212 protein-coding genes, 4 tRNA genes, 2 pseudogenes and 1 riboswitch (2 of these 219 cut by a window edge) are annotated in these 225607 nt (G+C 66.0%); of the genes and pseudogenes, 120 read left to right on the forward strand and 98 right to left on the reverse strand.

Features of this window, described 5'->3' with window-relative positions; genetic code table 11:
- Both ACFXP9_RS01190 and ACFXP9_RS01195 read right to left on the reverse strand, forming a co-directional pair.
- Positions 1-70 carry the beginning of a hypothetical protein gene (locus ACFXP9_RS01190; RefSeq protein WP_397207896.1) on the reverse strand. It extends 179 nt beyond the left edge of the window, so 70 of the gene's 249 nt are visible here — the first part of the coding sequence; the start codon lies at positions 68-70; its stop codon lies beyond the left edge, outside the window.
- Positions 71-111: 41 nt separating this feature from the next.
- A complete protein-coding gene (locus tag ACFXP9_RS01195; protein WP_397207898.1) occupies positions 112-417 on the reverse strand; it encodes a hypothetical protein in 306 nt (101 codons plus the stop codon).
- A gap of 283 nt (positions 418-700) precedes the next feature.
- Between ACFXP9_RS01195 and ACFXP9_RS01200 the strand changes: the two genes are divergently transcribed.
- Complete coding sequence (locus tag ACFXP9_RS01200) at positions 701-2410, forward strand: bifunctional sulfate adenylyltransferase/adenylylsulfate kinase (protein WP_397207900.1); 1710 nt, start codon at positions 701-703, stop codon at positions 2408-2410.
- Between the two features lie 172 nt (positions 2411-2582).
- On the opposite strand, the gene ACFXP9_RS01205 is transcribed toward ACFXP9_RS01200, so the two are convergent.
- Complete coding sequence (locus ACFXP9_RS01205; protein WP_397207902.1) at positions 2583-2807, reverse strand: DUF1150 family protein; 225 nt, start codon at positions 2805-2807, stop codon at positions 2583-2585.
- An 11-nt stretch (positions 2808-2818) separates the two neighbouring features.
- Complete coding sequence (locus tag ACFXP9_RS01210; RefSeq protein ID WP_397207904.1) at positions 2819-3229, reverse strand: Hsp20 family protein; 411 nt, start codon at positions 3227-3229, stop codon at positions 2819-2821.
- A 165-nt stretch (positions 3230-3394) separates the two neighbouring features.
- Between ACFXP9_RS01210 and ACFXP9_RS01215 the strand changes: the two genes are divergently transcribed.
- From ACFXP9_RS01215 to ACFXP9_RS01225, 3 genes are all read left to right on the forward strand, one after another.
- On the forward strand, positions 3395-3613 hold the full coding sequence (locus ACFXP9_RS01215) for a YdcH family protein (protein ID WP_397207906.1): 219 nt from the start codon (positions 3395-3397) through the stop codon (positions 3611-3613).
- Between the two features lie 63 nt (positions 3614-3676).
- Positions 3677-4177, forward strand: a complete 501-nt coding sequence (gene purE / locus ACFXP9_RS01220) for a 5-(carboxyamino)imidazole ribonucleotide mutase (protein WP_397207908.1) — start codon at positions 3677-3679, stop codon at positions 4175-4177.
- The gene (locus tag ACFXP9_RS01225) at positions 4170-5237 is read left to right on the forward strand and encodes a 5-(carboxyamino)imidazole ribonucleotide synthase (protein WP_397207910.1); all 1068 of its coding nucleotides are present in this window, start codon (positions 4170-4172) and stop codon (positions 5235-5237) included. The genes purE and ACFXP9_RS01225 overlap by 8 nt, the downstream gene beginning before the upstream one ends.
- Before the next feature lie 59 nt (positions 5238-5296).
- Here ACFXP9_RS01225 and ACFXP9_RS01230 read toward each other — a convergent pair whose 3' ends face one another.
- Positions 5297-6337: an alkane 1-monooxygenase gene (locus ACFXP9_RS01230; RefSeq protein ID WP_397207912.1), complete on the reverse strand. Its 1041-nt coding sequence runs from the start codon at positions 6335-6337 to the stop codon at positions 5297-5299.
- Positions 6338-6453: 116 nt separating this feature from the next.
- Between ACFXP9_RS01230 and ftsY the strand changes: the two genes are divergently transcribed.
- Positions 6454-7566 (forward strand): signal recognition particle-docking protein FtsY, encoded by a 1113-nt coding sequence (gene ftsY, locus ACFXP9_RS01235; protein WP_397207914.1) that lies wholly within the window; start codon positions 6454-6456, stop codon positions 7564-7566.
- Positions 7567-7656: 90 nt separating this feature from the next.
- Here ftsY and ACFXP9_RS01240 read toward each other — a convergent pair whose 3' ends face one another.
- The 4 genes from ACFXP9_RS01240 to hisS form a co-directional block, all read right to left on the reverse strand.
- Entirely contained in the window at positions 7657-8139 is a 483-nt protein-coding gene (locus tag ACFXP9_RS01240; protein WP_397207916.1) for a cytochrome b, read from the reverse strand.
- Between the two features lie 79 nt (positions 8140-8218).
- Complete coding sequence (hisG, locus tag ACFXP9_RS01245) at positions 8219-8911, reverse strand: ATP phosphoribosyltransferase (protein WP_397207918.1); 693 nt, start codon at positions 8909-8911, stop codon at positions 8219-8221.
- Complete coding sequence (locus ACFXP9_RS01250; protein WP_397208174.1) at positions 8908-9969, reverse strand: ATP phosphoribosyltransferase regulatory subunit; 1062 nt, start codon at positions 9967-9969, stop codon at positions 8908-8910. Before ACFXP9_RS01250 ends, hisG begins: the two co-directional genes overlap by 4 nt.
- The gene (hisS, locus tag ACFXP9_RS01255; protein WP_397207920.1) at positions 9969-11480 is read right to left on the reverse strand and encodes a histidine--tRNA ligase; all 1512 of its coding nucleotides are present in this window, start codon (positions 11478-11480) and stop codon (positions 9969-9971) included. The genes ACFXP9_RS01250 and hisS overlap by 1 nt, the downstream gene beginning before the upstream one ends.
- Positions 11481-11528: 48 nt before the next feature.
- On the opposite strand from hisS, the gene ACFXP9_RS01260 reads away from it, so the two are divergent.
- Positions 11529-11735 carry a SlyX family protein gene (locus ACFXP9_RS01260; protein WP_397208176.1) on the forward strand — a complete coding sequence of 69 codons (207 nt, stop codon included), beginning with the start codon at positions 11529-11531 and terminating at the stop codon, positions 11733-11735.
- Between the two features lie 112 nt (positions 11736-11847).
- On the opposite strand, the gene ACFXP9_RS01265 is transcribed toward ACFXP9_RS01260, so the two are convergent.
- The gene (locus ACFXP9_RS01265; RefSeq protein WP_397207922.1) at positions 11848-12387 is read right to left on the reverse strand and encodes a DUF4177 domain-containing protein; all 540 of its coding nucleotides are present in this window, start codon (positions 12385-12387) and stop codon (positions 11848-11850) included.
- Between the two features lie 147 nt (positions 12388-12534).
- Here ACFXP9_RS01265 and ACFXP9_RS01270 point away from each other — a divergent pair, with 147 nt between their 5' ends.
- Positions 12535-12960 carry a hypothetical protein gene (locus ACFXP9_RS01270; protein ID WP_397207924.1) on the forward strand — a complete coding sequence of 142 codons (426 nt, stop codon included), beginning with the start codon at positions 12535-12537 and terminating at the stop codon, positions 12958-12960.
- A 123-nt stretch (positions 12961-13083) separates the two neighbouring features.
- Here the strand turns inward: ACFXP9_RS01270 and gatB are convergent, their stop codons facing one another.
- Both gatB and ACFXP9_RS01280 read right to left on the reverse strand, forming a co-directional pair.
- The gene (gene gatB, locus ACFXP9_RS01275) at positions 13084-14598 is read right to left on the reverse strand and encodes an Asp-tRNA(Asn)/Glu-tRNA(Gln) amidotransferase subunit GatB (protein WP_397207926.1); all 1515 of its coding nucleotides are present in this window, start codon (positions 14596-14598) and stop codon (positions 13084-13086) included.
- Between the two features lie 667 nt (positions 14599-15265).
- Entirely contained in the window at positions 15266-16651 is a 1386-nt protein-coding gene (locus ACFXP9_RS01280) for a M20/M25/M40 family metallo-hydrolase (protein WP_397207927.1), read from the reverse strand.
- A 180-nt stretch (positions 16652-16831) separates the two neighbouring features.
- Between ACFXP9_RS01280 and hemA the strand changes: the two genes are divergently transcribed.
- The 3 genes from hemA (at position 16832) to ispG (ending at position 20678) form a co-directional block, all read left to right on the forward strand.
- Positions 16832-18061 carry a 5-aminolevulinate synthase gene (gene hemA, locus ACFXP9_RS01285; protein WP_397207929.1) on the forward strand — a complete coding sequence of 410 codons (1230 nt, stop codon included), beginning with the start codon at positions 16832-16834 and terminating at the stop codon, positions 18059-18061.
- Between the two features lie 110 nt (positions 18062-18171).
- Complete coding sequence (locus ACFXP9_RS01290; protein ID WP_397207931.1) at positions 18172-19440, forward strand: RodZ domain-containing protein; 1269 nt, start codon at positions 18172-18174, stop codon at positions 19438-19440.
- Between the two features lie 119 nt (positions 19441-19559).
- The gene (gene ispG / locus ACFXP9_RS01295) at positions 19560-20678 is read left to right on the forward strand and encodes a flavodoxin-dependent (E)-4-hydroxy-3-methylbut-2-enyl-diphosphate synthase (RefSeq protein ID WP_397207933.1); all 1119 of its coding nucleotides are present in this window, start codon (positions 19560-19562) and stop codon (positions 20676-20678) included.
- Positions 20679-20871: 193 nt separating this feature from the next.
- On the opposite strand, the gene ACFXP9_RS01300 is transcribed toward ispG, so the two are convergent.
- Positions 20872-21633: a DsbA family protein gene (locus ACFXP9_RS01300; RefSeq protein ID WP_397207934.1), complete on the reverse strand. Its 762-nt coding sequence runs from the start codon at positions 21631-21633 to the stop codon at positions 20872-20874.
- A 160-nt stretch (positions 21634-21793) separates the two neighbouring features.
- Here ACFXP9_RS01300 and ACFXP9_RS01305 point away from each other — a divergent pair, with 160 nt between their 5' ends.
- The 7 genes from ACFXP9_RS01305 (at position 21794) to ACFXP9_RS01335 (ending at position 30965) form a co-directional block, all read left to right on the forward strand.
- Positions 21794-22945, forward strand: a complete 1152-nt coding sequence (locus ACFXP9_RS01305; RefSeq protein WP_397207936.1) for a pyridoxal phosphate-dependent aminotransferase — start codon at positions 21794-21796, stop codon at positions 22943-22945.
- 6 nt (positions 22946-22951) lie between these two features.
- Positions 22952-24193 carry an N-acetylmuramoyl-L-alanine amidase gene (locus ACFXP9_RS01310; protein WP_397207938.1) on the forward strand — a complete coding sequence of 414 codons (1242 nt, stop codon included), beginning with the start codon at positions 22952-22954 and terminating at the stop codon, positions 24191-24193.
- Positions 24194-24265: 72 nt separating this feature from the next.
- A complete protein-coding gene (locus ACFXP9_RS01315) occupies positions 24266-26803 on the forward strand; it encodes a penicillin-binding protein 1A (protein ID WP_397209921.1) in 2538 nt (845 codons plus the stop codon).
- A gap of 183 nt (positions 26804-26986) precedes the next feature.
- Positions 26987-27442: a c-type cytochrome gene (locus ACFXP9_RS01320; RefSeq protein ID WP_397207941.1), complete on the forward strand. Its 456-nt coding sequence runs from the start codon at positions 26987-26989 to the stop codon at positions 27440-27442.
- Between the two features lie 5 nt (positions 27443-27447).
- On the forward strand, positions 27448-28026 hold the full coding sequence (locus tag ACFXP9_RS01325; RefSeq protein WP_397207942.1) for a cytochrome b/b6 domain-containing protein: 579 nt from the start codon (positions 27448-27450) through the stop codon (positions 28024-28026).
- Positions 28027-28111: 85 nt separating this feature from the next.
- A complete protein-coding gene (gene prfB / locus ACFXP9_RS01330) occupies positions 28112-29239 on the forward strand; it encodes a peptide chain release factor 2 (protein WP_397207944.1) in 1128 nt (375 codons plus the stop codon).
- A 676-nt stretch (positions 29240-29915) separates the two neighbouring features.
- Positions 29916-30965: a patatin-like phospholipase family protein gene (locus tag ACFXP9_RS01335; protein WP_397208178.1), complete on the forward strand. Its 1050-nt coding sequence runs from the start codon at positions 29916-29918 to the stop codon at positions 30963-30965.
- On the opposite strand, the gene ACFXP9_RS01340 is transcribed toward ACFXP9_RS01335, so the two are convergent.
- The 4 genes from ACFXP9_RS01340 to ACFXP9_RS01355 are packed head-to-tail and all read right to left on the reverse strand — an operon-like array spanning position 30926 to position 35928.
- Positions 30926-31636: a DUF502 domain-containing protein gene (locus ACFXP9_RS01340; protein ID WP_397207946.1), complete on the reverse strand. Its 711-nt coding sequence runs from the start codon at positions 31634-31636 to the stop codon at positions 30926-30928. The genes ACFXP9_RS01335 and ACFXP9_RS01340 overlap by 40 nt on opposite strands.
- 31 nt (positions 31637-31667) lie before the next feature.
- Complete coding sequence (locus ACFXP9_RS01345; protein ID WP_397207948.1) at positions 31668-32600, reverse strand: pseudouridine-5'-phosphate glycosidase; 933 nt, start codon at positions 32598-32600, stop codon at positions 31668-31670.
- The gene (locus tag ACFXP9_RS01350) at positions 32597-33505 is read right to left on the reverse strand and encodes a PfkB family carbohydrate kinase (protein WP_397207950.1); all 909 of its coding nucleotides are present in this window, start codon (positions 33503-33505) and stop codon (positions 32597-32599) included. Before ACFXP9_RS01350 ends, ACFXP9_RS01345 begins: the two co-directional genes overlap by 4 nt.
- Positions 33502-35928 (reverse strand): penicillin acylase family protein, encoded by a 2427-nt coding sequence (locus ACFXP9_RS01355; protein WP_397207952.1) that lies wholly within the window; start codon positions 35926-35928, stop codon positions 33502-33504. Before ACFXP9_RS01355 ends, ACFXP9_RS01350 begins: the two co-directional genes overlap by 4 nt.
- A 145-nt stretch (positions 35929-36073) precedes the next feature.
- Here ACFXP9_RS01355 and ACFXP9_RS01360 point away from each other — a divergent pair, with 145 nt between their 5' ends.
- Positions 36074-36949, forward strand: a complete 876-nt coding sequence (locus ACFXP9_RS01360; protein ID WP_397207954.1) for an NAD(P)-dependent oxidoreductase — start codon at positions 36074-36076, stop codon at positions 36947-36949.
- A 25-nt stretch (positions 36950-36974) separates the two neighbouring features.
- On the opposite strand, the gene pdxR is transcribed toward ACFXP9_RS01360, so the two are convergent.
- Complete coding sequence (gene pdxR / locus ACFXP9_RS01365) at positions 36975-38486, reverse strand: MocR-like pyridoxine biosynthesis transcription factor PdxR (RefSeq protein WP_397207956.1); 1512 nt, start codon at positions 38484-38486, stop codon at positions 36975-36977.
- Between the two features lie 112 nt (positions 38487-38598).
- Between pdxR and ACFXP9_RS01370 the strand changes: the two genes are divergently transcribed.
- The 9 genes from ACFXP9_RS01370 to pta all read left to right on the forward strand — a co-directional run bounded on the left by ACFXP9_RS01370 (position 38599) and on the right by pta (position 47796).
- Positions 38599-39609, forward strand: a complete 1011-nt coding sequence (locus ACFXP9_RS01370; protein ID WP_397207958.1) for a TRAP transporter substrate-binding protein — start codon at positions 38599-38601, stop codon at positions 39607-39609.
- Positions 39610-39721: 112 nt separating this feature from the next.
- A complete protein-coding gene (locus ACFXP9_RS01375; RefSeq protein ID WP_397207960.1) occupies positions 39722-40279 on the forward strand; it encodes a TRAP transporter small permease in 558 nt (185 codons plus the stop codon).
- Entirely contained in the window at positions 40279-41619 is a 1341-nt protein-coding gene (locus tag ACFXP9_RS01380) for a TRAP transporter large permease (protein ID WP_397207962.1), read from the forward strand. Before ACFXP9_RS01375 ends, ACFXP9_RS01380 begins: the two co-directional genes overlap by 1 nt.
- A gap of 16 nt (positions 41620-41635) precedes the next feature.
- Positions 41636-42130: a universal stress protein gene (locus ACFXP9_RS01385; RefSeq protein WP_397207964.1), complete on the forward strand. Its 495-nt coding sequence runs from the start codon at positions 41636-41638 to the stop codon at positions 42128-42130.
- A gap of 17 nt (positions 42131-42147) precedes the next feature.
- The gene (locus ACFXP9_RS01390) at positions 42148-42540 is read left to right on the forward strand and encodes a nuclear transport factor 2 family protein (protein ID WP_397207966.1); all 393 of its coding nucleotides are present in this window, start codon (positions 42148-42150) and stop codon (positions 42538-42540) included.
- Positions 42541-42552: 12 nt separating this feature from the next.
- Complete coding sequence (locus ACFXP9_RS01395) at positions 42553-43944, forward strand: NAD(P)/FAD-dependent oxidoreductase (protein WP_397207968.1); 1392 nt, start codon at positions 42553-42555, stop codon at positions 43942-43944.
- 15 nt (positions 43945-43959) lie between these two features.
- Positions 43960-45741 carry a sulfoacetaldehyde acetyltransferase gene (gene xsc / locus ACFXP9_RS01400; RefSeq protein ID WP_397207970.1) on the forward strand — a complete coding sequence of 594 codons (1782 nt, stop codon included), beginning with the start codon at positions 43960-43962 and terminating at the stop codon, positions 45739-45741.
- Positions 45742-45822: 81 nt separating this feature from the next.
- Complete coding sequence (locus ACFXP9_RS01405; protein WP_397208179.1) at positions 45823-46839, forward strand: YeiH family protein; 1017 nt, start codon at positions 45823-45825, stop codon at positions 46837-46839.
- A gap of 3 nt (positions 46840-46842) precedes the next feature.
- Positions 46843-47796, forward strand: coding sequence for a phosphate acetyltransferase (pta, locus tag ACFXP9_RS01410; RefSeq protein ID WP_397207972.1), 954 nt, complete (start codon positions 46843-46845; stop codon positions 47794-47796).
- On the opposite strand, the gene ACFXP9_RS01415 is transcribed toward pta, so the two are convergent.
- From ACFXP9_RS01415 to ACFXP9_RS01430, 4 genes are read right to left on the reverse strand one after another with little or no spacing between them, the layout of a single operon-like run.
- Positions 47793-48644, reverse strand: coding sequence for a metal ABC transporter permease (locus ACFXP9_RS01415; protein WP_397207973.1), 852 nt, complete (start codon positions 48642-48644; stop codon positions 47793-47795). The genes pta and ACFXP9_RS01415 overlap by 4 nt on opposite strands.
- The gene (locus ACFXP9_RS01420) at positions 48641-49525 is read right to left on the reverse strand and encodes a metal ABC transporter permease (RefSeq protein ID WP_397207975.1); all 885 of its coding nucleotides are present in this window, start codon (positions 49523-49525) and stop codon (positions 48641-48643) included. Before ACFXP9_RS01420 ends, ACFXP9_RS01415 begins: the two co-directional genes overlap by 4 nt.
- A complete protein-coding gene (locus ACFXP9_RS01425) occupies positions 49525-50415 on the reverse strand; it encodes a manganese/iron ABC transporter ATP-binding protein (RefSeq protein ID WP_397207977.1) in 891 nt (296 codons plus the stop codon). Before ACFXP9_RS01425 ends, ACFXP9_RS01420 begins: the two co-directional genes overlap by 1 nt.
- A gap of 14 nt (positions 50416-50429) precedes the next feature.
- Positions 50430-51338: a metal ABC transporter substrate-binding protein gene (locus ACFXP9_RS01430; RefSeq protein ID WP_397207979.1), complete on the reverse strand. Its 909-nt coding sequence runs from the start codon at positions 51336-51338 to the stop codon at positions 50430-50432.
- Positions 51339-51458: 120 nt separating this feature from the next.
- Between ACFXP9_RS01430 and ACFXP9_RS01435 the strand changes: the two genes are divergently transcribed.
- Positions 51459-51896 (forward strand): Fur family transcriptional regulator, encoded by a 438-nt coding sequence (locus ACFXP9_RS01435; protein ID WP_397207981.1) that lies wholly within the window; start codon positions 51459-51461, stop codon positions 51894-51896.
- Between the two features lie 188 nt (positions 51897-52084).
- On the opposite strand, the gene ACFXP9_RS01440 is transcribed toward ACFXP9_RS01435, so the two are convergent.
- Positions 52085-53149 carry a reverse transcriptase family protein gene (locus ACFXP9_RS01440; RefSeq protein ID WP_397207983.1) on the reverse strand — a complete coding sequence of 355 codons (1065 nt, stop codon included), beginning with the start codon at positions 53147-53149 and terminating at the stop codon, positions 52085-52087.
- Positions 53133-53462, reverse strand: coding sequence for a helix-turn-helix domain-containing protein (locus ACFXP9_RS01445; protein ID WP_166130674.1), 330 nt, complete (start codon positions 53460-53462; stop codon positions 53133-53135). Before ACFXP9_RS01445 ends, ACFXP9_RS01440 begins: the two co-directional genes overlap by 17 nt.
- A gap of 716 nt (positions 53463-54178) precedes the next feature.
- Here ACFXP9_RS01445 and ACFXP9_RS01450 point away from each other — a divergent pair.
- The 3 genes from ACFXP9_RS01450 to ACFXP9_RS01460 all read left to right on the forward strand — a co-directional run bounded on the left by ACFXP9_RS01450 (position 54179) and on the right by ACFXP9_RS01460 (position 57556).
- A complete protein-coding gene (locus ACFXP9_RS01450) occupies positions 54179-55150 on the forward strand; it encodes a helix-turn-helix domain-containing protein (RefSeq protein ID WP_397207985.1) in 972 nt (323 codons plus the stop codon).
- A 137-nt stretch (positions 55151-55287) separates the two neighbouring features.
- Positions 55288-55791: a DNA packaging protein gene (locus tag ACFXP9_RS01455; protein WP_397207987.1), complete on the forward strand. Its 504-nt coding sequence runs from the start codon at positions 55288-55290 to the stop codon at positions 55789-55791.
- Entirely contained in the window at positions 55778-57556 is a 1779-nt protein-coding gene (locus tag ACFXP9_RS01460; RefSeq protein WP_397207989.1) for a phage terminase large subunit family protein, read from the forward strand. Before ACFXP9_RS01455 ends, ACFXP9_RS01460 begins: the two co-directional genes overlap by 14 nt.
- A 121-nt stretch (positions 57557-57677) precedes the next feature.
- Here the strand turns inward: ACFXP9_RS01460 and ACFXP9_RS01465 are convergent, their stop codons facing one another.
- The gene (locus ACFXP9_RS01465) at positions 57678-58976 is read right to left on the reverse strand and encodes an ATP-binding protein (protein WP_397207991.1); all 1299 of its coding nucleotides are present in this window, start codon (positions 58974-58976) and stop codon (positions 57678-57680) included.
- Between the two features lie 151 nt (positions 58977-59127).
- On the opposite strand from ACFXP9_RS01465, the gene ACFXP9_RS01470 reads away from it, so the two are divergent.
- The 5 genes from ACFXP9_RS01470 to ACFXP9_RS01490 all read left to right on the forward strand — a co-directional run bounded on the left by ACFXP9_RS01470 (position 59128) and on the right by ACFXP9_RS01490 (position 64240).
- A complete protein-coding gene (locus ACFXP9_RS01470) occupies positions 59128-59670 on the forward strand; it encodes a hypothetical protein (protein WP_397207993.1) in 543 nt (180 codons plus the stop codon).
- Positions 59661-60977, forward strand: coding sequence for a phage portal protein (locus ACFXP9_RS01475; RefSeq protein WP_397207995.1), 1317 nt, complete (start codon positions 59661-59663; stop codon positions 60975-60977). The genes ACFXP9_RS01470 and ACFXP9_RS01475 overlap by 10 nt, the downstream gene beginning before the upstream one ends.
- Entirely contained in the window at positions 60974-62743 is a 1770-nt protein-coding gene (locus tag ACFXP9_RS01480) for a prohead protease/major capsid protein fusion protein (protein ID WP_397209924.1), read from the forward strand. The genes ACFXP9_RS01475 and ACFXP9_RS01480 overlap by 4 nt, the downstream gene beginning before the upstream one ends.
- 1 nt (position 62744) lies before the next feature.
- A complete protein-coding gene (locus ACFXP9_RS01485) occupies positions 62745-62966 on the forward strand; it encodes a phage head-tail joining protein (protein ID WP_397207999.1) in 222 nt (73 codons plus the stop codon).
- 194 nt (positions 62967-63160) lie between these two features.
- Entirely contained in the window at positions 63161-64240 is a 1080-nt protein-coding gene (locus tag ACFXP9_RS01490) for a tyrosine-type recombinase/integrase (protein ID WP_397208001.1), read from the forward strand.
- A gap of 41 nt (positions 64241-64281) precedes the next feature.
- On the opposite strand, the gene ACFXP9_RS01495 is transcribed toward ACFXP9_RS01490, so the two are convergent.
- The 4 genes from ACFXP9_RS01495 to ACFXP9_RS01510 all read right to left on the reverse strand — a co-directional run bounded on the left by ACFXP9_RS01495 (position 64282) and on the right by ACFXP9_RS01510 (position 67623).
- A tRNA-Glu gene (locus ACFXP9_RS01495) sits at positions 64282-64356 on the reverse strand.
- Between the two features lie 129 nt (positions 64357-64485).
- Entirely contained in the window at positions 64486-66225 is a 1740-nt protein-coding gene (gene recJ, locus ACFXP9_RS01500; RefSeq protein WP_397208003.1) for a single-stranded-DNA-specific exonuclease RecJ, read from the reverse strand.
- A 96-nt stretch (positions 66226-66321) separates the two neighbouring features.
- Entirely contained in the window at positions 66322-67287 is a 966-nt protein-coding gene (glpX, locus tag ACFXP9_RS01505; protein WP_397208005.1) for a class II fructose-bisphosphatase, read from the reverse strand.
- A 78-nt stretch (positions 67288-67365) separates the two neighbouring features.
- Positions 67366-67623 (reverse strand): BolA family protein, encoded by a 258-nt coding sequence (locus tag ACFXP9_RS01510; protein ID WP_397208007.1) that lies wholly within the window; start codon positions 67621-67623, stop codon positions 67366-67368.
- Between the two features lie 70 nt (positions 67624-67693).
- Between ACFXP9_RS01510 and ACFXP9_RS01515 the strand changes: the two genes are divergently transcribed.
- A complete protein-coding gene (locus ACFXP9_RS01515; RefSeq protein ID WP_397208009.1) occupies positions 67694-68317 on the forward strand; it encodes a DnaJ domain-containing protein in 624 nt (207 codons plus the stop codon).
- A gap of 125 nt (positions 68318-68442) precedes the next feature.
- Here the strand turns inward: ACFXP9_RS01515 and metK are convergent, their stop codons facing one another.
- The 3 genes and pseudogenes from metK to ACFXP9_RS01530 form a co-directional block, all read right to left on the reverse strand.
- On the reverse strand, positions 68443-69609 hold the full coding sequence (metK, locus tag ACFXP9_RS01520; RefSeq protein ID WP_397208010.1) for a methionine adenosyltransferase: 1167 nt from the start codon (positions 69607-69609) through the stop codon (positions 68443-68445).
- A gap of 4 nt (positions 69610-69613) precedes the next feature.
- Positions 69614-69666: riboswitch (SAM-SAH riboswitch) on the reverse strand.
- Between the two features lie 62 nt (positions 69667-69728).
- Entirely contained in the window at positions 69729-71243 is a 1515-nt protein-coding gene (gene lnt, locus ACFXP9_RS01525) for an apolipoprotein N-acyltransferase (protein WP_397208012.1), read from the reverse strand.
- 862 nt (positions 71244-72105) lie between these two features.
- A pseudogene (locus ACFXP9_RS01530) lies at positions 72106-73668 on the reverse strand (DEAD/DEAH box helicase); the annotation flags it as partial.
- Positions 73669-73914: 246 nt separating this feature from the next.
- Between ACFXP9_RS01530 and ACFXP9_RS01535 the strand changes: the two are divergent.
- The 7 genes from ACFXP9_RS01535 to ACFXP9_RS01565 all read left to right on the forward strand — a co-directional run bounded on the left by ACFXP9_RS01535 (position 73915) and on the right by ACFXP9_RS01565 (position 81852).
- Positions 73915-76023, forward strand: coding sequence for a cation:proton antiporter (locus ACFXP9_RS01535; RefSeq protein ID WP_397208014.1), 2109 nt, complete (start codon positions 73915-73917; stop codon positions 76021-76023).
- A 202-nt stretch (positions 76024-76225) separates the two neighbouring features.
- Positions 76226-77971: an arginine--tRNA ligase gene (argS, locus tag ACFXP9_RS01540; RefSeq protein ID WP_397208015.1), complete on the forward strand. Its 1746-nt coding sequence runs from the start codon at positions 76226-76228 to the stop codon at positions 77969-77971.
- Between the two features lie 70 nt (positions 77972-78041).
- Positions 78042-79139 (forward strand): SPOR domain-containing protein, encoded by a 1098-nt coding sequence (locus ACFXP9_RS01545; RefSeq protein WP_397208017.1) that lies wholly within the window; start codon positions 78042-78044, stop codon positions 79137-79139.
- Complete coding sequence (gene nagZ, locus ACFXP9_RS01550) at positions 79139-80122, forward strand: beta-N-acetylhexosaminidase (RefSeq protein WP_397208019.1); 984 nt, start codon at positions 79139-79141, stop codon at positions 80120-80122. Before ACFXP9_RS01545 ends, nagZ begins: the two co-directional genes overlap by 1 nt.
- A gap of 39 nt (positions 80123-80161) precedes the next feature.
- Positions 80162-80971 carry a segregation and condensation protein A gene (locus tag ACFXP9_RS01555; protein WP_397208021.1) on the forward strand — a complete coding sequence of 270 codons (810 nt, stop codon included), beginning with the start codon at positions 80162-80164 and terminating at the stop codon, positions 80969-80971.
- Positions 80968-81621 carry an SMC-Scp complex subunit ScpB gene (gene scpB, locus ACFXP9_RS01560; protein ID WP_397208023.1) on the forward strand — a complete coding sequence of 218 codons (654 nt, stop codon included), beginning with the start codon at positions 80968-80970 and terminating at the stop codon, positions 81619-81621. The genes ACFXP9_RS01555 and scpB overlap by 4 nt, the downstream gene beginning before the upstream one ends.
- 12 nt (positions 81622-81633) lie before the next feature.
- On the forward strand, positions 81634-81852 hold the full coding sequence (locus ACFXP9_RS01565; protein WP_397208024.1) for a hypothetical protein: 219 nt from the start codon (positions 81634-81636) through the stop codon (positions 81850-81852).
- On the opposite strand, the gene ACFXP9_RS01570 is transcribed toward ACFXP9_RS01565, so the two are convergent.
- The 7 genes from ACFXP9_RS01570 to ACFXP9_RS01600 form a co-directional block, all read right to left on the reverse strand.
- Positions 81853-82923, reverse strand: coding sequence for a 2'-deoxycytidine 5'-triphosphate deaminase (locus ACFXP9_RS01570; RefSeq protein ID WP_397208026.1), 1071 nt, complete (start codon positions 82921-82923; stop codon positions 81853-81855). It abuts the gene before it with no gap.
- Positions 82924-82989: 66 nt separating this feature from the next.
- Positions 82990-83067: transfer RNA gene (locus tag ACFXP9_RS01575), tRNA-Pro, on the reverse strand.
- Positions 83068-83154: 87 nt separating this feature from the next.
- Entirely contained in the window at positions 83155-83853 is a 699-nt protein-coding gene (locus ACFXP9_RS01580) for a MerR family transcriptional regulator (RefSeq protein WP_397209926.1), read from the reverse strand.
- Positions 83854-83897: 44 nt separating this feature from the next.
- Entirely contained in the window at positions 83898-84200 is a 303-nt protein-coding gene (gene ihfA / locus ACFXP9_RS01585; RefSeq protein ID WP_397208030.1) for an integration host factor subunit alpha, read from the reverse strand.
- 116 nt (positions 84201-84316) lie between these two features.
- Entirely contained in the window at positions 84317-85408 is a 1092-nt protein-coding gene (gene dctP, locus ACFXP9_RS01590) for a TRAP transporter substrate-binding protein DctP (protein WP_397208032.1), read from the reverse strand.
- A gap of 17 nt (positions 85409-85425) precedes the next feature.
- Positions 85426-86751: a TRAP transporter large permease gene (locus tag ACFXP9_RS01595; protein ID WP_397208034.1), complete on the reverse strand. Its 1326-nt coding sequence runs from the start codon at positions 86749-86751 to the stop codon at positions 85426-85428.
- Positions 86741-87262: a TRAP transporter small permease subunit gene (locus ACFXP9_RS01600; RefSeq protein ID WP_397208036.1), complete on the reverse strand. Its 522-nt coding sequence runs from the start codon at positions 87260-87262 to the stop codon at positions 86741-86743. The genes ACFXP9_RS01595 and ACFXP9_RS01600 overlap by 11 nt, the downstream gene beginning before the upstream one ends.
- Positions 87263-87412: 150 nt before the next feature.
- Here ACFXP9_RS01600 and ACFXP9_RS01605 point away from each other — a divergent pair, with 150 nt between their 5' ends.
- The gene (locus ACFXP9_RS01605) at positions 87413-87685 is read left to right on the forward strand and encodes a DksA/TraR family C4-type zinc finger protein (RefSeq protein ID WP_397208038.1); all 273 of its coding nucleotides are present in this window, start codon (positions 87413-87415) and stop codon (positions 87683-87685) included.
- A 148-nt stretch (positions 87686-87833) separates the two neighbouring features.
- On the opposite strand, the gene ACFXP9_RS01610 is transcribed toward ACFXP9_RS01605, so the two are convergent.
- The 4 genes from ACFXP9_RS01610 to ACFXP9_RS01625 all read right to left on the reverse strand — a co-directional run bounded on the left by ACFXP9_RS01610 (position 87834) and on the right by ACFXP9_RS01625 (position 90896).
- On the reverse strand, positions 87834-88805 hold the full coding sequence (locus tag ACFXP9_RS01610; protein WP_397208039.1) for a beta-ketoacyl-ACP synthase III: 972 nt from the start codon (positions 88803-88805) through the stop codon (positions 87834-87836).
- On the reverse strand, positions 88805-89938 hold the full coding sequence (plsX, locus tag ACFXP9_RS01615) for a phosphate acyltransferase PlsX (RefSeq protein WP_397208181.1): 1134 nt from the start codon (positions 89936-89938) through the stop codon (positions 88805-88807). Before plsX ends, ACFXP9_RS01610 begins: the two co-directional genes overlap by 1 nt.
- A gap of 16 nt (positions 89939-89954) precedes the next feature.
- Complete coding sequence (gene rpmF / locus ACFXP9_RS01620) at positions 89955-90161, reverse strand: 50S ribosomal protein L32 (protein ID WP_397208041.1); 207 nt, start codon at positions 90159-90161, stop codon at positions 89955-89957.
- Between the two features lie 195 nt (positions 90162-90356).
- Positions 90357-90896 carry a YceD family protein gene (locus ACFXP9_RS01625; RefSeq protein ID WP_397208043.1) on the reverse strand — a complete coding sequence of 180 codons (540 nt, stop codon included), beginning with the start codon at positions 90894-90896 and terminating at the stop codon, positions 90357-90359.
- A gap of 164 nt (positions 90897-91060) precedes the next feature.
- On the opposite strand from ACFXP9_RS01625, the gene ACFXP9_RS01630 reads away from it, so the two are divergent.
- Complete coding sequence (locus tag ACFXP9_RS01630) at positions 91061-91507, forward strand: outer membrane protein assembly factor BamE (protein WP_397208044.1); 447 nt, start codon at positions 91061-91063, stop codon at positions 91505-91507.
- Positions 91508-91560: 53 nt separating this feature from the next.
- Here ACFXP9_RS01630 and msrB read toward each other — a convergent pair whose 3' ends face one another.
- Positions 91561-91956 carry a peptide-methionine (R)-S-oxide reductase MsrB gene (msrB, locus tag ACFXP9_RS01635; protein ID WP_397208046.1) on the reverse strand — a complete coding sequence of 132 codons (396 nt, stop codon included), beginning with the start codon at positions 91954-91956 and terminating at the stop codon, positions 91561-91563.
- A 113-nt stretch (positions 91957-92069) separates the two neighbouring features.
- On the opposite strand from msrB, the gene ACFXP9_RS01640 reads away from it, so the two are divergent.
- Positions 92070-92828 carry a GNAT family N-acetyltransferase gene (locus ACFXP9_RS01640; protein ID WP_397208048.1) on the forward strand — a complete coding sequence of 253 codons (759 nt, stop codon included), beginning with the start codon at positions 92070-92072 and terminating at the stop codon, positions 92826-92828.
- A gap of 13 nt (positions 92829-92841) precedes the next feature.
- Positions 92842-93342: a hypothetical protein gene (locus ACFXP9_RS01645; protein WP_397208050.1), complete on the forward strand. Its 501-nt coding sequence runs from the start codon at positions 92842-92844 to the stop codon at positions 93340-93342.
- Here the strand turns inward: ACFXP9_RS01645 and ACFXP9_RS01650 are convergent.
- The 3 genes from ACFXP9_RS01650 to ACFXP9_RS01660 all read right to left on the reverse strand — a co-directional run bounded on the left by ACFXP9_RS01650 (position 93326) and on the right by ACFXP9_RS01660 (position 96861).
- Positions 93326-94090, reverse strand: coding sequence for a MipA/OmpV family protein (locus ACFXP9_RS01650; RefSeq protein WP_397208052.1), 765 nt, complete (start codon positions 94088-94090; stop codon positions 93326-93328). The two genes, ACFXP9_RS01645 and ACFXP9_RS01650, sit on opposite strands and share 17 nt — an antisense overlap.
- Before the next feature lie 117 nt (positions 94091-94207).
- A complete protein-coding gene (gene queC, locus ACFXP9_RS01655) occupies positions 94208-94951 on the reverse strand; it encodes a 7-cyano-7-deazaguanine synthase QueC (protein WP_397208054.1) in 744 nt (247 codons plus the stop codon).
- A gap of 44 nt (positions 94952-94995) precedes the next feature.
- Positions 94996-96861, reverse strand: coding sequence for an ABC-F family ATP-binding cassette domain-containing protein (locus ACFXP9_RS01660; protein WP_397208056.1), 1866 nt, complete (start codon positions 96859-96861; stop codon positions 94996-94998).
- 182 nt (positions 96862-97043) lie between these two features.
- Between ACFXP9_RS01660 and ndk the strand changes: the two genes are divergently transcribed.
- The 5 genes from ndk to dps all read left to right on the forward strand — a co-directional run bounded on the left by ndk (position 97044) and on the right by dps (position 100402).
- Entirely contained in the window at positions 97044-97466 is a 423-nt protein-coding gene (ndk, locus tag ACFXP9_RS01665) for a nucleoside-diphosphate kinase (protein ID WP_397208058.1), read from the forward strand.
- A 118-nt stretch (positions 97467-97584) separates the two neighbouring features.
- Complete coding sequence (gene fabD / locus ACFXP9_RS01670) at positions 97585-98511, forward strand: ACP S-malonyltransferase (RefSeq protein ID WP_397208060.1); 927 nt, start codon at positions 97585-97587, stop codon at positions 98509-98511.
- Between the two features lie 63 nt (positions 98512-98574).
- Entirely contained in the window at positions 98575-99312 is a 738-nt protein-coding gene (gene fabG / locus ACFXP9_RS01675; RefSeq protein WP_397208062.1) for a 3-oxoacyl-ACP reductase FabG, read from the forward strand.
- A 135-nt stretch (positions 99313-99447) separates the two neighbouring features.
- Positions 99448-99681, forward strand: a complete 234-nt coding sequence (locus tag ACFXP9_RS01680) for an acyl carrier protein (protein ID WP_397208064.1) — start codon at positions 99448-99450, stop codon at positions 99679-99681.
- A gap of 247 nt (positions 99682-99928) precedes the next feature.
- Positions 99929-100402: a DNA starvation/stationary phase protection protein Dps gene (gene dps / locus ACFXP9_RS01685; protein WP_397208066.1), complete on the forward strand. Its 474-nt coding sequence runs from the start codon at positions 99929-99931 to the stop codon at positions 100400-100402.
- Between the two features lie 136 nt (positions 100403-100538).
- Here the strand turns inward: dps and ACFXP9_RS01690 are convergent, their stop codons facing one another.
- Positions 100539-101357, reverse strand: coding sequence for a sulfotransferase family protein (locus ACFXP9_RS01690; RefSeq protein ID WP_397209929.1), 819 nt, complete (start codon positions 101355-101357; stop codon positions 100539-100541).
- 159 nt (positions 101358-101516) lie between these two features.
- Here ACFXP9_RS01690 and ACFXP9_RS01695 point away from each other — a divergent pair, with 159 nt between their 5' ends.
- A complete protein-coding gene (locus ACFXP9_RS01695; protein ID WP_397209931.1) occupies positions 101517-103094 on the forward strand; it encodes a DUF5928 domain-containing protein in 1578 nt (525 codons plus the stop codon).
- 9 nt (positions 103095-103103) lie between these two features.
- On the forward strand, positions 103104-103481 hold the full coding sequence (locus ACFXP9_RS01700) for an HIT domain-containing protein (protein WP_397208071.1): 378 nt from the start codon (positions 103104-103106) through the stop codon (positions 103479-103481).
- Between the two features lie 84 nt (positions 103482-103565).
- Here the strand turns inward: ACFXP9_RS01700 and ACFXP9_RS01705 are convergent, their stop codons facing one another.
- The gene (locus ACFXP9_RS01705; RefSeq protein ID WP_397208073.1) at positions 103566-104495 is read right to left on the reverse strand and encodes an ABC transporter ATP-binding protein; all 930 of its coding nucleotides are present in this window, start codon (positions 104493-104495) and stop codon (positions 103566-103568) included.
- 91 nt (positions 104496-104586) lie between these two features.
- Here ACFXP9_RS01705 and ACFXP9_RS01710 point away from each other — a divergent pair, with 91 nt between their 5' ends.
- Positions 104587-104811 (forward strand): zinc-finger domain-containing protein, encoded by a 225-nt coding sequence (locus tag ACFXP9_RS01710; protein WP_397208075.1) that lies wholly within the window; start codon positions 104587-104589, stop codon positions 104809-104811.
- Positions 104812-104849: 38 nt separating this feature from the next.
- On the opposite strand, the gene ACFXP9_RS01715 is transcribed toward ACFXP9_RS01710, so the two are convergent.
- Entirely contained in the window at positions 104850-105320 is a 471-nt protein-coding gene (locus ACFXP9_RS01715; protein ID WP_397208077.1) for a hypothetical protein, read from the reverse strand.
- A gap of 39 nt (positions 105321-105359) precedes the next feature.
- On the opposite strand from ACFXP9_RS01715, the gene polA reads away from it, so the two are divergent.
- Positions 105360-108176, forward strand: coding sequence for a DNA polymerase I (gene polA, locus ACFXP9_RS01720; protein ID WP_397208079.1), 2817 nt, complete (start codon positions 105360-105362; stop codon positions 108174-108176).
- A gap of 126 nt (positions 108177-108302) precedes the next feature.
- A complete protein-coding gene (locus tag ACFXP9_RS01725; RefSeq protein WP_397209933.1) occupies positions 108303-109298 on the forward strand; it encodes a cation diffusion facilitator family transporter in 996 nt (331 codons plus the stop codon).
- Positions 109299-109370: 72 nt separating this feature from the next.
- Here the strand turns inward: ACFXP9_RS01725 and hemN are convergent, their stop codons facing one another.
- Positions 109371-110726, reverse strand: coding sequence for an oxygen-independent coproporphyrinogen III oxidase (gene hemN, locus ACFXP9_RS01730; RefSeq protein WP_397208083.1), 1356 nt, complete (start codon positions 110724-110726; stop codon positions 109371-109373).
- Positions 110727-110755: 29 nt separating this feature from the next.
- On the opposite strand from hemN, the gene fnrL reads away from it, so the two are divergent.
- Positions 110756-111532, forward strand: a complete 777-nt coding sequence (gene fnrL, locus ACFXP9_RS01735) for a transcriptional regulator FnrL (protein WP_397208085.1) — start codon at positions 110756-110758, stop codon at positions 111530-111532.
- A 437-nt stretch (positions 111533-111969) separates the two neighbouring features.
- Here fnrL and ACFXP9_RS01740 read toward each other — a convergent pair whose 3' ends face one another.
- Positions 111970-112806, reverse strand: a complete 837-nt coding sequence (locus tag ACFXP9_RS01740; protein WP_397208086.1) for a universal stress protein — start codon at positions 112804-112806, stop codon at positions 111970-111972.
- Between the two features lie 195 nt (positions 112807-113001).
- On the opposite strand from ACFXP9_RS01740, the gene ccoN reads away from it, so the two are divergent.
- From ccoN to ccoS, 8 genes are all read left to right on the forward strand, one after another.
- Positions 113002-114606, forward strand: a complete 1605-nt coding sequence (gene ccoN, locus ACFXP9_RS01745) for a cytochrome-c oxidase, cbb3-type subunit I (RefSeq protein WP_397208088.1) — start codon at positions 113002-113004, stop codon at positions 114604-114606.
- 16 nt (positions 114607-114622) lie between these two features.
- Positions 114623-115348, forward strand: a complete 726-nt coding sequence (gene ccoO / locus ACFXP9_RS01750; protein ID WP_397208089.1) for a cytochrome-c oxidase, cbb3-type subunit II — start codon at positions 114623-114625, stop codon at positions 115346-115348.
- Between the two features lie 12 nt (positions 115349-115360).
- Positions 115361-115549 carry a cbb3-type cytochrome c oxidase subunit 3 gene (locus tag ACFXP9_RS01755; protein ID WP_397208091.1) on the forward strand — a complete coding sequence of 63 codons (189 nt, stop codon included), beginning with the start codon at positions 115361-115363 and terminating at the stop codon, positions 115547-115549.
- Positions 115549-116598, forward strand: coding sequence for a cytochrome-c oxidase, cbb3-type subunit III (ccoP, locus tag ACFXP9_RS01760; RefSeq protein WP_397208093.1), 1050 nt, complete (start codon positions 115549-115551; stop codon positions 116596-116598). Before ACFXP9_RS01755 ends, ccoP begins: the two co-directional genes overlap by 1 nt.
- A gap of 307 nt (positions 116599-116905) precedes the next feature.
- Complete coding sequence (gene ccoG / locus ACFXP9_RS01765) at positions 116906-118360, forward strand: cytochrome c oxidase accessory protein CcoG (protein ID WP_397208095.1); 1455 nt, start codon at positions 116906-116908, stop codon at positions 118358-118360.
- A 12-nt stretch (positions 118361-118372) separates the two neighbouring features.
- Positions 118373-118846, forward strand: coding sequence for a FixH family protein (locus tag ACFXP9_RS01770; RefSeq protein ID WP_397208097.1), 474 nt, complete (start codon positions 118373-118375; stop codon positions 118844-118846).
- 4 nt (positions 118847-118850) lie between these two features.
- Positions 118851-121058 (forward strand): heavy metal translocating P-type ATPase, encoded by a 2208-nt coding sequence (locus ACFXP9_RS01775; protein ID WP_397208099.1) that lies wholly within the window; start codon positions 118851-118853, stop codon positions 121056-121058.
- A gap of 18 nt (positions 121059-121076) precedes the next feature.
- Entirely contained in the window at positions 121077-121262 is a 186-nt protein-coding gene (ccoS, locus tag ACFXP9_RS01780; protein ID WP_397208101.1) for a cbb3-type cytochrome oxidase assembly protein CcoS, read from the forward strand.
- A 488-nt stretch (positions 121263-121750) separates the two neighbouring features.
- Here the strand turns inward: ccoS and ACFXP9_RS01785 are convergent, their stop codons facing one another.
- The gene (locus ACFXP9_RS01785) at positions 121751-123319 is read right to left on the reverse strand and encodes a D-alanyl-D-alanine carboxypeptidase family protein (protein ID WP_397208103.1); all 1569 of its coding nucleotides are present in this window, start codon (positions 123317-123319) and stop codon (positions 121751-121753) included.
- Between the two features lie 254 nt (positions 123320-123573).
- Here ACFXP9_RS01785 and clpS point away from each other — a divergent pair, with 254 nt between their 5' ends.
- From clpS to ACFXP9_RS01800, 3 genes are read left to right on the forward strand one after another with little or no spacing between them, the layout of a single operon-like run.
- Entirely contained in the window at positions 123574-123882 is a 309-nt protein-coding gene (gene clpS, locus ACFXP9_RS01790) for an ATP-dependent Clp protease adapter ClpS (RefSeq protein WP_397208105.1), read from the forward strand.
- A gap of 2 nt (positions 123883-123884) precedes the next feature.
- Entirely contained in the window at positions 123885-124874 is a 990-nt protein-coding gene (locus tag ACFXP9_RS01795; RefSeq protein WP_397208106.1) for a class I SAM-dependent methyltransferase, read from the forward strand.
- Entirely contained in the window at positions 124871-125680 is an 810-nt protein-coding gene (locus tag ACFXP9_RS01800; protein WP_397209936.1) for an SDR family NAD(P)-dependent oxidoreductase, read from the forward strand. Before ACFXP9_RS01795 ends, ACFXP9_RS01800 begins: the two co-directional genes overlap by 4 nt.
- 131 nt (positions 125681-125811) lie before the next feature.
- Here ACFXP9_RS01800 and ACFXP9_RS01805 read toward each other — a convergent pair whose 3' ends face one another.
- On the reverse strand, positions 125812-126222 hold the full coding sequence (locus ACFXP9_RS01805) for a hypothetical protein (protein ID WP_397208110.1): 411 nt from the start codon (positions 126220-126222) through the stop codon (positions 125812-125814).
- Positions 126223-126297: 75 nt separating this feature from the next.
- Here ACFXP9_RS01805 and hemF point away from each other — a divergent pair, with 75 nt between their 5' ends.
- Positions 126298-127158: an oxygen-dependent coproporphyrinogen oxidase gene (gene hemF, locus ACFXP9_RS01810; protein WP_397208112.1), complete on the forward strand. Its 861-nt coding sequence runs from the start codon at positions 126298-126300 to the stop codon at positions 127156-127158.
- Between the two features lie 9 nt (positions 127159-127167).
- Here hemF and ACFXP9_RS01815 read toward each other — a convergent pair whose 3' ends face one another.
- Entirely contained in the window at positions 127168-128037 is an 870-nt protein-coding gene (locus tag ACFXP9_RS01815; protein WP_397208114.1) for an EamA family transporter, read from the reverse strand.
- Positions 128034-129062: a uroporphyrinogen decarboxylase gene (gene hemE / locus ACFXP9_RS01820; protein ID WP_397208116.1), complete on the reverse strand. Its 1029-nt coding sequence runs from the start codon at positions 129060-129062 to the stop codon at positions 128034-128036. The genes ACFXP9_RS01815 and hemE overlap by 4 nt, the downstream gene beginning before the upstream one ends.
- A gap of 76 nt (positions 129063-129138) precedes the next feature.
- Here hemE and hemC point away from each other — a divergent pair, with 76 nt between their 5' ends.
- A complete protein-coding gene (gene hemC, locus ACFXP9_RS01825; protein WP_397208117.1) occupies positions 129139-130086 on the forward strand; it encodes a hydroxymethylbilane synthase in 948 nt (315 codons plus the stop codon).
- A gap of 383 nt (positions 130087-130469) precedes the next feature.
- Here the strand turns inward: hemC and lexA are convergent, their stop codons facing one another.
- The 7 genes from lexA to ACFXP9_RS01860 form a co-directional block, all read right to left on the reverse strand.
- Entirely contained in the window at positions 130470-131177 is a 708-nt protein-coding gene (gene lexA, locus ACFXP9_RS01830) for a transcriptional repressor LexA (protein ID WP_397208119.1), read from the reverse strand.
- Between the two features lie 86 nt (positions 131178-131263).
- Entirely contained in the window at positions 131264-132454 is a 1191-nt protein-coding gene (locus tag ACFXP9_RS01835; RefSeq protein ID WP_397208121.1) for a molybdopterin molybdotransferase MoeA, read from the reverse strand.
- Complete coding sequence (moaC, locus tag ACFXP9_RS01840; RefSeq protein WP_397208123.1) at positions 132451-132924, reverse strand: cyclic pyranopterin monophosphate synthase MoaC; 474 nt, start codon at positions 132922-132924, stop codon at positions 132451-132453. Before moaC ends, ACFXP9_RS01835 begins: the two co-directional genes overlap by 4 nt.
- Positions 132921-133709: an indole-3-glycerol phosphate synthase TrpC gene (gene trpC / locus ACFXP9_RS01845; RefSeq protein WP_397208125.1), complete on the reverse strand. Its 789-nt coding sequence runs from the start codon at positions 133707-133709 to the stop codon at positions 132921-132923. The genes moaC and trpC overlap by 4 nt, the downstream gene beginning before the upstream one ends.
- 9 nt (positions 133710-133718) lie before the next feature.
- A complete protein-coding gene (locus ACFXP9_RS01850) occupies positions 133719-134378 on the reverse strand; it encodes a uracil-DNA glycosylase (RefSeq protein ID WP_397208127.1) in 660 nt (219 codons plus the stop codon).
- Positions 134379-134386: 8 nt separating this feature from the next.
- A complete protein-coding gene (gene trpD, locus ACFXP9_RS01855; protein ID WP_397208129.1) occupies positions 134387-135406 on the reverse strand; it encodes an anthranilate phosphoribosyltransferase in 1020 nt (339 codons plus the stop codon).
- A complete protein-coding gene (locus ACFXP9_RS01860) occupies positions 135403-135996 on the reverse strand; it encodes an anthranilate synthase component II (protein WP_397208131.1) in 594 nt (197 codons plus the stop codon). The genes trpD and ACFXP9_RS01860 overlap by 4 nt, the downstream gene beginning before the upstream one ends.
- Before the next feature lie 189 nt (positions 135997-136185).
- Here ACFXP9_RS01860 and ACFXP9_RS01865 point away from each other — a divergent pair, with 189 nt between their 5' ends.
- From ACFXP9_RS01865 to trpE, 4 genes and pseudogenes are all read left to right on the forward strand, one after another.
- On the forward strand, positions 136186-137124 hold the full coding sequence (locus ACFXP9_RS01865) for a hypothetical protein (RefSeq protein ID WP_397208133.1): 939 nt from the start codon (positions 136186-136188) through the stop codon (positions 137122-137124).
- Positions 137125-137139: 15 nt separating this feature from the next.
- Positions 137140-138377: pseudogene (locus tag ACFXP9_RS01870) on the forward strand (aminotransferase).
- Between the two features lie 77 nt (positions 138378-138454).
- Positions 138455-140371: a SurA N-terminal domain-containing protein gene (locus tag ACFXP9_RS01875; protein ID WP_397208137.1), complete on the forward strand. Its 1917-nt coding sequence runs from the start codon at positions 138455-138457 to the stop codon at positions 140369-140371.
- Positions 140371-141885: an anthranilate synthase component I gene (gene trpE / locus ACFXP9_RS01880; protein WP_397208139.1), complete on the forward strand. Its 1515-nt coding sequence runs from the start codon at positions 140371-140373 to the stop codon at positions 141883-141885. Before ACFXP9_RS01875 ends, trpE begins: the two co-directional genes overlap by 1 nt.
- Positions 141886-141912: 27 nt before the next feature.
- On the opposite strand, the gene ACFXP9_RS01885 is transcribed toward trpE, so the two are convergent.
- Both ACFXP9_RS01885 and ACFXP9_RS01890 read right to left on the reverse strand, forming a co-directional pair.
- Entirely contained in the window at positions 141913-142314 is a 402-nt protein-coding gene (locus ACFXP9_RS01885) for a VOC family protein (protein WP_397208141.1), read from the reverse strand.
- A gap of 86 nt (positions 142315-142400) precedes the next feature.
- A complete protein-coding gene (locus ACFXP9_RS01890; protein ID WP_397208143.1) occupies positions 142401-142742 on the reverse strand; it encodes a DUF4405 domain-containing protein in 342 nt (113 codons plus the stop codon).
- A 181-nt stretch (positions 142743-142923) separates the two neighbouring features.
- Between ACFXP9_RS01890 and ACFXP9_RS01895 the strand changes: the two genes are divergently transcribed.
- Positions 142924-143883: a hypothetical protein gene (locus ACFXP9_RS01895; protein WP_397209938.1), complete on the forward strand. Its 960-nt coding sequence runs from the start codon at positions 142924-142926 to the stop codon at positions 143881-143883.
- 51 nt (positions 143884-143934) lie between these two features.
- Here ACFXP9_RS01895 and gpt read toward each other — a convergent pair whose 3' ends face one another.
- Genes gpt through fabI (ACFXP9_RS01910) form a run of 3 tightly spaced genes read right to left on the reverse strand, consistent with a single transcriptional unit; the run spans position 143935 to position 145927 of the window.
- Positions 143935-144465 (reverse strand): xanthine phosphoribosyltransferase, encoded by a 531-nt coding sequence (gpt, locus tag ACFXP9_RS01900; RefSeq protein ID WP_397208147.1) that lies wholly within the window; start codon positions 144463-144465, stop codon positions 143935-143937.
- Positions 144466-144476: 11 nt separating this feature from the next.
- The gene (locus ACFXP9_RS01905) at positions 144477-145091 is read right to left on the reverse strand and encodes a LysE family translocator (RefSeq protein WP_397208149.1); all 615 of its coding nucleotides are present in this window, start codon (positions 145089-145091) and stop codon (positions 144477-144479) included.
- Between the two features lie 2 nt (positions 145092-145093).
- The gene (gene fabI / locus ACFXP9_RS01910; RefSeq protein ID WP_397208151.1) at positions 145094-145927 is read right to left on the reverse strand and encodes an enoyl-ACP reductase FabI; all 834 of its coding nucleotides are present in this window, start codon (positions 145925-145927) and stop codon (positions 145094-145096) included.
- A gap of 64 nt (positions 145928-145991) precedes the next feature.
- Between fabI (ACFXP9_RS01910) and pdxH the strand changes: the two genes are divergently transcribed.
- The 5 genes from pdxH to ACFXP9_RS01935 all read left to right on the forward strand — a co-directional run bounded on the left by pdxH (position 145992) and on the right by ACFXP9_RS01935 (position 149005).
- The gene (pdxH, locus tag ACFXP9_RS01915; RefSeq protein ID WP_397208153.1) at positions 145992-146600 is read left to right on the forward strand and encodes a pyridoxamine 5'-phosphate oxidase; all 609 of its coding nucleotides are present in this window, start codon (positions 145992-145994) and stop codon (positions 146598-146600) included.
- A gap of 95 nt (positions 146601-146695) precedes the next feature.
- On the forward strand, positions 146696-147271 hold the full coding sequence (locus tag ACFXP9_RS01920; protein ID WP_397209980.1) for a cold-shock protein: 576 nt from the start codon (positions 146696-146698) through the stop codon (positions 147269-147271).
- 201 nt (positions 147272-147472) lie between these two features.
- Positions 147473-148027 carry a DUF192 domain-containing protein gene (locus tag ACFXP9_RS01925; protein WP_397208154.1) on the forward strand — a complete coding sequence of 185 codons (555 nt, stop codon included), beginning with the start codon at positions 147473-147475 and terminating at the stop codon, positions 148025-148027.
- A 42-nt stretch (positions 148028-148069) separates the two neighbouring features.
- Positions 148070-148146, forward strand: a tRNA-Pro gene (locus tag ACFXP9_RS01930).
- Between the two features lie 169 nt (positions 148147-148315).
- Positions 148316-149005: a DUF2268 domain-containing putative Zn-dependent protease gene (locus tag ACFXP9_RS01935; RefSeq protein WP_397209940.1), complete on the forward strand. Its 690-nt coding sequence runs from the start codon at positions 148316-148318 to the stop codon at positions 149003-149005.
- A 142-nt stretch (positions 149006-149147) separates the two neighbouring features.
- On the opposite strand, the gene ACFXP9_RS01940 is transcribed toward ACFXP9_RS01935, so the two are convergent.
- Positions 149148-150599 (reverse strand): catalase, encoded by a 1452-nt coding sequence (locus ACFXP9_RS01940; protein WP_397205765.1) that lies wholly within the window; start codon positions 150597-150599, stop codon positions 149148-149150.
- Between the two features lie 103 nt (positions 150600-150702).
- On the opposite strand from ACFXP9_RS01940, the gene ACFXP9_RS01945 reads away from it, so the two are divergent.
- A complete protein-coding gene (locus ACFXP9_RS01945; RefSeq protein ID WP_397205763.1) occupies positions 150703-151626 on the forward strand; it encodes a LysR substrate-binding domain-containing protein in 924 nt (307 codons plus the stop codon).
- 174 nt (positions 151627-151800) lie between these two features.
- Here ACFXP9_RS01945 and tpiA read toward each other — a convergent pair whose 3' ends face one another.
- From tpiA to ACFXP9_RS01960, 3 genes are all read right to left on the reverse strand, one after another.
- Positions 151801-152547 carry a triose-phosphate isomerase gene (gene tpiA / locus ACFXP9_RS01950; protein WP_397205761.1) on the reverse strand — a complete coding sequence of 249 codons (747 nt, stop codon included), beginning with the start codon at positions 152545-152547 and terminating at the stop codon, positions 151801-151803.
- 57 nt (positions 152548-152604) lie between these two features.
- The gene (locus tag ACFXP9_RS01955; RefSeq protein WP_397205759.1) at positions 152605-152997 is read right to left on the reverse strand and encodes a HesB/IscA family protein; all 393 of its coding nucleotides are present in this window, start codon (positions 152995-152997) and stop codon (positions 152605-152607) included.
- Positions 152998-153115: 118 nt separating this feature from the next.
- A complete protein-coding gene (locus ACFXP9_RS01960; protein ID WP_397205757.1) occupies positions 153116-153475 on the reverse strand; it encodes an SUF system Fe-S cluster assembly protein in 360 nt (119 codons plus the stop codon).
- Positions 153476-153606: 131 nt separating this feature from the next.
- Between ACFXP9_RS01960 and tgt the strand changes: the two genes are divergently transcribed.
- On the forward strand, positions 153607-154737 hold the full coding sequence (gene tgt, locus ACFXP9_RS01965; RefSeq protein ID WP_397209942.1) for a tRNA guanosine(34) transglycosylase Tgt: 1131 nt from the start codon (positions 153607-153609) through the stop codon (positions 154735-154737).
- Between the two features lie 131 nt (positions 154738-154868).
- Here the strand turns inward: tgt and ACFXP9_RS01970 are convergent, their stop codons facing one another.
- On the reverse strand, positions 154869-155708 hold the full coding sequence (locus ACFXP9_RS01970; protein ID WP_397205753.1) for a ferredoxin--NADP reductase: 840 nt from the start codon (positions 155706-155708) through the stop codon (positions 154869-154871).
- 331 nt (positions 155709-156039) lie between these two features.
- On the opposite strand from ACFXP9_RS01970, the gene arsC reads away from it, so the two are divergent.
- Together arsC and arsH are read left to right on the forward strand one after the other, a co-directional pair.
- Positions 156040-156465: an arsenate reductase (glutaredoxin) gene (arsC, locus tag ACFXP9_RS01975; RefSeq protein ID WP_397205751.1), complete on the forward strand. Its 426-nt coding sequence runs from the start codon at positions 156040-156042 to the stop codon at positions 156463-156465.
- Positions 156465-157160 carry an arsenical resistance protein ArsH gene (gene arsH / locus ACFXP9_RS01980; protein WP_397205749.1) on the forward strand — a complete coding sequence of 232 codons (696 nt, stop codon included), beginning with the start codon at positions 156465-156467 and terminating at the stop codon, positions 157158-157160. The genes arsC and arsH overlap by 1 nt, the downstream gene beginning before the upstream one ends.
- Before the next feature lie 76 nt (positions 157161-157236).
- Here arsH and ACFXP9_RS01985 read toward each other — a convergent pair whose 3' ends face one another.
- A complete protein-coding gene (locus ACFXP9_RS01985) occupies positions 157237-157641 on the reverse strand; it encodes a group III truncated hemoglobin (protein WP_397205747.1) in 405 nt (134 codons plus the stop codon).
- Positions 157642-157765: 124 nt separating this feature from the next.
- Between ACFXP9_RS01985 and queF the strand changes: the two genes are divergently transcribed.
- Together queF and ileS are read left to right on the forward strand one after the other, a co-directional pair.
- Positions 157766-158227 (forward strand): preQ(1) synthase, encoded by a 462-nt coding sequence (queF, locus tag ACFXP9_RS01990; RefSeq protein ID WP_397205745.1) that lies wholly within the window; start codon positions 157766-157768, stop codon positions 158225-158227.
- 179 nt (positions 158228-158406) lie between these two features.
- Positions 158407-161307 (forward strand): isoleucine--tRNA ligase, encoded by a 2901-nt coding sequence (ileS, locus tag ACFXP9_RS01995; RefSeq protein WP_397205743.1) that lies wholly within the window; start codon positions 158407-158409, stop codon positions 161305-161307.
- 116 nt (positions 161308-161423) lie between these two features.
- On the opposite strand, the gene ACFXP9_RS02000 is transcribed toward ileS, so the two are convergent.
- The 4 genes from ACFXP9_RS02000 to rlmB form a co-directional block, all read right to left on the reverse strand.
- Positions 161424-162893, reverse strand: coding sequence for a hypothetical protein (locus tag ACFXP9_RS02000; RefSeq protein WP_397205741.1), 1470 nt, complete (start codon positions 162891-162893; stop codon positions 161424-161426).
- 201 nt (positions 162894-163094) lie between these two features.
- Positions 163095-163502, reverse strand: coding sequence for a CoA-binding protein (locus tag ACFXP9_RS02005; RefSeq protein WP_397209945.1), 408 nt, complete (start codon positions 163500-163502; stop codon positions 163095-163097).
- Between the two features lie 276 nt (positions 163503-163778).
- The gene (locus ACFXP9_RS02010) at positions 163779-164237 is read right to left on the reverse strand and encodes a hypothetical protein (RefSeq protein WP_397205737.1); all 459 of its coding nucleotides are present in this window, start codon (positions 164235-164237) and stop codon (positions 163779-163781) included.
- Between the two features lie 224 nt (positions 164238-164461).
- Positions 164462-165313, reverse strand: a complete 852-nt coding sequence (rlmB, locus tag ACFXP9_RS02015; RefSeq protein ID WP_397205735.1) for a 23S rRNA (guanosine(2251)-2'-O)-methyltransferase RlmB — start codon at positions 165311-165313, stop codon at positions 164462-164464.
- 128 nt (positions 165314-165441) lie between these two features.
- Between rlmB and ACFXP9_RS02020 the strand changes: the two genes are divergently transcribed.
- A tRNA-Tyr gene (locus tag ACFXP9_RS02020) sits at positions 165442-165525 on the forward strand.
- Between the two features lie 87 nt (positions 165526-165612).
- Here ACFXP9_RS02020 and ACFXP9_RS02025 read toward each other — a convergent pair.
- Together ACFXP9_RS02025 and ACFXP9_RS02030 are read right to left on the reverse strand one after the other, a co-directional pair.
- Positions 165613-166206, reverse strand: a complete 594-nt coding sequence (locus ACFXP9_RS02025) for a UbiX family flavin prenyltransferase (RefSeq protein WP_397205733.1) — start codon at positions 166204-166206, stop codon at positions 165613-165615.
- Entirely contained in the window at positions 166203-167714 is a 1512-nt protein-coding gene (locus tag ACFXP9_RS02030) for a UbiD family decarboxylase (protein WP_397205731.1), read from the reverse strand. The genes ACFXP9_RS02025 and ACFXP9_RS02030 overlap by 4 nt, the downstream gene beginning before the upstream one ends.
- A 128-nt stretch (positions 167715-167842) precedes the next feature.
- Between ACFXP9_RS02030 and ubiT the strand changes: the two genes are divergently transcribed.
- The 3 genes from ubiT to ubiV are packed head-to-tail and all read left to right on the forward strand — an operon-like array spanning position 167843 to position 170293.
- The gene (gene ubiT / locus ACFXP9_RS02035; protein ID WP_397205729.1) at positions 167843-168412 is read left to right on the forward strand and encodes a ubiquinone anaerobic biosynthesis accessory factor UbiT; all 570 of its coding nucleotides are present in this window, start codon (positions 167843-167845) and stop codon (positions 168410-168412) included.
- Positions 168412-169389 carry a ubiquinone anaerobic biosynthesis protein UbiU gene (ubiU, locus tag ACFXP9_RS02040; RefSeq protein WP_397205805.1) on the forward strand — a complete coding sequence of 326 codons (978 nt, stop codon included), beginning with the start codon at positions 168412-168414 and terminating at the stop codon, positions 169387-169389. The genes ubiT and ubiU overlap by 1 nt, the downstream gene beginning before the upstream one ends.
- 4 nt (positions 169390-169393) lie before the next feature.
- Entirely contained in the window at positions 169394-170293 is a 900-nt protein-coding gene (gene ubiV / locus ACFXP9_RS02045) for a ubiquinone anaerobic biosynthesis protein UbiV (RefSeq protein WP_397205727.1), read from the forward strand.
- Between the two features lie 57 nt (positions 170294-170350).
- Here ubiV and ACFXP9_RS02050 read toward each other — a convergent pair whose 3' ends face one another.
- Positions 170351-170986: a pyridoxamine 5'-phosphate oxidase family protein gene (locus tag ACFXP9_RS02050; RefSeq protein ID WP_397205725.1), complete on the reverse strand. Its 636-nt coding sequence runs from the start codon at positions 170984-170986 to the stop codon at positions 170351-170353.
- Positions 170987-171113: 127 nt separating this feature from the next.
- Between ACFXP9_RS02050 and ACFXP9_RS02055 the strand changes: the two genes are divergently transcribed.
- Positions 171114-172628, forward strand: a complete 1515-nt coding sequence (locus ACFXP9_RS02055) for an aminotransferase-like domain-containing protein (protein WP_397205723.1) — start codon at positions 171114-171116, stop codon at positions 172626-172628.
- Here the strand turns inward: ACFXP9_RS02055 and ACFXP9_RS02060 are convergent.
- The 7 genes from ACFXP9_RS02060 to mntR form a co-directional block, all read right to left on the reverse strand.
- Positions 172562-173476, reverse strand: a complete 915-nt coding sequence (locus ACFXP9_RS02060) for a hypothetical protein (RefSeq protein WP_397209947.1) — start codon at positions 173474-173476, stop codon at positions 172562-172564. The two genes, ACFXP9_RS02055 and ACFXP9_RS02060, sit on opposite strands and share 67 nt — an antisense overlap.
- Positions 173477-173656: 180 nt before the next feature.
- A complete protein-coding gene (locus ACFXP9_RS02065; protein WP_397205719.1) occupies positions 173657-175963 on the reverse strand; it encodes a sulfatase-like hydrolase/transferase in 2307 nt (768 codons plus the stop codon).
- Between the two features lie 2 nt (positions 175964-175965).
- On the reverse strand, positions 175966-176760 hold the full coding sequence (locus tag ACFXP9_RS02070) for a hypothetical protein (protein ID WP_397205718.1): 795 nt from the start codon (positions 176758-176760) through the stop codon (positions 175966-175968).
- Positions 176753-178285, reverse strand: a complete 1533-nt coding sequence (locus ACFXP9_RS02075; protein WP_397205716.1) for a hypothetical protein — start codon at positions 178283-178285, stop codon at positions 176753-176755. Before ACFXP9_RS02075 ends, ACFXP9_RS02070 begins: the two co-directional genes overlap by 8 nt.
- A gap of 100 nt (positions 178286-178385) precedes the next feature.
- The gene (locus tag ACFXP9_RS02080; RefSeq protein ID WP_397205714.1) at positions 178386-180230 is read right to left on the reverse strand and encodes a glycosyltransferase family 2 protein; all 1845 of its coding nucleotides are present in this window, start codon (positions 180228-180230) and stop codon (positions 178386-178388) included.
- A gap of 81 nt (positions 180231-180311) precedes the next feature.
- Positions 180312-181130: a hypothetical protein gene (locus ACFXP9_RS02085; RefSeq protein WP_397205713.1), complete on the reverse strand. Its 819-nt coding sequence runs from the start codon at positions 181128-181130 to the stop codon at positions 180312-180314.
- Positions 181131-181265: 135 nt separating this feature from the next.
- The gene (gene mntR / locus ACFXP9_RS02090; protein WP_397205711.1) at positions 181266-181772 is read right to left on the reverse strand and encodes a manganese-binding transcriptional regulator MntR; all 507 of its coding nucleotides are present in this window, start codon (positions 181770-181772) and stop codon (positions 181266-181268) included.
- A 187-nt stretch (positions 181773-181959) separates the two neighbouring features.
- On the opposite strand from mntR, the gene ACFXP9_RS02095 reads away from it, so the two are divergent.
- Positions 181960-182496: a hypothetical protein gene (locus ACFXP9_RS02095; RefSeq protein ID WP_397205709.1), complete on the forward strand. Its 537-nt coding sequence runs from the start codon at positions 181960-181962 to the stop codon at positions 182494-182496.
- A gap of 91 nt (positions 182497-182587) precedes the next feature.
- On the forward strand, positions 182588-183193 hold the full coding sequence (locus ACFXP9_RS02100) for a superoxide dismutase (protein ID WP_397205803.1): 606 nt from the start codon (positions 182588-182590) through the stop codon (positions 183191-183193).
- An 86-nt stretch (positions 183194-183279) separates the two neighbouring features.
- Here ACFXP9_RS02100 and ACFXP9_RS02105 read toward each other — a convergent pair whose 3' ends face one another.
- Entirely contained in the window at positions 183280-184722 is a 1443-nt protein-coding gene (locus ACFXP9_RS02105) for a short-chain fatty acyl-CoA regulator family protein (RefSeq protein WP_397205707.1), read from the reverse strand.
- A gap of 127 nt (positions 184723-184849) precedes the next feature.
- Between ACFXP9_RS02105 and ACFXP9_RS02110 the strand changes: the two genes are divergently transcribed.
- The 9 genes from ACFXP9_RS02110 to ACFXP9_RS02150 all read left to right on the forward strand — a co-directional run bounded on the left by ACFXP9_RS02110 (position 184850) and on the right by ACFXP9_RS02150 (position 193969).
- Positions 184850-184975 carry a hypothetical protein gene (locus ACFXP9_RS02110; RefSeq protein WP_397205705.1) on the forward strand — a complete coding sequence of 42 codons (126 nt, stop codon included), beginning with the start codon at positions 184850-184852 and terminating at the stop codon, positions 184973-184975.
- Complete coding sequence (locus ACFXP9_RS02115) at positions 184972-186573, forward strand: isocitrate lyase (RefSeq protein ID WP_397205703.1); 1602 nt, start codon at positions 184972-184974, stop codon at positions 186571-186573. Before ACFXP9_RS02110 ends, ACFXP9_RS02115 begins: the two co-directional genes overlap by 4 nt.
- 224 nt (positions 186574-186797) lie before the next feature.
- Positions 186798-187037, forward strand: coding sequence for a hypothetical protein (locus ACFXP9_RS02120; RefSeq protein WP_397205702.1), 240 nt, complete (start codon positions 186798-186800; stop codon positions 187035-187037).
- The gene (locus tag ACFXP9_RS02125; protein WP_397205700.1) at positions 187024-187527 is read left to right on the forward strand and encodes an acyl-CoA thioesterase; all 504 of its coding nucleotides are present in this window, start codon (positions 187024-187026) and stop codon (positions 187525-187527) included. The genes ACFXP9_RS02120 and ACFXP9_RS02125 overlap by 14 nt, the downstream gene beginning before the upstream one ends.
- A complete protein-coding gene (locus ACFXP9_RS02130) occupies positions 187514-189013 on the forward strand; it encodes an MmgE/PrpD family protein (protein ID WP_397205698.1) in 1500 nt (499 codons plus the stop codon). Before ACFXP9_RS02125 ends, ACFXP9_RS02130 begins: the two co-directional genes overlap by 14 nt.
- Complete coding sequence (gene prpC, locus ACFXP9_RS02135; RefSeq protein WP_459253780.1) at positions 189010-190182, forward strand: bifunctional 2-methylcitrate synthase/citrate synthase; 1173 nt, start codon at positions 189010-189012, stop codon at positions 190180-190182. The genes ACFXP9_RS02130 and prpC overlap by 4 nt, the downstream gene beginning before the upstream one ends.
- 4 nt (positions 190183-190186) lie before the next feature.
- The gene (gene prpB, locus ACFXP9_RS02140) at positions 190187-191092 is read left to right on the forward strand and encodes a methylisocitrate lyase (protein WP_397205696.1); all 906 of its coding nucleotides are present in this window, start codon (positions 190187-190189) and stop codon (positions 191090-191092) included.
- Between the two features lie 250 nt (positions 191093-191342).
- The gene (locus tag ACFXP9_RS02145; RefSeq protein ID WP_397205694.1) at positions 191343-193169 is read left to right on the forward strand and encodes an FGGY-family carbohydrate kinase; all 1827 of its coding nucleotides are present in this window, start codon (positions 191343-191345) and stop codon (positions 193167-193169) included.
- Positions 193166-193969: an HpcH/HpaI aldolase family protein gene (locus ACFXP9_RS02150; protein ID WP_397205692.1), complete on the forward strand. Its 804-nt coding sequence runs from the start codon at positions 193166-193168 to the stop codon at positions 193967-193969. Before ACFXP9_RS02145 ends, ACFXP9_RS02150 begins: the two co-directional genes overlap by 4 nt.
- Before the next feature lie 11 nt (positions 193970-193980).
- Here ACFXP9_RS02150 and pdeM read toward each other — a convergent pair whose 3' ends face one another.
- Genes pdeM through ACFXP9_RS02170 form a run of 4 tightly spaced genes read right to left on the reverse strand, consistent with a single transcriptional unit; the run spans position 193981 to position 199581 of the window.
- Positions 193981-194598, reverse strand: a complete 618-nt coding sequence (gene pdeM / locus ACFXP9_RS02155; RefSeq protein ID WP_397205690.1) for a ligase-associated DNA damage response endonuclease PdeM — start codon at positions 194596-194598, stop codon at positions 193981-193983.
- Complete coding sequence (locus tag ACFXP9_RS02160) at positions 194595-197015, reverse strand: ligase-associated DNA damage response DEXH box helicase (protein WP_397205689.1); 2421 nt, start codon at positions 197013-197015, stop codon at positions 194595-194597. Before ACFXP9_RS02160 ends, pdeM begins: the two co-directional genes overlap by 4 nt.
- Positions 197012-198571, reverse strand: a complete 1560-nt coding sequence (locus ACFXP9_RS02165; RefSeq protein WP_397205687.1) for a cisplatin damage response ATP-dependent DNA ligase — start codon at positions 198569-198571, stop codon at positions 197012-197014. The genes ACFXP9_RS02160 and ACFXP9_RS02165 overlap by 4 nt, the downstream gene beginning before the upstream one ends.
- Positions 198571-199581: a ligase-associated DNA damage response exonuclease gene (locus ACFXP9_RS02170; protein WP_397205685.1), complete on the reverse strand. Its 1011-nt coding sequence runs from the start codon at positions 199579-199581 to the stop codon at positions 198571-198573. The genes ACFXP9_RS02165 and ACFXP9_RS02170 overlap by 1 nt, the downstream gene beginning before the upstream one ends.
- 298 nt (positions 199582-199879) lie before the next feature.
- Here ACFXP9_RS02170 and ACFXP9_RS02175 point away from each other — a divergent pair, with 298 nt between their 5' ends.
- The 4 genes from ACFXP9_RS02175 to lldD all read left to right on the forward strand — a co-directional run bounded on the left by ACFXP9_RS02175 (position 199880) and on the right by lldD (position 204471).
- The gene (locus ACFXP9_RS02175) at positions 199880-200446 is read left to right on the forward strand and encodes a tyrosine-protein phosphatase (RefSeq protein ID WP_397205683.1); all 567 of its coding nucleotides are present in this window, start codon (positions 199880-199882) and stop codon (positions 200444-200446) included.
- Between the two features lie 425 nt (positions 200447-200871).
- On the forward strand, positions 200872-202539 hold the full coding sequence (gene lldP / locus ACFXP9_RS02180; RefSeq protein WP_397205681.1) for an L-lactate permease: 1668 nt from the start codon (positions 200872-200874) through the stop codon (positions 202537-202539).
- Positions 202536-203324, forward strand: coding sequence for an FCD domain-containing protein (locus ACFXP9_RS02185; protein WP_397205679.1), 789 nt, complete (start codon positions 202536-202538; stop codon positions 203322-203324). Before lldP ends, ACFXP9_RS02185 begins: the two co-directional genes overlap by 4 nt.
- Positions 203325-203337: 13 nt before the next feature.
- Positions 203338-204471, forward strand: coding sequence for an FMN-dependent L-lactate dehydrogenase LldD (gene lldD / locus ACFXP9_RS02190; protein WP_397205677.1), 1134 nt, complete (start codon positions 203338-203340; stop codon positions 204469-204471).
- A 502-nt stretch (positions 204472-204973) separates the two neighbouring features.
- Here lldD and ACFXP9_RS02195 read toward each other — a convergent pair.
- Both ACFXP9_RS02195 and fabI (ACFXP9_RS02200) read right to left on the reverse strand, forming a co-directional pair.
- Positions 204974-207409 carry a DUF3141 domain-containing protein gene (locus ACFXP9_RS02195; RefSeq protein ID WP_397205675.1) on the reverse strand — a complete coding sequence of 812 codons (2436 nt, stop codon included), beginning with the start codon at positions 207407-207409 and terminating at the stop codon, positions 204974-204976.
- Positions 207410-207420: 11 nt separating this feature from the next.
- Positions 207421-208185, reverse strand: coding sequence for an enoyl-ACP reductase FabI (gene fabI, locus ACFXP9_RS02200; protein ID WP_397209949.1), 765 nt, complete (start codon positions 208183-208185; stop codon positions 207421-207423).
- Between the two features lie 194 nt (positions 208186-208379).
- Between fabI (ACFXP9_RS02200) and ACFXP9_RS02205 the strand changes: the two genes are divergently transcribed.
- From ACFXP9_RS02205 to ACFXP9_RS02225, 5 genes are all read left to right on the forward strand, one after another.
- Complete coding sequence (locus ACFXP9_RS02205; protein WP_397205671.1) at positions 208380-209210, forward strand: CHAD domain-containing protein; 831 nt, start codon at positions 208380-208382, stop codon at positions 209208-209210.
- A 76-nt stretch (positions 209211-209286) separates the two neighbouring features.
- On the forward strand, positions 209287-210846 hold the full coding sequence (locus tag ACFXP9_RS02210; RefSeq protein ID WP_397205669.1) for a bifunctional aminoglycoside phosphotransferase/ATP-binding protein: 1560 nt from the start codon (positions 209287-209289) through the stop codon (positions 210844-210846).
- Between the two features lie 110 nt (positions 210847-210956).
- Positions 210957-211673, forward strand: a complete 717-nt coding sequence (locus tag ACFXP9_RS02215; protein WP_397205667.1) for a TetR/AcrR family transcriptional regulator — start codon at positions 210957-210959, stop codon at positions 211671-211673.
- Between the two features lie 56 nt (positions 211674-211729).
- On the forward strand, positions 211730-212845 hold the full coding sequence (locus tag ACFXP9_RS02220) for an alkene reductase (protein WP_397205665.1): 1116 nt from the start codon (positions 211730-211732) through the stop codon (positions 212843-212845).
- 139 nt (positions 212846-212984) lie between these two features.
- The gene (locus ACFXP9_RS02225; protein WP_397205663.1) at positions 212985-216485 is read left to right on the forward strand and encodes a proprotein convertase P-domain-containing protein; all 3501 of its coding nucleotides are present in this window, start codon (positions 212985-212987) and stop codon (positions 216483-216485) included.
- A gap of 88 nt (positions 216486-216573) precedes the next feature.
- Here the strand turns inward: ACFXP9_RS02225 and ACFXP9_RS02230 are convergent, their stop codons facing one another.
- Positions 216574-217176: an NrsF family protein gene (locus tag ACFXP9_RS02230; RefSeq protein WP_397205661.1), complete on the reverse strand. Its 603-nt coding sequence runs from the start codon at positions 217174-217176 to the stop codon at positions 216574-216576.
- Positions 217173-217709 carry a sigma-70 family RNA polymerase sigma factor gene (locus ACFXP9_RS02235; protein ID WP_397205660.1) on the reverse strand — a complete coding sequence of 179 codons (537 nt, stop codon included), beginning with the start codon at positions 217707-217709 and terminating at the stop codon, positions 217173-217175. Before ACFXP9_RS02235 ends, ACFXP9_RS02230 begins: the two co-directional genes overlap by 4 nt.
- Before the next feature lie 260 nt (positions 217710-217969).
- Between ACFXP9_RS02235 and ACFXP9_RS02240 the strand changes: the two genes are divergently transcribed.
- Genes ACFXP9_RS02240 through ACFXP9_RS02255 form a run of 4 tightly spaced genes read left to right on the forward strand, consistent with a single transcriptional unit; the run spans position 217970 to position 221281 of the window.
- Positions 217970-218386, forward strand: coding sequence for an organic hydroperoxide resistance protein (locus tag ACFXP9_RS02240; protein WP_397205658.1), 417 nt, complete (start codon positions 217970-217972; stop codon positions 218384-218386).
- A 1-nt stretch (position 218387) separates the two neighbouring features.
- The gene (locus tag ACFXP9_RS02245; protein ID WP_397205656.1) at positions 218388-219545 is read left to right on the forward strand and encodes an iron-containing alcohol dehydrogenase; all 1158 of its coding nucleotides are present in this window, start codon (positions 218388-218390) and stop codon (positions 219543-219545) included.
- 15 nt (positions 219546-219560) lie between these two features.
- Positions 219561-220607, forward strand: coding sequence for an NADP-dependent oxidoreductase (locus ACFXP9_RS02250; RefSeq protein ID WP_397205654.1), 1047 nt, complete (start codon positions 219561-219563; stop codon positions 220605-220607).
- Positions 220604-221281, forward strand: a complete 678-nt coding sequence (locus tag ACFXP9_RS02255) for a type 1 glutamine amidotransferase domain-containing protein (protein WP_397205652.1) — start codon at positions 220604-220606, stop codon at positions 221279-221281. The genes ACFXP9_RS02250 and ACFXP9_RS02255 overlap by 4 nt, the downstream gene beginning before the upstream one ends.
- Before the next feature lie 202 nt (positions 221282-221483).
- On the opposite strand, the gene ACFXP9_RS02260 is transcribed toward ACFXP9_RS02255, so the two are convergent.
- The gene (locus ACFXP9_RS02260) at positions 221484-221897 is read right to left on the reverse strand and encodes a hypothetical protein (protein WP_397209951.1); all 414 of its coding nucleotides are present in this window, start codon (positions 221895-221897) and stop codon (positions 221484-221486) included.
- A 327-nt stretch (positions 221898-222224) separates the two neighbouring features.
- Between ACFXP9_RS02260 and ACFXP9_RS02265 the strand changes: the two genes are divergently transcribed.
- The 3 genes in view from ACFXP9_RS02265 to ACFXP9_RS02275 are tightly spaced (at most 47 nt apart) and all read left to right on the forward strand, a layout consistent with a single transcriptional unit that may run on beyond the window.
- On the forward strand, positions 222225-224240 hold the full coding sequence (locus ACFXP9_RS02265) for an oxidoreductase (RefSeq protein ID WP_397205648.1): 2016 nt from the start codon (positions 222225-222227) through the stop codon (positions 224238-224240).
- A gap of 47 nt (positions 224241-224287) precedes the next feature.
- Positions 224288-225187 carry an SGNH/GDSL hydrolase family protein gene (locus ACFXP9_RS02270; protein ID WP_397209953.1) on the forward strand — a complete coding sequence of 300 codons (900 nt, stop codon included), beginning with the start codon at positions 224288-224290 and terminating at the stop codon, positions 225185-225187.
- Positions 225184-225607 carry the start of an enoyl-CoA hydratase-related protein gene (locus ACFXP9_RS02275; protein WP_397205642.1) on the forward strand. 719 nt of this gene lie beyond the right edge of the window, so the window shows 424 of its 1143 coding nt (coding positions 1-424); its start codon is at positions 225184-225186; the stop codon falls past the right edge of the window. The genes ACFXP9_RS02270 and ACFXP9_RS02275 overlap by 4 nt, the downstream gene beginning before the upstream one ends.

The following is a 225607-nucleotide window of genomic DNA, read 5'->3' on the forward strand; positions in this document are numbered from 1 at the left end:
CGGCCTGCGCCTTGAGGTCGGCGGCCTTGCGGGCCAGTTCGGCCTGTGTCTTGTCTCTTGCGGTCATCATGTAATCCTTTGTCTTGGCTGGGTGTGCGGGCAGGTCGGACGTCAGGCGCGGGCGTCACGTTCCGCCACCGCGCGTTGCAGTGCCTCGGCCAACAGCGCCGCCTTGTCCTGCGTGCCCTCGTTCCCGCCAGCCGGGACGATGCCGGATGGGTCGGCCTTGCCGCGGGCCTCGCGCGCCTGACGGTCGCCAATGTCGCGGGCGCGGTCGCGGCGGTCGCGCAGACGCCGGATCAGGTCGGACAGGTCGGCCGGAGCGGCCTGTTTCAGCGCCTCGGGCCGGGCGGCCAGCACCAGTTCCTGTTCATCCTGCGACAGGGCACGTTTTTCGGTGGGGGTCAGTTCGGTCATCGGGGCCTTCCTTCCATGGGTCTGGCAAACCAACCCCGGATCGCGGCAGGGGTTCCGCATGTCCGGCCCGCCCCCGTCCGTGGCGGGGCGAAGAAACCTGCTGTGAAATCGCGGAAAACGGTTCGTTTGTTGCATCAGCCATCCGCGATAAAGCAAATCCCTGCCGAATTAAGGAGGTTGGGCAGAACGCGGTTGTCAGCCGGTGGGCGGGGGGGTAAGGCCAGCCACAGTGGCGTTTGTGACGCCCGTTTTCGCTTTTTGACCCACTGTCCCGGTGACCGATATGCAGCAACCCAATCACGCCCCCCTCCCCGAGCTTTATGTCGCGCCCGAGGCCGCAGCCGGCCTTAAGGATGCGGCTGGCGATATGCCGTCCTGGGATCTGACCCCGCGCCAGCTTTGCGATCTGGAACTGTTGATGAATGGCGGGTTTTATCCGCTGAAAGGCTTTCTGACCGAGGCCGATTACAATGGCGTCGTCAACGATATGCGGCTGGCCGACGGGTCGCTGTGGCCGATGCCGATCACGCTGGACGTGTCGGAAAAATTCGCCGAAGGGCTGGAACCCGGCACCGATATCGCACTGCGCGATCAGGAAGGCGTTATTCTGGCCATCCTGTCGGTGACCGATAAATGGGTTCCGAACAAAGCGGTCGAGGCTGAAAAGGTCTTTGGTGCCGACGATCTGGCGCATCCGGCGGTGAATTACCTGCATAATGTTGCGGGGCCGGTCTATCTGGGTGGTCCGGTCAAGGGGGTGCAGGCGCCGACGCATTACGATTTCCGCGGTCGCCGGGATACGCCCAATGAATTGCGCGCGCAGTTTCGCAAACTGGGCTGGCGCAAGGTCGTGGCCTTCCAGACCCGCAACCCGTTGCACCGGGCGCATCAGGAACTGACCTTCCGCGCCGCGCGCGAGGCGCAGGCCAACCTGCTGATCCACCCGGTCGTGGGCATGACCAAGCCAGGCGATGTCGACCATTTCACCCGCGTGCGCTGTTACGAGGCGGTGCTGGACAAATACCCGCAGGCCACCACCACGCTGTCGCTGCTGAACCTGGCGATGCGCATGGCCGGCCCGCGCGAGGCGGTCTGGCACGGGCTGATCCGGCGCAACCATGGCGTGACGCATTTCATCGTGGGCCGCGACCATGCCGGCCCCGGCAAGAACAGCGCCGGTCAGGATTTCTATGGTCCCTATGACGCGCAAGAGCTGTTCAAACAGCATCAGGATGAAATCGGCGTCGAGATGGTCGATTTCAAACACATGGTCTATGTGCAGGAAAAAGCGCAATATTACCCCGTGAACGAGGTCCCCGAGGGCGGCACCGTGCTGGATATTTCCGGCACCGAACTGCGCCGCCGCCTGCGCGAGGGGCTGGATATTCCCGAATGGTTCAGCTTCCCCGAGGTGGTGCAACAGCTGCGCCGCACCTCGCCGCCGCGCGCGCGTCAGGGGTTCACCGTGTTCTTCACCGGTCTGTCGGGCAGCGGCAAATCGACCATTGCCAACGCGCTGATGGTCAAGCTGATGGAAATGGGCGGGCGTCCGGTGACGCTGCTGGACGGGGATGTGGTGCGTAAACACCTGTCGTCTGAACTGGGGTTCAGCAAGGAACACCGTGACATCAATATCAAGCGTATCGGCTATGTCGCGTCGGAAATCACCAAGAATGGCGGCATTGCCATCTGTGCCCCGATCGCGCCCTATACCGCCACCCGCCGCGCCGTGCGCGAGATGATCGAGGCCTATGGCGCCTTTGTCGAGGTCCATGTCGCCACCAGCCTTGAGGAATGTGAACGGCGCGACCGCAAGGGCCTGTACAAGCTGGCGCGCGAGGGCAAGATCAAGGAATTCACCGGTATTTCCGACCCTTACGAGGAACCGCAGTCCCCGGAACTGCGCGTCCAGACCGAGGATACCGATGTCGATAACTGCGCCCATCAGGTGCTGCTGAAGCTGGAGGCCATGGGCCTGATCGGCCTGTCCTGACCGCCGCCTGTCTGATCGGTGATCAACACTCAACGCCCCGACCGAAAGGCCGGGGCGTTTGCGTTGGTGCGGATCTGGTGGCCAAGGTGTTGCGCGGCGGGTGCGTCAGGCCGCACGCGCGCGCTGTCTGGCTGTCGTGCGACCGCGTGCCAGTCACGCGGCGGGTTTCGGGTCAGTGCACGCTGACCGGCGCAAGGTCATTCTGCCGCGCCAGCACAAAGGCCATGCTGCGGTCGCGCACCAGTGCCAGCCTTTCGCCATCGGCGTCGTGAACGGCATATAACCCGTCCAGCCCCGGTGCCTGCTGGCGGACCTCGTCCGGCAGGGCGGTGATGGGCACGCGGCGGATATAGACCGTGTGCTGGCCGTCATCCTTGAAATCGAATTTCGTGTTCATGCTGATCCCCTTTACTTGCGGCTGATCGGTATCGTCTGGACGACCTGTTCCGGCACATGGCGGCGCAGGTCGACATTCAGCAGCCCGTTTTCCATGCTGGCGCCAATGACCTCGACCCCGTCGGCCAGCACGAAACTGCGCTGAAAGGCCCGCGCGGCGATGCCGCGATGCAGGAAGACGCGGTCATCCGACAGGGCGGGCTGGCGACCGCGAATCACCAGCTGGCGATCCTCGAGCGTCAGGGACAGATCGTCATCGGCAAACCCCGCCACGGCCAGCGTGATGCGAAAGCCGTCCGGCGCGATATGTTCGATATTATAGGGCGGATAGCCCTCGGCACCCTTGGCGGCGCGTTCCACGGCGCGTTCGATCTGGTCAAAGCCCAGCAACAGCGGATGCGTGGTCAGGCTGATCTTGGTCATTGGCGGTCCTTACAGGTCAAGCGACTGCGTTTCGCCGGTCCCTGATGCGGCAACCGACAGGTCAGATATGTGATCCGCGTCGCGCCGCTGCAAGGGGTGCAAGTTTTTGTTAACAGGGCAAAGCAGCCGGGCTATAAGCAGGCCGAACCAGTCAGAGCCGCCGCCATGAATGCCAGCCACGAAATGTCGCATGATGAAATCAGCCGCGCCCGGCTGGCGCTGTTACGGCGCGAACATCGCGACCTTGACGAGGCAATCGCCGCGCTGGCCGGGCAGGCGCTGACCCAGTCGCTGACCCTGCAACGGCTGAAAAAGCAAAAGCTGGCGCTGAAGGACCGCATCGCCCGGCTGGAAGACGAACTGACGCCCGACATTATCGCCTGAGACCGCGCCGACCGGTCACGGCAAGGCCGGAACGCCAGGACCAAGACCCGAAAGGGGGCCTTTATGGATTTGCCCGAAACCGCAGCGCCCGTTGGCATCATCATGGGCAGCCAGTCCGACTGGCCCACCATGCGCGAAGCGGCCGAGATTCTGGACCGGCTGGACATCGCGTATGAGAGATGGATCGTCAGCGCCCATCGCACCCCCGACCGGCTGTGGGATTACGGCAAACAGGCGGTGGGTCGCGGCTTGCAGGTGATCATCGCCGGGGCCGGTGGGGCGGCGCATCTGCCGGGGATGATGGCCTCGAAAACGCGGGTGCCGGTGATCGGCGTGCCGATCCAGACCCGCGCCCTGTCGGGTGTTGACAGCCTGTATTCGATCTTGCAGATGCCGCGCGGCTTTCCGGTTGCCACCATGGCCATCGGCGCGGCGGGGGCGGCCAATGCCGGGTTGATGGCGGCGGGTATTCTGGCGCTGCGCGATGCCGACATTGCCGCGCGGCTGGATCAGTGGCGGGCGGCGCTGTCGGCCTCGATCCCGGAGGTGCCGCAAGATGACTAAGCCATTACCGCAGGGCGCAACCATCGGCATCATGGGCGGCGGTCAGCTGGGGCGGATGCTGTCGGTCGCGGCCAGCCGCCTTGGGTATCGCTGTCACGTCTATGACCCGGCGCCCGGTTGCCCCGCCAGCCATGTCGCCGCGCATTGCACCACCGCCAGCTACGAGGATGCGGGCGCATTGCGCGCCTTTGCGGAATCGGTGGATGTGATCACATACGAGTTCGAGAATATTCCCACCCACGCGCTGAACCTGCTGGAATCGCTGCGCCCGATCCGGCCCAACCGCCGCGCGCTGGAGGTGTCGCAGGACCGGCTGGCCGAAAAGGATTTCCTGACCGGGCTGGGGCTGCGCACCGCGCCTTACAGCGCGGTTGACGGGGCTGACGATCTGGCCGCCGCGCTGGCGGCGCAGGGGCGCGGCATTCTGAAAACCCGGCGCATGGGCTATGACGGCAAGGGCCAGTTGCGGCTGGCGCCGGGGGATGATGCGGCGGCGGCATGGGCGCAGGTCAATGCGGCCTCGGTGCTGGAAGGCTGGGTCGATTTCAGCGCCGAAATCAGCGTGATTGTCGCGCGCGGCGGTGACGGGCAGGTCGCGGCCTATGACCCCGGTCTGAATGTCCACAAAAACGGCATTCTGGACAGCACCACCGTGCCTTGCGGCCTGCCTGCGCGGGTGCTGACCGATGCGGTTCTGATCGCCGGGCGCATTGTCAACGCGCTGGATTATATCGGCGTCATGGGGGTCGAGCTGTTCGTGACCCCCGCCGGGCTGGTGGTGAACGAGATCGCGCCAAGGGTGCATAATTCCGGCCACTGGACGCAGGCCGGATGCGCGGTCGATCAGTTCGAACAGCATATCCGAGCCGTTGCCGGGCTGCCTTTGGGCGATGGGTCGCGCTGCCTTGATGTGGTGATGGAAAACCTGATCGGGGACGATATGGGCCGCGTGCCAGCCCTGATGGCCGAGGCCGGCGTTCAGGTGCATCTGTATGGCAAGGCCGAGGCGCGCGCCGGGCGCAAAATGGGGCATATCAACCGCGTCCGCCCCTGCGGTTGAGGGGCCGCCGGGTATTTGGGCAACGAAGAAGCGACCGGGTGGGTGTCAGGGGCGGCAGGTCAGGCGGCCTGCATTCTGGCCACCCGCCGGTCCATGACTTGGCGCCACAGCGGCGGGATCAGCGCGATTGCCGCCATCACCGGCAGCGAATAGGGCAGGATCGGGCGCGGGTTTTCCTGCCGCGCCAGCCGCAGCGCCGGATAGGGGCGCGTTGGGTGGGCGTGGTGGTCGGAATGGCGCGGCGCGTTGACCATCATCAGCGAGGACAGCGGGTGTTTCGCGTCCCAGCTGTGGCGTGGCCCCACCGGTTCGGGGCGGTTGCCCCGGATGCGGCGGCGCAGGCCGTAATGCTGGACATAGTCGGACAGCAGCAGCTGCATCTGCGCGTAAAGGCACAGTCCCAGATAGCGCAGCAGCCCCGGCAGGCCCCAGATCAGCGCGACCGTTGCAACACAGGCCAGCGCCCCGCCGACCCACCAGACATAGGGGTTCAGGCGCGCGCTTTGGGCGCTGCGGCGGCGTTCGGCCAGCAGCCCGGCGCGGAACGACCCCAGCCACGCGCGCGGGAAGAAATGCCAGAAGCTTTCCCCCAGCCGGGCGCTGTTGGGGTCGTCTGCGGTGGCGACATGGACGTGGTGGACCAGCCGGTGGGCGCTGACATGGTGGCCGAACAGCAGGCTGACATAGACCGCCGCGCCAAGCCGGAACAGGCTGCGGCGGCTGCGGTGGATCAGCTCATGCGCGTTGGCGTTCGAGACCTGCCCCATGAACATGCCCGCGCCAAGGAAAAGGGCGATTTTTTCGGGCTGGCCCAGGGCACTGTCATTCAGAGCGATCAGGGTTGTGGCCAGCAGCACGAAATGCGCCATGGCCAGCAACACCGACAACCCGTCGGCCAGTGGAAAATCCTGATCCTGCGCATCGGGAAAGCCGCGTGCGATCAGCGTATCCGCCGCCTGACTGGCCCCGGCGATCCAGATCAGCCCGGCCCAAAGCGGCCAGCCCGCGCTTGCCGCCCCCGCGATTAGCAAAACCGCAGGCAGCAGGGCAAAAACCGCAAAGGCACCGACGCCCGGTGCGTGGCGAAACAGCCTGTCCATATCCCGCTTATAGGTCCGGGCCGTGCGGCGCGAAAGGGCACAGAAAGCAGGGCGTGGGCCTTTTCCTTGGGCCTAGGGTGGCTTAGGGTCCGGGCAGGTAATTACGGGGTGGCGCGATGTCGTTCTTTTCCAAGCTGAAACAGCGTTTGACGCGGTCCTCGTCAAAGATCGGATCGGGGCTGGATGACATTGTGGCCGGGGGCGATGCGCCCGCGCGCGATGATCTGCCGCCGGTGCCGCAGCCCGATCAGGGGCTGACCCCGCCGCCCGCGCCCGCGCAGGCCCCCGCCCCGGTGCATCTGCCCGAGGCCCCGCAGGCCGCGCCCGCGCCGGAACCGGCGCCGCGTCCGGGGATGCTGGGGCGGCTGTTCGGGCGCGACACCGCATCCGAGCCGCGCCGAGAGCTGGATGACGAGATGCTGGAACAGCTTGAGGATATGCTGGTTCAGGCCGATATGGGCGTCGATACCGCGCTGCGGGTGACCGCCAATATCGCCGAGGGGCGGATGGGCAGGCGTATTTCGGCCACGGAGCTGAAACAGGCGCTGGCCGATGAAATCACGCGCATCATGACCCCGGTCGCGCGGCCCCTGCCGATTTACCCCAAGACCCCGCAGGTGGTGCTGGTCGTGGGGGTCAATGGATCGGGCAAGACGACGACGATCGGCAAGCTGGCCAGCCAGTTCAAGGCTGCGGGCAAGAAGGTGGTGATCGCCGCTGGCGACACGTTCCGCGCCGCGGCGGTGGAACAGTTGCAGGTCTGGGGCCAGCGCGCCGGGGTGCCGGTAATGACCGCCCCCGAGGGCAGCGACCCCGCCAGTCTGGCCTTTGACGCGATGACACGGGCCGAGGCCGAGGGGGCGGATCTGCTGATGATCGACACAGCCGGGCGGCTGCAAAACCGCGCCGACCTGATGGAAGAACTGGCCAAGATCGTCCGGGTGATCCGCAAGAAAGACGCGCAGGCACCGCATAACACCCTGCTGGTGCTGGATGCGACCACCGGCCAGAACGCGATCAGTCAGGTCGAGACCTTTCGCAAGCTGGCCGATGTGTCAGGTCTGGTGATGACCAAGCTGGACGGCACCGCGCGCGGCGGGGTGCTGGTGGCGCTGGCGGACAGGTTCGGCCTGCCGATCCACGCCATCGGCGTGGGCGAACAGATCGACGATCTGGATGTTTTTGATGCCGGCGAATTCGCCCGCGCATTGGTGGGTCTGGACGGATAAGCGCCCCGTCAACACCCTGTGCGGGCCCCGGCCCGTTGCGGGGCCGGGCGGCGGGGCGGGCACCGGGATGTGCCGGGGCGGGGGCTGGTGTCAGCGGCGCAGGCTCATCCGGGTCAGGGTGCCGTCTTTCAGCACCAGCTGGTGCCAGATCGCCGCTGCGGCATGGATCAGCGCCACGACCAGCAACAGGGTAAAGAGCACCTTGTGCGCCTCGCCAGCCGTTTCGCTGGCCAGAAACCACGCCGCCGCGCCGCTGGCGGGAACCAGCGCCAGCAGCAGATACAGCGCCGCGTGACCCAGCCGTGCGGCGGTCATCATCCAGACCGGCGCGACCACGGGCGCCGGTGCGCCATGGGTGCGGCGCAGCACCAGCCGCGCCAGCAACAAAGCCAGAACCAGCGCACCGGCCACCGCATGGGGCGTCAGATAGGGCGGGGCACCGGTTTCCAGCCGCTGATCGAACAGCTTGGCCATCGGTTCGCCGGTCAGCCAGTTGAAAATCACCAGCAGCACGACCAGCCAGTGAATGGCGATCTGGGGCATGGAATAACGGGTGGGCGCGGTTGTGGACATCATGTGCCTTTCTGGCTGGACATGCGCGGCATGTCGGGCTGGGAAACACATTCCAGTTAGGTGATGTAAGTCGGCGCCGTCAAGCCTGTGCGGTGTCGCAGCCAAGCAGCTGCGCAAAGCCCGCAACCTGCGCCTGATCGCCCGCCGCGCCCGAGGCAAACAGCGTTGCCTGACTGGGCAGGATCAGCGCGTCGTCAAGAATACGCAGGTGATTGGCGCGCAGCGTCTCGCCAGAAGAGGTGATGTCGGCAATCGCCTCGGCGGTCAGGTTGGCGACGGTGCCTTCGGTCGCGCCCTGACTGTCGACCAACTGGTAATCCGCGACCTCATGCGCGGACAGGAAGGCGCGGACCAGCCGGTGGTATTTGGTGGCGATGCGCAGGCGAAAGCCATGCGTGGCGCGGAAATCGCGGGCGATGGCGGCGAAATCGTCAAGGTTGCGACAGTCGCGCCAGCAGGCGGGCACGGCCAGAATCAGGTCGGCATGGCCAAAGCCCATCGGCGTCAGTTCGGTGACCAGCGACCGCCAGCCCGCCAGCTTTTCGCGCACCAGATCGGTGCCGGTCACACCCAGATGAATGCGCCCGGCGGCCAGTTCGCGCGGGATCTCTCCGGCTGACAGCAGCACCAGTTGCACGCCCTCGGCGCCCTCGACCCGTCCGGCATATTCGCGGTCGGACCCGGCGCGCGACAGGCGCACACCGCGATCGGCAAACCAGTCGAAGGTCTGTTCCATCAGCCGGCCCTTGGACGGCACCCCCAGCTTGATCATGCCGCCCCCTCCAGTTCCGCCAGCAGGCCGGGGCGGATGATGCCGCCCACCGCCGGAATGGCGCGACCGCCCCCCAGCACCGCCGTCAGCGCGTCATAACGCCCGCCGCTGGCCACTGGCGGCCAGTCCGGGCGGTCCGTGGCGCTGAAGGTAAAGGTCATGCCGTCGTAATATTCCATATTGTGCCGCCCGTGGCTGGCGTCAAAGCGGATGCGTGCGGGGTCGATGCCCTGGCCCGCAATCGCGTCCAGCCGCGCCGCCAGCCGGTCCACGGCGGGGGCCAGCGCGGTGATGCCCGCTGTCAGCTCGCGCAGCCGGGCCAGCGCCTGCGGGGCCGGGGCGTCGATGGCGAAAAGTTGTTGCAGCCGGGTGGCCCAGGCGGCATCCAGCGGCGGCTGGTCGTGGTCGTCTTGCAGCCGGTTGATGCGGGCCTGCATCTCGTCCCGGCTGCGCAGGCCGGTCCATGGCGCGCTGCTGTCGGCCAGCGGCGCGGCGGCGGTCGCGTCGGACCAGCGCGCCAGCAGGGCGGCAAAGCGCCGGGGCCGCCAGATATGGTGCAGCAGGGCGTCGCGGCGCTGATCGGACAGCGGCAGCGCGCGCACCGCATCCATCAGCAGGCCCATATCGCCCATCACCGGCACCAGCCGATAGGGGGCCAGCAGGCGCCAGAACAGCGCGAACAGTTCCGCATCCGCCGCCGGATCGCGCGAGAACAGCTCGAACCCCGCTTGCAGATATTCGTTGTCACGCGGGTTTTCGGGCAGGGTGTCTTCGTGGTCCTGCTTGCGAAACACCTCGCCAAGGTAACAATAGCGCGCCGGTTCTGCCCCGCCCGCCATGTGCATCTGAACCACCGGGACGGTAAAGTCGGGGCGCAGCATCACCTCGCCGCGCAGCGGGTCGGCGGTGACATAGGCGCGGGCGCGGATATCTTCGCCATACAGGTCCAGCAGCATGTCCGAGGGCAGCAGAATGTCAGGCTGCAATTCCTGCGCCCCGGCCTGACGAAAGGCCGACAGCAGGCGCTGGCCAATGGCTTGCTTGGCGGCTTTGGCGATCATGCCGCGCCCCCGTCCGGGCGGTGACGGGCGATCATGGCGCGGGTGGCGGCGACCAGATCGGCCAGCGCGACCTCGGTCTGGGCGGGCTGGGATTTCCATTCCTCAAGCGTGGCCTCTTGCGCCAGCTTTGCGCCAAGGATCAGGTCTTTCAGTTGCACGACGCCGCGCGCGGCCTCGTCCGCGCCCTGGATGACGGCCACGGGGGCGGCGCGTTTATCGGCGTATTTCAACTGGTTGCCGAAATTCTTTGGATTCCCGAGATAGACCTCGGCGCGGATGCCCGCGTCGCGCAGGGTGGCGGCGATCAGCTGGTAATCGCCCATGCGGTCGCGGTCCATGACCGTCACCACCACCGGGCCGGTGGTGTCGGCCCCGGCGCGGCCCTTGGCCCGCAGCGCCGCCAGCAGCCGGTCAACCCCGATGCTGACCCCGGTCGCGGGCACCTGCTGGCCGGTAAAGCGCTTGACCAGATCGTCGTAACGCCCGCCGCCCGCGACGCTGCCGAACTGGCGCTTGCGGCCCTTTTCGTCAAGGATTTCAAAGGTCAGTTCGGCCTCGAAAACCGGGCCGGTGTAATAGCCAAGCCCGCGCACCACGGATGGGTCGATGACCACCCGGTCCGCCCCCAGCCCCAGCGCCGCCAGCGTGTCCGCGATCTGTGCCAGTTCGTCCACGCCTTCAGCCCCGGCGGTCGACGTGCCCACGGCGGCGCGCAGATTGGCCAGCGTTTCAGTGTTGTCGTCCCCGCGCGAGGTCAGGAAGGCCAGCACCGGCGCCGCCTGTTCGTCGCGCAGTCCCACGCCGTCGATAAACGCCCCCGAGGCATCCTTGCGCCCGGTGGTCAGCAATTCGCGCACACCGTCCGGGCCGACCTTGTCGAACTTGTCGATGGTGCGCATCACATCGGCGGCCTGATCGGCATCGCTGACGCCCATCGCCTCGATCACGCCATTCAGCACCTTGCGGTTATTGACCCGCACCACATAGTCGCCACGGGGAATGCCCGCGGCCTCCAGCGCGTCGGCCAGCATGGCGATGATTTCAGCGTCAGCGGCAACGGTCGCGGCCCCGACCGTGTCGGCATCGCATTGATAAAACTGACGAAACCGTCCCGGCCCCGGCTTTTCATTGCGCCAGACCGGTCCCATCGCATAGCGGCGATAGGGCGAGGGCAGGTCATTGCGAAACTGCGCTGCGACCCGCGCCAGCGGCGCCGTCAGGTCATAGCGCAGCGCCAGCCAGTCCCCCGCACCCCCGCCCGGCACCTCGGCCTCTTGCCAGGCGAAAACACCGGCATTGGGGCGGTCGACATCGGGCAGGAATTTGCCAAGCGATTCAACCGTTTCCACCGCACTGGTTTCCAGCGGGTCAAAGCCATGCCGGTGATACACCGCCGCGATGCGGTCCAGCATCGCCTTGCGTTCGGTCACGTCAGCGCCGAAATAGTCGCGGAAACCCTTGGGCGTTTCGGCCTTGGGGCGGCGGGTCTTGGTCTTGTCCTTGGACATGGCTTGGCCTTTGCTGAACTTGGGCTTGGCTTAACGGAAGGCAGCATGATGGACAAGCGTTTGAACCGGCTTGAGGAACACGTGGCCGAGCTGTTGCGCGTCGTGGACGAATTGTCCGCCTTGGTGGCCCGGCAGGATGCCGAGGTCAGCCGCCTGTCGCGGCGTGTCGGCCTGTTGATGGAACGCGAGGCCGAGCGCGAGGCCGATGCCGGCAACACCATCCCGCTGGCCGATCAGCGCCCGCCGCATTACTGAGGCGCCCCCCAAACAGCCGCGCAAGACCCGCGCGGGCGTTGGGCAGGGCAGGGCGGCAGCCGCCCGGTCAGTCATCCCCCGTCAGGCCCCCCCGGTCAGCCCATCTTGCAGGTTATTTCAGCGCCGGTCCCAGCCGGGTCGCGCGCGGGCCTTCGGGTTTGGACGCGTCAGGCCTTGCGGCGTCCGTTTGCGTGGTTTCGGGTTGTCTGGCGGGGGGCTGCGCGGTTGTCGCCGCGCTGTCGCTGGGCGTCAGCGGCGCGGGGGCGGACGCCGTGGCCGGGCCAGAGGCCGGGGCGGCCAGCGGGGGCCTTGCGGGGAAATCGGCCTCGGGCGGGCGACGCGGGCTGTCCTCGGGCGGGGTGGCGGTGGCGGTGGCCTCGACCGGGCTGCGCTCGATCTGGGGAAGGGGCGCCGCGGCGGCCAGCGGGCGGCGGAACACCAGCACATTGTGATAGGTGATGGCCCGTCCGGTCAGGCCGTGGCGTTCCTCGGTCGGCAGGGTCTCGGCCCGCAGATAGTCCCAGCCCTCGGCGGCCATATCGTTGATCGCGGTGGCCAGCGCGGCGGCAAAACGTTCGGCCGGGGATTTCGCCCCCCGGATCTTTTCACCACGGCTGGGGGCGGGGATCACGGTGTATTCAAAGCGGTTCACGCGGGGCCTCCCTCAAGATTGGCTGTGCTGTGGTGATAGCGGATCGCCGCCGCCGCAGCCAGAGCCACCCGCGACGTTCTGGCGCTGTCACGGGACTGTGTTTGCTGTTATAATCATGTTTGTGAATGTTTGTTGGAAGGAAAGCCCATGAAATCGCTTTTGCTGGCCGGGGCGATCGCCCTGTCACCGCTTGCCGCGCTGGCCCAACAGCCTGCGGCGGCCGCCGATACCGGGTTGTCACAGCCGGTGATCGCCCTGACCGGGGCGCTGGCCAAGAACGCCGATGCGCTGGCGCTGGATGATGCACAGCGCGCTGATCTGAAGGCGTGGCTGGCCGAAATGCCCGCCAAACGCGCCGCGCTTGAGGCCGAAACCGTGGCATTGCGCAGCCAGATGCGGCACAAGATCGCCGCCGGTGCCCCCGTTCCCGAACGCGAAGCGCTGGCCGCGCAGATCGGCGCTAATGAAACCCGGCTGGTGATGATGCGGTCGCATTGCGCCGATCACTGGCGTTCGGTGCTAAGCTCGGCGCAATTCGCACAATTGCTGCAACTGGCGGGCGTCACCGACTGACCCCGCGCCCGGTGGGGGATGGGGCGCAAGGCATCGCTGCGGCACGGTTTTTGCCACCCAAACAAGAAAGGCCGGGGCTGCCCCCGGCCTTTTTGCGTCACAGCTATGTGGCGGCAGGCCGCGTCACTGACCCAGCTTTTTCGCCACCAGTTCGTTGACCGCGGCGGGGTTGGCCTTGCCGCCTGTGGCCTTCAGCACCTGCCCGACGAACCAGCCGGCCAGTTTCGGGTTGGCCCTGGCCTTTTCGACCTGCGCCGGGTTGGCGGCGATGATCTCGTCCACGGCTTTTTCGATGGCGCCCATGTCGGTGACCTGCTTCATGCCGCGGTCCTCGACGATTTGGGCGGGGTCGCCGCCTTCGGTCCAGATGATTTCAAACAAATCCTTGGCGATCTTGCCCGAAATCTCGCCCTTGGCGATCAGGTCCAGAATGCCGCCAAGCTGGGACGCGGAAACCGGGCTTTCGCCGATGTCCAGCCCCTCTTTCCTGAGGCGCCCGAACAGGTCGTTGATGACCCAGTTCGCCGCCTGCTTGCCATCGCGGCCCTGCGCCACGGCCTCGAAGAAATCGGCATTCTCGACCTCGGCGGTCAGGACGCCGGCATCATATTCCGACAGGCCCATGCGGGTGACAAACCGCGCCTTCTTTTCATCGGGCAGTTCGGGCATTTGCGCGCCGATGCCGTCGACCCAGTCCTGTTCGATTTCCAGCGGCAGCAGGTCAGGGCAGGGGAAATAGCGGTAATCATGCGCCTCTTCCTTGGACCGCATCGACCGGGTTTCGCCCTTGTCGGCATCGTAAAGCCGGGTTTCCTGGGTGATACTGCCGCCATCCTCAAGAATGGCGATCTGGCGGCGGGCCTCGTATTCAATCGCCTGCTGGATAAAGCGCAGGCTGTTCATGTTCTTGATCTCGCAGCGCGTGCCCAGATGGCTGAAATCCTGCGTTTCCTGATATTTCTGGTAATCGCCGGGGCGACAGACCGAGACGTTGACATCGGCGCGCAGATTGCCGTTCTGCATATTGCCGTCGCAGGTGCCCAGATAGCGCATGATCTGGCGCAGCTTGCCGACATAGGCGGCGGCCTCTTCGGGGCCGCGAATATCGGGGCGGCTGACAATCTCCATCAGTGCGACGCCGGTGCGGTTCAGGTCGACGAAGGACATGTTCGGGTCCATGTCGTGAATGGATTTGCCGGCGTCCTGTTCCAGGTGGATGCGCTCGATCCGCACGCGGCGGGCGATGCCGGGGGCCATGTCGACGATCACCTCGCCCTCGCCGACGATGGGGTGGTAAAGCTGGCTGATCTGATAGCCCTGCGGCAGGTCGGGATAGAAATAGTTCTTGCGGTCAAACGCGCTGGTCAGGTTGATCGCGGCTTTCAGGCCAAGCCCGGTCTTGACCGCCTGCGCGACGCAGAATTCGTTGATCACCGGCAGCATCCCCGGCATGGCGGCATCGACAAAGGCGACATTGCTGTTCGGTTCGGCCCCGAAGGTGGTCGATGCGCCCGAAAACAGCTTGGCGTTCGAGGCCACCTGCGCGTGCACCTCAAGCCCGATGACCAGTTCCCAGTCCCCGGTGGCGCCGGCGATGGTTTTGGGTTCGGGGGCGGTATAGGTCAGGTGGTCAAGCATTCCGGTATCCTTCGCATATCGCCTTGCCTTCTAGGCCGCGCCGCCCTGCGGGGCAAGGGGCGCTGCCCCTCTGGACCTGCGGTCCATTCACCCCGAGGTATTTGAAACAGAAGCGAGGGGGGTGATCAGGTGGCGCGGTGCGGGCAGGCCCGTCAGGCGGCACCTGCGGCACCTGCGGCAGGGGGGCAAGGCGGGCGGAAGGGTGGTGCGGTGTGGATGGCCGCATGGGCGGCGCGGGCATGGCCCGGCGCGGGGGGGCGTGATCAGAGGATGGGGCGGTCAGAGGCTGGGGCACGCGGGTCTGCGCTTGACGATCAGGATGTCCAAAGATGCCGTCGCCGCGGGGATGTGGCATCGCCCCGCTGTGGCAGTTGCCGCGTGACAGGCCCGCCCGTCTCCGCGTCTGCGGGCTGGTGGTCGCCGCCTTCTGTCCCCTGCCCGAAAGGTCATCCCGGCGCGGGCCGCAGCCTGATCGCTGCGGGGGCTGCCGGGATGCCTCGCTCCTGTACGGTCATCGGCACCTCTGCCTGTTCCGCGAATCGCTTTTACCACGGCAGCGGTTAACAAAGCCCTAATCGCCTCGCTTCTGTCCCAAATACCTTCGGGGGTGAATGGCCGCAGGCCAGAGGGGGCGCGAGCGCCCCCTTTTTGCGCGACCAGATCGGCCTCAGGCCAGTGAGGCCAGAATGCGTGCCCAGCTACGGGCGCCTTTGGTAAAGCTTTCCAGATTGTATTTCTCGTTCGGGGAATGGATGCGGTCATCGTCGCGGCCAAAGCCGATCAGCATCGAATCCATCCCCAGAATCTGTTGGAAATCACCGGCAATCGGAATTGACCCGCCCGCCCCGATAAAGGCTGCCTCGCGGCCCCATTCCTCGGTCAGGGCTTGCTTGGCGGCGGCAAAGGCCGGGTCGGTGGTGTTCATGCGCGAGGCCGGGCTGGCGCCGTGGTCGTGGAAGGTAACGCGGCAATCCTCGGGGATGAAGCGGCGGATATGGGCGCGGAACGCGTCGCGAATCGCCAGCGGGTCCTGTTCCCCGGTCAGGCGAAAGCTGACCTTGGCGCGGGCTTCGGCCGGCAGCACGGTCTTGAAGCCCGCCCCGGTATAGCCGCCGGTGATGCCGTTGATCTCGCAGGTGGGTTGCGACCACATCATTTCCAGCGGGTCGCGGCCCTTTTCCCCGACCGGCAGGCGCAGCCCGACCTGACCCAGAAAATGCCCGGCGTCGAAGGCCAGTTTTTCCCAGTCGCTGCGCAGTTCGGGCGACAGGTCATGCACACCGTCATAAAAGCCCGGCAGGGTGATGCGGCCCTTGTCGTCCTTCAGCGCGGCCAGCGCATTGCACAGGATCTGGATCGGGTTCGCCGCCAGCCCGCCGAAAAAGCCCGAATGCAGGTCGCGGTCGGCGGCGCTGATGACGATTTCCTCGCCCACCAGACCGCGCAACTGGGTGGTGATCGCGGGTCGGCCGTCGCCATACATGCCGGTATCGCAGATCATCGCGATATCGGCGCGCAGTTCATCCGCGTTGTCGCGCAGGAAGGGTTGCAGGCTGGGCGAGCCGGATTCCTCTTCGCCCTCGAACAGCAGGGTCAGGTTCGGGGGCAGGGTGCCATGCACGGTTTTCCATGCCCGGAAAGCCTCGACAAAGGTCATCAGCTGGCCCTTGTCATCGGCGGCGCCGCGGGCGCGGATCACTTTTCCGTCAGGGGTGTCCTCGATCCGGGGATCGAAGGGCGGGTTGTCCCACAGCGCCAGCGGGTCCACCGGCTGCACGTCGTAATGGCCATAAAACAGGATCTTGCGCCCCGCGCCCGGCTGGGAATGCGCCACCACCATCGGATGGCCGGGCGTTTCGCGCAGCGAGGCGTCAAAGCCCAGTCCGGTCAGCTCATCCACCAGCCATTGCGCGGCAGCCCGGCAATCGCCGGCATGGGCCGGGTCGGTCGAGACCGAGGGAATGCGCAGAAAGGCGTTCAGCCGCGCAATCGCGGCGGGCAGGTCGGTATCCAGTGTCGTCAGGACCTGATCCAGACGGGGGGCGGTGGTCATGATGCGCCTCTTTTCCATAGTCTTTTCATCGGGTTTATACGCCCCGCGATCCGGTCCTGCGGCATTTTGGGCCTGTCTTTTTCGGGATTTGACCGTTATCAAGGTCGGACATGTTTCCGCGGGGCAATATTGCCCCATCAACATGATCGCCCCCAGCGACACTGGCAAGGGAAAGCCGCGATGAATTACGACGCCGCACTTGATACCGCTCTGAACCGCCTGCACGAAGAGGGGCGCTATCGCGTCTTTATCGACCTGGAACGGCGCAAGGGTCAGTATCCGCACGCGGTGTGGACCCGCCCGGACGGGTCGGAAAAGGATATCACCATCTGGTGCGGCAATGACTATCTGGGGATGGGTCAGCACCCTGCCGTTCTGGCCGCCATGCGCGAGGCGCTGGACGCCACCGGTGCGGGGTCGGGCGGCACGCGCAATATCTCCGGCACCACGGTCTATCACAAACGGCTTGAGGCCGAGCTGGCCGATCTGCATGGCAAACAGGCCGCGCTGGTGTTTTCCAGCGCCTATATTGCCAATGACGCCACGCTTTCGACCCTGCCCAAGCTGTTTCCGGGGCTGATCATCTATTCGGACGAGTTGAACCACGCCTCGATGATCGAGGGGATCAAGCGCAATGGCGGTGCCAAGCGCATCTTCCGCCACAATGACCTTGACCATCTGCGCGCGCTGCTGGCCGCTGACGACCCCGCCGCGCCCAAGCTGATCGCCTTCGAATCGGTCTATTCGATGGATGGCGATTTCGGCCCGATCGAGGCGATCTGCGATCTGGCCGATGAATTCGGCGCGCTGACCTATCTGGACGAGGTTCACGCCGTCGGCATGTATGGACCGCGCGGTGGTGGTGTGGCTGAACGCGACCGTTTGTCGCACCGTATCGACATTTTCAACGGCACGCTTGGCAAGGCTTTCGGCGTGTTCGGCGGCTACATCGCGGCCAGCGCGAAAATGGTTGACGCGGTGCGCAGCTATGCGCCGGGCTTTATCTTTACCACCTCGATCCCGCCTGCGGTGGCGGCGGGGGCGGCGGCCTCGATCGCGTTCCTCAAGACCGCTGACGGGCGGGCGCTGCGCGACAAGCACCAGACCCATGCCCGCATCCTGAAGGACCGGCTGATCGCGATGGGCCTGCCGATCATTGACCATGGCAGCCATATCGTGCCGGTTCATGTCGGCAACCCGGTGCATTGCAAGGCGCTGTCCGACATGCTGCTGGACGAATTCGGCGTCTATGTTCAGCCGATCAACTTCCCGACCGTGCCCCGCGGGACCGAGCGTCTGCGCTTTACCCCCTCGCCGGTGCACAGCCCGAAAGAGATCGACGGACTGGTCCGGGCGATGGATTCGCTGTGGTCGCGTTGTGCGCTGAATCGTGCCGAGGCCGTGGCCTGAACCGAAACTTGCGCTGTCCTGCTCGCGTTGCTGTGATAACCTGATCTTAACGAAGCTATGACAGGTTGCGATTCGCAGCGACCTGCACTGGGGCAGACAAGGGGCGACGTATGATCCGGCTGAGGGCTAAATCCCCGGCACAGCACCATCCTGAGGTTATGGGCAGCGATGATGACCTGTATGACGCGGATATGCGTCTGGGGGACATCATGCGCGGCGAACGGGCCACGCTTGGCAAGTCGCTGCTGGATGTGCAGCGCGAATTGCGGATCCGCGCCTCTTACGTCGCCGCAATTGAAAATTGCGACATTTCCGCCTTTGACGCCCCCAGCTTTATTGCCGGTTATGTCCGGTCTTATGCGAAATATCTGGGGATGGACCCGGAATGGACCTTCCGGCGCTTTTGCCGGGAATCGGGGTTCCAGCCGGTGCATGGCATGGCCGCCGCCGCATCCGGCCCCAAGCCTCAGCGCCGCCCCGCCGACGTGGCCGAGGCGCTGGCAAACCCGCGGGCGCTGTTCATTCCCCAGCAGCAATCTTTCTGGTCGACCATCGAACCACGGGCCATCGGCTCGGTTCTGGTGCTGGCGGCGCTGGTCGGCGGTCTGGGTTATGCCGGTTATTCCGTTTTGCAAGAGGTCCAGAAGGTCAACCTGACCCTGGGCGAGGACGCGCCCGGCATTATCGCCGCGCTGGACCCGGCGCAGGACGCCGCTGCCCCCGCGCTTGTCGAGGACAGGACCGCCGGTGTCAACCTGCCCCAGCCCGAGGGGTTCGACCGCACCTATCGCCCCGAAACGCTGGACGTGCCGGTGCTGGTGGCGCGGGACGGCCCAATCTCGGCCATTGATCCGGGGCTGACCCAACCGGACGCCCCGCAGGACACGCAACTGGCGCAATCCGCGCCATTGGCGCCCGCCGCGACGGGGGCGCAGGCCAATATCGCCGTGGCGATGCTGACCGGCCCGCAATTGCCCCCCGAACAGGCAGCGGTGCGCACCGTGGCCCCGGATGCGCCCGATGTCGAATTGCTGGCGGTGCGCCCGGCCTGGGTGCGGGTCAGCTCGGCCGATGGCACGGTCTTGCTGGAAAAGACCATGGATGCGGGGGAACGATACGTTCTGCCCAAGCTCGAGGAACCGCCGGTGCTGCGTGCGGGCAATTCGGGTGCGGTCTATTTCGCCGTGAACGGCCGCACCTATGGCCCCGCCGCGCCGGGGGCGCAGGTGGTCAAGAATGTGGAATTGTCGCCTGCCGCGCTGACGGCCAAATATGCCTTTGCCGATCTGGGCAAAGACCCGGAACTGGCAAAAATGGTGGCGCTGGCCGCGGCACAGCCAGATCCCGGCGCGGAAACGCCGCTTCCCGCCGCCCCCTGACCCGCCGGGCCGCGTTTCCGTGGTTTCCTGTCGCGAAGGTGACCCGGCGGACGTGATCTGGCGGTTGCCCGCCGGGGCTGGCGGGCCTATCTGTCAGGCAAAGACAAAGGACCGCAGGCATGTCGCATAATCCGATCCGCCCGTGGCGCGACATTCAGCGCCGCAAATCGCGCCAGATCATGGTGGGCAATGTCCCCGTCGGGGGCGATGCCCCGATCAGCGTGCAGACCATGACCAATACCGACAGCAGCGATGTGCGCGCCACGCTGGACCAGATCATCCGCGCCGCCGATGCCGGGGCCGATATCGTCCGCGTCTCGACCCCAGATCAGGCCGCGACCCGCGCGCTGCGCGACATCACTCGCGAAAGCCCGGTGCCGATCGTGGCCGATATCCATTTCCACTATAAACGCGCGATCGAGGCCGCCGAGGCCGGCGCCGCCTGCCTGCGCATCAACCCCGGAAATATCGGTGACGCCAGCCGCGTGGCCGAGGTGGTGCGCGCCGCCCGCGACCATGGCTGTTCGATCCGCATCGGCGTCAATGCCGGCAGTCTGGAAAAGCACCTGCTGGAAAAATATGGCGAGCCATGCCCCGACGCGATGGTGGAATCGGGGCTGGACCACATCCGCCTGTTGCAGGATCACGATTTCCACGACTACAAGATCAGCGTGAAGGCCAGTGATGTGTTCATGGCCGCCGCCGCCTATCAGCAACTGGCCGAGGCCACCGACGCCCCCATCCATCTGGGCATCACCGAGGCCGGGGGCTTTGTCGGCGGCACGGTAAAATCGGCAATCGGCATGGGCAACCTTCTGTGGATGGGCATTGGCGATACGCTGCGCGTCAGCCTGTCCGCCGACCCGGTCGAAGAGGTCCGCGTCGGGTTCGAGATCCTGAAATCGCTGGGGCTGCGCACGCGGGGCGTGCAGATCATTTCCTGCCCCAGCTGCGCGCGTCAGGGCTTTGACGTGATCAAGACGGTCGAGGCGTTGGAAAAGCGGCTGGAACATATCAAGACCCCGATGTCGCTGTCGATCATCGGCTGCGTGGTCAACGGCCCCGGCGAGGCGCTGATGACCGATCTGGGCTTTACCGGCGGCGGCGCCGGCAGCGGCATGATCTATCTGGCGGGCAAGCAAAGCCACAAGATGTCGAATGACCAGATGATCGACCATATTGTTGATCTGGTCGAAAAACGCGCCGCCGAGATCGAGGCACAGCACGCCGCCGAATGACCGCTTTGGGTGGCGCCGGGGCAGGGGGCTGTCTGCCCCCACCGGCTGCGCCGGTTCCCCCGAAGGTATTTTTGACAGGCGCGAGGGGGGCGTCTGCCCTGTTGCCTCGCTTCTGTCCCAAATACCTTCAGGGGGTGAATGGCCCGGCAGGGCCAGAGGGGGCGCGAGCGCCCCCCCCTTTAGCCCCCGTGCCTTAGCCGTCCTGCGCGGTGCCGGTCTTGCGGATCTCGGCCAGTGTGGCGGTCATGCCCGCGCGCGGCACCCCGCGCAGCATCTGATCACCGATGATGAAGGTGGGCGTGCCCATGATGCGCATCCGTTCCGCCAGTTGCGCATTGGCCCGCAGCACGTCGCTGACCGGTTCGGTATGCATCCGCTTGATGGCGGCATCGGCATCGACGCCGGTCTGTTTGGCAAGCTGGGTCAGCGATTCCACCGTCACCGGCGCGCGCTGGGTCATCAGCGCGTCATGCACTTTCTTATAGGCCCCGTCCCCGGCGATCTGTTGCACCGCGATGGCGAAACGCGCCGCCAGGTCGCTTTCCTGGCCCAGAATCGGCAGCTCTTTCAGGATGAAGCGAACATTGCCGTCATTGGCCACGGCCTTTTCCACATCCGGGGTGAAGCGGCGGCAGACGCTGCATTTATAGTCGATGAACTCGACCATGGTCAGGTCGCCATCGGGGTTGCCGCCGACCCAGCTGTGACCATCGTTGAAGATGTCTTCGGCATTGGCCTTGACCATGGCGCTGTCATTCTGGGCCTCGTTCGCGACGCGGCGTTCCTCCAGCGCGTTGATCGCCTCGACCAGCACTTCGGGATTTTCCATCAGGTAATCCTTGACCGCCGCCCCGAAGGCGTCTTTTTCGGTCTGGGACATGGCGGCGGGGTCAAAGGCCAGTGCCGGGCTGGAAAGGGCCGTGGTCAGGGCAAGGGCGGCGGTCAGGGCTTTCATGGGCATACTCGTCTGCTGTGTCTGGCGTGACACTGGCCCGCGCGGCGCCCCGGCGCAACCCGCCGCGGCGCACAGCCGCGTGAGGCCGTGCTTGACCCATGGCGCGTGGCTTGGGATATGGCGGGTCCGAGGCACAAGCACATAAGGTAAAGGGGCAGTCATGCGTCAGTCGCGCCGGGGACAGGTCGATGCTTTCATCGTCATGGATGTGATGGAGGCCGCCCGCAAGGCCGAGGAACAGGGCCGTCACATCATCCATATGGAGGTCGGCCAGCCATCCACCCCCGCCCCTGCCGCTGCCCGCGCCGCGCTGGCCCGTGCGATGGAACAGGACGCCCTTGGCTATACCGTTGCGCTGGGTTTGCCGGCGCTGCGCCGGGGCATCGCTGATCTGTATCAGCGCTGGTATGGGGTCGATCTGGACCCGGCCCGCGTGGTGGTGACGCCCGGTTCCAGCGGCGCGTTCCTGCTGACCTTTGCGGCGCTGTTCGATGCCGGCGACCGGGTTGCGCTGGGCGAACCGGGCTATCCCAGCTATCGCCAGATCATGCGCGCCATGTCGCTGGAACCGGTGGGTATTCAGACCCTGCCGGAAAGCCGCTATCAGCCGCGCCCTGACCAGATCCCCGCCGATGTTGCGGGGTTGATGCTGGCCTCGCCGGGGAACCCGTCGGGGACGATGCTGAACCGCGACGATCTGGCCGGGCTGACCGGGCGGGCGCGGGATCTGGGGGTCAGCGTGATCTCGGACGAGATTTACCACGGGCTGTCCTATGACGGGCGCCGCTGCGTCAGCGCGCTTGAGGTGACGGATGATGTCTATGTCATCAACAGCTTTTCCAAATATTTCAGCATGACCGGCTGGCGCATTGGCTGGATGGTGGTGCCGCAGGATCACATCCGCACGGTCGAATGCATTGCGCAGAACATGTTCATCTGCCCGCCCCATGCCAGTCAGGTGGCGGCGCTGGCGGCGCTGGACGCGGTGGATGAACTGGATGCCAGCCTGGCGGTTTACGCCGAAAACCGCCGGATGATGCTGGAACGCCTGCCGGCGATCGGGTTTGACCGCATCGCGCCGCCGGATGGGGCGTTTTACATCTATGCCGATGTGTCGGGGCTGACCGATGACAGCCTTGCCTTCGCCCGCCGCATTCTGGACGAGGCCGGCGTCGCCGTCACGCCGGGGCTGGATTTCGACCCGGTGCGCGGGGCGCGCACGCTGCGCTTCAGCTATGCCCGGCAGACCGCCGATATTGCCGAGGGGCTTGACCGGCTGGCCGCGTTCATGGCCCGCGAAACCGGGGCGTAAGGGGGGATGGCCGGGTTGCGTCTGCTGCTGGTGATGCTGGCGCTGGGGCTGGCGGGGCTGTTGCCCGCTGCGGTCGCGGCGCAGGGTGGGTCGGCTTTGGCGCAACTGGTGGCGGATGGGTCGTCGCTGGTGGCGCAGGGCCGCGACCGGGGCCGCGCGCGGCCCTTGCTGCTGACCCTGAAACTGTCGCAGCCGGTGCCCTATCGGGTATTTCTGCTGGACGGCCCGCCGCGTCTGGTCGTCGATTTCCGAGAGGTCGATTTCACCGGCACCGATGCCGCCGCGCTGGATGGGGCCGGTCTGGTCCCCGCGATCCGCTGGGGGCGGTTCCGTCCCGGCTGGTCGCGGATGGTGGTGGAACTGCCCGGTCCCTATGTGCTGGACAGCGCCACCCAGCACACCCGCAACAGCGGCGACCCCGATATTCAGATCGCCCTGTCGCCGGTCGCGCCCGATGCGTTCCGCCCGGCCCCCAACGCCATGTCGGCGCTGTGGGATCTGCCGCAACCCGCGGTGCCGCTGGCCAAACCCAAGGCGGCGCTGCCGCGCAAGCTGCGGGTGGCTCTGGACCCCGGACATGGCGGCATCGACCCCGGCGCGCAGGCGGGCGGGGTGAAAGAGGCCGATCTGGTCCTGTCCTTTGCGCGCGAACTGACCGAATCGCTGACCCGCGCCGGGGTCGAGGTGGTGCTGACCCGCGATGATGACAGCTTTGTGCCGCTGGAACGGCGGATGACGGCGGCGCGGGGGGCGGGGGCGGATCTGCTGATCAGCCTGCACGCCGATGCCCTGCCCGCGGGCGAGGCCGCCGGGGCCACCATCTATAGCTGGGATTCGCAGGCCAATGACCGCGCCGCGCGGCAACTGGCGATGCTGCATGACCGCGATGACCTGCTGGCGGGGGTCGATCTGGCCGAAACCGATGACGAGGTCGCCAATGTGCTGATGGATCTGGCCCGCCGCGACACCCACCCGCGCAGCGTCAATTTCGCCAAATTCGTGGCCTCGGAATTTGCCCGCGCGGATGTGCGGATGCACAAGCGTCCGGTCAAGGGGGCCGGGTTTTCGGTGTTGAAATCACCCGATATTCCGTCAGTGCTGGTGGAACTGGGCTTTCTGACCGATGCGCAGGACCGTGCCAATCTGACCGACCCGGCGGGCCGGGCGCGCATGGTGGCGGCGCTGACCCGCGCCGTTACCGGCTGGGCGCAGGACGATGCCGCGCGCGCGGCGCTGTTGCGGCAATAGCGCCAAGCTTGTTTTGACCGCGCCTGCCTGCGCCGCTATAGACGGCTGACCCCTTGTGTAAAGGTAATCCCGTTGCTGCGTTTTCTGTTGTCTTTCCTTGGCGCCATCTTTTCGATGGTGGTGACCGCCGCCGTTCTGGGCGCGGTGGTTCTGGGCGCGATTTTCTGGATGTATTCGCGCGATCTTCCCAGCCACGAACAGCTTGCCAAATACGAGCCAAAGACCATCAGCCGCATCTATTCCGGCGAGGGTCGGCTGATGGACGAATTCGCGCAGGAACGCCGCATCTTCGTGCCGGTGTCGGAAATGCCCGATCTGGTCAAGCAGGCCTTTATCAGCGCCGAGGACAAGAATTTCTATCACCACCCCGGTTTTGACGTCGAGGGTATGGCCGGGGCGCTGGTGCAGGCCGTCAAATCGCGGGGCAGCAATGTCCGTGGGGCCTCGACCATCACCCAGCAGGTGATGAAGAACTTTCTGCTGTCCAGCGCCCGCAGCGTCGAACGCAAGATCAAGGAACTGATCCTGGCAACCCGGCTGGAACAGACGCTGAGCAAGGACCAGATCCTTGAATTGTATCTGAACGAGATTTTCCTGGGCCAGAACAGCTATGGCGTGGCGGCTGCGGCGCAAAGCTATTTCAACAAGACGCTGACCGAACTGACCCCGGCCGAGGCCGCGACGCTGGCCGCCATGCCCAAGGCGCCGTCGCGGTCGGTGGTGCGCGACAAGGACCGCATTACGGAACGCCGCAACTATGTCCTGCGCGAGATGTGGCAAAACGGCTATCTCACCGAACAGACCTTCCGCAGCCAGTCCGACCTGCCGCTGAAATCGGTGCAGAATGGCGATTACCCGGCCTTTCGCCAGCAATTGCCGCCGCGCGATTATTTCACCGATGAAATCCGCCGCCAGCTGAGCCGTGAATTTGGCGAGGACGAGTTTTTTACCGGCGGCCTGACCATCCGCGCCACGGTCGAACCGCAACTGCAAAATGTCGCGGCGCGGGCCTTGCAGGATGCGCTGGAACAATATGATCGCGGGCTGGGGATCTGGCGTGGCACCGGCAAGACCCTGCCGCCTGAGGATCTGACCGATGCCGCGACATGGCGCGCGGCGCTGCACGGGGTCGCCGTTCCCCGCGATATCGAGGGCTGGCACCCCGCTGTGGTGCTGGAGGTGGGTGAATCCGATGCCCGCATCGGCATCGAAGGGGTGCAGGATGACGCCGATGGCCACTGGATTCCCGCCAAGGACGTGCAATGGGCGCGCAAGCTGAACCGTGACGGCAAGCTGGGGCCGCGCGCCAGGGTGGCGGGCGACCTGCTGGCGGTGGGCGATGTGGTGCTGGTGCGCCAGATGACCAGCGACAAGGACGGCAGCTTCATCCGCTGGACCCTGCGGCAGGTGCCGCGGGTGCAGGGCGGGTTCATGGCGATGGATGTCAATACCGGGCGGGTGATGGCGATGCAGGGGGGCTTTTCCTACCAGTCCTCGGTGTTCAACCGCGCCACGCAGGCGATGCGTCAGCCGGGGTCCAGCTTCAAGCCCTTCGTCTATGCCGCGGCGCTGGACAATGCCTATACCCCGGCGACCATCGTCGTGGATGAACCGATCCGGGTGAACACGCCCTACGGCCTGTGGGAGCCAAAGAACGCCAGCAACCGCACCTATGGCCCGACGCCGCTGCGCACCGGGATCGAACAGTCGCGCAACCTGATGACCATCCGCGTCGCGCAGGATATCGGCATGGATGTGGTCGCCACCTATGCCGAAAAATTCGGCGTCTATGACCACCTCAAGCCCTATCTGGGCAATGCGCTGGGGGCGCAGGAAACCACGCTGTTCAAGATGGTTGCCGCCTATGCCATGTTCGCCAATGGCGGCGAGCGGGTGGAACCCACGCTGGTCGACCGGGTGCAGGACCGGCGCGGCAACACCATCTATCGCCACGACCGGCGCGATTGTGTCGGCTGCGGTCAGCCGACCCTGCCCGCTGGCCGGGCGCCGGAAATTGTCAGCAACCGCGAACGGGTGATGGATGCGATCACCGCCTATCAGCTGACCTCGATGATGGAAGGCGTGGTCAAGCGCGGCTCGGGCAAGGGGGTGAACCTGCCGGTGCCGGTGGCGGGCAAGACCGGCACCACCAATGACGCCAAGGATGTGTGGTTTATCGGCTATACCAGCAATATCGTCGCGGGCTGTTACCTTGGCTATGACCAGCCGCGCACGATGGGGCGCAATGCCTATGGCGGGACGCTGTGCGTGCCGGTGTTCAACGCCTTCATGCGGCAGGCGGTCAAGGAATATGGCGGCACTGCCTTCAAGGTTCCGCCCGGCGGCCATTTCGTCAAGATCGACCGCCATACCGGCCAGCGCCTGCCTGACACCGCGTCGGGCGATCATGTGATCGCGGAATATTTCCGCGATGGCAGCGACCCGGACTGGAACGCGCTGATCGTGGTCGATGGCGGGTTTGGCGGCGAATTGCCCGATGTGGCCGACAAGGCCGAGGCCGCGCGCAGTGTCACCACCTCGACCGGGAAGAAAAAGGTCATCCCGAAAAAAGCCGATTTCGGCACCTTGTCCTCGGGTGGGCTGTATTGACCGGCGCGGCGCCGGGGCGGTCGCGCACCGCAGCTGCGCGCGCCTGACAATCGCGTGAAAGGCGGTTTTCCGGCCTGTCGCCGCGCCGTCACCTGCGGTAACGTGAATGTGTGAACCGATGCCGCGGCTGCGGCGTTGGCCACTGCAAGACTGCCTGAACCCAGATAAAATCAAGGTGACACCATGCGTAAACTGATTGCCGCCACCCTTATGCTGACCCTGCCGGCCGCTGCCGTCTGGGCCGACGAAGCCCAGGAAGCCGCCGTTGAAGGCCGCCACGGCTATTTCACCATGCTGGGGATCGAGATGGGCAAGCTGGCCCCCGTCGCCAAGGGCGAGGCCGAATATGACGCCGCTGTCGCCAGTGATGCCGCGACCAAGCTGGCCGCGCTGGGGTCTTATGACGTGACCGGGCTGTTTGTCGATGGCACCGCCAATGGCAGCTATGACGACAGCGACGCCCTGCCCAAGATCTGGGAGAATAAGGACGATTTCAAAACCAAATACGAGGCGCTGAAAACCGCGACCGCCGAACTGGCCGCCGTGGCTGGCGATGGCAAGGATGCGATGGTCCCCGCCTTTGCCAAGGTCGGTGGCACCTGCAAGGCCTGCCACGACGATTACCGCGCCAAGAACTGACGCCCGTGTCTGGTCCTGTCACACAACCCGCCGATGGTCCCGTCTGGGACCCCGGCATTCGTCTGTTCCACTGGGGGCTGGTGATCTGCGTGGTTGGCGGCTGGCTGTTGGGCCAGTTCGGACCGGCAAAGATGACGCTGCATTTCTGGTTCGGCTATGCCACCGCCGCGCTGTTGGCGTTCCGGCTGATCTGGGGGCTGGTGGGGCCGCGCAATGCGCGGTTCGTGAATTTCATCTATGGCCCGTCCTCGACCATCCGCTATCTGCGGCATCTGGCCGACCGTAACCCCAGCCATTGGGACGGGCATAACCCGCTGGGGTCGCTGTCGGTTTTTGCACTGTTGGCGGCGCTGATCGTTCAGGTCGGCACCGGGCTGGTCGCGGACCCGGACGATTACCTTAATGTCGGCCCGCTGGCCAGTTCGGTGTCATCGGCAACGCGCCGTTGGGCGGTGGGGATGCATGACACCATGGCCACCGTCATTCTGGTGCTGGTGGTGCTGCATGTCGGTGCCATCCTGTTCTATCGCCTGTGGAAGCGCGAGGATCTGGTCACGCCGATGATCACCGGCCGTCGCCGCTGACCCCGCAAAAATCGCGGGCCATTGCCCGCCCCGGTGCGCTGCGTTAGAACGGCGCACCTTTTCTTTTCTTCGCAAGGGGGTCTCCATGCGCGCCGAAACCGTGGCCACCATTGAAGCGATCCGCAAATCGCTGAAGCTGCTGGCGCAGCGGATGGATTGGGAAACCGCGCCCCACCGTCTGGAAGAAATGAACGCGATGATCGAACAGGGCGACCTGTGGGACGACCCGGCGCGGGCGCAAAAGCTGATGCGCGAACGTCAGGCGCTGTCGGACGCGATCGAGACCTATCGCCGCCTGTCCGGCGATCTGGAGGCCAATGCCGAGATGGTCGAACTGGCCGAGGCCGAGGGCGACGACGAACTGGTCACCGAGGCCGAGGCCAACCTGAAGGCGCTGGCCCAGGACGCCGCCGCAAAAGAGCTGGAGGCCCTGCTGAACGGCGAGGCGGACAGCAACGACACCTTCCTTGAGATCAACGCCGGTGCAGGCGGCACGGAAAGCTGTGACTGGGCGTCGATGCTGGCGCGGATGTATGTGCGTTGGGCCGAAAAGAAGGGTTACGATGTCGAGCTGATCTCGGAATCCGCGGGGGACGAGGCCGGCATTCGCAGCGCCGCCTACAAGATCAGCGGTCATAATGCCTATGGCTGGCTGAAATCGGAAAGCGGTGTGCATCGTCTGGTCCGCATCAGCCCCTATGACAGCGCGGCGCGGCGGCATACGTCGTTTTCCTCGGTCTGGGTGTATCCGGTGGTGGATGACAATATCGAAATCAACGTGCCGGACAGCGAAATCCGCATCGACACCTTCCGGTCGTCCGGCGCGGGTGGTCAGCACGTCAACACCACCGATTCGGCGGTGCGGATCACCCACATCCCGACCGGCATCGTGGTGACCAGTTCGGAAAAATCGCAGCACCAGAACCGCGCCAACGCCATGGCGGCGCTGAAATCGCGCCTGTATCAGATGGAACTGGACCGCCGCAACGCCGAGATCAACGCACAGCACGAGGCCAAGGGCGAGGCAGGGTGGGGCAACCAGATCCGGTCCTATGTGCTGCACCCCTATCAGATGGTGAAAGACCTGCGCACCAGCCATGAAACCAGCGATTCGCAGGGGGTTCTGGATGGCGATCTGGACGCGTTCATGGCCGCGACGCTGGCCATGGATGTGGCCGGTAAATCCCGCGCCGAGGCCAATGCCAGCGACTGACGCCGCCGGGCCGGGGCATCAGCACCGCGCCTGCGCCGCCAGATGCAGCGTCCGCCCGGCCCGCACCATGCACATCAGCCAGCGCCGGACGGTCGCCCGACGCGGGTGACGGGGTCAGAACACTGCCCTGCTGTGGCTTGATGATTTGCGGCAGCAGGGGCAGAGGCCCCACCGGCCCCTTTCGGATCTGTCAGGCTGGTCAGCAGCCCCATCATGAACAAGCGCCATCAACAGCCTTCTGCGGCTGTCGGCACGCTGATCGCGCACCTTCAGCGGCCCGCGCCCACACCGACGCAGCGCCTGCCACGCCTGCCACCGCAGACAGGCCGCCCCCGCCAGCCGCATCCTGTGACAGGCAAAGCCGATATGCGGTGATGTCAGCTGCGGCGCAGATCAGGTCGCACCGGCGTCATCAGCAGGACCAGACCTGCCCGCCAGCCTTGTGACAGCGACCGCGACAGCAGGCCGACCAGCTTCGGTCCCGGTATCGGGTCGCCAGGGGCACTGGCGGCAAAGGCCAGCCGGGGAATGGCCCTTGGGTCTGGCCGGACCTGCGGTTGCGGGCGTGGGGCAGGGTGGTCACACCCAGCCGCGCAACCGTGACCGGCGCAAGCTGCCTTTCCATTTGGCGGCGCAGCAAAACTGGGGCATCCTGCGGCAAAGCAGCGGGGGCATGATGGAACGCAAACGGATCAATCTGGCCTTGCAGGGCGGTGGCGCGCATGGGGCATTTGCCTGGGGCGTGCTGGACCGGCTGCTGGACGAGGACTGGCTGGAAATCGGGGGTGTCAGCGGCACATCCGCCGGGGCGCTGAACGCGGCGGCGCTGAAGGCGGGGCTGGCGGTGGCGCGCGGTGACCGGGGCCGGCAGGCGGCGCGCGAAAACCTTGACGCGGTGTGGTCAGCGGTGGGCGAGGTCAGCGAAAACCGCATGGTGCGCTGGATGGCCAGCCTGTTTCCGGTCCCACGCGGCTTTCAGCGCGTGACCGAGATGTTTTCCCCCATCGCCTGGCTGGAAGGGGTGACGCGGGTATTCAGCCCCTATGATTACGGCCCGTTCTATACCAACCCGCTGAGCGAGATCGTCACCGCGATGCCGCATGGCGATTTCACCGCCCCCGGCGGGCCGCGCCTGTTCGTGTCGGCCACCAATGTGCGCAGTGGCCGGGTGCGGGTGTTCACCGGGGCGGATCTGTCGGTCAGGGCGGTGCTGGCCTCGGCCTGTTTGCCGACGCTGTTTCGCGCGATCGAGATCGACGACCCCGAAACCGGCCAGCCCGAGGCCTATTGGGATGGCGGCTATTCCGCCAATCCGGCGCTGTTTCCGTTATTCGCCCCCAGCCTGCCGCGCGACATCGTGATCGTGAATATCAACCCGTGGCATCGCGACGACCTGCCCAAAACCCCCGTCGATATTCAGAACCGCATCAACGAGATCAGCTTTAACGCCAGCCTTCAGCGCGAATTGCGGGCGATCAATTTCGTCAAGCGCCTGTTCGACGAAGGTCGTCTGGACGATGGCGGAATGAAGGATGTGCTGGTGCATATGATCTTTGACGACCACCTGATGACCGACCTGTCGGCGCGCAGCAAGGTCATGCCCGGACCGGGGCTGCTGACCCGGATGAAAGCCGCCGGGCAGGATGCCGCCGATCGCTGGCTGGCCGAACATGCCGATGCGCTGGGTCAGCGCGATACGGTCGATTTGCCGTCGCTGTTCGGCTGAGCGCCGGGATAGACCAGCCCGGCCGAGATGATCAGCTTGGCCGCGTCCTCGACACTCATGTCCAGAATGCGGACATCGCGTTCGGGCACATACAGCAAAAACCCCGAGGTCGGGTTGGGCGTTGTCGGCAGAAACACCGCCAACAGCTTTTCGCCGGTTATTGTCGCGACCTCGCCCTTGGCGGGGCCGGACACAAAGCCCACGCCCCACATCCCCCGGCGCGGATATTCGACAAGGCAGGCGCGGTCAAAGCGGCTTTCGCCCTGCGCAAAGATGGTTTCCGCGATCTGTTTGACGCCGTTATAGATGCTGCGGATCACCGGCATCCGGTCGACGATGCGTTCGCCCGCCCGCAACAGCGACCGCCCGATCAGCCCCTTGGCCAGCCAGCCCACAAGGATGGTAAAGACCAGAAACAGCACCACCCCGATGCCGCGCAGATTGATGCCGATATAGCGTTCTGGCCGGTATTCGGCGGGCACCATGGGCAGCACCCAGCCGTCGATCCAGCCCATGACCGACCAGATCAGCCAGCCGGTCACGGCAATCGGCACGATCACCACCAGCCCGGTCAGGAAAGACGACCGCAGCGCCGCCAGCGGCCCCCGGCGGCGGATAATCACCATCGGTTGCGGTTGTGGGGGCGGGGCGGGGTCCTGGGGCGTGTTCATGCCCGATGGATGGCCCGGCCCCGCGCGCCGGTCAAGCCTGTGCCGACATCGCCCCGGCGATTTTCGCCGCCAGTCGCGCATTGTTCATCACCAGCGCAATATTGGCGGCCAGCGACCGCCCCTGCGTCAGGTGGAAAATGCGGTCCAGCAGGAAGGGCGTGACCTGTTTGGCGGCAATACCCTGGGCCACGGCCTCGGTCAGGGCCTGTTCGACGACGGGGATCATTACCTCGCGCGGGATCTCGTCCTCTGCGGGGATGGGGTTGACCACCAGTTGCCCGCCCGGCAGGCCAAGCCCGGCGCGAATGGTCGCGGCCTGCGCGATTTGTGCGGGGTCATCCATGCGCAGCGGCGCGGCCAGCCCCGAATCGCGCGACCAGAAGGCGGGCAGGGCGTCCTGACCATGGGCGATGACCGGAACGCCAAGGGTTTCCAGCACCTCAAGCGTTTTGGGCAGGTCCAGAATGGCCTTGGCCCCCGCCGCCACCACCGTCACCGGGGTCAGTGCCAGTTCCTGCAAATCGGCCGAGATGTCAAAGCTGTCTTCGGCCCCGCGATGCACCCCGCCGATGCCGCCGGTGGCGAACACGCGGATGCCCGCCAGATGGGCACAGATCATCGTCGCGGCGACGGTGGTGGCACCGGTGCGGCCCATCGCCAGACAGGCGGCCAGATCGGCGCGCGACAGCTTCATCACCCGGTCCGATGGCGTCTGCGCCAGCGTTTCCATTTCCGCATCGCTTAACCCGACATGAATGCGCCCGTCCAGAATGGCGATGGTTGCGGGCACGGCGCCGCCATCGCGCAGGGTCTGTTCGACCTCGCGGGCCATGTCCCTGTTCTTGGGCCAGGGCATCCCGTGGGTGATGATGGTCGATTCCAGCGCCACCACCGGGCGACCGGCGTCAAGCGCCTGACGGACCTCGGGGGCGATGGTCAGGAAGGGGGTCAGATCGCGGCTCATTCGGGGTCCTTTCCAGAGACATGCAATGCGGCACAGCGGGCAGCGGCGTCCAGCGCCTGCGCCCGGTCGGCACCGCGGGTTTCGGCGGCCAGATGGGCGGCCAGAAAAGCGTCGCCAGCGCCGGTGACGCGGGCAATGGTGACGGCGGGGGGCTGGGTGGTCAGGGTGGGCCGGCCCGCCTGCGCATCGGCCACCAGCGCCGCGCCATCGGTGACGATGACACGCGGGGCGCCAAGGGCGGTTATGGCCTCGGCGGCGCGGGCCGCGTCGGGCAGGGGGCCGCCGGCCAGAACCTCGGCCTCGAACCGGTTCAGATAGAAACAGCCCCGCCCGGCGCGGATCAGCGGCATCAGCCGGTCCGCCTTGCCGGGGCTGGCGGGCACCACGCGCAGATCGGCCTGACCCAGTTCAGGCAGGGTGGCGATATGGGCCAGCAGGTCGGTAGTCAGGTTGCCGTCCAGCACCACCGCCCCGGTCCAGGGCTGCGCGGCATCGCCAAGCCGGCCGTCCAGCAGCGGCGACAGGATCGCGTCCCCGGCCATTTCCAGCGAATGCGCATCGGCAATCGCGGCGATCAGGCCGTGGGTGTCCTCGATCGCCATGTAACAATCGGTGGGCTGGCCGGTGTCGCGGGTCAGGTAATCGGTGCGCACGCCGTGGCTGGCGGCGGCAAGGCACAGGGCCTCGCCCTCGGCGTCGCGGCCCACGGCGGACAGGGTGGCGGGGTGCAGGCCGTGGCGCGACAGCGCAATGGCCACGTTCAGCGCCACGCCGCCCGGCTGGTGGCTGATGCGGCCGGGAATGTCGCGGTCGCGGCCCGCGGCCATCTGCACCGGGGATCGCCCGATCACGTCCCACAGCACCGCGCCGATGCACAGGATCAGGTCGCCGGGATGTTTGCTCATGGTGCGGTCTCCGGTGTCAGATGGGTGATCCCGGCGGCGGCGGCGCGCGCCAGGCCGGGGTCCAGCGACATGCTGATATATTCGCCGCGCCGCCAGCGTTCGGACAGATCGTCGTAATGGCGCGACAGCGGGTGGCCCGACTGGCCGGTCGAGGTGATGAACACCGAACTGTCAGGATCGGCAAGGTCATAAACACCGCGATAGCCCGCCCCCGTGACGCTTTGCCACGGATTGCCGCCATCGCCCGACAGCCCGCCCCGCGCCAGCGTGAAATCCCCGCCCGAGACCGATTGCGTCAGGTTCACCACCCAGCCCATGCCCGGCAGCCGCCCCAGCGCCGGGTGGATCTGGCGGGCCTGATGCATGTCCCCCCAGCGCCAGCTGGCCACATCGCCGCCGAACCGCGCCGTCAGATCGACAATCGCCGCGTCCAGCGCCTGACGGGCGATGGTGGTGCAATCCTCTTGCGGGGCCGATTGCACCACGTCGCACCACGCCGCAGCCCCGCCGGCATTGCGAAACACCCGGTCGATGAAATCGGGGTAAACGGCGGTGATATCATCGCTAAGCGGTCCCAGCTCGTCCCGGATCAGGCGGTTTTGCAGTTGCGCCATCCACGCGGCATAGATCAGCGGCTCGGGCAGGTGTTCGTTCATACTGCCGTCCCATTCGGCCAGCAGCGTCAGGGCCTGCTGGCGGCGGCGCTGGGGGGTGCCGGGGGCGGCGGGTTCGCCGGTGAACCACAGATTGGCCCCGACCAGCGGCAGCAGGCGGCGCGCGGCGGGGCTGATCGTGTCCAGCTGGGTGTCGATGAAACTGTCGCGGGAATGCACCTCGCGGCCTGACAGCAGACGGGTCAGCCGCGCCTCGGTCATGGCGCTGCCGGTCCCGGCGCGGACCGAGGCCACCATCTGCGGCAGCGCCGCAATCGCAGGCTGGGGCTGTGCGGCGGTGGTCAGGCCGGTCCAGGCCTCGGCCCGGTCGCGGGCGGGCACCGGCATCTGGCCGCGCACCCGGCTGGCGGGGTCGCGCTGCGGCACCGCGCCGGCCAGCAGCCGGGTCACGCCCTGCGCATCGGCCAGCCCGACCGACAGGGCCGGGGCGACCATCTGGTCCAGCGCCTGACGGGCCTGATCGGGGGTCTTGGCCCGCATCAGCCCGATCAGCGCCGACATAGATGTGTCCTGCACCGACAGCCCGGTCCAGCGCAGCGCCGCGACATGGCCCTGCGGCGTCACCGCCCGCAGCCCGAAATGCCCGCCCGGCAGCACCGGCCCGTCATCGGTTTCGCGCAGGGTGATGGACTGGCTGGCCTCGCCATCCACCGCGATGACCTCGGTCCGGGTGGTAAAGCGGCGCCAGCCCTGCGGCGCAAGATAGCTGTCGGGGGCGCCGGGCTGGACCTCGGTCATGGCGATGTCGGTATCGTCGATCCCGGCAGGGGTCAGGCCCCATGCCATGTCCTGACTGCGGCCCGACAGCACCGCCGGAATGCCCGGCACGGTCGCGCCGATAACCCCGCGCCCGTCGATCTGAAGCCGCGCCAGATAGAACAGCCCCGGCGCGGTCAGCCCCAGTTGCGGGTCATTGGCCAGCAACGCCCCGCCCGCCACCGTGCGATCGGCCGCCGCCGCCCACAAATTGCCGCCAATGCCATCGCCCGGCGCCAGCCAGCCCGCCAGCCGGTGCCAGCGGTCGGCGCGGCCAGTGGCCTGCGGGGCGGGAAAATGCAGATCGGGGAACAGGCTGGCATAGGCGGGCATCCGGGGCAGGGCGCCCTGTGCCATGACCTCGGGGCCGCGGGTGGGCAGGGCCAGCGACAGGCGGGCGCGCATGACCTCGTCGCGCAGCGCCGTGCTGGAACTTGCGGCCAGCAGCTTCAGCACGGCCAGCGAATCGGCGGGTTTCCAATAGGCAATGGCACCGGGATAGACAAAGAATTCCGGCGCCCCGCGCCCGCGCGCCCCCAGATTGACCTGCCGCACCCATTCATTCACCCCGGCGGCATAGGCATTCAGCGCCGCTTTCGTCGCCGCATCCTGCGCCGCGTACGAGGCATTGGCCCGCCGCGCCAGCCCCAGCCGCCGCGCCAGATCGTCCTGCGCATAGGCGCCGGGGCCGTAAACCTCGGCCAGCCTTCCCTGGGCGGCGCGGCGCATCATCAGCATCTGGAACAGCCGGTCCTGGGCGTGAACCAGCCCCAGCGCAAAGAAGGCGTCCTCGTTGCTGGTGGCAAAGATATGGGGGACGGCCTCGGTGCTGCGCACGATCTCGACCGGGGCGGTGATGCCGCTGACCGACAGATCGGCCTGATAATCGGGCAGCGATCGGGTGGCGAAATACCACACCAGCGTCACCGTCGCGATGGCCAGCACCATGGCGCCGATGGTCAGCCGCAGCATCCAGCGAAACAGGCTTAGCATGGGGTGGTCCTTTTGCGGCGCGGGCCGGGTGCGGCGCGGGTTGACGGCCCTGACGGGCGGTGAAAATCTTGGCCCGACTACTAGGGCAGCTGCGTCGCCAGATCAACGCGGCGCAGTGCAAACAGCGACGAAGGGGGACGCGCGGATGGCAAGGCTGGCATTTCTGGGACTGGGGGTGATGGGGTTTCCCATGGCCGGGCATCTGGCGGCGGCGGGGCACGGGGTAACGGTCTATAACCGCAGCCCCGGCAAGGCGCGGGACTGGGTCGCCCGGCATGGCGGCAGCGCCGCCGCCACCCCGCGCGCGGCGGTCGCGGGGGCGGAATTCGTCATGGCCTGCGTCGGCAATGACGATGACCTGCGCAGTGTGTGTCTGGGGCCGGATGGCGCCTTTGCCGGGCTGGAAACGGGCGCGGTCTTTGTCGATCACACCACGGTATCGGCGGCGGTGACGCGCGAACTGGCGGCGCTGGCCCGCCAGCAGGGGGCGGGATTTGTCGACGCCCCGGTCAGCGGCGGTCAGGCGGGGGCCGAAAACGGCCAGCTGTCGATCATGTGCGGCGGCGATCAGGGCGATTACGACCGCGCACAGCCGGTGATGGCGGCCTATGCCCGGATCTGCCGGCTGATGGGGCCATCGGGGGCGGGGCAACTGACCAAGATGTGCAACCAGATCGCCATTGCCGGGCTGGTTCAGGGCCTGTCGGAATCGCTGGCCTTTGCCGAACGCGCCGGGCTGGACATCACTGATGTGGTCGAGGTGATCAGTCAGGGCGCCGCCGGAAGCTGGCAGATGGTCAATCGCCACAAAACCATGGCCGTGGATCATTTCGACCACGGTTTCGCGGTCGACTGGATGCGCAAGGATCTGGCCATCTGTCTGGCCGCCGCCGAGGAAAACGGCGCCAGCCTGCCGGTCACGGCGCTGGTGGATCAGTTCTATAAGGATGTGCAGGCGATGGGCGGCGGGCGCTGGGATACCTCGTCCCTTATCCGGCGTTTGCGGCGCGGCGCCGCTTAGGCGCGGCCTTCGCGGCGCGCCGGGGTCACTGTCGCGCGGCGTGGCGGGCCAGCAGGGCGATGCCGGCGGGAATATCCTCGCTGGCGATGGACCCATAGCCAAGGCGGAAATGCCGGCAGATCTGGGGCGGGTTTTCAAAGAACACATCGCCCGGTTCGATCAGCACCCCGTCGCGGGCAAGGCTGGCGGCCAATGCGCGGCTGTCGGGGCCGCCGGGGGCCTCGACCCACAGGCTGGACCCGCCCTGCTGTGCCGCGCCAGCCACCCGCAGCGGCGTTTGCGCCAGCGCCTGTTCCATCGCCGCGCGCCGCCGCGACAGCGCCTGACGCAGCCGCACCACATGCGCATCGTAATGCCCCAGCGCCAGAAAATAGGCGGTGATGCGTTGCAGGTGGCTGGGGGCGTGGCGCAGGATGATGGCCCGCAATTCGCGGGCGCGGGCGATGAACGGCGCCGGGGCGACCATGTATCCGATCCGCAGCCCCGGAAACAGCGATTTCGAGAAGCTGCCCAGATAGATCACCCGCCCCGACCGGTCCAGCGACTTGAGCGAGGGCGCCGGCGGCGCCAGATAGGACATCTCGAAATCGTAATCATCCTCGATGATCAGAAAACCGTCGCGTTCGGCGCGCCCCAGCAGGGCGTGGCGCCGGGCCAGCGGCATGGTGGCGCCGGTGGGGATATTGTGGCTGGGGGTGGTAAAGACCAGCCGCGTCTGCCGGGGCAAATCGTCCGGGTCCAGCCCGTGTTCGTCGACGCGGGCGAAATGGATGGGGCAGCCGGTGCCGCGCAGGGCCTCGGCGAAATCGGGATACCCGGGGTCCTCGGTCGCGGCCAGCCGGTCGGGGGCGGTCAGCAGCTGGGTGGCGATATACAGCGCGTTCTGCGCCCCCAGCGTGACCAGCACCTGATCGGGGCTGGCCTGAATGCCCCGGCGCGGCAAGCTGTTCGAGATGATGTAATCGACCAGCATCGGGTCGTCCTGACCGTGCTGATCGGCGGCAAGGCTGCCAAAGTCGCGTGTGCCAAGCGCGCGGCGGGCGCAGTCGCGCCAGGCATTGTGGTTGAACAGCCGCGCATCGGCCTGACCAAAGATGAATGGCCAGCGGTAATCGCGCCAGTTCGCGGGTTTGCGAATCACCCGGCGGCGGCCGGGGCGGTGGTCCAGCCAGTCGCCCCAGTCGGGACCATCGCGCGACGGCGCGGTGCTGCGCGGGGCGGCTGTGGGGATGCGGCGGTTGGGCATACTGTCGGCCACCACGAAACCCGACCGCGCCAGCGGCTGAAGATAGCCCTGCGCCGCCAGTTCCTGATAAACCAGCGTCACCGTCATCCGTGAAATGCCCAATTGATCGGCAAGTGCCCGCGTAGAGGGCAGTCGTGTCCCCGGCCGCGCCCGGCTGCGCAGCAGCGCGTCGACAATGGCAAATGAAAGTCGAACCTGAAGTGTTTGCTGCTTGTCATCAGCCAGATGGATTGCCTCAATCGACAGGCGCGTGGCCGGGAAATCGGGGGCGACAAAGTGACGCTGCGACATCTGGACCTATACTCGGCTGAAACTGGACATAGGGCGGTTGTCACAAATCCTGCAAGCTTCGTCCATGCCCGGTTAACGGGACGCGGAAACATAACCGACAGGGAGACGAAAAATGGGTTACATTTCAAAGGCGCTGCGTGGCGTTGCAATGGCCTCGGCGCTGGCGGTGCTGCCTTTTGCCGTGCAGGCGAAAGAATTCCGCATCGCGGTGGGCGATGGCGCCGGCGGCACGCAAGAGGCCCTTGGCAAGGCCTTTGTCGCCGCGCTTGAGGCACAGACCGGCGGCCAGCACACGGCCAAGCTGTTCCTGAACGGCCAGCTGGGCGATGAACAGGACACCGTCAACAATGCCTCTATGGGGACGCTGGATTTCTCGATTCTGGCGATCAACAACATCACCCCGTTTTCGCCCACCGTCGGCGTGCTGACGCTGCCCTATGTGATCATGTCGCAAGAGGATGCCGAAAAGATCACCCAGGGCGAGATCGGTCAAAAGCTGATCGACCAGACGGTCGAGGATGCCGGTGTGCGCATTATCGGCTGGGGCTATTCCGGGTTCCGGGTGCTGACCAACTCGAAACGGCCGGTCACATCGGTGGATGACCTGAAGGGGCTGGTGATCCGGGTGCCCAAGAACGAAATCATGATCGAGACCTATAAGGCATGGGGTATCAACCCGACGCCGATGGCCTGGGGTGAAACCTTTGCCGCGCTTCAGCAAAAGGTCGTGGACGGGCAGGACAACCCCTATATGACCGTCTATGCGATGAAGTTCGACGAGGTGCAGAAATATGTCACCAATCTGCGCTATATCTTCTCGATCGAGCCGCTGGTGATCTCGGAAAGCCTGTTCGAAAGCCTGTCTGACGCGGAAAAGGAACAGGTGCTGGCCGCCGGCAAAGAGGCCACGCAGGCATCGGCCGCCTTCCTGCGCGCCGAGGAAGCCAAGATCAAGGATGAACTGGCCAAACGCGGGATGGAGATTTCCGACCCCGCCGATGGTGAAAAGCACTTCATCGACCTTGCCACCGCGCAGGTCTGGCCGAAATTCGTCGACATGGTCGGCGGCAAGGACGAGCTGAACACCGTCCTGGGCGAATTGGGCCGTCCCGCCATCGAATAAGCGCCGGACGATCCAAGACCTGCCCGGACGCGCAGCCACCTCTCTCTCCGACGCGTCCGGGCATCCCACTTCCCCTTCCTTTCCCTTTTCACCCCCTTTCGGAGGCCGGTTCATGCCGTCCCTGTGGTTCCATCTGGACAAGCTGGAAAGCTATATCTGCCGGGCATTGCTGGCGGTATTTGTCAGCCTGCTGTTCGTGCAGATCGTCGCGCGCCAGATCTTTGGCTTCTCGATCACCTGGATTGAGGAATTGTCGGTGATCCTGTTCGTCTGGTTTGCCTATTTCGGTGCCTCTTACGCGGCACGGATGGCGGCGCATAACCGCGTCACCTTTCACCTGAACATGATGCCGCGCCGCGTCGCGCGCATGGTCGAGGCGGTGGGCGATGCCTTCTGGGTCGGCTTTAACGCCGTGTTCATCTGGTATGCGGTGGATTTCCTGTCGCGCCTGAAACCCTTTGTCAAAGCCCAGACGCTGGGCTGGCCGATGAAATATGTCATGCTGGTGCTGCCCATCGCCTTTGTGCTGATGACCATCCGCGTGTTGCAGGTCAATTACATGAAGCTGGTGATGGGCATCGACCCGCGCGACCCCGACCGGGTCGAGGTCGATGACATGACCCGCCTTGCCCAGGAAGAAAACGACGCATTTCAGCGGGGGAACCGGTGATGGACAGCCTGTTGGTCGAAATCCTGTTTGGCAGCTTTCTGTTGCTGATGGTGCTGGGGGCGCCGATCACCGTGGCGCTGGGTGTGGCCTCGCTGGCGGCGATGTATTATCTGGGCGACAACCCGATCAAGATGGTGCAGATGGCATGGTCCTCGGTCGGGTCGTTCCCGCTGATGGCGCTGCCCTCGTTCATCCTTGCCGGCGCCCTGATGGAGGCCGCGGGCCTGTCGCGGCGGCTGATCGCGGTGGCCGAAAGCCTGGCCGGGCCGTTTACCGGCGGGCTGTCGGCGGCAACGGTTATGGCCTGCCTGTTCTTTGGTGCGATCTCTGGCTCGGGTCCGGCGACGACGGCGGCGGTCGGGATGCTGATGGTGCCGGCGATGGTGCGGGCCGGTTATGGCGGCGGCTATGCCGCGGCGGTGACGGCGGCAGCAGGCGGATTGGGTATTATCATACCGCCGTCCATTCCCATGGTCATCTATGGCATCTCGGCCATGGGCATCACCCCGCCGCCCGCTGCCATTGAACAGTTCGGTCCTTTCCAGTCGGTGTCGATTTCCAAGCTGTTCGTGGCGGGTTTTCTGCCGGGCTGCATCATGGCGGGCGGGCTGTTGGCGATGAATTACATCCGCTGCCGGATGCGCGGCTTTCACGGCACTGATGAACCGCTGTCGCTGGCCAAAATCGCCGATGCCTGTTTCCACGGCTTCTGGGCACTGATGGCGCCGGTGGTGATCCTGGGCGGTATTTACACCGGCCTGTTCACCCCGACCGAGGCCGCCATCGTCGCGATTTTTTACACCCTGTTTGTCGGTATCGTGATCTATCGCGAACTGAACCTGTCGATGGTGGTGCAGGCGCTGGAAACCACCACCTGGCTGGCCGGGCGGGTGCTGCTGGTGCTGTTTGCCGCCACCATCTTTGGCCGCATTCTGGTGGAAAACAATATTCCCGGCGTCATCGCGGGGGGCGTGCTGGGGCTGACCGATAACCTGTATGTCATCTGGGCCATCGTGATCGGGCTGTTGCTGGTGGTGGGCATGTTCATGGAAACGCTGGCGGCGATCATGATCCTTGTGCCGGTGATGCTGCCCGTTGCCTATCACATGGGCATTGACCCGATCCATTTCGGTATCGTGATGATCTGCACCCTGTCTGTCGGCTTTCAGACGCCGCCTTTGGGGGAAAACCTGTTCATCGCCTCGGGGATTTCGGGGATTTCGATTGAACGCATCAGCCTGCGCGCGCTGCCCTTCGCCGCCGCCAGTGTCACCGCCATCTTCATCATCGCCATCTTCCCCGAGATCAGCCTGTGGCTGCCCCGGCTGATGGGTTACTGACCGAAAGGGCCGCAAGATGATCCCGAAAATCAACACGTTACTGTATGCGACCGATCTGTCGAATACCTCGGTCCATGCTTTCCGCTATGCCATGGGGCTGGCGCAATCGCTGGATGCGCGGCTGCATCTGCTGCATGTGATGGAACCGCTGTCGGACGAGGCGCGGATGACGGTGCAGCTGTTCATCCAGAACCCGCGCCAGCGCGAAGAGGCCTTAAGCCGCCGCCGCGAGGCCGTGCAGGCCATGCTTGAGGACCGTCAGGAAAAATTCTGGGCCGCGCTGAACGGCCAGTCCGCCGCGCTGCGCGACCGGGTCGGGGAGGTCGAGGTGATCGAGGGCTTCCCGGCGGAAGAGATCCTGAAACGCGCCGACAGCCTGCCCGCCGACATGATCCTGATGGGCAGCCACCATCAGGGCATTGCCCACACCTTTCTGGGACTGGTCGCCAAGCGCGTCCTGCGCCGCGCCCGCGTGCCGGTGCTGATCGTCCCCTATGCCGAACATCGTTAAGACAAAGGACCGACCCGATGACCAAGACTTTGACTGCCGACGACCTGCGCGCCACGTTTGACGCCTTTAACCGCCACGATCTCGACGGGGTGATGACCCATTTCGCGGATGACTGCGTGTTCTTCACCGTTGCCGGCGATCATGAATATGGCAACCGCATCGAGGGGAAAGCCGCCATTGCCAGGGCGTTCGAGGGCGTCTGGACCGCCATGCCCGACGTGCAATGGGCCGATCACAGCCATTTCCTGTCCGAGGATGGCAGCCGGGGCGTCAGCCAGTGGACCTTCCGCGCCACCAACCCCGACGGCACCCGGACCGAGGTGCAGGGCGTCGACCTGTTCCGCATCCGCGACGGCCAGATCGTCGAGAAACAGGCGATCCGCAAACAGCGCCCCAATATCGCCAAATGACAGGGGAATGCGATGCAGAAAATAGACCTGAAACACGGCAACGCGCCCTTTGATCCGTTCTATGACCCGATGACGTCGCGGTCGATCGGGCCGGGCAGCGATTACGCCCCGACCTATTGGATCGGCACCGCCGGTCCGGCCCCGGCCGATGACGGTCCGGTGCAGGCCGATATGGATGTGGATGTGGCGGTGATCGGCTCGGGCTATACCGGGCTGTCCTGCGCCATCCATCTGGCCAAGATGCACGGCATCAAGGCCACCGTGCTGGAGGCCAACGGCGTTGCCTATGGCTGTTCGACCCGCAATGGCGGGCAGGCCCAGATCAGCGCCGGGCGGTTAAAGCGCAGCCAGTGGATCGCGCGCTGGGGGCTGGATGTCGCCCGCGGGATGCACGCCGAAGTGACCGAGGCGTTCGACCTGTTCCGCGGCCTGATCCGCGATCATGCCATCGACTGTGAACCGCAGGATGGCGGGCATTATTACATCGCTCATCGCGCCGCGCTTATGCCCGCGCTGGAGGCCGAGGCCGCCTTGCTGCGCGACCAGTTCGGTTACGGCGCGCGGATGCTGTCGCGCGGGGAATTGCATGACAGCGTGGTCCGCGATCAGGAAGCCCATGGCGCCATGTGGGAACCCGACGGTGTTGGCATCCACGCGGCCAAACTGGCATTCGGTTACCTTCGGGTGGCGCGGGAACTGGGGGCGACGGTGCATCCCGACAGCCCGGTGCAGGGCTGGGACTACCGCGACGGGGCGCATTACCTGCGCACGCCGGGCGGCACGGTGCGCGCGCGGCGGGTGGCGGTGGCCACGGCGGCTTATGCGCCGCGCGGGCTGCACCCGCGGCTGCGCGACCGGCTGATGCCGATCATGTCGAACAGCATCGTCACCCGCGTGCTGACCGATGATGAACTGGCGGCGGTGGGTATTCAGCAACGATCGCCGCTGACCGACACGCGCACCCTGCGGCATTATTACCGGCTGCTGCCCGATAACCGCCTGCAAATCGGCAGCCGCGCCGCGATTACCGGGCGCGACGCCGCCAACCCCGCGCATCTGAACGGCCTGCGCGAGGGGATGGCCCGCAAATTCCCCGCCCTGCGCGGCATTGCGCTGGATTACAGCTGGTGGGGCTGGGTCGATGTCAGCCACGACATGATGCCGCGCATCACCGGCCTGCCGGACCTTCCGGGCGCGTTCTATGCGCTGGGATATGGCGGCAATGGCGTCATGTATTCGGCCATGGCGGGGCGGCGTATGGCGCAACTGGTTGCGGGGGAAACCGTCCCCGACCTGCCGATCTTCAACACCGAATTGCCGCATGAGGGCTGGAAAACCCCGTTCCGGCGGCTGGGGCAATGGGGCCTCTATCATCTTTACCACTATCGCGACGAACGTCCTTAACGAGGGAGTGACACCATGAAAATGACCACCGAAGAAGCCTTTGTGAAAGTGCTTCAGATGCACGGGATTGATCAGGCTTTCGGAATTATCGGTTCGGCCATGATGCCGGTGTCCGACCTGTTCCCCAAGGCGGGGATTCAGTTCTGGGACTGTGCGCATGAAACCAATGCCGGGATGATGGCCGATGGCTTTACCCGCGCCACCGGCAAGATGTCGATGGCGATTGCGCAGAACGGTCCCGGCGTGACCGGCTTTGTGACGCCGATCAAGACCGCCTATTGGAACCACACGCCGCTGTTGCTGGTCACCCCGCAGGCCGCCAACAAGACCATCGGTCAGGGCGGCTTCCAGGAGATGGAGCAGATGCGCCTGTTCGCGGATTCGGTCTGTTACCAGGAGGAGGTCCGCGACGCCTCGCGCATCCCCGAGGTGCTGAACCGCGTCATCATGCAGGCCTGGCGCAACAGCGCGCCCGCGCAGATCAACATTCCGCGCGATATGTGGACGCAGGTGATCGACGTTGACCTGCCCCAGATCGTGGCCTTCGAACGCCCCGCCGGCGGCGAAAAGGCCGTGTCCGAGGCCGCCAAACTGTTGTCCGGGGCCAAATTCCCCGTCATCCTGTCGGGTGCGGGCGTGGTGTTGTCGGGTGCCATCCCTGACCTGATCGCGCTGGCCGAGCGTCTGGATGCGCCGGTCTGTTCCAACTATCAGCACAATGACAGCTTCCCCGGCTCGCACCCGCTGGCCATGGGGCCGCTGGGGTATAACGGCAGCAAGGCGGGGATGGAGATGATCGCCAAGGCCGATGTTGTGCTGGCGCTGGGGACGCGGCTGAACCCGTTCTCGACCCTGCCGGGATATGGCATCGACTACTGGCCCCGGGATGCGAAGATCATTCAGGTCGACATCAATGCCGACCGTATCGGGCTGACCAAGAAGGTCAGCGTGGGCATTCAGGGCGATGCGGCCAAGGTCGCGCGCGGTATTCTGGCGCAACTGTCCGACACGGCGGGCGATGCAGGGCGGCAGGACCGCAAGGATCTGGTGGCGCAAAGCAAGTCGCGTTGGGCGCAGGAATTGTCCAGCCTTGACCACGAACAGGATGACCCCGGCACCGTCTGGAACGAGGACGCCCGGTCGCGCGATGCCGACCTGATGTCGCCCCGTCAGGCATGGCGTGCCATCACCGCCGCGGTTCCCAAAGACGCCATTATCAGCAGCGATATCGGCAATAACTGTGCCATCGGCAATGCCTATCCCAGCTTTGAAGCCGGGCGGAAATATCTGGCGCCGGGGCTGTTCGGGCCGTGCGGTTACGGCTTTCCGGCGATCCTTGGCGCCAAGATCGGTTGCCCGGACGTGCCGGTGATCGGCTTTGCCGGGGATGGCGCCTTCGGGATTTCGATGAACGAAATGACCGCTTGCGGGCGCGACGACTGGCCGCCGATCACCATGGTGATTTTCCGCAACTATCAGTGGGGCGCGGAAAAGCGCAACACGACGCTGTGGTATGATAATAACTTCGTCGGCACCGAACTGGACCGCGATACCTCTTATGCTGCCATCGCAAAGGCCTGTGGCGCGCATGGGGTTCAGGTGCGGTCCGCGCAGGATCTGACGGATGAATTGCACAAGGCCGTCGAACGGCAGATGAAAAACGGCGAGACCACCTTTATCGAGGTGCTGCTGAATCAGGAACTGGGCGAGCCGTTCCGCCGTGACGCGATGAAGAAACCGGTCGTCGTGGCCGGGATCGACGCCGCCGATATGCGCCCGCAAAAGGGCGTTCAGTAACCCCGGCGCGGCCCCGTCATGGGGCCGTGTCACCGGGCCGGCGCGCGCTGTCGCGCCGGTCATCCCCGATTGCCGGATATGATGATGACCAAGCTGATCCCATCCGCCCGCGTCTTGCAGGACGCTTTTCCGGGCTTTGCCGTGTCGGTCCTTGTGGCGGCCACGGCGCAATTTCTGTCAGAACATTATGGCGCGCCCGCGATGCTGTTGGCGCTGCTTCTGGGGCTGGCGCTGAATTTCCTGGCCGAGGACGGCACCCGCACCGCGCCCGGCGTGGCCATCACCGCGCGCAGCGTGCTGCGCATCGGGGTGGCACTGCTGGGGGCGCGGATCAGCGTCGATATGCTGGCCGATCTGGGGGCGGCGTCTGTCGCGCTGGTGGTGGCAGGGGTGGTGGCGACCATCCTGTTCGCGCTGTTGCTGGGGCGGCTGGCCGGGCGGTCATGGGATTTCGCCCTGCTGACCGGCGGGTCGGTGGCGATCTGTGGCGCATCCGCCGCGATGGCGATTGCCGCCGTGCTGCCCAAACACGAAAAATCGGAACGCGATCTGGTCTTTACCGTGCTGTCGGTGACGGTGCTGTCGACGGTGGCGATGGTGGTCTATCCGATGCTGTCCAACGCCTTTGGGTTCACAGCGCGCGATTCTGGCGTGTTTCTGGGCGGCACCATCCACGATGTCGCACAGGTTGTCGGCGCGGGCTTTTCCATCGGTCCCGAAACCGGCGAGACCGCGACACTGGTCAAGCTGATCCGGGTGTCGATGCTGGCGCCGGTTGTGCTGACCTTTTCGCTGGTGATCCGGGCGCGCGGTCTGGCCGATCAGGTTGGCGGCAAACGTCCGCCGCTGTTGCCGGGTTTTGTCATCGGCTTTCTGGTGCTGGCGGCGCTGAATTCGGCCGGGGTGATCCCGGCAGGGCTGGCCGATTTCGCCGGCACCTTGTCGCGGTGGGCGCTGCTGATCGCGATTGCGGCGGTGGGGATCAAGACCTCGCTGCAAAAGATGCTGGCGGTGGGCGGTGGCGCGATTGCGCTGCTGGTGGCTGAAACGGTTTTTCTGGGCGTCTTTGTCGTCGCCGGTCTGCATCTTCTGGGGTAAGCGATGAAACCGCTGGATCGTATTTTCGAGGCCGCCCGCGCCGCCAACCGCCATATCATCCTGCCCGAGGGCGATGACCCCCGCATCCGCGCCGCGGCGGAACAGGCCGTGGCGCGCGGGCTGGCGCGGATCACGCTGATGGGCGGGCAGGCGCCGGGCTGTGACACCATTGCCCCCGCTGACGCGCCCGATCTGGACGCGCTGGCCGATGCCTATGCCGAATTGCGCCGCGCCAGGGGGGTGACGGCGGAACAGGCGCGGGCGACCATGCGCGACCCGATTGCGCAGGCCGCGATGCGGGTGCGGCTGGGGCAGGCCGATGGAACGGTGGGCGGCGCGGTGGCGACCACCGCCGATACCGTGCGCGCGGCGCTGCAAATCATCGGGCGCGCGCCGGATGCGGGCATTGTGTCCAGCTTTTTCCTGATGCTGTCCTGCGGTCAGGATGCGCCGTTCAGGGGCGGCATGATCTTTGCCGATTGCGGGCTGGTGATCGACCCGGACGCAGCCGGGCTGGCCGATATCGCGCTGTCGGCGGCGCAGTCCTGCCGTCAGCTGCTGGCCGAGGAACCGCGCGTGGCGCTGTTATCCTTTTCCACGGCGGGGTCGGCCGACCATCCCAGCCTGCACAAGATCCGTGCCGCGCTGGATCTGGTGCGCAGCCGCGCGCCCGATCTGGAAATCGACGGGGAAATTCAGGTCGACGCCGCGCTGGATGATGCGATCCGGGCAAAGAAGGCCCCCGGCAGCCGGTTGTCGGGGCGGCCCAATGTGTTCATCTTCCCGGATCTGGCCTCGGGCAATATCGGCTACAAGATCGCGCAGCGGCTGGGGGGTGTCACCGCCATCGGCCCGGTTTTGCAGGGGCTGGCCCTGCCGGCGAATGACCTGTCGCGCGGGTGCAGCAGCGATGACGTGATCGCCGCCATCGCGGTCACGGCGGTGCAGGCGGGTTAAGCCCCGCCCGCCGCCACCCGCCGCGCCGAGTGCCTGCGGTTCAGCGTCAGCCGCAGGGCAAAGGCGGCAAGGAACATCGCCGTCAGCACCAGAATGATCGTCGCCGCGGGCGAGCTGTCGAGGAAAAAGCTGAGGTAACAGCCCGACACCGTCGCGGTCACACAGACCAGCACCGCCACCCACAGCATCCGGGTAAAGCGGCGCACCAGCAGAAAGGCAATCGCCCCCGGCGCGATCAGCAGCCCCACCGCCAGCACCAGCCCGACCGAGGACAGCGTGGCCACGATGGTCAGCGACAGGATGGTCAGCAACCCGTAATGCAACAGCCCCACCGGCAAGCCACAGGCCTTGGCCTGTGCCGGGTCAAAGGCGTGCAGCAGCCAGTCCTTCCATTTCAGCACCAGCAACCCGGTGACAATGGCCGAGATCGCCCCCGCCTGCCACAGGTCGTCAGGGTTGATCCCCAGCATGTTGCCAAACAGGATGTGGTCCAGATGCACATTGGTGTGGATGCCGATATACAGCGTCAGCCCAACGGCAAACATGCCCGAAAACACCACCCCCATCACCGTGTCCTGCTTGATACGGCTGTTCTGGGCCAGAAACCCCGTGGACAGGGCACAGACCATCCCGGCCCCAAAGGCCCCGATCAGCAGCGGAATCCCGAAGATATAGGCCAGCACCACACCGGGCAGGATGGCATGGCTGACCGCATCGCCCATCAGCGCCCATCCTTTCAGCACCAGAAAGCAGGACAAAAGCGCGGTCGGCACCGAAATGATCAGCGCGATCAGAAAGGCGTTCTGCATAAAGCCAAAGCCGAACGGGGCCAGCAGCGTGTCGATCATGGCGTGACCTCCGGCTGGGGGTGTGGCGGGCCCTCGCGCAGCGCCGCGCGGGCCTTGCGCCGCGCCGCCAACAGCCCGTGTTTCGGTGCCAGCACAAAGACCGCCAGAAAGATCAGCGTTTGCAGGGTGACGATAATGCCGCCTGTCGCCCCGTTCAGGAAATAGCTGATATAGGCCCCGGTAAAGCTGGTCAGCGTGCCGATGCTGACCGCGGTGATGATCAGTCGCGGAAAGCGGTCGCACAGCAGATAGGCCGTCGCCCCCGGCGTCACCACCATGGCGATGACCAGAAACGCCCCCACCGTCTGCATCGCCGCGACGACGCAGGCCGACAGCAGGGTAAAGAACACGACTTTCAGCAGGCCGGGCCGCAGCCCGATGCTGCGGGCGTGGCTTTCGTCGAAAAACACCGCCAGCAGGTCGCGCCATTTTGCCAGCAGCACCGCCAGCGAGACAAAGCCGATAATCGCCAGTTGCAGCGTATCACCCGGCGAGATGGCCAGAATATTGCCCATGGTGATGGTTTCGATGCTGACCGACATCGGGTTGACCGAGGCCACGAACAGCCCCAGCCCGAAGAACGAGGTAAAGATCAGCCCGATCACCACATCGGTTTTCAGCCCCGACCGGTCTGACAAAAGCAGCATCGACCCCGCCGCCAGCCCCCCGGCAACAAACGCGCCAAGCGCGAAGGGCAGCCCCAGCACCCAGGCAAAGGCCACCCCCGGCACCACCGAATGCGACAGCGCGTCACCGATCAGCGACCAGCCCTTCAGCATCAGGTAACAGGACAGGAAAGCACAGACCCCGCCAACCAGCGCCGAGACCCACATCGCATTGACCATATAGCCATAGCCGAACGGTTCCAGCAGACAGGTCATCACGATTGCCCCTGCCGACGCAGCTTTTCGTCGTAATGAACCAGCGGGCGTTCGTCATCGGTCAGGATGGTAACGGCGCGCGGGTCGCTGTCGTCATGCAGGTCCGGCCCGGCCAGCGTAAACTGGCGCAACACGCCGCCAAAGGCGCGTTCCAGATTGTCGCGGGTAAAGGTGGTTTCGGTCGGGCCATGGGCCAGCACGGTGCCCTTGACCAGCACCGTGCGGTCGCAAAATTCGGGGACCGAGCCAAGGTTGTGGGTCGAAACCAGCATCACCCGGCCCTCGTCGCGCAGGTCGCGCAGCAGGGCGATGATCTGTTCCTCGGTCTTGACATCGACACCGGTGAAAGGTTCGTCCAGCAGGATTACCCGCCCGTCCTGCGCCAGCGCACGGGCCAGAAACACGCGCTTGCGCTGGCCGCCCGACAGCTCGCCAATCTGGCGGTGGCGGAAATCCAGCATATTGACGCGGGCCAGCGCCTGCGTCACCGCCTGATGGTCGGCGGGGCGGGGCCGGCGCAGCCAGCCCATATGGCCATAGCGGCCCATCATCACCACGTCCTCGACCAGCACCGGGAAGGACCAGTCGACCTCCTCGGCCTGGGGGACATAGGCGATCAGGTTGCGTTTCAGCGCCTGCGGCACGGTCAGACCCAGAACCCGGATCTGCCCGGCCGCCGCCGGAAGAAAGCCCATGATCGCCTTGAACAGCGTCGATTTGCCCGCCCCGTTGACCCCGACCAGCGCGGTGATTGTGCCGCGCGGAATGGCAAAGCTGGCGTGCCACAGGGCTGTGTGGCCGTTGCGATAGGTGACGGTGACGTCCTGCACCGCAAGACCGTCTGACTGGCTGACCTCGTCGGGGCTGGCGTGGCTGTGGGCTGATGTCATCGTCTGTCCTCTCATTATTTCGCGTTTCCGGTCAGCCCTTTGGCCACCGTTTCCGAGGTCACGCGCAGCAGGTCCAGATAGGTCGGCACCGGCCCGTCAGCGGCAGACAGCGAATCGACATACAGCTCGCCGCCATAGGCTGCGCCGGTCTCGCGCGCGACCTGTTTGGCGGGGGCGGTGTTGACCGTGCTTTCGCAGAACACGACGGGGATGTGATGTTCCTTCACACCATCCACCACCTTGCGCACCTGTTGCGGGGTGCCGGTCTGGTCGGCGTTGATCGGCCACAGATACAGTTCATGCATCTTGAAGTCGCGCGCAAGATAGCTGAACGCCCCTTCACAGCTGACCAGCCAGCGCTGGTCGTCGGGGATCGCCATGACCGCATCGCGCAGCGGCCCGACAGTGTCGCGGATCTGGTCCTTATAGGCCTGGGCATTGGCTTTGTAGGTGTCGGCATTATCCGGGTCGTGTTGGGCGAAGGCCTTTTCGATATTGTCGATATAGATCAGCGCCGTGTCCAGCCCCATCCACGCATGGGGGTTGGGTTCACCCTCATAGCTGCCTTCGGCGATCGGAATCGGGGTGATGCCATCCGACAGCGTGACCGAGGGCACATCCCCCAGCTGGCGCAGGAACTGGTCGAACCACAGCTCAAGGTTCATGCCGTTGCGCAGGATCAGGTCGGCATCCTTGCCGCGCACGATGTCTTGCGGCGTCGGCTCGTATCCGTGGATCTCGGCGCCCGGTTTGGTGATGGACACCACCTCGGCCTTGTCGCCCGCCACATGGCTGGCCATGTCCGCGATCACGGTAAAGGTGGTGGCGACTTTCATCTTGTCGCCATCGGCGGCAAGGGCGGTGCTGGCCAGCAGCGTGGCAAGGCCGGTCAACCCGGCAATGGCAAGGTGATTGATGGTCATGGCAAATGGTCCTTCGGTTTGGGCGGATCTTTGCGCAAATAAGAACCATTCTCAAATTCATTGCAAGTGAGAATTGTTCGCATTCTTGTGCCGGGGTGAAAAACCTGTATTTTGGCAGCCATGACACAAGGCGAATTGTCGGCACGCGCCGAAAACATGCTGCGCCAGGCTGGCTTGCGGGTGACCCGCCAGCGGCTTGCGATCACCGAGGTTCTGTTGCGGGCCGCGGACCACCCCGATGCCGAGCAGGTGCTGGCGCGGGCGCGGGCGGTTGATTCCAGCGTCTCGCAGGCCACGACCTATCGCACGCTGTCGGCGCTGGCCGACAAGGGCCTGCTGCGCAGCCACATGTTCAGCAATGGCGCGACGCGGTTCGAATCACAGGCCCGCCCGCATCACGACCACATTATCGACACCGACAGCGGCCATGTGATCGAGTTTCTGTCCCCCGAGATCGAGCGCCTGCAACGCGAAATCGCCGCCGCCCATGGCTATGAGATCATCGACCACCGGCTGGAACTGTATTGCCGCAAAATCGCCGCCCCGTCAGACGACTGAACGGACGCGCGATGGCGCTGCGGGTCAGGGCGGTGGTCGCGAAAGCGCCGTTGCGATATGTCTAAGGCTTTGATTTTTGGGTAATGTGGCAGCCCGTAGGTGTTTCAAATGGCTTTGAATTCAAACGGATTTCCTAGCGGTATACCATGCGGGATACCATAAAATCCCCAGCAGATTTCTGGCCGTTCTTAGAAGGGAATGTCGGCCTCCTGCTCCTTGCTATCGCCGTTCTGGACGCAGCAAGTCTGCGCTGATTGAACTCTTTGCTCGGCAACACTTGCCTCGTGCAGACGCCGCGCCTTCTCCCGCTTCTGACGGATGGAGTTCATTTCGCTGGACAGCTTTTGTCCGCGCGTTGTCGATGAGCCGACGATGGCTTTTATACCACCGAGATGCGATAGGAGCCGTGTCGCACTTGAATCCACTTCTTCGAACGTCTGGGAAGCTTTGAACTCGGCCCAAAGTTCTTTTGAACGCACTTCAATCCGTTTGGGAACGATGAGGTTTGCACCGACCACACCGACGCCTGTGATGAACACCGGGCGATTTCCCGTCTGACTGCGCAACTTGTGTGACCGCAGCCCGCATTGTGCAACAATGCCCCGCACGTCCGAAATGAATTGACCCGAAATTCGCGGTCCAGAGATCGTCAGATCATCCACCCAAACTGTATAGCCGAGCCCATCATCATCGCAACGATCCGCTATCAGATTGAACATCGGACGGTGGACGATTGACGCTAGGACAGGCGTCAAAGGTGAGCCGAAGCAGGCACGGTCATCCGCAGTAGCTAAATGTGCGATCAGCCCGGCGACATCAGTCTGTAGTCCAAACTGTGCCATGAGAGAATTCCGTATCATTTGCCGGGTGGTGGAAGGGTAGAATTGCTTGAGATCAAGCGTCAGATACTGCGCCGCTTCCAGATGCGCCGCTGCGTTGTCGCGTTGCGCGCGCCCCTTTCGAGGACTCATCAAGTAACTCGGCTGAACAATCTTGGACAAATGAAATTTCAGTCGTTCATGGACTGCGCGAAGTCGTCCCTCTGGATAGACAAGATCGCGGGTCTTGCCGTTGGCTTCAATGGTGCGGCGAACCAAAAACTGTTCTTTGTATCGTGGTGTCGCCAGAGTGTTCAGATCGGTTTTTGTCTCTCTGACGAGCGTAGCCAAATCGTGTTGCGAGGGGTTCTGCGCGAGTGGCGACCGTTCCAGCGGATACCTCTCGCCGACCTTCTTTTCAGATCGCTTCCGCATCCGCCGTCTCGGTCGGTTTTAGCCTTCTCAAGACACGCAAGGCGGCGTCGGCGACAATCAATCTGCCTTTCCTAACCGGGCCATGCCCTTCGATTTCCTCCGCGAAAAACATGAGTTGGGATTTCTTTACACCGAGCGCTACGGCGTAACGGTCAAGAGTTTCCAACGTTACGGATTTGGTTCCACGCTCGATTTCCGAGACCATAGCCTGAGACATACCCAGTGCATTTGCCATTTCGGTCTGCGAAAAACCCCAATACATGCGGGCCAATGCGAGCGCTTCGTTTATTGTCGGTATCTTTTTGTCAGCCATCGTTCTTCCTGAGGGCTGTAAAGGGGTCATCGTTCACTCCCACCAAGACATCAACAGGTCCAAAACCCGAAAGATGGTGACGACGATGACCCAAAGGTATCGCCGCCGAGACGGTTGTTTGCGATGCCGCCGCTGGCGACGAACTTTCTTCTCTCGCATTTTTTCTGCTCCTCAGTTCCGACCAACAGAAGCGTTGGTCCCCGTAGGAACTTACCTTCAGAAGAAGGTGAGCATTGCGATCAGCGACGTTTGACCCCTTCCATGCCGCGCCCGGTCCCGGGCGGGCGCGGCGCGCTGCCACGGTCCAGCCAGAGACGCAGATGCTGATCGAAGGCACTGAGCCTTCACAGGGCCTCTGGCCCCAGCCTTTGTCGGGTTCTGCACATGCAAGGTTCATCACACGTTAAGACATAGGACTGTCTCGCGTCGTGCGCAAGTAATTTATCGCTCATAGTGATAATTTTCGGTCTCGCGTTCGCTTGGGTGATGCCGCCCCACCGCAGAAGACGCGTCGAAAAACTATGGTATGGCTGTCGGTTTCGATACCATATCTCAGTATGGTATCGTCGGCGATGCATACGGCCTCATATGGACGCATGATAAGTGGGCAGATTAAATACACGCGATTTTCGAGCGTGCAGATGGCCTGTGGTCTATTTTGTGGAGGCACCTGGCAGCCCGTAGGGGACGCTAAGTTTCTAGCAAAATCAAGGGGGTTGGGTTGCCCAACCCACGCGAAGACCCCCATTGAAAACATTGGCGAATATCGTGAATTGCCCAACCCAAAAAACGGGGTGGCACAAGAAAACCCCGGCGCGCTGGCGGGCGCAACCGGGGCCGATCTGCTTTCCGAAAAGGAACACCGGAAAGCTAGCCTGAAACGGCCCCACACCGCAAGCGGGAATGGCCTGCGGGGGGAATGGGGCAAGGCCCGCTGGGGCTGGAAACGGGCGATCCGCCGCGACGAACGCTTGAGCAGGGCGGCCAAGCTGATCGGCCTGACCCTGGTTGACGACTTTGCCAACCATGCCACCGGCAGATGCATCCCCTTCGTTGCGACGATCTGTGAGGCAACGGGCGACTCGGAACGCACAGTCCAGCGCGGGCTTGGCGAGCTTGAAGCCTGTGGCTGGATCGTCCGCAGCAAGGGGCATGGGCGCGGGCGACCGTCCGCCATTACCTTCACGGCGGACCCGGCCAAGGGTGCGATCATCCCCGAGAATGTGACCGAAATGGCCGCGCATCAGGACGCGGGCCGGGCGGCTTACACGGCGAAAAGGGTGCCACCGGCGGCACCCCTTCACACCACCAAAAGCGCGAAAGGGGTGCCAGAAATGGCGGAAAAGGGTGCCACCCGTGGCGGGTCTCATAGTGAACCACGAATGAACCAAAATGCGCGGGCGGGCGCGGATGCGCGCGCGAGCGGGGCGGCGCAGCGTCCGGTGACGAACCTGCAAGCGGTTGCGCACCACGGCAGCGACCGGGAAGCCGACTGGAACCGGTGGCTGTCAGGGCGTGGCTATCCGACGCTTGCCGAACTGGGCATGAAGTCCAGCGATGCCCAAGGCCGGGGCTGGGAAGTCCCGTTCAGGCGACCGTCGGGCGGCGGGCACGAACTGCGGATCACTGAACAATACTTCGCATGGGCCATGTCCCGGATGGAGGTGCGCCTTGCTTCGACGGGCTGACAGATTGGCAATGAACGGGCCAGCGCCCGCCATCACCGGCCCGCTTCACTGGCTGCGCGGGTCCTTCGTGGCCCCTTGCTATGCGGGGGGGCGGAGCGCGAGGCTTCAACCTATGCAAGGAAATACAAGGGCTTGAAATGCGGATTGTGACGGAACTGCCGTTGGAAGGTGACGCGCCGGTGCATCGCATCGACGGGGCGGGGCTGTGCAAACTTCTGGCCATCTCGCCTGCCATGCTGACCGAATTGAAGCATCGCGGGCTGGCGGTTCATCACGGGCGGGACGCCTGGAACCTTGAGGAAACCGTGCGGGCCTATGTCACGCATCTGCGCGGCATCGCATCGGGACGCGGCGGCGAGGAACAGGCGCTTAACCTGACCGCCGAGCGCGCGCGGCTGGCCAAGGAACAGGCGGATGCGCAGGCGATCAAGAACGCGGCCCTGCGCGGCGATCTGGTGGCTGCTGTCGAGGTGGAACGGGCATGGGCCGATGCCCTGCGCGGGCTGCGGTCGCGCCTCTTGGCGGTGCCAAGCCGTGTGCGCGCGGCGCAGGGCCATCTGACGGCGGCGGACATCGAGGCGATGGACCGTGAAATCCGCGCCACGCTGACTGATCTGGGGAATGGCCATGACAGCGATTGACCCGATCCTTGCCCGCGCCTTCCGCGCCCTTGTGCCGCCGCCGCGCCTGCGGCTGTCCGACTGGATCGAATCCGCCGTCAGCCTGCCCGATGGCGTCACCGCGCAGCCCGGCCCGGTGCGGCTGTGGCCCTTTCAGCGCGAGATTGCCGACGCCATCGGCGATCCGTTCATCGAGCGGGTGACTCTGGTCAAGCCGGTGCGGGTGGGCTTTACTACGCTGCTGACCTCTGCTGTCGCGTCCTTCGTGGCCAATGAACCGGCGCCGATTCTGTGCCTGCTGCCTGCCGAGGCCGATTGCCGCGATTACATGGTCAGCGACATTGAACCGATCTTTGCCGCATCCCCCACCGTTGCCGCCGCCCTGTCCGATGACCAAGACGAATCCGGGCGCAACACGCTGCTGTCACGGCGCTTTCCCGGCGGTTCGCTGAAAATCGTGGCCGCGAAGGCACCGCGCAACCTGCGCCGGCACAACGCCCGCATCCTGTTCATCGACGAGGCGGACGGCATGGAGGCCACGCAAGAGGGATCGCCGATCCTGCTGGCTGAACGGCGCACCCTGTCATTCCCGGATCGCAAGATCGTCATGGGATCGACCCCGGTGCATGAGGAAACCAGCCATGTCCTGCGCGCCTTTGCGCAATCGGATGCCCGCATCTTCGAGGTGCCTTGCCCGGATTGCGGCGCGCTTTCCGAAATCCTCTGGGATCATATCGTCTGGGACGAGGGTCGGCCGGAATCGGCCCGCTTTCGCTGTCCGCATTGCGGGGCCGAGATCGAGGAACGCCACAAGCCCGGCATGGTCGCGGCGGGCCGCTGGCGGGCCACGCGCCCCGAGGTGCAGGGCCATGCTGGGTTCCGGCTGAACGCGCTGGTGTCGCTTCACGCAAACGCCGCATGGGGCAAGCTGGCGCGCGAGTTTCTGGCGGCAAAGGACGATCCGACCACGCTGCAAACCTTCGTCAACACCATCCTTGGGCAGGGCTGGCGGGCCGAGGGCGAGGAACTGGCCGAGGATGACATGGCCAGCCGGGCCGAGCATTGGGGGCTGAACGCGGTGCCTGCCGAGGCGCTGGCGCTGACGGCGGGCTGCGATGTGCAGCATGACCGGCTGGAACTGACGCTGGTGGGCTGGGGCGAGGGCGGCATGGCCTTCGTGCTGGGCCATCGGGTGATCTGGGGCGCATGGGACGCGCCCGAGACATGGGAAGAACTGGACGATCTGCTGCGCCAGACCTTTCCCCATGCGCTTGGCGGGCGCATCGGGATCGACGCGCTGGCGGTGGATGCGGGCGACGGCACCACCATGAACGCGGTGACGGGCTTTTGCACCCCGCGCACCAGGCGGCGCGTCATGGCGATCAAGGGCGCGGCAGGCAACCGCCCGCTGATCGAGCGCGCCGGGTCCAAGACGCGCACCGGCGCGCGGCTGTGGATCGTGGGGGTGGACACGGCGAAAACGCAGCTGTTCGGGCGGCTGGCACGGGGCGAGGCGATCCGCCTGTCCGCCGATCTGCCACCCGTCTGGTTCGAGCAGGTGGCCAGCGAACGCGCCGTTGTCCGCTATCGTCGCGGCCAGCCGGTTCGGTCCTTCGAGCGCATCCCCGGACGCCGGGCCGAGGCGCTGGATTGTCTGGTCTATGCGATGGCCGCGCGCCAGATCATCAACCCCGACTGGACCGGGCGCCGGGCCGAACTGGCGCAAGAGGCCCCGCCCCCCGTCCGCAAGGCGCCGGTGCTGGCGTCCAGCTGGATGCAACGATGAGATCGGGTGCAGGCCCCGGACCCGCTCCTGGTGTCAAGCCTGCCCGCAAGACGGCGAGTGCGGTCACAACCCCGTCAGCGCGCGGCCCCTGCGCAGGGGCGCGGCGCGCAATTTTAGCAGCTTATCGCTGCAACAGCACGGCTGCCGCTGGATGATCTGGTTTTAGCAACACTCCGGCCTGTTCAGCCTTCAATCGCACATACCCCCGGATCATTTTCTCCGAAAATTCATACCACCCCTGGCGGCTTCCGATAAGGATATTGCCGTGGGTGTCGCGCTTCAAGCTGTTCATTCGGTTATTGAACTTTTGCCGCGTCAGCGGCTCTCTGTTTGTCGCGCGCGATATCGCCTCGTATATCTGAAAAACATCTGTGCTGCGTTTTTTTAGCTCGTGACCATCTGCCATCGCGAAAAGAATAGCACTATAGTTATCATCATATTTCTGAGTCGCCTTCTCGTATGGCCCTCGCGCCTTCATATCCATCGCGTTTGCCGCGTCAGTCATTGCGGCCTCAAATAGCTCTGGCGTTACTTTTCCTTCATTATGTGCATTGAATACCTGCCAGAATAATTTCTCCGAGATAAAATGAACATAGTGCGGGAAGCCGTCGCAGATCATTGCAATTCGGTAAACCGTGTTTTTGTCGATTTCTATACCAAGGGTCTCGGCGGCACCTTCCACGATTTCCATTCTTGCTTCCCATGGAAGTCGCCCAAGGTCAACAACATGGAAGTATCTGTCTGCGCTTGCATGGGCAGACATGAGCGCGTCCGCGCTTTCTGCGATTCCGCATATGATGAAGCACGCTTCAACATGCTTATCAGAGACCTGCTTAATAAGGTTCGCAAAATCTCGCTGAACCTCTTGAGAAGATATCAAGTCGAACTCATCAATGACGAAAACGGGATTTCCGCCAAGCGCCTTAACTAAAAAATCCAGAAGGCGAACGGAGTCATTGACAGATAGCGGCTCTTCAACCTCTTTTTCTTTTTGCGAGATTGATTTCTTTCCCGAAACAGTAAGCCAACTCCAGGAAAAGCCCCCGCCCGCTTCATTGGATTTAGTTGTTTCTGCGATGCGAGGGTCTTTCGACAGAACCTCATCGAAGATATCTTTGATAATTGACTTAAATGTGCTCTGCGGGTCGCAACTTACAAGGATCGGATCGTGACCGGTTGCAATTTTGAACGCGGCAGTTTGGGCGAGTGATGATTTCCCTACACCGCGAAGGCCATGGATCAACACATGTCGCCCAGAGGCATATAAAGCTTGCTCAATACCTGCGAGTTGCTCTGCTCGCCCGCGTAGTAGCTCCTCTGACTGCAAGGGTCGTGCGGGCGAAAGCACTTTGGATAGTGCCTGGCCAAACTCGCGTTGCTCTTGGTTGATGACTGCCCGTAGCGTTTCAAGTCGTGCCAAGTGATCCACCTATTGTTGTGTGCCAATTAGATTACACCCGGCGGATGCCATACAGCAAGAACTGGTCGGGACGGGGTGACAACACCCCTTGACTCGCTATGAGCCTCGATCCAGGGTTGTCGGGATGATACGCCTAAGGATTGGAGAGGCTATGAAGCGCGCTGCCCTTCTGAATTGCACCGGGTTGGGTGCCGAACGGTTCAAGCTTTTGCAACGCGACGACTTGCTGCCGTTCTTCGCAAGCGGCGATGACCGCGTTTCGCGCTGGCAGGATTATACGCTGGACGATGCGTTCCGGCTGCGGTTGATGATGGACCTGATCGACGCCGAAAGCCCGGAAGCCTATCCGACCGGGCTGGGGCCGAGCTTTTCCCGCAGGGTCGTGCAATCCAGCCTTGCCGTGCTGCCTTTAACGGTCGCAGATGCGGCCGCCCAAAGCCCTTCGATTTATATTGCCTATGCGGCCTTCGAGGGGTTACTGAACGATGACACCCCCGACCGCTTCCCCTGCCATTATTGCGGCCCGCTGGCCGATCTGGACGGCTGGATTGCGGGTATCATCGCCAAAGATGGCGACGGCTATCGCAACTTTGCCTGCAAGCGGCTGTTCATGGCCAATGCCACCCGCGCCGCGAACTTCGTGCTGGAACGGGCGCAGGAATTGGGCCTTCCCGAGGCGAACGCATGGGCCTGATGCAGCGCATCACGGGCGCGCTGCTGGGCGGTTCCGGCATCGAGGCCGGGGGCGGCGGGCGGCGCTGGCAGGGGGCTGCGATGCTGGGCAGTCCGCAGCAATCGACCCTTGCCGCGCGTGGGGCCGCGCAGCAACGCGCCGCCGCCCTCTATGTGAACACGCCCTACGGCAACCGCATCGTTGAGGCATGGGTGGCGGCGCTGGTCGGCAAGGGCTGGCAGGCGCGCAGCCAGCACCCGGACGCGGCCACCCGCCGCGCCCTCACCGATGTTTTCGAGAATACGGCGAACCCCGTCCTGCCTGCGCTGGTGCGCGCGCTGGTGCGCGACGGCGAAGCCTTCATCCAGATCATCACCGAACCGGACGGCAATCTGCGCCTGAAACCCATTGCCGCCGACCAGGTGGACCCGCACCTGACCCGCGACCTGGGCAACGGCGCGCGGATCGTCGCGGGCATTGAGTTTGACGCCGCCGACCGCGTGACCGCCTATCACGTCCTTCCCGAGGCGCCGGGCAATCCCTTCGCCATCTATGGCGCCGCCATCCGCATCCCCGCCGCTGACATGATCCATGTCTTTGACGCGCTGTTCCCCGGTCAGGTGCGCGGGCTGTCGTGGCTGGCGCCGGTGCTGCTGAAACTGCGCGACCGCGACGAGGCATCCGACGCGCTGCTGATGCAGATGAAAACCGCCGCGCTGATTACCGGCTTTGTCCGCGACCCCGAGGGCGGCGCGGCAGGCTTTGACGATGGCGCAGGTGCGGGGCAGGTCAATGTCAGCCTTGAACCCGGCGCCATGCGCATCCTGCCGCCCGGTGCTGATGTGACCTTCAGCCAGCCCGGTCCCGGCCTGTCGCAGGCGGTCGAGTTTCTGCGCGCCCAGGACCGCGAAATCGCGGCGGGCGTGGGGCTGACCTTTGAATCGCTGACCGGCGATCTGGGCGAGGCGAATTATTCCAGCGCGCGCGTGGGCCTGCTGGAGTTTCGCCGCCGCGCCGAAATGATGCAGAAAAACCTGATCGAAGGGCTGTTCCTGCGCCCGCTGTGGCGCCGCTGGATCGACACGCGCGCCTTGGCCGGTGCCATCCCATCCGACCCCGCCACGCTGGCCGATTACCGCGCCGTGCGCTTTGTCGCGCCGGGCTGGCAATGGGTGGACCCGGCCAAGGAAGTCACAGCCGAGGTGGCCGCGATCACCGCCGGGCTGAAATCGCGCGAGGAAGTCGTGGCGGGCCGGGGCCGCGACATTGACGAACTGGACGAGGAACGCGCCCGCGACGCCGCGCGCAGCCAGGGGGAAGCCGCATGACCATCCATCTGCGCACCATCACGCCGCGCCCGTCCACGCTGGACGCGCAGGCCCGCACCATCGAGGCCATCGTTTCAACCGGCGCGGAAACCGCGCGCCCCGGCTATCTGGAACGGCTGGACCTGCGCGGCGCGGACCTGTCACGCCTGATCGGCGGGCCGGTGCTGGACGCGCACCGTTCGGCATCGACCCGTGACCAGCTGGGCGTGATCGAGGCTGCCGAGCTGCGCCCCGAGGGGCTTTGGGTCCGCATCCGATTCCGCAGCAACGATGCCGCCCAGGCGGTGCTGTCCGACATTGGCGACGGCACCCTGCGCGGCCTGTCCATCGGCTATTCCGTGGCCGAATGGCAGGACACGCGCGAAGGCGACCGCCGCATCCGCACCGCAAAACGCTGGACCCCGCTTGAGGTGTCCATTGTCCCCGTCCCGGCCGATCCGGGCGCCCATTTCCGTCATGGAGAACATCAAATGGAAGCCGACGACATCACGGCGGAAACCCCGCACACCCCCACCCTGACTCGGGCGCAGATGAACGTGGAAATCCGCAGCATCGCCGCCACCGCCGGGCTGGACACCGCATGGAGCGATGGCCAGATCGACGCCGAGGCCACGCCCGACGCCGCGCGCACCGCCGCCTTCGCGGCCATGCAGTCGCGTAGCGCGCAGACCGCGACCCGCACCACGCGGGCCACGATCACCGCCGATCACACCGACCCGGCCCTGATCGCCGCGCGGGCGGGCGAGGCGCTTTATGCCCGGTCGCACCCGGACCATCAGCTGTCCGAACCGGCGCGGCCCTTTGCCCATATGTCGCTGGTCGATCACGCCCGCGCCAGCCTGCAACGGGCGGGCCTGTCCACCACCGGGATGTCATTGGACACGATCATCACCCGCGCCACGGCGGGCATCGGCTATCACTCGACTTCCGACTTCCCGACGATCATGGGCGAGGCCGTCAACCGCGAGCTGCGCCGCGCCTATCAGGCCGCGCCGTCCGGGATGCGTCAGGTGGCCCGGCAAAGCACCATCCGCGACTTTCGCGCGAAAAGCGCCATCGCGCTTGGCGGGTTGTCGCAGCTGACCAAGGTGGCCGAGGGTGGCGAATACACCTACGGCACCATCAAGGAAGGCCGCGAATCCTACCGGCTGGAAACCTTTGGCAAGATTTTCGCCATCACCCGGCAGGCGCTGGTGAATGACGATCTGGGCGCCTTCACCGCCATTCCCGCCAGGCTGGGCGCAGCCGCGCGCGCCTTCGAGGCCGCGCAGCTGGCGGCGATCCTGATGGCCAACCCGACCATGGCGGACGGCAAAGCGGTGTTCCACGCCGATCATGGCAACATGAAAACGGCGGGCGCCAGCCTTGAGGATGACCTTTCCGCCGCCCGTCTGGCGATGCGCAAGCAGACCGGCCTGTCGGGCGATCTGATCGACGTGACGCCGCGCTTTGTCGTGGTGCCGCCCGATCTGGAAACCGCGATGGAAAAGGCGCTGACCGCCGTGCAGGCGGGCAAGACGGCGGACGCCAACCCCTTCGCCAAGCTGACGCTGGTGGTGGACCCGCGCCTGACGCCCGGCACCCGCTGGTATGTCGCGGCGGACCCGGCCCTTATCGACGGGCTGGAATATGCCTATCTGGAGGGCGCCCCCGGCCCGCAGGTCGAGACGAAAACCGGCTTCGAGGTGGACGGGGTCCAGATGAAGGTGCGGCTGGACTTTGGCTGCGGCTGGATCGACCACCGCGGCTGGTTCCGGGTGGGCTGACATGGGCATCGGCACCGACGAGCTGGCCCGCCTGCGCGACGAGCTGATCCGCGCCCGCGCGCGCGGCATCCGAACGCTGGAATACGACGCCAAGCGCATCACCTATACCAGCGACGCGGAAATGGCCGCAGCCATCGCCGATCTGGACCGCCGCATCACCAACGCAACCGCGCGGGGGGCTTCCCCCCGCACGGTCAGCTTTGCAAGCTCGAAAGGGGTGTGAGGAAATGGGAAATCGTCGTGCGGCAATCAAGCAAGATGATCTGGACCGCTACGCCAAAGCTATGCAGCGGGCCGGCGTCACGGACTGGCAACTGGAAGTCGAAAACGCGGACGGCACTCGACACCGGCTGACCGTTAGCGATCAAGACGCGCCGAAGTCCCCGAAAGGACCGAATCCTTGTGACCGGCTGTTGAATGGGTAAGCGCAAAAATCCCTTTCCCGGTGTCAGCCGGGCAGAAAGCCGCCATGGCAAGGGCCAGTGGCGGCTGCGCCGCACGATCAAGGGGCGGAAGATCGACTGTTACTTGCCCGGCCCCTATGGCAGCGCCGAGTTTCGCGCCGCATATGAGGCCGAGATTGAGGGCGTCCGTATTCTGAAACCAGTTTCCAAGGTTGGAACGGTCGATTGGCTGATCGAGCATTACCTTGCAAGTGTTAGATACAAGAACCTGTCCGACATTCGGAAAAAAACTCTTCGCGGGCAGTTGGACTGGCTGCGAAAGCAGGCTGGCGATCTTCCTTTTGAGCAAATGGAAACTGCGCATATTGAAGCGCTTGCGAGCCGCGAAGAGGGCGCTACGGCTGCGAATCAGATCGTGAAGATAATGTCACTTCTGTTCAATTATGCCATCAAATACCGGCTGCGCGGCGTCACTTTCAATCCGGCGAAGTATGCGGAAAGGCGCAAGACAAGCGGCGCCGGGTATCATACCTGGACCGAAGCCGAGATCGGAAAGTTTCTGGCCGTTCATCCGGCAGGATCAAAGGCGAGACTGGCCATGTTGCTATTCCTCTGCACCGGCGCAGCGCGTCAGGATGCTGCGAAAATGGGCTGGCAGAATGTGAAGGCGGGACGCATCGAGTATTCACGCGGCAAGACAGGGCAAGGCGCTGACCTGCCGATCTTGCCCGAGTTGGCCGAAGAGCTGGCGCAGGTTCCCCAAGACCGCCTTTTGTTTCTCTGCCACGGGGATAGGGACCGCCCTTATAAGCCCGCGACACTTGGGAACTGGTTCAAGGACCAATGCAAGGCGGCGGGGCTGGATCACTGTTCAGCACATGGGCTGCGAAAGGCTGGCGCAACCCGACTGGCCGAACACGGCGCGACTGAATACGAGGTGATGAGCTTCCTTGCGCACACCACGCCCAAGGAGGCCGCGACCTATGTCAAAGCGGCAGGCCGGGGAAGGCTTGCGGATAGCGGGATGGGTAAGCTGCCACGGCTCAAAACCGGAACGAATGTGTCCAACCTAAGCGAAAGGTTGGGCAAATAGGCCATGCAACATGCTGTTATTATGGAGAAAACAAGATGAAGTGGCAGCCCGTAGGGGAATCGAACCCCTCTTTCCAGGTTGAAAACCTGGTGTCCTAACCGATAGACGAACGGGCCACTCTGGCGCGGTGCAAGGCTGTCTGCCCTGCGGCGTGGAGCGGTGTTTAGGCCAGCGACGCGGGGGGCGCAAGGGGTTTTTTCGCCCGCGTCGCATCTTTTTTCGAAAACCCCGCCAAGCCGTTGATTTCAGGCCTCGGCGGCGTCGTCCAGCCGCAGGCGCGCGCGTTCGCGACCGCCCCAGCTGGTGCGTTCCAGCTTGCCGGCAAAGTGGAACCGCCGTCCGCGCGATTCCAGCAGGCCCGGTCCCAGCGGCCCGGCCATGGCGTTCCAGCTGACCGCCTCGAGCGCGGCGCCGTTATCATCGCGAAAGCGCAGCCGCAGATGGCCGTCGCCCATGGTCGAGACGCTGTCAAGGATCTGCCCCGCAAAGGCAAAGCGCGGCGCCGGGGCGGCCTGACCGAAGGGGCCTGCGCGGTCCAGCATATCCATCAGGTCCAGATCCGCCGCCGCCGGCGACAGCAGGCCCGAGATGCGCAGGCTGCCGCGATTGCTGCGCGCCGCCAGCGCCGGGGCCAGCAGTTCGGACAGGCGGGCCATGGCATCGGGCAGGCGGGCCTGCGCGACCGTCAGGCCGGCGGCCATGGCGTGACCGCCGCCCTTCAGCAACAGCCCCTCTTGCGCCAGCCGGTGAATGGCATGGCCCAGATCGACACCGGCGACCGAACGCGCGCTGCCCTTGCCGATGCCGTTTTCCAGCCCGATTACGACCGAGGGCAGGTCGGTTGCCTCTTTGATGCGGGCGGCGACGATGCCGACCACGCCGGGGTGCCAGCCATCGCCCGCCGCCCATGACAGGGCGGGGTCGGCGCGGGCCTCGACCTGGGCTGCGGCCTCGGCGCGGACGGCTGCCTCGATGGCACGGCGGTCGCGGTTCAGTTCGTCCAGCTCTTGCGCCAGTTTGCGCGCCAGCTCGGGGTCGGTGGTGGACAGACAGCGCGCCCCCAGATCGGCCCGGCCCACGCGGCCCCCGGCATTGATGCGCGGCCCCAGCATGAAGCCAAGGTGAAAGGCCGTGGGCGCCGCATCCAGCCGTGCCACATCCGACAGCGCCACCAGACCGGGGCGGTCGCGGCGGGCCATGATCACCAGCCCCTGCCGCACAAAGGCACGGTTTACCCCGACCAGCGGCGCAACATCGGCCACGGTCGCCAGCGCCACAAGGTCCAGCAACCCGACCAGATCGGGCTGTGCGCCGCCTTGGGTGCGCAGCTGGCGGTTGGCCTCGACCAGCGTCAGAAACACCACGCCAGCGGCGCAAAGATGGCCCAGATCGCCGGTTTCGTCCTGCCGGTTGGGGTTCACCACCGCCAGCGCGGGGGGCAGGGTTTCGCCGCCAAGGTGGTGGTCCAGCACGATCACATCGGTCTGGCCTGCCGCCGCCAGCGCGTCATGAGACAGGGTGCCGCAATCGACACAGATGATCAGGTCGTGGTCCTGCGCCAGGGCCGCGATGGCCGGGGCGTTGGGACCATAGCCCTCGTCGATGCGGTCGGGGATATACAGCGTGGCGGTCTGGCCCAATTGCCGCAGCCAGTCGATCAGCAGCGCGGCCGAGGCCCCGCCATCGACATCGTAATCGGCAAAGATCGCGATCCGTTGGCCGGTGCCGGCGGCCTGAACCAGCCGCGCGGCGGCAATATCCATGTCGCGCAGGCGGCGCGGGTCGGGCAGCAGGTCGCGCAGCTTCGGGTCCAGATGCGGCAGGGCATCGGGCGCGGCCACCCCGCGTTCGGCCAGAATGCGGGCGATGGGCAGGGGCAGGGCGGTCTGCTGGGTCAGGGCTTCGGCCTGACGCTCGGTCGCGGTGTCGGGACCGGTCCAGCGCTTGCCGGACAGCGATGAGGTGACATCAAGAAAGGCGCTCATGCCCGGTGTTTGGGCCAAGCCCCGCATGGGCGCAAGCCGAAACGCATCAAAAAAGGGGGCGTCGCCGCCCCCTTCCGGTTGCCGTGCCCGCGCGCCTCAGCGCAGCGGGTTACGATAGGTCATGCGCCGCACCGACCCGGTCTTGGACCGCATCAGGATGGTTTCGGTCTCCTGATAGCTGGGGCGGCGCTTGACGCCCTGCACGATCGAGCCATTGGTGACGCCGGTGGCGGCAAAGATCACGTCGGCGGTGACCATCTCGTCGCGGGAATAGATGCGGTTCAGGTCGGTGATGCCGGCCTTCGCGGCGCGGCCCCGTTCGTCATCATTGCGGAACAACAGCCGGCCCCACATCTGCCCGCCCATGCATTTCAGCGCCGAGGCCGCCAGAACGCCCTCGGGTGCGCCCCCCGAACCCATATACATGTCGATGCCGGTCAGGTGCGATTCGGCACAGTGAATGACGCCAGCCACATCGCCATCGGTGATCAGCCGGATCGCGGCCCCGGTTTCGCGCACCTCGGCGATCAGGTCTTCGTGGCGGGGGCGTTCAAGGATGCAGACGGTGATGTCGCTGTCGGCCACGCCGCGCGCCCTGGCCAGCGCCCGGACGCGTTCGGCGGGCGGCATGTCAAGGCTGACCACATCGGTCGGATAGCCCGGCCCGATGGCCAGCTTGTCCATATACACATCAGGCGCGTGCAACAGCGTGCCACGCGGCGCCATGGCGATGACGGTCAGGGCGTTGGGCATATCCTTGGCGGTCAGGGTGGTGCCCTCAAGCGGGTCCAGCGCAATGTCGACCTCGGGGCCGTTGCCGGTGCCGACCTCTTCACCGATGAACAGCATCGGGGCTTCGTCGCGCTCGCCCTCGCCGATGACGACGACGCCCTTGATGTCCAGCATGTTCAGCTGGTCACGCATGGCGTTCACGGCGGCCTGATCGGCGGCCTTTTCATCGCCGCGCCCGATCAGGCGGGCCGAGGCATGGGCCGCGGCCTCGCTGACGCGGGCAAGGCCAAGGGACAACATGCGGTCGTTGAAATCGGTGGGGGCGCTCATCGGGTGTTCCTCGTGACGGTTACTGGCAGGCTTGTAAAAGCCCGCATCCGCCGGAACAAGCCTGCGCGCGCTAACATCCTAATCGTCAGGCAGATCCAGATCAAGTGCCAGCGCGTGGATGCGGCTGGTCAAATCGCCAAGCAGCCCGTGGATCAGCCGGTGACGTTGCAGCCGGGTCAGGTCGCGAAACGCCTCGGCGCGGGCGATGATGCGGAAATGCGTCTGCCCGCCCTCGCGCCAGCCGCCATGGCCGCGATGCTGTTCGCTGTCGTCAATGACCTCCAGCCGGGTGGCGTGCAGGCTGGCCAGCCTGTCGCGGATTTCCTCGGCAATCATTCGCGCACCCCCCTTTCATGTTGCGTCGAATAGCTTAAACTGCCGGTCCCGACTCGGAAAGGGTGATCGCATGAGTTTCGACCCGCTCGATTTTGATATTTCAGCGGCCAAGGACAAGAAGCGCCGCAACAAGGGGCGGCGCGGCATGTCCGGCGCGTTCGAGACCTCGACCCGCATCTGCGACAAGGAAGGCTGCAACAAGCCGGCCCAGTATCGCGCGCCCAAATCCCCCAAGGCGCTGGATGATTATTACTGGTTCTGCAAGGACCATGTGCGCGAATACAACCTGAACTGGAACTATTTCCAAGGCCAGTCCGAGGCCGAGTTTCAGGAATTTCTGGACAATGCGACGGTGTGGGAACGCCCGACCAAGCCGTTTGGCAAATCGGCACGCGAACAGGCCTGGGCGCGTCACGGGGTCGAGGACCCGCTTGAAATTCTGGGCGAAAACGGCACCCGCGTCGAACACCGGGTGAAAAGCACCCGCAAACTGCCCCCGACCGAGCGTCGCGCGCTTGAAATCCTCGAGGCCTCCGACAGCTGGACCAAGGCCGAGATCCGCAAGCAATACAAAGCGCTGGTCAAGGTCCTGCACCCTGACATGAATGGCGGCGACCGATCGGACGAGGACCGCCTGCAAGAGGTCGTTTGGGCCTGGGATCAGGTCAAGGACAGCCGCTATTTCAAGGACTGATCGCCGCGGTTTTCGTGCCGCAGTTGCGGGTTTCGCCTTGGTCCAAATATCCACTGCGCCGGGCTGACCTGCCACCCGGCGTCGCGGTTGTAAAAAAGGCCCGCCGGAATGGCGGGCCGTGGTCGTTAAAGGGCTGCTTTCAGCGCGGCGGCCAGATCGGTGCGTTCCCAGCTGAAGCCGCCATCATCCTCGGGCTGGCGCCCGAAATGGCCATAAGCCGCGGTGCGCCGGTAAATCGGTTTGCACAGATCCAGATGTTCGCGGATGCCGCGCGGGGTCAGGTCCATCGACTGTGTCACCGCGCGCTCGATCTCGGCCTCGGGGACGGCACCGGTGCCGAAAGTGTCGGCATAGATCGACAGCGGCTTGGCCACCCCAATGGCATAGGACAGCTGGATCACACAGCGTTTCGCCAGCCCCGCCGCCACCACGTTCTTGGCCAGATAGCGCGCGGCATAGGCGGCCGAGCGGTCGACCTTGGTCGGGTCCTTGCCCGAAAACGCGCCGCCCCCATGCGGGGCCGACCCGCCATAGGTGTCGACAATGATCTTGCGCCCGGTCAGCCCGGCATCGCCATCCGGCCCGCCAATGACGAATTTGCCGGTCGGGTTGATCCACCATTCGGTGTTTTCGGTCAGCCATTCGGCAGGCAGAACCTTGCGGATATAGGGTTCCACAATCGCGCGGATATCGTCGCTGGTCTGGCTGTCGTCATGGTGCTGATGCGACAGCACAAGCTGGGTGACCTCGACCGGTTTGCCATCTTCATAGCGCAGCGAAAGCTGGGTCTTGGCATCCGGTCCCAGCGTCGGCTCTTGCCCGGCCTTGCGGGCGGCGGCCAGCGCGCGCAGGATGGCGTGGCTGTACTGGATCGGCGCCGGCATCAGTTCGGGCGTTTCATCGACGGCATAGCCGAACATGATGCCCTGATCGCCCGCGCCGTCGCGGTCGACGCCCTGGCTGATATGGGCCGATTGTTCATGCAGAAAGTTCAGCACATGGCATGTGTTCCAGTGGAACTGGTCCTGCTCATACCCGATATCGCGGATCACGTCGCGGGCGATCTGCTGGATACCGCCCATGTGGTGGCGCATCCGGGCCGGGTCGGACAGGCCGACTTCGCCCCCGATCACCACCATCCCCGAGGTCGCGAATGCCTCGCAGGCGACGCGGGCATTGGCATCCTCGGTCAGGAAAGCGTCCAGAACCGCGTCCGAGATCTGGTCGCAGACCTTGTCGGGGTGCCCCTCGGAAACCGATTCCGAGGTGAAGACATAGTTTCGGCGTGTCATGAAATGCTCCATTATCCAAGGCTGAACCGCCACGCCAGGAAGCCGTTGTGACGGTCGAATGGACCGGCCCTAGACCCCGCTGACGCACAAGTCAATACCACCTGCGGGTTGAGGAACCGTTAACGCCGGCGGCCAATCGCCGCGATTATCAGCGCCGCCAGCGCCATGACCAGCAGCGCCGGCGCATCGCCAAACCGCATCCACGGTGTCGGCGCAAGCGCGGCGGGCAGGGCGGTGTCGATAAAGCCCTGCCGGTCCAGCCCAAGTTCGGCGCGGATCTGGCCATGGGCGTCGATGACCGCGCTGATGCCGGTATTGGCGACGCGAATGACCGGCAGGCCGCTTTCGATGGCGCGCAGCCGCGCCTGTGCCAGATGCTGCCACGGCCCGGACTGATGGCCGAACCAGCTGTCATTGGTGATTTGCAGCAACCAGCCGGGGCGGGCGACATCGCGCAGGACCTGCGGAAAGATCGCCTCGTAACAGATCAGCGGTTGCAGGTCGGGCAGACCCGGCACCGACAGGGTCGCAGGGCCGGGACCGGCGGCATAGCCATGCCCCTGCTGCGCGGCAAAGGCGGTGATGCCGAACTGCGCCAGCACATCGCCCCAAGGGATATATTCACCAAAGGGCACCAGATGCGCCTTGTCATACAGCGCAGCGACCTGTCCGCCCCGCGCGATCAGGGCAAGGCTGTTGAAATAGGCGGCCCCCTCGCGCCGCTGAATGCCGGTCAGCACCGGCGCCCCGGCGGCGCGGGTGAACTGGTCCAGCACCGGGCCTGCGTCGTTCAGCAAAAAGCTGACAGCGGTTTCGGGCCAGATCACCAGGTCGGGGCGCGGCTGGCCGTGGGCCGGGGCGGCGGCGGAAAGGTCCAGCAACCGCTGGTAAAACACGCCTGCCCAATACGGGTCCCATTTCAGCGCCTGAACCGCGTTGGGCTGAACCAGCCGCAGCCGCGCCGGGTGATCGGCGGGCAGGGGGGCGGACAACATCTGTTGCCCCGCCACCCATGCCGCCAGCACCAGCCCCGCCGCCAGCCCGCTGCCGGTCAGGCCCACACCCGCCAGCCGCAAGCGCCCCGGCAGCGCGCAGGCCAGCGCCACCACCCCCGAGGTCAGCATCACCAGCCCCAGCGCGCCCCCCCATGCCGCCAGTTGCGCCACCGGGGTGCCGATCCAGATATGCCCGGTCTGCGCCCATGGCAGGCCGGTAAAGACCCAGCCCCGCAGCCATTCCGCCACCGCCAGCCCCAGCGCAAAACCCGCCGCCCGCAGCGCCCGGCCCCGCAACAGCCGCCCGGCCAGCACCGCGGGAATGGCCCAGAACACCGCCCCGCCCGCCGCCATCAGGGCCAGCGCGAAAGGTGCCATCCAGCCATAAATCTGGGGCTGCACGAAAAACGGTTCAGTGATCCAGCTCAGGGCCAGCCCGAAATAGCCAAGCCCCAGTGCGAATCCGTGCATCAGCGCCATTCGTGCGCTGCCAGCTGCGGCAATGCGGGCGGTGGCAAAGGCCAGCGCCAGCGGCGTCAGCGCCCACATCCCCCAGGGCGCCTGCCCCAGCGCGGCGATCAGCCCCAGCGCCAGATCGGCGGCAGGCACGGTCACAAGGAAACGCAGCAAGCGGGTCATGCGGATCACCTGACAGGGGCGCGAAACGGGGGATGGCGGGAGGGGGGGAATGAAAAACCGCGCAGGCGAACCCGCGCGGTTTCAAAGCGGGACCGGAAAGCAGAACCGGCATGGCCCGGTGCCGGGCCGCCCGCGATCATTCCGGGGTCGCATCCCCATTGGCCGGCGGCGCCGCCTGATCCGCGACCGGTGCGGCCTGTGCATCGGCGCTGGCGCTGTCCGCCGGGGCCTCGGCCGTTTTGGGCTTGCGGGTGCGGCGGGCGCGGGGCTTCGGCGCGGGTTTGGCCGCCGCTGCGTCCTGTGCTGTCGCGTCGCTGGCCGGGGCGTCGGGCTGTCTGTCTGTGCCATCGCTGCTGGCCACTGTCGCCGCTTCGGGGGCCTCGGCCACGGGTTTTTTCGCCCGGCTGGCACGCTTGCGCACCGGCTTCTTGGGGGTTTCGGCGGCCTCGGGTTGGGCATCCGGTGCCGCATCAGACACGGCATCCGCAGCCGGGGCGTCAGGTTGGGCTGGCGCGTCCCCGGCGGCCTTGGGTGCGGCATCCGCTGCGGGTTTTTTGGCCCGGCTGGCGCGTTTGCGCACGGGTTTTTTGGCCGCAACCTCGGGGGTATCCTGAAGCGCCTTTTCGGTTTCGGGCTGCTCCGCGCCCTCGGGGGCGGTGGCCGCCTCGGGCTGGTCCGCATCCTGTGCCGCCACGGGGGCGGCGGGGCTTTCGGCCTCGGCCTCGGGCTTGCGGCGGCGGGTGCGGCTGCGCTTGCGCGGGGTCGCGTCCGGGGTAGGTGCTGCGGGCTGGCCGGCATCGGTGGCGGGCGTGGCCTCGTCGGTGGTGTCAGGCTCTGCCACGGGGGGCAGATCCTCGGGCAGGAAGCTGCGGGTCAGGAATTCGGGGACGTGATCGCCCATGCCAAGCACGTCGCCGCGATCACCACGGTTGCGGCCATTGCGGCGGTCGTCGCGGCGGCTGTCATCCCGGCGATCCGCACGGCGGTCATCGCGCCGGTTGTCGTCGCGCCGATCATCACGGCGGTCCTCGCGGCGGGTTTCGGCGCCAGAGGTGTCGGCGCGGGCGCTGTCGTCACGGGCATTGTCGCGGGTCTGGCCCTCGGGGCGCGGGCTTTCGGTCCGGGTGGCCTCGTCACGCGGGGCGTCATCGCGGCGGTTGTCATCGCGGCGGCTGCGGCCACGTCCGCCACGGCCACGGTCCGCCGCGCGGTCAGAGCGGCCATTGCCGCGCGAACCGGCGCGCGGGGCACCCTGCGCGGCCTCGGACAGGGTAAAGCCTGCGGGCAGTTCGGCGCGCGGCAGCGTCGCCTTGACCAGATTTTCAATCGCGCTCAGGTATTTTTCATCCGAGGGCGTCGCGATCGAGATCGCCGTCCCCTCGCGCCCGGCGCGGCCGGTGCGGCCAATGCGGTGGACGTAATCCTCGGCATGGCTGGGAAGGTCGTGGTTGAACACATGACTGACCGCCGGAATGTCCAGCCCCCGCGCCGCCACGTCCGAGGCGACCAGCAAGCGCAGGCTGCCATCGCGGAACCCGTCCAGCGTGCGCATCCGCTGCGACTGGTCAAGATCGCCATGGATCGGCGCGGCGTCAAAGCCGTGTTTTTTCAGCGACTTGGCAACGATATCGACATCGGTCTTGCGGTTGCAAAAGATGATCGCGTTGGTCAGCTTGTCGCCCTCGGCCTCGATCAGGGCGCGCAGCAATTCGCGCTTCTGCTTGGCGGTCTGGTCCTTGCGGGTGGGGGTCAGTTCGACCAGACGCTGGGTAATGGTGTCGCTGGTCGAGGACTGGCGCGCGACCTCGATCCGTTCGGGGGTGTGCAGGAAGGTGCTGGTGATCCGCTCGATCTCGGGGGCCATGGTGGCGCTGAAGAACAGCGTCTGGCGGGTAAAGGGGGTCAGCTGGAAGATGCGTTCAATATCGGGGATAAAGCCCATATCCAGCATCCGGTCAGCCTCGTCCACGACCATGATCTGAACGCCGGTCAGCAACAGCTTGCCGCGTTCGAAATGGTCCAGCAGCCGCCCCGGCGTGGCGATCAGCACGTCGACGCCGCGGTCGATCAGCTTGTCCTGTTCGCCAAAGCTGACGCCGCCGATCAGCAGCGCCTTGGTCAGCCGGGTGTTCTTGGCATAGGTGTCAAAGTTTTCCGCCACCTGCGCGGCCAGTTCGCGGGTCGGGCACAGCACCAGACTGCGCGGCATCCGCGCGCGGGCACGGCCCCGCCCCAGCAGGGTGATCATCGGCAGGGTAAAGCTGGCGGTCTTGCCGGTGCCGGTCTGTGCGATCCCCAGAACGTCGCGGCCTTCCAGCGCGGGGGGAATGGCGCCTTGCTGGATCGGCGTAGGCGTTTCATAGCCCGCGTCAGCGATGGCGGACAGAACCTTGGGGTCCAGCTTGAGGTCGGAAAATTTGGTCATTCAGGGCTTTCTGTAATCATGCGCTTGATGCGTCCGTGGTGCCGGCGGCTGTGCCGCAAGGCAGGATCGGGACGCAGGTTTCGCACGCCCCTCGGAACCGCCCGCCGGATGCGGGCCGCTTTGCGCTAGCCCAAAGCCGGGGCCGAGTCAATCAAATCCCGCTTTTCATGTGCTTTGCGACACTTTATGGGTGCAGCGCTGCCGGTCGGTGGTTAAATCGTGATGCTTTTATAAAGGAAGATGCCCATGGCGACCCCGGTTGCAGGACTTAGCCCGGTCGAGGCCTTTGCCCTTGTCGGCGTGGCGGGTGTCGGCGCGCAATGGCTGGCCTGGCGGTTCCGCCTGCCGGCCATCGTGCTGATGCTGGCGGCGGGCCTGCTGGTCGGGCCGGGGCTGGGGGTGTTCGTGCCCTCGCGCGATCTGGGCAATCTGGTGCAGCCGCTGATCTCGCTTGCGGTGGCGGTGATCCTGTTCGAGGGCGGCCTGACGCTGAATTTCCACAAGCTGGCCGACGCCCGTCCGGCGGTCAAGCGGCTGGTCTATATCGGGGCGCCGCTGGGGTGGCTGATGTCGTCGCTGGTGCTGGCATGGGGCGCGGGGCTGGGCTGGGAATCGGCCATCGTCTTTGGCGGCATCATGATCGTGACCGGGCCGACGGTGATCGCGCCCCTGCTGCGGCAGGCGCGGCTGGTCAACCGCCCGGCGCAGGTGCTGCAATGGGAAGGCATCGTCAATGACCCGATCGGGGCGCTGGTCGCGGTGCTGGCGCTGGAAATTGTGCTGGTGCGGCATACCCGGCTGGATGTCGATGACGCGGTGCTGACGCTGGTTCTGGGCATCGGCTTTGCCGCGCTGGTGGGGGTGGCGTTCGGCTGGGTCGTGGTTCAGGCCTTCCGGCGCGGCTGGGTGCCGGAATACATGAAGGTGCCGGTGCTGTTCGTGGCCGTGATCGGCGGCTTTGCCCTGTCGGATTCGGTGCTGCACGAATCCGGCCTGCTGGCGGTGACGATCATGGGGCTGGTGATCGCCAATGCCGATCTGCCCTCTTATTCCGAGCTGTATCGCTTTAAGGAACATGCCACGATCCTGCTGGTGTCGGGGGTGTTCATCCTGCTGGCGGCGGGGGTGAATGTCAGCGCGCTGTCGCAACTGACATGGCGGGCGGTGCTGTTTGTGGTGCTGGTGGTGCTGGTGGCGCGGCCGGTCACGGTGATGGTGTCGCTGATCGGGACCAACCTGCCGATGAAGGAACGGCTGCTGATCGCGCTGACCGGGCCGCGCGGGGTGGTGCTGGTCGCGGTGGCGGGCATCTTTGGCGAAAGGCTGGTGGCCGAGGGTATCAGCGACGGCGCGCTGGTCGGGCCGCTGGCCTTTGTGCTGGTGCTGTCGACGGTGGTTTTGCACGGCTTTACGCTGGCACCGCTGGCGCGGGCGCTGGGGCTGACCTCGGGCGACAAGCCGGGGCTGCTGATCGTGGGCGGGTCGCTGTTTGCGACCGGGCTGGCCAAGGCGCTGGAAAAGGCCGGGGTCGATGTCATGGTCACCGACCCCAACCGCGACCACCTGCGCAGCGCGCGGGCGGCAGGGGTGCCGACCTATTACGGCGATATCCTGTCCGAGGCGGCGGAAAACAATCTGGAATTCATCGCCTATTCCGGCATTCTGGCGGCGTCGGACAATGACGCCTATAACACGCTGGTGGCGACTGACCTTGCGCCGGAATTTGGCCGTGACGCCATCTGGCAGGTGGCCCGCCACAAAGAGGACCGCCCCCGCCACGCACTGCCAAATCAGCTTGGCGGCCAAAGCCTTGGCGGCAGCCGCACACTGGCCCAGTATCTGGATATGCTGGCCGAGGGCTGGACCTTCCGCGTCACCCGTCTGACCGAGGAATACCGGCTGGCCGACTGGCGTGCCGCGCGCGAGGGGGCCTTGCCGCTGGCGGTGCTGCAAAACGAAGAGCTGTGGTTCGTGGACGAGCGTGACGAAATCCCCGATGCCGCCGGCGTTCAGATCGTGTCGATGATCCCGCCCGAACTGGCCGAAAAGCTGCGCGAGGAAAGCGAAATGGCCGCCAAGGTCAAGGAAATCGCCCGCGCCGAGGCCAGGGCCGTCAAGCGCGGTGAAGGCGCGGGTGCGCAGATGGATCAGGCGGACCGGGGCCGCGTCGGCACGCATCTGCGCGACATGGCGCAGGAAACCCGCGACCAGCGGCGTGATGACCGGCAAAATGGCGATGACGCGCTGGCTGCGGATGACGCCGGGGCAGAGGCTGGTGAAAACGGTGCGGGCGCGGCTGCCGAGGTGCAGGGCGCTGGCGGTCAGGATGGCAGCGCGCCCCCCGCACGCGGCTGAGGCACGGGCAGGGACGCGGCGCGGAAAGGGCGGTGCGGTACGGAAAGGGTGGTGCTGGCTGGTCGGGCCGGCCACACCCGTGCGGGGCTTGAACGGCGCTGCTGAACGGTTTGCGTGCCGGTTGCGGGCCACGCGGCCCGGGCGAAGGTTGCGGGCCGGGCGATGACAAGCTATCGCAGCGGTCAGACAAGGATGGACCAAGATGAATCTGTTTGCCGATATTGCCGATCTGGTGCTGGATGCGCTGACCCGTATGCAGGCGCGGGGCGACCTGCCGCAGGGCCTCGATTTCGCCAATGTCACGGTCGAGCCGCCGCGCGACCCCGCCCATGGCGACATGGCGACGAATGCCGCGATGGTGCTGGCCAAACCCGCCGGGCAAAAGCCGCGCGATATTGCCGATACGCTGGCCGCGCTGCTGGCGCAGGATGACCGCATCGCCAGCGCCGAGGTCGCCGGTCCCGGCTTTCTGAACCTGCGGCTTGCGCCCGGCCAGTGGCAGCGCGTCATTCCCGCCGCCATTCAGGCCGGGGCCGATTATGGCCGCAGCGATCTGGGGCGCGGCAAGCGGGTCAATATTGAATTCGTCAGCGCCAACCCGACCGGCCCGATGCATGTCGGCCATACCCGTGGCGCGGTGTTCGGGGATGCGCTGGCCAGCCTGCTGGATTTCGCCGGCTGGGATGTGACCCGCGAATATTACATCAATGACGGTGGCGCGCAGGTCGATGTGCTGGCCCGGTCCGCGTTCGAGCGTTACCGCGAGGCGAACGGGCTGGAACCCAACATTGCCGAGGGGCTGTATCCCGGCGATTACCTGATCCCGGTCGGGCAGGCGCTGAAGGAAAAATACGGCGACAGCCTGATTGATCAGCCAGAATCCGACTGGCTGGCCGATCTGCGCGAATTCGCGACCCAGGCGATGATGGACATGATCCGTCAGGATCTGGAATTGCTGAATGTGCGCATGGATGTCTATTCCAGCGAAAAGGCGCTGTATGGCACCGGCAAGATCGAGGCCGCGATCGCGCGGCTGGACGATGCCGGGCTGATCTATCGCGGGGTGCTGGAACCGCCCAAGGGCAAGCTGCCCGAGGATTGGGAGGAACGCGAACAGACGCTGTTCAAATCGACCGATTATGGCGACGATCAGGACCGGCCGATCCGCAAATCGGATGGGGCGTGGACCTATTTCGCGCCCGATATCGCCTATCACTGGGACAAGGTCGAACGCGGCTTTGACCAGTTGATCGACATTCTGGGGGCCGATCACGGCGGTTACGTCAAGCGGATGAAGGCCGCCGTCGCGGCGCTGACGAATAACCGCGTGCCGCTGGACATCAAGCTGGTGCAGCTGGTCAGGCTGTTCAAGAATGGCGAGCCGTTCAAGATGTCCAAACGCGCCGGCACCTTTGTCACCCTGCGCGATGTGGTCGAACAGGCCGGGGCCGATGTCACCCGCTTTCACCTGCTGACGCGCAAGAATGACGCGCCGCTGGATTTCGATTTCGACAAGGTGCTGGAACAGTCCAAGGATAACCCGGTCTGGTATGTCCAATATGCCAGCGCCCGGATCAACAGCGCCCTGAACCGGGCGCGTGACGCCGGGGTGGCGGTCGCTGATGCCGATCTGACCGGGGCTGATCTGTCAAACCTGACCCACGAGGCCGAGCTGGATCTGATTCGCAAACTGGCCGAATGGCCGCGTCTGGTCGACACCGCCGCGCGGGCGAATGAACCGCACCGGGTGGCGTTTTACCTGTATGATCTGGCCTCCAGCCTGCATTCGCTGTGGAATCGGGGCAATGACGACCCGGCGCTGCGCTTTGTGCAGGATGGCGACAAGGACACAACCCGGACGAAAATTGCGATGCTGCGTGCCACCGGCGTTGTCATTTCGGCGGGGCTTGGTATCTTGGGCGTTAATCCGGCGAAGGAAATGCGCTGACCACAAGGCGCGCCTGCGACGGGAACGAGCAGTGACAGATTGACCGGGATCACCCGGCAGGCAGGCAAAAATGGCAGTACTCGATTTCCGCGGTGGCGGTTTCCATGGCGTGCGCCCGCGTCAGGTTCGTGACATGATGTTCGGCGAACAGGATCGCGGCTATCAGCCGATGGATGCGCAACAGGCCGGGCCGGATGGCTTTTCCATGGCGGCCCGTGCCACGCGGGCGCTGAATTACTTTGGCGCGCTGGTTTCGGTCGCGCTGATGATCGGGCTGGTGGTCTGGGGCTATCAGCTGGTGGTGCGCGACGTGTCGGGCATCCCGGTGATCCGCGCGATCGAGGGCGCGGCCCGCGTCGCCCCCGACGAACCGGGCGGGGAACTGGCCGAACATTCCGGGCTGGCGGTGAACACCATCGCGGCAGGCGAATCCGCTGCCCGCGTCGACCGCGTTGCCATCGCCCCCAGCGCCGCCGGCCTGACCGAGGAAGACGTGCCGATGGGTCAGCTTGGCGCCACCGCACAGCCGATTCAGGCCGATGATGCCGATGCCGAACTGGCCGCCCCGCAGACCCCGGTTCTGGACCTGCCTGCGCCTGCCGCCCCGGCGGACCGCATGGCCGATGCCATTGCCGCCGAATCGGCGGCTGACGGGTCGGTATCCGGCGCCGTCACCGACGAGGCCGGCAGCGTCGTAAAACCCGAGGACATCAACAAAGCCCTGGCCGAGGCCGCCGCCCCGCAAGCCGCCGCTGCCATCGCAGGCTCGGCGCGTCCGGCGCCGCGTCCGCGTCGTGTGGCCGCCGCCGCCCCTGCCATGGCTGCGCCCATGGCCGCCGCCGTCACCAGCCCCGACAGCCGCCCCGCGCCGACCCCGGCCCCCATCGCCAGGGCCGAGGTCGAGACCGTGAAACCCGCCGCTGGTTCGGCCATTGCACAGATCGGCGCCTTTGACAGCGACGCCGTGGCGCGCAGCGAATGGCAGCGCCTGTCGGGCAAGAATGGCGGCCTGTTCGCCGGAAAATCGCCGGTGATCCAAAAGACGGAACGGAACGGCCGCACCTTCTGGCGCCTGCGCGTCGCCGGTTTCGGCGGCAAGGATGACGCCCGCAGCTTCTGTTCCAGCCTCAAGGCCAAGGGCACCGACTGTATCGCGCTGAGCAACTGATGGCGACAGCCGCGATTTTCGGCCTGTCCGGGCCGCAACTGACCGGGGTCGAGCGGGCGTTTTTCCGCGCCGCCGATCCGTGGGGTTTTATCCTGTTTGCCCGCAATGTCGAAAGCCCGCAGCAATTGCGGGCGCTGACCTGCGATCTGCGCGATACGCTGGGGCGCGATGCGGTGATCACCGTCGATCAGGAAGGGGGCCGCGTCCAGCGCCTGCGCGCGCCGCACTGGCGCGACTGGGACGCGCCGCTGACCGAGGGGCGTCGCGGGCCGCGCGCCGTCTGGCTGCGCTATCGGCTGATCGCGGATGAATTGCGCGCCTGCGGTGTCGACAGCAATTGCGCGCCGACGCTGGACGTTGCCTTCCCCGAAACCCACCCGTTCCTGCATGACCGCTGTCTGGCCGATGACGCGTCCGAGGTCTCGATGCTGGGGCGTGCGGCGGTGGATGCCATGCTGGCGGGCGGGGTCTTGCCGGTGGTCAAGCACATGCCCGGCCATGGCCGCGCGCAGGCCGACAGCCACAAGGCGCTGCCGGTGGTCGACGCGCCGGTTGAGGCGCTGAACGATTGCGATTTCATCCCCTTCCGCGCCCTGCGGGACGCGCCGCTGGGGATGACCGCGCATATCCGCTTTACCCAGGTCGATCAGGCGCCGGCCACGGCCTCGGCGGCGATGATCGGGCTGATCCGCGACCGGATCGGGTTCGAGGGCGCGCTGATGACCGACGATCTGTCGATGCAGGCCCTCAGCGGCAGCATCGCTGACCGCGCGGCGGCGGCCATTGCGGCGGGCTGTGATCTGGCGCTGCATTGCAATGGCGACCTGCCCGAGATGGAGGCCGTCGCCACCGCAGCGGGCCAGCTGTCCGCCGAGGCCTGTCGCCGCACCCGCCGCGCCCTTGCCCTGCGCCAGGCGCCCGGTCAGGACGACATCGCCGCGCTGCGCGACGAATACCGCCGCCTGACCGGCACGCTGGCCTGACGCGGTTGACTTGCGCCCCGCGCGGTCGGATTTTACCCCATGACCCAGACTGACGCCCCCCACCCGCAACCGCCCGCCGCCGACAGCCCGGATGCCATCCGCCAGCGTCAGGCGGACGAGGCGCTGATCGTCGATGTCGACGGGTTCGAGGGGCCGCTGGATTTGTTGCTGACCTTGTCGCGGACGCAAAAGGTTGACCTGCTGAAGGTCTCGGTGCTGCAACTGGCGGAACAATATCTGGGGTTTATCGAAAAGGCCCGCGCGCTGCGCATTGAACTGGCCGCCGATTATCTGGTGATGGCCGCGTGGCTGGCCTTCCTGAAATCGCGCCTGCTGTTGCCGCCCGACCCCAAGGCCGACGGCCCCAGCGCCGAGGATATGGCCGCGCATCTGGCCTTCCAGCTGGAACGGCTGGACGCAATGCGACAGGCGGCGGCGCGGCTGATGGCGCGTGACCGGCTGGGGATGCAGCGTTTCGTGCGCGGCGCCCCCGAAACCGTGACCCGGCAGCGCCGGACGCAGTGGCAGGCCGGGCTGCTGGACCTGATGCGCGCCTATGCCCGGCTGAAAACCAGGGATGAATTTCGGCCCTATGCCTTTGACCGCACGGATATTTTCACCATGGAACAGGCGCTTGAGCGGATGCGCGACCTGATCGGCTTTGCCGGTGACTGGACGGTGCTGGCCGATTTCCTGCCCGATGGCTGGGACGCCGACCCGCAGCGGCACCGTTCGGCCACGGCGGCGACCTTTGCCGCCTCGCTTGAACTGGCGAAACAGGGCCGGGTCGAATTGCGTCAGGACGCCCTGTTCGCGCCGATTTCCATTCGCAGCAAGGGGACCAGATGACCGATCAGGACGCCGGGGCGACCGGCTTTCGCCCGATCCCGATGGATCAGCAGGAACGCATGGTCGAGGCGATCCTGTTCGCCGCCGCCGACCCGGTCAGCCTGCGCGAACTGGCCGACCGCCTGCCGGTGGGCTGTGACCCGGCCGAGGCCGTGGCCGGGCTGCGCCGCCATTATGCCGGGCGCGGCGTCGATCTGGTCCGCGTGGGCGAGGGCTTTGCCTTTCGCACCGCGCCGGACCTGTCGTTTCTGATGCAGGAACAGGTCACCGAACAGCGCCGCCTGTCGCGCGCCGCGATCGAGACGCTGGCCATCATCGCCTATCACCAGCCCGTCACCCGCGCCGAGATCGAAGAGATCCGCGGCGTCGCCACCAATCGCGGCACGCTGGATCAGCTGATGGAACTGGGATGGGTGCGCATGGGGCGGCGGCGGATGACGCCGGGGCGGCCCGCGACCTTTGTGGTGACGGATGGGTTCCTTGACCATTTCGGGCTGGAAACCGCCCGCGACCTGCCCGGTCTGGCCGAATTGCGCGCCGCCGGCCTGCTGGATGCCCGCCCGGTTCAGGGGATGCCGGGGCTTGTCAAACGCGATGCCGATGACGACATAATCGACCATGGCCCCGATGGGGTGTTGTTCGACGATTAAGGAAACCCCGGCATGAACCTGAACCAGATCTTTGCCATGTTTCAGCGCATGGTCCTGCACCGGCTGATGAATGCCGGGATCAACAAGGGCATCGACATGATGGCGCGGCGCGGCGGCGGGCAGGATGCCGATGGCAAGCTGACCGAACAGGGCCGCCGCACCGAAAGACAGGCGCGCGACATGACCAAACGTGTCCGTCAGGCCAACCGCATCCTGCGCCGGATGAAGTGATCAGCCGCGAAACTGTTTGGCCAGTTTCAGCCCTTGCCCCTGATAATTCGACGCAATCCCGGCCCCATACAGCTGTGCCGGGCGCTGTGCCATATGCTCGTATATCAGCCGTCCCACGACCTGACCGTGTTCCAGCGCGAAGGGGGCCTCGTGGCAGCGGACCTCCAGCACGCCACGGGCGCCGTGACCGGCTGTGCCATGGCCGAAACCGGGGTCGAAAAACCCGGCGTAATGGACGCGAAATTCCCCCACCATCGCCAGATAGGGGGCCATTTCAGCGGCGTAATCGGGGGGGATGGTCACGGCCTCGCGGCTGACAAGGATGTAAAAGGCGCCGGGGTCCAGAATCAGCCGCCCGTGATCGCCAAACAGCGGATCCCAGAAGTCGCGCGCCTCATAGGCGCCGATGCGGTCAAGGTCGATCACCCCGCTGTGGGGTCGCGCGCGCCAGCCCACAAGGTCGCCCTGCGCGGGCCGCAGATCGACGGAAAAGCCCAGACCTTCGTCGATCAGCGCCGGGCCATCGACCAGCGGGGTTTTGGCGTGCAGCGCCCGCAGCGCCGCGTCGTCCAGCGCCGCCTGTCCGTCGCGCAGCCGCAACTGGTTCAAGCGCATTCCGGGCCGCACCAGAACGGAAAAACTGCGCGGGCAGATCTCGGCGTAAAGCGGGCCGTCATAGCCGTCGGGAAGGCGGTCGAATTCGGTGCCGTCATCGGTGATCAGCCGGGTCAGCAGGTCCAGCCGCCCGGTCGATGATTTGGCATTGGCCACCGCCGACAGCCCCGCAGGGAGGGTGATGCGTTCAGCCAGCGGCACCAGATAGACACAGCCGCGTTCCAGCACCGCACCGCCTGTCAGGTCCATCCGGTGCATCTGGAAATCGGCCAGCCGGTCGCTGACCCGCCGCCCCTTGCCCGGCAGGAACGAGGCCCGCAGCCGCCATGCCTCGGCCCCAAGGCGCAGGTCCAGACTGGCGGGCTGGATCTGTTCAGGCAGGATCGGCTGGCTGGCGGAAATGGCCCCGCGGGCGATCAGGTCGCGCAATGCGCTGTCGGACAAAACCCCGGTCATGCTGGACCCCCAAAATTGTCGGCAGATACAAGAACGCCCACCCGCAAGGGGTGGGCGATTCTGAAATGGTCGGGCTGGCGAGATTCGAACTCACGACCTTCCGCCCCCCAGACGGACGCGCTAACCAGACTGCGCCACAGCCCGACGCGGGCCATATAGGCGAAGGCGCGGGGCGGACACAAGGGCATTCTGACCTCGATCGGCAAAATATTTCGGTTCGGTGACGACGGCTTAACGCAGGCTGTTCAGCAACTGTCGCAATTGCGTCACCTGCTGCGGCAAAGGCCGGTCCTGCGGCCAGTTGCGCAGGGCATCTGCGGCATCGGCCAGCAGCGGCAGAACCTGTGCGGCGGGGCAGGGCAGGGCGGTCGCGGCGCTGGCAGGGGCGGGGTCGGATGGGGCGGTGTCGGATGGGGCGTTTGCGCCGGCTGGGGCCGCATCAGCGCCGGGGGGCTGCGCGGCGGGCGGATCGGGCTGGTGCTGGTCGGAAAACAGCGGCAGGTCAGCCGGGGCGGCGGGGCCGGGACGACGCCTGACGGGTTTTGGCTGCGCGTCGGGATCGGCGGCTGTCTGGCGGGCGGGGGGCGTGTCGGGCCGGGGGGTGCTGGTGTCGGCGGCATCTGCGGTGGTGGCGGGCAGCTGCCCGGCCTCTTGCAGGCGCGACACCCCGCGGGCGCGGGTCGCGGCGCCGCGATCCTGTGACAACAGCTTTTTGGCACCGCGAATGGTCAGCCCATCCTCGCGCAGCAGGCCCACCAGACCGGCGACCAGATACAGGTCATCAGGCCGGTAATAGCGCCGGCCATCGCGGCGCTTGACCGGCGATAGCTGGCTGAACTGGCTTTCCCAATAGCGCAGGACATGCGGGGCCACCCCGACGATTCGCGCGACTTCTCCGATCGAACGAAAAGCGTCAGGGGATTTGTCCATCGTGGCTGCCGTGGGTTGTGTGGTCCGTGGTTTTCAGCAGGGGGTCAGGGCTTGTTGCCCGCCGCGACGCGGTCTTTCATCAGATGCGAAGGCCGGAAGGACAGCACCCGGCGCGGCGTAATCGGCACCTCTTCGCCGGTCTTGGGGTTGCGACCGATGCGTTCATTCTTGTCGCGGATGGAAAACGTCCCGAAGGACGAGATCTTGACCTGTTCCCCACGCACCAGCGCGTCCGAAATATGGGTCAGCACGCTTTCCACAAGCTGCGCCGATTCGTGGCGCGACAGGCCCACTTCGCGAAATACGGATTCGGCCAGATCCATGCGGGTCAGTGTCTTGTCGCTCATCGGATATCTACCTCTTGAATGCGGGACAGATTGCGGCTTTGGCGGCGGTAAGTCAACAACGGCGGCAGGGGAATGTTCCCCGCCGCCGTTGGTTTTTCCGTCAGCTTTTTCGCGGCTTACTTGGCGCAGGCCTCGATCCTGGCCAGATCAGGGCCATTCGGGGTGCGGCCCAGGTTGAACGGCGCCGAGGCATCGCGCCAGCCCTGATATTCCTTCAGATAGGTCAGCATGGATGCGTAAACCTTGGCCGAAAGCGGGTTCTGGCAGGCGGTTTCCTCGATCACCTCATTGGCTTTTTGCTGGATCTCCTCAAGTGCGGCATCGTCCAGACGGGTGATTTCCACGCCCGCTTCCGCGAATTTGTGATAGGCATCGGCCGAGCGTTTTTCCGAATAGGACAGCGACCAGATCATCGTCGCATTGGCCGCGATTTGCAGCTTGTTGCGGGTGTCATCGTCCAGCGCGTCCCACGCGGCCTTGTTGATCATCACCCCAAAGACCGATGCCGACTGGTGCCAGCCCGGCGTCGCCCAATATTTGGTCACCTGTTCAAAACCGCCCGACAGATCGACATTCGGGGCCGAGAATTCGGCACCGTCGATCACGCCGCGTTCCAGCGACTGGTAAATCTCGCCGCCGGCCATGCTGACCTGACTGCCCCCCAGTTTTTCCAGCAGCTTGCCCTGTTCCAGACCCGAAACCCGCAGGCGCAGGCCCTTCAGGTCGTCGATGGTCTTGATGGCTTTGCTGGTGGTGTGGAAACCGGCCTCGTTCGAGGTGATGCCATAGGGCAGATACACCATGCCGAACTTGCCATAGACCTCGTTATACAGGTCGCGGCCACCCCATTCCTGAATCCAGTTCATGTAATCCACGGCGCTGAACAGCGAAGAGGTCGTGGCCAGCGGCGAGAATGCCGAATCGCGCCCCGCCCAATAGCCCGGCCAGTCGGCCCCGGCCTGAATGGTGCCCGATTCGACGGCGCCGAACACCTCGCCTGCGGGGACAAGGCTGCCGCCGTCAAAGAAGTCGATGGTCAGCTTGTCATCGTCGATCAGTTCATTCGCCAGCTTGACGAAATGCTTGTCGCTTTCGATCAGTTCAAGGCTGGACGGCCAGGTCGTGGTCATCGTCCATTTTTCGGCCAGCGCGGGGGTGGCCGCCAGCGCCAGCGCGGCACCGCAGAACAGTTTGGTGATGTGTTTCATTGGTGGTCTCCTCCTCCTCAGGATTTGTAAAGCGTATCGGGCAGCCATGTGACCAGCGTCGGGAACGCGATGATCAGCGCGCACATGATCAGAACCAGAATGATGAACGGAATGACGCCCTTGATGATGTCGCCCATGGTGACATCGGCGGGCGCAATGGCGCGCATATAAAACAGCGCATATCCGAATGGCGGCGACAGAAAGCTGGTTTGCAGCACCACCGCCATCAGCACCACGAACCACAGCTGGCTGACCCCCATTTCCTGAACCAGGGGCAGGAAGATCGGGAAAGACAGCAGCACGATGCCGGTCCAGTCAAGGAACATGCCAAGAATGAACACCGCGACCAGCATCACCATGATCAGCGTGGTCTGGTCATCGGCAAGGCTGCGGATCAGGTCCTGCGTGGCCGACAGGCCGCCGGTGATGTTGAACACCCCGGTAAAGGCCGTGGCGCCGACGACGATATAAAGGATCATCGCGCTGGTGCGGCCGGTTTCCAGCAGCGCGCCATAGAATGTCTTCAGCTGGAACCGGCCACGCATGATGACGATCAGCAGGGCCAGAATGGCGCCGATCGCGCTGGCCTCGGTCGCGGTGGCGATGCCGGCCAGCATCGACCCAAGAATACCCAGAATCAGCACCAGCGGCGGCACGGCCTCGACCACCAGCATCTTCCACATCTCGGCGCGGGGGATCTGTTCTTCCTCGCGGATGGCGGGGGCCAGATCGGGGCGCAGGAAGGCAATCGCCGCGACATAGATCGCATACATGACCCCAAGCGCCAGACCGGGCACCATCGCCCCGGCGAACAGTTCACCCACCGACAGGCCGGGGGCATAGGATGACATCAGGATCAGCATGATCGAGGGCGGGATCAGGATGCCAAGACAGCCTGACGCGCCGATCAGCCCCGTCGTCAGCTGCTTGGAATAGCCATATTGCAGCATCGGACGCAGCGCCATCATCCCCATCACGGTGATCGACGCCCCGATGATGCCGGTCGTCGCCGCCAGCAGGATCGAGATGAACACAACCGCCAGCCCCAGCCCGCCGGTCACGCGGGCCATCAGGTGGCGCAGGGCCTCGAACATTTTATCGGTGACGCCGCTGTCAGACAAAAACCGCGCCATCAGCACGAAAAGCGGAATGGCGATCAGGGTAAAATTGTCCAGCACATCGCCAAAGATGCGGTTGATGACGATGCCAAGCACCATCGGCTTGCCGGCGATGAACGCGCCAAGCACCGCGACGCCGCCAAGCACAAAGGCCAGCGGATGCCCCATGAACAGGCCAAGCACCAGCAGCCCGGCCATGATCAGGCCGATCATTTCACCGGACATCGAGCGGCTCCATCTGTTCAAGGTGGGTGGTGCGGCCAAGGACCAGTTTCAGGAACTCGGATATGCCCTGAATAAACAGCAGCACAGCCGCCACAGCCATGGCGATTTTCAGCGGATAGACCGGCAGCTGCACCGCGCCATAGGTCTTTTCCCCCTGATGGAAAGAGGTCATGGCGAAATCCCAGCTTTTGGTCATGAAGATCCACGCGAAGGGAAAGAAGAAGATGACATAACCCGCGGCCTCGACCCAGCGGCGCAGATTGGGGCGCATGGTGGCGGTCAGCAGGTCGACCTTGACGTGGCTTTCATGACGCAGGGCGTAACCCCCCAGCATCACGAAATAAAACCCATACAGCATCTTTGTCAGGTCAAACCCCCAGGGGGTGGGCGCGACCATGACATAGCGCATGAAAACGTCGTAAATGATGATGACGGCAAAAACGATGGCGGTGATGGACACGATACGTCCCACCGCCTCGTTCAGGCCGTCGATCAGGCGGATCAACGGCAAGATTTCCTCCCTCGGTCGTGTCGGCTGTGCGACTTTGCCCGAACTGTTCACGAGGCTTGCCTCTATGTCAACCAATGGGCAAGGTTTTGAAATCAGGCAAAAGCGGCCCTATGTCTTGCAAAGACTGCAATACCGATACGGGGGCATGACATGGCTGGTGGATGGGCGCGCGACGATGCGGTCAGCGAACAGATCGAGGTCTCGACCCGCGAGGCGCTGGAGCGGATGCGGCTGCGCAACCGGCAGGCGGGTGACAGCGCCCGGTTCTGCGCCGAATGCGACGAGCCGATCCCCGAGGCACGCCGTCAGGCCGTGCCGGGGGTGCAGCTGTGCGTTGACTGTCAGCAGGGTGCCGACCGCCAGCGCCGACAGGCAGCGGGCGGTATCAACCGGCGCGGGTCAAAGGATTCGCAGTTGAAATAGGCGGGCGGGTTCGCGAGCCTGCGCTGCCGGGCCGGGCCGGCGGTTTGCGTCTGGCCTGCGGCATCTGTGGCGGTGTGGGCAGGGGGCTGGCTGCCCCCTTGGGCCTGCGGCCCTGACCCCCGCGGATATTTGGGCCAAGGCGAAACTATTACCAGCGCAGGACGACGCTGCCCCAGCTGAGGCCGCCGCCAATCGCCTCGGTCACGATGACATCGCCGGGTTTGAAGCGGCCTTGCGCATGTGCGACCGACAGCGCCAGCGGAATGGACGCGGCCGAGGTATTGCCGTGATCGGCCACCGTCAGCACCACCTGATCCATCGGCAGGCCCATCTTTTTCGCCGTGCCTTCGATAATGCGCGAATTGGCCTGATGCGGCACCAGCCAGGTCACATCAGCCGTGCCAAGCCCCGCCTTGTCCAGCGCGGTATGCGCGGTTTTGGCCAGCTTTTCGATGGCATGGCGGAAGACCAGATTGCCCTGCATCCGCAGATGCCCCGCCGTGCCGGTGGTTGACACGCCGCCATCGACATAAAGCAGGTCGCGATAGCGGCCATCGCTGTTCAGGTCGGTGGCCAGAATGCCGCGATCCTGCGGGGTGCCCGCCGATTCGGCGGCCTCGAGCACGACGGCACCGGCGCCGTCACCGAACAGCACGCAGGTGCCGCGATCGGTCCAGTCCATGATCCGGCTGAAGGTTTCGGCCCCGATGACCAGCACCCGGTCGGCCTGACCGGCGCGGATCAGCCCGTCGGCATTGGCCAGCGCAAAGACGAAACCGGCACAGACCGCCTGAACGTCAAAGGCAAAGCCGGTTTCCATGCCCAACCCGGCCTGCACCATGGTGGCGACCGAGGGGAAGGTGAAATCCGGGGTCGAGGTCGCCAGCACGATGGCGTCGATCTGGTCCGGGGTCATACCGGCATTGTCCAGCGCGGCCCTTGCGGCGCGGATGGCCAGATCGCTGGTGGTCTGGCCTTCGGCGGCGAAATGGCGGCGCTCTATCCCGGTGCGGGCGCGGATCCAGTCGTCGGTTGTGTCCAGCTTGTCCTCGAACCAGCTGTTTTCCACCACCCGTTCAGGCAGATAGTGGCCGCATCCCCTGACAACCGCGCGTCGCATCAATCCGCTGCCCTTTCATCCGCATGAACTGTCGATGGCGCTGGCCCGGTTTCAGCGCTGTTCTGGGCCTGTTGCGCCATGCGCGCGGCCAGACGGTCGTGAAAGCCCGATTGCGCCAGCTGAAAGGCCAGCTTGATCGCCGCCGACACCCCGGTCGCATCGGCCGAGCCATGCGATTTCACCACTGTGCCGTTCAGCCCCAGAAACACCCCGCCATTGACCCGGCGCGGGTCGATGCGCTTTTGCAGGCGTTTCAGCGAGGACAGCGCCAGCAAGGCGGCGAATTTCGACATCAGCGAATTGGCAAAGGCGTCTTTCAGGAAGTCGCCCACCAGCCTGGCCGTGCCTTCGCCGGTTTTGATTGCGACATTGCCGGTGAACCCATCCGTCACGATCACATCCACCCGGTCCGAGGACAGATCGCCCCCCTCGACAAAGCCGATATAGTCAAAGCCGCCAAGCTCGGTCGTCTGGCCGATCATTTCATGCGCCAGTTTCAGTTCGGCGCGGCCCTTGTGATCCTCGGTCCCGACATTCAGCAGGCCGACACGCGGGCGCGACAGGCCCATGCCGTTGCGGGCATAGGCGGCACCCATCATCGCGTATTGCACAAGGTCGGGCGCGTCAGCGCGAATATCGGCACCGACATCCAGCATGACGTTGAACCCCTGCGCATTGCGCGAGGGCCACAGGCAGGCAATCGCCGGGCGGTTCACGCCGGGCAGCTTGCGCAGCCGGATCATCGACAGCGCCATCAGCGCGCCGGTATTGCCGCAGGACACGGCCACCGTGGCCTCGCCGGCGCGGACCGATTCGATGGCCGACCACATGCTGGTGCCCTGAGCGTTGCGAATCACCTGACTGGGCTTGTCATGCATGGTGACCACGCCATCGGCATGGCGGATGTCACAACGGCCCGCCAGAATGCGGCGCTTGTCGATCAGACGCGACAAGACCGCCTGATCGCCATGGACGACAAAGCGGATATCGGGGTTCTTTTGCGCACTATGCGCAATGCCGGCGACGACGGCCGCGGGGCCGCGGTCGCCGCCCATCGCATCGACCGATATAACAATACCGCCCCGCGACCCATTTGCGGGCGCGGGGGCGGGATCAGCCTTGCGGTCCTGCATCGGCATCGCGCAGCCCTTAGGCCGCGTCGTCGTCCAGGTCGATCTCGTTGGCCTGCGCGACCACTTCGCGGTCGGCATAATGGCCACAGGACGGGCACACATGGTGCGGACGCTTCAGTTCGCCGCAGTTCGGGCATTCGTTCGGATTGGCACCCGACAGCGCATCATGTGCGCGGCGCATATTGCGCTTGGAGCGGGTGACGCGATTCTGGGGGACGGCCATGTCACAACCTCAAAGATTCGGGGGGGCAGGAAAATGGCCCCGGTCAGTATTCGGATCAGAGCGGCGGCAATACGGCAGATCGCCCCGGCCCGCAAGACATAAGCGCAGGCGGGACGGCCGAAAGACCATCCGCATGAAGGCGCGAACATAGCGATTGGCGCCGCAAAGGCAAGAGCAGAATCGCCGCCATCAGGGTTAATCGTCGCGTTTCGCCAACAGATCGGCCAGCCCGGCAAAGGGGCGGCGCTGATCGCCCGCATCGGTGTCGTCGGGGTCGGCATCCTGCGCCGCGTCGGGCAGTTGCGCGTCATCGGCGCGCGGCCATGCCGGCAGCGCCAGCGCCAGCGCCTCGGTCGCGATGACGCCAAGGTCGATGAAGGCGCCAAGCGGCTCGACCTCGTCATCGGGCATCTCGACCTCGGTTTCCTCGGGCGGGCGCAGATGCGGCGAGAAAACCCGGCGCACCGGTTCGGACAGCGCGGTGTCGACCGGGGCCAGCGTCACCACGCATTCCTGCACCACGCGCGCCTCGATCCGGCCATCGAAAACCCACGCATCGCCGCCTTCGGCCCGCAATTCGCCGGTCAGGCGCAGGGCGGGCAGGGCGATCAGCCCCAGATCGGCGGCAATCGCCTGACGGGTGGCCTTGTCGGGCGCCAGCGTCACCGGCACCGGCTGGCGCGGGTTCAGATGGGCGACGCGCAAACGCTGCGAAAACGGTTCGGTCTGGGTCATGTCTTGCCTTTCGCGCGGCGATTCCCGCGCCTTGCATGGATTTTCTTGAGCGCCGCCGCGCAGTTTGCTAAGCGGGTCGGGTCGCGTCAACCGATTGCGGCGCTGCGGTGCCATATGCGCCCGCGACGCGGATAAAACCAGACTGGCACAAGCAGGGGGCCACCATGTTCAACAGGATGACCAGGCTGATGGTGGCTGTCGTGGTGCTGGCGGTGGCGGGATGCACCCATATCTATCGCAACCACGGCTATATCCCCCCGGCCGAGGATCTGGCCATGGTGCAGGTCGGGCAGACCACGCGCGATGAGCTGCCGGGGCTGATCGGCATTCCGTCGGCGCAGGGGCTGCTAAGCGGGGCGGGCTGGTATTATGTCGGCTCGCGCTGGGACCATTTCGGTGCCCGCGAACCGCGCGAAATCTCGCGCCAGGTGGTGGCCATCAGCTTTGCCGACAGCGGCGTGGTCAGCAATATCGAGCGATTCGGCCTTCAGGACGGGCGGGTGGTGGTGCTGTCGCGCCGCGTGACCGATTCGAACGTCGCCGGGATCGGCCTGATCCGCCAGCTTTTGGGCAATATCGGCAATTTCAACCCCGGTCAGATCCTGAAATAACCGCGACCGCCGGTCCGCTGCGCATCACCTGACCGGGCGCGGACGGCCCGCCGTCAGGCAGGCGCATCCGGCACAAAGCGCAGCGCCACCCCGTTGATGCAATAGCGCAAACCCGAAGGCGGCGGTCCGTCGGGAAACACATGCCCCAGATGCGCATCGCAGCGGTGACAGCGCACTTCGGTGCGGATCATGCCGTGGCTGGTGTCGCGATGTTCGTCAATGCCGCCACCGGCGCGGGCAAAGCTGGGCCAGCCGCAATGGCTTTCGAATTTCGCGTCCTGATCGAACAGCCGCGCCCCGCAGCACACGCATTCATAATGGCCCGGCACCTTGGGGAACCCGGCATGGGAATACGGGCGCTCGGTCCCGGCCTGACGGGTGACGTGATAGGTCAGCGGGTCCAGCTGGTCCTGCCATTCGGCATCGGTCTTGACGATTTTATCGGCCATCGGAAATGGTCTCTGGAATTGTTGCCTGTCTGTTACAAGATAGGAATAGCCCGGAACCGAACAAGCCGTGCCATGCGGCGGCGTTCGCGGATGGGGATATTCAGGGGGCAGGGATGCTGTCACTTTCCAAGGGCCGTTATGCCGTTCGGCTGGCCGATAGCGATGCGGATCTGCGGCGCGCGCAGCAATTGCGCTGGCTGGCCTTTATCGGTCAGCGCGGCGGCGTGGCGGCGGCGGGCGCGGATGTGGATGCCGATGCGCTGGACGCCGAATGCCGGCATGTGCTGGTCGAGGATACGCGCAGCGGCAGGCTGGTCTGCACCTTCCGCTTTTTGCATCTTGCGGGCGGCGCGCAGATCGACCGCAGCTATTCCGCGCAATATTACAATCTGGCCCGGCTGCGTGATTTCACCGGCCCGATGGTCGAGATGGGGCGTTTCTGCATTCATCCCGAATGGCACGACCCCAATATCCTGCGCATGGCCTGGGGGTTCATGACCGCCTATGTCGACGATCACGGGGTCGAGCTGTTGTTCGGCTGTTCCTCGTTCACGGGGACCGAGCCTGCGGCCTATGAGGACGCTTTCGCGATGCTTAAGGACCGGCATCTGGCGCCGCGGCGCTGGCTGCCGCGGGTCAAGGCGCCGCGGGTGTTCCGCTTTGCCCGGCTGCTGAAAGCGCGCAAACCGGATGCCAAACGCGCCATGGCCGCGATGCCGCCCTTGCTGCGCACCTATCTGATGATGGGCGGCTGGGTCAGCGATCACGCGGTGATCGACCCACAGCTGAACACGCTGCATGTGTTTACGGGGCTTGAGATCAAGTCGATCCCGCCAGCGCGGGTCAGGCTGTTGCGCGGGGTGGCGGGGTAAAGGTCTGCCGCGCATGGTTTTGGGCCATGACAGCCTGATTTCGGGTGCTGCAGTGGTGCTGATTCTGGGTTTCTGGTTTCAGAATATCGCGGAATGGCGCGGGGGCGGGCCGGTGTTGCCGCGCAGGTGGCGCCGGTTTGTGTCGGATCGTCAGATCGCCCCGACAGGGCCTGTCCGGCTGTGGGCATTGCTGCTGGTTTCGCTGATCGTGCCGGTGCTGATGGCTGTCGCGGTCTGGCTGCACTGGGGCGGCGTGATCACGATGATCGCCGCCGCATTGGCGGCCAGCGCCCTGTTTCAGATGGGGGCCAGCATTGTCACAGGCCAGATGATTCCCGGCACGATCAGCGGGCTTGCCGTGATGCTGCCACCGGCTGTGTGGTTGTTGTCGCTGCTGGGGCAGGGGCGACCAGCCATCTGGATGACGGGCTGGTCGCTGGCCGGTCTGGCCGTCACCCCCTTGCTGTTGGGGGCGGTGTGGTGGCTTGCTGCGCGCCTCAGAAGCGGAAGTTGAAGCGGTGGACAAAGCCCACCCCGACCGAGATCTGGTCATCATTCGCGGTGATGGGCGAATCGGCGGCGTCATTCAGCAGCTTGGTATAGGTGATGCGGCCCATGACGGCATTGCTGTCGGACACGGCATAGCGCGCCTCGATCCGGGCCTGCGCGGCTTTCAGCCCGCCCGCCGGGTCATAGGCGCGATACAGGCTGCGCGCCGATTCGGCGGGGGTGACGCCGAAATAGGCATCCATGAATTTGCCATCGCCATATTGCAGCTCGGCCAGGCCGGTCAGCGTCAGGCGGTCATTCACATCATGGGTGTATTTCGCCCCAACCTCTCCGGTGATGCCTTTGTGGCCGGTGACGCCCTTGCGGATGGCGGCATAGCTGCGGAAAGGCCCGGCGTCATAGCCAACCTTAACCCCCAGTTCCAGACTGGGGTCGACATCGTCAAGCCCGCGCAGCTTGTCTGAATCGTCACTGTCACGCTTGCCTTTCAGGTCCGCCGACAGACCCCAGCTGAAACCCTGTTTCGGGCCGCTGGCCACGCCGTCGCGCGACAGGCGCAGGTCACGCAGGATGACCCAGGGCGCGACCTTGTAATCCTCGGCACCGGGATAGTCGGGGACCGACTGCGCGCCGATGCCCATATCGGCCGACACCGAATAGCCAAGCCCCTGCGCCGCAGCGGGCAGCGCGGCAGGCAGCGCCACGGACAGGGCAAGGGCGGGGGTCAGCAGCAGGCGGGTCGAAAAGGTCATGTCTTATCCAGTCAGGTCAGGGCGTCAGGTCAGGCGGGTGCAGGCCCTGCGCCGGTCGCGATTACCGCCATCATCGGTTTGCGCAAACGCTGTCGCAAGCGCAAACCGGTGTCAGGGTTAAGATGGGGTCCGGGGCGTTGCATCCGCGCCGCGGTCGGGGGCGCGGTCGGGATCGGGGGCGGTGGCGTGGCGCCAGAAATCCGGGTCGTCATATTCGGTCGGGTCGGGGATGCCGGCCAGGGCAAAGGCCTCGGCCCGTTCGACGCAGGTGCCACAGCGCCCGCAATGCCGCACCCCGCCCTTATAGCATGACCATGTCCGCGCAAAGGGCGTGGCATGGCGCGCCCCGTCGCGCACGATATCGGCCTTGCTGCCGTGGACATAAGGCGCCAGCAGCCGCACCCGGCCCATGCCGTCCAGCGCCGCATCCTGCATCTGCTGGAAAGCGTCGATGAATTCAGGGCGGCAATCGGGGTAAATAAAGTGATCGCCGCCATGCACCGCAATCGCCACCGCCGCCAGCCCGCGCGCCGCGGCAATGCCGAATGCCGCCGTCAGCATGATCGCATTGCGGTTCGGCACCACGGTGATGCGCATGGTGTCCTGTTGGTAATGGCCGTCGGGCACATCGACATTATCGGTCAGGGCGCTGCCGGTCAGGCAGGCACCGATGGGGCGGATATCGACAATATCGTGACGCACCCCCAGCCGTGCCGCGCAATCGGCGGCACTGTCCAGTTCCTTGCGGTGGCGCTGGCCATAGTCAAAGCTGACCAGCCCGGCCAGCCGCCCCTGCGCGGCGATGCGGTGGGCCAGACTGACCGAATCCAGCCCGCCCGAGCAGATCACCAATGTATCCATTTCATCTGTCCTTGTTTTGTCCGGGTAGGCTGCGACCGGGGTTATTAACCTTGCTGCGCGATTTCCAGATTTTCCAGCGCCGTCATCCACAGATCCTCGGCGCGTGTCATGGCCTCGCGCGCTTCGGCGTGTTTACGGCCCCATTTCTCGGCTTCGGCGGGGTTGCCGTAAATTGTCGGGTCGGCCAGCTTGGCGTCCAGCTTTTCCAGCATCTCGGTCAGCTTGGCCACGCGGTCCTCGGCGCGGCGCAGTTCTGCCCTCAGCTCCAGCAGGGCATCGCGCGAGGGGCGCCTGACCGGCACAGGTGCCGGGGTTTCAGGGGCCGTGCGGGCCGGTTTGGCGGGCTTGTCCTCGCCGGCCAGCAGGCTGGCGCGGTAACCATCCAGATCGCCCTGATAGGGCGCGACCCGGCCCTGATCGACCAGCCACAGCCGGTCGGCCACCAGCCCCAGCAGATGCATGTCGTGGCTGACCAGCACCACCGCGCCGGTATAATCGTTCAGCGCCTCGGTCAGGGCCTCGCGGCTTTCGATGTCAAGGTGGTTGGTCGGTTCGTCCAGAATCAGCAGATGCGGCGCGTCGATGGTCGCGATCAACAGCGACAGCCGCGCCTTTTGCCCGCCAGACAGGCTGCCGACGCGGGTTTCGGCCTGTGCCTCGAACAGGCCAAACCCCGCCAGCCGGGCGCGCAGCCGGGCCGGGGCCTCGTCCGGGCGCAGGCGGCGGATATGGTCCAGCGGGGTCTCATCCAGATGCAGTTCGTCCACCTGATGCTGCGCGAAATAGCCGATGCGCAGCTTGCCCGACCGCGTGACCTGCCCTGCCATCGCGGGCAGGCGGTCGGCCAGCAGCTTTGACAGCGTCGATTTGCCCTGACCGTTGCGCCCCAGCAGGGCGATGCGGTCGTCCTGATCAATGCGCAGATCCAGCCGCGTCAGCACCGCGCGGTCGCCATAGCCCACCGACACCCCGTCCAGCGACAGGATCGGCGGCGATAATTGTTCCGGCTGCGGGAAGGTGAAACGGAACTGCGCGGCCTCGTGCGGGGCGGTGATCGGTTCCATCTTTTCCAGCATCTTGACGCGGGCCTGTGCCTGTTTGGCCTTGCTGGCCTTGGCGCGGAACCGGTCGACAAAGCTTTGCAGATGGGCGCGGCGGTCGGCCTGTTTGCGGGCCTCGGCGGCTTGCAGGGCGCGGCGCTCGGCGCGGGCGCGGGCAAAGGCGTCATAGCCGCCGGTATACAGCACCAGCTTGCGATCCTCGAGGTGAAGGATGTGCCCCACCGCGCGGTTCAGCAAGCCGCGGTCATGGCTGATGACGATGACGGTATGCGGGTAACGCGCCAGATACCCCTCGAGCCACAGCGCCCCTTCAAGGTCCAGATAGTTGGTGGGTTCGTCCAGCATCAGCAGGTCGGGCTGCGCGAACAGCACCCCGGCCAGGGCCATGCGCATCCGCCAGCCGCCGGAAAAATCGCTGACCGGGCGGGCCTGATCGGCGCTGTCAAAGCCAAGCCCTTTCAGGATCGCGCTGGCGCGCGCTTCGGCGGACCAGGCGTCGATATCGGCCAGCCGGGTCTGGATGTCCGCGATGCGGTGCGGGTCGGTGGCGGTGGCGGATTCGGCCATCAGCGCGGCGCGTTCGGTATCGGCGGCCAGCACCGTGTCCAGCACGCTGACATCGCTGGCGGCGGCTTCCTGCGCGACGCCGCCGATGCGGGCGCGCGGGGGCAGGGTGATGGCCCCGCCATCCAGCGACAATTCGCCTTTGATCAGTTTGAACAGCGTGGTTTTGCCCGCGCCATTGGGACCGACAAGGCCGACCTTGTGGCCTTCGGGGATGGTGGCGCTGGCGCCCTCGAACAGGGGGCGCCCGGCAATGGCATAGGTGATATCGTCAATCCGCAACATGGGTGCGGCATGGCGCAATCGCGCCCGCCCGTCAATCGCTGGCGTGTTGCCGCGTCTGGCCTGCCGGTTTGGTCAGGCGCGGGCGCGGGGCGGGTCGTGTGGCCTTTCCAAGCCGCCTGACCCGTGGTAACGGGGCGCGGATTTCCGGCGGCATGGCCGCTTTTCAGACATAAGGTAACATCATGGCCCTTCAGCGCACCCTGTCCATCATCAAACCCGATGCCACCAAACGCAACCTGACCGGCAAGATCAACGCCAAGTTCGAGGATGCCGGCCTGCGCATCGTCGCGCAAAAGCGTATCAAGCTGTCGCCCGAACAGGCGGGCAAGTTCTATGAGGTTCACAAGGACCGCCCCTTCTATGGCGAGCTGGTGGAGTTCATGGCCTCCGAACCCGTCGTCGTGCAGGTTCTGGAAGGTGAAAACGCCATTGCCAAGAACCGCGAAGTGATGGGCGCGACCAACCCCGCCGATGCCGCCGAAGGCACCATCCGCAAGGAATTCGCGCTGTCGGTTGGCGAAAACAGCGTCCATGGCTCGGACGCGCCGGAAACCGCCCGTGAGGAAATCGCCTTCTTCTTCAGCGGTCTGGAACTGGTTGGCTGATTAACGCCATCGTGACCTTTCGGGCCGTCCCTGCGGGGGCGGCCTTTTTCATGCGCGGTTGCCCAAGGGGCAGGGCTTGGGCTAGATGCTGGGAAAGCCAACACAAGGACAAGCTGCGATGCGCGCATATGTTTTTCCGGGGCAGGGTGCCCAAACCATCGGCATGGGCCGTGAACTGGCCGAGGCTTATCCCGTCGCCCGCGCCGTGTTCGACGAGGTCGACGAGGCGCTGGGTGAAAACCTGTCAGACCTGATCTGGAACGGCGATATCGAGACCCTGACCCTGACGCGCAATGCACAACCGGCGCTGATGGCGGCGTCTATCGCGGCCTTCCGCGCGCTTGAGGCCGAGGGGTTCGGCATCGACCACGCCGATTTCGTCGCCGGTCACAGCCTTGGCGAATATTCGGCGCTGTGCGCGGCAGGGGCAATCAGCCTGTCTGACACCGCGCGCCTGCTGCGGATGCGCGGGCAGGCCATGCAAGAGGCCGTGCCGGTCGGTCAGGGCGCCATGGCCGCGATTCTGGGGCTGGATTTCGAGGCCGTGGACCAGCTGGCCCGCGATGCCGCCGAGGGCGAGGTCTGTCAGGCCGCCAATGACAACGACCCGGCGCAGGTTGTGATCTCGGGGCACAAGGACGCGGTGGAACGCGCGGCGGCGCTGGCCAGGGAACGCGGCGCGAAACGCGCGCTGATGCTGCCGGTGTCGGCGCCGTTTCATTGCGTGCTGATGCAACCCGCCGCGGCGGTGATGTCGGATGCGCTGGCGGGCGTCGACATTCAGACCCCCGCGGTTCCGGTCATCGCCAATGTCCGCGCCGAACCGGTGGCCGAACCCGGCGCCATTCGCCGGCTGTTGGTCGAACAGGTCACCGGCGCCGTCCGCTGGCGCGAGTCGGTCCTGTGGATGGCCGATACCGGCGTGACCGAATTCTGGGAAATCGGTGCCGGCAAGGCGCTGTCGGGCATGATCAGGCGGATCGCCAAAGACGCCGTGACGCGCAATATCGGCACCCCGGCGGATATTGCCGGGCTGAAAAACTGATGCTTACGGGGGCTGTGCGGCCCCCGGATTGCCAATAACCAGGACAACAAAAAAGGGGTCAGCATGTTTGATCTGACAGGAAAACGCGCGCTGGTGACCGGCGCTTCGGGCGGGATCGGTGGCGCGATTGCGCAGGCTTTGCATCAGGCGGGCGCGACGGTCGCCCTGTCCGGCACGCGCGAGGCGCCGCTGGCCGAACTGGCCGCGACACTTGGCGCGCGCGCCCATGTGGTGACGGCCAACCTGTCCGACCCGCAGGCGGTCGAGGCCCTGCCCAAAGCCGCCGCCGAGGCCATGGGCGGCGTCGATATTCTGGTCAACAATGCCGGGATCACCCGTGACAACCTGTTCATGCGCATGTCCGATGACGAATGGTCGCAGGTTCTGGACGTGAACCTGACCAGCAGCTTCCGGCTGATGCGCGGCGTGCTGCGCGGCATGATGAAGGCGCGCTGGGGCCGCATCGTCAATATCACCAGTGTCGTCGGCACCACCGGCAACCCCGGTCAGGGCAATTACGCCGCCGCCAAGGCGGGTCTGGTGGGCATGTCGAAATCGCTGGCCTTCGAGGTCGCCAGCCGCGGCATTACCGTCAACTGCGTCGCCCCCGGCTTTATCGCCACGGCGATGACCGACAAGCTGAACGACGATCAGAAGGCCAAGATTCTGGGCCAGATCCCGGCTGGAAAAATGGGTGCGCCCGAAGACATCGCCAGTGCCGTGCTGTATCTGTCCAGCGCCGAAGCGGGCTATGTCACCGGGGCCACGCTGCATGTGAATGGCGGCATGGCGATGGTCTGAAAAACCGCGAAATCGGTTGCACGGGGACGGCGCGGTGCTATATCCCCGGTGCAAGGCCGCAGGGAAACCGCCCTCGGCTGTCGCGGGCATGGTCCCGCACATTTGGGCGGATGCCCGCGAAAGTGAGGAAAAGACATGAGCGATATCGCTGATCGCGTGAAAAAAATCGTTGTCGAGCATCTGGGCGTCGACGAAGACAAGGTTGTCGAAGGCGCGTCCTTCATCGACGATCTGGGCGCTGACAGCCTCGACACGGTCGAGCTGGTCATGGCCTTCGAAGAAGAATTCGGCATCGAGATCCCCGATGACGCCGCCGAAAACATCCAGACCTTTGGCGATGCGGTGAAATTCATCGAAGGCGCGGCCTAAGCCACGCCCCGCCGCCCCGCAGCGGGTGGCAGCGGAATCAAAGCGGCGTCTGACCCTGTGGTCAGACGCCGTTTTTTATGCCTGCCACCGGCCGCGCACCCGCGCGCAACTGGCAGGCCCGTCCCGGCAGACGGTGCGGCCAGCCCTGTGATGTGGGCGCGCGATCACGGCTGGGTGCGGGGATGGAACCTTCGCCCGCCCCCGCCCGTTGACAGGCCAAGTTGCCACCAACGGAAAGGACAACATCATGGCCGTGAATATCAAAGGTCTGGAAGACAACGCCCGTAAAACCGCCATCGACACGCTGAACGCGAATCTGGCCGATTACATTGCGCTGGGTCTGGCCATCAAGCAGGCGCATTGGAATGTGAAAGGCAAGAACTTCATCGCCGTGCACGAACTGTTCGACACCGTTTATGCCAATGTTCAGGAACAGATCGACATCATGGCCGAACGGGTTCAGGTGCTGGACGGCGTCGCCATGGGCACGCTTGAGGTCGTCGCGAAACAATCCGGCGTCGACGCCTATCCCACCGACCTGACCAAGGCCGAGGACCACATCCGCGAGGTCTGTAAACGCCTGCGCGCGGTCGGCGCGAATTTCCGCGAGGCGATCGACACCAATGACGAGGCTGGCGACGCCGATACCGCCGATATCTTTACCGCCGCGTCGCGTCAGGCCGACAAGGACCTGTGGTTCATGGAAAGCCATCTGGAATAACCGCGATCCAGCCAGCCCCCGGCGGGGCAAAGCCAAAAGGCGGGACCACCCGGTCCCGCCTTTTTCATGTTCGCGCCTTTTTCATGTTCGCACCGCCGCAACCGGCTGCGCGGTTATCCGGTCCGCAAAGACCCGGTCAGCGGCCCAGTTTGGCGTGAACCTCGTCCAGATCAACCTCGGCCAGCGGCATCTTGTTGTCGGGGTTGTCAAAGTCATATTTGAACAGCTGGAAATCCTTTTTATAGATTTCCCAGACCAGATGCCGCGACAGATCGTCGAAATAGTCGCTGATCTTATGGGCGCGTTTGGGACCGTGGCCTTCGGATTCGTTAAAGCGCGGCACCGCGTTCAGGTCGACCGGATGCGGGGTTTCGCAGGCATCCAGCACCTTTTGCATCCCCTCGTTGAAGGTCTCGGTAAAGAAGATCTGGTCATAGCGGCCGCCATTCACGATGAAGGTCGACACATGGCCCGCCATGGACGACCAGTGGATGTCCGGCTCCATCGGGCGGCGCCAGCGGATGGTGTCGCGGGCGAACAGCAAAAACCGGCGGAAGGATTTGATCTGGTCGAAATCAAAGCCGTCCTCGGGGCTGCCAACCTCGATCCCGTAACGCTGGATCAGTTGCGGCACCAGATTGCCGCGATAGCGTTTGCCATTGCGCTGGATGCCGGCGATCTTGTCGAAAAACGACGACAGGATGCGGCCATAGGGGTTGCGCACGCAGGTAAAGGTCAGCGAGCGATGGGCGCGGATATTGCCCTCGATCACGGGCTGGCTGGCCTCAAGCCCCCATTTGTGAAGGCCGTCCTTCGCGTCGTGAATGTCGCCGTCGAAATAATGGCCGTGATCGGAATAGAACATGATCTGGCCGATGGTCGAACAGGCGCATTTCGGCACCACGCGATAGACCATGCTTTCGCTTTGCGTCATCCATGTTCCGGAAAAACCCATATCGTGCTGGTCCTTCGCTGACGCCTGTTCCCAAGGCTGCTTGTGCCGACTGGCAAAATCGTTAGACACATTGACCAAATCGAGACGGGATTTTCAACGCCTTTCATGCCGTTGTCACGGTCTGGTGTCTGATCCGGTCCCCTGCCCGAAGGAAATGCCATGGCCCGCATCGCGTTCATCCTGCTGTGCCACAAGGACCCCAAGGGGATTATCGCGCAGGCACAACGGCTGACGGCCTCGGGCGATTTCGTGTCGATCCATTTCGATGGCCGCGCCGCCCCCCAGGATTACACCGCCATCCGCGATGCGCTGGACCATAAGCCCTCGGTCGTGTTCGCGGGCCGGCGGATGAAATGCGGCTGGGGCGAATGGTCGCTGGTCGCCGCCACGCTGGAGGCCGTGCGCGCCGCCGTGGATGCCTTTCCGACCGCGACGCATTTTTACATGCTGTCGGGCGATTGTATGCCGGTCAAGACGGCGGAATTCGCGCATGACTTTCTGGATTCCGAAGATTGCGATTATATCGAAAGTTTCGATTTCTTCAAAAGCGACTGGATCAAGACCGGCTTCAAGGAAGAGCGCCTGATCTATCGCCACCCGTTCAACGAACGCACCCAGTCGCGGCGGTTTTATGCCTTTTATGAATTGCAGCGGCGGCTGAACGTCACCCGCAAGGTGCCCGGCGACATCCAGATGATGATCGGGTCGCAATGGTGGTGCCTGCGGCGCCAGACCATTGAAAAGGTGCTGGATTTCTGTGCCACCCGCCGCGATGTGATGCGGTTCTTTTCCACCACATGGATCCCGGATGAGACGTTTTTCCAGACCGTGGTGCGCCATGTCGTCGCCGGGCGCGAGATCCGCACCCGCAGCCTGACCTATCTGATGTTCACCGATTACGGGATGCCGGTGGTTTTTTACAACGACCATTACGACCTGTTGCTGGGGCAGAATGCGCTGTTTGCCCGCAAGATCAGCCCCGAGGCGATTCAGCTGCGCGAAAGGCTGGGGGCGTTGTGGCAGGCCTGCGGGGTGCATTTCCCGATCTCGAACGAGGGGCGCGAGCTGTTTCGCTTTCTGGTCGGGCGCGGTCGCATCGGCCGCCGTTTCGCCCCCCGCTTCTGGGAGACCGAGGCCCGGCTGTCGCGGTCCAGCACGTTATTGCTGATCGTGGCCAAGAAATGGCATGTCGCCAAGCGCCTGACCCAGGCCATCCGCCAGCAGACCGACATTCCGGCGGTAGATTTCCTGTTCAATGAAACCGATGCCAGCCTGCCCGATCTGGGCGGGGTGGAAAACACCGTGGCCAAGCGCGAACGCCACCGCAAGGCGCTGATCCGGTTGCTGTTTGACCAGTTCGGCAGTGACCGGCTTGCGATCTGTGTCGACCCGTCGGCGGTGAACCTGATCGACGATCTGTCGCGCGACAAGTCCGATACGCGGGTGTTGTTCATCGAAAGCGATTTCGACGATGATTACATTCGCGGCCATATCCGCCGTGTCGGTCTGGCCGGTGATCAGACCCCGCCCGAGGTGGTCAACCGGCTGTTGCCGGTCGTGCGCAGCGATCTGGAACACGAGGCCGAGCGCCTGCACGACATGGATTTCGGCTTTTTCGGCAGCATCGGTCCCAGCCGGGACGGGTCCGCAAATGGCGCGGTGCTGGCAAAGTTCCTTGGCGTCGAGGCCCAAACCGGGCAGGATCTGGCCCAGACCCCTTACCTGTTTTCTGATTAAGGACCAAAGATGCGCCCCGAATATGACGATCAGAATATCTTTGCCCGTATCCTGCGCAGAGAGATCCCCAATAACACCGTGATCGAGACCGAACACACGCTGGCCTTTCGCGACATCGCGCCCAAGGCGCCGACGCATGTGCTGGTGATCCCCAAGGGTGCCTATGTCAGTTTTGACGATTTCGCCGCCCATGCCAGCCCGGAGGAGATTACCGATTTCATGCGCGTCGCCGCGCAGGTGGCCGAGGCCGAGGGCGTGGGCCTGATCGCGGGCGGGCAGGGGTTCCGCGCCATCACCAATGCCGGCGATCATGGTGTGCAGGAGGTGCCGCATTTCCACCTGCATATTCTGGGTGGCCGCAATATCGGGCGGATGCTGGATCTGTAAACCCAAAAGCCGGGGCGCTGCCCCGGACCCCGTGGGTATTTGGGCAACGAAGAAGGTGGCGGGCGCCGGTGCCCGCCATTTTCGTCAGCGCGTCAGGTCGACGAAGATGTCTTGCAGGTCCGGGGCCTCGATCGCGATGTCGCGCATGGGCAGGCCGGACTGGCGCAGATTGTCCAGCAGCGCGTCGGCGCGCAGTTGCGAGGGGGCATAGCTGAAGGCCAGCCGCCCATCGGGGCGCTGGTCCATCACCACGCCTTGCGGCAGCGACAGCGGCGGCAGCGGGCCGTCGGGCTGGATCAGCATGGTTTTGCTGTCCAGCCGCGACAGCAGCGCCGGGGTGGTGTCGTGAACGATCAGCTCGCCATGGTTGATAATGGCGATTTCGTCGCACATTTCCTGCGCCTCTTCCAGGTAATGCGTGGTCAGGATGATGGTCATGCCCTGTTCGTTCAGCTTGCGCACATTGGCCCACAGCATGTCGCGCAGCCCGATATCAACCCCCGCCGTCGGTTCGTCCAGCACCAGAATGCGCGGGCGGTGGACCAGCGCCTTGGCCAGCAGCAACCGGCGTTTCATGCCCCCCGACAGGTTACGGGCATAGCTTTCGGCCTGATCGGTCAGCCCCACCAGCGCCAGCAGTTCATCGGTCCAGCGTTCAGATTTGGGCACGCCATAAAGGCCGGCCTGCACCTCGAGGCTGGCGCGGGGGGTAAAGAACGGGTCGATGTTAAGTTCCTGCGGCATCACCCCGATGGCGGCGCGGGACTGGCGCGGGTTCACATCCTGATCAAAGCCCCAGATCGTGACCTGCCCGCCGGTCTTGTTCACCAGCCCGGCCAGAATGTTGATGGTGGTGGATTTGCCCGCCCCGTTCGGCCCCAGCAGGCCAAAGATGCTGCCCGCGGGGATGGACAGGTTCAGGCCTTTCAGGGCCTCTTTCGCGGGGGATCTGCCGGTCGCTGCATAGGTCTTGCGCAGCCCGGTCAGGGTAATTGCATCTTTGGGTCGGGTCATTGTGCCTGCCGTCTTGCCGCCATGCCGGGGATGGTTAGAATGGCGTCCGAATTAAACAGAACCCACGCCCCCACCACAAGGGATAACCGCCATGCAAGCCACCCAAACCCCGGCCAGCCCCGTGTCCACCGCCCCCGCCGCCCCGGAAACCCAGATCGTGACCCGCTGGAAGGTCAGCTGCTGCGGGGACGAGGCGCGCGGTCTGGGGCATCCGCTGGTCTGGCTGGCGATCCCGCGCGATACCGGCTGGGTGGAATGTGGCTATTGCGACAAGCGTTTCGTGATCGACCGCGAACACGCGCACGAGGACCACTGAGGCCGCGATTGCCGGGGTCGCGGTTGCTGACGCTTGTTTCAGCTGATCGGAACCTGGCCTGACGGACAGGGCAGGCGGTTCGGGCGGCCCGTCACCCGGTCCAGATAGTTCAGGACATTGTGCCCCGACCATGCGGTAACCGGGCGCCCGTCATCAAAGCTGCCGATTCCGGTCGTGGTGCCGGTCCATTCGTCCTGATAGGTGAACAGAACCGTGGCGCGGCGGCCATCGTCACAGTGCAGCCCGGCCTGACCCAGCCCAAGGGCATTGCGTTGGGTCCAGTGGCCGTGACAGCGGGTGCCATCGCTGATCTGGCCATGCAGCGTGCCCTGACCGCGCCCAAGGGCACGACCGTGAAACCAGCTGTCGCCATTGCCGATACAGGCCAGAACGCGGACGCAATTGGCCTGATCGCCGGTCAGCGGGCACAGCGCGGGCATCTGCGCCTGTGCGGACAGCGGTGCCAGACACAACAGCGCGAAGGCGACTGGCGGCAAGGCGTGGATCATGCGACAACCCCGGTCATGCAGAACAAAGGAAAGAATGACATGGGCAACGGATTCGGCAAGGGCCATCACCTGCACCTGATCGACGGCTCGGCCTTTATTTTCCGTGCCTATCACGCCTTGCCGCCGCTGACGCGCAAATCCGACGGTTTGCCGGTGGGGGCCGTGGCGGGCTTTTGCAATATGCTGTGGAAATATATCGAGGACGCCAAGGGCAGCGACGCCCCCACCCATGCGGCGGTGGTGTTCGATTATTCCAGCAAGACATTTCGCAACCAGATCTATGACCTTTACAAGGCCAACCGCCCCGAACCGCCCGAGGATCTGCGCCCGCAATTTCCGCTGACCCGCGATGCCACGCGGGCCTTCAACATCGCCTGTCTGGAAATCGCGGATTACGAGGCGGATGATGTGATCGCCACCCTTGCCTGTCAGGCGCGCGATGCGGGCGGGACCGCCACCATCATCAGCAGCGACAAGGACCTGATGCAGCTGGTCGGCGATGGCGTCGACATGCTGGACCCGATCAAGAACAAGCTGATCGGTCCCGACGAGGTGGCCGAGAAATTCGGCCTTGGCCCGCAGCATGTGGTCGATATTCAGGCGCTGGCGGGCGATTCCGTCGATAACGTGCCCGGCGCGCCCGGTATCGGCATCAAGACCGCGGCGCAGCTGATCGCGGAATATGGCGATCTGGAAAACCTTCTGGCCAATGCCGGACAGATCAAACAGCCCAGGCGCCGCCAGACGCTGATCGACCATGCCGACCAGATCCGCATCTCGAAACGGCTGGTCCAGCTGGATTGTGAAACCCCGCTGGATGTCACGCTGTCGGATCTTGAGGTGCGCGAACCCGACCCGGCGACATTGCTGGACTTTCTGAACGTGATGGAATTCCGCACCCTGACCCGCCGCGTGGCCGAGAAATTCGACCGCGACCTGCCCGATCTGCCCGAACCCGCCCCGGCGCCGGATGCGCCCGCCCCGGCGGATGACCCGGACTGGCCCGCGATTGATCGCGACGCATATGAAACCATCCGCGACGCGCAGGCGCTGGACCGCTGGATCGCCGCCATTGCCGGCGCCGGCGCCGTGGCTATCGACACCGAGACCACCGGTCTGGACGAGATGCGCGCCGATCTGGTCGGCATATCCATTGCGCTGGGGCCGGGGCAGGCGGCCTATCTGCCGCTGGGGCATGTCAGCGGCGAGGCCGGGGACGGCCTGTTTGCCGATACCACCCGCGCCGATGGCCAGATGGACCGCGATCAGGCGCTGGCGGCGCTGAAGCCGGTGCTGGAAGACCCCGCCATCCTGAAAGTGCTGCAAAACGCCAAATATGACTGGAAGATTTTGGCCCGTTACGGCATCCGCATGACCCCGGTCGAGGATACGATGCTGATGTCCTATGCGCTGAATGCGGGGGCGCATCATCACGGGATGGACGATCTGGCGGATCGTTACCTGAACCACATCTGCATTCCCATCAAGGACCTGATCGGCAGCGGCAAATCGCAGATCACCTTTGACCGCGTGCCCATCGACAAGGCCGCCCCCTATGCCGCCGAGGATGCCGAGGTCACCTGGCGTCTGTGGCAGATCATGCGCCCGCGCCTGTCGCGCGAAGGCGTCACCACGGTTTATCAGACGCTGGAACGCCCGATGATCCCGGTGCTTGCGGATATGGAAATGACCGGCGTGCGGGTCGATACCGATACGCTGTCGCGCATGTCCAACGCTTTTGCCCAGAAAATGGCGGGGCTCGAGGCCGATATTCACGCGCTGGCCGGTGCGCCGTTCAATGTCGGCAGCCCCAAGCAATTGGGCGAGGTGCTGTTTGACAAGATGGGCCTGTCTGGCGGCAAACAGGGCAAGACCGGGGCCTACAGCACCAGCGCCGATGTGCTGGAGGATCTGGCCGCCGAGGGCCACGACCTGCCCGCCCGCGTGCTGGACTGGCGGGCGCTGTCCAAGCTGAAATCGACATATACCGATGCGCTGCAAACCCATGTGAACCCCGACACGGGGCGGGTTCATACCAGCTATTCCATTGCCGGGGCGGCGACGGGGCGTCTGGCCTCGACCGACCCGAACCTGCAAAACATCCCGATCCGGTCCGAGGAAGGCCGCCGCATCCGCGAGGCTTTCGTGGCCGGGCCGGGCATGAGGATTGTCAGCCTCGATTACAGCCAGATCGAGCTGCGGATTCTGGCCCATGTGGCCGATGTGCCGGCACTGAAACAGGCCTTCCGTGAGGGGATCGACATTCACGCCCTGACCGCCAGCCAGATGTTCGGCGTCCCGGTAGAGGGAATGGACCCGATGATCCGCCGTCAGGCCAAGGCGATCAATTTCGGGGTGATTTACGGCATTTCGGGCTTTGGTCTGGCCCGCAATCTGCGCATTCCGCGGGCCGAGGCGCAGGCATTCATCGACACCTATTTCCAGCGCTTTCCCGAAATTCGCGCCTATATGGACCGCACCATTGCCGATGCCAAACGCGACGGGTTTGTGCGCACCCTGTTCGGGCGCAAGATCCACACCCCCGGCATTAATACCAAAGGCCCGGCGGCGGGCGGGGCACAGCGCGCGGCGATCAACGCGCCGATCCAGGGTGCCGCCGCCGACATTATCCGCCGTGCGATGATCCGAATGCCGCAGGCCATCCGCGATCTGCCTGCGCAGATGCTGTTGCAGGTCCATGACGAACTGATCTTCGAAGTCCGGCAGGACGCCGTTGACCCGCTGATCACGGCGGCCCGCACGGTCATGGAAGCCGCCGCCGAACCCGCGGTCAAGCTGGCCGTGCCGCTGGTGGTCGATGCGGGGCAGGGCGATAACTGGGCGCAGGCGCATTAATGTCATAACATCCCGGCTACTATGTAACATATTGTTTTCGGGGTGAATTGATGCGATGCACAGGGTCAGCCAGACACCCCGCCGGGTGTCGCGCCAGCATATCCATCAGGCGTAAAGGGCAGGATCATGTCAGTTCACACGCATCCCCATGACAATGGCGCGTCCGGCAGCCATGATCACCACGACCACGACCACGACCATGGCCATCACATCCACGGTCATGGGCATGGGCACACGCATGGGCACCACCACCCGCAACTGACGGGTGGCAAGGCCGACCGGGCGATCATGTGGGCGGTGGTCGTCAACCTGATCCTGACCGCGGCACAGATCGGCGGCGGCTGGCTGGCCGATTCCGTCGCGCTGATGGCTGATGGCGTGCATAACCTGTCCGATGCCATGGCGCTGGTGCTGGCCTTTGGCGCCCGCCGCCTGTCGCGCCGCGCCGCCAGCGCCGATTTCAGCTATGGCTGGGGCCGGGCCGAGATCGTCGCCGCCTTCGTCAACTATCTGGCGCTGATCGTCATTTCCGTCTGGCTGGCGGTCGAGGCCGGAATGCGGCTGATCGACCCGCCACAGGTCGCGGGCGGCTGGGTGATGGGGCTGGCGGCGCTGGCGCTGGTGGTCGATCTGGCAACGGCGGCGCTGGTCTGGCGCGCGTCGCGCGACAGCGTGAATATTCGCGCGGCCTTTCTGCACAATCTGGCCGATGCCGGGGTATCGGTCGCGGTGATCATCGGCGGCGCGCTGATCTGGGCCTTTGGCTGGCAGATGGTGGACCCGATCCTGACCATCGGTATCTCGGTCGCGATCCTGCTGCATATCCGGGCCGATATGGGTCCGGTGCTGCGGATGCTGATGCTGGCCGCGCCGCCGGGCGTGGACAGCGCGCAGGTGCTAGGGGCGCTGGCGGACCTGCCGCAGGCGCGCGACGCCCATCACCTGCATCTGTGGCTGATTGACGAACACCGGCCGGCGGCCTCGGTCCATCTGGTTGCCGCGCCGGGTGCCGATTTTCCGCAGCTGACGCGCGCCGCCAAGGCCCTGCTGGCCAACCGCTTTGGCATTACCCATGCCACGATCGAGGTCGAAACCGGCCAATGTGCCGACGACCACGGCTGATCTTCATCATGGCTTAAATATCCACGGGGGTGCGGGGGCAGTCAGACCCCGCTTTTCCCTTGCGGCGCAGGATCAGATGGCCGGGGAATGGCCCTTGGCCTCCATGTCATAGGCATCGAACATCCGCGCGATCATCCGGGTCAGCGGACGCCCCGCGACCGGGATGCGCAGGCCCTGTGCGTCAACCTGCACCATCTCGCCAAAGCGCTCTTTGACCGGGGCGTAAAGCGCCGCCAGCTGGGGCGCCGTCATGCCGTGATCGCGGATCATCTCCGCATTGCGGATTTCGAAATCGCACATCAGCGCCTCGATCAGGCGCGAGCGGCGGATGTCATCGGCGCTGAATACATGCCCCCGGCTGGTCGAAAACTGGCCGTCGCGAATGGCTTTGACATGCGCCCCGGTCGCCGGCGCGTTCTGGGCATAGCCCTGCGGAAAGCGCGAAATCGACGACGCCCCCAGCCCCACCAGCGCCACCGCCAGATCGTCGGTATAGCCCTGAAAATTGCGCCGCAGCCTGCCGGCCTTTTGCGCCGCCGCCAGCCCGTCGCCGGGCAGGGCGAAATGGTCGATGCCGATGGCGTCGTAACCATCCGCCATGAACAGCCGTTCAGCGGTTTCAAACAGCCGCAGCCGCATGTGCGGGTCGGGCAGCGCCTCGGCCGGGATCATCACCTGCCGCTTGGCCATCCACGGCACATGGGCATAGCCATACAGCGCCACCCGGTCAGGCGACAGGGTCAGCAGCTTTTGCACCGATTCCGCGATCTTTTCCGGCGTCTGGTAGGGCAGGCCGAACAACAGATCGGTGTTCAGGCTGGCAATGCCCCGGTCGCGGATCATGTCGACGGCCTGTTTGGTGACGCCGAAGCTTTGGTCGCGGCCGATGACTTTCTGAATTTCGGGGTCGAAATCCTGCACGCCAATGCTGGCGCGCGTCAGCCCGGCATCGGCCAGCGCGTCCATCCGGGCCTCGTCGATCTCGTTCGGGTCGATCTCGACCGAGAATTCGCCGCCATCGGCCAGCGGGAAGGCATCGAACACCGCGCCCGCCAGCGCCCGCATCATGTCCGGCGGCAGCATGGTCGGTGTGCCGCCGCCCCAATGCAGCCGCGACAGGCGCACGCCCGGTGCCATCTGCGATTTCAGCAGCGCGATTTCATCCAGCAACGTGGCGGCATAGGCCCGCACCGGGTCGTCGCTTTGCGTCCCTTGCGTGCGGCAGGCGCAGAACCAGCACAGCCTGCGGCAAAACGGCACATGCAGGTAAAGCGAGATCTCGGCCCCCGCCGGAATGGCGTGGACCCATGACTGGAAATGCCCTGCGCCCACCTCTGGCTTGAACTGCGTCGCCGGGGGATAGCTGGTATAGCGCGGGACTCGGCTGTCGAACAGCCCAAGGCGGGTGAGTTGCGATTCATCTTTCATAAAGATATCTATGCTAAAGAAAGCGCGAGATGACATTGACCCAAATCAAGACCCACCCTGAACAGGGGCAGGCACCCTGTCTGTCGCAGCCCGATTGCGCCGACTGCCCGATCCGCTATCGGGCGGTCTGTTCGACCTGCGAGGCGATCGAGCTTGAGCGGCTGGAACAGGTCAAGTTCCATCGCAGCTATGAGGCCGGTCAGGTGATCGCCTGGGCCGGGGACCGGATGGATTTCGTCGCCTCGGTCATGTCGGGCGTCGCTAGCCTCACCCAGACGCTTGAGGACGGGCGCACCCAGATGGTCGGCCTGTTGCTGCCATCCGATTTTCTGGGTCGTCCGGGGCGTGACCGGGTGCTGTATACTGTCACCGCGATCAGCGATGTCACCCTGTGCTGTTTCCGCCGCACCCCGTTCGAGCAACTGATGGGCACCACCCCCAAGATCGGCGCGCGTTTGCTGGAAATGACCCTGGACGAACTGGACGCCGCGCGTGAATGGATGCTGGTGCTTGGCCGCAAATCCGCGCGCGAGAAAATCGCCTCGTTCCTGGCGATCCTGATGCGTCGCGGGCTGGGGCTTGGCCCCCGGATGCCCGAGGGGCGGATCGAATTCGACCTGCCGCTGACGCGCGAGGCGATGGCCGATTATCTGGGACTGACGCTGGAAACGGTCAGCCGCCAGATCTCGGGTCTGAAACGTGACGGGATCATCCAGTTGGGCGGCAAGCGCCATGTCACCGTCCCCGATTTCGCGGCGCTGGTCGCGGAAAGCGGCGATGACAACGATGGCGGAATGCCGTTCTGAGGGCAGGCAGCCGCGCCCCCGGCGCTGTGCCCCTTTTGGCGGATATGTGCTGCGCGGGTGCTGTTACCCGAACTGGCCCCGGCCAGCGCTGCCACGGGGGGGGGGGGCCTGTCAAAGCATAAGGCTGTTGCTTGGGGCCGTGTCGCGGTTGCGGTCAGGCGCCGGTTGCGCTGTCGATGGCCGCTATGGCCCGGTGCGCGGATGGGTGTGGCGGGGGTGCAGACCGGGCAGGCACGGCATCAGCCGCAACAGCGGACCGTTTCGTCCCTGCGTGGTGCAGAAAAGGCGGCTTGCGGGCGGACCGGGATGCTGCGATCCGCACCCGTGCCGGACGCGGGGCGCCGCCCGCAGGCCCGACCGGGGCGCCGGGGTGACGCCCGCGCGGTGTGACAGGCGGGGCCACCGTCGCGCCCCCGCCATGAATGTGGCGCTGCCGGTCAGCGTGCCATCAGCACCGGAATATTGGTCTTTTCCAGCATGTTGCGGGTTGCCCCGCCCAGAATTGCCTCGCGGAAGCGGGAATGGCCATAGGCGCCCATGACCATCATATCGGCCCCGGTTTCCACGGCGCGGCGCGACAGGATGTCACTGATCTGCGGCTGGGTGCGCGCCAGCACCGCGATTTCCACATTGACGCCGTGGCGCGTCAGCATCTGGCACAGCGCCCCGCCGGGGTCCGAGCGTTCCGGCCCGTGCGGCGAAGGGTCGACCACGGTGATTTCCACCGCCTGCGCCTTTTTCAGCAGCGGCAGCGCCCGGCGCACGGCGGTCATGGCCTCTTCCGACTGGTTCCAGGCGATCATGACCCGTTGCCCCAGCGTTTGCGGCAGGCCGCTGTCGGGGACGATCAGAACCGGGCAGGACCCCTCGAACAGGGCGGCCTCGGTCACGGCCTCGGCGTCGGGGGTGGCGTTGTCGCCATAGGGCCGGGTCAGCACGACAAGGTCGGAAAACCGCGCCCGCATCCCGATCAGCGTCGACAGCCCGCCAACCTGCGCCACGGCCGATTCCACACCCCAGCGGATGTCGCTGTTGTCAAGACGCGCGCGAACGGTTTTTTCCAGTGCCTCGGCACTTTCCATCGCGCGGTCGATGCTTTCCTGAAACACATAGGCCGACGCGCCGGCATAGTAATAGCCGGTCTGCGAATGATCGACCCCAAGGCAGAACACATCCAGATGCGCGCCCTCGCGCTGTGCCATTGCGATGGCGGCCTCAAGCTGGGGCATCTGGGCCTCGGCTGTCAGCACGGTCAGGATGGATTTATAGCCCATGTCAAATTCCTTTCAAACGACGGCACCCAGTGCGACATAGTGTCCGCGTGGTGACAAGATAGGCCTTATCTGATCACGAGAGATTGACCCAGATCAAAGATTGTCCCACCCCCATAAGACTAATGCAAGGACAGGCCCCGCCGCGCGCGTAAGCGATTCGGCGCGCTTGGCCGCATGAAAAGGGACACGAGACAAATGTGGGATACCATCAAGCTGATCGTGCTAGGGGTGATCGCGGTTCTCGCCGCCATCGCCGCTAACTATGCACGGGATCTGGCCTATATGGTCAACGCCGTGACCGTGATGGTCGCGGCTGCGCTGGCATTCATCTGGGTGCTGCGCCATATGGACGAGCCGCGCGTTGCGGGGATCGAGAACGAATATCTGGACGGCGTCGTGCGCGCCGGCGTCATCGCGACGACCTTCTGGGGCATCGTGGGCTTTCTGGTGGGTGTGGTTGCCGCGCTGCAACTGGCCTATCCGGCGCTGAACATGTCCGAGCTGCTGCACGGCTATGCCAATTTCGGCAAGGTTCGCCCGCTGCACACCAGCGCGGTGATCTTCGCGTTCGGCGGCAACGCCCTGATCGCGACCTCGTTCTATGTCGTTCAGCGCACCTGCGCGGCGCGGCTGTGGGGTGGTAACCTGGCGTGGTTCGTGTTCTGGGGCTATCAGCTGGTGATCGTGCTGGCCGCGACCGGCTATATTCTGGGGGCCACCCAGTCCAAGGAATATGCCGAGCCGGAATGGTATGTCGACTGGTGGCTGACCATCGTCTGGGTCGCCTATCTGGCCGTGTTCATGGGCACCATCATGAAACGCCGCGAGCCGCATATCTATGTCGCCAACTGGTTCTATCTGGCCTTCATCATCACCATCGCCATGTTGCATATCGTCAATAACCTGGCGGTTCCGGTCAGCGTGTTCGGGTCGAAATCGGTTCAGCTGTTCGCCGGTGTGCAGGATGCCATGACGCAATGGTGGTATGGCCACAACGCCGTGGGCTTTTTCCTGACCGCGGGCTTTCTGGGCATGATGTATTACTTCATCCCCAAACAGGCCGAACGTCCGGTTTATTCCTATAAACTGTCGATCATTCACTTCTGGGCGCTGATCTTCCTGTATATCTGGGCCGGTCCGCACCACCTGCACTATACCGCGTTGCCTGACTGGGCCAGCACGCTGGGGATGGTGTTCTCGATCATGCTGTGGATGCCCTCGTGGGGGGGGATGATCAACGGCCTGATGACCCTGTCGGGGGCCTGGGACAAGCTGCGCACCGACCCGATCATCCGCATGATGGTTGTGGCCGTGGGCTTTTACGGCATGGCGACCTTTGAAGGGCCGATGATGTCGATCAAGGCCGTCAACAGCCTGTCGCATTACACCGACTGGACCATCGGTCACGTCCATTCCGGCGCGCTGGGCTGGAACGGGATGATCACCTTCGGGGCGCTGTATTATCTGGTGCCGCGTCTGTGGGGCCGTGACCGCCTGTATTCGACCACGCTGGTGTCGTGGCACTTCTGGCTGGCGACCATCGGCATCGTGCTTTACGCCGCTGCCATGTGGGTGTCGGGCATCATGGAGGGCCTGATGTGGCGCGAGGTCGACACCCATGGCTTCCTTGTGAACGCCTTCGTCGACACCGTGATCGCGAAACACCCGATGCTGGTGGTGCGTGCGCTGGGTGGCGTGCTGTATCTCACCGGTGGGCTGATCATGGCCTATAACCTGTGGGCGACCGTCGCAAAGCAACCGCGCGTGGCCTCGACCACCGTTGCCGTGCCGGCCGAATAAAGGGGGATCTGACACAATGGCTATTCTTGAAAAGCACAAGATCCTTGAAAAGAACGCGACCCTGCTGATGGTGGGGTCGCTGCTGGTGGTGTCCATCGGCGGCATCGTGGAAATCGCGCCGCTGTTCTATCTGGAAAACACCATCGAGAAGGTGGAAGGGGTGCGCCCCTATACCCCGCTGGAGCTGACCGGCCGCGACATTTATGTCCGCGAGGGCTGCTATGTCTGCCACAGCCAGATGATCCGCCCGATGCGCGACGAAGATGCGCGTTACGGCCATTACAGCCTGGCGGCGGAATCGATGTATGACCACCCGTTCCAGTGGGGGTCCAAGCGGACCGGGCCGGATCTGGCCCGTGTTGGCGGTCGCTATTCGGATGAATGGCACATCGACCACCTGACCGATCCGCAATCGGTTGTGCCCGGCTCGATCATGCCGAAATACGGTTTCCTCAAGAACCGCATGATCACGCCCGAGCATATCGAGCAGCGGCTGAAAACCGATACCATCGTCGGCGTGCCCTACACGCAGGAGATGATCACCGAAGCCAAGCTGGATTTCGCGGTTCAGGCAAACCCGGACGAGGACGCGGAAGGTCTTCAGACCCGCTATCCCGGCGCCAAGCAGTCGAATTACGACCGCGAGCCCGGCATATCGGAGATGGACGCCCTGATCGCCTATCTTCAGGTGCTGGGAACGATGGTCGATTTCTCGACCTTCGAGCCTGACCCGAACCGGTAAGAGGTGGGCGGAATGGATACCTATTCCCTCCTGCGACAGATCGCCGACAGCTGGGTCATGCTGGCCCTGCTGCTGGTCTTCGTGGGTGTGATCCTGTTCGTCTGGCGCCCCGGTGCGCGCCGGATGCAACAGGATGCCGCCGAAAGCATCTTCCGCAACGAGAAACGCCCCGCGCCAGCGGATGAAAAGGAGGCCGAGTGATGGCCGAGAAAGACGAAACCACCGACCCCAGCAACCCGGACAACAAGATCAGTCTGGAACGTCAGGCGGCAGACCGCGAGCATCAGGCAGATATCGCCAAGCACCCGCTGAAGGCCCCCGGCGAAACCCCTGCCGATGCGCGCGCGCGCACCGTCGGTCGCAAAAAGATGCAGACCCGCGCCGGCCGCAAGGTCGTCGAGGTGCCCTCGACCGGGCACAGCTGGGACGGCATTCAGGAATATGACAACCCGCTGCCGCGCTGGTGGCTGTGGACCTTTTATGTCTGCATCATCTGGGCTGTCGGCTATACCATCGCCTATCCGGCATGGCCGCTGATCTCGGGCGTGACGCAGGGGGTGTTGAAGACGAACTATCGCAAGGACGTCGCCAACGAGATTGCCCGCTATGACGCGGCCAACGCCCCGATTCAGGCCAAGCTGACCGGCGTGGCGCTGGATGACATCGCCAAGGACCCGGACTTGCAGGGTTATGCGCAAAATGCCGGCAAGGCCGTGTTCCAGACCTGGTGCGCACAATGCCACGGGGCCGGGGCCGGTGGTGCCAAGGGCTATCCCAACCTGCGCGACGATGACTGGCTGTGGGGCGGGACGCTGGATGACATCCACACCACCATCACCCACGGCATCCGCAACACCGAAGACCCCGATGCCCGCTATTCGGAAATGCCGCGTTTCGGCACCGACGAATTGCTGGACAAGGACCAGATCCGTCAGGTCTCGGCCTATGTGCTGTCGCTGTCGGGCGAACCCCATGACGCGGCGCTGGCCAGCGAAGGGGAAACGGTGTTCGCGGAAAACTGTGCAAGCTGCCACGCCGAGGACGGCACGGGCGACCGCGCGCAGGGCGCGCCGAACCTGACCGACCATGTCTGGCTGTATGCGCAGGACAACAAGCCTGACATGGCGATGCTGACCGATCTTATCTCGAAGGGGCCGTTCGGCGTGATGCCTGCCTGGCACACCCGCCTGTCCGAGGCCGAGATCCGTTCGGTGGCGTCCTATGTCCACAGCTTGGGTGGCGGCGAATAAATCGCCCCGCCTGACAGATCCGGCCAGTGCCTGCACTGTCCGGGTGCCGCCGGCCCCTCGTCCTGTTCGCGCGTTTCCAGAGGGGCCGGCGCGCTTATCCTAAAGCGCGCGCTGGCGGGGCGAAAGCCCCGTTTGCCTTGATGATGGTCAAGGCGTGTCCAACCTGCGACATTACGCCCCCATGATTGCAAGAAACGCGATATATATAAGGGGCAGGTGCCGAGGTTGATGCAGGTCAATCATTTCTTCATTATTTGGCCGTAAACTTCGACCCGCGAACAGATTTCTTTCAGGCAGGAGCAAGCCAATGGCGACCCATGATGTCGACCCGCCAAGCCTTTATGCCAAACGCGAACCGATCTTCCCAAGGCGTGTCAGCGGGACATTTCGAAACCTGAAATGGTTGATCATGGCGGTGACGCTGGGGGTATATTACCTGACCCCGTGGATTCGCTGGGACCGTGGGCCGGGGATGCCTGATCAGGCGGTTCTGGTCGATCTGGCCAATCGCCGTTTCTTCATGTTCTGGATCGAGATCTGGCCCCACGAATTCTATTTCGTCGCCGGCCTGCTGGTGATGGCTGGCCTTGGGCTGTTTTTGTTCACCTCGGCGCTGGGGCGGGTCTGGTGCGGCTATACCTGCCCGCAGACGGTGTGGACCGACCTTTATATTCTGGTCGAACGCTGGGTCGAGGGTGACCGCAACAACCGCATCCGCCTGTATCGCCAGAAATGGGACCTGACCAAGATCCGCCTGCGGCTGACCAAATGGCTGTTGTGGCTGCTGATCGCGGTGGCGACCGGCGGGGCATGGGTGTTCTATTTCACCGACGCGCCGACGCTGCTGAAGAACCTTGTCACCGGTCAGGCGCATCCCATCGCCTATACCACCATTGCGGTGATGACGGCGACGACCTTCCTGTTCGGCGGCTTTGCCCGCGAACAGATCTGTATCTATGCCTGTCCGTGGCCGCGTATTCAGGGCGCCATGATGGACGAGGACACGCTGACCGTCGCCTATCGCGAATGGCGTGGTGAACCCCGCGGCAAGATCGGCAAGAATGAACTGACCAAGTCCGAGGGCGGGGAAAAGGGCGATTGCATCGACTGTATGGCCTGCGTCAATGTCTGCCCGATGGGCATCGACATCCGCGACGGTCAGCAGCTGGAATGCATTACCTGCGCCTTGTGCATCGACGCCTGCGATGAGATCATGGAAAAGATCGGCAAGCCGCGCGGGCTGATCGACTATATGGCGTTGCGTGACGAAAATGCCGAAAAGATCGGGCACGAGGGCAAGTCGCTGCTGCGCCACGTCCTGCGCCCGCGCACCCTGCTGTATTTCACCCTGTGGGCCGGTATCGGTGTGGCGCTGGTGGTGGCGCTGTTCATGCGCTCGCCTTTCGACCTGACCGTGGCGCCGATCCGCAACCCGCTTTACGTCACCATGTCGGATGGCTCGATCCGCAACGCCTATGACCTGCGGCTGCGCAACAAACAGCACGAAGAACGCACCTTCCAGATCGGCGTGACCGATTCGTCGGGGCAGGTGCCCGAAGGCGTGACCCTGACGGTCGAGGGTAAACCCGCCGACCGGGTGCAGGTGCCGGCTGACAAGCTGGGGCTGGAAAGCATCTTCCTGACCGCCCGCCCCGACAGCCCGCTGGCCAGCCGCGAAAGCAGCGAGTTGACCTTCTGGGTCACCGATGTCACCGATGGCCAGAAAGGGTCCGTGGCCTCGGTATTCCACGGGCGCAAATAAAAGGGGGCGGGCATGGCGCGCGAACTGACCGGCAAGCATGTTCTGGCAATCACGGTGGCGGCTTTTGGCACCATCATCGCCGTCAATCTGGTGATGGCCTTCAAGGCCGTGGGCACTTTCCCGGGGCTTGAGGTCGCCAATTCCTATGTCGCCTCGCAAAATTTCGACCGCGAGCGGGCGGCACAGACCGCGCTTGGCTGGACCGTGACCCCGGATTATCAGGCCGGGGCGCAGGAACTGGTCCTGACGATCACGGATCGGCAGGGCAACCCGGTTCAGGTTCGTGACCTTGATGTGGTCATTGGCCGCCCGACCCATGTGCGCCAGGATCTGCACCCCGAATTCCGCTTTGTCGACGGCACCTATCGGGCGCCGCTGGCGCTGGAACCGGGGCGCTGGAATATCCACGTCACGGCAAAGGCGGCTGACGGCACCGCCTTCCGCCAGCGCATCGACCATTACCACGGCGCCCGCGTGCCGGGGTGATGCGATGACGGACAACCCGGCCCCCGCCTATGGCCCGCGCATCAGCGCCTGCCCGGCCTGCGACGCTGCACCCCTGGCCGCGGGCATGGCGCAGCAGGCGGTGGGGCGCGACGACCTGATCCTGTCGCTGCCGGGGGTGCATTGCGCCGCCTGTATCGCGGATGTCGAAGGTGCGCTGCGCAAGCATCCCGATGTGCGCGCGGCGCGGGTCAACCTGACGCTGCGCCGCGTCACGGTCGACGCACCGGGCCTTGAAGCGGCGGACCTGATCCCGCTGATCGAATCCGTGGGCTATGAGGCGCACGAACTTGACCCCGCCGCCCTGACCGCGACCGCCGCCGACCGGCAGGGCCGCGACATCCTGATGCGCATCGGCGTGTCGGGGTTTGCGATGATGAATATCATGATCCTCTCGGTCGCGGTCTGGTCGGGGGCGGATGCCAATACCCGCGACATGTTCCACCTGATTTCGGGCGCGATCGCCGTGCCGACGGTGGCCTTTGCCGGCCAGCCTTTCTTTGCCAACGCCTGGCGCAGCCTGCGTGTGGGCCGGCTGGGGATGGATGTGCCGATCTCGCTGGCGCTGATTCTGGCGACGGCGATTTCGCTGTTTGAGACCCTGCAATCGGGCCGCCACGCCTATTTCGACGCGGCGGTGATGCTGTGTTTTTTCCTGCTGGTCGGGCGCTATCTTGACTATCGCACCCGCGCCGTGGCGCGCTCTGCCGCCGAGGAGCTGACCGCGCTGGAGGTGCCGCGCGCCATCCGCCTGACCGACAGTGGCGCGGAACAGACCGTATCGGTGGCCGATCTGCGGCCCGGTGATCTGATCCGCATCCGGCCGGGCAACCGTGTCGCCGCCGATGGCGAGGTGGTCGAGGGCTGGTCCGAAATGGACCGATCCGTGCTGACCGGTGAAAGCCAGCCGGTGCAGGCCGGGCCGGGCATGGCCCTGTCCGCGGGCGAGGTTAACCTGACCGGCCCGCTGGTGCTGCGGGTCACGGCGGCAGGCCGCGACAGCAGCCTTGCACAATTGACGGCGCTGGTCGCGGCAGCTGAATCGGCGCGCACGAAATATACCTCGCTGGCCGAACGCGCCGCGCGGGCCTATGCGCCGACCGTGCATTTGCTGGCGCTGGGGTCGTTCATCGGCTGGTTCGCGCTGCGCCATGACTGGCAATATGCGCTGAATATCGCGGCGGCAGTGCTGATCATTACCTGCCCCTGCGCGCTGGGGCTGGCGGTGCCGGCGGTGGTCACGGCGGCCTCGGGGCGGCTGTTCCGCAAGGGGCTGCTGATCAAGGACGGCACCGCGCTGGAACGTCTGGCCGAGGTGGACACCGTGGTGTTCGACAAGACCGGCACGCTGACGCTGGGGGTGCCGCAACCGCTGGCGCTGGATGTGCTGGATGCGGGTCAGCAATCGCTGGCGCTGGCGCTGGCCGGGCTGTCTGACCACCCGCTGTCGCGCGGTCTGGCGGGGGCGTTGCGTCAGACCGGCGTGGCCGCCGCCCCCCTGACCGACGCGCGCGAACATCCCGGCCACGGGATCGAGGGGCGCTGGAACGGTCAGGTTGTTCGGCTGGGGCGGGCCGATTGGGTGGCGCCGGGCCAGCCGGTGGCTGGTGATGGTCTGACCCGCAGCTGGCTGCGCATCGGTCAGGACGACCCCGTCGCCATCGCCTTCGAGGACCGTCTGCGCCCCGGCGCGGCGGATTGCGTTGCGGCGTTGCAGGCGCAGGGGATGCGGGTGATGCTGCTGTCCGGTGACCGCGCCGATGTGGTCGCGGCGACGGCGGAACGTCTTGGTATCAGCGACTGGCTGGCCGGGGTGACGCCGATCGAAAAGGCCGCGCAGGTGGCAACGCTGGCGGGGCAGGGCGCGCATGTGCTGATGGTCGGGGACGGTCTGAACGACACCGCCGCGCTGGCCGGGGCGCATGTCTCGATCTCGCCTGCAACGGGGCTGGACGCGGCGCGCGTTGCCTCGGATGTGGTGCTGATGGGGCAGGGGCTGGACCCGGTCGCGGATGCCCTTGCCACCGCCCGCCGCGCGCGGCGCCGGATCAAGGAAAATTTTGCGATCTCGCTGGGATATAACGTCATCGCAGTGCCGTTTGCCATTCTGGGCTTTGCCACGCCGCTGCTGGCCGCCTTGGCGATGTCGTTCAGTTCGATTACCGTCACCCTGAACGCGCTGCGCCTGAAATAGGGCCGCAAGGGGGAAGCTGTGGAAATCATTGCCTATCTGATTCCGATCTCGCTGGGGCTGGGGGCGCTTGGGCTGGTGGCTTTCATCTGGTCACTGCGCACGCATCAGTTCGACGACCCCAAGGGCGATGCCGAACGCATCCTGACCGCCGAATGGGACGACCGCCCCGCACCGCGCGACGTGCCCCCTGACACCAAAGATTAAGGACAGCGTTTCCCGGTTTGGCTTGCCGCGCACCGGTTTCGAAAGGCGTGAAGCTGTTCTGATGCGCCGTTAATGTACAGGCGGTTGGGTCGCCCGACGTCGGCGCGCGGTGCGTATGGGGGGCTGCGGCAAGTTGTACCCCCATGATTGCAGCCATTCCGCGACCTTATGGCGCGGCTGACCCGTTCGACTTTCTCCTTAACCCAAGTGGGCTTAACGCCCGCCATATCCGGGGCTGGACCACCCCATCAGGCAAGCGTCTGTCAGGCTGTGCTGTTCCGCGAATGCGTGAACGCAGCATGAATGCGATGCGCGCTGCAGTTGGACGTGGGATGAAGGTCCCGGCGCAGCGCCGCCCCATTTGGCAAGCCGTGTCAGGCTTCGGCCGCCCCACACCCATCTGCCCCGCCTGATGCAAACGCGGCCCGTCCCAAGGGACAAGCCCCGCGGAGTTCCCGTGGCGCAAAGCCGTTGCAGACGTCGCGCGGTTACGGCCCGACGATGTTACAGCTTTGCTGACGGGCGCGCAGCCGGTCGCAGGCCAGTTGCGCATCGGCGCGGCTTAACCCGACAAAGCTGGCCTCCCACCCGCGCTTGGTGTTGCCGACATTGCGCAGGGCGCTGTCCAGCGTGGCGCTTTCCTGCAAGGCCGTTTTCAGCAACAGCTGTTCAGCCTGATGACGGGTGTTGAAATAACCCAGCGAAATGCCGTTATGCCGCCCGCCCGAGGAGGAGGCGCGTGACACGATCTCGGTCGCGGCGGGGGCCTCGGCATGGTCCATCGCCGCCAGAATGACCGTATCGGCGCGAGGTCGCGGTGCGGGTGACGCCGCCAGCGTCAGGGCTTGCGCGCTGGCCTGCGGCTGAGGGGGGAAAAGGCTCCCGTTAGGAGCGGCGCTGGCGGTCTGGGGTGCATCGGCGCGTCGTGGTGCGGGCGAAGGTCGCCCCGATTGCGCCAGTTGTGCGGCGCTGTCATCGGTGCGGTCGCCTTCCTCGACCTGAGGCGGGGGCGATACCACGGCCAGGGCGATGGTGCGACCGGGGCGGGGGCGCGGACGCAGACTTTGGCGCAGCGCGCCGGGGGTGACAGCGGCCTGTGCCACAGCATCGGCAATGGCCAGCGGCATGGTGCTGCCGCGCTGCGCGGGGGCGGCGACCGGGGGCACCGATTTGGCCAGAACGATCTGTTGCACCGGTTGCGGTTGCTGGCGGGCGACCTGAACCTTGCGCACCACCTTTTGTTTGGCCATGTATTGCTGCGGCTCGGGGCGGACCTCGCGCACGCGGTTGGGGGCGCGGCTGAAGCCGGCATCCAGCAATTCCGCCATGATGGCATTACGCTGTGCCGTCGATGCGCCGCCCATGACCGTGGCGACAATACGTTTCGACCCGCGCTGTGCCGAAGCCGTCAGGTTAAAGCCCGCCGCACGGGTATAGCCGGTCTTGATCCCGTCCGCCCCCTCATAGCTGTCAAGGAAGCGACGGTTGGTCGAGGACACCTTGGCCACGCCGGCATCCGCCGTGCGCCGCGAGAAGATGGAATAATATTGCGGGAAATCGTAAAACAGCCGCCGCCCCAGAATGGTCATGTCGCGGGCGGTCGAATAATGCCCGCTGGCCGTCAGGCCGTTGGCATTGCGAAACTGGCTGTTGCGCATCCCCAAAGCCCGTGCCATCGCGGTCATTTGCTGGGCAAAACGTTCCTCGGACCCGGCCAGCCCCTCGCCGATGACGGTCGCGGCGTCATTGGCCGATTTCACCGCCGCGGCGCGGATCAGGTAACGCAGTTCGATCCGCTGACCGGCGCGCAGCCCCAGCTTCGAGGGCGGTTGCGATGCCGCATGGGTCGAGACCAGAAACTTGGAATCCAGCCGCACCTGACCGCGTTCAATGGCGGTAAAGGCCATATACAGCGTCATCATCTTGGTCAGCGATGCCGGGTGCAGCTTGGTATCGGCGTTCTGGGAATGGATTTCGCGTCCTGTTCGGGCGTCCATCACGAAATCAGCGAAAGGCACCGCCATCGCCATGGCGGGCGCCAGAATGGAAAAAACCACCAGAAGTCCTGCACGGACGATATGCGCGATACCCAACACTGCCCCGACTCATCTGCCTGTATGATGGCGCGTCGTTAGTTTGCGCGCCTTTTGTTAATATTCCTATAATAGCACGATGATTCCCGCGCGGAAACGGGGAAGTTCTGCAATTTTGGTTAACGGGGCCGATCGGCGCGAACCCGCGCGGGGCTGACAAGATGCGCGGCACCCCCTATATAGGCTGCATATCCCAGTAGGACGGACCAACCAGCCGCATGACGGACCCTCGTGACGACGCCGAGCTTGGCGTCAAGACCAAGCCCCGGACCCAGCGCCCGCCCCTGTATAAGGTGCTGTTGCTGAATGACGACTTTACGCCGATGGAATTCGTGGTCCACATCCTTGAACGGCTGTTTGCCAAAACCCATGCCCAAGCCATTGAAATCATGCTGACCGTTCACAAAAAAGGCGTGGCGGTGGTCGGCATCTATTCCTATGAGGTGGCGGAAACCAAGGTCGCGCAGGTGATGGAACTGGCGCGCCGGTCGCAGCATCCGCTGCAATGCACGATGGAAAAGGAATAGACGTGGCACGTTCGCGATTGTCGCAGGTTTTTGATGCCCCGCCACAGGGGCAGGTGTTGCTGGTCGGGCCGGGCGCGGCCGAGGATCTGTCGATGTTCGATCCGGCCCGGACGGTGATCGTCCAGACCCGCCAGCCTGACCACCAGATGCTGGCGGCGCGCGGCTTTCGGGTGGTGACCGGCGATCCGGGACCGGCTGATCTGGCGGTTGTCTTCGTGCCACGCGCGCGCGATCTGGCGCGGGCGCGGGTGGCACAGGCGGCGGCCTGTCTGGCGCCGGGGGCGGCGCTGTGGATCGACGGGCAAAAGACCGATGGCGTCGACGCGCTGATCCGCGAATTGCGCCCACTGGCCGGGGTCGAGCCACCGCTGGCCGGCGCGCACGGCAAGCTGGCCCGCCTGACCGTGCCGCAGGGCGCGTGGCTGCCCGATGACTGGGCCGCGCGCCCGCAGCAGGTCGATGGGTTCCGCACCCTGCCGGGGGTGTTTTCCGCCGATGCGGTCGATGCCGGGTCCGCGATGCTGGCGGCGCATCTGCCCGACAAGATGCCGACCCGCGTCGTCGATCTGGGCGCTGGCTGGGGCTGGCTGTCGGCGCAGGTGCTGGCCCGCCCCGGCTGCGAGGCCCTGCATCTGGTCGAGGCCGATCACGACGCGCTGGATTGCGCACGCGCCAATATCACCGATCCGCGCGCCAGCTTTCACTGGGCCGACGCGCTGCGCTTTACCCTGCCCGAACCGGTGAACGGGGTGGTGATGAACCCGCCCTTCCATCAGGGCCGCCGTGCCGATCCGTCGCTTGGCGCGGGCTTTATCCGCAGCGCGGCAGGGCTGCTAACCGGCGCCGGGCGGCTGTGGATGGTTGCCAACCGGCATTTGCCCTATGAATCCGTGCTAAGCGATCACTTTGCGCAGGTCGAGGAAATTGGCGGCGACAGCCGGTTCAAGATCATCACCGCGACCGGTGCGGGCCGCAAGAAGAGGACGAGATGAGCTTTTCCATCCAGGGCCGCACGGCCATCGTCACCGGGGCGGCCACCGGGATTGGCCGCGCCATTGCCCTGCATCTGGCCGAACGCGGCGCCAATGTCATGTGCGCCGATGGCAATGATGCGGCGCTGACCGCTGATCTGGGCGAACGGCAGGAACACAGCGACCAGATCCGCTGTTTCGCCGCGGATATGAGCCAGCGCCTGTCGATGGCCAATCTGGTTTCGGCCACGCTGGACGCCTTTGACCGGGTCGATATTCTGGTCAACGCGCACCGGCTGGTCAAACCCAGCGACCCGCTGGATATGGATGGCGAACAACTGGAAGAAATGCTGCGCCAGAACATGATGGCCAGCCTGCGCCTGTCCCAGATCGTGGCTAAGCGGATGATCAAACAGGCCGCCAGCGACCCAGACGAGGACCGGCAGGCCGGGGCCATCGTCAACCTGACCACGCTGGCCGCGCAGCGCCCGCACCTGGCGTTGATGGGCTATTCCATCGCCTGCGCGGCGCTGGATCAGGCCACGCGCGGCTTGGCGCTGGCGCTGGCGCCGCACCGCATCCGGGTGAATGCCGTCGCTTTTGGCAGCGTCATGTCCGAGGAACTGCGCCTGCAACTGCGCGAACGTCCCGACCTGCGCGAGGCCATCCTTCAGGGCACGCCGATGGGCCGGATCGCCGCCGCGGACGAACTGGCGGAAATGGTGCATTACCTTGTCAGCCCGGCCTCGGCCTTTGTGACCGGGCAGGTCGTGAATGTCGATGGCGGGCGGTCACTGGCCGACGCGGTCAGCGCCCCGGTTTTCTGACGCCCCCGCGGCATTCGCGGTCATCGCCGGTCCCCGCGCCGCCCCTGTGGCGCGCGCCCGGTCGGGGCCGGGCAGATGTGGAAAACCGGCGGCTGGCCCGCCCGTTCCCGCCGGGCGGGGGGCAGGCGCTGTCAGTCCTCTTCGGGATAGGCTTTCTTGCAGGCCGCAATCGCGGCGGCGGCCTGTTTTTCCAGCCGCTTTTCGCGCGCGGCCAGATTGTCGCGCTTGCGGGTTTCGGCGGCGGGGTCGATGGGGACGCGGAACCGTTCGGTGTCGGTGACATCGCGCAGACAGGACCGCCAGATCACCACCGGCTTGCCGTCCTTGTCGGGCACCACATCGCGGCATTCGTCCCATTCGGTGCGGGTCACGCTGCGTTCCTGCCAGGCATAGCCACGGGCCAGATTGCCCTCGACCTCGGCCAGCAGGTTGCGCACCACGCGCAATTCGCGGGTGTTCTGGCGGATGCATTGTTCCTGCGGTGTGCCGCAAGCGGCCAGCAGGGCAAGGACGGGCAGGGACAGGATGATATTGCGGGACATGGGCGCGGCCTTTATCTGATGGCCAAAGACTAGGCGCGCGCCGCGTGCAAATCAATCACCATCGAAGGACAGCCCATGTTGATGCAGACCCAGCGCGAACAGGCCGCCACATGGTTTCGCAGCCTGCGCGACCAGATCGTCACCGCCTTCGAGGCGCTTGAGGACCGCGCCGCTGGCGACACCCCGGCAGGCCGGTTCGATGTCACCCCGACGACCCGCGAAAACGATGGCGGCGGCGGGCTGATGTCGGTCATGCGCGGCGGTCGCGTGTTTGAAAAAGTGGGGGTGAACTGGTCCGCGGTGCATGGCACGCTGGCCCCGGCGGCACAGGCCAGCATGGCCGCGCGCGGCGTGCCGGGGATTGCGGCCGACCCGCGCTTCTGGGCCAGCGGCATCAGCCTTGTGGCGCATATGCAAAACCCGCAGGCCCCGGCGGTGCATATGAACACGCGCATGTTCTGGACCCCCGGCGCATGGTGGTTCGGCGGTGGTGCCGACCTGAACCCCTGTATCGAATATGCGCAGGACACCGCGCATTTCCACGACACCCTGCGCGCCGCCTGTGACGCGCATGACCCCGACTATTACGACCGCTTCAAGGCCTGGGCGGACGAATATTTCTTTATCCCGCACCGGGGCCGGGCGCGCGGTGTGGGTGGGATCTTTTACGACGATCTGAACACCGGCAACTGGCAGGCCGATTTCGACTTTACGCGTGCTGTCGGTCAGGCCTTTCTGCCCGCCTTCCTGCCGCTGGCCGAGGCCCGCCACGCCCAGAACTGGGACGCCGCCGACAAGGACGCACAACTGATCCATCGCGGGCTGTATGCGGAATATAACCTTGTCTATGACCGCGGCACCAAATTCGGTCTGGCCACCGGCCATGACGCCAATGCCGTGCTGATGAGCCTGCCACCACTGGCGAAATGGGTCTGATCCAGAACCCTATTGCAGCAGCAGCCAGCCAACCCCGGCCACGATCAGCGCCATCCCGGCGATCTGGCCGGGGGCGGTGCGTTCGCGAAACACCCGGCCCGAGACCAACTGTGCGAACACCAGCTCGACCAGCGCCAATGTGCGGACATTGGCGGCCGGGGCCAGCGCGAAGGCGATGAACCAGAACTGACTGGCCAGCGCGCCCAGAAAGCCCGCAGACAGCGACTCCTGCCATGCCGCGGCGATGCCGCGCAGGGCGTCGCGGTCGCGCAGCGCCAGCCACAGCCCCACCAGCAGCGATTGCAGCGCAAGCGTGATCACCAGAATGGTGCTGGCGCGGATCAGGAAGCCGCCACTGTCCAGCCCGGTGATCGCGCCACGAAACCCAACGGCGGACAGGCCAAACAGCGCCCCGGCCAACAGCGCGATGGCCACCGGCCCCAGCGTTGCGCGGCGCCAGTCAAACCCAGAAACCATGATCACCCCGCTTGTCGCGGTCAGGATCGCGCCCATGCGGGCAAGGCCCAACGGTTCGGCCAGCAGGGCGGCGCCGATCAGGGCAAGGGTCACGGGTTCGGTCTTGATCAGCGCGGTGGCAACGGCAAAGCCACGGGCGCGCATCGCCACCAGCATCAGCGCGGTGGCCGCGATCTGGGCCAGCGCGCCCATTGCGGCAAACCCCAACGCCCTTTGGCCGGGCAGGGGGATTGGCTGCCACATCGCCGCCAGTGCCAGAAACACCAGCGCGAAGGGCAGGCCAAAGACAAAGCGCACCCCGGTCGCGCCCATGGTGCCGATCTGGGCCGTCAGCCCTGACTGCGCGGCATTGCGCCCGGTCTGGGCCGCCGCGGCGATCAGCGTGGCGGCAACCCAGATCATGCGTTGCGGACGGTCTGGAGCATCAGCGCCACGTTTTCGGGGTCGGCATCCGGGGTGATGCCGTGGCCAAGGTTGAAAATATGCGGCCCGTTGTGGAACGCGCTGACAATGCGGCGGGTCTCGTCGATCAGGGCCTGACCGCCGGTGACCATGTGCTGCGGCGCCAGATTGCCCTGAACGCAACCATCCACCTGCACATGCGCCGCCGCCCATTCGGCGCTGACGCTGTTGTCCAGCGCCACGCAATCGGCGCCGGTCGCCTTGGCGAAACCGACATAGCGCTGGCCCGCCTCGCGCGGGAAGGCGATGACCGGCAGGCCGGGGTGGCGGGCCTTCAGCGCGCTGATGATGCGCCGCGTCGGGGCCAGCGCGAAATCGTCGAAATCGCGGCCCGTCAGGCTGCCGGCCCAACTGTCAAAGATTTTCACCACCTCGGCCCCGGCCTGAACCTGCTGGTCCAGATAGGCGATCGTGGCCTCGGTGATGCGGTCGATCAGGGCGGTGAAACCCGCGCGGTCCTCGGCGATAAAGCGGTGCGCGGGGGCCTGATCCCGGGTGCCGCGCCCCGCCACCATATAGGTCGCCACCGTCCACGGCGCCCCGGCAAAGCCGATCAGCGTCGTTTCGCGCGGCAATTCGCGCGACAGAATGCGCACGGTGTCATAAACCGGCGACAGGCGGCTGTGGATGTCATCCGGCCCCTTCAGCTGCGCCACTTGGTCGCGGGTGGTCGCGGTGCTCAGGCGCGGCCCCTCGCCGGTGACGAACCACAGGTCCAGCCCCATGGCCTGCGGCACCAGCAGGATGTCGGCAAACAGGATCGCCGCGTCAAATCCGAACCGGCGGATCGGTTGCAGCGTGACCTCGGCCGCCAGTTCGGGGTTGTAACACAGCGACAAAAAGTCGCCCGCCTGCGCCCGCGTGGCACGGTATTCCGGCAGGTATCGCCCGGCCTGACGCATCATCCAGATCGGGGGGGTGGGCAGGGTCTCGCCCGCCAGGGCGCGCAGGATGGTCTTGGTCATCGGCTTCTCCTTTCCGCCTGTTCGACGCTGCACGGGCGCAGTTGTCAAGCCGGTTGCGCCGGACTATGGATCGGCCATGACACAGAATCCGACCCCGACCCGCCCGCTCAAGATTGGCACCCGTGGCTCTGCCCTTGCGCTGGCGCAGGCGCACGAGACCCGCGACCGGCTGATGGCCGCACACGGCCTGCCGCAGGATGCGTTCGAGATCGTGGTGATCAAAACCACCGGCGACCGGGTTCTGGACCGCCCGCTGAAGGAAATCGGCGGCAAGGGCCTGTTCACCCGAGAGATCGAGGACGCGCTGTCCAGCGGCGGCATCGACATCGCGGTGCATTCGATGAAGGATATGCCGGTCGAACAGCCCGATGGCCTGCTGATCGACTGTTACCTGCCGCGCGAGGATGTGCGCGACGCTTTTATCAGCCCGCATTTCGCCAGCATTGCCGACATTCCGCAGGGCGCGGTGGTCGGGTCGTCCAGCCTGCGGCGTCGGGCGCAGCTGGCCTTTGTGCGCCCCGATCTGCAACTGGTCGAGTTCCGGGGCAACGTCCAGACCCGGCTGAAAAAGCTGGATGACGGGGTGGCCGGGGCAACCTTTCTGGCCATGGCCGGGCTGACCCGTCTGGGGATGCTGGACATCGTGCGCAACGCGATCCCGCCCGCGCAGATGTTGCCCGCTGTGGCGCAAGGGGCCATCGGGGTGGAGCGCCGCGCCGATGACGCGATGTGTCAGCGCCTGCTGGCGGCGATCAACCATCAGCCCACCACGGCGCGGCTGCTGGCCGAGCGTGCCTTCCTGCGCCGTCTGGACGGATCGTGCGAAACGCCGATTGCCGGTCTGGCGGAACTGGACAGCGACAGCCTGTATCTGCGCGGAGAGATCCTGCGCCCCGACGGATCGGAACGCATTGCCGGCGAACGCCGCGGGCCGGTCGCGGATGGTGCCGCAATGGGGGCCGATCTGGCCGGGGAATTGCTGTCCAAGGCCCCCGCCGATTTCTTTGACTGGCGTCAGGGCTGATTTCAGCCCCACACGACCCCCGCAGGTTTGTCCGCCTTTGGACTTCCTGCGGAAAGGTCAGCGGGAGGGCTGCATATCGGCTGTAAAACGGCGATCCTTGGCCCGTTATCTGGTGGCCTGTGGGCTGTTGCCATCAGCGAACCACCCTATCTGATCGCATCATGCGCCAGTGCCAATATCTGATGAGATTATCCGATGGTGGCGTGCGGTCGGGCAGGCGTATCAATCCGTGCTGCCACAGACAGGCCATCCCGCCACGGATATGGCCTGATATTCCAACGCAGACAGCCCCTATTATTGGGGTATAAAAATCAGGGCGCGAAAGTCGTCCAATGGCGGGCCGAAGGGCGGACAGCTGACCCGCCCTGCCGGGTGCGGCCCGGTCAATAACTGCGGATCAGTCCGACCAGACGGCCCTGAATGCGCACTTTTTCCTCGGGCAGGATACGGGTTTCATAGGCGGGGTTCGCGGCCTCAAGCGCGATCATCGCACCCTTGCGGCGATAGCGTTTCAGCGTCGCTTCATGCCCTTCGACCAGTGCCACGATAATGTCGCCATTATCGGCGGTGCCCTGTTCGCGGATCACCACGACGTCACCGTCATTGATCCCGGCCTCGATCATGGAATCGCCCTTGACCTCCAGCGCGTAATGCTGGTCGCGGGCATTCAGCATCGAGCCGGGGACGGCAACGTGATGCGAGACCTCGGAAATGGCCTCGATCGGGACGCCAGCGGCGATGCGGCCCATGACCGGCAGTTCGACCGCCGATGCCGTCACCCCGACCGCGCCGCGCGGGGCGGGCATGGCGGGCTGGCGGTCACCATCAATCACCTGCGGGGCAAAGCCCTGTCGCACGGCGTCAGATTTCACCAGCGCATCCGGCAGGCGGATGATTTCCAGCGCACGGGCGCGGTGGGGCAGGCGGCGGATAAAGCCACGTTCCTCAAGCGCGGTGACCAGACGATGAATGCCGGATTTGGATCGCAGATCCAATGCCAGTTTCATTTCGTCAAAGGACGGTGGCACACCGTCGCGCGCCATCCGCGCCTGAATGAACTCAAGCAGCTGAATCTGTTTCTTGGTCAGCATGAAACCACCCCCGGATGTTCAGTCATTGTTCTAAACCTGATGGAACAGAACGTCAACGACTTACACCGGGGATGGTAAAGATACGGTTAACAGCCGCGCGGAATTTCCAGATATTCGACAATATCGCCCGCCTTGCGGGCCGGGTCATTCGCCGGCCTGATCAACAGCGAATCCGCCTGCGACAACAGTCCCAGACGCGCCGAATCCTGATCTGTGAAGGGGCTAATCACCTCCAGATCAGGTCCGGTCTGGCGCTGTGCGCGCAGGTAATGCTGGCGCGGCCCCTCGGGCGGCAGGTCATGCGCCAGACGCGCGCGCCGGGTCACCGCCATCGGGGTGCCGCCCTGCATGGCGCGCAGCAAAGGTTGCATAAAGATCAGCCCGCAAACCACCGAAGAAACAGGGTTTCCCGGCAATCCCAGCATCACCGCGCGTCCAAGCCTTCCGGCCATCAGCGGCTTGCCCGGTCGCATGGCGATTTTGTAAAACGACCGTTCCAAGCCCATATCAGTGGCCACCTGACCGACCAGATCGTGATCGCCCACGGATGCGCCGCCGATGGTGACGATCAGGTCGTAATCCGCCGCGCGGGTCAACTTGTCGTGCAGGCTGTCGCGGTTGTCGCGGGCGATCCCCAGAAGGTCGGCCTGCGCCCCGGCCTGACGGGCCAGCGCCGCCACGGCCAGATCGTTGGAACAGATGATCTGGCCCGGTGAGGGGGTGTCGCCGGGGGGCACCAGTTCGTCCCCGGTGGCCAGCACCGCGACGCGCGGGGCGCGGGCAACGCTGACCTGCGGCACATTCATCGCCGCCAGCAGCGCCAGATCGCCGGCATTCAGCACCCGCCCCGCCGCCAGCATGGAACCGGTCGAGAAATCGGACCCGCGCGCGCGGATATGGGTATTGCCCCCGGCATCGGTCAGGGTGATGTCGTCACCCTCGCGCAGGGTGTTTTCCTGCATGACCACGCGGTCATAGCCGTCGGGAACCGGGGCACCCGTAAAGATGCGGATGGCGGTGCCGGGCCGGGGCTGGCCCTGCCACGGATGACCTGCGGCGGCTTCCCCGATCACCGTCAGGCGCGCGCCCTGACGGGCATCGGCATCGCGCAGGGCATAGCCGTCCATCGCGGCGGAATTGAACGGCGGCTGCACCATGCGCGATTGCGCCGGTTCCAGCAGCACCCGTCCCAGCGCCTGATCCAGCCCGACGGTCCGGGGGTGCGCAGCCGGCGCCAGCGCCAGCACTTTTTCCAGCGCTTCGGTAACGGAAATCATTGTTCTGCCTCGTAAAGACCGGATTTGCCGCCCGATTTGCGCAACAGGCGGATGCCCTCGATCCGCATTCCCTTTTCGGCGGCTTTCAGCATGTCGTAAACCGTCAGCGCCGCGACCGAAACGGCGGTCAGGGCCTCCATCTCGACGCCGGTCTGGCCGCCGGTGCGCACGGTGGCGGTGATGCGGATGCCGGGCAGCGCGTCGTCGGGGGTCAGATCCAGCGCCACTTTGGTGATGGGCAGCGGGTGGCACAGCGGGATCAGGTCAGCGGTGCGCTTGGCGCCCATGATCCCGGCCAGCCGCGCGGTGCCGATAACGTCACCCTTCTTCGCGCCGCCACGGGCCAGCGCCAGCGTTTCGGGCGACATGATCACCACGCCTTCGGCCACCGCCTCGCGCGCGGTGACGGGCTTGCCGGACACGTCGACCATATGGGCGTTTCCGGCGTCGTCGAAATGGGTCAGGCTCATGCGTCCCCCAGAATGGCTTTGGTGGCGGCGGTCACATCATCGGCGCGCATCAGGCTTTCCCCGATCAGGAAACGCCGCGCCCCGACCGCTGCCATGGATTGCAGGTCGGTATGGCTGAACAGCCCGCTTTCGCAGACCATGTCACGGTCGGCGGGAATATGCGGGGCCAATTCGCGCGTTACATCAAGACTGACCTCGAAAGTCTTGAGGTTGCGATTATTTATCCCGATCATGGGCGAGGTCAGGCGCAGGGCGCGGTCCAGCTCGGGGCGGTCGTGAACCTCGATCAGGGCGTCCATGCCCCAATGCGTTGCGGCATCCTCCAGCTCGGCGGCGAGGGTGTCGTCGACGCTGGCCATGATGATCAGGATACAGTCGGCGCCCCATGCGCGGGCCTCGGCCACCTGATAGGGGTCATACAGGAAATCCTTGCGCAGCACCGGCAGGTCACAGGCCGCCCGCGCCGCACGCAGATAATCCGGCGCCCCCTGAAACGATGGCTGATCCGTCAGCACCGACAGGCAGGCCGCGCCCCCGGCCTGATAGGCGCGGGCCAGCGCGGGCGGGTCGAAATCGGGGCGGATCAGCCCTTTCGAGGGGCTGGCTTTCTTGATCTCGGCAATCAGGCCGAAACCCGAAGCGGCGCGATCCGTCAGCGCCCTGGCAAAGCCGCGCGGGGCGTCGGCGGCGCGGGCCTCGGCCTCGACCCCGGACAGGGGGCGGGCCTGTTTCGCGGCGGCGATTTCGTCCAGCTTATAGGCTTTGATACGGTCCAGAACATGCATGGCGCGGTTTTATCCTTGCGCTGAGGGTTGTGAAAGCCCCGGCCAGTCAATCGGGCTGCGGCCTTGGGTCGCCAGCCAGTCATTGACGCGGCTGAACGGGCGGCTGCCGAAAAACCCGCGACGGGCCGACAGTGGCGATGGATGCGCGCTGGCCAGCGTCAGATCATTGGCGCGGGGCAAGCCGGCCAGCGCCTTTTGCGCATGGCCGCCCCATAAAATAAAGGCGATGGGACCGTGGCGCTGTGCCTCGGCCACGACCTGCCGGGCCAGCCTGTCCCAGCCCCATCTGGCATGGGCACCGGCCTGACCGGCGGGCACTGACAGCGCGGTGTTCAGCAGCAACACCCCCTGCGCGGCCAGATGCGACAAATCGCCATCAGCCGGGCAGGCCCCCAGATCGTCGCGCATCTCGCGATAGATATTGGCCAGCGAACGCGGCAACCCGACCCCCGGATTGACCGAAAAGGCCAGCCCGTTGGCATGGCCGGGCGTGGGGTAGGGGTCCTGACCCAGTATCACCACCCGCACCTGATCCGGCGCCAGTGCCAGCGCGGCGAACAGGCGTTGCGGGCCGGGCAGCCAGTCACCGCCCGCCAGCCGGTCGCGGATCGTGGGCCAGTCATCGCCAAAGAACGGCAGATGCGCCCATGCGGCGGGCGGGGTGATCATCGCGCGGCTCACGCCTCGGGGGCGCCGGTGATGGCGGCCAGTGCTTGCAGCCTGGCCTTTGCCTTGCCGCTGTCGATGCTGTCGCGGGCGATCTGGGCGCCGTGCTTCAGGTCGCTGGCCTTGCCCGCGATCAACAGCGCGGCGGCGGCGTTCAGCAGCACCGCATCGCGATAGGCGCCGGTCTGGCCGTCCAGCAGGGCGCGGAAGGCGGCGGCGTTATGGGCCGGGTCGCCGCCGATAATGTCGTCAAACGGATGCGTGGGCAGGCCGGCATCGGCGGGCGAGACGGTGAATTCCGTCACTTTGCCGTTTTCCAGCGCCGCGACCCAGCTGTCACCGGCAATCGACAATTCGTCGGTGCCATCGCTGCCATGAACCAGCCATGCCGCATCGGCGCCAAGCTGGGCCAGCGTTTCCGCCATCGGCCGCAGCCAGTCGCGCGAAAACGCGCCGGTCAGCTGGCGGCGCACACCGGCCGGGTTGGTCAGCGGCCCCAGCAGGTTAAAGACGGTGCGGGTGCCCAGTTCCGTGCGCGCGGGCCCGACATGGCGCATGGCAGGGTGGTGCATCGGCGCCATCATGAAACAGATCCCGGCTTTGGTCAGGGCGGTCTGGGCGATGTCCGGCGTGACCATGACATTGATGCCCATCCGGGTGATGGCATCGGCGCTGCCCGATTTCGACGAGAGGTTGCGGTTGCCATGTTTGGCCACCGGCACCCCCGCACCCGCCACGACAAAGGCCGCCGCGGTCGAGATATTCAGCGTCCCCTTGCCATCCCCGCCGGTGCCGACAATGTCGACCGCGCCCTGCGGGGCGCTGATCCGGTGCATCCGGGCGCGCATGGCGCGCGCGGCGGCGGTGATCTCGTCCACGGTTTCACCGCGCACCCGCATCGCCATCAGCAGCCCGCCGATCTGGGCCGGGGTGGCGGCACCGTCGAACAGGGCGGCAAAGGCGCTTTCGGCCTCGGGTTCGGTCAGGGGGCGTTCGGCGGCAAGGCCGATCAGAGGGCGGATATCGGTCATGCGGCGTCGCTTTCATCGGGGCGGCAGCGCCGCAGGAAGGTTTCGATCATCGCGTGACCATGTTCCGAGGCGATGGATTCGGGGTGGAACTGCACGCCCTCGATCGGCAGGGTGCGGTGGCGCACGCCCATGATCGTGCCGTCCTGCGCGCGCGCCGTCACCGCCAGCGCATCGGGCAGGCTGTCAGGCGCGATGGTCAGCGAATGATAGCGCGTCGCCGTCAGCGGCGAGGGAAGGCCCGCGAACACGCCCGCGCCCTGATGCAGGATCGCGTCGGTCTTGCCATGCATGATGCGGTCGGCGCGCACGATCTTGCCGCCAAAGGCCTGCCCGATGGACTGATGCCCCAGACAGACGCCGAACAGCGGCAGCCGCGCCTGCGCCGCCGCCGCGATCAGGTCAAGGCAGATGCCCGCGCGGTCCGGGTCGCATGGCCCCGGCGAGATGACGATGCCTTGCGGGCGCATCGCCATGGCCTGTTCCACCGACAGCGCGTCATTGCGCCAGACCTGCACCTGCGCCCCGGCCTCGCCAAGGTAATGCACAAGGTTCCAGGTAAAGCTGTCGTAATTGTCGATAAGCAGGATCATGGCGCCGTGATAAGTTTGGGGGTGAACCCCGTGAATGGACCGAATATAGATGGGCCAAAGCAGCGCCGGGGGTCAAGGCCGCCGGGGCGGAAAAGCGGCGATCGCACAGGGCGGGGCCGAAGGGACGATAACGGTGGCCCACCAACAGGCGGGCAGGGCCGGGACAAGGGGCAGGGATCGGGCGGCGGTATGGCGGCAGGGTTTGGCAAGGGGATGTTTCACGGGGCCGTGCTGGGGGCGGCGGGGCTGGTGGTGCTGTCGCTGATCGCGCCCCAGCCGGACCGCACCCCTTCGCCCCCGCCGCGCATCATCACCCCGCCCGAAGGGGGCGCGCCTGCTGCATCCCCGGCTGGCCCCGCCCCCGACGCCTTGGCCCCCGCCGCTCTGAACCCCGACGCCCCGGCCCAAGATGCGACAGCACAGGGCGCGACGGCACAGCGGGCTGCCGATGACGGCCCCGCCGATACTTCCGCCGCCTCTTCATCGGGGGGCGGGCGTTCCGCCATGGACGATGTGCCCGCAGCCCCCACCGCCGCAGCCCCCGTGGCCACCACCCCGCCCGTCACCGCTGATCCTGTGGCCGCCGACCGGGAGGCCTCAGCCCCCGTGACCGCTGACCCGGCGACCGCAGCGCCTGCCGCTGATGCGCCGCCGCGCACGCCGGATCTGGCGCCGCCGCAGGGGTCGGAATTTGCCCGCGGCACCGACCTGCCGCCCCGTGCGCCCGCACCGATCAGCGCCCCGGTCGCCGCGACCGGCGCTGGCCCGTCGGCGCTGCCCGCAGTCACCGCCCCGCCTGACGAGGCCGCGCCGACCCCCGTCACCGATACCGCCGCGCAGCCCCGGACCGTGCGGGCGATGGACCGCACCGCCCCGGCCCCGGCGCCGAAAGGTGGGACGACCCCGGTTGCCCCCGCTGCCGATGACGCGGTGACACGCCCGCGCGCGCCGCAACCACCGCAAAATCAGCTGCCGCAGGATCGCGCACCCGCCGCGCCGCGCCCCGGCCCGGCAGCTGACAGCCCGCCCCCGGCGCAGGCCACGGCGGCCCCGGCTGGCACCACCCCGGCCACCGCCGATCTGGACCCGGCGGGCTGGCCCGACCTGTCCGAATTGATGACCCCCTGAATGAAAGCCCCGCGCATGAGCCTGCCCCTGAACCCGGCGCTTGCCGCCACCTTCCGCCCCCCGGTGATGGAGGCCCGCCGCTGGCTTGAGGGGGTCAGCTTTGCCCCCGACCGCCCGCTGATCAATGTCAGTCAGGCCGCGCCTGTCGACCCGCCGCCCCCGCCGCTGCGGCAGGCCATGGCCGATGCCGCGCTGACCCGCCCCGAGGCGCATCTGTATGGCCCGGTTCTTGGCAATGACGATTTGCGCGCGCAGGTGGCGGCGGACTGGTCGCGGGCCTATGGCGGTGCGGTCAGCCCCGATCAGGTGGCGATCACGCAGGGCTGTAACCAGGCGTTTTGCGCGGCGCTGGCGACGCTGGCCGGGCCGGGCGATCAGGTGATCATTCCGGTGCCGTGGTATTTCAACCACAAGATGTGGATGGATATGGCCGGTGTCACCGCGGTGCCGCTGCATTGCGGGGCCGATATGGTGCCCGATGCCGGGGCCGCGCGGGCGCTGATCACCGACCGCACGCGGGCCATCGTGCTGGTCAGCCCCAATAACCCGTCCGGGGCGGAATACCCCGCCGCCACGCTGCGCGCCTTTGCCGGTCTGTGCCGCGAACACGGGCTGGCGCTGGTGGTGGATGAAACCTATCGCGATTTCGACAGCCGCTTTTGCACCGCAACCGGGCAGGGCCACGCGCCGCATGACCTGTTCACCGATCCCGACTGGGACGAGGTGCTGATTCACCTTTATTCCTTTTCCAAGGCCTATCGGCTGACCGGGCACCGGGTCGGGGCCATCGTCGCGGGCCGCGCCCGGATGATCCAGATCGAGAAGTTTCTGGACACCGTCGCCATCTGCCCGGCGCAGTTGGGCCAGATCGGGGCGGTCTGGGGGATGCGGCATCTTGGCCCGTGGCTGGCCGGCGAACGGGCCGAATTGCTGCGCCGCCGCGCCGCCGCGACCAGCGCCATCGCCGGGCTGGATGGCTGGATGGCTGGGTGCTGAAGGGCTGTGGGGCGTATTTCGCCTGGGTCGAACACCCGTTTGCCGAAAGCAGCCTTGATCTGTGCCGCCGCATGGTGTCGCAGATCGGGGTGCTGGCGCTGCCCGGCACCATGTTCATGCCGGATGGCGACCCCGAGGGGGCGCGCCATATCCGGCTGGCCTTTGCCAATGTCGATGCGGCAGGCATTGCCGCGCTGGCCACCCGGCTGGCCGGTTTGCAGGGCACGCGGCTTGCGGGCGGCGCGGCGCGGCAATAAGACGACAAAAATGCATGGCCCCGCCGGGGCACGGACATGACCCGGCACGGGCCGGACGCCAGAAGGAAGGGCCACAGATGACCAGTATGCGCACCAAGGGCAAATCCACCATCGTCTGGATTCTGATGGGGATGCTGGTTCTGGGGCTTGGCGGCTTTGGGGTGACCAATTTTTCGGCGGGGGGCACGGATGTGGCCTCGGTCGGTGACAAGGGCATCCCGCAAGAGGAATACACCCGCAACCTGCGGTCCGACATGCAGCGCCTGTCGGTGCAGGCTGGGCGCAATATCACCCTGCCCGAGGCCGAGGCGCTGGGGGTGCCGCAGGCCGTGCTGGCGCGGCTGCTGACCGCCGCCGTGTTCGAGGCCGAGGCCGAACGGCTGGGGGTCTCGGTCGGGGACAAGGTCGTGGCCGATCAGATCGCATCGGCACCGGGTTTCCAGCGCAATGGCCGCTTTGACCGCGCCGTCTATGCCGACCTGCTGCGCCGCGAGGGCCTGTCCGAGGCCGCCTTTGAACAGGATGTCCGCATGGACGTGGCGCGCGGCATCATCCAGCGCGCCGTGACGGGCGGCGTGCCTGCGCCCGATGCCATGGTCAGCCAGTCCGCCGCGTGGCTGCTGGAACAGCGCGACATCCGCTGGCAGGAAATCACCCCCGATCAGCTGGCCACCCCGGTGGGCGCCCCCGACGAGGAAACGCTGAAAAACTGGCATCAGGCCAATGCCGACCGCTTTACCTCGCCGGAATTGCGCAAGATCACCTATGTGTCGCTGACGCCGGAAATGCTGGCCGATGGGGTTCAGGTCGACGAGGCCGCGCTGAAAGATCTGTATGACAGCCGTCAGGACGAATATCAGCAGCCCGAGCGCCGGCTGGTGTCGCGCCTTGTCTATCCCACGGCCGAGGCCGCGCAGGCCGCCCGCCAGCGTGTGGATGACGGCAGCGCCGATTTCGCCGCGCTGGCCGCCGAACAGGGCCTGTCGCTTGAGGATACCGACCTTGGCGAGGTCACGCAGGCACAGCTTGGCAGCGCTGGCGAGGCCGTCTTTGCCCCCGACCAGCCCGGCGTGGTCGGCCCGGTCCAGACCGATCTGGGACCGGCGCTGTTTTCGATGAACGCGATTCTGGAACCGGTGAATGTCAGCTTTGACGAGGCCCGCGACGATCTGGTGGCCGAGGCCGCGACCGACCGTGCCCGTCGCCTGATCGAGGAAAAGGCCACGACGCTGGCCGATGAACTGGCCGGCGGTGCCACGCTGGAAGATCTGGCCAAAGATGGCGGCATGGAACTGGCCACGATCGACTATGACCCCAAGGCCGCGCCCGAACCGGGGGCCATCACCGGCTATGCCGGGTTCCGGGCCGCTGCGGCCAGCGTCACCGCCGAGGACTTCCCCGAAATTCAGGAACTTGACGATGGCGGTATCTTTGCCCTGCGCCTTGAACAGGTGATCGCGCCGCATGTCATTGATCTGGAAGAAATCCGCGACCGCGTGGTCGCGGACTGGACCGCCAATGAAACCCACCGCCAGTTGCTGGCACTGGCCGAGGATCGCAAGCTGGCCGTGATGTCCGAAGACATGCCCCAGCCCCAGCCGCAGCCGGGCGATGCCGCCAAAGCCGATGCCGGTCAGGCGCCGCAGCCGCAGGTCGCGCAGGGCGACTGGCACAAGGTGGCCGATCTGGACCGCGATGGCGGCATTGATGGCGTCCCGCTGGATCTGGTGACCCGCGCCTTTACCCTGAAACAGGCCGGGGACGCGATGGTCGTCGATGCCGAAAACCGGATTTTCGTGGTGGTTCTGGACGCGATCCAGCCGGCACAGATGAAGGGCCAGCGCGCCGATGAAATCACCGAAGAAACCGAGGCCCGCCTGTCGCGCGCCTTGCAGGCCGATCTGTTCGAATATTACGCCCGCGCGGCGGAAACCGCGCAGGGCATCCGTCTGAACCAGCAGGCGCTGGACGCCGCCAAGGCGCGGGTGCAGTGATGGATCTGTCCCCCGGTTTCGACGCCTTCCGCACCGGGTGGGAGGCCGGGCGCAACCAGCTGGTGACGCTGCGCCTTGCCGCCGATCTGGACACGCCGGTCAGCCTGATGCTGAAACTGGCCGAGGCCGCGCCCGACAGTTTCATGCTGGAATCGGTCACTGGCGGCGAGGTTCGGGGCCGCTATTCCTTTGTCGGGATGAAGCCTGACCTGATCTGGGAATGCCGGGGCAATGCCGCCCGTATCAACCGCCAGGCGCGCTTTTCGGACGAATTCACCGCCGATGACCGCCCGGCGCTGGACAGCCTGCGCGCGCTGATTGCCGAAAGCCGGATCGACATGCCCGAGGGCGTGCCCGCCGGGGGCGCGGGTCTGTTCGGGTATCTGGCCTATGACATGATCCGGCTGGTCGAAAACCTGCCCCATATCAACCCCGACCCGATCGGGGTGCCCGATGCGATGCTGATGCGGCCTTCGGTGGTGGCGGTTCTGGACAGCGTCAAGGGCGAGGTCACGCTGTGCGCCCCGGCCTGGTATGACGCGGGCATTCCGGCCCGCGCCGCCTATGCCCAGGCGGCCGAGCGCGTGACCGAGGCGCTGCGCAGCCTTGACCGCCTGCCGCATGAGCCGCGCACGCTGGGGCATGATGCGCAGGTGGGTGAACCGGTGTCGAATTTCGCCCGCGACGATTACCTTGCCGCGGTTGAAACCGCGCGTGACTATATCCGGGCCGGTGACATTTTTCAGGTGGTGCCAAGCCAGCGCTGGACGATGGAATTCCCGCTGCCGCCGTTTTCGCTGTATCGCAGTTTGCGGCGCACCAACCCGTCGCCTTTCATGTTCTTCCTGAACATGCGCAGCGATGCGGGCGGTTTCCAGATCGTCGGTGCCAGCCCTGAAATTCTGGTCCGGGTCCGCGACGGAGAGGTAACGATCCGCCCCATCGCCGGCACCCGCCCGCGTGGCGCCGACGAGGCCGGGGATCGCGCGCTTGAGGCCGAGCTGCTGGCCGATGAAAAGGAATTGGCCGAGCATCTGATGCTGCTGGATCTGGGCCGCAACGATGTCGGCAAGGTGTCCGAAATCGGCAGTGTCCACCCGACCGAACAATTCATCATCGAACGCTATAGTCACGTCATGCATATCGTCAGCAATGTGGTCGGGCGCCTGCGCCCCGATCAGGACGCGCTGTCGGCCTTGCTTGCGGGCCTGCCCGCAGGCACGGTCAGCGGTGCGCCCAAGGTCCGCGCGATGGAAATCATCGACGAGCTGGAGCCTGAGAAGCGCGGCATTTACGGCGGTGCGGTCGGCTATTTCGCCGCCAATGGCGAGATGGACATGTGCATCGCCTTGCGCACCGGCGTGGTCAAGGATGGCAAGCTGTATGTGCAGGCCGGGGGCGGCGTCGTCTATGACAGCAGCCCGGAGGGCGAGTTTCAGGAAACCGTCAACAAATCCCGCGCGCTGGTGCGGGCCGCCGAAGGGGCGGCGCGCTTTGTGCGCGGCAATGGCTGACGCATCCTGTCAGGGGGTGGCGCCGGTTCAGGGATTGGCCTTGCCGTCGTAACAGGCAAAGGCCAGCTTGTTGCCATCCGGGTCGCGGATATAGGCGACATAGAACCGGTCGCCATAGGCCTCGGGGCGGAAGCCGGGCTTGCCCTCGTCCTGCGCGCCTTGCGCCATCGCCAGCGCATACAGCCGATCCACCGTCTGTGCGTTTGGCAGGCGAAAGGCGGTCATGGTGCCATTGCCAGCGCTGGCGGGCTGGCCGTCGAAGGGATAGCAGACAAAGAACTGGGGCACGGTCTGATCGTCCTTGCGCCCCCACGCGGCATATTGGCCGTCCTGGTAACACGGGGTCAGCCCCATCTGCGTGAAAAGCGGGTCGTAAAAGGCCTTTGCCCGGTCCAGATCTGTCGTGCCGACCATGGTATAACCGATCATGTGGTGCCGTCCTTTCGCTTTTGCCCGTCTGTGGTCAGTGTATGGTCAGTCTGTGGCACGATGGCCGGGTCCGGCAAGGGGCTGCGTCAATCGGCGTCAGGGACCATGCTGTGCGTCACCGTGGCGGCACCGCGATTCTGGCGGCGGTTTCCCTGCCCCTCGGGGCGGGGCAGCAGGCTGGCGATGACCAGCGCGGCCACGGCCAGCGCGATCAGCGCGCGGGGCAGGGGGCGGCGCAGATACAGCCGGAAGGGCCGCCAGTTCAGCGCCAGATGCAGCGTCACCGCCGCGACAAAGACCAGCCCCGCCCATTCATGCAGCGGCTTGTGCGCCCCCATATCCAGCCGAAAGAACATCAGCAGACCGGTCACGGCCATGATGGCAAAGCTGGCAATGGTCAGGGGCGTTGCCCATGCGCGTAAACCCATGACGGACCTCCTTCTTCGGGGATGGGGAATGATAGCCGGTTTTGGGTAAACAAAACCCAAACATCCCCGTGCCTTGGGCGTGGCGGCTTGTCGCAGCACGGTCTCGCATCGCCCGCCGGTGCCGGAAAGGCTGGCACCTGTCGCGCAACTGTCATAAACAGCCGCCGCAACAGGAGGGACCATGGCCCCCGAGACCATTATCATGATCGTCGGCTTTTCACTGGCCGCCTATTCCATCGTGGCCAATGATGCCATCCAGACGCTGGGCACCTTTCTGGCGGCGAACCAGAACCGGCCGTGGTGGGTGTTGTGGGGCTTTGCCTGCGCCATCCTGTCGGCGGTGCTGATCTGGGGCTGGGCCAGTTCGGGCGGCGACCCCGCCTATGGCCGGCTGACCAAATTTCCCATGCCGCCGGGCGGGATCGGGCTGATGTATCTGGTGCCGCCCCTGGTCATCCTGATCCTGACCCGATACGGGGTGCCGGTCAGCACCACTTTTCTGATCCTGACGGTTTTCGCCGTGGGCGCGGGCGCGCAACAAAATGTCGGCGCCATGCTGGTGAAATCGGGCATGGGCTATGGCGTCGCCTTCGTGGTGTCGATCGTGCTGTATTACACGCTGTTCCGCCCGATGACCGAACATTTCGACCGCAGCGCCGGCCAGCCGGTGCCGGGCTATTGGGTGGCGCTGCAATGGGCCTCGACCGCGTTTTTATGGAGCCAGTGGCTGATTCAGGATCTGGCCAATATCTTTGCCTATCTGCCGCGCCAGCTGACGGGGCTGGAACTGACCGCTGCGCTGGTCTGGCTGCTGGTTCTGCACGCCTGGATCTTTCGCGGCAATGGCGGGGCGATCCAGAAGATCGTGACCAGCAAGACCGGCACCGTCGATATTCGCGGCGCCGCGATCATCAACCTTGTCTATGGCGCGATCCTGCTGGTGTTCAAAGAGGCCAGCAATATGCCGATGTCGACCACATGGGTATTTCTGGGCCTGCTGGCGGGGCGGGAATTCGCGATTTCGTTTCACATGTATACGCCCTCGCCACGGCGGACCTTTCGGATCGTGACGCTGGATGCGGCCAAGGCGGCGCTGGGGCTGGTGGTCAGCCTGGCGCTGGCCTTTGGCCTGACGATCTGAGGCATGAAAAAGGGGCCGCGCGGCCCCTTTTGCGTTCGGCTGTGGCGGTGATCAGTCCTCGCCGCGGAAGGGCTGGACATATTGCAGCGCCATGTCCCACGGGAAAAAGATCCAGGTGTCCTGGCTGACCTCGGTGATATAGGTTTCGACCATCGGCTGGCCCTTGGGCTTGGCATAGACGGTGGCCAGATGCGCCTTGGGATACATCTGGCGCACCAGTTCCAGCGTCCGGCCCGAATCGACCAGATCGTCGACGACCAGCACGCCTTCGCCATCGCCCATCATCTGCGCGTCGGGTGATTTCAGGACCTGAAGTTCGCCCTGACCGGCCTCGGTCCCGACGCCCTTGTAGGATTTGACGCTGATCGTGTCGATGGTGCGGATGTCCAGTTCACGCGCGACGATCATCGCGGGGACCATGCCGCCACGGGTAATGGCCACGACGGCACGCCATTCGCCACCGCCCTGCGGGGCCTTGTCTTGCAGGCGCCACGCAAGTGCGCGGGCGTCACGGTGCAGCTGGTCCCAGCTGACATGGAAACCGCGTTCATGGGGCAGGCGGTCGCTGGCGGGTTTGGACATAGGGGGGCCTCTTACTGGCGAAATATCAGGGACAGGCCAAGCGCGCCGATCAGCCCCGCGGCAATGCGGTCGATCCATGCGCTGGCGGCGATATAGCGGCGGCGGACAGGGCCGGTCGCCATCAGGGCGGTCACGATCAGGAAAAAGCTGATCTCGACCGACAGGGCCACCGCGTAAATCAGCAGCGGCCCGGCAATGCCGTGCAGCATCGGAAAGATCGTCAGCAGCACAGCGGAATAGAACAGGGCAGGTTTCGGGTTCGACGCGTTCAGCACGAAACCGGCCATAAAGCCCGGCCCGCGCGCGACGCGGATATCGTCCACCACCGGGTCATCGGCATGGCGCCACAGCTGCACCGCCACCCAAAGCAGATACAGCCCGCCCGCCACCTTGAACGCGGCATAGAACTGGGGCAGCAGCCGGAACACCACCGTCAGGCCAAAGGCCGCCGCCAAAGCCCAGATGCTGGCCCCGAAGGCCAGCCCCAGCGCATAGGGCAGTGTCGGGCGCCAGCCCCGCGCCGCAGCCGAACGGCTGGCCGCCAGAATCGCCGGGCCGGGGGTGACGATGGCCACCCCCAGCGTAATCACGAACAGCAGGATCTGCGACAGGGTGATCGCGTCCAATGTCAGTCCTTGCGCTTGGTCACGACATCAATGTCGGGCGCGTCCACGGCCTTCATGCCGACAACGTGATAGCCCGCATCGACATGGTGGGTTTCACCGGTCACGCCCGACCCCAGATCGGACAGCAGATACAGCGCCGATTTGCCGACATCCTCGGTCGTGACATTGCGGCGCAGGGGGGAATTCAGCTCGTTCCACTTCATGATATAGCGGAAATCGCCAATGCCGCTGGCCGCCAGCGTCTTGATCGGTCCGGCGCTGATGGAATTGACGCGGATGCCATCCTTGCCCAGATCCTCGGCCAGGTAACGCACGCTGGCCTCAAGCGCGGCTTTGGCGACGCCCATCACGTTGTAATGCGGCATCACCCGTTCGGCGCCGTAATAGGTCAGCGTCAGCAGGCTGCCGCCATCCGGCATCATCGCGCAGGCGCGGCGGCACACGGCGGTAAAGCTGAACACCGAAATGTCCATTGTCATGGCGAAATTATCGCGCGAGGTGTCGACATAACGGCCGCGCAGTTCATCCTTGTCGGAAAAACCGATCGCGTGGACCACGAAGTCAAGGCTGCCCCATTTGTCCTTCAGCGTGTCGAACAGCGTGTCGATGCTGTCGCCATCGGCCACATCGCAGGGCAGCACCAGATCGGACCCCAATTGCGCGGCCAGCGGGTCGACGCGCTTTTTCAGCGCCTCGCCCTGATAGGAAAAGGCCAGCGCGGCCCCCTGATCGGCCAGCGCCTTCGCAATGCCCCATGCAATCGACTTGTCATTGGCCAGACCCATGATCAGGCCGCGCTTTCCGGCCATCAGACCCGCTTTGCTGTCACTTGACATGCTGTGTCCCTCGCGGTTTCAAGTTTTGGTCAGGATTAGGCCAATGGGGGGGCTGTATCAAGCTATGACCGACCGCAGCGGGATTTTCGCGGGGGATAACCCCTGTCACATTGCACGCGACTGGCTGGCCGAGGCCACCGTGACCGAACCCAACGACCCCAATGCCATTGCGCTGGCCACCACCGATGCCGATGGTCTGCCCGATGTGCGCATGGTGTTGCTGAAGGATATCGAGGACGACGCCTTCGTCTTTTACACCAATTACGACAGCGCTAAGGCCCGCCAGATCGCCCGGACCGGCAAGGCGGCCTTTGTGATGCACTGGAAATCGCTGCGCCGTCAGGTTCGGGTGCGCGGGCTGGTCACGCGCGAGGAGGGGGCGCTGGCCGATGCCTATTACGCCTCGCGCGCGTTGCAAAGCCGGATCGGGGCCTGGGCCTCGCGGCAAAGCCAGCCGCTGTCATCGCGCACCGCCCTGATGGCCGAGGTGGCGCGGCAGGGCGCGCGCCATGGCCTTAACCCGCCGCGCCCGCCCTTCTGGGGCGGGTTCCGCATTGCGCCGCTGGCCATCGAATTCTGGGCCGACGGGGCGTTTCGCCTGCATGACCGGTTTCGCTGGACCCGCGCGGATACCGACGAAAAAGATTGGACAATCACCCGCTTGTCCCCTTGAGGCCGGGCGGGCGGGGCTTTACGCTGGCCGGAATGGGTGACCGTCCGGCCTGTCCGGGGCGCGGCGGCACCGGGGTTTTTCGCGGCGAGTGCGGGATGTTGGGCGATATCACCGGTTCCGATGACAGCGACCAGATCAGGCCGATCCGTGGCGTGGTCAAATGGTTCGACCCGGCCCGCGGCTTTGGCTTTATTCTGGCCGAGGCCGAGGGCGCGGACATCCTGCTGCACGCCAATGTGCTGCGCAATTTCGGGCAAAGCTCGGTCGCGGATGGCGCCGAGGTCGAGGTCAGCGTCCAGCCCACCCCGCGCGGCCTGCAAGCGGTCGAGGTCTTGTCGATCCGTCCGCCGCAGGGCGATGGCGCGCCGCCGATCGCAGATCTGGATCAGCTTGGCGCCGATCTGGCCAGCCTGCCGTTGCGCCCGGCGCGGGTGAAATGGTTCGACAAGGCCAAGGGCTTTGGCTTTGCGACGCTGTTCGGGCAGCCCGGCGACGTGTTCCTGCATGTCGAGGTGCTGCGCCATTCCGGTTTTGCCGATCTGGCCGTGGGCGAGGCCGTCGCCCTGCGCGTGATCGAGGGGCGCCGCGGGCTGATGGCGGCGCAGGTGCAAAGCTGGGACAGCGCCGTCCCGGCCACCGCCTTGCCCGCCAGCGCCCCCCCCCGCCAGTGAGGTGTCCGCCCGCGACGTGTCCGCACCCGATGTGCCTGCCAGCGCGTTGCCTGCTGGTGCGCCGGTTGCTGGTGCGCCGTCCCCGACCCGCCATGGGGCGTCGGATGTCGGCGCTTTGGCGGGCACAGCGGATGCGGCGATGCCCGCCGCTGATGTTGCTGCCCCAGACGCCGCCGGCCCCGGCGCTGCGCCGGTGCGGGCGTGACTGCGGCCCGCCGTGGCCGGGGCAGGGTGGCGGCGCTGATGGCCGCCCTGCTGGCCGCCGGTCCGGGGCCGGGGCTGGCACAGGCCGGATCGGCGCTGACCCCGCCGCAGCCGGGCAACGCGGTCGATTGCGCCCCCGGACAGGTGGTTTTTACCACCCCTGACGGCCCGCTGACCCTGATTGTCGAGATCGCCGACGACCCGGCCGAGCGCGCGCAGGGCCTGATGGGCCGCACTGCGCTGGCACCGGGGCAGGGGATGCTGTTTGTCTATGACCGGGCACAGCCGGTGGCGTTCTGGATGAAAAACACCCTGATCCCGCTGGATATGCTGTTCATGGACGATACCGGGCGCATCCGTCACATCCATGCCAATGCGCGCCCGCTGGACGAAACCCCCATCCCCGGCGCCGCCCCCGGCGACCCGGACCCGGCGCGGCGGTTCATTCTGGAACTGGCCGGTGGCACAGCCGCGCGTCTGGGCCTGATCCCCGGCATCGCCATGGCCCACCCGGCCATCGCCCCTGACAAGGCGGCGCTGCCCTGTCGATAAGGGCTTTCCCCCCGCCGCGCGGCACGCTATACGGCGCGGGTTCGGGGCGTAGCGCAGCCTGGTAGCGCGACGGTTTTGGGTACCGTAGGTCGGAGGTTCGAATCCTCTCGCCCCGACCATCAGTCAAGTGGACAGCATCAGATTGTCGCGCCCTTCTGGCCGCAAATCCTGGGGCCGAACGGGCAACTGATGCCGAAATCCGCTTTGCGCCGCATTGGTGCCTGCGCGTCAGCATGACGGACAAAACCGCGCCTCACAGAATTCTGGACCACTGACCGCGTTTGCGGCATGGACCGGCTTGGCCTGTTCCCTATACTCAGCCGGATGGGCTGGAACATCCATATCGCCAACGCATCGGGCGGCCTTGATGGCCTTGTGCCATTGATCCTTGCCGCAACAGATCGCGCGCGGATAAATGCGGAAACTGTGACCCAGCCGGTTGACCTTGACGTGGTCGTGCAGGCCTGGCCGGGGCTGGTGATCGAACATCTGGGTCACGCAGGATATGCGCCGAGGGGTGATATGATCCAATTGACCTTCGATCCGGCCAACCCGGACTGCGCGCGAAATCTGGGCCAGCCGCTTGAGCGGACGATCGTTCACGAAGTGCATCATGCGCTGCGATGGCGCGGGCCGGGCTATGGCCGCACGCTGGGCGAGGCGCTTGTTTCAGAGGGGCTGGCGGGGCATTTTGCGCAACAGCTTTACGGCGGGCCGCCGGAAAAATGGGAAACGTCACTGGACGCGGAAGGGCTTGCGCAGGCGGCACGTGATGCAGAACGCGCATGGGATGACGACACCTATGACCACGCCGCGTGGTTTTTTGGGGCGTCACCGGCATGGCGGGGTTACGTCCTTGGATACGCCCTTGTCGAACGATACCTTGGCGCGCACCCCGAACAAACGCCTGCGACGCTGATACATATTGAGGCCGCAGGGTTTCGCCCGCATCTTGCGCCGGTTTTGAACCGGCCCTGACGCCCCGATCATGGCACCAGCGGTTCGTCGGGCGGCTGTCTGTGCTGGCGGACAGATTGCCCCCGATCCGGGGCGGCCTGACCTTGTCTGGCCAGATAAAAGGCGGGGATGTCACCCCGCCTTTCACCTTGCTGACCCGGCCTCAGCCTTGCATCAGGGCTTTGCGGGCGGCGCGGATGCCTTCGGCATAGGCCGGGCTGATGCGGTCGTAATGGACCAGAACGCGCGCAATCACCTCCTCGTCCGCGCCGGCCATGGCCTCGGCGGTGTTGCGATACAGGCGGGCGCGTTCGGCGTCGCTCATCAAATCGTGCAGGGCGCGGGGCTGTGTATAGTCGTCCATCGCCTGCTGATGCGCGTGACGCCCGGCCTGACCCGACAGGCGCAGCGGCGGTTCGGCAACGCTGGGGTCCTGCACCGGGCCGCCAAAGCTGTTGGGCTCGTAATAGGCATCCACATTCCCCGACAGATGGCCCATGAAATTCATCTGCCCATCCTTGTGATAGCTGTGCATCGGGCAGCGCGGCTGGTTGACCGGCAGCGATTCGTAATGCGTCCCCAGCCGGTAACGATGCGCATCGGCATAGGAAAACACCCGCGCCTGCAACATCTTGTCAGGGCTGAAGCCAATGCCCGGCACCTTGTTCGACGGGCTGAAGGCGGCCTGTTCGATCTGCGCGAAATAGTTATCGGCATTGCGGTTCAGCTCGAACTCGCCCACCTCGATCAGCGGGTAATCGCTGTGCGGCCAGACTTTGGTCAAATCGAACGGGTCATAGGGGGTCTTTTCGGCATCCAGTTCGGGCATGACCTGAATGAACAGGGTCCAGCGCGGGAAATCGCCTGCCTCGATCTTGCCGAACAGCGCCTGCTGATAGCCCTCGCGGGTCTGGCCGATCATCGCGTTGCCTTCCGCGTTTGTCAGGTTTTCAATGCCTTGCCGGGTCTTGAAATGGAACTTGATCCAGAACCGTTCGCCATCGGCATTCCAGAAGGAATAGGTGTGGCTGCCGAACCCGTGCATATGGGTCGGGTCTTTGGGCAGGCCGCGATCCGACATCAGGATCGTCACCTGATGCAGTGATTCCGGCACCTGACCCCAGAAATCCCACATCGCCGTGGCGCTGCGCAGGTTGGTGCGCGGGTGGCGTTTCTGGGTGTGGATGAAGTCGGGGAATTTCAGCGGATCGCGGATGAAAAAGATCGGGGTGTTGTTGCCGACCAGATCCCAGTTGCCCTCTTCGGTATAGAATTTCAGCGCAAAGCCGCGCACGTCGCGTTCGTGATCGGCAGCGCCCATTTCGCCTGCCACGGTGGAAAAACGCGCCAGCATCGGGGTCTGCTTGCCGACCTGCGCGAAAATCGCGGCGCGGGTCAGGTGGTTGATGTCATGGGTGACGGTAAAGGTGCCGAACGCGCCCCAGCCCTTGGCATGGACCACCCGTTCCGGGATGCGTTCGCGGTTCTGATGCGCCAGCTTTTCGATCAGCTGGTAATCCTGCATCAGCACCGGGCCGCGCGGACCGGCGGTTTCGCTGTTCTGGTTGTCGGCAATCGGCGCACCGGCGGTGGTGGTCAGGCGGGGCGGGGTCATGGCTGGCTTGTCCTTTCAGGTAAACGCTGTGATCGCTGGTCAATGACGCGTCGGGCAGATAAAGTGAAATCACATTAATTTTTAGAATGGATCAGAAATTCTGATGGGTATCAGCCTGCGGCAGTTGCGCTATTTCCTGGCACTGGTCGAGACCGGGCATTTCGGCCACGCGGCCGATCGTGTTCACGTCACCCAGCCCGCCCTGTCGATGCAGATCCGGGAGCTGGAGGCCGCCCTGGGCGCGGTGCTGGTGGAGCGGATGCCGCGCGGCATTGCCCTGACCCCCGCCGGACGCGAGGCCGAACAGCGCGCCCGCCGCATCATCGCCGAGATTACCGAACTGTCCGCCACCGCCCGGCGTGGCGGGCTGGCGGGGCGGCTGAATCTGGGGATTATCCCGACGGTCGCGCCCTATCTGCTGCCTGCCGCGCTGCCCGATCTGCGCGCCGCAGACATCACCCGTGACCTGCGCCTGCACGAGGCCCCGACCGACCGCCTGCTGGGGGAACTGGCCGGGGGCCGGCTGGACGCCGTGGTCATCGCCACGCCCGCGCCCGACGACGCGGTCGAGGCGCCGCTGCTTTGCGACCGCTTCCTGCTGGCCGGCAGTCCGGCGCGGCTGGCCGGGCTGGCCGACCCGTTGCCGCGCCCGGATGGCCTTGACCCCGACCAGTTGCTTTTGCTGGACGAAGGCCACTGCCTTGGCGATCAGGCGCTGGCGGTGTGTGGCCTGTCGCGCGGGGTGTCGCGGCTGGATCTGGGGGCGGCCTCGCTGTCGACGCTGTGCCGTCTGGCGGGGCAGGGGATGGGCCTGACCTTTCTGCCGGAACTGGCGGCGGCGCAGGAACTGGCCGCCGCGCCGGGTCTGGCCGCGCGCCGCTTTGCCACGCCCCAACCCGCGCGCGAATTGCGGCTGGTGCGCCGCGCCAGCACCGACCCGGCGGGGTGGTTCGACGATCTGGCGGCGCGTCTGGCGTCGGCGGGGCAGCGCCTGTGCGATGGGGCCGATGCCGCCATCGGGGGGTGAAGGTCGCGTCACGACATGGGGGCCGAAGACGCGGGGCATGAAAAAACCGGCGCCGTGACGCGCCGGTTCCCGAAGGGGGCTTTTCTGCTTGCGGGTGTCTGGCGGCCGTTCTCAGATGGCCGTTCTCAGATGGCCGTTCTTAGATGGCCAGCGGTCATACGGTTCGGCCCGCGATCAGGCGTTTTGCAACGCCTCGACGATGGGGCCGAAATCGGCGGCTTTCAGGCTGGCACCGCCAACCAGCGCGCCATCGACATTTGCGACGGCAAAAATTTCGGTCGCGTTGCCGGGCTTGACGCTGCCGCCATAGAGCAGCCGGAATTGCGCGCCGTCGCGAAAGCGGGCGACCAGCTTGTCGCGCATCAGGGCGTGGACCTCGGCGATCTGTTCCAGCGTCGGGGTGCGGCCGGTGCCGATGGCCCAGACCGGTTCATAGGCGATGACGGTGTTTTCCTCGGTCGCGCAGTCGGGGACCGACCCGGCCAGTTGCGCCGCGATCACGTCCAGTGTTTCGTTGCTGTCGCGCTGTGCCTCGGTCTCGCCAACGCAGATGATGGTTTTCAGCCCGGCCTGATGCGCGGCCACGGCCTTGGCGGCCACGCCCGTATCGGTTTCGCCATGATCGGCACGGCGTTCGGAATGGCCAAGAATGACGTAATCCGCCCCGGCATCACGCAATTGCGCGGCGGAAATGTCGCCGGTATGCGCGCCGCTGTCTTTGGCGTGGCAATCCTGCCCGCCAATCGCCACCGGGGTGCCCGCGACTTTGGCCGTCAGCGGATAGATCAGCGTCGCGGGCGGACAGATCAGCACCTCGCATCCCGGTTCGGGATGGGCCTTGGCCAAAGCCTCGACCTCGGCCAGCGCGGCCAGCGTTCCGTTCATTTTCCAGTTGCCAGCGGCCAGTTTGCGCGGTGCCATCTTATCCCCCGTTTGCGTGAATTGCCGCGCAAGGATTAGGCCGCAGCGGCCATGGGATCAAGATGTCAGGTCCGGCGCGTCGGTTTTTGCGCGCGATCCGGCCAGTGGTTCGAACCGCACCGATTCGCCGCAGCCGCAGGATTCGGTGACATTGGGGTTGTTGAACCGAAACCCCGATTCCAGCACCCCGCTGTGATAGTCGATCTGGGTGCCAAACAGGAACATCTGCGCGGTCGGCGCAATCAGCACCCGTGCGTCGCCCTGTTCGACGACCTCTTCCGCGGGGTTGGCGTCCTGCGCCATCTCCATCGTGTATTCCATCCCGGCGCAGCCGCCTTTTTTCAGCCCGATGCGCAGGCCGAACGCCCCGCCCTTTGCCATCAGGCGGGCGATCTGGGCCTCGGCGGCGGGGGTGATGGTCACAGGCGATTTGCCGGGGATCGAGAACATGGGTTTTCCTTTCGCGCGTCCCCCCAAGATAGGGATCGCGTCCGGGTCGGTTCAACCCCGCAGCCCCGGACGGACACGGGGGTCAGGCGCCGGCCCGCATCGGCCCGCGCACAGGGCGTTACATGAATCCCAGTTCCAGCCGGGCCTCGTCGGACATCATGTCCATGCCCCATTGCGGCTCGAAGGTCATTTCGACATCGACCTGTTTGACACCGGGCAGGGGTTCAATGGCATCGGCCACCCAGCCCGGCATCTCGCCGGCGACGGGACAGCCGGGGGCGGTCAGGGTCATGATCACCCGCACCGCGTTTTCGGCGTCGATCTGGATGGTATAGATCAGCCCAAGGTCAAAGATATTGACCGGGATCTCGGGGTCGTAAACAGTTTTGCACGCCTCGACGATGCTGTCATAAAGCGGGTGATCGGTGGTCGAGGGCCGGATCAGCGGCTCGCCTTCTTTCAGCGGTTCGGAACTCATCAGCCTGTCCTTGCAAAATCTTAGCGTTTATATAGGGCGCGTCGGTCAGCGCGTCCACCCGTCGCGGCGATTGCGCCGCCGCGTCCCGCGCGTTATGTCCCCGCGATCCCGCACAGCACCCGAGACCCCAGATGACCCAGCGTTTCAGCTTTTCCGTCCATGGCCGCGATGGCCGCGCCCGCACCGGGGTGATCCACACCCCGCGCGGCGAAATCCGCACGCCGGCCTTCATGCCGGTGGGCACGGCGGCGACGGTCAAGGCGATGCTGCCGGAATCGGTGCGCGCCACCGGGGCCGATATCCTGCTGGGCAACACCTATCACCTGATGCTGCGTCCGGGCGCAGAACGGGTGGCGCGGCTGGGTGGGTTGCATCAGTTCATGAACTGGCAACGCCCGATCCTGACCGATTCCGGCGGGTTTCAGGTCATGTCGCTGGCCGGGCTGCGCAAACTGACCGAGGACGGCGTGACCTTTTCCAGCCATATCGACGGCTCGCGCCACTTGCTGTCGCCCGAAACCAGCATGGAAATCCAGCGCCTGCTGGGGTCCGACATCGTGATGGCCTTTGATGAATGCCCCGCGCTGCCCGCGACCGAGGACGAGGTCGCCCGTTCCATGCGGCTGTCGATGCGCTGGGCACAGCGGTCGCGCGACGCCTTTGGCGACCGCCCCGGCCATGCGCTGTTCGGCATCATGCAGGGCGGCGTCACCCGCGAACTGCGCGAGGAAAGCGCACAGGCGCTGCGCAGCATCGGCTTTGACGGTTATGCCATCGGCGGGCTGGCCGTGGGCGAGGGGCAAGAGGCAATGTTCGGCGTCCTTGACTATGCCCCCGGTTTCCTGCCCGAGGACAAGCCGCGTTACCTGATGGGCGTTGGCAAACCCGACGACATTGTCGGCGCGGTGCAGCGCGGGGTCGATATGATGGATTGCGTGCTGCCCTCGCGGTCGGGGCGCACAGGGCAGGCCTGGACCCGGCGCGGTCAGGTTAATATCAAGAACGCCCGCCATGCCGACGACCCGCGCCCGCTGGACGAACACTGCACCTGCCCGGCCTGCACCGGTTACAGCCGCGCCTATCTGCACCATGTTTTCCGCGCCGGCGAAATGATCAGCGGGATGCTGCTGACCTGGCACAACCTGCATTATTTTCAGGAATTGATGCAGGGAATGCGCGACGCGATCGCCGCCGGGCGACTGGACGATTTCGTCGCGGATTTCCACGCGCAGCGCGCGCAGGGCGATATCGCGCCGATCTGATGTGACAGCGAAAGGGGGCGCTCGCGCCCCCTCTGACCCGTGCCGGGCCATTCACCCCCTGAAGGTATTTGGGACAGAAGCGAGGGGTTTCTTCGTTGTCCAAATACCCCTGCGCACTGGTTTCCCCCAGATCAGATTCCGTCGCCGACAAAGGCCTTTTCGACCACGAATTCCTTGGGGTCGCTGTTGGCGCCCTCGCGCAGGCCATAGCCTTCCAGCACCGCCTTGACGTCGATGTTGAAGGCCAGGCTGCCACAGATCATGGCGCGGTCCTCGGCGGGGTTCATTTCGGGCAGGCCCAGATCGGTGAAGACCTTGCCGCTGGCCAGATTGTCGGTGATCCGGCCCATGCGCGGCGATTCCTCGCGCGTGGTGGTGGGGTAATACAGCAGGCGCTTGTCGAAATTGGCGCCGAACATTTCGGTCAGCAGGGGGTCGTCATGCAGGTTTTTCACCAGTTCGCGACCGTAATCCAGTTCGGCCTTGTGTCGGCAGGTATGCATCATGATGACCTGATCGAAGCGTTCATAGCTGTCGGGGTCGCGCATCAGGCTGGCGAAGGGTGCGATGCCGGTGCCGGTGGCCAGAAACCACAGCCGCTTGCCCGGCAGCAGCGCGTCCAGCACCAGCGTGCCGACCGGCTTGGGGCGCAGGATGATCTGATCGCCTTCCTTGATGTGCTGCAACCGCGAGGTCAGCGGCCCGTCCGGCACCTTGATGGAATAGAATTCCAGCTCGTCATCCCAGGACGGGCTGGCAATGGAATAGGCCCGCAGGATCGGTTTGCCGTTATCGTCCGGCAGGCCGATCATCACGAATTCCCCCGAGCGAAAGCGCAGGCTGGCCGGACGGGTCACGCGAAAGGAAAACAGCCGGTCGGTCCAGTGCCTGACAGCGGTGACGGTCTGTGCGTCGGGCAGGGTGGGCTTGGGCTTCGGGGCGGTCTCGGTCACGGCAAGATCCAGTGTCATATTGCGGTTCCTGAAAGTATTTAGGCGAATTTCGCGGCGGGCGCAAAGCCTGCATATCGCGGTGCGTCGATTGGTCTTGGCCGTGGGTGTAAGGCGGTTTGGCCGCACTGGCCAAGGGGGGCTGTGTCAGAAGGGAAAAATATCCCCCCCATGGGCGGCTGCGTAAGGGCTGTGTTCTGGCAGGTGGCCGGGTGACGATGGCGGCTATCCCTGCTGCGGGCGCCGCGCCGCCGTGACGGTGGCGTGTAGTGGTGGCGCGGGCAAGGAAACGGGTTTTGCCCGTCCGGGCGCGGTGCTAGGTTGCGCGCATCTGGCGACGAAAGGACGGCCCATGGCAGACACGATCATCTGGCATAACCCGAAATGCAGCACCTCGCGCACCGTGCTGGGGCTGATCCGCAATGCGGGCGTGGAACCGCAGATCCGCGATTATCTGGCCGCCCCGCCAACCACTGTCGAGATCGCCGCTGCCCTGCGCGCGACCGGCCTGCGCCCGCGCGGCCTGATCCGCGCCAAGGGCGATCTTTATGCCGAACTGGGGCTGGACGCCCCCGACCTCAGCGACGAAGCGCTGATCGCGGCCATGGCCGCGCATCCGGCGCTGATCGAACGCCCGCTGGTCTTTACCCCCAAGGGGGCGGCACTGGGGCGTCCGCCGCTGGCGGTGCTGGATCTGCTGCCGCCACAGCGCGGGCCGTTCCGGTCCGAACGCGGGGTCCAACTGGTCGGTGATGACGGCCAGCCGGTGGCGCGCTGATGGCGCTGCGCGCGCTGCCCGACCCCGATAACCTGCCGGCGCTGGACCGGTCGCGCCTGCCGTCGGGGGTGGCGGATGGGCTGGGACCACAAGACCGGCCACCGCGCTTTCTGATCCTTTATGGTTCCCTGCGCGCGATGTCCTGTTCGCGCCTGATCGCGGAAGAGGCCGCGCGTCTGCTGCGGCTGTTCGGGGCCGATCTGCGCATCTTCGACCCCACCACGCTGCCCCATCCCGACGGCCACCCCGAGGACCACCCCGAGGTTCAGCAATTGCGCGATCTGGCGGTCTGGTCGGATGGCATGGTCTGGTCCAGCCCGGAATGGCACGGCCAGATGTCGGGCCTGCTGAAAACCCAGCTGGACCACATTCCGCTGGAAATCGGCCCGGTCCGGCCAACGCAGGGGCGCACGCTGGCGCTGATGCAGGTCTGTGGCGGGGCGCAAAGTTTCAACGCGCTGAACGGAATGCGCATTCTGGGCCGCTGGCTGCGGATGCTGGCCATCCCCAATCAGGTTTCGGTGCCGCGCGCATGGCAGGAATTCGACGCACAGGGGCGGATGCGCCCCTCGGCCACCTATGACCGCCTGGTTGACGTGATGGAGGAACTGTATCGCACCACCGTCCTGACCCGTCCGCATCGCGACCGGCTGGCCGATCGCTATTCCGAGCGTGAGGGCGGCGATCGCGGCTAAGGCTGCGGGTTTCTTCGTTGCAACAAATACCCCGCGGGGGTGCGGGGGTGCGACACCCCCGCAGCGGCGGTCTGGTTCAGCGCAGGACGGGTGGGGCGCCGCGCGGTGTGTCGCGTGTCTCGACCCCCATGCGCAGGCCGGTGCCGATGCGATGGGCCAGCGACGACCAGGCGGCGGCGGTTTCGGGCGGCAGGGCACGGCGCAGGGTTTCGTCAAACAGCATCAGCCATTGCGGAAAATGATCGGCGCGCACATCGCCGGCCTGATGGTGGGAACGCATCGGATTGCCGTCATAGCCGCGCTGATACAGGATCGCGTTGCGCCAGAAAGCGGCGATTTTGGCCTCGTGTGCGGGCCAGTCGGTGACGTGATGGGCGAAAACCGGGCCAAGCACCTCGTGCCGGCGGATCGCGGCGTAAAACACCGTGACCACGCGGTCGATCTGTTCGGGGGTGATGTCAAAGCGGGGCGGAATGGTCATGCACCGGATCTGCCCGCCGCCGGGCGCGAATGCAAGCGGGGCGCTTTGACGCAGCCGGGGCGCGGTGCTATGGCGCGCGGGCCGGTCGCAGCCTTACCCGGTTTGACAAAACAAGGACCCGAAGATGAGCCATTATACCGACCACCTGACCCAGCTGGGGCAGGAGACCACGCTGCCGCAATCGCCCGAACAGGCGGTGCTGGAACGCGTCCCCAACCCTCAGGCCGGTCAGCGTTATGTCGTGCGCTTTACCCAGCCCGAATTCACCAGCCTGTGCCCGATGACCGGACAGCCCGATTTCGCGCATCTGGTGATCGACTATGTCCCCGGCGACTGGCTGGTGGAATCGAAATCGCTGAAGCTGTTTCTGGGCAGTTTCCGCAACCACGGTGCCTTTCACGAGGATTGCACCATCACCATTGGCCGCCGTCTGGCCGACCTGCTGGACCCGCAATGGCTGCGCATCGGGGGGTATTGGTATCCGCGCGGCGGGATGCCCATCGACGTGTTCTGGCAGACGGGCGATCTGCCTGCCGGGGTCTGGCTGCCCGATCAGGGGGTGCCGAGCTATCGCGGGCGCGGTTAAGGCGGAATGGCCCCGCGATTGCGGCGGTGAAAATGCACGGCCCGCTTGCGGCGGCAGGGCGGCATTCCTATAGAGGGCGGCATGAGATTTCTGGCGTTCGGCATACGAATTACCGGCCCGGCGGCGTAAGCGTTTACGCCGTCGGGATTTTCGTTGCCGTCTGACCAAAGGATACAGCCATGAGCCAAACCCCCGATTACCGCGACACCGTTTTCCTGCCGCAAACCGATTTTCCCATGCGCGCGGGCCTGCCCACGCGCGAGCCTGAATGGCTGGCACGCTGGGAACGCATCGGCATCTATGACCGGCTGCGCGCCAGCGCCGGTGACCGCAAGCCGTTTATCCTGCATGACGGCCCGCCCTATGCGAATGGCCATCTGCATATCGGTCACGCGCTGAACAAGACGATCAAGGATTTCATCACCCGCAGCCATCAGATGATGGGCTTTGACGCGCGCTATGTGCCGGGCTGGGATTGTCACGGTCTGCCGATCGAATGGAAGATCGAGGAACAATACCGCGCCAAGGGGCAGGACAAGGACGCGGTGGATGTGGTCGAATTTCGCCAGCAATGCCGTGCCTTTGCCGATGAATGGGTGGGCATCCAGCGCGATGAATTCAAGCGTCTGGGCATCACCGGCAAGTGGGATGACCCTTACCTGACGATGAATTTCCATGCCGAGGCGGTGATCGCGGCGGAATTCATGAAGCTGCTGATGAATGGCAGCCTGTATCAGGGGTCCAAGCCGGTGATGTGGTCGCCGGTCGAAAAGACCGCGCTGGCTGAGGCCGAGGTCGAATATCACGACCACACCAGCCATCAGGTCTGGGTGCGGTTCGCGGTTCAGGATTTGGGTATTTTCGCAACAGAGAAGCCCGTCAGCGTGGTCATCTGGACCACCACCCCCTGGACCATTCCGCAAAACCGCGCCGTCGCTTTTGGGCCGGATATGGCCTATGGCCTGTATCGCGTGGACGAGGTGGCCGAGGGCGCACAGGCCAAGCCCGGCGAATTGCTGCTGTTGGGCGATGCGCTGGCCGAGGGCGTGCTGCAATCGGCCAGGGTGACTGCCCACACGCGGCTGCGTGGCGTCAGCGCGGATGAACTGGCCGGTCTGGTGCTGGCCCATCCCTATCGCGGGGTCGAGGGTGGCGAGGGCGAATGGGATTACGACGTGCCGCTGCTGCCCGGCGATCATGTCACCGACGATGCCGGCACGGGCTTTGTGCACACCGCCCCCAGCCATGGTGATGATGACTATCAGCTGGGGCTGAAATTCGGCCTGCCGATGACCTATAATGTCGAACCAGACGGCAGCTATCGCCCCGATCTGCCGCTGTTTGGCGGGCAGGCGATCATCCTGCCCGATGGCAAGGAAGGTCCGGCCAATGTCAGCAATATCAAACAACTGGCATGGGCGGGCGCGTTGCTGGCCAAGGGCAAGATGAAGCACAGCTATCCCCACAGTTGGCGGTCCAAGGCGCCGCTGATCTATCGCAATACGCCGCAATGGTTCGCCGCCATCGACCGCAAGCTGGATGATGACATGGGCGAATATGGCGACAGCATCCGCGCCCGCGCGCTGACCAGCATCGACCAGCTGGTGAACTGGACGCCGCAATCGGGCCGCAACCGCATTCATTCCATGGTCGAAAACCGCCCGGACTGGGTGTTGTCGCGCCAGCGCGCCTGGGGTGTGCCGCTGACCTGCTTTGTCAAAAAGGGTGCCAAGCCCGATGCGCCCGACTTCCTGTTGCGCGACCCGGTCGTGAACCAGCGCATCACCGACGCGTTCGAGGCCGAGGGCGCCGATATCTGGTATCGCCCCTGCTTCAAGGAACAGGTGCTGGATGGCATCGTGAACCCGGATGATTACGACCAGATCACTGATGTTCTGGATGTCTGGTTCGACAGCGGCAGCACCCATGCCTTCGTGCTGCGCGACCGCGCCGATGGCAGCCCGGACGGTATTGCCGATGTCTATCTGGAGGGCACCGACCAGCATCGCGGCTGGTTCCAGTCCTCGCTGTTGCAGGCCTGTGCGACCAAGGGCCGCGCGCCCTATCGCAACGTGGTGACGCATGGCTTCACGCTGGACCAGAACGGCATGAAGATGTCGAAATCGCTGGGCAACACCATCCTGCCCGCCGAGGTGGTCGACCAATATGGCGCCGACATTTTGCGGCTGTGGGTGGCGCAGACCGATTACACCGCCGATCAGCGCATCGGGCCCGAGATTTTGAAAGGCGCGGCCGACAGCTATCGCCGGTTGCGCAACACCATGCGGTTCATGCTGGGCAACCTGTCGGCCTTTGACGATGCGGCCCGCGTCGCCCCGCAGGATATGCCGGAACTGGAACGCTGGGTGCTGCACCGGCTGGCGCAGCTGGATGACACCGTGCGTCAGGGCTATGCCCGGTTCGATTTCCAGGGCGTGTTCCAGTCGCTGTTCCAGTTCGCGACCGGCGATCTGTCGGCCTTTTATTTCGACATTCGCAAGGATGCGCTGTATTGCGACGGGCCGGACAGCCTGCGCCGCCGTGCCGCGCTGACGGTGCTGGACCTGCTGTTCCACCGGCTGGTGACATGGATCGCGCCGATCCTGCCCTTCACCGCCGAGGATATCTGGCTGGCGCGCTTCCCGTCCGGGGATGACAGCGTTCACCTGCATGATTTCCCCGCCACCCCCGCTGATTGGCGCGACGATGCGCTGGCGGCGAAATGGGATGGCCTGCGCCGCGCCCGCCGCGTGGTGACCGCCGCGCTGGAACAAAAGCGCGCCGACAAGACCATTGGCGCCAGCCTCGAGGCTGCGCCGGTTGTCCATGTCGAGGATGCGGACCTGCTGGCGGCGCTGAAATCGGTGGATTTCGCGGATGTCTGCATCACCAGCGCGCTGTCGCTGACCGCCGATCCGGCCCCGCAAGAGGCATTCCGCATGGGCGATATTCCCGGCATCGGCGTGGTGTTCGAAAAGGCCGAGGGCGCGAAATGCCAGCGCTGCTGGAAGATCCTGCCCGATGTCGGCAATCACCGTCACCCCGGCACCTGCGCGCGCTGCGACAGCGTTCTGGGCTGACCGCCAGCGCCGCCCGCCCGGCACCTTTGGTGCGGGCACGGCTGGGTGGTCTGGGGATTTGACCGGGGGCGGCTTACGGGCCGCCCTTTGTCATGTCCGGGTGCGGGGGTGTCCGGTCAGGCCAGCCACCAGCCGGCGGCCTTGATCCGCTTGCGGATCGCGGCCTCGCGCAGGGGCAGGGGGGCGCCGGCGAAAAGCGGCCGGATCTTGTCGCGGCCCTTGCCCTGATAGATCAGCTTTTTCGCCGGCTCCCAGTCCCGCAGCAGCTTTTTGACCGGGTTGGGCGCGACGGCGCTTTCCAGCGCGTCGATACTGGCATCGGGTGCGGTGGCGTAAAGCAGCGGCAGCTTGCGGTAATGGCAGCTGACATCGCCATCCAGCCCGTCCAGTTCCGGGCCGGGGCGACCGCCGCCAAGGCTGTGAATGACCAGCGGCAGGGTGATCTGGTCCAGCCACGGGAACAGTTCCTGCGCGGCCAGCGCGTCGCCCGGATCGTCGCGGATCGCCCGCGCCCAATCGGCCAGCCGCTGTCCGAACAGCACCGGGTCGGCACCAAAGAACCAGCCCGCGTTGAAATACAGATAGCGTTCCCAATGCTCGTCCGGCTGGGTCAGGTCCAGCGAGCTGTCGAAATCCAGCCCGAACCGGTCATAAAGCGACTTCCAGATCCCGGCATAGCCCGGCCCGTAAAGCGGCGGCTGCGGCCATGTCCCTTCGCGCCGCATCGAGGCCGCCGGGCGGGCAAAGTCGAACGCCACCCGGTCCAGCGGCCCGGTGATGACGGTGTCGGTGTCAAAGAACACGAAGGGCTCGCCGGTGGGCAACAGCGACAGCGCCTCGATCTTGTTGCCATGCGGATAGGCGGCCCCGAAATGGCGACAGACCAGCGGCTGAACCTGCGCGCCCATGGCGGTCAGCCGGTCGCGGATGGGGGCGGGGATCAGGGTGTCATGCCCGTGCCAGCGGTCCTGTGGCTGGACCTCGGCCACGATCAGCCGTCCGGCAAAGCCCGGCGCATGGGCGCGCAGCGATGCGGTAAAGATCAGCGCCTCATAGGCCAGCCGCCCGGCCTGTGCCACGATCACGATGTTGAAGGGCCGCGGCGATGCGGGCTTGGTGGGTTTGGGTTTGGGCGGTTGTGGCTTGGTTGGTTTGGCGGGCTTGGGTTTCGCCGCCTGCGGCTTGGCAGGTTCGGGTTTGGATGGCTTGGCCGGTTTGGATGGCTTGGGTTGTGCCGGTCCCGCCTTTGCCGTCTTGGGTGCCCTGGATTTGGGGGCAGGGGGACTGTCCGTGCCGCCTGATATGTGTACGGGCTTGGGCGTGACAGGTTTGGCGGCGATGTGGTCCGCCGCGTCCGCCCTTGGCTTTCGGGACGCGTCGGGTTTGGCCCTGGTGGCGGATGCCTTGTCGGTTTTGGGCTTGGTCGCTTTGGGCTGCGCCGCGTTCGATTGGCCCGCTTTGGGCTTGGCGGGTGCGGGGTCCGGGCTGGCCGGTATGCCCCCGGCCTGCTTGCGGGCGCGCGCGGCGGTGCTGCCGGCCTTGGCGGCGGCTTTGCGTCCGGGTTTGGGCGTGGGTTTGGTGGCCATTCAGATCTTCTCGCTGGTGAACATCCGGCCACGGCGTGACCGGCATGGTCATAGCCGATATGTCTGGCCCTGCCTAGCCTGACACAAGCCGCCCTGCGGTCCGGCGCCGATGGCGCGGTGTCTGCGCCGGACGGGGGGCACAACTGACAGGCCGGTCGCGCCATGCGCGCCGGTCAGGCAGGTCAGGGACAGGCGCGCGGGTTACAGAACGCGCGGGAATTCGATCTTGGGGCAGCGGTCCTGCACCACCGCCATGCCCTTGTCGCGGGCCTTCCGGGCGGCGGCTTCGTTGATGACGCCAAGCTGCATCCAGACGGTTTTCAACCCCGGTAAATGCGCCAGCGCCTGATCGACGATGGGTTCGACGGCCTCGGGGCGGCGAAAGATATCGACCATGTCGACGGCAATGTCATCCGGGATTGCCGCCAGATCGGCATAGACGGTTTCCCCCAGAATCTGTTCCCCGGCATGGGCCGGATTGACGGGAATGACCCGATAGCCCCGCGATTGCAGATAACGCGCAACCCCCCAGCTGGGGCGTTCCTCGCGCGGGGACAGGCCCACCACGGCGATGACATGGGTGTTGCGGGCGATGTCCAGATCCGTCATCGGCGTTCCTTTCCTGCGGCGCCCGTGCATGGGTGCGTCGCGCGCAACCTGACATAGAAAAAGCGCCCGGTCCAGAATGGCCGGGCGCAAGTCGCGGAACGAGGGACAGTGATCCGAACATGACCGTTCCGTGGCCATGTTCTATGTGTTAACTGGGTAACACCCTTTCGGGTTTCAAGGCCCTCGCGTTTTTGTGACTGAAATGCCATCGGTGGGCTGGATTGCAGGGCCGGCGTGGCCGGCGTGGCCGGCTGCGGCGGCGGTCAGGCAGGGCGGTTAATGCGGCATGTCCAGCCAGACCTCGCGCGCGCGCATCAGGATGTGGCGGGGGTCTTTCAACAGCCGCTGCTGCGCCGCATCGGAGCGGGTCAGATAGATGCGCTGGCCGATCACCACGGCAAAGCGCGGATCGCCGGGTTCGCTGCGCCCCTCGGACAGGGCGACGACACAAAGGCCATCCAGACCAGGGGCAAAGGCGCGGGGATTGCCTTCAAAGATCAGGCGGTTTTCCTCGGTCGCGAAATGCCAGATCTGGCCATGCCAATGTGTGCTGAGGTCGGGCAGCCCCATTTGCGGGTCGCCGTCACGGGTGGCCACCGGGTCCATCCCCTCCAGCCCCCAGGGGTCGGCATGGCCGGGCAGGCCGGTCGCACCGAGGCAACAGGCCATGACCAGCCCCATCAGCCGGGGCGGGATGCGGGGGATGGCAAGCGGGCGGGAATGCGGCAGGGGCATGGGCAGGCAGATCCGGCAGCAGGGAAACGGGGGCGCGACAGGCAGAATCGCGGCAGGGCGGGCTGCCGTAATCTGTCGCCCCGCCGGGTGTGGTTCAACAGGGCTGCGGCGGTTCTGTCGCTAATGTGAAGCCTGACGCAAGGTCACATGCCGCGCAGGGGCTGTCCGGTCCCCCCCCCCCCCTTCTGCGACCGCACCGGGCAGGGGGCGTCGGCCCGGCGCCGTCAGCCGCGCCGGGTCACGGCATACAGCGCGACGGCCGCCGCGTTCGACACGTTCAGCGACCCGAAATCGGCGGCAAAGGGAATGCGGGCCAGATAATCACAGGTTTCGCGGGTCTTGTCGCGCAGGCCCGGCCCCTCGGCCCCCAGCACCAGACAGACCGGGCGCGTGCCCAGATCGTCCAGCAGGGTGGGCAGGTCGTGCGGGGCCTCGCCATCCAGACCGATGCAGACAAAGCCCGCGTTTTTCAGCCGCTCCAGCGCATCGGCCAGATTGGTTACCCGCAGATAGGGCTGGCGTTCCAGCGCGCCGCTGGCGGTCTTGGCCAGCGCCCCCGATTCGGGTGCGGCGTGGCGATTCGTGCCGATCACCGCGCGGGCGCCGAACACCTCGGCCGAGCGCAGGATGGCGCCGACATTATGCGGGTCGCTGACCCGGTCCAGCGCCACCACCAGCGGCCCGCCCGGCGCGGTGATGATGTCGTCGATGCTGCCCCAGCGCAGCGGCCTGACCTCAAGCGCGGCGCCCTGATGCACCGATTCGGCGGCCAGCGGCACATATTTGTCAAAGCTGCGGGCATCCACGATCTGCGGCGTCAGGTCGTCCGGCAGTGGTCCCAGCCGGTCGGCGGCATTGCGCGTCAGCACCAGTTGCAGCCGCTCGCGCCGGGGGTTGGACAGGGCGTCGCGCACCGCGTGCAGCCCGAACAGCCACACCGTTTCCGCCGCCGCGGCGCGTTTGGCGCGTTCCTTTTCGATGACCCAGGTCGGTTTCCTGGCCTTGCCGCCCTTGGGCGCATCGGGGGCGGGGGCGCCACCGGGGCGGTCAGTCTGGGGTTTGCGGGGGGCGGGCATGGGGTTTCCTTTCGCGATCCGGCCCCCTGTTTGGCCTTTGCGGCCCGGCAAGGCAAGGATTCGCGGAAAACCCGCTTGACGCCCCCTGTTGCTGCGGGTAATCACCCCCCCACGCCAAGGCGCTTGGCGGGCGACGTGCTGCAAGGTGCGGCAGCGGACTGTAACTCCGCCGGGGAGACCCATGCCTGGTTCGATTCCAGGGTCGCCCACCATTTCTTCCGAAAATAAAACGATATCAACAAAGTGGTGGTTTGCGCCGGGTGGCGTGGCTAGCTTTCCCCGCCCTGCGACAGGCTGCATCACCCGGACTGGTCCGGCAGGCTTGGCGCGGTGCCGGTCCATGCCTGTGCCTGCGGTGGCGACAGGCGCAGCTGGTCGGTGGCGCGGGCGGCGATCTGGTCGATGATGGCCTGCACGCTGTCCGGGCGCAGGTAAAAGGCCGGGGCGGGGGGCATGACCACCGCGCCCATCCGGGTCACGGCGGTCATATTGTCCAGATGCGCCAGCGTCAGCGGTGTTTCGCGCGCCAGCAGGACCAGCGGGCGGCGTTCCTTTAACTGCACCCCGGCGGCGCGGGTCAGCAGGTTGTCGTCCAGCCCATGGGCAATGGCCGCCAGACTGCGCATCGAACAGGGCGCGACCACCATCCCCGCCACCGGCGCCGACCCCGAGGCGATGCGCGCCCCCAGATCGCGGATGTCGTGGCGACAGGCGGCCAGCGCGGTCAGTTCGGCCTCGGCATCCGGGCCGACCTCTTCGGTCAGGGTGCGCCGTGCCATGTCGGACAGCACCAGTTCCACCACCGCCCCGGCGGCGGTCAGGTGGCGCGCGACGGACAGCGCCAGCGCCGCGCCGGATGCGCCCGACACCCCCAGCACCACATGCGGCGTCATCGGCCCATCCCCCCTGTTGCGCCCACCCCGATCCGCGCCAGCAGATCGGCGGCAAAATCGCGGTCAGCCGGGTCCAGCGCCATGACCCGGCCCCAGTCGCGGGTGGTTTCGGGGCCGGTCTTGGTGGTGGCGTCGATGCCCATCTTGCCGGCCAGCCCCTCGGCCGGCGAGGCGAAATCAAGGTAATCCATCGGTGTTTTGTCCAGCATCATCACGTCGCGCGCCGGGTCCATCCGCGTGGCCAGCGCCCATGCGATGTCATCCCAGTTGCGCGGGTCGATATCGGCATCGACCACCACCACCAGCTTGGTATAGCAAAACTGCGTCAGCATCCCCCACAGCGCCATCATCACCCGCCGCGCCTGACCGGGATAGCGTTTGTCGATGGCCACCACCGCCATGCGATAACTGCAGGCGGCAGGCGGCAGCCACAGGTCGCGGATCTCGGGGATCTGCTGGCGGATCAGGGGCAGGGTCAGGGTGTTGAACACCTCACCGATCACCGCCGGTTCATCGGGCGGGCGGCCTGTGGCGGTCGACAAATACAGCGCGTCGCGGCGGTGGCTGACCGCGCTGACCCGCATCACCGGGAATGGCTCGGCCGCGTTGTAATAGCCGGTGTGATCGCCAAACGGACCCTCGGGGGCCATGTCGCCGGGATGGACCCAGCCCTCGATCACCGCCTCGGCGCGGGCGGGGATCATCAGCGGCACGGTGCGGGCCGGGGTCAGCTCGGTGCGCGCGCCGCGCAGGACGCCGGAAAAGCTGACCTCGGACAGGTTTTCGGGCAGCGGCATCGCGGCGGCCAGCAGGGTCGCCGGGTCGGCCCCCAGCACCACCGCCACCGGCATCGGCTGGCCGCGCCGCATCCAGTCGCGGTAATGCGCCGCGCCGCCGCGATGGGCCAGCCAGCGCAGGATCAGCCGGTCCGGCCCCAGCACCTGTGCCCGATACACCCCCAGATTATAGCCCCCGATGTCATCCGCCGCCCCGCCGGCGGGCCGGGTGACGACAACCGGCCAGGTGATCAGCGGCCCGGCATCGCCCGGCCATGGCGTCTGGACGGGCAGGGCGGTCAGGTCGGGCGGGGCCTCGACCTCGGCCACCGGGGCGCGGCGCAGAATGCGCGGGCGGGTGGCCATGGCGGCGCGCAGCATCGGCCAGCGTGACAATGCGTCGCGCATCCCGTCAACCGGCGCGGGGCTGCGCAGCGCCGCCAGAAACGCGCCGAAACCGGCCACCTGATCCAGCCGCAGTCCCAGCCCCGCCGCCACCCGGTCCGGGGTTGCAAACAGGTTGGTCACCACCGGCATGGCCGCCCCCCGACCCGAGGCCAGAATCGGCCTATCGAATTGAAGAACCGGGCCTTTCGCCTGCAAAGCGGCCAGTTGCACCGCCGTCATCCGGTGGCGGACCGGCACCGGTTCCGCGATATGGCGCAGCTGATCCTGACCGCTGCACCATGTCAGGAAGGCGCGCAGATCGGGAAAGGGGGGCAGGGTTCGCATTCATTATGTCCTTGATATGTCTGCATGATCTTTGCCTGTGGCGGGGCGTCGCAACTTGATTTCCATCAAGATGCGACATTGCGTGCCGGGCCTAGGGTCGGGCGCGCATCCAAGGAAAGGCCCCGCCCATGTCACCCCACACCCCGCCGCCCGATCACGCGGCCCCACATGCCCTGCCGTTACCCCGCGCCCCGCGTCTGGCCAGCGCGCTGATGCGCCCGCTGCCGTTGCGGCCCCTGTCGCTGGCGCTGACCCGGCTGACCCGGCTTTTGTCCGACCGCCACCCGGCCATGTTGCGCCGCATGGGCGAATATGCCGGGCGCCGCTTTCTGCTGGACCCGGTGGATCTGCCCTTCGTGCTGTTGCTGGAACCGGCTTTGGCGCGGGTGACGGCCTGTCGCCGGGTGCCGGACCATGATGTGCGCATCACCGGGCCGCTGTCGGGGTTTCTGGCGATGGTTCATGCCGAACAGGATGGCGATGCGCTGTTTTTCATGCGCGAGGTGACGGTCGCGGGCGATACCGCCGCCGCGCTGGCCCTGCGCAATGCCGTGGACGATGCCGAACTGGACCTGTCGGGCGACATTGCCGCGCTGGGTGGCCGGGCCGGGCCGGTGCTGACCCGCGCCATAACCTGGGCCGAGCGTCTGACCGGGCTGACCCTGCATCGCCACGAGGCCGGGGGATATGCCCCATGATGGAACTGGTCTGCCCCGCGGGCACCCCCGCCGCGCTGCGTGCCGCCGTCAAGGCCGGGGCGCATTCGGTCTATTGCGGTTTTGCCGATGAAACCAATGCGCGCAATTTTCCGGGCCTGAACTTTTCGCGTCAGGAACTGGCCGATGGGGTGGCGTTTGCCCATCAGCACGGTGCCAGGGTGCTGGTCGCGATCAACACTTTCCCCCGCGCCGGGGCCGAAGGCGCATGGCACCGCGCCGTGGCCGATGCCGAAACCGCCGGGGCCGATGCGGTGATTCTGGCCGATCTGGGACTGCTGGCCCATACCGCCGAACATCACCCCGGCCTGCGCCGCCATCTGTCGGTTCAGGCCGCCGCCGCCAACCCGGATGCGATCAATTTCTATGCCGAAACCTTTGGCGTGCGCCGGGTCGTCCTGCCCCGCGTCCTGACCGTGGCCGAAATCACCGCCATCAACCGCGAAATCGACACCGAAACCGAGGTTTTCGTCTTTGGCGGTCTGTGCGTCATGGCCGAGGGGCGTTGTGCGCTGTCTTCTTACGCGACGGGGCGGTCGCCCAATATGAACGGGGTCTGTTCGCCCGCCAGCCATGTCGTCTATGCCGAGGAAGGCGATGAACTGGCCGCGCGGCTGGGGGGCTTTACCATCCACCGCACGCCGCGCGACATGCCCGCGCCTTACCCGACGCTGTGCAAGGGCTGCTTTGCCTCGGGCGATCAGGTCGGGCATGTGTTCGAAGACCCGGTCAGTCTGGACGCCACGCATCTGATCCCGGCGCTGGCCAAAGCTGGCGTCACCGCGCTGAAGATCGAGGGGCGGCAGCGTTCGCGCGCTTATGTGGCCGAGGTGGTGCGCGCCTTCCGCGCCGCGGTCGAGGCGCAGGATGCAGGCCAGCCCTTGCCCGCCGCCACGCTGGCCCGCCTGACCGAGGGGCAGGCCGCCACCACCGGCGCCTATGCCAAGACATGGAGGTAAGCCAATGGATCTGACCATCGGGCCGAATGCGTTTTTCTGGAAGGCCGACACCGTGCGCGATTTCTATGCTGCGCTGGGTGATGCGCCGGTGGCGCGGGTTGTGATCGGGGAATGGGTGTGTTCCAAGCGACTGCCTTTCTGGCAGGCCGAAATCCCCGCCGCGATCGAGGCGTTGCAGGCCGGGGGCAAACAGGTGGCGGTGACCTCGCTGGCGCTGATCACGCTGCGGCGGGAACGCAGGCTGACCGCCGATCTGGCCGATCTGGGCCTGCCGGTCGAGGTCAACGACCTGACCGCGCTGGCCCATATCCCCGCCGGTCAGCCGTTCTGGGTGGGACCGATGGTGAATGTCTATAACGAGGGCACGCTGCGGTTTCTGGCCCGGCGCGGCGCCACGCGCATCTGCCTGCCGCCCGAGCTGACGCTGGAATCGGTCGCCGCGCTGGTGCAGGCCGGGCACGAGGCCGGTGTCGCGGTCGAGGTCTGGGGACATGGCCGGTTGCCGCTGGCGATCTCGGGGCGGTGCTATCACGCGCGGCTGCATGACCGGGCCAAGGATAACTGCCAGTTCATCTGCGAGGCCGACCCCGATGGCCGCGATGTGCAGACGCTGGATGGTCAGCCGTTTCTGGCGGTGAACGGGGTGCAGACCCTCAGCCAGTCCACCGCCAGCATGGCCTTGCAGGCCGATGCGCTGGCGGCGGTGGGTGTCGATGCGCTGCGCCTGTCGCCGCAAAGCGGCGATTTCGCCGGGATCTGCCGCGATTACGCGGCGCTGCTGGCGGGCCGGATGGACGGCGCGACGCTGGCGGCCCGGCTGGCCGGGCAGGTGCCGGGCGGGCGGCTGTCCGATGGCTTTCTGCGCGGCCCGGCGGGCGCCGACTGGTCGGGCAGCGCGGCCTGACCGGCACGGGCACGGGCACGGGCACTGGAACGGGCGCGGGCTGGGGCAGCGCAGGGGTCAGGCGAATTTGCGCCGCGCCGCGATGATGGATGCCGGTTCGGGCAGATCTGCGGGGGTATGGGCGTCTGCCACCCCGGCCCCCAGCGCCGTGACCACCGGCACCACCCCGGCCCAGATCGGCAGGGCGTGGTCGGCGCTGTCATCGGCGGGCGGGCCGCTGCGGGTCTTGGCGCTGGCCTGTTCGATGTCCAGCGCGACCACGCCGGTGGCCTTGCGTTCCTGCGCGGTCATGGGCCGCAAACCGGCGCTGCGCCCCGGCAACAGGTGGTCGGTAATGGCGATCAGGGCGCGGTCGGCTTCGGGGTCTGTCACCTGCCGCGCGGTGCCGTGAACCACGACGGAACGGTAATTGACCGAATGGTGAAACCCCGACCGTGCCGCGACAATGCCGGTCAGCTGGGTCACGGTCAGGCACAGCGGCACGCCATCCAGCCGCGCGATGCGCGCCTTTGACGCCCCGTGCAGATACAGCACGCCCCCGATCCGGGCATAGGCCATGGGGATGACCATTGGCCGGTCCCCGGCAATAAATCCGACATGGCCGACAAGGCCGGTGTCCAGAATATCCTCGATCAGGGTGGGGTCGGTGCTGGCGCGTCTGGGCTGGCGCGGCGTGGCGTATTTGGGTGGCATGGCGCTTTCCTTGTTGCTGTCACCCCCCGGATGCCGGCAAAACAGGATTGAAGAAATATCCGGTTTTGCCCGAAATGATCAGACCAGTTGCCCTTTCCGCCCCGACCCGCATTCGGGGCGCGGGCCGATGCCGGTGCAGATCTATCACGATCTGCTGGCGGCTGTCCGGGGCGGGCGGCTGGCGCATGGCGCGGTGCTGCCCGGCAGTCGTGCGGCGGCGCTGGGGCTGGGGGTGTCGCGGGCGACGATCAACACCGCCTATGACATGTTGCGGGCCGAAGGCGTGCTACAGGTCCGCGCTGGCGCCGCCCCCCGCATCTGCGCCCCTGCGACCGCCCCCTTGCGGCCCGCCACGGGCGAATGCACAGCGCCGGACGCCTTGCCCATTGCCCTGTCGCCGCGTGGTCAGGTGATGGCCCACGATCCGCGCAATCCCGACCAAGGCGATACCGCCCCGCGCGCGCCCGGCCCCGCGCAAGGCCCCGCAATCATGGCCCCCGGCCAGCCGGATGAAGCGCTGTTTCCGCGCGCCGAATGGGCGCTGGCGCTGCGTCAGGTGGCGCGGCGGCTGTATGGCGGGGCGGCGGCCTATGACGGGCTGGACGGGTTGCCCGCGCTGCGTGCCGTGCTGGCCGACCGGCTGGCGGCGGATCGGGGGCTGCGGGTCGATGCCGATCAGGTGCTGATCACACCGGGGACGCGGGCCTCGCTGGTGCTGTTGGCGCAGGCGCTGACCCAGCCCGGCGATCTGGCCGCGATCGAGAACCCCGGCTATCTGGGGGCGCGGACGGCCTTTGCCGGGGCCGGGTTGCGGCTGGCCGGGGTGGGGCTGGACGCGCAGGGCCTGTGCGTCGATGCGGTGCCGGGGGATGCGCGGCTGATCTATGTCACGCCGTCGAACCAGTATCCGCTGGGGCTGCGCATGTCGCTGGCGCGGCGGCTGGCGCTGCTGGACCATGCCCGCCGCCATCAGGCGCTGGTGATCGAGGATGATTACGACAGCGAATTCCACTGGCGCGGGCGAGAGATCCCGGCCCTTGCCGCCCATGCCAGCGGGCCGGAACTGGCTTATCTGGGGTCGGCCTCGAAGGTGCTGATGCCGGGGTTGCGGCTGGGATGGCTGGTGGTGCCGCGCGGCCTTGCGGCGCCGCTGCGGGCGGTGCAGCGCAATCTGGGGCTGTTTGCCAATCTTCATGCGCAGGCGGCGTTGGCGGCGATGATGCAATCGGGCCGCTATCGCACCCATCTGGGCCGGATTGCGCGCAGCTATGCCTCGCGGGGGCAGGCCCTGGCCGAGGCCTTGGCCGATCTGCCCGGCATCCGCGTGACACCGCCGGCGGGCGGGGTGCAACTGGCGCTGCATCTGACCCGCCCCGGCTGGGGCCACGAGGCCGAGGCCGCACTGGCCGCCCGCCTGCACCGCGCCGGCTTTGCGCCGCGACGGCTGTCGGCCCATACGCTGTCCCCGCCGCAGCAGGGGGGCATATACGGCCTGTTGGTGGGCTTTGCCGATGCCACGCCAGCGCGTATCACAGGGTTTTGCGGGGCGCTGGCAAAGGCGCTGGCTGAGGGGGGTTATTCCGGTTGTGACGAGGGCGTCGCCGGGTCGGTGCCGGCACCTGCAGCATCGGGGGCGGGCTGATCGAAAATACGCTTGACCCGCGAAACGCCAACCTGTTTGCGCAGCCCCCCATAGCCCTGTCGCGACAGGCCGACCTCTTTCAGGATGATCCAGCTGCGATAATGCACCGTGTAGATCTTTTGCCCTTCGGGCAAGGGCTTGCCACGCAGAGACCCGCCAAGAATGAAATGCTGCTCTTCGGGCAGTTCATTCCATGCCAGCCCTGCGCGGGTTATGGCGATTGGCAGGCTCATCTGGTCCAGATAGGGGCGCTTCTTGTCCAGATCGGGGATGGCGTCAATGCGCCGTGCGGTGTCGTACCAGACCTGCGCAAAGCTGTCGCCCTGCGCGGTGCGGTGCTGTTCGGGAAACAGGACAAAGCCCGAACTGAAGTAAGGCACGACATCGCGGCGGCGATCGCGCTTTTCAGGAACCGGCATGTCGAATGCACCATACAGCCGCGGCCAGATCTCTTGCCCGGTCCACAGCATTGACGCCGCTGGCGAGGCGCTGACATGCCCCGCCCGCACCAGGTTTTCGACCGTATTGTCGCGGATCATCAGCACGTCCGAATCCACGAAACCGGAAAAATCGGTATCGCGCGGTTCCAGACAGGCCAGAATCTTGTTGCCATGCGGATAGGCCGGGTCGAATTTTCCCGCGGCATCAAAGAACCGCACCTCGCAATCCATCCGGCGCAGGGTCTCGACCGCGGCCGGGGCCAGCTCGGCGCGGCGATGCTCGGGGCAATAGCCCACCAGCCTGACCGACCGTGGCAGATGGTTGCGGATGGACGCCGCCAGATAACAGGCCAGATACTGATACGAAGGTGGCTCGACGATGAAGAACAGGGTCAGCGAAGGGGTCATCAGCTTGTCACCGGTTGTTGAAAGGCTGGAATGGCGGCAGACCTTTGCAAAAGCGTTTCAGGCGAATTCCATCGGTTCGGCCCCATGTGTAAAGCGTCAGCACGGAAAAAACCAGAAAGGAAATCCGGGCTTTGTGCTGAACACCCGCTGTCGTGATACCATCACGGACTGGGGCACAGGTCATTCGTGCCGGATAATCTGCTGGCACAGGCGGTCTGCCTCGGGCACGCCCCTGATCTCGACGATCGACAACCCGGCGCGCAGGCGGATGGTGCCGTTGCCGCGGTCCTCAATCACCGGGGGGACGGGCCAGCCCGACAGGTCATAGACCTGGCCGCCGGACCATTGGGTGATGATCGTCAGTCCGCCATAGGCAATGGTGAAATGCACATCTCCTGACCCCGGTGTGATGTGATTGATACCGGTGCCGACGAAAAGCTGGTCGTCGCCATGGCCCAGAACCACAAGGTTGCGACCGGGTCCGGTGTGGATCTCGGACGCGCCATCGCCGTCATGGATGGTGTCATTGCCATGTCCGCCATAGATCCTGTTTGACCCGCCCATGCCATGAATCAGGTCGTTGCCTGTGCCGCCATCCAGGGTGTCATTGCCCGGCCCCCCGGACAGCGTATCGTTGCCAGCCCCGCCATAGAAGCGGTGCCAGTTCTTGCTGCGGGATGCACGGGCGATCAGGTGATCATTTCCGGCGCCGCCGTGAAAGGTGGCATCGCCATATTTCGGACCCAACATGACATCGTCGCCATCCGACCCGGAGACGGCGATGGTCACCCGTTCCGAAGTCTCGAAGTGAATTGGGCTGTCGGGATGGGCGACAATGCGCAGGGTCTTGTAAGGCCCGCCCGCGCCAGAGCCCTCCTTGCGGGTCACGACCGTGGCGATGCGGATCTTTTCGACATTGGCGGGGCAATGCAGGACGTAATCATCCGGCCCTGCCATATACCACAGCGTGTCAGTGCCGCCGTCGCGGTCCTCGCGGATCTTTTCGGCATCGCTGCCATAGGCCCAGTATTCGTTATCGCCCGCGCCGCCCGCCATGATGACGCTGCCATCGACGGCCATCATCGCATTGACCCCGTCGGCAGGGTTTTCAAACCCCCGCAGGTCCAGCCCCAGATCCAGCGCCCCCCTGACCAGTTCGGCGCGCAGGAAATCCATCGGCGCGCTGTCGATCAGGTTCGTGGTCTCGCCGGGGTCGGTTTCGATGTCAAAGACGTTTTCCTCGCCATTGGGATAGCGGAAATAGCGCAGGTGGCGATACCCCTCGACCGAGGGGCGCACCGACAACGTGCCGAACACGCAGGTGATGGGCGATTTGCTGTCGTCATAGCGGCCCCATGCCGGGTCGATCAGCGGTAACAGGCTTTGGCCCGACACCCAGTCGGGCCGGGGCGGCAGACCGGCCAGCTGCATGATGGTCTTGGGCACATTATGCAGCGATACCGGCATGTCGACCTGTGTCCTGGGCTGGCCCTTGCGCCAGATCGCCAGCGGAATATGGGCGGCGCTGTCCCATTGGCTCATTTTGTGAAAGCTGTCGTGATTGCCCAGGTTAAAGCCGTTATCGGACAGGAAAATCACCGTGGTATTATCCGCCAGCGGCGAATTTTCCAGCGCGGTCATGAACCGCCCGATTTCGTGGTCGACATGGCTGATCGCGGCGAAATAGGCGCGCACCACTTGCCGCCATGCCTCGTCCCCCGACTTTTCCGGCGTCCAGCGGCCATTGGCGATATAGGCGGCCTCGTACACGGCGAAACCGGGTTGGGGGCCGTGGTAATCCTCTTCGGCGGCGATGGCCGGCCAGCGGATCTGGGCCGGGTCGTATTGCTGGTAAAACCGGTCCGGGCAGGCCAGGTTGTAATGCGGGTGCTTGAAGCCCAGCTGGATCAGGTGCCGGCGCGACGGATCGGCCCGGCCCAGAAAGTCGATGGCGTTCTGCGCCACCCAGTAATCATAGAACCTGTCATCCTGTTCGCCCTTGTCATCGGGGTGGTTCACGCCGCGAATGCCGGGACCGCGCCCCCCAAGATAGTCCTTGACCTTCTTGCGATCCGTGCTGTCGGCGCAAGGCGGGTTTTCATGGAACAGGATGCGGCGGTATTCCTCGGGCATGGGGCGATAGTTGGAATCGACCTTGCCGGTGGTGAAGGTGTAAAACCCCGCCCGCCGCAGGTCATAGGCCCAGGCCTTTTCCGGCGGCATGATGTCGCGCCAGAACCGGTTCAGGTCCACCAGCCCGGTGCGAAAGGGCGACAGCCCGGTCGCCAGCTCGGCCCGGCAGGGCGCGCACAGCGGCACCGTGGCATAGGCATTGGTGAACCGCGTTGCCTGTTCCATCATCCGGTCCAGATGCGGGGTCTGGATGCGCAGCCCGAACGCATCGCGCCAAGTGTTCACGTCGATCATGTCATCGACCCAGATCACACAGATATTGTCGCTGGCAATGGCGTCGGGCGTCAGTTTCATGGTCAGTAAACCCAGTGGTAATAGCGCATCAACGCCGCCTGCTGCGCCGCGTCATCGGCGGTGGCGGGCATCAGCAACCGGCTGGCGGGCCAGAAGAACACGTCCAGAATCAGCGCCTGTCCCAGCGTTTTTTGCAGGCCGCTGCGGTGGCTGCGCGCGCCGATGAACAGGTCTGCCGCGCCGCGCAGGTCGGGGGCAAGGCCGGTAACCTGATGCGTCACCCCGCTATCGCGCTGAACCGCCATGGCGTTGCCCGCGACCGTGACGATCAGCAGGCGCGGGTCGCGCGGCGCGGGCTCGGCGGGCAGGGTCAGCGACAGCGCCTCGCCGGTGTCCTTGACGGTCAGCGCGTCCCCAAGGTCCGAGATAAACAGATAGCCCCCGGAATGGGCCTCGCCGCCGCCGGGGCGGGGGTTCAGCGTCAGCAGGGTGCGGGCCTCTTCCACCGGGTCGGGGCGATAGATGATCGCCATCGAAAACGCCTGCACATCCTGACCCACATCGGGCAGCACCAGCCCGCAATGCCGCCCCAGCGTGGTCTGCACCCCCAGCGCATCGCCCCAGCCGGTCAGCCGGGTGTCGCCCTTGTTGGGCTGGGTCGGGGTGGCGGGCAGGGTGCCGCTGCGGGGGTGCCACGCGGTGACCGCGCCGCTGTCGTCGCGGTCGAACCGCCCGGCGCGGCCTTGCAGCCAAAAGCCCTCGGCCTGGGCGATGCGTTCTTCCAGCTGATGGGCGGGGCCGTCAACCAGCGCCCCGGCGGGCAGGTCGGTGTCGATCTCAAGCATTGGCTCAGGCATTCGGGTGGTCCCCCCCCTGATGGATGGGCAGCAGGCAAGGCAGCGCCCAACGGTGCAGCGTGGCCCCGGTGGCCGAGGCCAGCGACCAGTCGTCGCGAATGGCAAGGCAGGCCGCGCCACCGGCCGGGTCCGCCGCGCCGATGGCATAGGCCAGCCGCAGATCCGGCCCCACAGGCATCCGATCCAGCGTCAGCAGCAGCGCTTTGGGGTCGGCGGGGTCGACCGCCACGGCGGTGATTTTGGCGCCTGCCGTATCCCCGACCAGCCGCAGGCCCACCGGATGCCCGGCACAGGCCGCATCGCCCGCCGCCAGCACCAGCCCCGAGCGCGCCTGCGCCACCAGCCGGATCTTCGCGCCATCCGGGCAGGGGGTGGTTTCGGCCAGATGGAACAGCGGGCATTGCCAGTGATCGGGGTCGCTGATCGCGGCGGCGGTCATTTCCGCCATCTGTCGGCGCGCATCCGGGGTCGGGCGGTCGGTGTCGTCATGGCTGAACATATAGCCCGGCGCCGAAAACAGCAGCCGGTGATCGCCGTGGTTCCAGACCAGCTCCCACTGACCCACGATCGCGTGATGGTCAGGCAGCGCGTCCGAGCCGCGCTCGAACCGGGTCACGAAAACCGGCGGCGTCAGGCCAAGCGCCGTCAGCCCGGCCCCGATCCGGGTCATCAGCGCCAGCACCCCGTCGCGATAGGCCAGCGCCGATCCGCTGGTATCTTCCAGCGCGTAATCCAGCGTGACCGCCAGCAGCCGGGCCTTTTTGCCCATCGACGCCGCCGCGCGCCCAAGGTTGGCGGCGGCGATCAGCAGGTTGTCCAGCGCCGGGCCTTGCGCCAGCGCGGCGGCATCGGCGGATTCGTCGGTCTCGACCCGGGTGACGAACAGCGGCAGCGGCTGGTGCTTGTCCAGCTGCCAGTTCAGGAATGCCTCGGCGGTCAGGGCCTCGTGGGTCATCTCGCGCAGATGTTCCAGCAGCGCGGTTTGCGCCGCGCGTTCGGTTCCGGCATGACCGACCGCGCCGATGTCATCGGCGGGGGCCAGAATATGCTGGGGGAAATCGCAGGTGCGGTGGTCATCGGCCAGCGCCGCGCGCGCGCCCCCGATGCCCAGAATGGCGCAAAGCGGCCCCGGCGCGTCGGCCAGCACATGCCCCCCCGCCGCCGCCAGCCGATAACGGCGCACGCCCTGCTTGCCCGGCAGGCGGCCATTGAACATCAGCCAGTCACCCGCTTGCGTCACATCCCAGATGTCCAGCTTGTCCAGCCGCGTATCTTCGGCGGTGCCGGCGGCGCTGGGGGGGTGATGGGGCGCCGGGGCACCGGGGGGCGCCGGGGCATCGGCGGGCCGGGGCGCGGTGCCAAGCCGCAATGCGATGTCGGCAATCACCTTGTCCGACAGCCGCAGCACCAGCCCGCTGTCGTCATAGCGGATCACATCGCCATTGCGCGCCCGCACCAGCACGTTCTGGCGCGCGGGGGAAGCGGTCTGATCGGGGGCCTTGTCCGGCATCGGGCGGTCCTTCATGTCTGGTGTCCCTGCCGGGTGGCGGGGACGGGTTGGGTTTAGGCCAGCAGCACCGGCCCTGCCATGCCACGGGCTGCGACCTGGCGCCGCGCCCCGGCCATCAGCCGCCGCGCCGCAGCAAGACCGAATCGCCATTGCCATCGCCACCCGGCGCGGCAAAGCCCGCAGCTGTCAGCGCTGCGACCCAGTCGGCCAGCGCCTGTCCGGTCGCGGCTTCGGCCCCGGTCGCGGCACCGGCGTTGGCATCCGCGGTGGCCCCGGTCGCGGCAGGCACCAGCAGGATACGCGACAGCATCGACAAATCCAGCGCCGCCATCCAGCCCGGATCGACGGCATCGCAGGCCAGCCGCAGCATATCGGGCCGAAAATCGGCAAGGCAATGGCGCAGGCCGCGCGGCCCGCTGGTGGCGTCATCGCCAGCCATGACCAGCGGGCCATTGGCAAAGCGGATGCGGCCGGCCAGCCCGTTTTGCGCCGCCACCCGCTTGCCAAAGCCGACCAGATCGGCGCGGTCCTGCTGAACCATCACCTGCAATTGCGGGTCGGCCATCGCGGCCAGCATGGCAACGAATCCAAAGCCGCCGGTGCAATCCAGCAGCCGCTGCGCGCCCTGCGCCTGTGCCGCGATGTAACGTCCGGCGCGGCGTTCATATTTCCCCTCGCAGACCCGTTCCAGCGTCGCGGGGGTAAAGACCCGCAGATCGGCGGGCAGGGTCAGGTCACGGTTTGCGACCATCTGCACCGCCACATCCGCCGACAGGTCGATGGGGGCGGGCTGGAAATGCCCGGCCTCGGGGTCGGTAAAGGCCGCGGGGGTGGGGTTGCGGCGCTGATCTGCGGGGCGGTCGGCGTTTTTCTGTTCGACCCGGCTCATCAGTGCGGCGATTTTCAGCGGGTCGCGCGGCTGCGGCGGCTTGGCGGCGACCTGGGTGATCGGCACCTTGCCGGCCTCGATCAGCCCGGCTTTCATCGTCGCATAAGCCTCGGTCTGCTTGTGGTCGGCCAGCCGCTGTTCGACCCGGTCCAGCGCGGCGTGATGCAGGCGGTTCAGCACCGGGTCCTGCAACAGCGCGGCCATGATTTCGGCGCGGCGGGGGGCGTGGCGCAGGATCGCTTCGTCGCGGACCTCGTTGCGGTCCTGAAGCGACCAGTAATCGGCGTTATACTTGTCTTTCTTGTTGTTCACATTGCCGCGCAGCTTGCGCAGCGCATAGCTGTCGATGGATTTCACCGCATAGTGGTTCATCTGCGCCCAGTCGTAACCCACCGTGCGCCGGATGGACCGCCAGCCGCGGAATTTGAAATAATCCTCCATCGGCTGGCCGGACCCGTTCAGCCAGTGCACGCTGTCGGGAAAGCCGTCCTCGAGGTGTTTGTTCCTGATCGAGGGGCGGTGGATGCCAAGTTTCCAGTATTCGGGATCGAATTTGAACAGCGTCTTGACGCCCCAGCCCATGCGCCATTGCGGCGGTGCGGCATAAAGATACTGTTCCGTCACCGGCGCGGGCGACCAGTCCTGAACAAAGCCCGACCCAAAGGTTCGCCAGGTGATGACAATGCCATTCGCCCCGCGCGCCACCGTATCGTCCAGCATCCCGTCCAGATGCCCCGAGGGATGGTTGATGCACAAAAATTCATCGGCGTCGAAAACCAGCACCCAATCCGCCGCCGCGACCAGCGGTTCGGCCTGCGCGTGGTTCAGCGCCGATGGCTGGGGTTTCTGCCCCTCCGCGATGACGTTGTGGCGGTGATGGCCAAGGCCCAGTTCCTCAAGCCGTTGCAGCATCTCGACTGTGCCGTCGGTGCAGTCATTGGTGTAAACCAGAATATCGGTGAACCCCACGGCCAGATGATGGGCGAACCATTCCAGCAGGAACGGCGCTTCGTCCTTCATCATGGACACGGCCATGACGGTGCCGTGGCGGCTGGTGTGGCGGTCGATCATGGCGGGGCCTTGCAGGGCATGGGACACGCGGGTTGTGACGCGGGGCAGGGGCGGTGGCGCGGGTCATCGCCGCCGCGCGGGTCAGTCCTCCAGCGCGGCGCTGGGGTCGATGCCGACCTGTTCGCACATCCGCGCGGCATAGGAACCCGGCAGCGGCGCGTGCTTGCGCCACCACGGCTTGGTGCCGTTGGTATACAGATGCACGCTGACGGTCTGGTCGGTGAAATGCCCCTCGACCCGGCCATAGGGGTCATAGAAGACATCGTTTAGCTGGAACGGCACCGGATACAGCACATCGGGCGTCATCGCGCGTTCGATGTCGCCGGTCTGTTGGGCGAACCAGGTAAAGGCCTGCGGGCCAAAGGCCGTGCGCTCGGTCTTATAGATCATGGCGGCGTGGGACATGCCGCCCTTGTCCTTCAGTTTGTCCATCTGGCGGCGCTGGCGCTTGTTCCACCATGCCGGATAATCGGGCAGATTGTCGTAATAATCCAGCAACTGGTCCATCAGCGCACAATGTTGCGGCAGGCCGACAACGCCGCAATTCAGCGCGCCGCGCATTCCGTGACCGGCAAAGATCCATTCCCAGTCCTCGGGGAAGGGCTGGTGGCAGAAGGCGTCACAGTCGATCCAGACCGCCCCGGTCTTGCGGATCATTTTATAGCGAAAGACATTGGACAGGAACGAGGCCGATGTCGCCTCGATCAGCGCCATGTCCAGATCCATAATCTCGGATGCCGGGCGGATGACCACGCCTTCGGGGGCGTTTTGCACGTCATGGGTGCAATACAGCGTCACCGGATGGCCATGCAGCAGATGCGATTTCAGGCAAAGCTGGTTGAGGTAATGCAGCTTGTCTCCGATCCAGAGCGAGGCGACGGGGCGGCGGGTCAGTTGCATATCCGGTCCTTTGCGTGACACCAGCGGGGCTGGCCGGTTGCGGCGCTGCCTGCGACAAACGCCCTTGCAGGTTTTGTCTGGCTGCATACACCGCAGCGGGGGGCCTAAGCAAGCGCGCAGTCACCCGCGCGGCGGTCAGCGATTGTCCAGAAACCGCTGGAAAGCCGACAGTGTTTCGGGGCTGACGTGATGTTCCAGCCCCTCGGTATCAGCCTCGGCAATGGCCGGGTCGACCCCCAGCGCGATCAGGAAATCGCGCACGATCAGGTGCCGCCTGCGCGACTGGGCCGCCAGATCGGCGCCGCGCGGGGTCAGTGCCAGCGGCTGATAGGGGCGGCTTTCGACCAGCCCGTCGCGCACCAGCCGCTGCACGGTATTGGTCACCGTCGCGTTCGAGACCCCGAAACATTGCGCCAGATGGCCGATGCGGGCCTCGCCCTGGCAGGCCAGCAATTCAGCGATCATCTCGACGTAATCTTCGGCGGTTTCCTGCCGGTGGGCATCGCGCAGCCGGGAAAAATTGCGCGCCCGCTGGTCAGGGTCCGGCGGTGCGACCCCTGTTGGGCCGGGGCCTTGCGGGCCGGGTTGCGGGGCATCATGGGCAGCGCCCGTGCCGGGGCGGTCGGGGGGGTCATGCAACATGACAGACAGTCTGGCGCGGCATCAGGGCGCCGTCAATGGATTTAGCCGCAGCTAAAAACCATTTGACAATTTTTAGCCGTGGCTAAATAAAGATCGGACCAGCCAGCTTTCCCTGCCCGAAGGTTCCGATGCCATCTTGCCCGATTCCCCGCCATCCGATCCCGTCCACTTGCCTTTGGGGGTGGTCATGAACCAGCGTGTGAACCCTGACGATCTGGCCGGGCTGGGGGCGGCGATGACCCCGCAGGCCACCTGGCGGCGCCTGACGCGACAGGCGAATGCGGCCTTTCAGGCGGGCGATGCCGGGGCCGCGCAGCGCGGCTATGACGCCGCCCTGTCCGAGGCCGCGCGCCTGTTCGACCTGCTGGCCGCAGGTGGCGCAAACCCGGTGCCGGTCGCCGCGATCTGGGTGATTTCCTGCCATAACCTTGCCGAGGCCGCGCTGCGCGACGGCCAGCCCGACCGGGCCGAGGCCCATTACCGCGCCGCCTTTGACCGGCTGTTGCAGGTGGCGCGCGATGTCTCGGCGCCGCTGGGGCTGCGGATGGACTGTGCGGCCAATCTGAAACAGGCGACAATCGCGCTGGTCGGGTTCCTGCAAGCCAATGGCACGCCGGTTCTGGCGATTGCCGAAACCATCACCCGCGCCCGCATCGCGGTGGCGCGGGTGTCGCGCCGGGCGGCGCGTCTGGCCGACCAGCCCGCCCCGCGGCGCCCGTCGTGACCATCTTTGTCAGCGCCCATAGTCCGGGCCGCTGACGCCGGCCCGTGCCCGGCACCCGCCTTTCCCAAAGCGAACAGGAAGAAAAGGAAGCCTGATGTTTACGCTACCGCAACTGCCTTATGCCATGGATGCGCTGGCCCCGCTGATGTCGGCCGAAACGATGGAATTTCATTACGGCAAGCACCACAAGGCCTATGTCGACAAGATGAACGAACTGATCGCCGGCACCCCACATGAGGGGCAAGGGCTGGACCAGATCATTCGCGCGGCTGCTGCCGACCCTGCCGCCGGTGCGCTGTTCAATCAGGCGGGCCAGCACTATAACCACAGCCATTTCTGGGCCGGGATGCGGCCCAATGGCGGTGGCGCCATGCCGGGGCGGCTGGAACGGCAGGTGATCGCGGATTTCGGCTCGGTCGCGGCGTTTCGCCAGCAATTCGCGGATGCCTGCGTGGCCCAGTTTGGGTCCGGCTGGGGCTGGCTGGTCTGGGATGGCAGCCGCCTTCAGGTGACCAAAACCGGCAATGCCGACACGCCGCTGGTTCAGGGCCATGACGCCTTGCTGACCTGCGATGTGTGGGAACATTCCTATTACATCGACTATCGCAATCTGCGGGCCAAATATGTCGGCGCCTTCCTTGACGGGCTGGTCGACTGGCAGGTTGTGGCCGACCGGCTGGAGGCCGCGACGGCCTGACCCCCCCCCCACACACACACGCCCCGCACCCCTTTCCGGGGGCGCATCACCGGCACGGGCCTTGCCCGCTGCCGGTTTTTGCCGGTTCAGCCCGGCGTCGCACCCGCGCCCCGGCGCGACGCGGCAAGCGGGTCTGTCGCGGCCTCGGGCCGGGCGGAATAGGGGGCAAAGACCGCCGATTGCGGATCGACCGCCAGCGGCTGACCCAGCATCGGAAAGGCGCGCTGGGCACAGCCCCGGCGCGGGCAGGCCTTGCAGGCGCTGCCGATGGGGGTGCCGCGATCGGACAGGTTGACCCCGCGCGCATAGACCAGCCGCCCGGCATGGTCGATGTCACAACCCAGCGCCACCGCAAAGACCTTGCCCGTCGCGCCCCAGCGGGCGGGCCGGGTGGCGACCGTGCGCGTCACCCAGAAATAGCGCCGCTCATCCGGCATTTCCGCGATCTGGGTCAGAATCTCGCCGGGGTGGTCAAAGGCGGCATGGACACGCCATAACGGGCAGGACCCGCCGATCTTGGAAAAGTGGAAATCGGTCGCGGACTGGCGCTTCGAGATGTTGCCCGCCCGGTCGACCCGCAGGAAAAAGAACGGCACCCCGCGCATCCCGTCGCGTTGCAGGCTGGACAGGCGGTGGCAGGTGGCTTCGAACCCGGTGCCGAACCGCGCCCCCAATGCGTCGATGTCATAGCCGGTTTCCTCGGCCGCCGACCAGAAGGCGGCATAGGGCATCATCAGCGCCCCGGCAAAGTAATTGGCCAGCCCGATCCGCCCCAGCGCCCGCGCCGAATCGGCGGCGAAACGGCCTTGCGCCAGTGCCGATTCGATGTCGCTGCCGGCCTCGTTCAGGGCGATCTGGGTGGCCATCTGAAAGCCGCGCTGATCGGGGCGCAGCCCGCGCCACAGCTCTAGCAGCCCACGCTGCGCGTCGAACTGGCGCAGCCGCGCCGGGTCGTCGCCCGCCTGCACGCGGATGCCCTGACGCGCCAGATGCCGGGCCAGCCCCTCGGCCACGTTGCCGGGCTGAAGGCCGGCGCTGTCAAACAGCGCCTCGGCGCGGCGGTCCAGCGCGTCGAAATGGTTGCGGTGGTCATAGAAAAAGTCGCGCACCTCCTCGAAGGCGGTGGGGGCGGGCAGGCCCTCGGGGTGGCCGGCGCCCACGGCCATGGCGGTGGCGCGGTCCTGTGCCTCGCGGGTGTCGCGAAACAGCGCCACGATGTGCCGGGCCAGCGCGGGCATGTTCTCGATCAGGTTGCGCAGATCGGCGGCGGCGACATCGCCCGCGCCCTGAAACGCCTCGCGCAGTTCGGCCAGCAGCCGCGCGTCCCCCTCTTCCGAGAAGAACTGGATGTCGCCGCCGAATTCGGCGTTGATTTTCAGCAGCACCGCAACGGTCAGGGGGCGCTGGTTGCGTTCCAGCTGGTTCAGATAGCTGGGCGACAGCCCCAGCCGGGCCGCCAGCGCCGCCTGCGTCAGCCCGCGGCTGTCACGCAATTGTCGCAAGCGCCCGCCCAGAAACGATTTTGCCATGGCGTGTCCTTCGCAATATTCGCAAATCCTGCGCTGACCCTTCGCAAATCAACGCTTTTTCAGTGGTTTATACACTTATGCGCCTTGGCTATGCCTGAATCAAGTCGCGCAAAACACGCAGGACAGCATGAGCAAGAAACCCTCGGACCACCCCAGGCCGCCGGACCTGCCTGCCCCCGGCTTTTTGTTTTTCTCGCCTTTCGGGCTGGACCCGGACTGGCGCCCGCAATCGGACAGGAGGACCGAAACATGACCAGATCCTATCGTGACATCCGCGCCGCGCTGGCTGCGCGTTACCCCTCGGGGGCGACGCCGGGCGGGGTCGATATTGACGATATCGTGCAGCTTAAAATCCAGAACACCTATCTGACCCATCTGGATGTGGCCCGCGACATGGCCCGCGTGATGCGCGCCGATATGGCCGCCTATGACGCCGATCCCACGCAATTCACCCAAAGCCTTGGCTGCTGGTCGGGCTTTCACGCGCAGCAGATGATCAAATCGGTCCGCCGCCTGCGGGGCACCACCAAGGGTGCCTATGTCTATCTGTCGGGCTGGATGGTCGCCGGTCTGCGCAACCGCTGGGGGCATCTGCCCGACCAGTCGATGCATGAAAAAACCGCCGTGGCCGACCTGATCGAGGAAATCTATGTCTCGTTGCGGCAGGCGGACGAGGTCGAGCTGAACGACCTGTTCAAGACCCTGCGCGCCGCCCGCGAGGCCGGTGATCAGGCCGCCATCGACGCCGCCATCGACGCCATCGACAGCTATGAATCGCATGTCGTGCCGATCATCGCGGATATTGACGCGGGCTTTGGCAATGAACACGCGACCTATCTGCTGGCGAAGGAACTGATCAAGGCAGGCGCCTGCTGCCTTCAGATCGAAAATCAGGTCTCGGACGCCAAGCAATGCGGCCATCAGGATGGCAAGGTCACCGTCCCGCGCGAAGATTTCATCGAAAAGCTGCGCGCCTGCCGCCTGGCGTTCGAGGAGCTGGGGGTTGACGATGGCGTCATCGTGGCGCGCACCGACAGCCTTGGCGCCGGTCTGACGCAAAAGCTGCCGGTCAGCCAACAGCCGGGCGATCTGGCCGCTGAATACCTGAAATGGGTTGAATGCGACGACCAGCCGCTGGCCGAGAACGAGGTCGGGCTGATGCGCGACGGCAAGGTTCAGCGCCCGGTGCGCCTGCCCAACGGGTTGTTCCGCTTCAAGCCCGATACCGGCCGCGCCCGCGTGGTCGAGGATTGCATCGCCTCGCTGACGCAGGGCGGCGCCGACCTGCTGTGGATCGAAACCGACACCCCAAATGTGGCCGAAATCGCCGGTATGGTCGATGAAATCCGCCAGAAAGTGCCGAATGCCAAGCTGACCTATAACAACTCGCCGTCCTTCAACTGGACGCTGAACCTGCGCAAACAGGTCCGGGCCGAGTGGCTGGAGGCCGGCAAGATCGCGGCGGGTGATTACCCCGACGACAACGCCCTGATGTCGCCCGATTTCGACGACACCGATCTGGGCCGCGAGGCCGATGACCGGCTGCGGGCCTTCCAATACGACATCTCGACCAGGGCGGGGGTGTTCCACAACCTGATCACCCTGCCGACCTTCCACCTGACCGCGAAATCGGTGGACGAGCTGTCGCGCGGCTATTTCGGCGCCGACCGGATGCTGGCCTATGTCGCCACCGTCCAGCGCGAGGAAATCCGCCGGGGCATCAGCGCCGTCAAGCACCAGCACGAGGTCGGGTCCGACCTTGGCGACACGTTCAAGGAAATGGTCGGCGGCGACCGCGCCCTGAAAGCGGGCGGTTCGGCCAACACGATGAACCAGTTCGCAGCCCAATAAGGGCTGCGCGCGCGGGGCACGACGAACCAGTTCGCAGCCCGGTTCGCAGGCCCGCGGGGCAGGGGTCACCCCTGTCCCGGCCAGATCACGGTCGGGCGGTTCGCCGCCCTGCCATTCCGGTTTCACGCCTCTTGGGTTGGCGTGAAAGCGGCCCGCGACGTTCCGTTCCACCTGGTCGCGGGCCGCGCAAACCCTTCACGGCCAGAACATAAAGGAGGCCAGAGATGACCGATCAGTTCCAACGTATCGACCTGCCTGCGGCCAGCGCCGCCGATCGCGCCGTCCAGCGCGTGGCCGAGGCCACCCACCGCCTGAACGAGGCCGTCCAGCGCGCCGTCAGCGCCGGTGTCTCGGTCGAGATCGTCCGCGTCTCGCGCCACCATGATGGCAGCGGCAACTGGGGCGATCAGGTGGTGCCGACCATCCGCCAGACCGGCGGGGCGGGCGGGGATGGTCAGGCCTGATCGCGCCATGCCCGGCACCGGTCCCAAAACTGGCCCCAAGGCTGATCCCACCTGCCCCGGCCCCGGTGGCGGTCCCGGTGACGGTCCCGGTGGCGGGGCTGCGGCGCGGCCCGATGCCTCGGTGCTGATCGAGATGATCTTTCCCGAACAGACCAACCATTATGGCACGCTGTTCGGGGGCAACGGGCTGGCGCTGATGGCCAAGGCGGGCTTTGTCACCGCCAGCCGCTTTGCCCGCCGCAATGTGGTGCTGGCCGCCAGCCGCGATGTCGGCTTTGTCAGCCCGGTCCGCCTGGGCGAGGTGCTGGAACTGACCGGCCGCATCACCCGCACCGGACGCAGTTCCATGACCGTCCATGTCGAGGGCGTGGCCGAGGCCCTGACCAGCGGCGCCCGCCGCCCCGCCATGCGCGCCCTGTTTGAAATGGTCGCGGTCGATGATCGCGGCAGACCCGTCCCCATCAAGGAAAATCAGAATGTATCAGCATAAATTGCGCAGCTATAAATCCGCCGAAGACCTGCCGCGTGCCGACCAGCTGGCATGGAAATTCGCTGAAATCGCCGCCGATCCGGTCGCGGTCGATGACGATGTGACCGAAATGATCATCAACCGGGTGATCGACAATGCGGCGGTGGCGGCGGCCTCGGTCGGGCGGCGTCCGGTGGCATCGGCGCGCGCGCAGGCGCTGTGCCACCCCTATACCCCCGGCGCGACGGTGTTCGGTGTGTCCGACCGCGTCAGCCCGGAATGGGCGGCATGGGCCAATGGCACCGCCGTGCGCGAACTGGATTTCCACGACACATTTCTGGCCGCCGATTACAGCCATCCCGGCGATAATATTCCGCCCATTCTGGCCGTGGCGCAGCATTGCGGGCTGGATGGCGCGGCGCTGATCCGGGGCATTGCCACCGGGTACGAGGTGCAGGTCAATCTGGTCAAGGGCATCTGCCTGCATGAACACAAGATCGACCATATCGCGCATCTGGGCGTGTCCGCCGCCGCCGGGATCGGCACGGCGCTGGGGCTGAATACAGAGACCATCTATCAGGCGATCCAGCAGGCGCTGCATGTGACCACCACCACCCGCCAAAGCCGCAAAGGCGAAATTTCCAGCTGGAAGGCCTTTGCCCCCGCCTTTGCCGGCAAAATGGCGATCGAGGCCGTGGACCGCGCCATGCGCGGCGAAGGCGCCCCCAGCCCGGCATGGGAGGGCGAGGACGGCTTTATCGCCTGGCTGCTGTCCGGCCCCGAGGCGCAATATGCCATCCCGCTGCCCGCGAAAGGCGAGGCCAAGCGCGCCATTCTGGACACCTATACCAAGGAACATTCCGCCGAATACCAAAGTCAGGCGCTGATCGACCTTGCCCGCCGCATGGGGCCGAAGATCGGTGATCTGTCGGCGGTTGACAGCATCGTCATCCACACCAGCCACCACACCCATTACGTCATCGGCACCGGGGCCAATGACCCGCAAAAGATGGACCCGAATGCCAGCCGCGAAACGCTGGACCATTCGATCATGTATATCTTTGCCGTCGCGCTTGAGGATGGCGGCTGGCATCACGAAAAATCCTATGCCCCCGACCGCGCCAAACGGCCGGAAACCGTGGCGCTGTGGCACAAGATCTCGACCGTCGAGGACCCGAAATGGACCGCGCGTTATCACGATGCGGCCAACAAGGCCTTTGGCGGGCGCGTGGTGGTGACGCTGAAGGATGGCACCGTGATTGCGGACGAGCTGGCCCTTGCCGACGCCCATCCCGGCGGCGCGCGGCCCTTCGTGCGCGAAAACTATAAGAACAAGTTCCTGACCCTGTCCGAAGGTGTGCTGTCGGCGCAGGAACAGACCCGCTTCCTGACCGCGGCCGAGGGGCTGGCCGGGCTGGCCGACCTGACGGCGCTGAACTTTACCGTCGATGCCGCCAGACTGGGGGCCGCGCGCCCGCGGGGCATCTTTGATTACAGGGGGAAATGATGGTTACGGCAATCAAGAAGCCCAAGAAATCGGTCGCGCTGTCGGGCGTTACGGCGGGCAATACGGCCCTGTGCAGCGTCGGCCAGTCGGGCAACGACCTGCATTATCGCGGCTTTGACATTCTGGAAATCGCGCAGGCCTGCGAATACGAGGAAATCGCCCATCTGCTGATCCATGGCAGCCTGCCGTCGGCGGCGGAACTGGCGGCCTATAAATCCAGGCTGCGGGCCCTTCGGGGCCTGCCACTGGCCGTGCGCCAGACGCTCGAGGCGATCCCGGCGGCGGCGCATCCGATGGATGTGCTGCGATCCGGGGTCAGCGCCATGGGCTGTGCCCTGCCCGAGGGCCATGACCACAACGCGCCCGGCGCGCGCGACATCACCGACCGGCTGATCGCGGCGCAAGGCTCTATGCTGCTGTATTGGCACCATTTCGCGCAAAATGGCCGCCGGATCGGGGTCGAGACCGATGACGACACCATCGCCGGGCATTTCCTGCATCTGCTGCATGGCAAACCGGCCTCCGCCGATCACGTCGCGGCGCTGAATACCACGCTGAACCTGTATGCCGAACACGAATTCAACGCCTCGACCTTTACCGCGCGGTCGATCGCGGGGACCGGGTCGGATATGTATTCGGCCATGACCGGCGCCATCGGCGCGCTGCGCGGCCCCAGGCATGGCGGCGCCAACGAGGTCGCGCTGGAAATCCAGAAACGCTATGACAACCCCGACGATGCCGAGGCCGATATCCGCACCCGCATTGCCGCGAAAGAGGTGGTGATCGGGTTCGGGCACCCGGTCTATACCATTGCCGACCCGCGCAATGTGGTGATCAAGCGCGTGGCACGCGATCTGGCCGAGGCGCAGTCCAGCCGCAAGCTGTTCGATATTGCCGAACGCATCGAACAGGTGATGGATGCCGAAAAGCGGATGTTCCCCAATCTCGACTGGTATTCGGCGGTCAGCTATCACCTGCTGGGGGTGCCGGTGGCGATGTTCACGCCGATCTTTGTCATTGCCCGCACCGCCGGTTGGGGGGCGCATGTGATCGAACAGCGTCAGGATGGCAAGATCATCCGCCCCTCGGCCAATTATATCGGGCCGGATCACCGCCATTTCCTGCCCATCGACCAGCGCGGCGCGTTTTTGCCGCACCATGCGGAGTAAAACCATGACCTATCTGCACGCCAGGGATCTTCCCCGCGACACGGCAGGCGCGCGTTTCCGCGCCCTGCTGGATGCGTCCGGCATCTTGCGCCTGCCGGGCGCGCATAACGGCATGGCGGCCATTCAGGCGCGCAAGGCCGGGTTTGATGCGCTGTATCTGTCCGGGGCCGCGATGACCGCGCAGATGGGGCTGCCCGATCTGGGTATCATCACCGTGGACGAGGTGGCGTTCTTTATCCGCCAACTGGCCCGCGCCAGCGCCCTGCCGGTGCTGGTCGATGGCGATACCGGCTATGGCGAGGCGCTGAACGTCATGCATATGGTTCGCGTGTTCGAAGAGGCCGGGGCAGGCGCCGTGCATCTTGAGGATCAGCTGCTGCCCAAGAAATGCGGCCACCTGAATGACAAGCGTCTGGCCAGCCCGCAGGACATGGCCGCCAAGGTCGCCGCCGCCGCCCATGCCCGGCGCGATCTGGTGGTGATCGCGCGCACCGATGCCGCCGCCAGCGAAGGCATCGACGCTGCCATCGCCCGCGCCCGCACCTATCTGGAGGCCGGGGCAGATGCGATCTTCCCCGAGGCACTGACCAGCGTCGATATGTTCAGGTCGTTCCGCGACGGGCTGCCGGATGCGAAACTGCTGGCCAATATGACCGAATTTGGCCGCACCCCTTACCTGACCGCGCAGGAATTTCAGGATCTGGGCTATGACATGGTGATCTGGCCGGTCAGTTCGCTGCGGGTGGCGAACAAGGCGCAGGAGGGGCTGTATCGCCATCTGGCCGCGCAGGGCGAAACCCGGTCGCTGCTGGACCAGATGCAGACCCGCGCGGAATTATATGACGCCATCGGTCTGGCCGATTACGAGGCGCTGGACCAGCGCATCGTCGCCACCGTGCTGCCCGACTGAGGGGGAGGGCAGCATGACGGGGGGCGGGTCGTCTGCGGCCCGCCCCTTTTCATGGTCCTGTTCCACGCCGTCCCATCTGGCCGCCCCCTTGGCCGCACGGGACTGCCCCAATTTGCGCTGTCATCCGCCGGTTGTCCGGCACCTGTTCCCGGTGGCCTTGCGGTCACGCTGCCGCAGGGCGCAGAAGGCGGTCGCCTGCCGATGCGTGCCGCGCTAAGACAGGGGGATCAGGTCAGCGACAAGGCAAGGCATGGCACAGAACATCGCAAGGCAGGCAGCACAGGGCAGGACACAGGCCAGCGGTCAGGGCGGGCCGCAGGACGCGGCGCAGCCCGCCGCGCAGCCGCAGGCGGGGCCGTATTTTCTGGGCATTGACGTCGGCACCGGCAGCGCGCGCGCCGGCCTGTTCGATGCGCGGGGCGATCTGCTGGCCAGCGCCCGCCACGAGATTGCCATCTGGCACGCAGATGGGGGGCGGGTCGAACAATCCTCGGGCGATATCTGGGACGCGGTCTGCCGGGCCAGCCGCGCCGCGCTGGCGCAGGCGGGAATAGCTGCGGCGGCGGTGGCCGGGATCGGCTTTGACGCCACCTGTTCGCTGGTGGTGGTCGGTGCCGACGGGCAGGGCCTGCCGGTCGGGCCGTCCGGCGATGCCCGTCGCGATGTCATCGTCTGGATGGATCACCGTGCCACCGAACAGGCCCGCCAGATCAACGCCACCGGTGCGGATGTGCTGCGCTATGTCGGTGGTTTCATCTCGCCCGAGATGCAGATGCCCAAACTTTTGTGGCTGGCCCGGAACCTGCCCCGGACATTTGCGCAGGCGGCGCATTTTTTTGACCTGACCGATTTTCTGACCTGGCGGGCCAGCGGCGCGCTGGCGCGGTCGGCCTGCACGGTGACCTGCAAATGGACCTATCTGGGTCACGAATCGCGCTGGGACGCGGATTTCCTGCGCCAGATCGGCCTTGGCACGCTGGCGGACGAGGGCTTTGCCCGCATCGGCACCACCATCGCCGCGCCGGGCCAGCGTATCGGCAGCCTGACGGCGGAGGCGGCGCGCGATCTGGGTCTGGTCGCGGGCATTGCGGTCGCGGCGGGGCTGATCGACGCCCATGCCGGCGGGGTCGGCACGGTGGGCGCCTCGGGCGGGGCGGTGCACGGCGCAGAGGGCGCGGCTGCGGACGGATCGGGCATTGACGGATCGGGTGTCGACGGATCGTGCATTGACGGTGCGGCAGGCGGTCAGGGCGGTCAGGGCGATCAGGCGCTGACGCGGATGGGCTATGTCTTTGGCACCTCGGCCTGCACCATGAGCTCGACCCGCGAACCGGCCTTTGTGGCGGGGGTCTGGGGACCGTATTACGCCGCCATGGTGCCGGGGCTGTGGCTGAACGAGGGCGGCCAGTCCGCCGCCGGTGCCGCCATCGCGCGGCTGCTGGCGATGCATCCCCATGCCGCGCAGGCCACCAAAGCCGCCCGCGACGCCGGTCAGGGGCTGCCTGACTGGCTGGCCGCGCAGGTGGCGGCGCGTGGTGGTGCGGCGGCGCTGCCGGGGCTGGTTGGCGGCCTGCATGTGGTGCCGGAATTTCTGGGCAACCGCGCCCCCCATGCCGACCCCGACGCCCGCGCGCTGATCGCCGGGCTGGGGATGGAGGACGGTGCCGACAGCCTGATCGCCCAGTATCTGGCCGGCCTGTGCGGGCTGGGCTACGGCCTGCGCCAGATCCTTGCGGCACAGGCCGCGCAGGGTGTGCAGACCGGGCTGATCGTGGTCAGCGGCGGTGCGGCCAGCCAGCCTTTGGTGCGTCAGGTGCTGGCCGATGCCTGCGGCACCGCGGTGGCGGCGACCACCAGCCCGGAACCGGTCCTGCTTGGCGCGGCGATGCTGGGGGCGGTGGCGGCGGGGGCTGTGCCCGACCTGACGCAGGCCATGGCGCGGATGTCGCGTCTGGGCGATCTTTGCCGCCCCGACCCGGCGCTGGCGGGCTGGCATGACCGGCGCTTTGCCGCTTTCGGTTTGTTGCAACAGGCGGGTCGGGCGATCCGCGATATTGAAAAGGGGGACGCATCGTGAATCCACTGAAACAGCGCCTGCAAAGCGGCGGGGTCATCACCGCCGCATGGGCCAGCCTTGGCAGCCCCGACGTGGCCGAAATCATGGTCCGGCACGGCTGGGACGTGCTGGTCATTGACGGCGAACATGGCATTGGCGGTCTGGAATGCTGGGTGGCAATTGCGCGCGCCGTGCAGGCGGCGGGCGGGCAGGTCATTCTGCGGGTGCCTGATGGCCATGACACGACGCTGAAAAAGGTGCTGGATCGCGGCTTTGATGCGCTGATCGTGCCGATGGTGAATTCGGTCGCGCAGGCGCAGGCCATTCTGGACAGCTGCCGCTATCCGGGGCGGGGCAAGCGTGGCTATTGCGCGCCGGTGATCCGGGGGTCGGGCTGGGGGACGCAGGCGGGCTATGCCCGTGGCGGGGCCAGCGACGACCTGCTGCTGATCCTGCAATGCGAACATGTCGACGCGGTCGGGGCGCTGCCACAGATCGCCGCGCTTGACGGCGTCGATATGCTGTTTCTGGGACCGCATGATCTGGCCGGCTCGGTCGACCATATCGAGCGTCTGGACCAGCCCGTCGTGCAGGACCTGATCGCGCGGGTCGAGGCACAGGCCCGCGCCGTCGACATCCCGCTGGCCACGATCCTGGGCGCCGGGCGCGACTGGGGCGATCTGGCGCGGCTGGGTTATCGCCTGATCGTCGGCAAAAGCGACGTGGCGCTGTTGTCGGGCGCGGCACGCGATGCGCAGGCGGCACGCGATGCGGCGCTTGCGGCCAGCACGGGTAGCGGCGCGGGTGGCAGCGGCGGCTGAGCGCCGCGCCCTTATCCCACGGGAAAGGCCAGCATCCCGGCATCGGTGGTGATGGCCAGCCCCGTGGGCACCAGCGCCCGCAGCGCCGGCGCGTCATGCCACAGCCCGCCGGTATAGGTGCCAAAGGCTGGCAAAATCAGGTGCCGGTCGCTGACCAGAAAGCACCGCCAGCCCTTGCGGCGATGCCTGAATTTCGGGTGGTAATGGCCTGAAATATCTGGACCTTCCCCCGCGATGTGACGCAGGGCGATGCCCGCGATATGCACGTCCCCATCGCCGCTGCCGGGGTCGTGATTGCCCGCCAGAACCTGCCAGTCACGGCCCCGCGCCAGGGCGGCCATGCGGGCCGTGGCCTCGGGCGGGATCTCGGCTGCGGCCTGATCGTCGTCGAACACATCGCCCAACAGGATCACCCGGCGCGGGTCGGTCGCCGCGACCTCGGCGGTCAGCAGGTCCAGCGTCTGGCTGGTCTCGAACGGCGGCAGCAAAGCCCCGCCGCGACGGGCCATGCGGGCGGATTTGCCCAAATGCAGATCCGCCGCGATCAGCGCCCCTTGCGCAGGCCAGAACAGCGCCCCCGAGGGCCGGGCCTGAAACCGCGCCCCGGCAAAGGAAATAGGATAGGTCATGTCGCGGCTGTCCCTTCTGCGGGGGTGACGCTGTCCAGCCCGGCCTCGCGCAGCATCCGATCGGATTCAGCGGCCAGCAGGCGGGCCTCGCCCTTGCCGCGAATGGGGATGCGCCCGGCCTCCAGCAGCAGCGGCGCGGCCAGCGGGGTGACATGCGGGGCGATGGCGTGAACGATGCGGGGGCGGGTGGCCAGCAGCGCCTCGATCCGGCCAAAATCGACCAGCCCGCGCATGGCCTGATCGCGGGTGATGCGCAGCAACAGGTGGTCCGGGTCATGGCGGCGCAGCGTGTCATAGATGATGTCGCTGGAAAACGTCGCCTGCTTGCCCGATTTGCGCTGCCCCGGCAGATTGCGCTGTAACAGCCCCGCCACCGTGGCGACATTGCGGAAATTGCGCTTCATCACCGCGTTATCGGCCAGCCAGTCGTCCAGCCCGTCGCGCAGCCCCTGCGCGGCCAGCAGCGGCGCCGGGTCGGTCACCGGATCGACCGACCAGATCAGCAGCGCGTAATCGGTGGCGACAAAGCCAAGCGGGCCAAGCCCGGCCCCTTCCATCCGGCGGGTCAGCAGCAGGCCAAGCGTCTGGTTGGCATTGCGCCCGGCAAAGCTGTACAGGGCAAAGAAGGCGCGGTCGCCGCGGGTGAATGTCTCGCAGGTCAGGGTGCCGGGCGCGGGCAGGACCGAGATTTTGCGTTGCAGCGCCAGCCAGTCCCGCGTGTGACCGGGCAGGGCGGACCACGCATCGGGGTCCCCGATCAGCGCCTGAACCCGGTCCGATAACAGTGTCGATGTGGCCATCTTGACGCCGTTGAACACCGCGATTTTGGGGTCGCGGGCGGGCTGGGGGGTGACCTCGACCACCATCTCGCGCAGCCGGTCATAGCGCACGGTCTGGCCGCCGATCAGGAAGGTGTCGCCCGGTGTCAGGCTGGCGGCAAAGCCTTCCTCGACCTCGCCAAGCGGGGCGCCGCCGCGACGGCGGCGGACCTTCAGCACCTCGGGGTCAAAGATCGTGCCGATATTCATGCGGATCAGCCGCGCCGCGCGCGGGTCGCGCAACCGCCACAACCCGTCGCGCAGCATCAGCCGCTGCCAGCGGTCATAGGCCCGCAAGGCATAGCCGCCGGTGGCGCAGAAATCGAGGCAGGCGTCAAATTCGGCCCGCGTCAGCGCGGCATAGGGACCGGCGCGGCGAACCTCGGTCAACAGCGCGCCGGCGTCGAACGGGCCTGCGCAGGCGGTCAGCAGGATGTGCTGGCACAAAACGTCCAGGCCGCCGGGTCCGGGGGGGGCACCATCCAGATCGCTTTCCCGCACCGCTTGCAGGGCGGCGATGCATTCGATCACCTCGAACCGGTTGGCGGGGACGATGCGGGCGCGCGAGGGCGCGTTATAGCGATGCCCCGCGCGGCCAATCCGCTGGACCAGACGTTTGACATTCCTGGGGGCGCCGATCTGGATCACCTGATCGACATCGCCCCAGTCCAGCCCCAGATCCAGACTGCCGGTGGCGACCACGGCGCGCAATTCGCCCGCGGCCATCGCGGCCTCGACCCGCTGGCGGATGTCGCGCGACAGGCTGCCGTGATGCAGGCCGATGGGCAGATTGGCGTCATTGACCGCCCACAGCGCCTGAAAGAACAGCTCGGCCTGCGCGCGGGTGTTGATGAACACCAGCGTCAGCCGTGCCGCCGCGATCGCCGCCATCACATCGCGCGCGGCATAGCCACCGCCACCCCCGGCCCATGGCGGCGGGATGGTGGTGGGCAGCATGGCAATATCGGCGGGCGGGCCGGGATCGGCCATCAGCACCCGCGCGCCCCCCATCCAGCGCGCCATCGCGGCGGGGTCGTCCACCGTGGCTGACAGCGCGGTCACCCGCAGGCCCGGCGACAGGCTGCGCAGCCGCGCCAGCCCCAGCATCAGCTGTTCGCCGCGTTTGCTTTCGGCCAGTGCGTGGACCTCGTCTATCACCACCCGTTGCAGCCCGGCAAAGATGCGCGGGGCCTGTTCATATGACAACATCAGCGCCAGCGATTCCGGCGTGGTCAGCAGGATCTGCGGCGGGTCGACCCGCTGGCGCGCGCGCTGGCGGGCGGTGGTGTCGCCGGTGCGGTCCTCGATGCGGATCGCCAGCCCCAGATCGGCCACCGGGCGCGACAGGTTGCGGGCAATGTCATGGGTCAGCGCCTTCAGCGGGCTGACGTAAAGCGTGTGCATCCCCTGATGCGGCGTGCGGTCCGGCGCGGGCAGCAGGCCGGCCAGTGTAGGCAGGAACCCGGCCAGCGTCTTGCCCCCGCCGGTGGGCGCGATCAGCAGCAGGTCGTCCTGTGCCGCCATCGCCGCCAGCTGATGCGGGTGCGGGGTCCAGCCCTGCGCGGCGAACCAGTCGGCAATCCGGGGCGGCAGCGTCATGGCAGCAGGGCCATCAGCGTGGTCAGGTGGTCGGCCTCGGCCGCGGGTTTGTCGTCGCGGATGCGCGAGATGCGGGGAAAGCGCATCGCCACGCCCGATTTGTGCCTGGTGGACCGGTTCAGCCCCTCGAACGCGACCTCGACAACCTTGGTCGGGGCGACGGCGCGGACGGGGCCGAAGCGGTCGGTGGTGTTGTTGCGCACGAACCGGTCCAGCCCGCGCAGTTCCGCGTCGGTAAAGCCGAAATAGGCCTTGCCGACCGGCACCAGATCATCGCCATCCCAGACCCCGAAGGTGAAATCGGAATAATAGCCCGACCGCTTGCCATGCCCGCGCTGCGCATACATCAGCACCGCGTCGATCACCATCGGGTCGCGCTTCCACTTGAACCACGGCCCCTTGATGCGCCCGGCCAGATAGGCGCTGTCGCGGCGCTTGATCATCACCCCTTCGATCACCGCCTCGGGCGGGTCGGCGCGCAGGTCAGCCAGCGCCTGCCAGTCGGAAAAACCCAGCAGCGCGGACAGGTCGATGCGCGGGTCGTTCAGCCCCGCCACCAGCGTTTCCAGCGCGGCGCGGCGGGCGGTAAAGGGCCGGTCGCGCAGATCGGTGCCGTCATGGATCAGCAGGTCATAGGCCCGCAGCCCCGCCGGATGCGAGGCCAGCAGCTTGCGGCTGACGGTCTTGCGGTTCAGCCGCTGTTGCAGGTCCCCGAACGGGGCCACCTGACCATCGCGCCGCACCAGCAATTCACCGTCGATCACGCCGTCAAATTCCAGCCGGTCAAGGATGTCGGGGAAGGCGCGGCTGATATCTTCGCCGCTGCGCGAATACAGGCGGCGTGTGCCACGGTCTGACACCGCCTGCACGCGGATGCCGTCCCATTTCCATTCGGCGGCGAAATCGGCGGGGTTCAGGTCCTGAAGCGCCGCCAGATCGGTGGGGGTCGACAGCATCACCGGGCGGAACGGGGCGTGGGCGGCGGCATCGGGCCTGGGGCCGCCTTCGGCCCATGCGAACAGGTCTGGGTAGGGGGGCGTCAGCCCGTGCCAGATTTCCTCGACCTCGGTCAGGGGCAGGGCGCCATATTCGGCCAGCGCCGCACGCGCCAGCCGGGCCGAAACCCCGACCCGCAGCCCCCCCGTCGCCAGCTTGAGATAGGCATAGCGTTCCGGGGGCGGCAGCGCGTCCAGCCGTCCGGCGATCAGCGCCGGCAGGTCGGATTTTGCCGTCGATTGCAGTTCCGCGACCAGATCGGGCAGATCCAGCGTTTGGGTCGTGCCGGTTTCGGGCCAGATCAGCGCGATGGTTTCCGCCAGATCGCCCACGAAATCATAGCTGGCGGCGAAAAGCTGTTCATCGACCCGCGATGCCACCAGCCCGCGCAACAGCGATGGCGTGACCGCCCGCAGGTCCAGATCACCGGTCAGCGCCGCCAGCGCCAGCCCGCGTTCCGGGTCGGGCGTGGCCGCGAAATACCGCGCCAGCAGCCGCAGCTTGCCCTTGCGTTGCGGGGTAAAGGCCAGACGTTCCAGAAGGTCGGCAAAGGCGCGCATCAGTCAGCCTCGTCCTCGTATCCTGCAAGGTGCAGGGGGCGGGCGCGGCGCTGGTTCAGGGCGCACCAGCGGATGACGGCATCTTCGCGGCCATGGGTGACCCATGTCTCGGCCGGGTTCAGTTCGGTGATGGTGCGGGTCAGGTCGGGCCAGTCGACATGGTCGGAAATCACCAGCGGCAATTCCACCCCGCGCTGGCGGGCGCGGGCGCGCACCGCCATCCAGCCGCTGGCGAAACAGATCACCGGGTCGGGAAAACGCTGCGCCCATGTCGCGGCAAAGGCCGATGGCGGGGCCAGCACGATGGCACCGGCGAAATCGGCCTTGCCGCCGCGCTGGATGGTGGCGGGGCGCAGATCGCCAAGCGGCACCCCCTGCGCGATGTGGTAATCGCACAGCCGCTGCAACGCACCGTGGATAAAGACCGGCCCGTCCCAGCCCGCCTGTCGCAACAGCATGATCAGCCGCTGCGCCTTGCCAAGTGCATAGGCCCCGACCAGATGCGCGCGGTCGGGAAAGGCGCGGACCGATTCCAGCAGTTTCGCGATCTCGGCCTGCGGGTCGGGGTGGCGAAAGACCGGCAGGCCAAAGGTCGCCTCGGTGATGAAAATATCGCAGGGGACGGGTTCGAACGCGGCGCAGGCGGGGTTCGGGATGCGGGAATAATCGCCCGACACGGTGACGCGACAGCCCACCGTTTCCACCAGAATCTGTGCCGACCCCAGAACATGCCCGGCGGGGTGGAAACTGACTGTCGCATCCCCGATCCGGGTCTTGCCCCGCGCCACCTGACGATTGGCGGTGAAATCGGTGCCATAGCGGATGGCCATGATGTCCAGCGTCTGCGCCGTGGCCAGCACCGCCGCGTGTCCGGCGCGGGCATGGTCGGCATGGGCATGGGTGATCAGCGCACGCGGCACCGGCCTGACCGGGTCGATATGGAAATCGCCAGCCGGGCAATACAGCCCCTCGGGTCGGGTCAGCAGGGGGGCCGGGCTGGCGGGGGGCATACCGGGTGGTGGTCCTTTCGCAATGGGGCGGGCCGGTGGACGTGGGCGGTGGGCGTGGGCGGTGGGGCGGGCGCAGCGGTTTAACACCGCTGGTCCGGCAAGGGTTCCGGCCAGACCCGGCCAGCGCCGGGCGGGCATGGGGCGGATGTCAAAAATCCGTTTCACGCCGCGCCTATGCTGATACACGCTGGCAAAGATCTGCTGTGGCAGCGGTTTATGGGGATTCGCGGGTGGAAACGTCTTTGACTGTATCTCTGGGTAAAACGGGCCGCGCGCCTTCGCCGGGGCGCCGGGACTGATGCGTCGGCTTCGCCCCGTGCGGCTGGTGCTGGCCGCTGTTGCTCTGGCGCTGACCTGCATGGCGTATCTGAGCATGTTACAGGCCACCGGCAACCGCCATCAGGTGGTGGCCGGGGTGCTGTATCGGTCGGCACAGCCGGACGCGGCAATGCTGCGGCAGGCGGCGGGGCAGGGGGTGCGTTCGGTGCTGAACCTGCGCGGCACCAGCCCCGGCAGCGACTGGTATCAGGCCGAAATCGCCGCCGCGCGTGACCTTGGGTTGGTGCATCGCGATTTCGCAATGTCGGCCAGCCGGGCGCTGGGGTCCGACGATATCGCGGCGCTGATCGCGCTGATGCGGGACATGCCCAAGCCGCTGCTGGTGCATTGCAAAAGCGGCGCCGACCGCACCGGGCTGGCGGCGGCGCTGTATGTGATCGCCCTTGCCGGGGGCAGCGAATGGCAGGCCGAACTGCAATTATCGCCGCTTTATGGCCATATCGGTGTCCCCTATCTGTCCGCCGCATGGCCGATGGATGAAAGCTGGGAACTGGCCGAGGCCGGGCTGGGGCTGACCGACAGTTAACCCGCGCCTGAGGTGATCACCGCATGGGCCGGGCTTTGCTGGTCCTTTTAGTTTGCTGGCCCTTTTGGTTTGCCGACGCTTTTGATTTGGCCGCTCCCCGGCTGTCCGGTGACGACCGGCACAGGCCGGTGGCAAGGCGCATCGGCGGAAGCGCGCCGGTGGCCCGTTCGCGCGTGCCAGCGGGGGTTTTCATCTGGCGCTAACATCAAAGGTTTTGCCGGGCTTCGCATCGTGTGGCAGGTGCGGGCCGAGGCCGCGCGACCCGGCCCTGAAAGTGGTGTGCACCGCGCGATCCAGACCAGTGGTCAGACCATAAAATGCGCCAATATACCGCAGGATTGTTGACTTGATTACTGATTTGCGCAAACGAAAGGCTTTCTGACCGTTTTATTGGTCAGACCACAATAAAGGGAGGACCAAGCCTTATGGTATGGGCGCAAAACTATGTCCCGGTCGGGAATCTGTGGCTGTCGAGCCTGATCGCCGCTGTGCCGATCATCTTTTTCTTTCTGGCGCTGACCAAGCTGCGGCTGAAGGGCTATCAGGCGGCAACGGTGACCGTGCTGCTGACGCTGGCGATTGCGGTCGGCGTCTATCAGATGCCGGTGGCCACCGCTGCCGCTGCCGGGATTTATGGCTTTTTCTATGGCCTGTGGCCGATCGCATGGATCATCATCGCGGCGGTGTTTCTGTATAAAATCTCGGTCGCGACGGGCCAGTTCGAGGTCATCCGCCGCTCGATTCTGGGCATTACCGAGGACCAGCGCCTGCAATTGTTGCTGGTCGGTTTCGCCTTTGGTGCGTTTCTGGAAGGCGCGGCGGGCTTTGGCGCGCCGGTGGCCATTACCGCGGCGCTGCTGGTCGGTCTGGGCTTTCGCCCGCTTTACGCCGCCGGGCTGTGCCTGATCGCCAATACCGCCCCGGTCGCCTTTGGCGCGATGGGGATTCCGATCATCGTCGCCGGTCAGGTGACCAATCTTGACCCGTTCCATATCGGTCAGATGGCCGGTCGTCAGCTGCCGCTGTTGTCGGTGCTGGTGCCGTTCTGGCTGGTGATGATCATGGATGGCTGGCGCGGCGTGCGCGAAACCTGGCCCGCGATTATCGTTACCGGCGGCGTCTTTGCCGTGGTCCAGTATTTCACCGCCAACCATATCGGCCCGGAACTGCCCGACATCACCGCCGCCATCGCGGCCCTGATCGCGCTGCCGCTGTTCCTGCGCTTTTGGCAGCCCAAGCGCATCTTCCGTTTCGACCATGACGATGTGGCCGCCGATGGCGCCGCCCCGGTCGCCGCAGTCGAGGCCCCGGTGCAATACACCACCGGCCAGATCGTCAAGGCATGGTCGCCCTTTGTCATCCTGACCCTGTTCGTCGCCGGGTGGAGCATCGCCCCCTTCAAAAAGCTGTTCGCCGCCGGTGGGCCGCTGGAAAGCTGGGTGATGAAATTCCACGTTCCCTATCTGGATAACGTGGTGCAAAAGACCCCGCCCATCGTGACCGAACCGACGCCTTTCGCGGCGCTTTACAAATTCGACTGGTTTTCGGCCACCGGCACGGCGATCATGCTGGCGGCGCTGGTCAGCATTGCGGTGCTGCGGATGAAACCGGCCAAAGCGGTCGCCGTCTTTGGCGAAACCATGAAGGAATTGCTGATCCCGATCTATTCGATCGGCATGGTTCTGGCCTTTGCCTTCCTGGCCAATTATTCCGGCCTGTCGGCAACGCTGGCGCTGGCGCTGGCGCATACCGGGTCGGCCTTTACCTTCTTTTCGCCGTTCCTTGGCTGGCTGGGTGTGTTTGTCACCGGTTCGGACACCTCGTCCAACGCGCTGTTCGGGGCGCTTCAGGCGGCCACCGCGCATCAGATCGGGGTGTCGGATGTGCTGTTGGTGGCGGTCAATACCACGGGTGGCGTGACCGGCAAGATGATCTCGCCGCAATCCATTGCCATCGCCTGTGCGGCGGTTGGTCTGGTGGGGCGTGAATCGGATCTGTTCCGCTTTACGGTCAAACATTCGCTTGCACTGGCGGCACTGGTTGGTGTCATCACGACGTTGCAAGCCTATGTTTTCCCGTGGATGATCCCATGACCCAGGACAGCCGCCCCCGTTCCCGCCAGCGTGTCAGCGATCGTGCCGAGGCCGAGATCCTTGCCCTGATCGAAAAGCGCGGGCTGAAACCGGGGGCGCGTCTGCCGTCCGAAAGGGCCTTGTCGGACATGCTGGGGGCCTCGCGCACAAGCCTGCGCGAGGCCATCGGCCGTCTGGCCACCCGTGGCGTGGTCGAGGTGCGCAAGACCGGTCTGGTCGTCGCGCAGCCCCAGCCCGACAACTGGGTGCAGGCCACAATCAGCGCGCCTTTGGCCGCGCTGGTCACCACCCAGACCGGGTATGGCCATGACGTGATGGAAATCCGTCACGCGCTGGAAGGGGCGGCGGCCTATTACGCCGCCCTGCGCGCCGATGATGCCGCGCGCGCCCGTATCCGCACCCGGCTGGAGGCGATGCAGGCCAGCCATGGCGGGGCCAGCCCGATGGACGAGGCGCGTCTGGATGCCGATTTCCATCTGGCCATTGCCGAGGCCTCGAATAACGCGGTGCTGTATCAGGTGATGTCCAGCCTGTTCGGGTTGCTGCAATCCAGCATCTCGGAAAGTCTGGAAAAGCTGTATCTGGTGCCGCAGACCTTCGAGGCGCTCTCGCGTCAGCATCAGGCGCTGTATCAGGCGATTGCCGCGGGCGATGCAGATCGCGCCCGCGACGCATCCGACGCGCATCTGCGCTTTGTCGAAACCACCATCCGCCAGATCGACGCGGATCTGGCCCGCAAGGCCCGCGCCAGCGCCGCACGCGCGGCGGGTCAGATGAAACCATAGCCGGGGTTCAGCCATGATCATTTCGTCCATTTCCGATTACCGCGAGGCAGCCCGCCGCAAGCTGCCGCCTTTTCTGTTCCATTACATCGACGGCGGCGCCTATGCCGAACGCACGCTGGGGCGCAACGTCAGCGATCTGTCCGACATCGCGCTGCGCCAGCGCATCCTGAAAAACGTGGCCGACCTGAGCCTAGAGACACAGGTTCTGGGCCAGAAGATGGCCATGCCCGTGGGCCTGTCGCCGGTGGGCCTGACCGGCATGTATGCCCGCCGCGGCGAGGTTCAGGCCGCCCGCGCCGCCGCCGCGCATGGCGTGCCCTTCACCCTGTCGACCGTCAGCGTCTGCCCCATCGAGGAGGTCCAGTCGCAATCGCCCGCCCCGATCTGGTTTCAGCTTTATGTGCTGAAGGATCGCGGTTTCATGCGCAATGTGCTGGAACGCGCGCAGGCGGCGGGCATTACCACGCTGGTCTTTACCGTCGACATGCCGGTGCCCGGCGCGCGTTACCGCGACGCCCATTCCGGCATGTCCGGCCCGAATGCCAAGTTCCGCCAGATCTGGCAGGGCGCCACCCACCCGCAATGGGCATGGGATGTGGGCATCATGGGCAAGCCGCATGATCTGGGCAATATTTCGGCCTATCGCGGCCAGCCCACCAGGCTCGAGGATTATATCGGCTGGCTGGGGGCCAATTTCGACCCCTCGATCAGCTGGCAGGATCTGGAATGGATTCGCGATTTCTGGAAAGGCCCGATGATCATCAAGGGCATTCTGGATGTCGAGGACGCCCGCGACGCGGTGCGGTTCGGGGCCGATGGCATCATCGTGTCGAACCATGGCGGGCGCCAGCTGGACGGGGTGTTGTCGTCAGTCCGCGCGCTGCCGCCGATCGCGGATGCGGTCAAGGGTGATCTGTCGATTCTGGTCGACAGCGGCATCCGGTCCGGGCTGGACGTGGTGCGGATGCTGGCGCTGGGGGCCGATATGGCCATGCTGGGTCGGGCCTTTGTCTATGCGCTGGCGGCGAATGGGGAACGCGGCGTGTCCAATATGCTGGACCTGCTGGCCAAGGAAATGCGCGTTGCCATGGCGCTGACCGGGGTGAAATCCATCGACCAGATCGACCGCAGTCTGCTGTCGCTGTAACCGGACCCGCGCGGCCGGTCAGGTGCGGGCGGCCCCGTCCGCCGCGCCACGAACCGGACCCGCCGGGCACCCCAAAGCACATTCTCGGCGCGCCCGTGACCTGACGGGCGCGCCGTTTTGCTGCCGGCGTGGGTGGTTGAATGGGAACGGACCTTCAGCCGCGCAGGGGCCTTGTATGTGGCGGGGTTTGGGAAGGTCTGGGCTTTGCGTCGGGGGCTGTGCTTTCGCAGGGCAGATGCCTTGCGTCGGGGGCGTTTGGTGCTGCTGGCGCGCGCGGTCATGCCCCGGCCAGCGCCAGCCCCATTGGCCGGCCCGTGACCTGACATGCACCAAAACCGCCCCAAACCCCGCCCGGCACCCTTGCCGCGCAATGGGGCCGCGACGGACCCGCCACGCCGCGCGGCTGCGACGGGGCGCGGTGGCGGCCCCCCCCTCAGGAATGGCCCACAGGAATGCCCCGCCCGCAGGCCGACCCGTGCGGGCGGGGGTGGCCCCGGCGGTGTCAGCCCTTGTCGGCGGGGGCGGGGGCCGGGGGGGTGTCCTGCAACGGGTCGGTGGCGATGTGGCGGATCTCGGGGGGCAGGTCCAGAACGCTGCGGAAGCGGTGCAGCATGGCGCGGGTATGCGGTTCCATCTCGTCGGGGGAACCGGCGATGAACTGGACCACCTGCACCGCCTTTTCGCGCTGATCGGGGGGCAGCAGCCGGGGCAGGGCCTCGATGCCGCGATTGGTCTCGTAGGTGGCGATCAGGGTCTGTTCATGGATGATCAGCGCGCGGGCCTCGGGGCCAAGTTCGGCAAAGGGGCTGTCAAGGCTCAGCACCTTGCCCGACCGTTCCAGCCGGTCGCGCCGCACCCCGCCCCGGCTTTCGGCCAGCAGCACCAACATGCGGATAACGCCTTCCACGAAACCGCCCTGATCAATTTTCAGCAGCGCATGGGCGACCTCGGGCAGGGCGCGCAGTTCATTGGCGTCTTTCAGCGTGCGATGGGTTTCATGCGTGCGGCCAAAGGCGCGGGCGAAAGGGGTGGACCACAGCGCAAAGAACGTCACCTCGCGGGTGAAATCGCGCCAGTCACGCCACAGGTCGATGGCCTGTTCGGTGGCCTGAACCCACAGCGCCTCGGCGGCCAGAAACGGGTTGTCGGGGGCCGGTTTGTGGCGGTCGGCGCGCAGCTTTTGCGCCATCTGGTCCAGCGGTGCCACCAGCGGGTTGCGCGACGACATCAGCGCCCGGCGCAGCCGCTGGGGGTGCAGGGCGCGACCGGCCTCGGCCATGGGGGCGGTGACGGCTGCCTGCACCAGTGGCCGCAGCGTCGCGGCATAGATCTGGGACTGGACCTCGGACACGCGGGCAACGGCGGCGAAGGGCTGTTCATCCGCGATGCCGTCATCCAGCGCGCGGATATCGTCAAAGCTGCGTTCGGCAAACCCCACGGTGAAATGCGTCCGGCCGTCGGTTTCCTGCACATCCTCGATGATCATTTCATACAGGCCCGGTGCCAGCGCCTCGATGGTTTTCACGGTCGAGGCGACCTCGGTATGTTCCTTGTTGGCGATCTGGCTGGACACGAAGATCCCCAGATGGCCGACCTGCGGATGCACCATGTAAATGATGCGCTGGCCGCGGATGCGGATCTCGTTCACGTCGGTATAGGTTTCGGTGATCCAGTTCAGCGCCTGCTGGGGCGGGGTAATATTGTCGCCATGGCTGGCAAAGACGATGATCGGCGCGCGGATCGCCTTGAGGTCGACCGGGCGGCCCGGCTCGATCCGGGCCTCGTTCTTGACCAGACGGTTGCCGATAAAGATCTGCTCCACGATCCAGCGGATCTCGGGTTCTGTCATCAGGAAGAAGCCGCCCCACCATTTTTCGAATTCCAGAAACCGGGCGGCGGCGGTGTCGGCATCGCGGAACAGGTCGGTATATTTGCGAAACAGCGTGCGCGACGGGTTCAGCAGTTCGAAATTCTGCACCAGATGCGCGCCGTCAAACAGCCCGCCGCCAAGGTCGGACAGCAGCATCGGCACCCACGCCCCGCCATTCAGCCCGCCAAGGTATCGCATCGGGTCCTGCCCGACCTTGCCCGACCACGGCGCGACCGGGGCGCCGTTGACGACGATGGGACCGGTCAGGTCCGGGTTGGTCGCCGCCAGCAGCAGCGTGGCCCAACCGCCCTGACAATTGCCGATGACGATGGGGCGGGGCGCGTCGGGGTGGCGGCGCATCACCGCGCGCACAAAGGCGGCCTGGGTGCGGGTGACAAAGGCGATATACTGGCCCGGCTCGGGGCGCTGGCGGAAGCTGACGAAATAGACCGGATGCCCGGCGCGCAGGGCCACCCCGACCTGGCTGTCGGGTTTGAACCCGCCGATCCCCGGCCCATGCCCGGCGCGCGGGTCGATGATGACATAGGGGCGGCGGGTGTCATCCAGGCTGACCCCCGGCGGCGGCAGGATGCGCAGCAATTCGTAATTCGACGGGTGGGGCATGTCGCGCCCGTCCATGACCTTTTCGTAATCATAGATCAGCACCGGCGGACAGCCGGCGGCCTCGTGTTCCAGAAACTGATCGCCGCGCTGGCGCAGGATGTCGGCGCACAGCACCGCGCGTTCGGCGGCATCGCGCAGATAGGCCGCCCAATCCGCCGCCAGCGTGCCGTTATCCTGCCCGTCGCGCAGCGCCGCCAGCAGGGCGGTGGCGTCACGGGCACTGGCATCGCCGCGCGCAGCATGGGTGGCCAGCATCCGCTGGCTGTGACGTGACACCGCGGTGGTCTGGATCTGGCCCAGACCGGCGCTGGCATCGACCTCGGACCGGGCGCGGGCCAGCCATGCGCTGCTGTGATCTATCACCTCATCCGCGATCAGGTGATGGGCGGGCCGGGGCTGGCTGGTGCCGCGATGCGGGGTCATCAGGTCATAAATGCTGGTCATCTTGGCCTCCTTCAGGCGGTGATCGAAAAGCCGCCGTCAATGTCGTGAATGCCGCCGGTCAGGTTGCGGGCCTCGGGCGCGGCCAGAAAGGCGGCCATCGCGCCCACGTTCTGAATGCTGGCCAGCTGGTGGGTGGGGGCGCGGCGGGACGCGTTGTCCAGCAGCTCGTCGAAATGGTCGATGCCGGATGCGGCGCGGGTCTGCATCGGGCCGGGGGACAGCGCGTGCACGCGGATACCCTTTGGCCCCAGTTCCGCCGCGGCATAGCGGGTGGCGCTTTCCAGTGCCGCCTTGACCGGACCCATCATGTTGTAATGCGCCACCACGCGCGAGGCGCCAAAGAACGATACCGACAGGCAGGTGCCGCCCTGATCCATCAGCGGCTCGGCCAGCCGGATCATGCGCAGGAAGGAATGAACCGAAATATCCATCGCCAGCGCAAAGCCATCGGCGCTGCAATCGACCACCCGGCCATGCAGGTCGTCGCGCGGCGCGAAGGCGATGGAATGGACCAGCGTATCCAGCCGGCCCCAGTCGCGGGCAATGCGCTGAAAGATCGCCTCGGTCTGGCCGGGGGCGGTGACATCCAGCGGGCCGGTGATGGTCGCGCCGATCTGTTCGGCCAGCGGGCGGACATGCGGTTCGGCCTTGTCGCTGGCCCAGGTGATCGCCAGTTCCGCCCCCTGCGCCGCCATCGCCTGCGCACAGCCCCAGGCGATGGAATGTTCATTCGCCACCCCGACGATCAGCGCCTTTTGTCCTTGCAGTGAAAACATGCCCTGTTCCCTGTCCGGCCCTTGCGGGCGATTGCGTCAGCCGGACCCTAGGCGCGGTTTTTGACCGCTTCATGACAGCGACACGCTTTGCCGCCGATCACTGCCGGGTGGCTTGACCGCGCTGCGGCGCGGCGGAAACCTTGCGCCGACATCCGGGCACAGCCGGCCGGGCATGGGCCGGAAAAGGGGGCAAGATGACGGCAAATGCGGCAAAACCAGCGGCAGAGCGGGGCGAATCACCGACGGCGGCGGCGCTGTTTGCGCAGGTCGCGCGCCGTCAGGCGCAGGGCTTTGACGACCACCTGCGCGGCCTGCAACACGGTGACGACCCCGAACATCCGCACCGGGCACGGGTGGCACTGCGGCGCCTGCGCAGCGCGCTGCGCGGCTTCGCACCGATTCTGGATGCAGGGGCGGCGCACAAGCTGTCGCGCCGGGCGCGCAAGCTGTTTCGCCTGCTTGGCCCCCTGCGCGAGGCGGATGTGGCGCTGGCCGCCTTTGCCGGCGATCACGACCGCGACCACCGCCGCGCCCATGCCCGCAAACTGCGCGATCGCGCGCGTGACGACCTGCGCCGGGCCGATGCGGCGGGCTTTGCCGGGCTGATCGCGGCATGGCTGGATGACGGGCGGCTGCTGTCTGATGGCCACGCGGCGCGGCGGCTGGCGGCGGCGGATGCGCGGCTGCTGGCGGCGCAGGCGCTTGCGGCGGCATGGACCGCCGTGCTGGTCTATGGTCCCGATCTGGCCGCGCTGGATGACGAAACCCGGCATGAGTTCCGCAAGGACATCAAGACCCTGCGTTACCTGTCGGAATTCTTTGCCGATCTGTGGCCGGGTACGGCAACCGGTTTCGGCACCCGGCTGGAGGCCCTGCAAGGGGCTTTGGGCGACCTCAATGACATCACCGTCCATGCGGCCGGTGCGGCGCTGGACCCGTCCCTTCAGGCGCGGTTCGACAGCGCGCTGGCGGATGCCGGGCAGGCCTGGCAGGGGCTGCGGGCCTGCGGGCCGTGGTGGCACTGACGGGGCGTGGCTGGCGCTGCCCGCCGCCGCGTGACAGGATGGGCCGCGACCGGGCGGCGACCGAAAGGGACGCGTGATGCAGATACAGGATCAATCCGCCACCATCGCCTTTCTGGCCGATCCCGCCAATCACGGCGGGGCGCCGGTCCAGCGCATCAGCACCCATATTTCCGAGGTGTTTCTGACCGGCGACCGGGCCTTCAAGCTGAAAAAGGCGGTGCGCCTGCCCTATGCCGATTTTTCCACCCCGGATCTGCGCTGCGCCGCCTGTCAGCGTGAACTGGCGCTGAACGGGCCGGGGGCGCCGGGGCTGTATCTGGGGCTGCGGCGGCTGACCCGCGCTGCGCAGGGCGGGCTGGAATGGGACGGGCCGGGCGCGCAGGTCGATTGCGTGGTCGGGATGGCGCGCTTTGACGATGATGCGCTGTTGTCGCAGATGGCGCAGGCGGGGCGGCTGGATCTGTCGCTGATGCCCGACCTTGCGGCCGGGATCGCGCGCTTTCATGCCAGCGCCGCGCCGGTGGATGACCCGCAGGGGGCCGCGCGCGTGGCCGGGGTGCTGACCATCAACGAGGCCGGTTTCGCCACCAGCGACGTGCTGCCCGCGGCGGGGGTGGCGGCGCTGAATGCGACCTTCCGCGCCGCACTGGACCGCCACGCCCCGGCGCTGGACGCCCGCGCGGCGGCCGGGTTCGTGCGCCGCTGTCACGGCGATCTGCATTTGCGCAATCTGTGCATGTGGCAAGGTCAGGTGCGGCTGTTCGATTGTCTGGAATTCAACGAGGATCTGGCCACCACCGACACGCTGTATGATCTGGCCTTTCTGCTGATGGACCTGTGGGACAGCGGCCTGCCGCGCCACGCCAATCTGGCTGCGAACCGTTACCTTGACGCCACCCGCATCCCCCCGCAGGCCGAGGCCGGTTGGGCCTTGCTGCCGTTTTTCATGGCGTTGCGCGCGGCGGTGCGCGCCCATGTCACCGCCACCCAGGCCGAGGGCGCGCGCGGCAGCGACGCCTTTGCCGGTCTGGCCAGACAGGCGCGGCGCTATTTCGATCTGGCGCGGGCATTGCTGGGGGCGGGGCCGGGGCGGGTGGTTGCGCTGGGGGGGCTGTCGGGCAGCGGCAAGACCACGCTGGCCGGGGCGCTGGCCCCCTCTGTCGCCCCGCCGCCCGGCGCGCGGGTGCTGGAAAGCGACAGGCTGCGCAAGGCGATGTTTGACACCCCTGCCGGTCAGCACCTGCCCGACAGCGCCTATCGCCCGCAGGTGTCGGCCCGCGTCTATGCCGATCTGGCGGCGCGGGTGGGGGTGCTGGCGGCGGCGGGGGCGCCGGTGATCGCAGCGGCGGTGAATGACCGTGCTGCCGACCGCGCCGCGCTGGCACAGGCTGCGGGCGCGCGGCGGTTCGACGGGGTCTGGCTGGGGGCGGGGGCGGATGTGTTGCACAGGCATTTACGCGACCGCGCCGGCAGCGCCTCGGATGCGACGGCGGCGGTGCTGGCGGCGCAACTGGCGCGGTTTACCGGCCCGCCGCGCGACTGGCACAGCATCGACACCAGCGGCAGCGTGGCCCAATCGCTGGACCAGATCCGCCGCGTGCTGGGGCTGGCCCCCGGCACTGATGGCGGGCGGTAAGGTGCCGCTGACACGAAGGGGCGCAGGCGATGCGCAGTGGCACGTAGCGCCGGGAAAAGAAATCCGCGATGGGGACTAGACGATCGGTCTAATGCGCTTATATCAGCCCCATGACCAAAACCGCACCCCCCGATCAGACCCCGAAAACGCCCACCGGCGGCCAGTCCGCGGCAGGCCGCCCGGTTGCGGATGGCGACAAGACCGGAAGCCGGCCCACCGACCCGCGCCCCATGGACACCCGGCCCACCGACACGCGCGAGCGTATTCTGGCCACGGGCCGGCGCCTGACCGCGCAGCAGGGCTATACCGGCACCGGCCTTGGCGAATTGCTGAAGGCGGCGGGGGTGCCCAAAGGGTCGTTTTACCACTATTTCGCCTCGAAAGAGGCATTCGGCTGCGCCCTGCTGGACAGTTTCATCCGCGATTACGACCAGCGGCTGGCGCGCACGCTGGACCATCCGGGGCTGGACGGGCGGTCGCGGATCATCGCCTATTTCGCCGACTGGCACCGTCACCAGATCAGCCCCGACCCGCAGGATCACTGCCTTGTCACCCGCCTTTCAGCCGAGGTCGCGGACCTGTCCCCGGACATGAGCCGTATCCTGTCGGACGGCGTGACCCGCATCGTTGCGCATCTGGCGCGGGTGTTGCGGGAAGGGGTGGGCGACGGCTCGGTCGGGGGGGGCGCGGATGTGCAGGCGCTGGCGCAGGCGATCTATCACCAGTGGCTGGGGGCCAGTCTGGTTGCCAGCCTGTTCCATGACGACGCGCCGCTGCACGCCGCCATGGCCATGACCCAACAGATGCTGCCCGCGCCCGCGCGCTGACGGGTGCTGCAAAACCGCCCTGGCCCGGTGCCATGGCCCGATGAAAGGACTGTCCGATGACCGACACACCCGATACCGACCTGTTTTCCCCGGTCGATCTTGGCCCCTACCGGCTGACCAACCGCATTGTCATGGCGCCGCTGACCCGGTCGCGGGCGGTGAATGGTGTGGCCAATGCGATGATGGCCGATTATTACCGCCAGCGCGCCGGGGCCGGGCTGATCGTCAGCGAAGGGGTGACGGTGTCGCCGCAGGCCGTGGGTTACGCCCACACGCCCGGCATCTGGACCGACCAACAGACCGAAAGCTGGCGCACGGTGACGCAGGCGGTTCATGACGCGGGCGGGCGCATCTTCGCGCAGCTGTGGCATGTCGGGCGGATCTCGCACCCGGATCTGCAACCTGATGGCGGCGATCCGGTTGCGCCCTCGGCCATCCGCGCCGAGGCAATTGCCTTTACCGCCGATGGCAAACAGCCCACCACGCTGCCGCGCGCGCTGCGGGCGGATGAACTGCCCGGCATCGTGGCCGATTACGAACGCGCCGCGCGCAATGCGCTGGCCGCCGGTTTTGACGGGGTCGAGATCCACGCCGCCAATGGCTATCTGCTGGATGAATTCCTGCGCGACGGGGCGAACCAGCGGCAGGACCAGTTCGGCGGCAGCATCGAAAACCGCCTGCGCTTTCCATTACAGGTGATCCGCGCGGTGGCGGCGATTTGCGATAACGGGCGCACCGGTGTGCGGATCTCGCCCGTCAGCCATGCCAACGGGTTAAGCGATTCCAACCCGCAGCCGGTCTTTAGCGCGCTGGTCGAGGCCCTGAACGGCATTGATCTGGGCTATCTGCATGTGGTCGAGGGCGAGACCGGCGGCCCGCGCGAGGTCGCGGGCGGGTTCGACCTGAACCTGCTGCGTCAGGCTTTCAAGGGCACCTATATCGCCAATAACGGCTATGACCGCGATCTGGCGCTGGCGGTGCGACAGCAAGACCGCGCCGATCTGATCGCCTTTGGCCGGCCCTTCATTTCCAACCCCGATCTGGTGGCGCGGCTGGAACAGGACGCCCCCCTGAACCCGTTGCAGAACGGCACCGTCTATGGCGGCGGCGCCGAGGGGTATGTCGATTACCCGACGCTGGATCAGGCGCAGGATCAGGCGAAACGGGGCTAAGCGCGCCGGGCATGGCGGGGCCGGCGGCGGAATGCCGCCGCTTCGTCCTGCCGCGTCCGACCGGGGCCGGGCCTTTGCATGAATGTCATGATGCCGCCCCAGACTGTGGGTCAGTCCGACACGCAGAAAGCGCATCATCATGGCCTATCGCACCCCGACCGACACGCTTTTCCGTTTCCAGACATGGCTTTCCGGCGAATACGAGCTGGGTCATCATCAGCTGACCGATGATTCGCCGCTGCTGAACACCTTGCCGGTCTGGCAGGATTATCGCGGCGCCGGGGTCAGTATCGGGGTGGCGGGGTATATCGACGCCAGCCATTACGACCTGAAGGCGAATGTCGCGGCGGCCTCGGCCAGTCTGAACAGCGGCACCGCGCTGGGGTGGTCGACACAGATGGCCGGTCTGGCCGCCGCAGACGATAACGGGCGCGGCATGGTGGGCGTGGCGCCCGATGCGCAGATCGGTGGCATCGGGCTGGATTATGCCAAGGCGGTTTCGGTGATGAACCCTGACATCATCATCGGGTTTTCCGACAGCGATATGTATGGCGGCAAGGCGCTGCCCGATGCGGCCTTTGCCGCCGGGCGCGACGGGCGCGGCACCATCGTGGTGGCCGATAATGCCAAGGATGACAGGCTGCATTACGCCGACCCCGACACGTTCGAGACGATGGACACCGATGCCAGTCACACCGCGATGGGCGGCGACCGGCATGTGATTTCGGTGAACGCGTTGTCGCTGGCCGGTGCCATCGGCTATGGCGGCCCATCGAACGAGATGATGCTGGTTTCCGCGCTGACCGATGGCGGCGGCTATCTGCACCCCTATGCCGAGGTCGACCCCGAGCGTTACGACCCGTCCAAGCCCTATCCCTATGACCCGACCATCGGTATTATCAGCACCGATGTGCCGGCCACGCTGGGGCTGGACGTGATGGGCAAAGGCGGCTCGGTGGCGCCGGGGGGCCTGCAATCTGGCTATTTCGAGACCATCGCCAAATACGGTCTGGGGGTTGATACCACCGATCTGGCGAATGGCAGCACCAATGTCACCTTTGGTCATGGCGGGCAGGGCGCAATCACCGCCGGTGTCGTGGCGCTGATGCTTGAGGCCAACCCGGATCTGGGCTGGCGCGATGTGCAAAACATCCTGTCCCATGCCGCCGTCTGGGGGCAGGCGCCGGGCACCGCGCCGCATCTGAACCCTGACAGCGATATCCAGCCCTATGAACGGCAGGTGGTCAATGGTGGCAGCCATCACAATGGCGGCGGCCTGGCGTTTTCGCAGGATCTGGGCTTTGGGATGCTGGATGCGCACAGCGCCGTGCGCCTTGCCGAAAGCTGGAAAGGCACCCAGGACAGCCTCAACGAGGTCAACCTGACCGCCCATGCCACCGCTTTCGAAGGCAAGACCCTGCGCTTTGGCGCGCCGGGGGGCGACGAATGGGGCCAGCCGATTGGCAAGGTGGTCACCACGCGCAGCATTGGCATCGACGTGACCCGCGATGTCGATATCGAAAGCCTTGAAATCGGCTTTGATGCGCTGGTCGAGATGTATCACTATAATTCCGGGTCCATTCCCGACCGCTATGGCGATGTGGGCGAGATGAAGATCACGCTGGTCTCGCCCTCGGGGACGCGCTGGGTGCTGACCGATGGCGTCCGTTTCGACGGCGAACGCCACATGTTGCGCCGGCCCGTGTCAGACGCGGAATGGAAAAAGATCAGCGCCGACGATGATGCGCTGAATGACTGGCGCGGACAGATGGAAGCCGATTTTTCCACCCGCCGCTTTGCCGGGGAAAGCGCCAAGGGCCGCTGGACCGTCGAGGTCGAGATCGACGAATTCGCGCTGGACCGCTTTCCGCGTGACCTGACCGTGCGCGACCTGTCGCTGACCTTTCATGGCGCGGCGGACAGTCAGGACGACCTGTTCATCTTTAACAACGATGCGCTGAAGACCCATCTTACCGGCAAGGGCCTGACCGATCTGGGTAATCACCGCGTTCTGGCTGATGCCCTTGGCGACAATACCGTCAATGCCGCCGCCATGACCGCCTTCCGGTCGCTGTCGCTGACCGCGCAGGCAGGCGACAGCGCCACTGCGGATGGGCAGTATCTGTATCGGCTGGCCGACGATACCCGCATCACCCGGCTGGTGGCCAGTGATGGCAATGACCGCCTGACCGGCAGCCGCGACCACGCCGTAACGATGGAGGGCGGGCGCGGCAATGACACCTATCACCTGCGCCATGCCGGCGACCGCGTGGTCGAGGCCGCGGGGCAGGGCGTCGACACCATTGTGTCGCATCTGTCCTTTGACCTGTCCGACAGCCAAAATATCGAAAACCTGACCCTGACCGGCAAGGGCCATATCCGCGCCACTGGCAATGCGGGCGATAACCTGTTGCGCGGCAATGCGGGCAATAACCGGCTGGATGGCGGCGCCGGTAATGACACCATGATCGGCGGTGCGGGTAATGACACCTATGTCATGGACCAGCGCGGCGACAAGGTGGTCGAACTGGCGGGACAGGGCCATGACCACATCATCAGCGCCCTGTCCTTTGACCTGCGCCGCAGCGCCCATGTCGAGGACCTGACCCTGACCGGCAAGGGTGCGCTGCGCGGGATCGGCAATGATCTGGACAATGTCATTCGCGGCAATGCCGGTGATAACGTGCTGAATGGCGGGCGCGGCAATGACACCCTGCATGGCGGCGCGGGCAACGACATTCTGCGCGATATGGGCGGCAGCGACGTCATGGTCGGCGGCGCGGGCAATGACAATTATTTCATCGACTCGGCCGGGGACCGGATTGTTGAGTATCGCGGTCAGGGCAATGACCGCGTGACCAGCAGCGTCTCGTTCGAGCTGCGCCGCCACGGCCAGCATCTTGAGGATCTGAACCTGACCGGGACGGCCAATCTGAAAGGTGTCGGCAACGGTCAGGATAACCGCATCTGGGGCAATGCCGGGGATAACATCCTGAACGGGGCCTTTGGCGATGACACGCTGTATGGCGGCGCAGGCAACGACATTCTGCGCGATGATGGCGGCAGCGACCGCATGGTCGGCGGCCATGGCGATGACAGCTATTTCGTCAACTCCACCGGCGACCGCGTCATTGAATATGCCAACGAGGGCCATGACCGCGTCAACAGCGACATTACGCTGGAACTGCGCCACCACAGCCAGCACATAGAAGAGCTGAACCTGCTGGGTCGCGTCAATATCAACGGCACCGGCAACGGTCTGGACAATACCATCTGGGGCAATGCCGGCGATAATGTGCTGAACGGCGCGCAGGGCAATGACACGCTGATCGGGGGCGCGGGCAATGACACATTCCGCGATGATGGCGGCGATGACGTGTTTCTGGGACAGGCCGGGGCGGATGTATTCGTCTTTGCCGGGCGCTTTGGTGATGACATTATCCGCGATTTCCAGACCAGCCAAACCGGCGAGGTGATCGACCTGTCGGGGGTGCGCAGCATTACCGGCTTTGCCGATCTGCGCGCCCATCACCTGACCCAGACCGCACGGGGCACGGTGATCGACGATCATCAGGGCAATACCGTGCTGGTGCAGGGCGTCGCCATTGCCGATCTGTCAGCGGATGATTTCCTGTTCTGAGGTCCGGTCCTGCCCGACCCCCAGGGTGACAAGGCGCTGTATGGCGGTAAAACGGGCGGTGCGGGGGTGTTCCGCGCAGCCCTGGGGGTCACACCCCCAGCCAGCGCGGCCCGGCCAGACGACCGGCCAGACCCGAGATCGCGATCCCCAGCCCATACCAGACGGTATAAAAGGCGGGCGCGTCCTCGTCGCAATGCAGCGCATAGACCAGCGCCGCCAGCGCCCCCGCCAACAGCCCCGCCGCCAGACCGGCGCGGTCGGGGCGGGTGACCACGCTGCGGCGCAGGGCGGCAAACAGCGCCAGCGCCGGGGGCACCGACAACAGCGGGATCGACAGCAGGCAGACCCACAGCGAATGCCCGGCAATCGCCGGCCACGGCGCCTGCGTGGGCAGGGTGGCGGCAAACAGCGCCAGCGCCGGCAACAGCACCAGCCCCGCAGGCCACAGCGCCGGGGCATGGCCGGGGCGCGGCCACAGCGCCGCGACCAGCGCCGCCAGTGTCAGCGGCAGCAGGAATTTCGCCATCACCAGCGGGCGCGTCACCGCCTGTGCCAGATCGGGGCGGATATGCCAGAACAGCATCAGCATCATGCCAGACACCAGCACCCCCGCCGACAGACGCGCCTTCAGGCGGGGCGGGTCGCGGCGGTCATCGGCGGCAAGGGCGGCAATCAGCTGATCGGTGTTCATCGGGTGTCCTTTCGGGCTATCTCGGCCAGTCGTCCCAAGGCCCGGTGCAGCGCCACGCGCAGCGCGCCGGGGGTGATGTCGAAACGCCGGGCCATCTCGGCCGGGTCGGCATCCTCCAGCGCGTGGGCGCGGATCAGGGCCGCGTCGCGTGGGGTCAGCCTGTCCAGCATCTGTCCCAGCAAATGTGGCGCCAGCGGGTCGGGGCTGGCGGCGGGCAGCGAATCGGCCAACGGCTCGACCGGGTGATGCGGCGCGCGGGGCAGGCGGCGCAGCGCGTCAATGGCCTTGTGGCGCAGGATCACCCGCAGCCATGCCATCAGGGGCCGGGACCGGTCCCAGCTTGCGCGTTTCAGATGCACCACCAACAAGACCTCTTGCACCACATCCTCGGCCATATCGCGCTGTGCGGCGGGCAGGGTGGCCAGCGCCATCGCCCGCAGGCAGGGCGCCAGCCCGGCCAGAAAGCGGCGATAGGCCGCACCATCCCCGTCAAGCCCCGCACATAGCAGCGTTTCCAGTTCCGTTTCGTTCATTGTCACCCGTCTTTACGTAACCCCCCAGGGTTTTGTTACAGCCTTGCCGCGGCTTGTCCCAGACCCCTGGCCTGCAACAATCCGCGCATAACGGGGCGCCGGGGTAAAAAGTTTTTTACCGCAGGCCACTAGACGACTGGTCTAGTCGTGCCTATCTGCGCTGACACAGGCCCCGTTGGGGCGGTTGCGCCGCGGCCCGCCGGGCGCAGCGATCTTCCGGTTTCGCGATATGTCCGGGACCGGCACGGAAAGGACGCAAGATGAAGATTTTCTATAAAACATCGGCCACTGCCACGGGTGGGCGGTCGGGGCGCGCGGCGCTGGATGATGACAGCTTCGCGGTGCAGATGGTGCCGCCGGGCACCGGCGCGCAGGGCGTCAACCCCGAACAGCTGTTCGCGCTGGGTTACGCCGCCTGTTTCGACAGCGCCATGTCGCTGGTCGCCAAACAGATGGGCGTCGATGCCCCGCAGGCCCGCAGCAGCGTTCAGGTCGGCATCGGCCAGCGCGACGGGGGCGGCTATGCGCTGGATCTGGACATTACCGCGCATCTGCCCGGCATGGACCCGGCACAGGCGCAAAAGCTGGTCGAGGCCACCCACGCCGTCTGTCCCTATTCCAACGCCACGCGCGGCAATATCGACATCCGCCTGCATATCGACACGGACGAGGCGTAAAATGCAGAACTTTGATTATTGCAACCCGACCCGCATCCTGTTCGGCAAGGGCCGCATTGCCGATCTGGCCGCGCATGTGCCCGCCGATGTGCCGGTGATGGTGCTGTATGGCGGCGGCAGCGCCGAACGCACCGGCGTTCTGGCGCAGGTCCGCGACGCGCTGGCCGGGCGCGAACTGGTGGAATTTGGCGGCATCGAACCCAACCCCCGCTTTGCCACCGCCCTGCGTGCGGTCGATGTCATCCGCGAACGCGGCATCGGCTTTTTGCTGGCGGTGGGTGGCGGGTCGGTCATCGACGCGACCAAGTTCATTGCCGCCGCCGCCCGGTTCGAGGGTGATCCGTGGCAGATCCTGACCTCGCGCGGCGAGGTGGTGACAGCGGCCATGCCCTTTGGCACCGTGCTGACCATCCCCGCCACCGGGTCGGAAATGAACCCCGGCGCGGTCATCACCAACCCTGAAAAGGGGGCCAAGCTGTCCTTCCTCAGCCCGCATTGCTATCCGCGGTTTTCGGTGCTGGACCCGCAGGTGACGATGACCCTGCCCGAACGCCAGATCGCCAATGGCGTGGCCGATGCGTTTGTGCATGTGATGGAACAGTATCTGACCTTCCCGGCGCAGGCGATGGTGCAGGACGGCTTTGCCGAAACCCTGCTGCGCACGCTGATTGATCTTGGCCCCAAAGTGCTGGCCGATCCGCAGAATTACGACCTGCGCGCCAACCTGATGTGGACCGCGACGCTGGCGCTGAACGGGCTGATCGGCGTGGGTGTGCCGCAGGACTGGTCCAGCCACATGATCGGGCATGAAATCACCGCGCTGAACGATACCGACCATGCGCGCACGCTGGCCGTTGTGCTGCCGGCGCTGATGGATGACCAGCGCGGTCCCAAACGTGACAAGCTGCTGCAATATGCCGCCAATGTCTGGAACCTGCATCAGGGCGACGACGATCAGCGCATTGACGCGGCCATCGCCGCCACCCGCGGCTTTTTCGAAGGGCTGGGGATCGCCACCCGGCTGTCCGATTACGGCGTGGGCGATGAAGGCATCGACCAGATCGTCACCGCCCTGTCACAGCATGGCCTGACCGCGCTTGGCGAACATCAGTCCATCACCCCCGAGGATGCCCGCCGCATCCTGCAAGCCGCCGCCTGAAGGAAAGGAAACACCATGACCCAGACCGAAACCATCAACCGCCAGCTGGTGCTGGCCGAACGCCCCAGGGGCGAACCCACCGCCGCCACGCTGCGGCTGGAACAGTCGCCGGTTCCCCAGCCGGGGCCGGGGCAGATGCTGTTGCGCACACTGTATCTGTCGCTGGACCCTTACATGCGCGGGCGGATGTCGGACGCGGCCTCTTACGCGGCCCCGGTCGGGATCGGCGACCCCATGGTCGGCGGCACCGTGGCCGAGGTGGTTCAGTCCAACCTTGACGGCTTTGCCCCCGGCGATACCGTGCTGTCCTTTAACGGCTGGCAGGATTACGCGCTGTCGGACGGCACCGGCGTTCAGAAACTGGGCCAGCTGGCGCATCCGTCCTGGGCGCTGGGGGTGCTGGGGATGCCGGGCTTTACCGCCTGGGCCGGGCTGACCCGGATCGGCCGGCCCAAGCCGGGCGAAACCATCGCCGTTGCCGCTGCGACCGGCCCGGTCGGCGCCACCGTGGGCCAGATCGGCAAGCTGTTGGGCTGTCGCGTGGTCGGCATCGCGGGCGGGGCGGAAAAATGCGCCTATGCCGTGGATGAACTGGGCTTTGACGCCTGTATCGACCACAAATCCCCCGATTTCGAGGCCCAACTGGCCGCCGCCGCGCCCGATGGCATCGACGTGTATTTCGAAAATGTCGGCGGCAAGGTGTTTGACGCGGTGCTGCCGCTGCTGAACCCCAATGCGCGCATTCCGCTGTGCGGTCTGGTGTCGCAATATAACGCCACCAGCCTGCCCGAGGGGCCGGACCGGATGAACTGGCTGATGGGCCAGATGCTGCGCAAAAAGATCACCATGCAGGGCTTTATCATCTTTGACGATTTCGGTGATCTGTATCCCGAATTTGCGCGCCAGATGACCGGCTGGGTCGAAAGCGGGCAGGTGAAATACCGTGAAGAGGTGATCGACGGGCTGGAAAACGCGCCCGAGGCGTTTATCGGCCTGCTGCGCGGGGAAAACTTTGGCAAGCGGGTGATCCGCGTTGCCGCGAAACAAGGGGAAAACGCATGAAAATCCTGATGGTTCTGACCTCGCACGAGCGTCTGGGCGAGACCGGGCGCAAGACCGGTTTCTGGCTGGAAGAATTTGCCGCGCCCTATTACGTCTTTCTTGACGCGGGCGCGCAGGTGACGCTGGCCTCGCCCAGGGGCGGTCAGCCGCCGCTGGACCCGGCCAGCGATGTGCCCGATGCCCAGACCCCGGCCACCGAACGCTTCAAGGGCGATGCGCAGGCGCAACAGGCGCTGGCCAGCACGGTGCCGCTGGCCGATGTGTCGGCGGATGGGTTTGACGCGATCTTCTATCCCGGTGGCCACGGCCCGCTGTGGGATCTGGCCGAAGATGCCGACAGCCGCCGCCTGATCGAGGCATTCGCCGCCAGCAACCGCCCCGTCGGCGCGGTTTGTCACGCCCCGGCGGTGTTTCGCCATACCACCGGTCCCGATGGCAAGCCGCTGGTTGCCGGGCGCCACGTCACCGGCTTTTCCAACACCGAGGAACAGGCCGTCGGCCTGACCGACATCGTGCCCTTCCTGGTTCAGGATATGCTGACCGAACAGGGCGGCAGCTATGCCCGTGGCGATGACTGGGCCAGTTTTGTCCAGCGTGACGGGCTGTTGGTGACCGGCCAGAACCCGGCTTCGTCACAGGCGGCGGCGCAGGCGGTGCTGGACCTGCTGGCCTGACCGTCCGGCGAGGTTGCGACGGACCAGTAATGCCCCCGTCCCTGAGTGTCAGGGGCGGGGGTTGCCATGTGAGCGATTGATTGTTGGGCGGCTCTCAGGGGCGGGCTGGGTTGGGCCTGCCTCAGCCTCAGCCACAATTCAGCGCCGGGACGGTGTCTGGCGGGGCGCGGCGGCAGGTGTGGCAGGGTCGGGCGCTGAGGGGTCAGCCGGCAGGATCGGGCGGGGTCATGTCAGGCGGGGTATCGGCCTTTCCCCCGTGCGGGGCATTGCTGGGGCGGGCATTGCCGGGGGCCATGTCGGCGTCCAGCACCGCCAGCGCCTGTTCCAGAATCTCGATCCAGTGGCTTTCGTGGCGAATGCCCGCATCCAGAATCAGCCGGTAAATTGCCCCCGCCCGGTCCTGTGGCGGGTTGGGGAAATCCTGCGCGGCAATGTCGCGATATTGCGCCAGCTTGGCGCGGTGCTGGGTCAGGCGGGCGCTGATCTGGGCATCCAGCGCGGTGGGTCCGGCGACGGCCTCGGCGCGCAGGCGCACCATCAGGCTGTCGCGCAGGGCCGGGGCCGGGTCGGGCCGGGCCACCCAGTCGCGCAGCGCCGCGCGCCCGGCATCGCGCACCCGATAGACGCGGTTGCGCCCGCGCGCGCGACCCCGGTTCCGGTTCGATCAGGCCGTCCCCTTCAAGCCGCGCCAGTTCGCGATAGATCTGCTGGTGGGTGGCGGTCCAGAAATGCCCGATCGAACGGTCGAACCGGGACGCCAGTTGCGACCCGGTGGCCGGGCGTTCCAGCAGCGATGTCAGGATGGCATAGGGCAGCGTCATGGCCGCCACCCTAGCGATGTGACCTTGCGTTGCCAACGGGGCGGGCTGCTATGCAACCGGTTGCACAACTGTCGCGCCCGTGCTTGGATCGGCCACAGGAGCCTGACAGAGGCACCAAGACCATGACCCATTATCCGCTGATGACCGCCCCGCTGGACCTTGGCTTTACCACCCTGAAGAACCGCGTCATCATGGGTTCGATGCATGTCGGGCTGGAAGAGGTCGAAAACGGCTTTGACCGCATGGCGGCGTTTTACGCCGAACGCGCGCGCGGCGGCGTGGGCCTGATCGTGACCGGCGGCATCGCGCCCAATGAACGCGGCCGCCCGGCGATGATCGGCGCCATGCTGACCACCCCGGCCGAGGCCGCGCAGCACCGTGTCGTGACCGATGCCGTCCATGCCGAAGGCGGCAAGATCGCCATGCAGATCCTGCATTTCGGGCGCTATTCCTATCAGCCGCAACTGGTGGCACCTTCGGCCCTTCAGGCGCCGATCAACCCGTTCATGCCCAACGAACTGACCAGCGCCGAGGTCGAACAGACCATTGCTGATTTCGTCAACTGCGCCGGGCTGGCCCGTCAGGCCGGCTATGACGGGGTCGAAATCATGGGGTCGGAAGGTTATCTGATCAACGAATTCATCGCCGCGCGCACCAATCATCGCGACGATGACTGGGGCGGCAGCTATGCCAACCGCATCCGCTTCCCGGTCGAGATCGTGCGCCGCGTCCGCGAGGCGGTTGGCCCGGATTTCATCATCATCTATCGCCTGTCGATGCTGGATCTGGTCGAGGAAGGATCGACCTTTGACGAGGTGGTCGAACTGGCCCGCGCGATCGAGGCCGCCGGCGCCACCATCATCAATACCGGCATCGGCTGGCACGAGGCCCGCATCCCCACCATCGCCACCAGCGTGCCGCGCGCGGCTTTCGCATGGGTGACCAAGCGGCTGATGGGCAAGGTCGGTATTCCGCTGGTGGCCACCAACCGCATCAACATGCCCGACGTGGCCGAGGGGCTGCTGGCCGATGGCGCCTGCGATCTGGTGTCGATGGCGCGGCCCTTCCTGGCCGATCCGCAGATCGTCGCCAAGGCCGCGGCGGGCCGGCCCGAGACGATCAACACCTGCATCGCCTGCAATCAGGCCTGTCTGGACCACACCTTCCAGATGAAGATCACCTCTTGTCTGGTGAACCCGCGTGCCTGCCACGAAACCGAAATCGTCATCACGCCCACCGATGCCCCCAAACGCATTGCCGTGGTCGGTGCCGGTCCGGCGGGTCTGGCTTTTGCCAGCACCGCCGCGCAGCGCGGGCATCAGGTGGTGCTGTTTGACGCGGCCCCCCGGATCGGCGGTCAGTTCAACGTGGCCAAGAAAATTCCCGGTAAAGAGGAGTTTCACGAGACCCTGCGCTATTTCGACCATCTGCTGCCGCGTGCCGGGGTCGATCTGCGGCTGAACACGCGGGTGGGCGCCGACGATCTGGACGGGTTTGACGAAATCGTTCTGGCCACTGGCATTGCCCCGCGCCTGCCCGCGATCGAGGGCATCGACCACCCCAAGGTTCTTGGCTATCTGGATGTGCTGCGCGACGAGGTTGCGGTGGGGCAGCGGGTGGCCATTATCGGCGCTGGCGGGATCGGGTTCGACACGGCGGAATACCTTAGCCAAAGCGGCCCCAGCGGCGCGGTCGCGCCGCAGAAGTTCTATGACCAGTGGGGGGTCGATACCGAATATGCCCATCGCGGCGGGCTGACCGCGCCCGCGCCCCATGCCTCGCCGCGCCAGATCTGGCTGTTGCAGCGCAAAACCTCGAAGCCGGGCAAGGGCCTGGGCAAGACCACAGGCTGGATTCACCGGGCCGAGCTGAAGGCCCGTGGCGTGAAAATGGTGCCGGGTGTGACCTATCGGCGCATCGACGATGCCGGGCTGCATGTCACCATTGGCGAACAGGACAGCATCCTGCCGGTCGATCACGTGGTCATCTGCGCCGGGCAGGACCCGGAACGTGGTCTGTATGACGCGCTGGTCGCGCAGGGCCGTCAGCCGCATCTGATCGGCGGGGCCGATGTGGCGGCGGAACTGGATGCCAAGCGCGCCATCCATCAGGGGACGGTGCTGGCCAGCCAGATCTGACCGGGCGACCGGTCCTGACCTATTGCCGTAAGGAAAGGCCCCGCAACATGACCGCCACCCTGCCGCCCGCCCCCGACCAGACCGCCGTCCAGACCGCCGTCCAGACCCCGAACCACGCCCCGGACCCGCCCCGCCCCGCCCCGCAGCGGCGCTTGCGCGGCGGTGCGGTCCCCGGCGCGATCCCCAGCGCGGTCCCCGGTGGGCCGTCCGGGTTGCGCCTGACCGCGATGGGGCATCGCGCGGCGCTGTTGGGGCTGTCGCCGGTGCTGCTGGGGCAGGGGCTGTGGACGCGGATCAAAACCCCCGTGCTGCCCGAACCGCCCGGTGCGCGCAGCGGCAGCGTCGGGCAGGGGCGGCGGCTGCGGCTGTTGATCGCGGGCGATTCCGCCGCGGCCGGGGTCGGGGTCGATCACCAGTCACAGGCGCTGTCGGGCCAGATCGCGGCGCTGATGGCACCGATATGCCGTCTGGACTGGCGGCTGCTGGCACAGCGCGGCTGGCGCAGCCGTGACCTGATCGCGCAATTGCGCGGGCTTGGGGATGACCGCTTTGACGTGGCGCTTTTGTCGCTGGGGGTCAATGATGTGACCGGTGGCGTCGGGCGCGCGGCGTTTTTGCGGGCACAGCAGGACCTTGCCGACCTGTTGGCCGACCGCTTTGGCATCCGCCATATTCTGGTCACCGCCGTGCCGCCGATGGGGGTGATGACCGCGCTGCCGCAACCGCTGCGCGCGGTTCTGGGCCAGCGCGCGCGGCATTTCAACACCGGGCTGATGCAACAGGTGGCGGCTGATCCACGCCGCCACCTGATCAGCCCCGAGATCGGCTTTCACGCCGATGTCATTGCGCGCGACGGGTTTCATCCGAACCGCCGCGCCTATCACCAATGGGCGCAATACGCGGTGTCGCTGATGCGGCCCATTTTGCGAACGGGGGACTGTGCATGAGCATCTATTTCGACCTGACCCGGACTGCCGGTGTTGCGCATCTGGTTCTGAACCGGCCCGAGGCGCTGAACACCATGGCGCCGCGCTTTTTCACCGATCTGCGCGATGCGGTGCGCGAACTGGATGCCGGGGGCGCGGTGCGGGCGCTGATCATCAGCTCGACCGGGCGGCATTTCTCGGCCGGGATGGCGCTGGATGTTTTTGCCGGTCTGTCGGGGCTGATGGGCACCGACACCCCGCGCGCCCGGCAGGCGTTTCGCCACGGTGTGATGCAGCTGATCGCCTGTTTCGAGGCGCTGGATCAGGCGCGTTTCCCGGTGATCTGTGCCGTGCAGGGCGGCTGCATCGGCGGGGCGCTGGATCTGGCGACCGCCTGTGACATCCGCATCTGCACGCAGGATGCGTTCTTTGCCGTGCAGG

Source organism: Paracoccus jiaweipingae (genome assembly GCF_044335505.1).
In the GTDB taxonomy this organism is placed as follows: domain Bacteria; phylum Pseudomonadota; class Alphaproteobacteria; order Rhodobacterales; family Rhodobacteraceae; genus Paracoccus.

Coding starts and splice junctions, on each gene's coding strand:
- ACFXP9_RS01195 (WP_397207898.1), bottom strand. CDS start 417: ATGACCGAACTGACCCCCACCGAAAAACGTGCCCTGTCGCAGGATGAA.
- ACFXP9_RS01200 (WP_397207900.1), top strand. CDS start 701: ATGCAGCAACCCAATCACGCCCCCCTCCCCGAGCTTTATGTCGCGCCC.
- ACFXP9_RS01205 (WP_397207902.1), bottom strand. CDS start 2,807: ATGAACACGAAATTCGATTTCAAGGATGACGGCCAGCACACGGTCTAT.
- ACFXP9_RS01210 (WP_397207904.1), bottom strand. CDS start 3,229: ATGACCAAGATCAGCCTGACCACGCATCCGCTGTTGCTGGGCTTTGAC.
- ACFXP9_RS01215 (WP_397207906.1), top strand. CDS start 3,395: ATGAATGCCAGCCACGAAATGTCGCATGATGAAATCAGCCGCGCCCGG.
- purE (WP_397207908.1), top strand. CDS start 3,677: ATGGATTTGCCCGAAACCGCAGCGCCCGTTGGCATCATCATGGGCAGC.
- ACFXP9_RS01225 (WP_397207910.1), top strand. CDS start 4,170: ATGACTAAGCCATTACCGCAGGGCGCAACCATCGGCATCATGGGCGGC.
- ACFXP9_RS01230 (WP_397207912.1), bottom strand. CDS start 6,337: ATGGACAGGCTGTTTCGCCACGCACCGGGCGTCGGTGCCTTTGCGGTT.
- ftsY (WP_397207914.1), top strand. CDS start 6,454: ATGTCGTTCTTTTCCAAGCTGAAACAGCGTTTGACGCGGTCCTCGTCA.
- ACFXP9_RS01240 (WP_397207916.1), bottom strand. CDS start 8,139: ATGTCCACAACCGCGCCCACCCGTTATTCCATGCCCCAGATCGCCATT.
- hisG (WP_397207918.1), bottom strand. CDS start 8,911: ATGATCAAGCTGGGGGTGCCGTCCAAGGGCCGGCTGATGGAACAGACC.
- hisS (WP_397207920.1), bottom strand. CDS start 11,480: ATGTCCAAGGACAAGACCAAGACCCGCCGCCCCAAGGCCGAAACGCCC.
- ACFXP9_RS01260 (WP_397208176.1), top strand. CDS start 11,529: ATGGACAAGCGTTTGAACCGGCTTGAGGAACACGTGGCCGAGCTGTTG.
- ACFXP9_RS01270 (WP_397207924.1), top strand. CDS start 12,535: ATGAAATCGCTTTTGCTGGCCGGGGCGATCGCCCTGTCACCGCTTGCC.
- gatB (WP_397207926.1), bottom strand. CDS start 14,598: ATGCTTGACCACCTGACCTATACCGCCCCCGAACCCAAAACCATCGCC.
- ACFXP9_RS01280 (WP_397207927.1), bottom strand. CDS start 16,651: ATGACCACCGCCCCCCGTCTGGATCAGGTCCTGACGACACTGGATACC.
- hemA (WP_397207929.1), top strand. CDS start 16,832: ATGAATTACGACGCCGCACTTGATACCGCTCTGAACCGCCTGCACGAA.
- ACFXP9_RS01290 (WP_397207931.1), top strand. CDS start 18,172: ATGATCCGGCTGAGGGCTAAATCCCCGGCACAGCACCATCCTGAGGTT.
- ispG (WP_397207933.1), top strand. CDS start 19,560: ATGTCGCATAATCCGATCCGCCCGTGGCGCGACATTCAGCGCCGCAAA.
- ACFXP9_RS01300 (WP_397207934.1), bottom strand. CDS start 21,633: ATGAAAGCCCTGACCGCCGCCCTTGCCCTGACCACGGCCCTTTCCAGC.
- ACFXP9_RS01305 (WP_397207936.1), top strand. CDS start 21,794: ATGCGTCAGTCGCGCCGGGGACAGGTCGATGCTTTCATCGTCATGGAT.
- ACFXP9_RS01310 (WP_397207938.1), top strand. CDS start 22,952: ATGGCCGGGTTGCGTCTGCTGCTGGTGATGCTGGCGCTGGGGCTGGCG.
- ACFXP9_RS01320 (WP_397207941.1), top strand. CDS start 26,987: ATGCGTAAACTGATTGCCGCCACCCTTATGCTGACCCTGCCGGCCGCT.
- prfB (WP_397207944.1), top strand. CDS start 28,112: ATGCGCGCCGAAACCGTGGCCACCATTGAAGCGATCCGCAAATCGCTG.
- ACFXP9_RS01335 (WP_397208178.1), top strand. CDS start 29,916: ATGGAACGCAAACGGATCAATCTGGCCTTGCAGGGCGGTGGCGCGCAT.
- ACFXP9_RS01340 (WP_397207946.1), bottom strand. CDS start 31,636: ATGAACACGCCCCAGGACCCCGCCCCGCCCCCACAACCGCAACCGATG.
- ACFXP9_RS01345 (WP_397207948.1), bottom strand. CDS start 32,600: ATGAGCCGCGATCTGACCCCCTTCCTGACCATCGCCCCCGAGGTCCGT.
- ACFXP9_RS01350 (WP_397207950.1), bottom strand. CDS start 33,505: ATGAGCAAACATCCCGGCGACCTGATCCTGTGCATCGGCGCGGTGCTG.
- ACFXP9_RS01355 (WP_397207952.1), bottom strand. CDS start 35,928: ATGCTAAGCCTGTTTCGCTGGATGCTGCGGCTGACCATCGGCGCCATG.
- ACFXP9_RS01360 (WP_397207954.1), top strand. CDS start 36,074: ATGGCAAGGCTGGCATTTCTGGGACTGGGGGTGATGGGGTTTCCCATG.
- pdxR (WP_397207956.1), bottom strand. CDS start 38,486: ATGTCGCAGCGTCACTTTGTCGCCCCCGATTTCCCGGCCACGCGCCTG.
- ACFXP9_RS01370 (WP_397207958.1), top strand. CDS start 38,599: ATGGGTTACATTTCAAAGGCGCTGCGTGGCGTTGCAATGGCCTCGGCG.
- ACFXP9_RS01375 (WP_397207960.1), top strand. CDS start 39,722: ATGCCGTCCCTGTGGTTCCATCTGGACAAGCTGGAAAGCTATATCTGC.
- ACFXP9_RS01380 (WP_397207962.1), top strand. CDS start 40,279: ATGGACAGCCTGTTGGTCGAAATCCTGTTTGGCAGCTTTCTGTTGCTG.
- ACFXP9_RS01385 (WP_397207964.1), top strand. CDS start 41,636: ATGATCCCGAAAATCAACACGTTACTGTATGCGACCGATCTGTCGAAT.
- ACFXP9_RS01390 (WP_397207966.1), top strand. CDS start 42,148: ATGACCAAGACTTTGACTGCCGACGACCTGCGCGCCACGTTTGACGCC.
- ACFXP9_RS01395 (WP_397207968.1), top strand. CDS start 42,553: ATGCAGAAAATAGACCTGAAACACGGCAACGCGCCCTTTGATCCGTTC.
- xsc (WP_397207970.1), top strand. CDS start 43,960: ATGAAAATGACCACCGAAGAAGCCTTTGTGAAAGTGCTTCAGATGCAC.
- ACFXP9_RS01405 (WP_397208179.1), top strand. CDS start 45,823: ATGATGACCAAGCTGATCCCATCCGCCCGCGTCTTGCAGGACGCTTTT.
- pta (WP_397207972.1), top strand. CDS start 46,843: ATGAAACCGCTGGATCGTATTTTCGAGGCCGCCCGCGCCGCCAACCGC.
- ACFXP9_RS01415 (WP_397207973.1), bottom strand. CDS start 48,644: ATGATCGACACGCTGCTGGCCCCGTTCGGCTTTGGCTTTATGCAGAAC.
- ACFXP9_RS01420 (WP_397207975.1), bottom strand. CDS start 49,525: ATGACCTGTCTGCTGGAACCGTTCGGCTATGGCTATATGGTCAATGCG.
- ACFXP9_RS01425 (WP_397207977.1), bottom strand. CDS start 50,415: ATGACATCAGCCCACAGCCACGCCAGCCCCGACGAGGTCAGCCAGTCA.
- ACFXP9_RS01430 (WP_397207979.1), bottom strand. CDS start 51,338: ATGACCATCAATCACCTTGCCATTGCCGGGTTGACCGGCCTTGCCACG.
- ACFXP9_RS01435 (WP_397207981.1), top strand. CDS start 51,459: ATGACACAAGGCGAATTGTCGGCACGCGCCGAAAACATGCTGCGCCAG.
- ACFXP9_RS01440 (WP_397207983.1), bottom strand. CDS start 53,149: ATGCGGAAGCGATCTGAAAAGAAGGTCGGCGAGAGGTATCCGCTGGAA.
- ACFXP9_RS01445 (WP_166130674.1), bottom strand. CDS start 53,462: ATGGCTGACAAAAAGATACCGACAATAAACGAAGCGCTCGCATTGGCC.
- ACFXP9_RS01455 (WP_397207987.1), top strand. CDS start 55,288: ATGCGGATTGTGACGGAACTGCCGTTGGAAGGTGACGCGCCGGTGCAT.
- ACFXP9_RS01460 (WP_397207989.1), top strand. CDS start 55,778: ATGACAGCGATTGACCCGATCCTTGCCCGCGCCTTCCGCGCCCTTGTG.
- ACFXP9_RS01470 (WP_397207993.1), top strand. CDS start 59,128: ATGAAGCGCGCTGCCCTTCTGAATTGCACCGGGTTGGGTGCCGAACGG.
- ACFXP9_RS01475 (WP_397207995.1), top strand. CDS start 59,661: ATGGGCCTGATGCAGCGCATCACGGGCGCGCTGCTGGGCGGTTCCGGC.
- ACFXP9_RS01480 (WP_397209924.1), top strand. CDS start 60,974: ATGACCATCCATCTGCGCACCATCACGCCGCGCCCGTCCACGCTGGAC.
- ACFXP9_RS01485 (WP_397207999.1), top strand. CDS start 62,745: ATGGGCATCGGCACCGACGAGCTGGCCCGCCTGCGCGACGAGCTGATC.
- ACFXP9_RS01490 (WP_397208001.1), top strand. CDS start 63,161: ATGGGTAAGCGCAAAAATCCCTTTCCCGGTGTCAGCCGGGCAGAAAGC.
- recJ (WP_397208003.1), bottom strand. CDS start 66,225: ATGAGCGCCTTTCTTGATGTCACCTCATCGCTGTCCGGCAAGCGCTGG.
- glpX (WP_397208005.1), bottom strand. CDS start 67,287: ATGAGCGCCCCCACCGATTTCAACGACCGCATGTTGTCCCTTGGCCTT.
- ACFXP9_RS01510 (WP_397208007.1), bottom strand. CDS start 67,623: ATGATTGCCGAGGAAATCCGCGACAGGCTGGCCAGCCTGCACGCCACC.
- ACFXP9_RS01515 (WP_397208009.1), top strand. CDS start 67,694: ATGAGTTTCGACCCGCTCGATTTTGATATTTCAGCGGCCAAGGACAAG.
- metK (WP_397208010.1), bottom strand. CDS start 69,609: ATGACACGCCGAAACTATGTCTTCACCTCGGAATCGGTTTCCGAGGGG.
- lnt (WP_397208012.1), bottom strand. CDS start 71,243: ATGACCCGCTTGCTGCGTTTCCTTGTGACCGTGCCTGCCGCCGATCTG.
- ACFXP9_RS01535 (WP_397208014.1), top strand. CDS start 73,915: ATGGCGACCCCGGTTGCAGGACTTAGCCCGGTCGAGGCCTTTGCCCTT.
- argS (WP_397208015.1), top strand. CDS start 76,226: ATGAATCTGTTTGCCGATATTGCCGATCTGGTGCTGGATGCGCTGACC.
- ACFXP9_RS01545 (WP_397208017.1), top strand. CDS start 78,042: ATGGCAGTACTCGATTTCCGCGGTGGCGGTTTCCATGGCGTGCGCCCG.
- nagZ (WP_397208019.1), top strand. CDS start 79,139: ATGGCGACAGCCGCGATTTTCGGCCTGTCCGGGCCGCAACTGACCGGG.
- ACFXP9_RS01555 (WP_397208021.1), top strand. CDS start 80,162: ATGACCCAGACTGACGCCCCCCACCCGCAACCGCCCGCCGCCGACAGC.
- scpB (WP_397208023.1), top strand. CDS start 80,968: ATGACCGATCAGGACGCCGGGGCGACCGGCTTTCGCCCGATCCCGATG.
- ACFXP9_RS01565 (WP_397208024.1), top strand. CDS start 81,634: ATGAACCTGAACCAGATCTTTGCCATGTTTCAGCGCATGGTCCTGCAC.
- ACFXP9_RS01570 (WP_397208026.1), bottom strand. CDS start 82,923: ATGACCGGGGTTTTGTCCGACAGCGCATTGCGCGACCTGATCGCCCGC.
- ACFXP9_RS01580 (WP_397209926.1), bottom strand. CDS start 83,853: ATGGACAAATCCCCTGACGCTTTTCGTTCGATCGGAGAAGTCGCGCGA.
- ihfA (WP_397208030.1), bottom strand. CDS start 84,200: ATGAGCGACAAGACACTGACCCGCATGGATCTGGCCGAATCCGTATTT.
- dctP (WP_397208032.1), bottom strand. CDS start 85,408: ATGAAACACATCACCAAACTGTTCTGCGGTGCCGCGCTGGCGCTGGCG.
- ACFXP9_RS01595 (WP_397208034.1), bottom strand. CDS start 86,751: ATGTCCGGTGAAATGATCGGCCTGATCATGGCCGGGCTGCTGGTGCTT.
- ACFXP9_RS01605 (WP_397208038.1), top strand. CDS start 87,413: ATGGCTGGTGGATGGGCGCGCGACGATGCGGTCAGCGAACAGATCGAG.
- ACFXP9_RS01610 (WP_397208039.1), bottom strand. CDS start 88,805: ATGCGACGCGCGGTTGTCAGGGGATGCGGCCACTATCTGCCTGAACGG.
- plsX (WP_397208181.1), bottom strand. CDS start 89,938: ATGCAGGACCGCAAGGCTGATCCCGCCCCCGCGCCCGCAAATGGGTCG.
- rpmF (WP_397208041.1), bottom strand. CDS start 90,161: ATGGCCGTCCCCCAGAATCGCGTCACCCGCTCCAAGCGCAATATGCGC.
- ACFXP9_RS01625 (WP_397208043.1), bottom strand. CDS start 90,896: ATGACCCAGACCGAACCGTTTTCGCAGCGTTTGCGCGTCGCCCATCTG.
- ACFXP9_RS01630 (WP_397208044.1), top strand. CDS start 91,061: ATGTTCAACAGGATGACCAGGCTGATGGTGGCTGTCGTGGTGCTGGCG.
- msrB (WP_397208046.1), bottom strand. CDS start 91,956: ATGGCCGATAAAATCGTCAAGACCGATGCCGAATGGCAGGACCAGCTG.
- ACFXP9_RS01640 (WP_397208048.1), top strand. CDS start 92,070: ATGCTGTCACTTTCCAAGGGCCGTTATGCCGTTCGGCTGGCCGATAGC.
- ACFXP9_RS01645 (WP_397208050.1), top strand. CDS start 92,842: ATGGTTTTGGGCCATGACAGCCTGATTTCGGGTGCTGCAGTGGTGCTG.
- ACFXP9_RS01650 (WP_397208052.1), bottom strand. CDS start 94,090: ATGACCTTTTCGACCCGCCTGCTGCTGACCCCCGCCCTTGCCCTGTCC.
- queC (WP_397208054.1), bottom strand. CDS start 94,951: ATGGATACATTGGTGATCTGCTCGGGCGGGCTGGATTCGGTCAGTCTG.
- ACFXP9_RS01660 (WP_397208056.1), bottom strand. CDS start 96,861: ATGTTGCGGATTGACGATATCACCTATGCCATTGCCGGGCGCCCCCTG.
- ndk (WP_397208058.1), top strand. CDS start 97,044: ATGGCCCTTCAGCGCACCCTGTCCATCATCAAACCCGATGCCACCAAA.
- fabD (WP_397208060.1), top strand. CDS start 97,585: ATGCGCGCATATGTTTTTCCGGGGCAGGGTGCCCAAACCATCGGCATG.
- fabG (WP_397208062.1), top strand. CDS start 98,575: ATGTTTGATCTGACAGGAAAACGCGCGCTGGTGACCGGCGCTTCGGGC.
- ACFXP9_RS01680 (WP_397208064.1), top strand. CDS start 99,448: ATGAGCGATATCGCTGATCGCGTGAAAAAAATCGTTGTCGAGCATCTG.
- dps (WP_397208066.1), top strand. CDS start 99,929: ATGGCCGTGAATATCAAAGGTCTGGAAGACAACGCCCGTAAAACCGCC.
- ACFXP9_RS01690 (WP_397209929.1), bottom strand. CDS start 101,357: ATGGGTTTTTCCGGAACATGGATGACGCAAAGCGAAAGCATGGTCTAT.
- ACFXP9_RS01695 (WP_397209931.1), top strand. CDS start 101,517: ATGGCCCGCATCGCGTTCATCCTGCTGTGCCACAAGGACCCCAAGGGG.
- ACFXP9_RS01700 (WP_397208071.1), top strand. CDS start 103,104: ATGCGCCCCGAATATGACGATCAGAATATCTTTGCCCGTATCCTGCGC.
- ACFXP9_RS01705 (WP_397208073.1), bottom strand. CDS start 104,495: ATGACCCGACCCAAAGATGCAATTACCCTGACCGGGCTGCGCAAGACC.
- ACFXP9_RS01710 (WP_397208075.1), top strand. CDS start 104,587: ATGCAAGCCACCCAAACCCCGGCCAGCCCCGTGTCCACCGCCCCCGCC.
- ACFXP9_RS01715 (WP_397208077.1), bottom strand. CDS start 105,320: ATGATCCACGCCTTGCCGCCAGTCGCCTTCGCGCTGTTGTGTCTGGCA.
- polA (WP_397208079.1), top strand. CDS start 105,360: ATGGGCAACGGATTCGGCAAGGGCCATCACCTGCACCTGATCGACGGC.
- ACFXP9_RS01725 (WP_397209933.1), top strand. CDS start 108,303: ATGTCAGTTCACACGCATCCCCATGACAATGGCGCGTCCGGCAGCCAT.
- hemN (WP_397208083.1), bottom strand. CDS start 110,726: ATGAAAGATGAATCGCAACTCACCCGCCTTGGGCTGTTCGACAGCCGA.
- fnrL (WP_397208085.1), top strand. CDS start 110,756: ATGACATTGACCCAAATCAAGACCCACCCTGAACAGGGGCAGGCACCC.
- ACFXP9_RS01740 (WP_397208086.1), bottom strand. CDS start 112,806: ATGGGCTATAAATCCATCCTGACCGTGCTGACAGCCGAGGCCCAGATG.
- ccoN (WP_397208088.1), top strand. CDS start 113,002: ATGTGGGATACCATCAAGCTGATCGTGCTAGGGGTGATCGCGGTTCTC.
- ccoO (WP_397208089.1), top strand. CDS start 114,623: ATGGCTATTCTTGAAAAGCACAAGATCCTTGAAAAGAACGCGACCCTG.
- ACFXP9_RS01755 (WP_397208091.1), top strand. CDS start 115,361: ATGGATACCTATTCCCTCCTGCGACAGATCGCCGACAGCTGGGTCATG.
- ccoP (WP_397208093.1), top strand. CDS start 115,549: ATGGCCGAGAAAGACGAAACCACCGACCCCAGCAACCCGGACAACAAG.
- ccoG (WP_397208095.1), top strand. CDS start 116,906: ATGGCGACCCATGATGTCGACCCGCCAAGCCTTTATGCCAAACGCGAA.
- ACFXP9_RS01770 (WP_397208097.1), top strand. CDS start 118,373: ATGGCGCGCGAACTGACCGGCAAGCATGTTCTGGCAATCACGGTGGCG.
- ACFXP9_RS01775 (WP_397208099.1), top strand. CDS start 118,851: ATGACGGACAACCCGGCCCCCGCCTATGGCCCGCGCATCAGCGCCTGC.
- clpS (WP_397208105.1), top strand. CDS start 123,574: ATGACGGACCCTCGTGACGACGCCGAGCTTGGCGTCAAGACCAAGCCC.
- ACFXP9_RS01800 (WP_397209936.1), top strand. CDS start 124,871: ATGAGCTTTTCCATCCAGGGCCGCACGGCCATCGTCACCGGGGCGGCC.
- ACFXP9_RS01805 (WP_397208110.1), bottom strand. CDS start 126,222: ATGTCCCGCAATATCATCCTGTCCCTGCCCGTCCTTGCCCTGCTGGCC.
- hemF (WP_397208112.1), top strand. CDS start 126,298: ATGTTGATGCAGACCCAGCGCGAACAGGCCGCCACATGGTTTCGCAGC.
- ACFXP9_RS01815 (WP_397208114.1), bottom strand. CDS start 128,037: ATGATCTGGGTTGCCGCCACGCTGATCGCCGCGGCGGCCCAGACCGGG.
- hemE (WP_397208116.1), bottom strand. CDS start 129,062: ATGACCAAGACCATCCTGCGCGCCCTGGCGGGCGAGACCCTGCCCACC.
- hemC (WP_397208117.1), top strand. CDS start 129,139: ATGACACAGAATCCGACCCCGACCCGCCCGCTCAAGATTGGCACCCGT.
- lexA (WP_397208119.1), bottom strand. CDS start 131,177: ATGCTGACCAAGAAACAGATTCAGCTGCTTGAGTTCATTCAGGCGCGG.
- ACFXP9_RS01835 (WP_397208121.1), bottom strand. CDS start 132,454: ATGATTTCCGTTACCGAAGCGCTGGAAAAAGTGCTGGCGCTGGCGCCG.
- moaC (WP_397208123.1), bottom strand. CDS start 132,924: ATGAGCCTGACCCATTTCGACGACGCCGGAAACGCCCATATGGTCGAC.
- trpC (WP_397208125.1), bottom strand. CDS start 133,709: ATGCATGTTCTGGACCGTATCAAAGCCTATAAGCTGGACGAAATCGCC.
- ACFXP9_RS01850 (WP_397208127.1), bottom strand. CDS start 134,378: ATGATCACCCCGCCCGCCGCATGGGCGCATCTGCCGTTCTTTGGCGAT.
- trpD (WP_397208129.1), bottom strand. CDS start 135,406: ATGACCGATATCCGCCCTCTGATCGGCCTTGCCGCCGAACGCCCCCTG.
- ACFXP9_RS01860 (WP_397208131.1), bottom strand. CDS start 135,996: ATGATCCTGCTTATCGACAATTACGACAGCTTTACCTGGAACCTTGTG.
- ACFXP9_RS01865 (WP_397208133.1), top strand. CDS start 136,186: ATGGCGGCAGGGTTTGGCAAGGGGATGTTTCACGGGGCCGTGCTGGGG.
- ACFXP9_RS01875 (WP_397208137.1), top strand. CDS start 138,455: ATGACCAGTATGCGCACCAAGGGCAAATCCACCATCGTCTGGATTCTG.
- trpE (WP_397208139.1), top strand. CDS start 140,371: ATGGATCTGTCCCCCGGTTTCGACGCCTTCCGCACCGGGTGGGAGGCC.
- ACFXP9_RS01885 (WP_397208141.1), bottom strand. CDS start 142,314: ATGATCGGTTATACCATGGTCGGCACGACAGATCTGGACCGGGCAAAG.
- ACFXP9_RS01890 (WP_397208143.1), bottom strand. CDS start 142,742: ATGGGTTTACGCGCATGGGCAACGCCCCTGACCATTGCCAGCTTTGCC.
- ACFXP9_RS01895 (WP_397209938.1), top strand. CDS start 142,924: ATGGCCCCCGAGACCATTATCATGATCGTCGGCTTTTCACTGGCCGCC.
- gpt (WP_397208147.1), bottom strand. CDS start 144,465: ATGTCCAAACCCGCCAGCGACCGCCTGCCCCATGAACGCGGTTTCCAT.
- fabI (WP_397208151.1), bottom strand. CDS start 145,927: ATGTCAAGTGACAGCAAAGCGGGTCTGATGGCCGGAAAGCGCGGCCTG.
- pdxH (WP_397208153.1), top strand. CDS start 145,992: ATGACCGACCGCAGCGGGATTTTCGCGGGGGATAACCCCTGTCACATT.
- ACFXP9_RS01920 (WP_397209980.1), top strand. CDS start 146,696: ATGTTGGGCGATATCACCGGTTCCGATGACAGCGACCAGATCAGGCCG.
- ACFXP9_RS01935 (WP_397209940.1), top strand. CDS start 148,316: ATGGACCGGCTTGGCCTGTTCCCTATACTCAGCCGGATGGGCTGGAAC.
- ACFXP9_RS01940 (WP_397205765.1), bottom strand. CDS start 150,599: ATGACCCCGCCCCGCCTGACCACCACCGCCGGTGCGCCGATTGCCGAC.
- ACFXP9_RS01945 (WP_397205763.1), top strand. CDS start 150,703: ATGGGTATCAGCCTGCGGCAGTTGCGCTATTTCCTGGCACTGGTCGAG.
- tpiA (WP_397205761.1), bottom strand. CDS start 152,547: ATGGCACCGCGCAAACTGGCCGCTGGCAACTGGAAAATGAACGGAACG.
- ACFXP9_RS01955 (WP_397205759.1), bottom strand. CDS start 152,997: ATGTTCTCGATCCCCGGCAAATCGCCTGTGACCATCACCCCCGCCGCC.
- ACFXP9_RS01960 (WP_397205757.1), bottom strand. CDS start 153,475: ATGAGTTCCGAACCGCTGAAAGAAGGCGAGCCGCTGATCCGGCCCTCG.
- tgt (WP_397209942.1), top strand. CDS start 153,607: ATGACCCAGCGTTTCAGCTTTTCCGTCCATGGCCGCGATGGCCGCGCC.
- ACFXP9_RS01970 (WP_397205753.1), bottom strand. CDS start 155,708: ATGACACTGGATCTTGCCGTGACCGAGACCGCCCCGAAGCCCAAGCCC.
- arsC (WP_397205751.1), top strand. CDS start 156,040: ATGGCAGACACGATCATCTGGCATAACCCGAAATGCAGCACCTCGCGC.
- arsH (WP_397205749.1), top strand. CDS start 156,465: ATGGCGCTGCGCGCGCTGCCCGACCCCGATAACCTGCCGGCGCTGGAC.
- ACFXP9_RS01985 (WP_397205747.1), bottom strand. CDS start 157,641: ATGACCATTCCGCCCCGCTTTGACATCACCCCCGAACAGATCGACCGC.
- queF (WP_397205745.1), top strand. CDS start 157,766: ATGAGCCATTATACCGACCACCTGACCCAGCTGGGGCAGGAGACCACG.
- ileS (WP_397205743.1), top strand. CDS start 158,407: ATGAGCCAAACCCCCGATTACCGCGACACCGTTTTCCTGCCGCAAACC.
- ACFXP9_RS02000 (WP_397205741.1), bottom strand. CDS start 162,893: ATGGCCACCAAACCCACGCCCAAACCCGGACGCAAAGCCGCCGCCAAG.
- ACFXP9_RS02005 (WP_397209945.1), bottom strand. CDS start 163,502: ATGACGGATCTGGACATCGCCCGCAACACCCATGTCATCGCCGTGGTG.
- ACFXP9_RS02010 (WP_397205737.1), bottom strand. CDS start 164,237: ATGCCCCTGCCGCATTCCCGCCCGCTTGCCATCCCCCGCATCCCGCCC.
- rlmB (WP_397205735.1), bottom strand. CDS start 165,313: ATGCCCGCCCCCCGCAAACCCCAGACTGACCGCCCCGGTGGCGCCCCC.
- ACFXP9_RS02025 (WP_397205733.1), bottom strand. CDS start 166,206: ATGACGCCGCATGTGGTGCTGGGGGTGTCGGGCGCATCCGGCGCGGCG.
- ACFXP9_RS02030 (WP_397205731.1), bottom strand. CDS start 167,714: ATGCGAACCCTGCCCCCCTTTCCCGATCTGCGCGCCTTCCTGACATGG.
- ubiT (WP_397205729.1), top strand. CDS start 167,843: ATGTCACCCCACACCCCGCCGCCCGATCACGCGGCCCCACATGCCCTG.
- ubiU (WP_397205805.1), top strand. CDS start 168,412: ATGGAACTGGTCTGCCCCGCGGGCACCCCCGCCGCGCTGCGTGCCGCC.
- ubiV (WP_397205727.1), top strand. CDS start 169,394: ATGGATCTGACCATCGGGCCGAATGCGTTTTTCTGGAAGGCCGACACC.
- ACFXP9_RS02050 (WP_397205725.1), bottom strand. CDS start 170,986: ATGCCACCCAAATACGCCACGCCGCGCCAGCCCAGACGCGCCAGCACC.
- ACFXP9_RS02055 (WP_397205723.1), top strand. CDS start 171,114: ATGCCGGTGCAGATCTATCACGATCTGCTGGCGGCTGTCCGGGGCGGG.
- ACFXP9_RS02060 (WP_397209947.1), bottom strand. CDS start 173,476: ATGACCCCTTCGCTGACCCTGTTCTTCATCGTCGAGCCACCTTCGTAT.
- ACFXP9_RS02065 (WP_397205719.1), bottom strand. CDS start 175,963: ATGAAACTGACGCCCGACGCCATTGCCAGCGACAATATCTGTGTGATC.
- ACFXP9_RS02070 (WP_397205718.1), bottom strand. CDS start 176,760: ATGCCTGAGCCAATGCTTGAGATCGACACCGACCTGCCCGCCGGGGCG.
- ACFXP9_RS02075 (WP_397205716.1), bottom strand. CDS start 178,285: ATGAAGGACCGCCCGATGCCGGACAAGGCCCCCGATCAGACCGCTTCC.
- ACFXP9_RS02080 (WP_397205714.1), bottom strand. CDS start 180,230: ATGATCGACCGCCACACCAGCCGCCACGGCACCGTCATGGCCGTGTCC.
- ACFXP9_RS02085 (WP_397205713.1), bottom strand. CDS start 181,130: ATGCAACTGACCCGCCGCCCCGTCGCCTCGCTCTGGATCGGAGACAAG.
- mntR (WP_397205711.1), bottom strand. CDS start 181,772: ATGTTGCATGACCCCCCCGACCGCCCCGGCACGGGCGCTGCCCATGAT.
- ACFXP9_RS02095 (WP_397205709.1), top strand. CDS start 181,960: ATGAACCAGCGTGTGAACCCTGACGATCTGGCCGGGCTGGGGGCGGCG.
- ACFXP9_RS02105 (WP_397205707.1), bottom strand. CDS start 184,722: ATGGCAAAATCGTTTCTGGGCGGGCGCTTGCGACAATTGCGTGACAGC.
- ACFXP9_RS02110 (WP_397205705.1), top strand. CDS start 184,850: ATGAGCAAGAAACCCTCGGACCACCCCAGGCCGCCGGACCTGCCTGCC.
- ACFXP9_RS02115 (WP_397205703.1), top strand. CDS start 184,972: ATGACCAGATCCTATCGTGACATCCGCGCCGCGCTGGCTGCGCGTTAC.
- ACFXP9_RS02120 (WP_397205702.1), top strand. CDS start 186,798: ATGACCGATCAGTTCCAACGTATCGACCTGCCTGCGGCCAGCGCCGCC.
- ACFXP9_RS02125 (WP_397205700.1), top strand. CDS start 187,024: ATGGTCAGGCCTGATCGCGCCATGCCCGGCACCGGTCCCAAAACTGGC.
- ACFXP9_RS02130 (WP_397205698.1), top strand. CDS start 187,514: ATGTATCAGCATAAATTGCGCAGCTATAAATCCGCCGAAGACCTGCCG.
- prpC (WP_459253780.1), top strand. CDS start 189,010: ATGATGGTTACGGCAATCAAGAAGCCCAAGAAATCGGTCGCGCTGTCG.
- prpB (WP_397205696.1), top strand. CDS start 190,187: ATGACCTATCTGCACGCCAGGGATCTTCCCCGCGACACGGCAGGCGCG.
- ACFXP9_RS02145 (WP_397205694.1), top strand. CDS start 191,343: ATGGCACAGAACATCGCAAGGCAGGCAGCACAGGGCAGGACACAGGCC.
- pdeM (WP_397205690.1), bottom strand. CDS start 194,598: ATGACCTATCCTATTTCCTTTGCCGGGGCGCGGTTTCAGGCCCGGCCC.
- ACFXP9_RS02160 (WP_397205689.1), bottom strand. CDS start 197,015: ATGACGCTGCCGCCCCGGATTGCCGACTGGTTCGCCGCGCAGGGCTGG.
- ACFXP9_RS02165 (WP_397205687.1), bottom strand. CDS start 198,571: ATGCGCGCCTTTGCCGACCTTCTGGAACGTCTGGCCTTTACCCCGCAA.
- ACFXP9_RS02170 (WP_397205685.1), bottom strand. CDS start 199,581: ATGCCCCCCGCCAGCCCGGCCCCCCTGCTGACCCGACCCGAGGGGCTG.
- ACFXP9_RS02175 (WP_397205683.1), top strand. CDS start 199,880: ATGCGTCGGCTTCGCCCCGTGCGGCTGGTGCTGGCCGCTGTTGCTCTG.
- lldP (WP_397205681.1), top strand. CDS start 200,872: ATGGTATGGGCGCAAAACTATGTCCCGGTCGGGAATCTGTGGCTGTCG.
- ACFXP9_RS02185 (WP_397205679.1), top strand. CDS start 202,536: ATGACCCAGGACAGCCGCCCCCGTTCCCGCCAGCGTGTCAGCGATCGT.
- lldD (WP_397205677.1), top strand. CDS start 203,338: ATGATCATTTCGTCCATTTCCGATTACCGCGAGGCAGCCCGCCGCAAG.
- ACFXP9_RS02195 (WP_397205675.1), bottom strand. CDS start 207,409: ATGACCAGCATTTATGACCTGATGACCCCGCATCGCGGCACCAGCCAG.
- fabI (WP_397209949.1), bottom strand. CDS start 208,185: ATGTTTTCACTGCAAGGACAAAAGGCGCTGATCGTCGGGGTGGCGAAT.
- ACFXP9_RS02205 (WP_397205671.1), top strand. CDS start 208,380: ATGACGGCAAATGCGGCAAAACCAGCGGCAGAGCGGGGCGAATCACCG.
- ACFXP9_RS02210 (WP_397205669.1), top strand. CDS start 209,287: ATGCAGATACAGGATCAATCCGCCACCATCGCCTTTCTGGCCGATCCC.
- ACFXP9_RS02215 (WP_397205667.1), top strand. CDS start 210,957: ATGACCAAAACCGCACCCCCCGATCAGACCCCGAAAACGCCCACCGGC.
- ACFXP9_RS02220 (WP_397205665.1), top strand. CDS start 211,730: ATGACCGACACACCCGATACCGACCTGTTTTCCCCGGTCGATCTTGGC.
- ACFXP9_RS02225 (WP_397205663.1), top strand. CDS start 212,985: ATGGCCTATCGCACCCCGACCGACACGCTTTTCCGTTTCCAGACATGG.
- ACFXP9_RS02230 (WP_397205661.1), bottom strand. CDS start 217,176: ATGAACACCGATCAGCTGATTGCCGCCCTTGCCGCCGATGACCGCCGC.
- ACFXP9_RS02235 (WP_397205660.1), bottom strand. CDS start 217,709: ATGAACGAAACGGAACTGGAAACGCTGCTATGTGCGGGGCTTGACGGG.
- ACFXP9_RS02240 (WP_397205658.1), top strand. CDS start 217,970: ATGAAGATTTTCTATAAAACATCGGCCACTGCCACGGGTGGGCGGTCG.
- ACFXP9_RS02245 (WP_397205656.1), top strand. CDS start 218,388: ATGCAGAACTTTGATTATTGCAACCCGACCCGCATCCTGTTCGGCAAG.
- ACFXP9_RS02250 (WP_397205654.1), top strand. CDS start 219,561: ATGACCCAGACCGAAACCATCAACCGCCAGCTGGTGCTGGCCGAACGC.
- ACFXP9_RS02255 (WP_397205652.1), top strand. CDS start 220,604: ATGAAAATCCTGATGGTTCTGACCTCGCACGAGCGTCTGGGCGAGACC.
- ACFXP9_RS02265 (WP_397205648.1), top strand. CDS start 222,225: ATGACCCATTATCCGCTGATGACCGCCCCGCTGGACCTTGGCTTTACC.
- ACFXP9_RS02270 (WP_397209953.1), top strand. CDS start 224,288: ATGACCGCCACCCTGCCGCCCGCCCCCGACCAGACCGCCGTCCAGACC.